Source organism: Nocardia mikamii NBRC 108933, from assembly GCF_001613505.1.
Lineage (GTDB): Bacteria > Actinomycetota > Actinomycetes > Mycobacteriales > Mycobacteriaceae > Nocardia > Nocardia mikamii.
In genome coordinates this window covers 1-229,447 of sequence record NZ_BDCM01000013.1, presented here as the reverse complement: position 1 = coordinate 229,447, position 229,447 = coordinate 1, and the positions used below count along the sequence as shown (strand labels likewise).

The window sequence follows — 229,447 nt, the reverse complement described above, 5'->3', positions numbered from 1 at the left end:
CGCCGCGCCGCCGGCGCTTCGCGCCCAGGTGGGAGAGGTTGTGGCGCGGACGGTTTCGGATATCGAACTGAAGCTGCGCGACGACCGTACGGTGGTCTGGGGCGGTCCGGACGACTCGGAACGCAAAGCCGCGGTGGTCCTTCCGGTGCTGACGCGCCCGGGAACGGTATTCGACGTTTCGAGTCCCGATCTGGTAACGGTAAGATAGTGACACTCGTTGTGCCGTTGCGGTTTTCGACCGGCGGCCGGGAGTCGATGGCCGTGCGTGATGGCCGTGGCGCCTGGGCCCGTCCGGGTGCCGCGGTCGCGTGCGGGGCCGGAGAATCCGCGGTCGTGCGGATATCGAGACCCGATCTCGATGTCTGTGGCGGCCGTTCGCGATACCATGCCCGACGGGCTCGGACGAGACGGATCACACAAGATTCTGCCCCTCGTGTCGGCGCGCCTGCGCACGGATCGCGGCGGGTGCGAATAGCGTTCCGCACCAGTCGGATACTTGACATAACGCCAACCCTATGGTTCAGGTTTAGGGTTCGTCCGAGTGAAAACCCGGGTGGACCGGGGACCTCGAATCGGCGCTCTGCCGAGAATCCGAAAACGACAGGCTTTGGATCGAAGGAAGGCGAGAGCCCATGACGCCCCCGCACAACTACCTTGCAGTGATCAAGGTCGTCGGTATCGGCGGCGGCGGCGTGAACGCCGTCAACCGAATGATCGAACAGGGACTCAAGGGAGTCGAGTTCATCGCCGTCAACACCGACGCCCAGGCACTGCTGATGAGTGATGCGGACGTCAAGCTCGACGTCGGCCGCGAACTCACCCGCGGTCTCGGCGCCGGCGCGGATCCCGAGGTGGGCCGCAAGGCCGCCGAGGACCACAAGGACGAGATCGAAGAGGTGCTCAAGGGCGCCGACATGGTCTTCGTGACGGCCGGCGAGGGCGGCGGCACCGGTACCGGTGGCGCGCCCGTGGTGGCCTCGATCGCCCGCAAGCTGGGCGCCCTGACCATAGGTGTGGTGACGCGGCCGTTCTCCTTCGAGGGCAAGCGCCGCAGCAACCAGGCCGAAGCCGGTATCCAGGCGCTGCGCGAATCCTGCGACACCCTCATCGTCATCCCGAACGACCGGCTGCTGCAGCTCGGCGACGCGGCGGTGAGCCTGATGGACGCCTTCCGCTCCGCCGACGAGGTGCTGCTCAACGGTGTCCAGGGCATCACCGACCTGATCACCACCCCGGGTCTGATCAACGTCGACTTCGCCGACGTCAAGAGCGTCATGTCCGGCGCGGGTTCGGCGTTGATGGGCATCGGCTCCTCGCGCGGTGAGGGACGATCCGTGAAAGCCGCGGAGGCGGCGATCAATTCGCCGCTGCTGGAGGCGTCGATGGACGGTGCGCACGGCGTGCTGTTGTCGATCGCCGGTGGATCGGATCTCGGTCTGTTCGAGATCAACGAGGCCGCCTCACTGGTGCAGGAGGCCGCGCACATCGAGGCCAACATCATCTTCGGTACGGTGATCGACGATTCGCTCGGCGACGAGGTCCGGGTCACGGTGATCGCCGCCGGCTTCGACGGTGGCACCCCGGCCCGGCGCATCGAACCGGCGGGCAGGACGAATATCGGCGCGGGCCGAGCCGGTGACATCGGCCAGTCCACGACCCGCCGCGATTTCGGCAGCACCCGTCAGTCCGAGCCCGAGCGTCCGGCCGATCCGACGCCGGCCCGCGGCCCGGCCCCGTCCTACGAACCGCGCCCGGCCACCGAGCCGACCATCGCGCACAACAGCCGTTCGCACATCCAGATGCCGGACGAGGACACCGACGACGTCGACGTCCCCGATTTCATGCGCCGGTAGCAGACGCCGATCTCGCTGCCCCCTCCGACGTTTTCGGAGGGGGCAGCGGCGTTCGCGGCCCGGGGAGGCCGACCGAAACCCCGTGTGCCACCCCCATTCCGGCGGTCCGGCACCGCGCGGGCGGTCTGGTGTAGGTCCGGATGCCGCCGGCGATGTCCATGGCGACGATGTGTGATACCGGACACCGCGAGGGAAGGCATCGCACCCGGCGGTGGTGAACGCGGCGATCTCGGGTGGCGGCATTGTCGTGTGCATGAACTCGCACGCCGTGGGTACTTCGGCGGTCATGCTCGCGTTGTGCCCCGTTCCGCCGCCTCGCCACATCCGTTCCGGATCACTCGGCGGCGGGCTCGACTCCGAACCGGCGCGGCCTATTAATCTCGGAGATATGACACAGGCTTCGGTTCGGACGCGACGGGTGACGACCACGCGGGCCGGTGGGTTCTCGGCGGCGCCCTTCGACTCGTTCAACCTGGGCGACCATGTCGGCGACGATCCGGAAGCGGTGCGGCGCAACAGGATACGTCTCGCCGAGGGCATCGGCCTGCCGCCCGGCCGCCTGGTGTGGATGGAACAGGTGCACAGCCGCAACGTCGAGATCGTCGACGGCCCGCGTGCCGAACCGGTACCGGTGACCGACGCGCTCGTCACCACCGTGCCGAATCTCGCGCTGGTGGTGCTGACCGCCGATTGCGTCCCCCTGCTGATGTCCGACGACGAGGCCGGGGTGATCGCGGCGGTGCACGCCGGACGCGTCGGCGCCCGCATCGGAATCGTCCCGAAGGTCCTCGAGGCGATGATCTCGGTCGGCGCCCAGCCGCACCGCATCGGCGCCTTCCTCGGCCCGGCCGCCGCTGGCGAGGACTACGAGGTGCCCGCCGCCATGCGCGACGACGTCGAGGCCCATCTGCCCGGCAGCGCCACCACGACCCGGCGCGGTACGCCTGGGCTGGATCTGCGAGCCGGAATCCGTCGTCAGCTGGAAGCGGCCGGGGTCGGCGCGGTCGCGGTCGATCCACGCTCCACCATCTCCGACGCCACTCTGTTCAGCCACCGCCGCGGCGCGCCCACCGGCCGCATCGCCGGGGTGATCTGGATGGAGGAGAACCGGTGAACCACGCCGAATCCGGGCTCGGCACAACCGAATCCGGGCCGGGCGCGCCGCAGTCCCGTGAGGCCGGACTCGCCGCCGCGCTCACCCGCCTGGAACACCGCATCGACGCCGCGTGCCGCGCTGCCGGGCGCGATCGTGACACCGTCCGGTTGCTGCCGGTGACCAAATACTTCCCGGCCTCCGACGTGGAGATCCTGTATCGGCTCGGGCGCCGGGAATTCGGTGAATCGCGGGAACAGGAGGCCTCCGCGAAGGTGGCCTCATTAGGACATCTGGCGCAGATGCGCTGGCACATGATCGGCCGACTGCAGCGCAACAAGGCGAAATCGGTTGTGCGCTGGGCCGATACGGTGCACTCGGTGGATTCGGAGCGTCTGGTGAGGGCCCTTGACACCGCCACGGCGGCCGCACGTGCGGAGGGAGCGCGCTCGGATCCGCTGCGTGTGCTACTGCAAGTGAGCCTGGATCGCGATCCGGCGCGCGGCGGCGTCGTCCCGGATGATCTCCCGATGCTGGCCGATCAGGTCGCGAAATCCGAGAATCTGCAGCTCGCGGGCCTGATGGCGATTCCGCCGCTGGGCGCGGAGCCGGACGCGGCGTTCGCCGAACTGGCCGGTCTGCACCGCACGCTGCTGGCCGCGCATCCGGGCGCGACCGAATTGTCGGCGGGCATGTCGGGCGACCTGGAGGTCGCCATTCGACACGGGTCTACCTGCGTGCGTGTCGGTACTGCTCTCATGGGCGAACGACCGATAACCTCGCAGTAGCAAAGAAACCTCATCAGTCACATTCGAAACATATGCTTGGGGCTGACGAGGACTGAGCAGGACTTCAACACCCCAGGTCAGTCGGGGCCGTAGGAAGGTCGACCAGGATGAGCGAGCGTAGCGAGCGAGACATCAGCGCAGCCACGAGCATGCTCGTGCTGGAGCCCAGCGTTAGTGAGGTGGGAGCATGAGTACGCTGCACAGGTTCAAGGCCTACTTCGGCATGGTCCCGCTCGAGGAATACGAGGACGACTACGTCGACGACCGTGGCCCTCGGGGTATCGACGACCGTGGCCCGCTGGGGGCGGACGACCGCGGCGCGCGCCGCTCGCGTTTCGGCGACGATCCGTACGACGCCGGGCGCTCGCGTTTCGGTGACGACCGCTTCGCCGATGATCCGGGCTACCCGGAGCCGGCGTACAAGGCGCCCTATCAGCCCGGCTACACGGTGCCGCGCCGCTCGGAGTTCGCCGACGAGTCCTACTCCGACGACCGCTACGAGCCCCTGCGCCGCCCGACCCGGATCGAATCCGCACCCTCGGGCCGCTCGCGCGGACTCGGCGGTGGCACTCCGATGGTGCGTGGCACCACGCACGGTGCGCTGGCGGTCGATCCCGAGGCCGAACGCCGGATGGAAGAGCGGCGGATGGAGGAGCGCGCCCGGTTCGAGCCGGCTCCGCGCCGCGCCCCCGTCTTCGAGGACGGAGGACCGTTGTCCAAGATCACGACACTGCGTCCGCGCACCTATGCCGAGGCCGCGATCATCGGTGAGCGTTTCCGTGACGGTACGCCCGTCATCATGGACCTGGTCGAGATGAGCAACGCCGACGCGCGCCGCCTGGTGGATTTCGCCGCCGGACTGGCCTTCGCGCTGCGTGGTTCGTTCGACAAGGTGGCCACCAAGGTGTTCCTGCTCTCACCGTCGGATGTCGATGTATCGGCCGAGGAGCGGCGGCGCATCGCCGAAAACGGCTTCTACAACCAGAAATAACCCCGAACCGGGTGCCGCGCGCGGCGGCGGCCCCGGTCGGGTGAGCCGCTACGGGGGGAAATGACGCCGAATGCACGGCGCGGGGAGTTTGCAGGACACCGAATCTGAGGCAAAGTGGACAGGTGGCCTTGTTTCAGGTGCTGTATGTACTCCTGTTCCTCTTCTGGCTGTTGCTGATCAGCCGAGTGATCGTGGAGTTCATCCGCAGCTTTGCGCGCGACTGGCATCCGCGGGGGTTCGTCGCCGTCGTTCTGGAGGCGATCTTCACGATCACCGATCCGCCGGTGAAACTGCTGAGGCGCCTGATACCTCCCGTGAACTTGGGAGGAATTCGCCTGGATCTGTCGATTATGGTCCTGCTTTTCATCGTGTTCATTCTCATGTCCATCGTCAGCAGGCTCGGGCAGCCGATAGCTCCGGTGTGACAGAATGGGCCGAGAAGAAGAGCTTGCTAGAAGATCTACGTTAGATCTCCGTACGAAGCGCGAAGGGATCCTTCCATGCCGCTGACTCCAGCCGATGTGCACAACGTCGCGTTCAGCAAACCGCCGATCGGGAAGCGCGGCTACAACGAGGATGAAGTCGACGCCTTCCTCGACTTGGTCGAACAGGAGCTCTCGCGCCTCATCGAGGAGAATGCGGACCTGCGCCAGCGGGTTGCTGAGCTGGATGCCGAATTGGCGGATGCCAAGAAGTCGCGTCCCGCGCCGCAGGCGGTGAAACCCGCTCCGCCGCAACCGGAACCGCCGAAGCCCGCGCCCGTGGCGCCGCCGGTGCCGGTGCCGGCCCCCGCGCCGGTGGCCCCCAAGGACAATTCCGCCGCGGATGCGAATCTGCAGGCCGCGAAGGTGCTGAGCCTGGCGCAGGAGATGGCCGACCGGCTCACCACCGACGCCAAGGCCGAGGCCGAACAGCTGCTCTCCAACGCCCGGGCGAATTCCGAGCGAATGGTCAGTGAAGCGCAGACCCGCTCGGACGCGATGGTCGGCGAGGCGCGGCAGAAGGCCGACTCGCTGCTTTCGGACGCGCAGACCCGTTCCGACAGCCAGCTTCGCCAGGCCAAGGAGAAGGCCGACGCCCTGCAGGCCGACGCCGAGCGCAAGCACACCGAGATCATGGCCACCATCACCCAGCAGCGCAGCGTGCTGGAGAGCCGCATCGAGCAGCTGAAGACCTTCGAGCGCGAGTACCGGGTGCGGCTGAAGTCCTACCTGGAATCGCAGCTCGAGGAGCTGGAGAACCGCGGTTCGGCCGTGCCGGTCGACGGTGGCGAGGCCTTCGAGGCGGTATCGAACAGCCATGGTCCGGCGTCGTTCGCCAAGGGTGGCAAGTAGCTCGTCCCGGGTGCCCGCCACCCCGCCGATACGACGGGGTCCGGCGTCGCATGCCGCTGTGTGGTCGTAGTTCTGCCGAGCCGCCAGGCCCCTCCGGGGCGACGCGGCCCGCCCTGCCCGCCTAGGGGGTGACCATGCTCGTTCTGACGCTCGTCCTGGCCGCGATCGGCTTCGCCCTGCTGGTGACGGCGTTGACCACCGGATCGGTGATCTGGGCGTGGGGTTGCATCGTCGTCTGCGTGATCGGTGCGGTCCTGCTGCTGGTCAGCGCGCTGGCCATGCGGGAACCCGAGGAAGGCCCGCAATCACGTCCCGGCCGTCACGCCAAACGCTGAGCGGGCACGGTGAACAGGGCGGCAACAGGGCACGGAAATAACGTTGCCCGCACTGGCTACAATCAAACCTGTAGATCGGCAGTGATCCGGCCATCACCGGGGAGCCTTCGGAAGAACGGCGCCACAGGCGCCCAGTAGAACCGAACGGGTGAGCCCGTCACAGCTCGCAACGAGAGGTCCGCCCGCCGGAACATCCGGCCCGGACAAGCGGGGTGGTACCGCGGCAGCGGCGCACAGGCGCCGAGGTCGTCCCCGTGCCCACCGACTGCGCCGAACGCGCGCACTGGCACGAGGGAGACCACAGCCGCCATGGCGGACGAGACATCCACCCGCAACGCCTATCCCCGCGTCGACTTCAGCGATGCGGACGCCGGCTCGCGGCAGGGCGCGAGCGTGTCGTTCCCGGAGCTCGAGCGCCGGGTGCTGGACTACTGGGCCGCCGACGACACCTTCCGTGCCAGCATCGACAACCGTGCTGTGTCTTCTTCGGCGTCCGCGGGCCCCTCCGGGGTTACGCAGGCCGCCGCCTCCGGGCCCGTCGCTACCGCCCGGGAGAACTGCGACGAGTTCGTCTTCTACGACGGCCCGCCGTTCGCCAACGGTTTGCCGCATTACGGACATCTGCTCACCGGATATGTGAAGGATTTGGTTCCACGGTTCCAGACGATGCGCGGTAAGCGTGTCGAACGGCGCTTCGGTTGGGACACACACGGATTGCCCGCGGAAATCGAAGCGGAGAAGCAACTCGGTATCACGGACAAATCACAGATCGACGCGATGGGCCTCGCGGAATTCAATGCCGCGTGTAAATCCTCTGTGCTTCGTTACACCAATCAGTGGCGTGACTATGTGACACGCCAAGCACGGTGGGTCGACTTCGACAACGACTACAAGACCCTCGATCTCGACTTCATGGAGTCGGTGATGTGGGCGTTCAAGTCGCTGTACGACAAAGGGCTTGTCTACCAAGGCTTCCGGGTGCTGCCCTACAGCTGGTACGAGCAGACGCCGCTGTCGAATCAGGAGGCGCGCCTCGACGACGCCTACCGGATGCGCCAGGATCCGGCGGTCACCGTCGACATGCTGCTCGAGGTCGCGCCCGATCATCCGCTGGGCGAACTCGACGGCGCCAACGCGTTGATCTGGACCACCACGCCGTGGACCCTGCCGTCGAACCTGGCGATCGCGGTCCACCCGGACATCACCTACGCCCACGTGCGCGGCAAGGACGGCAAGCGGTACGTGCTGGCCGCCGAGCGAGTCTCGCACTACGCCCGCGAACTCGGCACCGCCGACGACGGACTCGAGGTGCTCTCGGAGCATGCGGGCGCGGCGCTCGCGGGCCTGCGCTATCGGCCCCCGTTCGACTTCTTCCTCGGCCACCCCAACGCGCATCGCGTGCTGAACGCCGACTACGTGACCACCGACTCCGGAACCGGCGTGGTGCATCTGGCGCCCGCGTTCGGTGAGGAGGACATGGATGTCGCCTCCGCCAACGGTATCGAGGTGGTGCAGCCGCTCGACGCCGGCGGCAAGTTCACCTCGATGGTGCCGCCGTACGAGGGCCTGATGGTCTTCGACGCCAATCCGGTCATCATCAAGGACCTCAAGGCCGCCGGAAAGCTGTTGCGGCACGAGACGATCGAGCACTCCTACCCGCACAGCTGGCGTTCCGGCCAGCCGCTGATCTACATGGCGGTGCCCTCGTGGTTCGTGGCGGTGACGAAGTTCCGCGACCGCATGGTGGAGCTGAACCAGCAGATCACCTGGGTGCCCGAGCACATCCGCGACGGCCAGTTCGGTAAGTGGCTCGAGAACGCACGCGACTGGAACATCAGCCGCAACCGGTACTGGGGTGCGCCGATCCCGGTGTGGATCTCCGACGATCCGGCCTATCCGCGCGTCGACGTGTACGGCTCGCTGGACGAGCTGGAACGCGACTTCGGCGTACGCCCGGCGGATCTGCACCGGCCGGGCATCGACGAGCTGGTGCGCCCGAACCCCGACGACCCCACCGGGAAGTCGATGATGCGGCGTACCCCCGAGGTGCTCGACTGCTGGTTCGAGTCGGGGTCGATGCCGTACGCGCAGGTGCACTACCCGTTCGAGAACAAGGAATGGTTCGACGGCGGAGCCGTCACATCGAACACTGCGGGCACGTCCGTTGCTCGAGCGCACAGTCCCGGTGACTTCATCGTCGAGTACAACGGGCAGACGCGGGGATGGTTCTACAACCTGCATGTCCTCTCGACCGCGCTGTTCGACCGGTCGGCGTTCAAATCCGTTGTGGCGCACGGCATCGTGCTCGGCGACGACGGGTTGAAGATGTCCAAGTCCAAGGGCAACTACCCCGACGTCAACGAGGTGTTCGACCGCGACGGCTCCGATGCCATGCGCTGGTTCCTCATGGCGTCGCCGGTGCTGCGCGGCGGCAACCTGATCGTCACCGAACGCGGGATCCGCGAAGGGGTGAGCCACGCGCTGCGGCCGCTGTGGAACGCGTGGACGTTCCTGCAGCTCTACGCCTCGAAGCCTGGTGTGTGGCGGACGGATTCGGCGCATGTGCTCGATCGCTACATCCTCGCCAAACTGGCCGCGGCCCGCGATGTGATGACCGAGGCGCTCGAGGTCTACGACATCGCCACCGCCTGCGACGAACTGCGTTCGTTCGCCGACGCGCTCACCAATTGGTATGTGCGCCGGTCGCGTTCGCGGTTCTGGGAGGAGGACCGCGACGCGATCGACACCCTGCACACCGTGCTGGAGGTCACCTGCCGGCTGGCCGCGCCGCTGCTGCCACTGATCACCGAGGTGATCTGGCGCGGGCTGACGGGGGAGCGGTCGGTACATCTGACCGACTGGCCGGGCGATACCGAACTGCCGCGCGATCCGGAGTTGGTGTCGGCGATGGACGAGGTGCGTTCGGTGTGCTCGACGGTGTTGAGCCTGCGCAAGGCGCAGAACCTGCGGGTGCGGCTGCCGCTGTCCGAGGTCACCATCGCCGCGCCCGATGCGGAGCGGCTGCGTCCGTTCACCGATCTCGTCGCCGACGAGGTGAACGTCAAGAAGGTGGACCTGACCACCGATGTGGCCGCGCACGGCCGGTTCGAACTGGTCGTCAACGCCCGCGCCGCCGGTCCGCGGCTGGGCAAGGACGTCCAGGGCGTGATCAAGGCGGTGAAGGCCGGCCAGTGGCGCGAGGACGACGGGGTGGTCACCGCGCTGGTGGCCGGCCACGACGACGGCATCGCGCTGCTGCCCGAGGAGTACACCCAGCGTCTGGTGGCGGCCGAACCCGAGTCCACCGCCGCCCTGCCCGGCAATGCCGGCCTGGTGGTGCTGAATTCGGAGGTCACCGAGGAACTCGAGGCCGAGGGCTGGGCCCGCGACCTGATCCGCGATCTGCAGGAGACCCGCAAGTCGCTGGGTCTCGACGTCTCCGATCGCATCACGGTGGTGCTCGAGGTGCCGCAGGAGCGCGCCGAGTGGGCGCGCACCCACCGCGACCTCATCGCGGGGGAAATCCTCGCCACCGAGTTGAGCTTCGCGCCCGCGGGCGCCGAGGCGGCCGATGTGGTCGGCGGTGTGCGCGCCGCGATCACCAAGGCCTGAAGCACGCGAATCCCGAAACGAGCCCGGTCCGCTGTGTCGGACCGGGCTCGTTCGGCACTGTCCGATCCTTCGCCCGCCTCGGCAGCTGCGCGGGCACCACGCGGGCGGCGCCGACGGAGCCGTATGAGCTTCGATCGGGTCACCGCATCGGCTCGGCTCGGGACCTTCCGCGTCCGCTTCCGAGTCCGCAGCGGAATGCGAGTGCGAGATCGGTGGCCCCGCGAGCCTGGGCGTCTCTACGTCGGAACCGGCCAAGTCCGGTTGGCACTCGCCAAGCCCGGTCGGAACCGACCAGGTCTGGTCGGAACCGGTCGGGTCCGGTCGGGTCCGGTCGGGTCCGGTCGGGTCCGGTCGGGTCCGGTCACGTATACCCAGGTAGACGGCGCTCACACACCGCCTTCGAGCGTGGCGACAGGGGCGAGCGCGGCGGGTGGCGCGCCGATTCCCGGTATGACCTGGGGTGTGTCCCGTGTGGCCGGAACGGATCACGGTTGCGGATTGGTACTTGTGGTGTGCATGTGACTTGCGCTAAAACAGCTATGTCACAGCAACCGTCACTCTTTAGTTGAGCTTAGGTGTTTTTCCCGGATCGACCCCCCGTTGAAGCTGCACTACCAGGTAGTTGACCGGCTGAGATGCCCGTGGGGAAGCGGCCATCCCAAGTCCATGCAGTGTGCTGTGTAATCGCCGGTCGGTGTGCCGTGGTGGATGCATGTCATACCGAAGGGCGAGTACATGGCACCGCTATCCGTGCGCGGATCCTCGCGCCGCAGATACACCCGCTATCTCTTGGCCGCGATCGCGGCGGCCGTCTCCGTGTCGATGTGGGCGGGTCCGGCCACCGCGGCACCCGCCGACACCGGCAGTTCCTCCGGATCCCTCGACGCCGGCAGCAGCTCCGGATCGGGTAGCGGATCGGCCTCCGGCAGCGCCAGCGGTTCGGCGGCGCTGCCGCTGCCCAGCCCGCGGGCGTCGATCGCGCTGAGCATCGCCGGCTCACAGGCGGGCAAGCCCTACGAGTGGGGCGGGACCGGGCCCAACGCCTACGACTGCTCCGGACTCGTGCAGTGGGCGTTCCGGCAGGTCGGCATCATGCTGCCGCGCACCACCTGGGAGCAGGCCACCGCGGGCAGTGCCGTGCCGTTCGGCGCGATGATGCCCGGCGACGTGGTCGTCGTGAATACCGACGGCTCCCACGAGGGCATCTACGCCGGCGGCGGCATGCTGCTCAACGCCTACGGGCCCGGCGTGCCGATCGGACTGACACCGCTGAGCGAATTCGACATCTACGCGATCCGCCGCTTCTTCTGAGCCGAGTGCCCGGGCTGCGAATTCTCGTATCGCAACCCGGGCCCGCGCCGACTACTCCGCGATGTGGGCGCGTCCCGCATGGCGATCTGCCGCGGACCTGTTCGCGCGGCGACGCGAGTTCAGACGCCCACCGCCTGTTCGATCTCCTCCTCGGCGTCGGAGTCCTCGTCGACAACTCCGCCGACTGCGGCGCTCTCGGTCGGGCGGTGTGCCTCGACCGGTACTCCGCCGGTGGTCGGGAGAGCCGCGTGTGCGGCACCGGGCGTGGCCGCGTGCGCCGGAACGTGTGCCGCGGACTGCGCGGCGGCGCGGCGGCGTTCGTGGGCGCCGCCCACGAGCACCAGCACCACACCGGCCGCGAACCACAGCGCCAGGCTCGCGATCCGGCCGCCGAGGCCGCCGTTGCCGTCGAAGTAGAGCAGGCTGCGGGCGCCCTCGACGAAGCCCGCGCCGTTCCAGAACGAATGCAGGGCGCCGAAGAAGCCGTTCTGCAGTTCGGGGCGGTAGATGCCGCCGGAGGTGGTGAAGTTCAGCATGACGAACAGCACCATCACCGCGAGCGTGGTCCAGCGCTTCAGGAACGGGTGCAGGCCGATGCCGATGAAGAGGATGCCCGCGGCGTACAACCAGCCCATCGCCCAGATCGAGGCGTCATTGTGGTCGACGACGTGGAAGATCGGTCCGGCCAGCACGATGCCGATCACACTCACGACGAACGAGGTGGCCACCGCGGTCAGCGCCCGCACGGCCATGCGGGTGCCCGCGCCGGCGACGCTGATCGCGGCGACGCTGCCGTAGGCGCCGATGCTGAGCGCGACGAGGACGAAGAACAGGCCCTGCCCGGTCGGGTCGCCCGCGGCGGTGGGCGCGATATCCGTCGTGCGCAGCGGCAGATTCTGCTGGGCGGTCACGGCGCCGAACACCGTTTCGACGGCCATCGCGGTGGTATCCGAATTCGCCTTGGCGACAAGCAGTTCGGGGGATTGCGCATCGGGAACGAAGGCGCCGGCCAGATCGCGATGCTGCAACCGGTTCACGGCGTCGGCGCGGTCGGCGATCGTGACGACGTCGAGCGCGTCACCGGCGCGGTCCTTCAGCGTCTGTGCCATCACCTTGACCTGGGGGCTGTCGCCGACGATCGCGACCTGCACATGGTGCGGTTCGGGCTGGTGGAAGGCACCCAGGTAGGCCAGGCCCATGCCCAGGCACATCAGTAACGGGGTCAGCAGATGTCCGGCCATGTGCCGAAGCTGGTGCAGGGACATGATCGCCACTCCAAAGGTTGGTAAATACAACTATCGTTTGTTGTACTATACAACCATGAAGGGGTCGCAGCCATACCCGTCCCGCACTGTGGCGATTCAGACAATCCAGCGCGAGCTCACCGCGTTCGCCCGTCGCGCCCGCGGGCGCGCCGCCGAACTCCATCCGGAACTACCGCTGGTGGCCTACAGCATTCTCGATCTGGTGATCGCGCGCGACGGCTGCCTAGCCGCCGAACTGGCCGAGTATTTCGTGCTCGACAAGTCCACGATGAGCAGGCAGGTAGCGGCGCTGGAGAAGCAGGGCTACCTCGTCAAGGAGGTCGACCCGGCCAACCGCCGCAACCACGTCCTGCACGCCACGCCGGAGGGCCGGCGCGTCGCGGCCGACTCCGAGCGGGCGCGCAGTGCCGCGGTGAACGAACGCTTCCGCGACTGGGACGACCATGACGTCGCCCGGCTCGCCGCCTATCTGGAGCGCTACAACGCCGCCGACGGCGGCTGAACGCCGCACTTCACCGACGCCCGTCCTTCGGAGGCGGCGGGTGCGGTTCCACGCCGCGAGAATCGTTGCGGCGCTCGGAATCTCACTCGTTGCACAGATCGCGCAGCAGCGGCCCGTACTGAGGGTGGCTGAGCGCGGAGGCGAACTGGGCGACCAGATAATCCGCCGGATTGCCGGTGTCGTACCAGCGGCCGCGGATCACCTGTCCGTAGACCGGGTTCGAGGCGGCGAAGACGTTGATGGCGTCGGTCAGATACACCTCGCCGGTGTGGTGGGTGTACCACTGGTCGACCTGCTTGCGCAGCTCGTCGACGATGCCGGGAGTGACGACGTATCCGCCGATCGCGGCGTATGCGGAGGGTGCGTCCTCCGGCTTCGGCTTCTCCCGCAACCCGCTGATGCGCATGAGGCCGGGCTCGTAGGAATCCTCGACCACCGGCACGCCGTAGCGCTGGGAGTCGGAGGGATCCATCGGCATCAACGCCAGCACCGGCGAGCCGGTCTTGTTGTAGGCGTCGATGAGCTGCTGCGCCCGCGGCACCTCGGCGACGAAGACGTCGTCGGGCCACAGCACCAGCATCGGCTCGTCGCCCAGCGCGCGGGCGGCGTTGAGCACCGGCGTGCCGTTGCCGTAGGGGCCGTGCTGGTCCAGATAGGTGATGTGGCCGAGCCGGCCGAGTTCGCCGACCTCTTCCACGGCGTCGGCATAGGCGGATTTACCGTCGGCGCGCAGCTGCGCCACCAATGCCGGATTGGGACGGAAATGGTCCTGGATCAGGGACTTCCCGCCGCTCACCACGATCGTGATATCGGTGATGCCGGAGGCTACCAGCTCCCGCACGGTGTGCTCGATCACCGGTTTGTCGCCGACCGGCAGCATCTCCTTGGGGATGGCCTTGGTCAGCGGCAGCAGGCGGGAGCCGATGCCGGCGGCTGGGATCACTGCCTTGCGGATGGTCATGAACCGATCATCACACACTTCCGCTGCCGGATATGTCGGTCCCCACGCGTAGATTTCCGGGTATGCACTCTGCCCCCGACGCGGCTACCAGCGGTCTCGTGCCTGGTCAGCGGGTATCCGCCGGGGTCGACGCGGGTGCCGGGGCCGGGCCGGCAGTGCATCTGCACGCACAGGAACCCGACAGCAATTTCGGAGCCGGCACGGTCGCGGCGCGGCGCTGGGTGCTGCACATCGATATGGACGCCTTCTTCGCCTCGGTCGAACAGCTGACCCGCCCGACATTGCGCGGGCGGCCCGTCCTCGTCGGCGGGATGGGCGGCCGGGGCGTGGTCGCGGGGGCCAGCTACGAGGCGCGGGTCTTCGGGGCCCGTTCGGCGATGCCCATGCATCAGGCGCGCCGGCTGGTCGGCGTCACCGCGGTGGTGATCCCGCCGCGCGGGGTGGTCTACGGCGAAGTCAGCGGACAGGTCTTCGAGACCCTGCGGTCGTGGATTCCGGTGCTCGAGACGCTGTCGTTCGACGAGGCGTTCGGTGAGCCCGCCGAACTCGCCGGTGCGAACGCGGCGCAGGTGCGTGAATTCTGCGAGCAGTTGCGGCGATCGGTGCGGGAGCGAACCGGGCTGGTGGCCTCCGTCGGCGCCGGTACCGGCAAACAATTGGCCAAGATCGCGTCGGGACTCGCGAAACCCGATGGGGTGCGGGTGATTTCACCGGCCGAACAGCAGGCGCTGCTGGCCGGGCTGCCGGTGCGCAAACTGTGGGGGATCGGGCCGGTGGCCGAACACCGGCTGCGTTCGGTGGGCATCGAAACCGTCGGTGCGTTCGCGGCCCTGCCCGAACCGGAGGCGGCGTCGCTGCTGGGTGGCAGTGTCGGCGCGGCGCTGCACCGGCTCGCCCGCGGTATCGACGAACGACCGGTCGCCGAACGGGCCGAGGCCAAACAGATCAGCGCCGAAACCACCTACGAGACCGACATCGTCACGCTGGCGCAGCTGCGCCCGGCGATCGAGGCGATGGCTCAGGCCGCGCACCGGCGGCTGCTGCGCGACGGCCGCGCGGCCCGCACGGTGGTCCTGAAATTGAAGAAGAGCGATATGAGCATCGTGACGCGCTCGCTCACCCTGCCCTACGCCACCACCGATCCGGCCACGCTCACCGCGGCGGCCCAGCGCTCGGCCATTGATCCCGTCGAATTGGGCTCGATTCGGTTGGTGGGTGTGGGATTCGGCGGTTTGTCGGCGGTGCGGCAGGAATCGCTGTTCCCCGAGCTGGATCGCGACACCGGTGCGGTGGGCGACGCGATCTTCGAGGAACCGATCGCCGCGCCGGCGCTGGCGGAGGAGCCGGTCGTGCCGCCGCCGACCCGCTCCTACACCACCGAGTTCTGGTATCCCGGACGCGATGTCGGCCACCCCCGGTATGGCCACGGCTGGGTACAGGGCAGCGGACACGGCCGGGTCACCGTTCGATTCGAGACCCGCTCGACAGGGCCGGGCCCGGCGTATACGTTCGCTGCCGACGATGACGATCTCACCCCGGCCGATCCACTCCTTAGTCTTCGTTGAAATTTGGCGGGTAGCGTGAGGCCACTCGTGCACTGCCGCCGGTCGGGTGGGAGCTGTCACGTGAACGGAACCAGACCAACTCGAACGCAAAGGACGAGCATTGAAGCTTCAGATGACTGGACGCATCGCGGTCGCCACCCTGGCTGTCGTGGCTGCGCTCGGCATGTCTGCCTGCGGCAGCGGTGACAAGCACTCGAGCCACAAGTCCACCACGACCAAGGCCGCCGCCACCTCGGCCGCCAACGTGCCGCCGGTGCCCACGGTCGCCGATCTGAACTCGGAGTTGGCGCAGGCGCTGGACCCGGGCGTGCCGGCCGCGCAGAAGGCCCAGTGGCTCGAGGACGGTCAGGACGCCCTGGCCAAGGATCCCGAGATGATGCAGAAGCTGACCGACGCGTACCAGCAGAACAACGCCAAGATCAACGTCACCGATGTGGCGTATCTCGGCGGCGACACGCTGACCGCGAAGGTGGACTTCTCCGTCAACGGCGGTGCGCCGACCAAGGCCGACGTGCCGTTCGTCGCCCAGGACAACAGCTGGAAGCTGCAGAAGAGCTGGGCCTGCGCCGGCCTGAAGAATCTGGGCCAGCAGTCGCCCGCGTGCGAGTAGTTCTCGTCGTACCGGTCCGGGCCGGCGTTCCGCGCGGAACGCCGGCCCGAGTCGTTCCCAGCGCGATGACGAGGTGCGACGACGAGGCGCTATGCCGTGACGGACGCACAATGAAACTAAACAAAGACTGAGAAAGGTCGGACGACTTCGTTCGTTCCGGAGGCCCCGCGCTAGCATCTGCCTCCGTGACCGACACGATGGTGAGGGCGGACGACACGCCCGCGGCAGGACAGGGACACCGGGTCGACCGGTCACGACTCGCTCGCTGGGCCCAGCCGATCGCGCTGATCGCCGGACTCCTGGGCGCCCTGTGCGCCATCGCGGTACCGCTGTTGCCGGTGCAGGTCGACCACACCACGCTGTCGTGGCCGCAGCAGGGCTCGACCCGCGGCATCGACGCGCCGCTGGTTTCCTACGCCCCGCTGACCTTCGACGCCACCGTCACGTGCGCGGCGCTCGCGCAGTTGCCCGCAGAGGGTTCCACACTGACCGCCACCATGCCGTCCAGTGCCCCGGACCTGGAGCGATACGGTTTCGTCGCGCGGGTCCGGCCCGGAACCGACGGTAAGCCCGGCCAGTTCGAAGCGGTGTTGCGCAACCAGTCCCTGGCCAGTGTCCCGGTGGACCGGCTCGGCGGCGACTGCGCCTTCACCGTGCATTCCGAAATCTCGCACACCACAGCCGCTTTCACCGGTGCCGACGTGAAACCGGTGACGCTGCAGGGTGATTGGCGCCCGCAGCTGGTGGGTGTGTACAGCGACCTGACCCGGGCCGCCGGAACCAGCGTCACCGCCCAGGTCGACAGCCGATTCTCCGTGGTGCCCACCGTGCTCAAGCGGATCGCGACCGTGCTGGCGGTGGCGTTCACCCTCATCGCGCTGGCCGCGCTGTTCCGCCTGGACCGGCTCGACGGCCGGCGCGTCCGGCGGTGGCTGCCCCAGCGGTGGTGGAGCTTCGGACCGGTCGACGCCGTGGTCCTGGGCGGACTGGTGATCTGGCATTTCATCGGCTCGACCACCTCCGACGACGGCTATCAGTTCGGCATGGCGCGCGCGTCGCTGGTGTCGGGATATATGGCGAACTACTTCCGGTTCTTCGGTGTGCCCGAAAATCCGGTCGGCACACCGCCGTACGACATCATCGCGCATATGACCGAGATCAGCACCGCGAGTCCGTGGATGCGGATTCCGACACTGCTGGCCGGTGTGGTGACCTGGCTGGCGCTGAGCCGGGAGGTGATTCCGCGCCTCGGTGTGGCGGTGCGTCACGACCGGGTGGCGGTGTGGACCGGCGCGCTGATCTTCCTGGCGGTCTGGCTGCCCTACAACAACGGTCTGCGACCGGAACCCGTGATCGCGGTCTGTGTACTGCTCACCTGGTGTTTCGTCGAACGCGCCATCGCGACCCGGCGCCTGCTGCCCTATGCGATCGCGATCCTGGTGGCGGCGTTCAGTTTCACCGCGGCGCCCTCGGGCGTGATCTGCGTGGCGCCGCTGCTGGCCGGTATGCGATCGGTGTTCCGCTTCGGCAGTGTCCGGGCGCGCGAGCTCGCCGCCGATCCGCAGACGGGTGAGCATCGCTCCCGCTGGGCCGTGCTGTACGGCTACGGTTCCCTGCTCGCGCCGCTGGCGGCGGCCGGGGCCCTGGTGCTGGCCTTCGCCTTCGCGGTGCAGCCGCTCTCGGCGATGTTCGAGATGCGCCGCGTGCACACCGCGGTCGGCCCCTCAGACCCCTGGTACAACGACTACCTGAACTATCAGTGGTTGTTCATGCCGACCGCCGATGGTTCGATCGGGCGCCGCTTCGGCATGGTGGCGATGTGGCTGGGCCTGCTGGTCTGCGTCTTCGTCCTGCTGCGCAAGGGCGGGCGCATCCCGTTCACCGCGGGCGGGCCGGCGCGGCGGCTGCTCGGCATCACCTTCGCGTCGATGCTGCTGATGGCCACCACTCCCACCAAATTCACCCACCACAACGGCGTGTACGCCGGACTGGCGGGTGGGGTGGCGGTGCTGACCGCGGTCGCGGTCGGCCCGCGGGTGATGCGCTCGCCGCGCAACCGGGCGTTGTTCGGCGCGGTGGTCGCCTTGGTGATGGCGCAGATCTTCACCAGCGTCAACGAATGGTGGTACGTCTCGAGCTACGGCATTCCGTGGTGGGACAAGCCGCCCTCGATCCACGGCTTCGGGCTGAGCAAGCTCTTCCTCGCCGTGGCCGTGGTGCTGCTGGCACTGGCCGGATGGTGGCATGTGCGCGCACCGGAACCCGGTACGCCGCACCGGATTTCGCGCCCGGCGTGGCGATGGGCGAAGATTCCGCCGCTGACTGTCGCCGCGGCGCTGCTGGTGGTGTTCGAGATGGCCTCGTTCGCCAAGGGCGCGGTCGCCCAGTATCCGGCGTTCTCGCTGGCGCGCTCGAATGTGGATGCGGTACTGGGTAAACCGTGCGGACTGGCCGACGACGTACTCGTCGAAACCGATCCCAACGCCTCGATGCTGGCGCCGCTGACCGGTGACCCGCAGACGACGTTCACCGCCGGCGCGACCGGATTCGTGCCCAACGGTGTCGGCGATCTGACCCCGGAGGGGGAGCCGACCAACAGCAGCAGTATCTCCAGCGCCTTCGACAGCGGGAAGAACCAGGGCGAGGCCGGCACCCAAACCGCCGGTGCGCCACTGCCGTACGGCCTGGACTCGGCCACCACCCCGGAACTGGGCACCGCCGGCCAGCAGGATCCGGCCGAACTCACCACCGGCTGGTACCGGCTGCCTCCGGCCGCCGAGCGCACCGGGATCGTGGCGATCACCGCGGCCGGGCGCATCCGCTCGATCGACAAGGACGGCGTGGTCACCCCCGGCCAGCGGGTCGAGATCGAATACGGCACCAGCGATTCACCGACCGACGCGCATGCGCTGGGCTCGGTGATCCCCGTCGATATCGGGCCGACACCGTCGTGGCGCAACCTTCGGGTGCCGTTCGGCCAGATCCCGCCGCAGGCCGATGTGATCCGCATCGTCGCCCAGGACAGCAGCCGCGACCCCAACCAGTGGCTGGCGCTGACACCGCCGCGCGTCCCGCGCACCACGACCTTGCAGGACATGGTGGGCTCGCACAGTCCGGTACTGCTGGACTGGGCGGTGGGACTGCAGTTCCCGTGCCAGCGGCCCTACGACCACCGCGACGGGATCGCGCAGGTTCCGAACTGGCGCATCCTGCCCGATCGCACCGCCGCACACGACACCACACTGTGGGAGAGCCACGAGGGCGGCGGCCCGCTGGGCTGGAGCCAGCAGTTGCTGAGCTCGCAGACCCTGGCCACCTATCTGAAGGACGACTGGCGCCGGGACTGGGGTGAACTGCAGCGGCTGACCCCGCGCGACACCTCCGCGACCGCCGCGGTGCCCACGGTGACCCGGGAGAGCCACGGCGGCATGTGGAATCCGGGCCACATCAACACCGCTTGGGGTTGAGGCCGCTAGGGTCCGGCGGCACCTTCCAGTCGCCGGACCTGTTTGGCCGTGAGGTCCTGCAGCGCGGCCGGATCCACTTGCGCCGGTGAGGTTTCCGCGATCTGCACCACACTGCTGCCGACCACGGCGATCGTGGCCGCGGAATACAGCGACATACCACCGCTGGTGGTGCGGATCTGGAACGAGGTCGACACCGAACCGGCCTTGGGCTGATCGAGCCCGCCCAGCCGGTAGTCGACCGAGGTGCCGTCGGCATCGGTGCCGGAATAGCCGCGGCAGTCGTGCAGCAGCTTCTGCGCCGCCGCGAACGCCTGGGCCGCATTCCCGTCGGCATAGCTGGCGATATCGATATCGATACTGGCGAAATTCGGCGACGAGTAGTGCACCGCGCCGCGGGCGGACGGCCCGCTGTACAGATCACCCACGGGCGCCAGCACTTTCGCGCATTCGGCCGGATCGGTGCGGGAGCGGTCCGGGGGTGTCTGCCCGTTACCCGGTGCGGCGTCCTCGAGTTGGGTGAAACCCGGGGGAAGGTCGGCCGGGGTGAGCAACCGCGCCCGCAGCGCATCGGAATCGGTGACGGCCGGGGCGGTGATCGGGGGCACGGGCGCCGTCGCGGACAGCGCCGGCAGCGAATCGTCGTGGTGTCCGCACGCGCTCACCCCGACGACGACGCCCGCGAGGACGACCGCGGCGCGATTCACTCGCCCCATCGCACCTGCGTCCGGACGTCCTGGCGCAGCAGCACCTCGGTGTGCGGATCCCGGTAGCACTGATTGCCGCCGATGGTGATCGCGCCCGAAACCGGAAGTGGCAGGCCGAGATCCACGGTGATGGTGCCCGCACCGTGCATGAGGTAGTCGATGATGTCGAGGTCACCGGAGTTGTTGGGCAACTGCCAGGTGGCCGATGTGGGCGTCTGCGTGATGTCGAGGGCGATGGTCAGTAGATTGCCGTCGCGCTTGGTGAGCGTCGCGGTCGTCATCTGGTCCAGCGGAACCACACCCGAGACGCGTTGATGGACCGTCCACACCGCTCCCTCGCCGACCGCGTCGGCGGGGAAGGCGATCGCCTCGTACACCGCCTGGTAGAAGGCTTGTTCGATGGCGGCGCGGGCGGGGTCGGGCGTCGACGGGGCGGGCGCCATGCGTAGTGCGGTGACGGCGCCGAGATCGGTGAACTCGATGCCGGCGTGGGATCCGTCGGCCGCCAGCAGTTGCTGATCCAGGGCCGGGTCCGGTGACGTGGCCGTGCCGAGGACGAGGTCCACGCCGTCGGCCTTCGCGTCCGCGGTCAGCGGAATCGTCACCGCCGGCGGCGAGAAGTCCCGCACCGCCTGATCGTTGATCTGTTGTTCGACGTGGTGGTCGGTGCGCAGGGTCACCTGCTGGGACGTGCCGGGCCGGACGGCCGGGCGCAGCGGAGCGTGCGGTTCCTCACCCGGAGTGACCAGGGTGGCGACCGCGGCGGAGATCGGCAGGGTGACCTCCTTGCCGAAACCCGACGGCTCCACCTCGGCGTCGCTGGTGGTCTCGGTCCCGTCGCTGCAACCGACGCCGAGCGCGGAGAGGGTCACCGCCAGTACCATCAACAGCACTCCCGAGCGCGCCGCGCGCGGATTCGGGCCCCGGCCGGAGGCACCCGAGGGGCGCGGACCGGTTACCGAGGCGCAGGAGTGGGAAGACAACACCGTCACGCCGAACAGGGTACGACCGGTTCCTGAAAAACAGCTTTGACTCCCGCTCGGCCCGGTGCCGGGTGACGGCACCGCGAACCGGCGGTGACGTGATAAGGAATGATGGCTAGCTGTGAATACGGACCGGCCGCGTGAGCAGCACCTCGACGATCCCGACGAACCCCCGCGTGAGTCCGCGGCGGATCGGGGCGCCGACCGCGACGAAGAATCCGGCGCGCGCGACACCGGCTCGGGTTCCGCTCCGGCAGCGAGCGGCTCGGATGCGGCCGCTCAGAACGGGACCGCGTCGGACCGCGGCGACAGGGACGAGGCCGCGAGCACCGCTGGAGCCGGTGCGGATTCTGCGGCCGGATCGCCCGCGCGGATGTCCGGCGCCCCGGCGGCCGTCCCGCGCCGCCTGCCGTGGCTGCTGCTGATCGCGGCCGTCGTGCTGGCCGTGGATCTGGGCACCAAGGCCCTGGTGGTGGCGAAGATGACGCCCGGCGAACCGATTTCGATCATCGGTGACGTGGTGCGGCTGACCCTGATCCGCAATTCCGGCGCGGCGTTCTCGATGGCCACGGGCATGACCTGGCTGCTGACCCTGATCGCGGTCGCCGTGGTGATCGGCGTGATTCGCATCGGCCGTACTCTGCGCTCGCTGAGCTGGGCGATCGGCCTCGGCCTGGTTCTCGGTGGTGCGCTGGGCAATCTGGTGGACCGGCTGTTCCGTTCGCCCGGCCCGCTGCAGGGGCATGTGATCGACTTCATCGCCGTCACCAAATGGTGGCCGGTGTTCAACGTCGCCGATTCCTCGATCGTGTGCGGCGCGATTCTGCTGGTGGTGCTCACGGTGTTCGGATTCGAGCCCGACGGCACCCGCGCCGGCCACGACGATGACCAGGGCGCCCGCGCCGGTGACGATCAGAACGGGAAGGCGGGCGAATGAGAGAGACACGAGCCATGCCGATCCCCGACGGTCTGGACGGCATGCGGGTCGACGCCGGACTCTCGCGGCTGCTGGGCCTGTCGCGGACCGCGGTCGCCGCGTTGGCCGAGGACGGTTCGGTGCAGATCGACGGCACCGCGGCCGGGAAGTCCGATCGGCTCGTGGCCGGGGCCTGGCTGGAAGTGGAGTTCCCCGAACCGAAACGAGAACTCACCGTCGAGGCCACCCCGGTCGAGGGCATGAAGATCCTCTACGCCGACGACGACATCGTCGCGGTCGACAAACCGGTCGGCGTCGCCGCGCACACCGGAGTCGGCTGGTCGGGACCCACCGTGGTGAGCGGGCTGGCCGCGATGGGCTACCGCATCTCGACCTCCGGCGCGCACGAACGCCAGGGCATCGTGCACCGGCTCGACGTCGGCACCTCCGGGGTCATGGTGGTGGCGCAGTCCGAGCACGCCTACACGGTGCTGAAGCGGGCGTTCAAACAGCGCACGGTCGACAAGCGGTATCACGCGCTGGTGCAGGGGCATCCGGATCCGTCCAGTGGCACCATCGACGCCCCGATCGGGCGGGCCCGCGGCAACGACTGGAAATTCGCGGTCACCGCCGACGGCCGGCCCAGCGTCACCCATTACGACACCGTCGAGGCATTCCAGGCCGCGAGCCTGCTCGACATCCACCTGGAAACCGGGCGCACCCATCAGATCCGCGTGCATTTCTCCGCGATCCGCCACCCCTGCTGCGGTGATCTCACCTACGGCGCCGATCCGCGGCTGGCCGAGCGGCTGGGCCTGCAGCGGCAGTGGTTGCATGCGCGCAGTCTCGGCTTCGCCCATCCCGCCGACGGTCGCTGGATCGAGATCACCAGCGACTATCCCGGCGATCTGGAGCATGCGCTGGCTGTGCTGCGCGCGGTGTGACGGATGCGGCCGGTGAGTGAGAAGTGGCGCGCCGCAGCCGGTTTCGTGGTCGTGGTGGTGCTGGTGATCGCCGTGGTCGCGTTGGGCTGGGCGCGGCCGCCGCGGGCGTCGATCCTCGGCACCGACCGGCTCGGGCCGGACCCCGGCGAACACGTCGCCGACTATCTCGAGCGCGCGCACGAGTCGCTGTCCGGCGCCGATACCGCGCCCCGCTGGGCCCTGGCGACCGCGAGCACCGGGCTGACTACCGACGCCGTCGTCGAAATCGGTGCGGGACTGCGTATTTCGCAGGTGCTCTATCACGTTGCGATCGACCGCGTGTACACCCCGGTGATCACGGTGCCGGTTCCGGCCGGGACCCCCGCGCTGCGGGCCGCGCAGGCGGCGGCCGCGGGCGCGATGGATCACGTGCAGGCCGACGACGACCGCACCCGGCGCCTCGCGGCGGTGCTGGCCACGCGCCTGCACTCCGGCTGCGCCTGCGCGGTGAACCTGGTGGTCCGCGGCACCCTCGCCCAGCTGCGAGGTCTGGCCTCCCGCAGCGAGATTCGCAGTGTGCAGGCGCTGCCGCCGGATGCCGCCGCGGGGGCGTTCGCCGTGGTGCCGTTCCTGCCCGAACACGTCGACGTGGTCGCGCCGGGCCCCGACGACGGCCCGATCCCCGACCACTGAACCGGGACCGGCGCTGTCGGTGCCACCCGGCATAATCGAGGCAGGCGAGGGGAGAGGATGTGCCGGTGCATCGAGACGCAGGGCTGCGGGACAGGGCACAGGGGGTGCTGCTGGGGACCGCCGCCGGTGACGCCCTGGGCGCCGGCTACGAATTCACCCATCCGGCAGCGGATTCGGTGATCGAGATGCGCGGTGGCGGCTCACTGCGGTGGGAGCCGGGGGAGTGGACCGACGACACCGCGATGGCGGTGGGGGTCGCGCTCGCGGCCGCCGAACACGGTGCGCTGCACCACCCGGCGGGCTTGGACGCCGTCGCCCGGCAGTTCGTGCGCTGGTGGGACAGCCGGCCCAAGGACGTCGGATATCAGACCAGTCAGGTGCTGCAGTGGCGCAGCGCGGACGCGGCCGATATGCGCCGCCGCTCGTTCGAACTCGATGGGCTCACCGGCGGCAACGGATCGCTGATGCGCACCGCGCCGGTGGCCCTGTGCTATCTCGACGATCCGGACAACTGCGCCCGCGCCGCCCGGGCGGTGAGCGAACTCACCCACAGCGATGTGCGGGCCGGCGAGGCGTGCGTGCTGTGGACGTGGGCGATCCGGCATGCCGTGCTCTACGGCGACTACGACGGCGTGCGCGGCGGCCTGGCCTTCGTGGACGCCGATTTCTGGGCCGCTCTGCTGGACGAGGCCGAATCCGGCGATCCCGCGGACTTCCCGAAGAACGGCTGGGTGGTGCACGCGCTGCAGACGGCCTGGTGGGCGATCACCCATACCGAATCCCTGCCGGCCGCGCTGGAAGCAGCCGTGCGCGCGGGCGGCGATACCGATACCACCGCCGCCATCGCGGGCGGATTACTGGGCGCCCGCTGGGGTGCCTCGGCGATCCCGCCGCAGTGGGTCGCGCTGCTGCACGGATATCCGCGGCTGCGCGGTGACGATCTGGTCGCGCTCACCCGCCGCATCGTCGATCGCTGAACCGCGCACCACGCACGACCGGATGCCCGATGGTTGCCCACTTCGGGGCCCGGTACCGGATGCCGTCCGATTCGCCGGAAACGCTCTAGGCTGTCGGACATGTCGATCACCGAGCAGCAAGCGCGCGCACCGGGTCTGACCGCGTCCGAGGTCGCACAGCGCGTTCGTGACGGGCAGACCAACGATGTGCCGGATCGCGCGAGCCGATCGGTTGCCGACATCGTCCGGGCCAATGTGTTCACCCGGATCAACGCCATCCTCGGCGTCCTGTTCGTGCTGGTCCTGGCCACCGGATCGATCATCGACGGCATGTTCGGCCTGCTGATCGTGGCCAACAGCGTGGTCGGCATCGTGCAGGAGCTGCGCGCCAAGCAGACCCTGGACAAACTCGCCATCGTCGGCCAGGCCAAGCCGGTGGTGCGCCGCGACGGCGCCGCCACCGAGGTCGGCCCCAAGGAAGTGGTGCTCGACGATCTGATCGAACTGGGTCCCGGTGATCAGATCGTGGTCGACGGCGAGGTCGTCGAATGCGAACTGCTCGAGGTCGACGAATCCCTGCTCACCGGTGAGGCCGATCCGATCGACAAAACGGTCGGCGCGAAGGTGATGTCCGGCAGTTACGTGGTCGCCGGATCGGGCGCCTACCGGGCCACCAAGGTCGGCAAGGACGCCTACGCGGCGCAACTGGCCGACGAGGCCTCGAAATTCACCCTGGTCGACTCGGAGCTGCGCAGCGGTATCGACACCATCCTCAAAGTGATCACCTACCTGCTGATTCCGGCGGGGTTGGTCACCATCTACAACCAGCTGTTCTCCAGCCACCAGAGCTGGCGGCACGCGCTGAACGGTATGGTCGCCGCGCTCGTCCCGATGGTGCCGGAGGGCCTGGTGCTGATGACCTCGATCGCGTTCGCGGTCGGCGTCGTGCGGCTGGGCCAGCGCAAATGCCTCGTTCAGGAGCTGCCGGCGATCGAGGGCCTGGCCCGGGTCGACGTGGTGTGCGCGGACAAGACCGGCACCCTCACCGAAAACGGGATGCGGCTGTCGCAGCTGCGGGTGGTCGGCGATGTGCCCGAACAGCGGTTGCGCTCGGTCCTGGCCGCGCTCGCCCACGACGATCCGCGTCCCAACGCCAGCGTGCTGGCCATCGCCGAGGCCATGACGGAGGATCCGGACTGGTCGTCCACCGCGGTCGCGCCGTTCAGCTCGGCCAAGAAGTGGAGCGGCCTCTCCTACGGCGAGCACGGGAACTGGCTGCTCGGCGCACCGGACGTGCTGCTCGATCCCGATTCCGGCATCGCCGCCACCGCGCAGGACATCGGCGCGCAGGGCCTGCGGGTGCTGCTGCTGGCCTCCTCGGATCGCCCCGTCGACGACCCGGACGCGCCGGGCACGGTGACGCCGCAGGCGCTGGTGGTGCTGGAACAGAAGGTGCGCCCGGATGCCCGCGAAACACTGGATTACTTTGCCGGCCAGGATGTCTCGATCAAGGTGATCTCCGGCGACAACGCGGTGTCGGTGGGCGCGGTGGCGTCCTCGCTCGGCCTGCCCGGCGGGGACCATGCCGTCGACGCGCGCCGATTGCCCACCGCCCAGGGGGAATTGGCCGATGTGCTGGACCGTGAAACCACCTTCGGCCGCGTCCGCCCGGATCAGAAGCGTGCGATGGTGGGTGCGTTGCAGTCGCGTGGGCACACCGTCGCGATGACCGGCGACGGCGTCAACGACGTGCTGGCGCTCAAGGACGCCGATATCGGTGTCGCGATGGGTTCGGGCAGTCCGGCCACCCGCGCGGTCGCGCAGATCGTGTTGCTGGACAACCGTTTCGCCACCCTGCCGTACGTGGTGGGGGAGGGCCGGCGGGTGATCGGCAATATCGAGCGCGTCTCGAACCTGTTCCTCACCAAGACCGTGTACTCGGTCCTGCTGGCCTTCCTGGTCGGCGTGGCCGGCATCGGATCGCAGATCTTCGATTACGCCCCGCTGTCGTATCCGTTCCTGCCGCGCCACGTCACCATCGCCGCCTGGTTCACCATCGGCATCCCGGCCTTCATCCTCTCGCTGGCTCCCAACAACGAAAGGGCGCGAACGGGTTTCGTGCCGCGGGTGCTGCGGCTGGCGATCCCCTCCGGCACGGTGATCGGGGTGATGACCTTCATCGCCTATCTGATCGCCTATTGGAGTGCGGACCAGAGTCTGCCGGCCGAGGCGCGCGAGGTGCAGATCGGCACGACGGCGCTGATCACGCTGCTGGTGATCGCGGTGTGGGTGCTGGCGATCGTGGCGCGGCCGTGGAACTGGTGGAAGATCGCGCTCATCGCCGGGTCGGTCGCGGGCTATCTGATCCTGTTCACGGTGCCGTTCACCCGGCACTTCTTCAAACTCGACCCGTCGAACGCGGAGCTGACCGGGGTGGCATTCGCCTGCGGTGCCGTCGGCATCGTGCTGGTGGAGGTGGCGTGGTGGATCACCGCGATGGTGACCGGCGAACAGCGGCACCTGTTCCCGGATTCGCCGGGCCGGAAGCCCGTGGGGCACAAGGACTGAGCCGCGACGGCACGTCAACTGGTCGCATGGTATGGCGCGCCGTGAACGTCCTTGTGCCCCGCATCGATTCGCAACGCGGGTACCTTCGGCAGTATGGAGGTCCTGCTGCATCAGATCGATGCGTTCGCGGATGCGCCCTTCACGGGTAATCCAGCGGCGGTGATGCCGCTGCTGGGCTGGTTGCCCGACGAGCTGCTGCAGCGGCTGGCCGAGGAGAACCGGCTGTCCGAGACGGCCTTCTACACCTCGGCGCTGCCGGTGGAGGCCGGCTTGCCGCCCGGTGACGGCCCGGCGTTCTGGCTGCGCTGGTTCACCCCGGCCACCGAGGTCGACCTGTGCGGGCACGCCACCCTCGCCACCGCGGCGCAGATCTTCGACGATATGCATCCCACCGCCGAAAGGCTGCACTTCTTCACCCGCAGCGGCTGGCTCGGCGTCGAACGCACCGGCCCGGAGCTCGAGCTCGACCTGCCGCTGGTGGAATCGGTGGACACCGTCCCGGACCCGGATCTGATCGCGGCGCTCGGGGTGCGCCCGGTGCGCGTGCTGACCGGCCAGGACGAGGTGGTCGTGGTCGACACCGAAGCCGAAGTGCGCCGGGCTCGCCCTCGTTTCGGCGCCTTTCCGGCGCTGCGGCGCGGTGTGATCCTCACCGCGCGCGGTGACCGCTGCGATTTCGTCTCCCGCTTCTTCGCCCCCGGGGTCGGCGTCGACGAGGATCCGGTCACCGGCTCGGCGCATGCCCAGCTGGCACCGCTGTGGGCCCGCGATCTCGGCCGCAGCGAATTATCGGCCCGCCAGTTGTCCGCCCGGACGGGCCGGCTGCGGTGCACGGTGAGCGGCTCCCGGGTGTTGCTGACCGGCCGCTGCCACCGCTACCTCGACGGTGTGGTGCGTCTGCCGCACGAGGAGACCCTGTCCCTTCCGCAGTGAGGAGACGGGGAAGGGGCGCACTGCTTCGGTCGGCGCTCCAGGGTGGGTTCGGCACCGCGACCGCGCCGGCGATCCGCGCGGTGCCGACGAGAGCGCCGTCCGAAACCTGCTCGACAGATGTTGCCGGACGGAAGTAGCGTGCCGCTCGTGCGGGTGCGTGGAGCGGTGAGTGGTACGGAGGAGATGTCCGGCGCGGGTGGCTCGGTGCGGCGGCGGCTCGGGCGGTCGCTCACCGGTGGCGGGGTGGCGGTCGGCGCGGGGGCGTATCTGATCTGGGGAATGTTTCCCGCGTTCTTCGGATTGCTCGACTTCGCGGGACCGGTGGAGATCCTGGCGCAGCGGATTCTGTGGACCCTGGTCGTGGTGCTGGTGTTGCTGCTGGCGGCCGGGCGGTTGCGTGAACTGGGGGCGATCGACGGCCGCACCTGGCGGCTGGCGGCGGTGGCCGCGGCGGCGATCTCGATCAACTGGGGGACCTACGTCTACGGCGTGACATCGGGGCACGTGGTGGAGTGCGCGCTCGGCTATTTCATCAATCCGCTCGTCACGGTCCTGTTCGCGGTCGTGCTGTTCCGGGAGCGGCTGGTGTGGCCGCAGTGGGTCGCGCTCGGGCTCGGCGGCGCCGCGGTGGTGGTGCTGACCGTCGACTACGGCAAGCCGCCGGTGATCGCGCTCGTCCTGGCCTGTTCGTTCGCCACCTACGGTCTGGTGAAGAAGGTCATCCGGCTCGACCCGATGCGCAGCGTCGCCGCCGAGGGCGTGGTGTCCGCGCCGTTCGCGCTGGCCGTCGTCATCGCGCTGGGCGTGCGCGGGGACGCCGAGTTCGGGCACGGAGCCGGCCACACCGCCCTGATGGTCGCCACCGGCCCGGTGACGCTGATCCCGCTGTTGCTGTTCGCCTTCGCCGCCTCGCGGGTGCCGCTGTCGACCATGGGGATTCTGCAATACCTCACTCCCGCACTGCAATTGGCCTGGGGTGTGCTGGTGGGGCACGAGCCGATGCCGGCCTCGCGCTGGATCGGATTCGGGCTGATCTGGACGGCTCTGGCGGTCTTCACCGGGGACGCGCTGCGGCGGTCCCGGCGCTTGGCACGGCGGGACGCGCTGGGTTAATGTCGGATTCGTGGCGATGCTCCCGTAGGCCGACGAGTACCGGTCCGGGGTCGGGATCGTCACTATCAGAGGAGAAATCCTGTCCATCCAGTTCAACCACACCATTGTCGGCTGTCGTGACAATCGGGAATCGGCGCAATTCTGGGCCGATATTCTGGGGTTGAGTGTGGGAACGCCGTGGGGTCCGTTCATTCCGGTCACCGTGCACAACGGCGTCACCTTCGACTTCGCCCGGGTCCCGCCGCATATCACCGAGATTCAGCCGCAGCATTACGCCCTGCTGGTCTCCGAACCCGAATTCGACGCGGCCTACGCGAAGATCCGGGATCGCGGGCTGCCGTTCTGGGCCGACCCGCAGCAGAGCCGGGAAGGCGAGATCAACCACAACGACGGCGGTCGCGGAATCTATTTCCTCGACCCCAGCGGTCACTACATGGAATTGCTGACCGTACCGTACGGCGGTTGGCCAGCGGCGACCGGCGAACAGCGGTAGTGCGCGACCGGCGGCCGAATTCGCTTCGGCCGCCGGTTTTTCCGATATCGACTTCGTCGCCGTCAAGGCGAGACGGCGATACCGAGCGACAGTGCGGCGAACGTCTTCGGCGCCGGAGAATCGTAGAACCGATCCAGCTCGGTGATCTCGAATCCGGCCTCGTCCAGCAATCCTCGGATATCGCGGTTCAGGTGGCAGCCACCCGCGATCACCTGCTGGATCGGATCGAGCCGATGCTGCCAGTTGCGCACGTTCGCGTCCGGCGCCAGACCGTGTTCGACGAAGTGGAAAGTGGCGCCGGGCATCAGAACTCGCCGCACCTCCCGCAGCGCGACGGCGATATCCGGAATCGTGCACAGCGTCCAGGTCGACAACGCGCTGTCGAAACTGTTGTCCGCGAAGGGCAATGCCTGTCCGTCCAGCCCCGCCCGTTCCACCGGCACCGGCGAATCCGCGACCCGTTTCGCCGCCAGCCGCCACCCCAGATCCGCCGGTTCCACGGCACTGACGCGACTCACCCCGGCGGGATAGAACGGCACGTTGCGGCCCGAGCCGAAACCGATCTCCACGACCCGGCCGCGCAACCCGGCACACACCCGGCGGCGCAACCGGTCGTTGGCCGCCACTCCGCACACCCGATCCGTCAACCGCGGCAGCAACCGCTCGCTGTAGATTCCCACCCCCTCACTGTGTCAAGTCGCCCTGCGCGCCGCTACCCGCCAGGGCACACCGGGGTGACGTATGCCGGCGGCCGCGATCGTCTGTGTCCCGGAAACCAACTACGTCCGAGCGTTCACGCCGCCCGGATCGCTACGGCACCGGGGTGACGTATGTGCCCAGCCACGTCGTGATGTAGTTCAGCACCTCGGGTGCGATCGTCGTTTCGATCGTCGGATATTCCTTCGGGCTACCGGTATCGGCGGGCTGCATCAGATGGTTGAGTCCGTCGAAGACGCGGACGTCGGCATTCGGGTCGCCCGCCAGATCCGCCCGGGCGGCCGGGGCGCTCTGGGCGGCGGGAACCTGCACGTCCTTGGTCCCGTAGAAGGCCAGCACCGGAATGCGCAGCGCCCGCAGGGCCGGTGCCGGGTCGTAGTCGACCAGGGCCTGGAAATACGGCGTGGTCAGCTGATCGATCGCCGACTGCGGCTGGCGCTGCTCCGGCGGTAGCGAGTCGTTGTGTTCGGTGGCGAAGCGGCGGACCTGCTCGTCGTCACCGGTACGGATCAACGTGGTCAGCGTGGTGATGTAGCCGACCTGTGCGCGGATGGCGTCGGCGTCGGCGTGCTCGCTGCGCAGCATCAGCTCGTTCTGTGCGAGCAGCACCTCCGAGCCCGGCACCGCCGGCCCGGCCATCATGATCACGAAGGCGAGCCGGCTGTCGGGGCGGGTGGCGGCCAGCGGTGCGAGATAGCCGCCCTCGCTGTGGCCGAGCAGGCCGATGTGGTTGCCGTCGATGTCGGGGCGGCTGCGCAGATAGCCCAGCCCGGCCATGATGTCGTCGGTGAGGTCGGTGTAGCTGCAGGTGTCGAGCTGTCCGCCGGTGCCGCCCACGCCTCGGTCGTCGGTGCGCAGAACGGCGTATCCGGCGCGGGTGAGCGTATCGGCGAGAAGCAGGAACGGTTTGTGCCCGGCGATCTCCTCGTTGCGATCCTGTGGTCCGCTGCCGGATACCAGGACGACGGCCGGATACGGTCCCGGCCCTCGCGGCCGGGTGAGCGTCCCGGCGATGGCGGTGCCGTCGCTGCTGCGGTAGCCGACGTCCTCGGAGAGATACGGCCACGGCGGAGGCGGCTCCTGCGGGCGCAGCGGGGCCGGCACTTTCCCGCGGTGCAGGGTCAGCGCCAGATCGTGACCGGACTGGGTGAAGGTGCCGGTGACGACATCGGCGCGACGGTCGTAGCGGCCGTTGAAGTGCGGATCGCCCGGCAGTCCGGGGATCGTGAAGGCGATCGCATCGGGCGCGATATCGACCTGTTCGAGGGGCAGATCGAAGATGCCCTGCGCCGGAACCGTCACGCTCCCACCGCCTTCGGTGAAGGTCACCCCGATCGGCAGCTGCTGATTCGGCAGCGGCACCACCCCGTTCCAGTCGCCGGTGACCGGTGCGGGGCGCGGCGTCGCGGTCACCTTGTCGGAAGTCGAGCAGGCCGCCAGGGCCACGGCGAGCAGCGTGGCGACCGCCGCGATCAGGGCCCGATGCCGCCGCGATGTCGGCGGTGTCCCCGCCCGGCCGCGGGATCCCGGCAAATCGGAGCTCTCAGACCGCGGCGATCGCATGTCTCAACCATGGCACACCGTCGCGGGCGCAGGGCTGTTTCGGCAGGTCACGGCAGGGGATGTCGGAGCGGCCGGGGAGGTCACAAGCCGGATCCGCGCCGCGTGCGGTCCGCGTCGAACCGGTCTCGGGGGTGTCACCGTGCGGACAACGTCGTTGCCCGCGCAACGGTACGCCCGTACCGTAGGCTTTGTGAGCAACGACGCTTTACCCGCAGGTTCTGCGGCTCTGCCCGCAGGTGTGCGTGGCTCGGCCGCGGTCGAGTTCGAACCCTTGGTGCGTAATTTCGCACGGATCGTCGGGGGCCGTGCCGGAGCCGGAGGCGGTCTGACCGTGCTTCGGCACGGTGAGCCGGTGGTCGATGTCTGGACCGGCTACTCCGATCTCACCACGCCCTGGACCCGCGAGACGGGCAGCGTCGCGTTCTCCGCGACCAAGGGCATCGCCTCCACCGTCATTCATCGCCTGGCCGACCGCGGCCTGATCGACTACTCCGCTCCGGTGGCCGAATACTGGCCGGAATTCGGTGCGGCGGGCAAATCGCGAATCACGGTGGCGCAGTTGCTCACTCACCGCGCCGGACTGTCCTCGCTTCCGCCCGTCGCCGGCGGACTCGACGAGGTGCTCGACCACGAACTCATGGAACACCGCCTGGCGGCCGCCGCGCCGGACCGGTTGCTGGGGGTGCCCGCCTACCACGCCCTGACCTACGGCTGGCTGCTGGCGGGCCTGGCCCGGGCGGTCACCGGCATGAATATGCGCGAGCTGTTCCGCACCGAGGTCTCCGAGCCGCTGGGCATCGACGGCCTGCATCTCGGGCGTCCGGCGCCGGACTCGGGCACCACCGTCGCCGCGCTCGCCGGTTCCCGGCTGGCCGTGGCCGGAACCGCGCTGGGTGCCCTGGTTCTCGGGCAGGCCGGACGTTTCCCGGGGCCGGCCGGCGCCGCGACTCGCGCGCTGTTCCTGCCGGGACTGCACGCGCTGTTCGATGGTGACGAACCGTCCATTCTCGCGACCGAAATGCCCGCCGGTAACGGCGTGTTCACCGCGAACGCGCTGGCGTCGGTCTACGGTGTGCTCGCCGACGGCGGCATGATCGCCGGTCGCCGGTATCTGTCGGCGCAGACCATGCGCCAGATCCGGCGCGTGCAGACCCACCGGCTCGATCACGCCCTGTTCTACTTCCCGATGATGTGGCATCTGGGCTATCACACGTTCCCGATTCCGGGGGCTTCCTCCGGGTTCGGCCATATCGGGCTGGCCGGGTCGTTCGGCTGGGCGGAACCGCGCCTGGGTCTGTCGGTCGGCTTCGTGCACAACCGATTCACGCCCCAGTCGTTCGTCTGGGATCAGCTGGCCGCGGCCTGGGTGCTGCCGCTGGTGATGCGCGGCGCCAAGGCCATGCGCGACGGCCGCCGCACGTCGCAGCGACGCGCCGCGTGAACATCGAACTGCCCTGTGCCGCAGGAGATTCCACGGCACAGGGCAGTTCGGCGGGGATCAGGTGAGGTACCGGTAGGTGGGGGAGTTGGGATCGAGCTGCTGGCATTGGATCGGCGAGTCGTCCATGCGTGCCAGCAGTGCCGTCAGCCCGGAGGGCGCGCCCAGTTCGATGCCGACCAGCGCGGCCCCGGTCTCCCGGTTGTTGCGCTTGACGTATTCGAACAGGGTGATGTCGTCGTCGGGGCCGAGTACCTCGTCGAGGAAGCGGCGCAGCGCACCGGGTTCCTGCGGGAAGTTCACCAGGAAATAGTGTTTGAGGCCCCGGTGCACCAGCGAGCGCTCGATGATCTCGCCGTAGCGCGAGATGTCGTTGTTGCCGCCCGACAGCAGGCACACCACTGTCGACCCCGGCTCGATATCGATCTCGGCCAGCGCGGCCACCGCCAGCGCACCCGCCGGTTCGGCGATCACACCCTCGTTCTGATACAGCTCGAGCATGGCGGTGCAGATGGCGCCCTCGTCGACCTGCATCATCCGGAAAGATCCTGCGCCCCTGGGGGATTCGGTGCCGATGAGCAACGGTAGCGACGCATGCGACACCACGCGCCCACCGAACTTCGACACCGTGGCGTAGGGTAGGTCGCCCACCCGCCGCACGGCGGCGCCGTCGACGAACGGATCGATCTGCGGCAGCGTGACCGGGCCCCCGGCGATGAGCGCGGCCGTCATCGAGGCCGCGCCCGCCGGTTCGACGCCGAGGATGGCGGTGGTAGGCGAGCGGTCGCGCAGATAGGTGCCGATGCCGGCCAGGCAACCGCCCCCGCCGACGGGGATGATCACCAGATCGGGGGCGGTCGGCAGCTGTTCGAGGATCTCCACCGCCACGGTGCCCTGCCCGGCCGCGGTGCGGGCGTCGTCGAACGGCGGGACCATGGTGGCGCCGGTGCGGGCGACGTCGGCGGCGGCCGCCGCGGCCGCCGCGTCGAAGGTGTCGCCGACGGCGATCAGTTCCACGAATTCGCCGCCGTGGGCGCGGATGCGGTCGCGTTTCTGCTTGGGTGTGGTGGTCGGCACGTAGATGCGGCCCTGGATCCCCATCGCGCGGCAGGCGAAGGCCACCCCCTGGGCGTGATTGCCGGCGCTGGCGGTGACGACACCGGCCGCGCGTTCGGTGGCATCGAGTTGCACGATCAGGTTGTAGGCGCCGCGCAGCTTGTAGGAGCGGACCGCGGTGAGATCCTCGCGCTTGACGTAGACGTTCGCGCCGGTGGCCGCCGACAACCGCTCGATTCGCTGCAGCGGCGTCGGCTCGACGATGTCGGAAATTCGCTTGGCGGCCGCGTCGATCTCGTCCGCGCTCAGTTCGGGCAGCGGAGCGGATACTTTCTCTACGACATCCAGCGGTTCAGACACCCGAACATGCTATCGGTCGCGGTAGGTGCGGCGCGCGGCAGTTTCCCCAGCGGTCCGGTACGCCCGGAAACCGGCGACGCCCGGACCGAGGGCCGGGCGTCGCGGCGGTGATCGCGGACCGGTGAATCAGGACGTCGGGGTCAGGACGAAGACCGGGATCTCGCGGGTGGTCTTCTTCTGATAGTCGGCGTAGTCCGGATAGGCCTCGACCGCGCGCTCCCACCACACGGCCTTCTCCTCGCCGGTCACCTCGCGCGCGGTGTAGTCCTTGACCACGTCGCCGTCGCGCAGTTCGACGATCGGATTGGCCTTGAGGTTGTAGTACCAGACCGGATGCTTCGGGGCGCCGCCGAGGGAGGCCACCGCCGCGTACTCGCCATTGTGCTCGACGCGCATCAGCGGAGTCTTGCGCAGTTTGCCGGTCTTGGCGCCGACACTGGTGACCAGGATGATCGGAATTCCGCGGTCGAGCAGGGTGTTGGCTTGGGTCCCGTTGGAGGCTTCGTACTTCTCGGCCTGCTCGCGGGACCAGTCGGACGGGCTGGGTGCGTATTCTCCGGTGAGTGGCATGCCCGGCATAACAATCGATGGCCGCGGATGTGTTCCCGGCGTCGTTGGTGACCGGATCGCCGCGAATGTTCGGTGGACCGAACTTCGGGATACGTGTAGCCTGACCACATGACAGCGGTCAGCCCCATCGTTCGCCCGGTCCGCCGTGCCACGCATACGGTGCGGCTCGCGGATGTGCCGTGGCCGGTGTACAAACTCGAGGCCGTCGCGCTGGGTCTGCTGCTCGCGCTGATGCTGGGCCTGATCACCGGGTCGGCGCAGCTCGCCGTACTGGTCGGCGCCGGGGTCGCGGCACTGCGCTGGATCGTGGGAGTCGCGGCGGATCGCCGGTAGCGGACTACGGCACCACGCCCCGGTCGGTGCGCGACGCCGCGCACGTCCTCAGCTCGCGAGGCAGCCCGGGCCGAGCAGCGCCTTCAGATCTCCCATCAGCGCCGAGGACGGCGACACCCGCAGGTTGTCGGCGACCTTGAGCAGGGTGGTCTTCTCACGCGATCCGACGTGGCGGATGTGCACATCGGCGGTGCCGGGATGGCTGGACAGGACCCGCTTGAGCGCGCTCACCTTGTCGGGCGTGCACAGCCGGGTCGGGATCGTCACCGCCAGCGGCTTCTCCATGCCGATCGACGACAGATCCGGCACCACCAGATCGTTGGCGATCAGCGAGATCCGGTCGTCACGCACCGAGACGCGCGCCTTCACCAGCACGACGGCGTCTTCGGCGATGTCCATCCCGTACACCGAATAGGCCTGCGGGAAGAACAGCACCTCGATACCACCGGTGAGGTCCTCCAGTTGCGCTGAGGCCCAGGGCATTCCGTTCTTGTTGACGCGCCTGGTCACCGAGGCGAGGATGCCGCCGATGGTCACCTGCGCGCCGTCCTTGACGTCGCCCTGCAGAATCGCCGGGATCGGCGTATCCGCCTGTGCGGCGAGCACATGCTCCACCCCGTTCAGCGGATGGCCGGACACGTAGAGGCCCAGCATCTCGCGTTCCAGGGCCAGCTTGTGCTTGGCCTCCCACTCCTCGTCGGGCACCTTGACATCGAAGACCGACGAGATCGAATCGTCCCCGTCGTCGAGCCCGCCGAACAGGTCGAACTGCCCGATCGCCTCGGCCTTCTTGGTGGCCATCACCGCGTCGATGGCGTCGGAATGCACCAGCAGCAGTCCCTTGCGCGGATGGCCGAGCGAGTCGAAAGCGCCTGCCTTGATGAGGGATTCGGTGACCTTCTTGGTGCAGGCGATGGTGTCGATCTTGTTCAGGTAGTCGGAGAAATCGGTGAACTTCGACTTCTCGGTGCGGGCGGCGATGATCGAGGACACCACGTTGGTGCCGACGTTGCGCACCGCGCCCAGGCCGAAACGGATGTCGGTGCCGACCGGTGCGAAGTTCTGTTCGGACTCGTTGACGTCGGGCGGGAGCACCGTGATGCCGAGGCGGCGGCAGTCCGACAGGTAGACCGCGGCCTTGTCCTTGTCGTCGCCGACGCTGGTGAGCAGGGCGGCCATGTACTCGGCCGGATAGTTGGCCTTGAAGTAGGCGGTCCAATAGGAGACCAGGCCGTACGCGGCGGCATGCGATTTGTTGAACGCGTAGCCGGCGAACGGGAGGATGGTGTCCCACAGCGCCTTGATCGCGGCCTTGGAGAAACCGTTCTCCAACATGCCCTTCTCGAAGCCCTCGAACTCCGCGGCCAGCACCTCGGCCTTCTTCTTACCCATCGCGCGGCGCAGGATGTCGGCTCGTCCGAGCGAGTAGCCGGCCACCTTCTGCGCGACGTGCATGATCTGCTCTTGGTAGACGATCAGACCGTAGGTCTCGCCGAGGATGTCCTTGAGCGGCTCCTCCAGCTCCGGATGGATCGGCTTGACCTCTTGGCGCCCGTTCTTGCGGTCGGCGTAGTCGTTGTGCGCGTTCATGCCCATCGGGCCGGGGCGATACAGCGCGCCGACGGCCACGATGTCCTCGAAGGCGGTGGGCTGCATGCGTCGCAGCAGATCGCGCATGGGGCCACCGTCGAGCTGGAACACACCGAGGGTGTCACCGCGGGCGAGCAGTTCGAACGTTTTCGGATCGTCGAGTGGCAGCGCGTCCAGGTCGACGTCGACACCGCGGTTGGCCTTGGCGTTGTCGATCGCGTCGCCGAGCACGGTGAGGTTGCGCAGGCCGAGGAAGTCCATCTTCAGCAGGCCGATGGCCTCGCACGACGGGTAGTCCCAGCCGGTGATGATGGCGCCGTCCTGGGCCCGCTTCCAGACCGGGATCGCGTCGGTCAGCGGCTCCGAGGACATGATCACCGCGCAGGCGTGCACGCCGGCGTTGCGGATCAGGCCTTCCAGCCCCTTCGCCGTGTCGTAGATCTTGGCGATATCGGGATTGGATTCGATGAGGGTGCGGACCTCGGCGGCCTCCTTGTACCGCTCGTGCTCGGGGTCGGTGATACCCGACACCGAGATGTCCTTGGCCATGATCGGCGGCGGCAGCGCCTTGGTGATCTGGTCGGCGATCGCGAAGCCGGGCTGGCCGAACAGCACGCGGGCCGAATCCTTCAGCGCTGCCTTCGTTTTGATGGTGCCGAAGGTGATGACCTGGGCGACCCGGTCGGTGCCCCACTTCTCGGTGGCGTAGCGGACCATCTCACCGCGGCGGCGATCGTCGAAGTCGATATCGATATCGGGCATCGACACGCGCTCGGGGTTGAGAAATCGCTCGAACAGCAGACCGTGCGGCAGCGGGTCGATGTTGGTGATCTTCAGCGCGTAGGCGACCAGCGAACCGGCGGCCGAACCACGACCGGGCCCGACCCGGATCCCGACCTCGCGGGCGTGGTTGATGAGGTCGCCGACGACCAGGAAGTAGGCCGGGAAGCCCATCTCGAGGATGACGTTGATCTCGTATTCGGCCTGGTCGAGGTACTTCTGCGGGACACCGTCGGGGAAGCGGTACTCGAGGCCGCGCGCGACCTCCTTGCGCAGCCACGACGCCTCGGTCTCACCTTCGGGAACCGGGAATTTCGGCATCCGGTCGCGGTGGGTCCACACATCCTCGTAGGACTGCACCCGCTCGCCGATCAGCACGGTGTTGTCGCAGGCGCCGGGGACCTCGCCGTCCCAGATCTCGCGCATCTCCGCGGCCGACTTCAGGTAGTAGCCGCTGCCGTCGAATTTGAAGCGGGTCGGGTCCGAGAGCGTCTTACCGGTCTGAATGCACAGCAGCGCTTCGTGATTCGTGGAGTCTGTTTCGTGCACGTAGTGGCAGTCGTTGGTGGCCAGCGGCGGGATGCCCAGCTTCTTGCCGACCTCGATCAGGCCCTCGCGCACCCGGCGCTCGATGGACAGCCCGTGGTCCATGAGCTCGAGGAAGAAGTTGTCCTTGCCGAAGATCTCCTGCCACTTGGCCGCGGCCTCGAGGGCCTCGCGGTCGTGGCCCAGTCGCAGCCGGGTCTGCACCTCGCCGGACGGGCAGCCGGTGGTCGCGATGATCCCTTCGGCGTGCTGGGCGATGATCTCGGCGTCCATGCGCGCCCACTTGCCGAGCTGTCCCTCGATGGAGGCCAGGCTCGACAGTTTGAACAGATTCCGCAGACCGGTCGCGTTCTCGGCGACCATCGTCATATGCGTGTAGGCGCCGGAACCGGAGACGTCGTCGCTCTTCTGGCTCGGGTCACCCCACTGCACGCGCTTGGTGTTGAACCGCGACTCGGGCGCGATGTACGCCTCGATGCCGATGATCGGCTTGATGCCCTGCTTCTTGGCCGAGTTGTAGAACTCCGAGGCGCCGTACATGTTGCCGTGGTCGGTCATGCCGACCGCGGTCATACCGAGCCGCTCCGCCTCCTTGAACAGGGGCGTGATCTTGGCGGCGCCATCGAGCATCGAGTACTCGGTGTGATTGTGCAGATGTACGAATCCCGAGTCGGCCACGCGAGGAATCCTAGTCGACCGGACCGACACCCGGCGCCAGGGAACTACATGCCTGCAATTCACGGGTGCACGTGGCGGGCGAGTCCGCCGGAATCGCCGCGAACCTCCCGCATCACCGTGGCGAATCTCACCGCCGCGCGCGATAGCCGGAAGGGATTCGAGTGGTCCCGGTAACGCCGCGCGGCCCGGGCAGCGATAACCCGGCTGCGAGAGACGAACGGTCCACAAGGGCAGATCGGTGCGTCACGGCGGTCGGCGGTCAACGTGCCGCTCCCCGTCTCGCCGATGACGGTCGACCGAGACGAGGGCGGTCGGCCGTCATCATTCTCTCCGTCGCCGTCGTTGGTCTTCGGCGTCGAACGCCGTCCCGGGTAGTTGCCGGCGGATCGCGGACAGCCACGCTTCCACTACTCGCATCCCTGCCCTCCGATGCGGGCGAGCATTAACGTAAACACACGCCCGGCGCGATAATTCGAGTAGTTCGCTACTCGCGAGCGACACGGTACGGGGCGGGAGGATTACCGGTATGAAGCGTTTGGTTGTGTGCTGTGACGGCACGTGGGGATCGGAGAGCAATCCGACGGTCTCCAATGTTGTGAAGATCGCCGAGTCGGTGCGGTCGAGTGCCGTCACCGACACGGGCGACCATGTGGGGCAACGGGTTTTCTATGTCGACGGCCCCGGCTCCCGCGGCTATCTGGCCGATAAACTGCTCGGCGGCGCGTTCGGGCTCGGACTCGACGCCAATCTGTCCACGATGTACTGGCAGCTCGCCCTGAATTGGGAGCCCGGGGACGAGATCTACGTCTTCGGCTTCAGTCGCGGGGCCTATACCGCCCGCAGTCTGGTCGGAATGGTCAACCGGCTCGGGCTGCTCACCGCCGACGCGATGATCGAGCGGACGTATCCGGAGGCGCTGGCGATCTACCGCCAGCGCAAAGTGGATCCCGACGGCCCGGATCGGCCGGAGTGGATCGAATTCCGCCGGCGGCACTGCATCTACCCGGTGCCGATCACCTTCGTCGGCGTCTTCGACACCGTCGGCGCGCTCGGGGTGCCGCTGCTGACCTCGTGGCGCTACCGCTTCCACGATGTGCGGCTGTCGCGCAATGTGCGGTACGCGCGGCAAGCGCTGGCGATCGACGAACGCCGCCGGATGTACGCACCGTGCCTGTGGGAGGTCACCGACGACCCCGAGGGCGGCCCGTCCGGCGCCGACCGGGTGCAGCAGGTGTGGTTCGAGGGAGTGCACACCGATATCGGCGGCGGCTACGCCGACAGCCGGCTCTCCGACATCACGCTGCGCTGGATGGTCGACCAGGCTCGCGGGGCGGGACTGAGTTTCGACGACGAGCGCGTCGAACAACTGCTGAGCCGCCACACCCCGGCGCAGCCGGCCGCCGCGCCGGATTCGACTGTCGCGGCGGCGGATTCGCCTCCGAGGGCGCATGATTCGCTGACCCTTTTCTACCGCGTCCTCAATCGCGTCGGCTGGGCGTTGCATCCGCGCAACCCCCGCTTCTACGCCGATTCCTGGCGCCGTCTGTCCGCACCCGGTGATCGGCGCGTGTACCTCGCCGACTGCGCCGCGCCGTGCGCCACCTACCGCCCGCCGAATGTCGTCCGCTGGGCCGAGGAGCTCGCCGGACCGCTGCCCACCCTGCCGGTGGGCGAGCACGACGAGGGCGCCGACCGTGCCCACCCGGCAGCCGAACAGCAGGCGCCGGGCGGAGAGCATCCGGCGGGCAGCGGCTCGGTAGCCGGCACCGCCGCCTGAGCGTCACCGCGTGCTCCCGGCGTTCGCCGGCGGCGCGGTGCCGCGGCTCCGGCGCGGTGCCGCCTGCTGCTGCCGGAAATGACCGGTTCCCGGCGCTCGTCAGGGGTGTCGTCTCCGAACCAGTGGCCTCGCGGCGGTGATTTTCCGTCGTGTGCAGCGGTCCGCCGCCGGGCGATCCCGGCCGCTGAAACTTGTCCCCGGGCGCTTCCGGTACGCGCCCGGGTTCGCTTGTGTCTCAGTGGCTTAAGGGTGCGCAGCGATCTCGGCTCGGCCTGTGACGGTGGTGCGTGATCTGATCGAGATAAAACCGGCGTGTGATCCGGTGCACACATCACTGCAGGTCCAGCGGATTTTTCTCAGCGTAATAACACCTGTTGTTCACTTGACGTTATGTTTACGTTAACTTGCCGCAATCATTCTGTGACTCGCCAGGAAGCAGACCAACGGTCTGTTTTCAACGCGGCGAGCGGGCTTTTGTTCTGTAGATCGTCGCGCTGGTCCCACCACCGTTCGACGTATCCGGAGTTCGTATCACCATGCAGATCAGAAGACTGTTACCCCTCGCCGTCCTCGCCGCCGTCGTCACCGTGCCCGTCGCGGCCCACGCCGATGCCCCCGCTGCGCCGCCACAACTGCAGCAGCTGGTACAGGGATTGCCGCAGCCGCAGCAGGATCAGGCTCAGCAATTCCTGCAGAACCTGCCGCAGCCGCTGCAGCAGGTGGTCCCGCAGACCTATTCCGACAACCTCGACGGCTGGATCAAGCACGCGCTCTTCGTGATGGGGCAGCACGGCATTCCGGGCAGCTACGACGGCATCTACCGCAATGTCATGCGCGAGTCGGGCGGCAACCCGCGTGCCATCAACCTCTACGACTCCAACGCCGCGGCCGGTATCCCGTCCAAGGGCCTGATGCAGGTCATCGATCCGACCTTCGCCGCCTATCACGTCGACGGTACCTCGGGGGACATCTACGACCCGGTCGCCAACATCGCCGCCGCCTGCAACTACGCCGCGCACCGCTACGGCTCGATCGACAGCGTGTTCTCGGCGTACTGATCCGGGGCTCGCTCCGGACTCAGCGCACCAGCAGCGCCACCGGCAGGCGGGCGAACAGCTTCTCCAGCCGGGTGCGGCCGGTGAACGTATGGCCGGTGAGGCGGTCGGTCCAGGTGCCCGAGGGCAGGTCGAGGACGGTATCGGCCCACCCGCCCTCGGTCAGGGCCACGCTGTAGCGGGTCGCGGCCACGATCACCTGCGGCGCCTCGCCGCTGCGGCCGCGCGCGTACCCCACCAGGTGTTCGCTGCGGTCGCCGCTGCCGAACAGCGGGGTGTAGGAGCCGCCGACGAAGCAGTCCGGCCGCTCCCGCCGCAACCACAGGGCGTAGGCGACGATCCACATCTTCGCAGCGCCGGAGATGTCCAATTCCGGTGTGCCCGTGAGTGATTGCAGCATCGCCAGGCGATGGCCGAAGTCCACCGGCCGCCGGTTGTCCGGATCGACCAGCGAGTCCTCCCACAACTCGCACCCCTGATACACGTCGGGGATGCCGGGGCCGCACAGCTGAAGCAGCTTCTGTCCCAGCGAATCCGACCATGCGTGCGGTGCGAGCCGGGTCGCCAGTTCACCCAGTTCGGCGCCGACCGGCCCGTCGATCACGGTGTCCAGCCAGCGATGCACCTCCGCCTCGAAGTCGACGTCGGGCTCCTCCCACGAGGAACTCAATCCGGCCTCGCGCACCGTCTTCTCGGCGAACAGGTGCAGGCGTTCGCGAAACCGCGGCACCGTCGCGGGGCGGCGTCCGTCGACCGGCCACACGCCGAACATGTTCTGCAGCAGGAAGATCGCGGTCTGCCCGTCCGGTGCGGGCGCCAGTTCCAGCCACGCGCCCACCGCCTTCGCCCAGCTGTCGGCCACCTGTGAGAGCACCGTGATGCGGGCCCGCACATCCTCGCCGCGCTTGGTGTCGTGCGTCGACAGCGTCGTCATCGTGGTCGGGCGGCGCGCCGCGCGTTCGGCATTGGCCAGATGGAATTCCAGCACCGAACGTCCGAACCGGCTCGGGTCACCGCCCATCTCCTGCAGCGACACCAGACGCGCCGCCTGATAGAACATGGTGTCGTCGACCGCCTTGGCCGCGACCGCGCCGCCGACCTGATGCATCCGCCGCGCCGCTTCTCCGCCGGCGGCCAGCGCCCGCACCAGGACCGACAGCGGGGCGGTCAGCTCCCGGTTGCGCTGCTGCACCTCGGCCACCACGGTGCTGAGCACACCGGACAGAGGTGCGTAGTCGGTGCGATACACCGGCATATAGGACAGCACCTCGATGGTGGCATTGGTCAGCGCCATATCGCTGATCGCCGCCGAATCGAAACCGTTCACCGCGGCGTCGCGCTTCACCGCGCCGACCAATCGGCGGACCTCGGGTACGAGCAGCCGTTCGGCCACCGCCCGTTTGATGCGATGTTCGGTGTCTGCCATCCAGGCGGCATCGCTGCCGTGCCCCGATATCCGCCGCGACAGCTCGGTGAGCGCGTGCTCCCCGGCCGGATCGACGAAGACGCCGCCGACCTCCGCGAGCGCTTCGTATCCGGTGGTGCCGTCCACGGGCAGGGTGGCGTCGAGCGGTTCGTTCCGGCCGAGCACCTTCTCCACGATCAGCAGCCGCTGCGGACCGATCAGCCGGCGCAGTTTCGCCAGATAGGCCGCCGGATACGACAATCCGTCGGGATGATCGACTCGCACCCCGTCGATGAGATCGTGTTCGCACCAGGCGGCCAGTTCGCGATGGGTCAGATCGAACACCGCCGGCTCCTCCTGCCGGATCGCCGCCAGTTCGGAGACCGCCAGGAATCGCCGATAGCTGCAGATCCCCGCCTTCCAGCTGACGAGGCGATAGTGCTGGCGGTCGTGGATGCGCAGCGCGTTCTCCCCGTCGGTGCCGGGGGCGATCGGGAAGCGCAGATCGCGCAGGGCGAGGACGGGTTCGGGGCCCGAGCGGTCGACGGTCAGCGCCGCCGGATCGTTCTCACTGTGCAGGACCGGCAGCGCCAGCCGCCCGCCCGCGCCGTTGCCCGGGCTCCAGTCGATGTCGAAGAAGTGCGCGAACTTCGAATTCTTGCCGTTGCGCAGCACATCCCACCACCACGGATTGCGCCGCGGATCACCGACGCCGACGTGGTTGGGCACCAGATCGACGATCAGTCCCATGCCGCGGGCGCGGACCTCGTCGGCGAGAGCTTTCAGCCCGCCCGGCCCGCCCAGTGCCGCCGACACGGTGGTCGGATCGGTGACGTCGTAGCCGTGCGCGGAGCCCGGCATCGCGGTCATCACCGGGGACAGGTATAGATGCGAAATACCCAGCTGCTGTAGATATTCGGCGATCGCCCGGGCATCGGCGAAGGTCAGGGCGTCCGGGCGCAGTTGCAGTCGGTACGTGCTGCGCACGGGGGTCCGGCGGGCGATCGGGCCGGTGCGGTGTTCAGGGGAAGGGGTGTCTGTCATCTCGATATCGGTGTGGATTCGGAACGGCGGAGAACGAGCAGGCAGCGAGCGGGTACGGCGACCGTGGTCGCTGCGGAATAGGTGGCATCTGCGCGCCCGGTGGGTGTCGAGCAATCCAGCGCCACCGTCCAGTGCGCGCCGAATTCCGGTCCGGGTACGGCGAATTCGAGGGGTGCGTCGTGGGCATTGAAACACAGCAGGAACGAATCATCGCGCACTCGTTCCCCGCGCGGGCCCGGTTCGGCGATCGCCTCGCCGTTGAGGAACACCGCCAGCGAGCGGGCGAAGCCGGTATTCCAGTCGGCCGTGGTCATCTCCGTGCCGCCGGGGGTGAACCACGCGATATCGCCCGGGAGTTCGTCGGGGGTGCCGGGACGTCCGTCGAAGAAGCGCCGGCGCCGGAACACCGGATGGGCGCGGCGCAGCGCGAACGCGGCGCGCGTGAACGTCAGCAGGTCGGCGTATTTCTGCGCGGCGGCCCAATCCATCCAGGACACCGGCGAATCCTGGCAGTAGGCATTGTTGTTGCCGTGCTGGGTGCGCCCGATCTCGTCGCCGTGCAGCAGCATGGGCGTGCCCTGCGACAGCGCCAGGGTGGCGATCATGTTGCGGCTCTGGCGATCTCGCAGCGCACACACCTCCGGATCGTCGGCGGGGCCTTCGATCCCGCAGTTCCAGGATCGGTTGTAGTCCTCGCCGTCGCGATTGTCCTCGCCGTTGGCGTGATTGTGTTTGTCGTTGTAGGACACCAGGTCTCGCAGCGTGAAGCCGTCGTGGGCGGTGACGAAGTTGATGCTCGCGCCCGGGCGGCGGCCGGTGGCTTCATACAGGTCGGAACTGCCGGTGAACCTCGAGGCGAATTCGCCCAGGGTCGCCGGTCGGCCGCGCCAGTAGTCGCGGACGGTGTCGCGGTACTTGCCGTTCCACTCGGTCCACAGCCCGGGGAAGTTCCCGACCTGGTAGCCGCCCTCGCCGACATCCCACGGCTCGGCGATCAGTTTGACCTGACTGACCACCGGATCCTGCTGCACAAGGTCGAAGAAGGTGGAAAGCCGGTCCACATCGTGCAGTTCGCGCGCCAGCGCGGCCGCCAGATCGAAGCGGAAGCCGTCGACGTGCATATCGAGAATCCAGTACCGCAGCGAATCCATGATCAGCTGCAACGTGTGCGGGTGGCGCACGTTGAGGCTGTTACCGGTGCCGGTGTAGTCCATGTAGTGCGCGGGATCGTCTTCGGCCAGACGGTAGTACGCCGCGTTGTCGATGCCGCGCAGGCCGATCGTGGGCCCGAGGTGATTACCCTCGCCGGTGTGGTTGTAGACCACGTCGAGGATCACCTCGATACCGGCGCTGTGCAGCGCCCGGACCATCGCCTTGAATTCGGTGACCGCGGCCCCGGCTCGCGGGTCGGCGGAGTACTCGTGGTGCGGCGCCAGATAACCGAAACTGTTGTAGCCCCAGTAGTTTCGCAGGCCGCGGTCGAGCAGGATCCGGTCGTGCAGGAACTGGTGGACCGGCATGAGTTCGATCGCGGTGACCCCCAGCGACAGCAGATGGTCGATGATCGCCGGATGCGCGATACCCGCGTAGGTGCCGCGCAGTCGCTGCGGAATCGCCGGATGCGTCATCGTCAGCCCCTTGACGTGGGCTTCGTAGATGACGGTTTCGTGATAGGGCCGCCGCGGCGGGCGGTCGCCGGCCCAGTCGAAGTACGGGTTGACCACCACGCCGGTCATGGTGTGCCCCAGCGTATCCGCGCCGTAGGTGTGCAGGGTGGCGTCGGCGGCGAACCGTCCCGCGAAGGCCTTGCCGTAGGGGTCGAGGAGTAGTTTGCTGCTGTCGCAGCGCAATCCGCGGGCGGGATCGTAGGGACCGTGCACGCGGAACCCGTAGCGCTGGCCGGGGGCGACGGTGGGCAGATAGGCGTGCCAGACGTACCCGTCGACCTCGTCGAGCGCGATGCGGTGCTCACCGCCCGCGCGATCGATCAGGCACAGCTCGACCTGTTCGGCAACCTCGGAGAACACCGAGAAGTTGGTGCCGGCCCCGTCGTAGGTCGCGCCCAGCGGATAGGCGGCACCCGGCCAGACGCCGAGAGGCGTCATCTCACCGGATGTATCGGGCCGAACCATACATCGACAGTAACCGTCGTGCCGGAGCCGCCGGTGCGGGTGGGCCGGGTCGTGCCGGGCCGGTAATCCGGTGGCTATCGATGACCCGGCCTCGGCCGACCGGCCGCGCGGGTTCCGGGGCGCCGCCGTTACCGCAGGCCGCGCCGCCAGGTCTGGCCGACGAGGTCGGCACCGAAACTGCGGTGCGGTCGGGAATCGACGAGTTCGAATCCGGCGCGCTGGTAGATCCGCCGCGCCGCGGTGAGCACATCGTTGGTCCACAACACCATGTCCTGATATCCGGCCTCGGCCGCGAACCGCAGGCACTGCTCGACCAGTGCGGTGCCCACGCCGAGCCCGCGCGCCGACGGTTCCACGAGCAGTAGCCGCAGCCTGGCGGTGGTGTCGTCCTCGCGCACACAGAACACCGCCCCGGCCGCGACGCCGCCGGCCTCGGCGATCCATGCCCGTTCGGTGTCGGGATCGTGCCCGGCCAGGAAGTCGGCGACGATCTTCGCGACCAGCGCCTCGTACTCGGTGTCCCAGCCGTATTCGGCGGCATAGAGCACCGCGTTGCGCTGGATGATCCAGCCGTAGTCGCCCGGGCGCGGAGATCGGAGGCGGACCTCGCGCCCGGGGCCGGCAGCTGATGTGTTCGCGTCGCGTGCTGCCGACGTGCTTGCGCGGCCCGCTGCGAACGTGCTCGCGTCGCCTGCCGCGGATGTGTTTGCGTCGCCTGCCGCAGACGTGCTTGCGCGGCCCGTCGTAGTGGCCGGGGCGAGCAGCTCTTCGATCGTGCGCATCGCGGTGCGCAGGCGCCGCCGGTCCGCGGCGCTGTGCCCGGCCAGCAGCTCGGCGATGTCGCGCGCGGACCGGTGGTCGAGATCGTCGGCCGCGGCCCGCCCGGCGTCGGTGAGGTGTACGAGCTGCAGGCGTGCATCGGACTCGGAGCGGTGCCGCCGCACCAGCCCGGCGCTCTCGAAGCGGGCGAGGATCCGGCTCAGATAACCCGGGTCCAAGCCCAGTTCGGTGCGCAGCGCGCGGACGCCGAGCGGTCCGGAACGGGCGAGTTCGAACAGGATTCGCGCCTCGGTGAGCGAGAAGTCGCTGTCGAGCAGATGTTCCTCGAGGACGCCGATCAACCGGGTATAGCGGCGGTTGAACGCGCGCACCGCGCCGACGTCGTCGTGGTCGAGTGCCGCAGTCGTCATGGCCCTCCTCCAGTTCTTTGACTGAGTCAAAGATATCGCGCGAATGCCTCGCGGTGCGGGGGAACGAATATTCCGGGCCCGCGGTCCCGGTGCCGAGGTGTTTCGTCGCGGTGATAACTTGAACAGCGTTCAAGACCGTCTCGTGAAGGGATCCGCGTGGCCCTGACAGCCGACCAGATCACCGCCCTCGACGCCGCCCATGTGTGGCATCCCTACGGCGGCTTCCCCGCGAGCACCGAACCGCTGGTGGTCGCCTCGGCCGCGGGCACCCGCCTGACCCTCACCGACGGCCGGGAGCTTGTCGACGGGATGAGTTCGTGGTGGGCGGCCGTCCACGGGTACCGGCATCCGGTGCTGGACGCCGCGCTGGTCGAGCAGTCGCGGCGGATGAGTCATGTCATGTTCGGCGGGCTCACCCACGAGCCGGCGGTGCGGCTGTCGCAACTGCTGGTGGAACTGACCCCCGACGGTCTGGACAAGGTGTTCCTCTGCGATTCGGGTTCGGTGTCGGTCGAGGTCGCGGCCAAGATGTGCCTGCAGTACTGGCGGGCGCTCGGACAGCCCGGCAAGCGGCGGTTGTTCACCTGGCGCGGCGGATATCACGGCGACACCTTCACCCCGATGAGCGTGTGCGATCCCGAGGGTGGCATGCATTCGCTGTGGACCGACGTGCTGGCCGAGCAGATCTTCGCGCCCGCACCGCCGGCCGACTTCGATCCCGCCTACGTCGCGGAGCTGGATCGGCTGCTGGCCGCGCATGCGCACGAGACCGCGGCGGTGATCGTCGAGCCCGTCGTGCAGGGTGCGGGCGGGATGCGTTTTCATCATCCGCGCTACCTGAACGAACTGCGCCGGTTGTGCGATCAGCACGGCGTACTGCTGGTCTTCGACGAGATCGCGACCGGATTCGGCCGCACCGGAACGCTTTTCGCCGCCGAGGCCGCCGGGGTGGCGCCGGACGTCATGTGTGTGGGCAAGGCCATCACCGGCGGATATATGACCCTGGCCGCCGCACTGTGCACCACCCGCATCGCCGAGACCGTCAGCGCGGCGCACGGCGGGCTCATGCACGGGCCCACATTCATGGGCAATCCGCTGGCCTGTGCGGTCGCGGTGGCCTCCGTCGAACTGCTGCTCTCGCGGGACTGGGCGGGCGAGGTCGCCGCGATCGAGGCCGGCCTGAAATCGGGACTCGCCGCCGCGCAGGACAATCCGCGCGTGGTGGACGTGCGTGTGCTCGGCGCGATCGGGGTGGTCGAGCTCGACCATTCGATCGATATGGTCGCCGCGACCCGCGCCGCCGTCGAGGCCGGCGTGTGGCTGCGGCCGTTCCGCAATCTGGTCTACACCATGCCGCCGTTCATCAGCAGTGCCGACGATATCGCGCGCATCGCCGCCGGCGTCGTCGCCACCGCCGCGGCGGGTTGAGCCGAATTCCCTTCCGGCCCGCCGTTCGTCGTATATCGGATATTTATTTTCGTGTGATATGGTGACGGCGAGCGCGAAAATTCCTGTCTATCATCGGCATTCGCCCGGTGATATCCACCGGGTCCCAGCACGGTGAAAGGGAATTCGATGATCGGCACCGAACCCAGCCGCACGGCGATGATGGCGGCCGCGGCTCGCGCGGCCCACCTGCTGATCGACAGCGAGCCCTGTCTGTTCCGCGATACCATGGCCTCCGCCCTGCTCGGCCCGCATGCGGAGGAGCTCATCGGCTACCACCTGCACCACGGCGACCATCCGCTGCTCGCCGCGGTCCGGGCGCAGGCGACGGTGCGCAGCCACTGGGTCGAACAGCGCCTCGCCGAGTCGGCCGCAGCGCAATATGTCGTTCTCGGTGCGGGCCTCGACAGTTTCGGATATCGCGGTCCGGCCGAAGGAGTCCGGGTATTCGAGGTCGACCATCCCGGCACCCAGCGGTGGAAAAGGGAAATCCTCGACATCGGCGATATCCAGCCGGTCGGCGAGGTGATTTTCGTACCCGTAGATTTCGAATGCGACGAATTGCCACGGCAATTGGCCGATGCCGGATTCGACCGTGAACGTCCGGCCGTGGTCAGCTGGCTCGGGGTCAGCATGTATCTCACCGCCGAGGCGATCGGTGACACGCTGGCCGCCCTGTCCGGTCTGGCCCCGGGTTCGGAACTGGTGATGGAGTACATGCTCGATCCGGCACTGCGCGACGGCAACGGGCACGCCTACGCCGCATCCGTCCAGCCCGTCACCAGCGCGCAGGGCGAACCGTGGCTGAGCACCTTCACCCCGGAAACCCTCGACGACCTCCTGCACCGGTACGAATTCGCCGAGGTCGAGCACATCAGCCACCGGGCGGCCGTACCGGCGGGCTGGTGGGAGCGGGCCGATGCGCTGCAACCGGTGGATCTGTGCCGACTGGCACATGCGCGCATCGGCGGCTGACCTGCGGCGGTGGGCGCGGTGTGTTTGGCTGGACGCCGACGCCTAGAGCCGAGGAGTGGGGATGCGGGCACTGCGAGTGATCGTCGTCGGCGGGGGAATCGGCGGTATGGCCGCCGCGATCGCGTTGCATCGGCGCGGACACGACGTCCAGGTCTGGGAGCGAGCCGCCGCCGTCGGCGAGGTCGGATCGGGACTGACCCTGTGGCCCAACGGGTTACGCGCGCTCGATGCGATCGGCATGGGCCCGGAGGTGCGCTCGCGCGCGATGGCCGAGACCGAGGGCGGAATCCGTGACCGCTCCGGCCGCTGGCTGACCCGCACCGACACCGAGAAATTGGCCGACCGGTACGGCCCGGTGGTAGCGGTCCATCGCGCGGATCTGTTCGACATCCTGCGCACGGCCCTCGGCGCGGACCGTCTGCGCCTGGGAGTCACCGTGACCGGGGTCGACATCGAAGACCATTGGGGGACAGCCGACGCCGGGCCCGGATCCGTGCGGGACGGCGGTATAGCCGGGCACGAGCGTCCAGCGGGTGGACATGCCTCGCCGGCGGTGCCCGTTCTGCACAGCGGGGGAGCGGAGACCGCGGATCTCGTGATCGGTGCCGACGGCCTGCGCAGTGTCGTGCGGACCGCGGTCTGTCCGCGCGCCCGCCCACCCCGCTATGCCGGATACACCGCCTGGCGGATGATCACCGAACCGTTGCCCGACCTTCGCCAGGGCGGCCAGATCTGGGGCAGCGGTGAGATTTTCGGCATCGTCCCGCTCGCCGACCACCGGGTGTACATGTTCGGTGCGGTGAACGCGGACGAAGGCGAGCGCGCGTCCGGCGGCGAATTCGCCGAAGTGCGGCGACGTTTCGGCGAGTGGCCCGATCCGGTTCCACGGCTACTGGGTGCGGTGTCGCCGGATTCGGTGATGCGCCACGACATCTACCAACTGCCCGATCTGCCGACGTTCGTCCGCGGGCGCGTCGCGCTGCTCGGCGACGCCGCGCACGCCATGACGCCGAACATGGGCCAGGGCGCGAACCTCGCCCTCGAGGATGCGGTCACCCTGGCCGCGCTGCTCGGCGACGGCGAGATCGACGACGCGCTGCGCCACTACGACGCGCTGCGGCGCCCGCGCACCCGGGCCCTCGCCCATCGTTCCCGGCGGATCGGAACGGTCGCGCAATGGTCGTGGACGCCCGCGGTGCGTGCCCGCGACACCGCGCTGCGGCTGATGCCCGGCTGGGCGATGCCGCGCGCCTTCGCGCGCGCCCTCGACTGGACGCCGCCGGCCTGACCGGTCCGCCACCTGCGGCGAGAACCGCGACCGCCCCCGCCGCCACCGTCCTGAACGGCGTTCAAGTATGCTTCCGAGCTGTGAACGAGGATCCGTTGAGCTGGTTGGACGAGCGTGCGGGTGACCGGGTGCGCGCCGGGTTGCGGCGGCAGTTGCGGGCGCGACCGGCGCACAGCGATCTCATCGACCTCGCCTCCAACGACTACCTGGGCCTGTCGCGCCACCCCGAGGTGATCGCGGGCGCGGTCGAGGCGGTCCGGACCTGGGGCGCCGGCGCGACCGGATCGCGGCTGGTCACCGGCACCACCGTCGCCCACGAGGACTTCGAGTCCGACCTGGCCGACTTCGTGGGGGCGCAGTCGGGCCTGGTCTTCGCCTCCGGCTATGCCGCCAACCTCGGTGTCGTCACCGCACTGGCCGGCCGCGGCGCGCTGGTGGTCTCCGACGCCGGCAGCCACGCCTCGCTGGTCGACGCCTGCCGGCTCTCGCGGGCACGGGTGGAGATCGCGCCGCATCGCGATGTCGAGGCCGTCGACCGGCTGCTGTCACAGCGGACGGAGGACCGTGCGCTGGTGCTCACCGATTCGGTGTTCAGCGCCGACGGCGACCTCGCGCCGCTGACCGACCTGCATCGGGTGGTGCGCGCGAACGGTGCCGTGCTGATCGTCGACGAGGCGCACGGCATCGGCGTGCGGGGCGACGGCGGCCGCGGTCTGGTGCACGAACTCGGCCTGGCCGGGCAACCGGATCTGATCGTCACCGCCACTCTGTCGAAAGCGCTTGCGGCGCAAGGCGGAATCGTGCTCTGCGACGAGCGGGTACGCGCCCACCTCATCGATACCGCGCGCACCTTCATCTTCGACACCGGATTGGCGCCCGCCGCGGTGGGCGCCGCTCATGCGGCGTTGCGGTTGCTGCGCAAGGAACCGGAGCTGGGCGGGCGAGTCCTCGCCCGGGCCGCCGATATCGCCCGCATCGCCGGTGTGCCGCAACCGGATTCGGCGGTCGTCTCGGTGGTGCTCGGGCAGGCGCAGGTGGCCTTCGACGCCGCGCAACAGTGCCGGGCGCGCGGTCTGAGCGTGGGATGTTTCCGGCCGCCGTCGGTGCCGGAGGGCACCTCGCGGCTGCGGTTGACCGCGCGTGCCGACCTCACCGACGCGGAGATGCGGACCATCGCCACGGTGCTGGACGAGGTGCTGACCGCGGCGCGGGATCCGCGGGCCGCCTGAGTGATGCGAGCAAACGACAGGAGCGAGGCGATATGAGCAGGTTGATCGTGACGGGCACCTCGACCGACGTCGGGAAGACCGTCGTCACGGCCGCGCTGGCCGCGGCGGCGCGCTCGGCCGGGCGCACGGTCGCGGTGTGCAAACCCGCACAGACCGGCGTGGCTCCGGGCGAAGCCGGCGACCTCGCGGTGATCGAGCGGCTGGCGGGTGTGACCCGCACGCTCGAACTGGCCCGCTATCCCGAACCGCTGGCCCCCGACACCGCCGCTCGCCGCTGCGGGCAACCGCTGCTCACCCTCGGTGAGACGGTGGCCGGAATCGACTCGCTGGCCGATGCCGACCTCACCCTGATCGAGGGAGCGGGCGGCCTGCTCGTTCGAGTCGGGGAGTTCACGCTGCTCGACCTGGCACAGAAATTGGACGCGCCGGTGCTGGTGGTCGCTGCCGCGGGACTGGGCACCCTCAACCACAGCGAACTCACCACCCGGGCCCTCGCCGCCGCGGGGGTGCGGTGCGCGGGCCTGGTCATCGGATCCTGGCCGAGCGCACCGGATCTCGCGTCCGAATGCAACCGCACCGATCTGCCGGAGGTCACCGGTACCGAGGTGGTCGGGGTGATTCCCGAGGGTGCCGGACAGTGGCTGCCCGAGCGATTCGCCGACACCGCCTCCGGGTGGTTCCACGCCGACTGGGTTCGCCGCTACCTCGGCTGAGCCGCCCGCCGCGGCGAGGCCCCGTTCGTGTCGGTGGGGCCTGGCAGGATGCGGGACATGAGCGCAACCGGGGAGGATGCCCGCGACTATGCCCTGTCGCTGCCCGAGACATCGGAGCAATTCGCCTGGGGGATGCCCACTTTCCGGGTCGCGGGCAAGCTGTTTCTGACACTGCCCGAGGCCGAGACCTCGATCGCGGTGCGCTGCCCGATCGTCGACCGCGACGAACTGGTCGTGGCCGAGCCCGGGAAATTCTGGATCGCCACGCACGAGGCCGGTAACGCGTGGGTGCGCGCCCGGCTGGCCGCCCTGGACGACCGGGCCGAATTGGAGGCGATCATCCTCGATTCCTGGCGCCAGGCCGCACCCCGCCACCTCCTCGACGACCAGCGGTAATCGACGGCGGATATCACCGTGGCGCGCCGCGGAACGGATGCGCCGCTCGCGAACGCCCTTACAGTGGGTAGGGATGTCCATGCGAGATCGGCACCCTTCCACGGTCGCGGATTACGACGATGCGCGACGGCGGGCCCGGCTGACCGAAACCCGTGTGGGGCACCGCCCGCGGACGCTGGGGCGGACGCGGCGCGTGCTGCTGCGGGCGGCGCTGGTCCCGATCGTCGTACTCGTCGTGTTCGCGCAGTATTGGCACTACGACGTTTCCCCCGAGCAGGCACGGCTGGCGCGCACCGATCCTGCGGTGCTGCCCATCTCGGGCCCGGCCGCGGCGAGCGATCGCGATCGCGATACCGCGGTCTTCGACCTCGTCGGCCTGGGTTCGCTCGACGCCTCCGATACCGCACGGGCCCTGCCCTCGCTGCGGCAACTGGGCTCGGTGTGGGCGGTGCGCTACGACAACACCGGTATCGACACGAAGGTCATCAGCGATCTGATCATCCGCGTCACCGAGGCCGCCCGTATCCACAAGGTGGTGCTGGTCGGCCACAGCATGGGCGGGGTGATCGCACTCGAGATCGCCAAGCACATCCACACCCACAGCACGCGCACCCTGTCCGGGGTGATCCTGGATTGCACGCCGGTCGACCTGGCCGCGGTACGGCCGGAAAGCCGGGACCAGGGTGAGGATCTGCTGCGCTGGTTCGGCTGGTTCCCCGGCACACGGGAGAGCCGGGGGCTGCGACTGCTGGCGGAAACCTATTCCCGCCGTGACCAATTCATCGACTACGGCTCCGACCCGCCGGGAATCCGGATGGCGTCGCTGGGCCGCACGGTCACCGATGTGCTGCGGCAGAAGATCTTCAACACCGACGCCGCCAGCAACGGCCTCATCGAGGATCAATTCAAGGCCATCGTCGCCAGCGGCGCGATCGACGACCTGCGCGCGCTGGCGAAACCGGCGTCCGGCAAAGCCCGCCCGGCCGTCGTCTTCATCCGCCCGCACAATCCGTACCGGGATACCGTCGTGGACGACGAGTACACCCATCGTGCGCTGATCGACACCGTCGGAGGTGTCGACGGCACCCTCCTGGTGGTGCTGACCCGCAGCACCGGACATGCCGATCCACGGCAGCATCCGCGCGAATACAACACCGTGATCGCCCAGCAGATCGTGCCGTTCATCGGGCTGGTGCATTCCGAGCAGACCATGGGTATGCCGTGATCCGGCGGTTCAGCGCACGGCGTCGTCGAATGCCGGCCGAATATCCGAAGGCGGCAGCATGTTCCACCGCTCGAGTTGTGCCCGCACCTGCTCGGCGGCATCGATATTGAGCGGGCTCGACGTCCAGAGCACATAGGGCAGATCGAGGAACCGTTGCTCGGTCACCGCGCGCAGCCGGTTGATGCCGGGTTTGGCGCGCAGGGCGTCCACCTTCTGGGCGAAGGTCTGCCCCGGATAGTCGACGAAGACGAGGGCGTCCGGGTCGGCGGCGGCCAGGCGTTCCCACGACACCGCCGTCCACGTGTCGGCCACGTCGTCGAGTGCGTTGCGTGCGCCGGCGGCCTCGAGGACGGCCTGGGGGCCGCCGAATCTGCCACTGGAGAAGATGGTTTCGCTCGCGGTGTCGAAGACGAACAGGGTCGGCGGTGTCGCGGCCCGTGGTGCGGCGCGCAAGCGCTGGAGGCGGGTATCGATGTCGGCGACGAGTGCGGTGGCCCGGTCGGGGTGTCCGGTGATCGCGCCCAGATTCGACAGATCCGCGCGCAGCGCCGCCCACGGCTCGACGGTGCCGCGTTGCCGCCGACCGGCGTGCGGGCGGCAGCTCTCGGTGAGGATGTAGGGCGTGATACCGTTGGCGCGCAGCGTATCCGGCGTGAGATCGGTGGCCTCGCTGTAGCCGTAGTTCCAGCCGGCCACCATCACATCGGGGCGCCGGGCCAGCACCGTCTCCCGGGACGGCGAGCTCGGCGCGACATTGTCCAACCGGTCGACGACGTCACCGTAGTGCCGCCGCAAGGTCGCGACGTCCTGTTGCAGACCGGCCACCGCGGCCACCGAATCCTGTGCGCCCAAGGCCAGCGTCATCGCGACCATATTGGTGTCGTTGACGAACATGCGCTGTGCCGGAGCCGGAAAGCGCACCTGCTCACCGCAATTGGTGAGGGTCAGAGTGCCGTCGGAGGACTGCGCGGGGCCACACGCCACCAAGGACGCGACGGTCGATCCGATGGCGAGCCATCGCAGAAGTTGCATATCGTCTACCTCCGACGGTGTCCGGGACTACGGCTGCCGGGTTCGCGGCGGTGCCGGCGCCTCATCGCGCAGCCTCCGAATGCGGTTCCAGCAGTAGATGTGTGGCGCCGGTCTCCGGATGCCGCACGCGGGCCGCCCGGACACCGAAGACCGTGGCGAGAACCTCGGAACTCAACGCCTCCCGTGGCGGGCGCAGGTCCGAAGCGGAGCCGTCGTGCACGACCAGCACCCGATCGCAGTAACGGTCGGCCAGGGTCAGATCGTGCAGTGCGACCACGACGGTGCGGCCCAGTCCCCGCACCAGATCCAGGAGCGCGAGCCGGTGGGTGATGTCCAGGTGATTGGTCGGCTCGTCGAGCAACAGCAGCGGGCTCGCCTGCGCCAGGGCCCGGGCCAGCAGCACCCGCTGCCGCTCACCGCCGGACATCCGCCGCACCGGGCGATCGGCGAATCCGGCGAGATCGACAACCGCCAAGGCGTCGCCGACCGCGCGGCGTTCGGCCGGGCTGCCCGCGCCCCACGGCGGCAGATACGGCGTGCGCCCCAGGGCGACCACTTCGCCGGCGCACAGATCCGCCGGCGGCTGGTCGTCCTGCCCGACCATGGCGACCAGCCGAGCCCGGCGTCGCGCCGAGAGGGCATGCAGCGCACTGCCGTTCACCAGGACGCGGCCTCGGCGCGGGCGCAGCAGTCCGCCCAGGGTGCGTAGCAGCGTGGACTTTCCGGCGCCGTTGGGTCCGACGACGCCGACCACTTCACCGGGACGGACGTCGAAGTCGGCATCTGCCAGTACCACTCTGCCGCGCGGCCCGCACGTCAGGTGCTCTACCCGCAGTGTGGCGGCGACCGTTTCCGACGAGCGCTCAGCGGCGAGCGGGGGCGAGGGGACAGGTGCCGACGGGGCGGCCGGGACGCCTCCGTCCGCCGAAAACTGCGGCGCGGGCCCGTTCATGCCGCACCGAACCGGTAACGCCGCCGCCCCATCAGCAGCAGGAATACCGGCGCGCCGATCAGTCCGGTCAGCACGCCCACCGGAATTTCAATGGGCCGCACGAGGACTCGTGCCGCCGCGTCGGCCACGACCAGGAACAGCGCACCGCACAGCGCCGCGACCGGCAGTAATCGCCGATGGGTGGAGCCCACCAGCATCCGCGCCGCATGCGGTACCACCAGGCCCACGAAGCCGATCCCGCCGGATACCGCCACCAGAACGCCGACCAGAATCGCCAGTCCCACGAACAACCCGTAACGCACGGCCCGCACCGGCACTCCCACCGATGCGGCGGTCTCGGCGCCCACGCTCAACGCGTCCAGCCACCCGTGCACGGCCAGCAGAGTCGCCGCCGCGAGCGCAACGACGAGGGCGGGCACCGCGATTCGCGTCCAGTCGGCCCCGGCCAGGCTGCCGAGCAGCCAGAACAGCACCGACTGCGCGGCTTTCGGATCGGCGCTGCGGAAGATGAGGTAGCTGCTCAGCGCCGAAAACGCCGATCCCAGCACGGTTCCGGTCAGGACGAGACGCAGCGGCGTCAACCCGCCCTGTGCCATCGCGATGGCGAACACCGTGGCCGCTGCCGTCAACGCGCCGGCGAGCGCGCCACCCGACAGCGCCCAGATTCCGGCCCCGGCGAACAACCCCGACGTGATCACAGCCGCGGCGCCCACACCCGCGCCCGAGGACACGCCCAGCAGATAGGGATCTGCCAGGGGATTGCGCACCAATGTCTGCATGGCGGCACCGGCGAGTGCCAGGCCCGCGCCGACCACCGCGGCCAGGATGGTGCGCGGCACCCGCAACTGCCACACGATGGTGTCGAAGGCGGAATCGACCGCACCGGAGCCGCCCAGATGTCCGCCCAGGACCTCGAGCACCGCCGGGATCGGAAGCGGTTCGGCGCCACACGCGGTCGCCACCACCATCGCGACGAGCAGCGACGCCAGCGTCACGGGGACGACGATCGTTGTCCGGACGCGATTCATCGCCGGAACTCCACAGGCATCACGCGACCTCTTCAGAGCAGTGCCCGGCGACCGAGGTCTGACTCCCGCAGCGGTCCGCACGTCGGCGCCCGCCCGCGATCACAGTGGCGCGACCGTTCCGGATTTCCACCGGATTCCCGCGCCGCCGGGGATGACGGTTCCGAATACTACCGTCCGAAATGTCCGGCTAGCGCACCCGGCTCCCGAGCAGATGCAGCACCCCGCCCACGAACAGCTGCAATCCGAAGTCGAATCGCTCGGTGGCCGAGGTGTTCTCGTAGAGCGGGGAATCCTCCTCCGCCAGCGCGCCCGCGGAATCCATCTGCATCCGCGACTGCTCGTCCACCGTCTCGCCGAGGACGTAGTACAGCAGCGTGTAGGCCGCCAGATCGGCCTCCTCACGGGTCATGCCGCCGCGAATCATCGCACTGGCCAAGCGTTCCCGGCCCTTGCTGGTGGTCAGGCGGGAGGCGTAGGTGGCCGAGACGACCTCCGCGCCGTCGCGATACGCCAGCAGACACGACCGCAGCCGATGCGCGAGTTCGCTGATCTGGCCCGGCCAGTCCTCGGCGGCGACCGGTTCCTCCATCGGGGTGAGGATGCGGTCGGCGACCGCGCCGAGCAGCGCCTGCTTGTTCGGGAAATGCCAGTACAGCGCCCCCGGCTGCACGTGCAGAGCGGTGGCGAGGCGGCGCATGGTCAGATCGGCGAGCCCGTACTGATCGAGGATGGCGATGGCGCCGTCGATCACATCCGCCCGATGTAGCTGCACTTCTACCCCTCGCATGTTTTGACTCACTGACCCCGCTACCCTAGCCTGAACACCGTTCAAGTTGCACGGCATGGACGCGCAGGCCCGGAGGCGGCAGCCTGCGTAACCACGGAGGGCCCAGTCCATGCCGCAATAGGCACGGCCGCACCGGCCGGACGGAAGGGATTCGTGCTGTGACGCAGGCACCCGTGAAGACCGACATTCTGGCCACCGCGCGCGAGCAGGTTCTCGAACGTGGCGTCGGACTGACTCAGGAGCAGACCCTCGAGGTGCTGCGCCTGGGCGACGACCAGCTCGAGGCACTGCTGGAGCTCGCACACGAGGTGCGGATGAAGTGGTGTGGCCCGGAGGTCGAGGTCGAGGGCATCATCTCGCTCAAGACCGGCGGCTGCCCCGAGGACTGCCACTTCTGCTCACAGTCGGGCCTGTTCCAGTCGCCGGTGCGCGCCGCCTGGCTCGACATCCCGAGCCTGGTCGAGGCCGCGAAGCAGACCGCCAAGACCGGCGCCACCGAATTCTGCATCGTCGCCGCCGTGCGCGGTCCGGACGAGCGGCTGATGGCGCAGGTCGCCGCCGGCGTCGAGGCCATTCGCAACGAGGTCGACATCCAGGTCGCCTGCTCGCTGGGCATGCTGAACCAGGAACAGGTCGATCAGCTCGCCGCGATGGGCGTGCACCGCTACAACCACAACCTCGAGACCTCGCGCTCGCACTTCCCGAACGTGGTCACCACCCACACCTGGGAGGAGCGGTGGGACACCCTGCGCATGGTGCGCGAGGCCGGTATGGAGGTGTGCTGTGGCGGCATCCTCGGCATGGGCGAAACCCTGGAGCAGCGGGCCGAATTCGCTGCCAACCTGGCCGAATTGGAGCCCGACGAGGTCCCGCTGAACTTCCTCAACCCGCGTCCGGGCACCCCGTTCGGTGACCTCGAGGTGCTGCCCGCGGCCGATGCGCTGCGCGCCGTCGCCGCGTTCCGGCTCGCGCTGCCGCGCACCATTCTGCGTTTCGCGGGCGGCCGGGAGATCACGCTCGGCGACCTGGGCGCCAAGCAGGGCATCCTCGGCGGTATCAACGCCGTGATCGTGGGCAACTACCTGACCACGCTCGGCCGTCCCGCCGAAGCGGACCTGGACCTGCTCACCGATCTGAAGATGCCGATCAAGGCGCTCAACGAGACCCTCTGAGCGCCTGCGGCCGCGGCGGTTCGGGTATTGTCGAGCAGCTGGAGAGCTGCACTTCATGAGGGGTTTCGCGAATGGTGGTCCAGATGCCACAGCCTGATATGCAAGAGCGCTACAACCCGTACACCGGGAAGCGGATCGTCGTGGGCCTCGACGATCCGGTGCCGGCGGCCGCGGCCTTGGGCCTGGAACCGCCGCGCTTCTGTGAGCAGTGCGGCCGCCGGATGATCGTCCAGGTGAGTCCGGACGGCTGGTGGGCGAAATGTTCGCGGCACGGGGTGATCGATTCCCACAGCCTGGACCATCGCTGATGACCTCCCGCGGCGCCGCCGCAGCCTCTCCCGCACCGCGCGAGCTGCGCGCGGCGCTGTGGATCGTCGCGGCGGTGCTGGTGGTCAGCATCATCGGCGGCGGAGTGTGGGCCATGCTCGCACCGACCGAGAAGGTCTTCGTCGTCGAACCCGGCAGCGGTATGGCGCTCACGGGGGAAAGCGCGCACCGCTTCGACGCGGTGGCGATCTTCGCCTGCGTCGGTCTGGTGACCGGACTGCTCAGCGCCGCCGCGGTGTGGCGCCGGCGCGCGATGCGCGGGCCGATCATGCTGGTGAGTCTGCTGATCGGTTCGCTGGCCGGAGCCTGGGTGATGTCGTGGTTCGGCGAACAGGTCGCGCGCTGGATCCACCCCCGCTCCCACAACCCTCCCGTGCACACCGTCGTGGAGCTCGCGCCCACCGTCGAAGGCTGGACCGCGCTGCTGCTGCAACCGCTGGTCGCCGGACTGGTCGTACTCCTGCTGTCGGCGCTGAGCACCTCCGAGGACCTCGGGAGCGGCCGCGGTGAAACGGCGGAACCCGCACCCCGCGCGCCACTGTCCGAGGTGACCTACGGGCCCTACCATCGGCCCGGGTCGTATCAGAACGCCGATTCGCAGCGCTGAACCGCGCCGACGCCGTTGCGCCCGGACATCGAGGTCGCCGACTCTGAACAAACTCGGCGGCCGAAGCGCTGAACTTGGGCAACAGGACGTGGGCTCTCTGATCTCCCTGCGGGTGAGGTATCGGTCTCCGTGCGAGTGATCGCTATCGAGCCCCGGATCGCCATTTATTCGATGGTAATCCGGGCTCGCGGTCGTTTACTGTTGCGCCGGATCAGCCAGGAGGGGAGGTGAGTAGGAATGGCAGAAGTGCAAGCGCGATCGGAAAGTGATTGTGCGGCAATCGAACCGAGCGAACGACCCGATCTCATCGCATGGCGGCGCCGGCACGAACTTCGCCGGTCCGCTGCGGCGCAGCCGGTGGCGAGCAAGCGCACCTATCGGCGCACGGTCAAGCATCGGGATCGGCAGTGGTGAGCCGGGGGTAGAGATTCAGCGCCCGTCGTGGGTGGCGTGGTACTCGGATTCGATCTTCTTCTCCTCGCGGCGTTCGCGCAGCTTCCACACGATCAGTGCCAGGACGACGATCACCACGACCGCGATCGCCATATCGCGGCCGACGGTTTTCGCGACCTTCTCGTAGGAATTGCCGGCGACGTAGCCGAGGACCACGAAGGTCGTTCCCCAGACGATGCCGCCGATGGCGTTGAAGGAAAGGAACTTCGGGTAGGGCATGCGGGAGGCGCCGACCAAAGCCGGCATCACCGCGCGGAAGAAGGCGGTGAAGCGACCGAGGAAAACGGCCCAGCCGCCGCGGCGGGCGAGGAAGTCCTGAGCTCTGTCCAGGCGGCCGCGATGTTTGTCGAGGTAGGAGGCGGCGAGCAGGCGGCTGCCGAAATGTTTGCCCACCTCGTAGCCCACCGAGTCGCCGATGATCGCGGCGGCCACCACCAGCAGGATCATCGCCCACAGCAGCACATGTCCCTGGCTGGCCGCGACACCGCCGAGAACGGCCGCCGTCTCACCCGGAATCACGAAGCCGACGAAAATCGCGTCCTCGGCGAAAACGAGCAGACCGACCGTCAGGTAGACCCACACCGGCGCGATATCGAGAATCCGGTGCATCAGCGATTCCATTCCGCCGACGCTACCGTGCGCGGACCATGGGCGTCCGCCGTCCCCGGCGCCGGTCATGCGCGGACCGCTCACACAGCGGTGGAGGCCGTCGTGCGCACACCGCGCATAGCCCGAGCGCCGTGCACGCCGCTCACCCCGGGGGTCGCAGCGCCGCGAATTCGTCGGTCACCCGGATTTCGTCGTCGGTGAACCGATAGACCGCCGCGGGCCGCCCACCCGTTTTGCCCGGCGCGGCGGTCTCCCCGGTCGGCGTGATCACCTTGCGGCGGCTCAACACTCGTTGCAGGTTGGTGGTGTCGACCTCGTAACCCAGTGCGGTGCAATAGATTTCGCGCAATGTCGACATGGTGAACGACGAGGGAGCCAGGGCGAAGGCGATATTGGTGTAGGACAGCTTCGCCGCCAGCCTGGTCCGGGCGTGGTGGACGACGGTGCCGTGGTCGAACGACATGTTCGGCAGGGCCGACACCGGATGCCAGCGGGTGTCGGCGGGCAGTTGCGGGTCCGCGGTGAGCGGCACCAGTCCCAGATACGCCGAGGCGATGCGGCGTACCCCCGGCACTCGATGCGGATCGCTGAAGACCGACAACTGCTCGATGTGCCACAGCTCACGCACGTCGACCTTCTCGGCCAGCTGACGGCGGGCGGAGGTGTCGAGATCCTCGTCGTCGCGCAGCCGGCCGCCGGGCAGCGACCAGGTGCCGGTCTGTGGTTCCATCGCTCGCTGCCACAGCAACACCCCGAGTTCGGTGCGGAGGCCGTGATTGCCGCGCGGACTCTGCGGATCCACCGGTTCGCTCGCGATCACCGAGTGATCACCCCCTGGACCTGCGGTGACGGTGTCCATGAAGCGACGAACCTGGAACACCGCGGTGAGCGATTCGTGAATGGTGCTACTATGGGCCACGTTTTCGATTGTAAGTCGAAAACCGGGTTGAAGCGAATCGGCCCGGGGTGATGCGCGTGGCGCGAGTGCCGCGCGCATGAGGAAGGAGCCATGCCATGGCGTCAACGAGTCTGACGACAGCGACCACTGGTCCGACGACGCAGGCATTCGCAGCGCAGGTCATCGACGGTCCGGACGGGTTCGGCGGAGTCGAGGCCACACCGGAGTGGGCGCAGGAGATCAAGCGGCTGGCGCGCGAGCGCAACGCCACGATCCTGGCGCACAACTACCAGCTACCCGAGATCCAGGATGTGGCCGATCACGTCGGCGATTCCCTGGCCTTGTCGCGGATCGCCGCCGAGGCGCCCGAGGACACCATCGTGTTCTGCGGCGTGCACTTCATGGCCGAAACCGCGAAGATCCTCAGTCCGGACAAGACCGTGCTGATTCCGGACCAGCGCGCGGGCTGCTCGCTGGCCGACTCCATCACCGCCGACGACCTGCGCGCGTGGAAGGCCGAACATCCCGGCGCTCTCGTGGTGTCGTACGTGAACACCACCGCCGCGGTGAAGGCGCTGACCGACATCTGCTGCACCTCGTCCAATGCCGTCGACGTGGTCGCCTCCATCGATCCCGACCGCGAGGTGCTGTTCCTGCCCGACCAGTTCCTCGGCGCCCACGTGAAGCGGGTGACCGGACGGGAGAACATGCACATCTGGGCCGGTGAATGCCACGTGCACGCCGGCATCAACGGCGACGAACTGACCGAACAGGCCCGCACCCATCCCGATGCCGAGCTGTTCGTGCATCCCGAATGCGGTTGCGCCACCTCGGCTCTGTATCTCGCGGGGGAGGGGGCGTTCCCGGCCGACCGGGTCCACATCCTGTCCACCGGCGGCATGATCGACGCCGCGAAGGCCGCGCAGTCCCACCAGGTCCTGGTCGCCACCGAGGTCGGCATGCTGCATCAGCTGCGCAAGGCCGCCCCCGGCATCGATTTCCAGGCCGTCAACGATCGCGCGTCCTGCAAGTACATGAAGATGATCACGCCGGCCGCGCTGCTGCGCTGCCTGACCGACGAACTCGACGAGGTGCACGTCGATCCGGAAACCGCGGCACTGGCACGCAATTCGGTGCAGCGCATGATCGCCATCGGCAATCCCGGCGGCGGCGAATAGCACCGGCACCCGCCTCCGGGCGGGCCGGAAAGGTTCGATCGATGATGATGACGCCTTCGATCGGCTGGGAAGCCGAAGCTGATCTGGTGGTGATCGGTGGCGGTGTCGCGGGTTTGACCGCGGCCCGCACCGCCTCGCTGCGGGGGTTGCGGGTCCTGACCCTGAGCAAGGGTGGCCCGACGGATACGTCCACGCAATACGCACAGGGTGGGATCGCGGTGGTCGCGCCGGACGGCGACACCGTCGACTCGCACGTCGCCGATACCGTCGACGCCGGAGCGGGACTGTGCGACGCGCAGGCGGTGCGCTCCATCGTGGCGGGCGGCAGGGATGCCGTCGCGGCCCTGACCGATCTGGGCGCGGTCTTCGATCTCGGGCGCGACGGCCAGGTGTCGCGCACCCGCGAGGGTGGGCACAGCACGCGCCGCATCATTCACGCCGGTGGCGACGCCACCGGCGCCGAGGTGCAGCGCGCGCTGAACGCCGCCGGACTGCCGGTGGTGTTCGGCACCGCCGCCCTCGACATCGTCACCGGGCCCGACGGGGTGAGCGGTGTGATCGTGGTGTCGGATCAGGGTTTCGGCGTCGTGCACACCCCCGCCGTCCTGCTGGCCACCGGTGGCCTCGGACAGCTCTACGCCTGCAGCACCAACCCGCCCGGGGCCACGGCCGACGGGATCGCGCTGGCGCTGCGGGCCGGTGCGCTGGTCGCCGATCTGGAATTCGTGCAGTTCCACCCCACCGTGCTGTTCAGCCCCGGCGGGCTGGGGCGGCGGCCGCTGATCAGTGAGGCGGTGCGCGGCGAGGGCGCGGTGCTGGTCGACTCGAACGGTGATTCGGTGACCGCCGGTGTCGATCCGCGGGGCGATCTGGCGCCGCGCGATATCGTCTCCAAGGCCATCGCCGCCCGGATGCGACAGCTCGGCACCGATCACGTGTATCTCGACGCCCGCGCGATCGACGGGTTCGGACAACGGTTTCCGACGATCACGACCTCGTGCCACGCCGCGGGCCTGGATCCGCGCACCGATCTGATCCCGGTCGCGCCGGCCGCCCACTTCCAGTGCGGCGGCGTCGTCACCGATACGTACGGGCGCACCGCCGTCCCCGGCCTGTACGCGGCCGGTGAGGTGGCGCGCACCGGTCTGCACGGCGCGAACCGGCTGGCGTCGAACAGCCTGCTCGAGGGCTTGGTCGTCGGCGAGCGGGCGGGGGCCGCCGCGGCCGAGCGGGTCGCTTCCGCCCCGGAGGTGACGTCCGTGCCGGAGATGTCGCTGCCGCGCATCGATCGCAGTGCGCTGCAGCAGCTGATGTCGGCACATGCCGCCGTGGTGCGCGACGGCGACGGGCTGCGCGGGGCGATGCTGCGGGTGCTGCATCTGCGGGGCAGCGGCACGGCGAAGTCCGGAACCGCGGATGCGTCGGAAGACGCTGCGGCACAATCGGATACCGGCACGACATCCGCGCCCGGTCAGCTGGATTCCGGTGCCGCGGCGCCGGAGCCGCCGTCGCCGCAGGCGGTGTCGCGACTGCACGGGGAACAGGCCGGAGTACTGGCCGCGGTGGAGGACGCCGCTCTGACCCTGGCCGCGCGGACCCTGCTCCTCGCGGCCACCGCCCGCGCCGAAAGCCGCGGCTGCCACACCCGATCCGATTACCCCGATCCGCGCGAGGAGTTGCGGCGCAGCGTCGCGATCCGGCTCGGCGACGACGGCCGCCCGCAGGTCGTCGCCGAGCCACTCACCACCGCCGACCCCCTACCGGCGGTGAGCGCCCGATGACCGCCGCCACGCACCACATGCCGAGGAGTAGATGATGGCACTGGACCCGCAACTCGACCCCGGGGAACTGCACACACTGATCCGCACCGCCCTCGACGAGGATCTGCGCTACGGGCCCGACATCACCTCGGCCGCAACCGTTCCCGCCGAGGCGACCGTCAAGGCCGCGATGGTCTCGCGGCAGCCGGGCACGGTCGCGGGCATCGATGTCGGGCTGCTGGTGCTCGACGAGGTGATCGGCGCCGGAAACTACGAGGTGACCGATCGCGTCGCCGACGGCACCCGGGTCGGCCCCGGCGACGCGGTGCTGACCGTCGTCGCGCCGACCCGGCAGCTGCTCACCGCCGAACGCACCATGCTCAACCTGGTCACCCATATGTCCGGGATCGCCACCGCCACCGCCGCCTGGGTGGACGCGGTCGAGGGCACGAACTGCCGGATCCGCGACAGCCGCAAAACCCTGCCGGGACTGCGTGCGCTGCAGAAGTATTCGGTACGCGTCGGCGGTGGTGTCAACCACCGCATGGGCCTCGGCGACGCCGCCCTGATCAAGGACAACCACGTCGTGGCCGCCGGATCGGTGGTCGCCGCGTTGCGCGCGGTGCGCGAACTGGATCCCGACATCGAATGTGAGGTCGAGGTGGACAGCCTCGATCAGCTCGACGCCGTCCTCGCCGAGGACGTGGAACTGGTGCTGCTGGACAACTTCCCGCTGTGGGCCACCCAGGCCGCCGTCCAGCGCCGCAACAGCCGCTCGCCGCGCACGAAACTCGAATCCTCCGGCGGTCTTTCGCTCGAGGCGGCCGCCGACTACGCCCGCACCGGGGTCGACTACCTGGCCGTCGGCGCCCTCACCCATTCGGTGCGGGTGCTGGACCTGGGCCTCGATATGTGAGCCGGATCAGCGGGTGAGTTCGCGTTCCAGCGGAGTCCGGAAGCGGGGGACGGCGCGCACGTCGCCGTACCAGGCGGCGGTGCGTTCCACCTCGGCATCGATCAGCGCCTTCGCGTCGGCGCCGACGTCTTCGAGTAGCCGCCAGGCGATCTCACCGTCCGCGCGCTGAGCCCAGCCGCCGACGATGCGGCCGTCGACCCAGATGCTCGGGCCGATATTGCCGTTGGTGTCGAACAGGGCCGGGGCATGCGGGCCGAGGAACCAGTCGCGCGACTGCCAGCCCATCGGAGTCGGGTCCAGGGCCGGCAGCAGCGCCGCCCACGGTCCGCACTCGGGTTCGGGGTCCGTATCGTCGGCCAGGACCACTCCGGTCCTGCCGTCGAGGTCGACTTCCGTGAGGTCCAGACTCGACAGTGTCTTGCGCACGTCCGTTTTCGTCCATCCGGTCCACCAGATGAGGTCGTCCACGGGCGCCGGTCCGAAGGTGCGCAGCCAGCGGCGGGCCAGTTCGGCGCGCGCCGCGTCGAGTGCGATCGGCGCGGCATCCGGAAGCCACGCCTCCCGGGGCGCCCAGGTGTACTGGCTGCTGGTCCAGCTGCCGTTGGGGCGGCCCCGCACGATGAGCCCGTCGCATCCGAGGATGAGCAGCACCCAGGTGGTGATGTTGGTCGGTTTCGAATACGGCTTGCCGGGCGCGGTGTCGACCTGGGTGCGCAGCCGGGGCACGGCGGCCGACAGTTGCGCGCCGGTCGCACTGCCCCGGGCCAGCAGTTCGCGATGGGTCTCGTCGGCCACTTCGGCCAGCCAGGCGTCGATATCGCCCTCGAGGGCCTGGGCCAGATATTTCCCGTAGGCGCGGCGCTGCTTGACCGCGAGCGCGTCGGCCACCGCGGCCTGCAGGACGGGAACCAGGCCGACCGGCGCGACGAACATGGTCCGGCGCATCGCCAGCAGCCGCAGCAGCGAGCGATCCTCGTAGAGGGCACGTTCCACGTCCGCGGGCGTCAGGCCGCGAGTGCGGGCACAGACCGCCAGATACACCGTCGCCGGATCTGTGGCGTGCAGGGCGACCATCGAATCGGCGATATCGGCGGGCTCGGTGCCTCGGGATTCGGCACCGAGCCGATGCCGTCGTGCCAGCCGCGCGCGTCGCTGAGCGACCGTGATCGAACGCATGGTCGAATCCTAGCCTGCGTGATGCCCGTTTCGGATGCGCTGGCCGAGAAAATGCGCCGCCCGGTCCAGGGCTTCGTCCGCCTCCTCGAGGAGGCCGGTGAAGGACTGAAACACATGGGGCACACGGGCGGTCACGTCGAGGATGACGTCCACGCCGGCTTCCCGCGCGCGTGCGGCCAGGCGAGTGGAATCGTCCAGCAGCATTTCGTTGGTCCCCACCTGGAGCAGGATCGGCGGAAAGCCGGTGAGATCGGCCGAGACCGCCGGACTGAGCAGTGGCTGACCGGCGTCCTGCCCGGCGAGATACATGGCGCCGGTGTGATCCAGGCTCGCGCGGGTGAACACCGGGTCGATGCCGGCCTTGGCTTCCATGCTCGCACCCGTGCGGGTCATATCGAGTCCTGGCGAGAAGGCGACGATCGCGGCGGGCAGCGGCAGGCCCGCGTCGCGGGCGGCCAGGCTCGTCGTGATGGTCAGGCCGCCGCCCGCGGAGTCGCCGGCGAAGGCGATGGCCGAGGGTTCGGCGCCATTGTCGAGCAGGGCCCGATAAGCGCTGAGCGTGTCCTCTATCGCGGCCGGGAACGGATGTTCCGGCGCCAGCCGGTAATCGACCGACAGCGCCCGGAAACCGGTCTTGCACACCAGATTCCCGGTCAAGGTCATTGCCGTCTCGGGCGAACCGAAGACGAAACCACCGCCGTGGAAGTACAGAATCGTTCCGGCTTCGGCCGGCTCCGGTGGTTCGACGAGCACCGCGGGCCGAGCACCCAGGGTGATCGTCCGCGTGCGTATTCCGGACGGGACGGCCATCCGCGCCATCAGTGTCCGGAATTCCGCCCGTATCTCGGCCACGGACCGCGGCTGCGCGGGGTGGGGCCGCCGCAGCATCGCGTCGACCTGTGCGCGTTGTTCCTCGCTCATATGTGCCTTCCTGAGAACTATCTTCCTGTACAGTATATGCCATGGAATGTAGTTTGGAACCGGATGCCGTGGATCTACAGAATCTGTTCGCCGATCTCGTGCGGTGCGAGACGCGGCTGTACAACGCGGTCAACGACCGGCTCCGGGAACGGCACGGCATCGTCGCCTCCCAGTTCGAATCGCTGCGGTTTCTCCGTGATCATCCGGGAGTGCGGGTAGCCGATCTCGCTGCCGAGTTCGCGGCCGGCATCGGAGCGATCAGCAAGGGCGTCGACCGGCTGGTGGCCCGGGGATGGGTTGTGCGCGAGCCGCATCCGTCGGACCGCCGCTCGTCGGTGCTGGCTCTGACCGAGGACGGTGCCGATCTCCTCGCCGCGGCCGAAGAGAGCTTCGCGCAGCGGCTCGCCGAGCTGTTCGGCGCCGTCACGTCGGAGGCGTCCCTGCCCGCTGTGGCGCGCACCCTCGCGCGGCTGCGTGGCGAACTCGAACGGGAGCGGATCGGCATGCCCGCGGGGTGATCGCCGCGTGGCGAACGGCGGCCGGTCGCAGTGGTGGGAAGGATGCGGGACACGCGGTCGTTGATCATGGGGGCGAACGACAGTGAAAAGACAGGAGAAGTCATGACGGAAAGTCCGGCCCCGGTCACGAACTGGGACGGTGCGGCACTGGATCTGCCGGCGTATCTCGCCCGCATCGGTTTCACCGGCGAGCCGGCGCCGACCCTCGACACCCTGCGCGCGCTGCAGTACGCGCACACCACCACCATCCCGTTCGAGAACATCGAGCCGGTGCTGAAACGCCCGGTGCCGCTGGATCTTCCGTCGTTGCAGGACAAGCTCGTCCGGTCCCGGCGCGGCGGCTACTGCTACGAGAACGTGGGCCTGTTCGCCGCCGCGCTGGAACGGATCGGCTTCGGCGTCACCGGATTGCACGGGCGGGTGAGTATGGGCGCGCGCGGCGAGATCCGCCCGGCGACGCACGCGTTGCTGCGTGTGACCACCGCCGACGACGAACGGGTGTGGCTGTGCGATGTCGGTTTCGGTTCCGGCCCGCTCGCCCCGCTCGAACTGAATCCCGATGCGGGGGAGGTGCGCGCCGGTGACTGGCGATTCCGGCTGGAACGCACACGCGGCGAACTCGATTCGGAACTGTGGGTGCTGCACCACTTCGCTCGCGACGGCTGGATCGATCGCTACAGCTTCACCATGAATCCGCAGTACCGCATCGACTACGCGGTCGGCAATCACTTCGTCTCCACATCCGCGCGTTCACCGTTCGTGACCCGGCCGTATGTGCAGCGGTTCCGGCCGGACCGGCACGACATCGTCGACAACACCACCTGGATCACCGAATATCCGGACGGCACCTCACACAGCCGCGACCTGCCGCCGGCCGATCTGCCGAAGATCCTGGCGGCCGAATTCGATATCGAACTCGACGATGCGGACGCGGCGAAACTGGCGGCAGGGGTCTGGCTGCCACACTGACGACCGGCTGTGCGGCTGACCGCGCGCGGCGGCCGATTACCCCGCCGCGCCGGCTCGCGGCGGTAGTGTCGGCCGCGTGCGCACCGGATCGAAGTTGTTCGCCCTGCTCGCCGCCCCGATTCTCGCTGCCGCCGCGTGTTCCGGCGACAGTTCCGCCGATCGGCTCGACCACAGTGTGCACACCTTCGCCGATGCGTTGAGTCACGGCGATCCCGCCGCCGCGGCCGCCGTCACCAGCGATCCGGCGCGGGCCACGACCACCCTCGGCGCCCTCTTCGACAGCCTCGGCAAGAAGGTCCGCGTCGACGTGCGTTCGGTGGATCGGTCCGACCACCACGCGACATTCGCCCTGGCCGCCACGTGGACCTTCGGCGCGGCCGGAAATCAGTGGACCTACACCACCACCGGGACGGCCGACGAATCCGGTGACGACTGGAAGGTCCGGTGGAATCCGGCCACCGTGGCGCCCGGCCTCGAGACCGGGCCGCTGTCCTACGACACCGTCACCGCGCAGCCGGCCGCGCGCGTGCTCGACCGCGACGGCGCGGAATTGATGACCCAGCAGGTCGTCACCCTCGTCCAGCTGGCGCCCGGCGCCGACCCGAATGCCGTTGCGGCCGTACTCGGTCCGATCGATCCGAGCATCTCCGCGGCGAGCCTGCGCCAGGACATGGACAAGGCCCAGGGCAAACCCGTCACCGCGATCGCGCTGCGGGCCGGCGATCTCGCCCCCGTGCAGGATCGGCTCGCCGCGCTGCCGAATGTGACGCTGGCGCCGCAGACCCGGCTGCTCACCGTCGACAAGGCATTGACCTCACCGGCCCTGTCCGGGGTGAGCGACCTGTGGCAGCACAGCACCGATGCCGCGGCGGGCTGGGCGGTGCGCGCGCGGGGCGCCGACGGCGTCCATGCGGTGGGCGGACAGGATCCGAAACCCGTCGCCGACATCAGAACCACGCTCGACACCGGGATGCTGCGGCGTGCCGAGGCCGCGCTCGCGCCGATCCCGACTCCGGCCGCGATGGTGGTGCTGCGACCGTCCACCGGTGACGTACTCGCCGTGGGGCAGAACGCGCCCGCCGACGCGCAGGGCCCGATCGCGCTCACCGGGCTGTACCCACCGGGTTCGACCTTCAAGACCGTCACCGTGTCGGCCGCGCTGCAGGCCGGGCAGGTCACCGCCGACACGATGGTCGCCTGCCCCGGAACCGAGAACATCGAGGGCCGGCAGATCCCCAACGACAACAACTTCGATCTCGGCACCGTCCCCCTGCACACCGCGTTCGCACGGTCCTGTAACACCACGATGGGACGGCTCGCGGTGAATCTGCCGCCCGATGGGCTGACCCGCGCGGCCGCACAGCTCGGCCTCGGTGTGGATTTCACCGCCCCCGGCATGACCACGGTGACCGGAAAGGTGCCCACCGCAGACACTTCCGCGCTGCGGGTCGAGGAGGGGATCGGCCAGGGCCGCGTGACCGCGTCGCCGTTCGGCATGGCGTTGGTCGCCGCGACCGTCGCCCACGGCTCGGTGCCGGCGCCCACCATCGTTGCGGGATCGCCCGGGAAGGCGGACCGCACCCCGGATCCCGTGCCCGCGCCGGTGCTGGATCAGGTGAAATCCATGATGCGCGAGACGATTACGAACGGCACGGCCACCAGCCTCGCCGACATACCGGGCATGCTCGGCAAGACCGGCACGGCCGAATACATCGACGACACCCACGCGCACGGCTGGTTCGTCGGCATCGACGGTGACCTGGCCCTGGCGGTGTTCGTCGGCGATGCCGGGAGCTCGACGCCGGCGGTCGAGGCGGCCGGACGTTTCCTGCGGAATCAGTAGTAGCGCGCCACGCAACCGAGTGAACTTCGTCACACATACTCTCGGTGTATAGCGAAGTGATCTCGACCGCATCGCATGGTGGTCACGCATATTCCGCGCAGATCTCGCTCCGGCGTCAAAGCGGCGCGTCACGCCCGCTACACTCGTCCGGGAAACACGCGCGGGACATGACCCCGCGCGCGGTAAGTCACGGATCGCGGAGAAACTCGGAGTAGTGCCATCGAAACCGGCCAAGTGATCGCAGGGCATTACCGCCTGGTCGAGCGGATTGGTAGCGGCGGCACAGGCGTCGTCTGGCGTGCCGTCGACGAACGACTCGAACGGTCGGTCGCGATCAAGCAGATCCTCACCCAGCCCAGTCTGCCGCCGGGTGAGAAAGAGATCGTGCGTCAGCGCGCGTCTCGGGAGGCCCGCAACGCGGCACGCTTCCAGCACCCCAATGCGATCGTGGTCTTCGACATCACCGACCACGAGGGCGATCCCTGCCTGATCATGGAGTATCTGCCGTCGCAGAGCCTGGCCGTGGTGCTGTCCTCGCAGGGGACGTTGCCGCTGCCGCAGGTGGCGCGCATCGGTGAACAGATCGCCTCGGCGCTGGTGGCCGCCCATCGCGCGGGCATCGTGCACCGAGATATCAAGCCCGGCAACGTATTGCTCGGCGACAACGGCACCGTGAAGATCACCGACTTCGGTATCTCCAAGGCCAAGGGCGATGTCACCCTCACCGCCACCGGCCTGATCTCCGGCACCGCCGCCTATCTGGCTCCCGAGGTCGCCCGCGGCGCGGAACCCAGCCCGGCCGCCGACGTATTCGCCCTGGGCGCAACGCTTTTCCATGCCCTCGAGGGTGAGCCGCCCTACGGCACCAATCCGAATCCGCTGGCGCTGCTGTACGCCGCGGCCAACGGTCAGCTGAGTCAGCCGCGCAACGCCGGCCCGCTCACCGACCTGCTGCTGGATCTGCTCAGCTTCGAGCCGGAGGACCGGCCGGGCATGACCGACGTGCGCGATCAGCTGGCCGATTTCGCGGATCAGGCCGCCGACGCCGAATCGACCCGGATGCTGGCGACTCACCGCGGGGGCGCTCGCCGCCAGGCCACGCGCACCCTGGATCGCCGTGCGGCACAGGCGGATATCTCCACCGCGGAGATGATGGCCACCGCGGCGGTACTGTCCGAACCGGAGATGCAGCCGGTGCGGGCCGCCGCGGCCGGCGCGCATCCCACCCGCTCCAATCCGGTGCCCGCCGCCGAGCCGGCACCCACCCGCAACGCGAAACCGTGGGTGTTCGCCGGTGGTTTCGCCGCCGGTCTGGTGATCGTCGCCGCGGCGCTGTATCTGATGTTCGGCGGCGCCAAAACCGAATCGCCCGGTTCGCAGGCGAATTCGCCGTCGGCGACCGCCACCGCGCAGTCGGGTACCTCGTCGCAGAGCGTCGCGGCCGTGGGACAGACCAAGAGCGCCGGTAAGACGGATGTCGGTTCGGCGGCCGGTGTCATCCAGAACTTCTACGACGCACTCGTCGACCAGAACACCGGCACCGCATGGAATCTGCTCACTCCCGCGGCGCAGCAGGTGTACGGCAGCCAGCAGGCGTTCGCGACCTACTGGAAGCAGAACCAGATCACCGCGTACAACACCATCGAGGGCGCGCGGGGTGGCGGCAGCAGCGCCAATTCCGATGGCTCGGTGGATATGTCGGTCGCCAGCATCACCTACGGCGGTCAGTCCAAGTCGATCGAACTGCGCGTCGTGGTGGGCAGCAGCGGGCGTCTGCTCATCGACAGCGATACGCACTGAGCCGCGCGGTAGCGGCACGTACGGTCTCCGCCCGGGGGTGGATGTGACAATCCGTCCCGGGTATGTGTCGTGGCCCGGTGCCGCGCCGGTACTCTCGCGCTGTGCACACCGCGGAGCTGCTGGCCGACGAACGGGCGGAACTGATTTCGCTGCTGCGTGATCTGAGTGACGACGAGTGGGAGGCGCCGTCGTTGTGCGCCGGATGGCGGGTGCGCGATGTGGTGAGCCACCTGCTCTACGACGAGATCACCCCGCTGGGATATGCCCGGTTCGCGCTGCGCCGGCGGATGAATACCGATCGCATCAACGGCGACCTCGTCGACCGCACGCGGGAGCTGACGACCGCCCACCTGCTGGACCGCTTCGAGCACTGTGGCCGGCGCATCACCCGCCTGCTGCCGAGAATCGGGCTGGCCGACATCCTGGTCCATCAGCAGGACATCCGCCGGCCTCTCGGCCGGCCCCGCACCATTCCCGCGGCTCGCGTGATCGCGGTCCTCGAGCATCCCGACCCCTTCGCGACACCCGGAAAATACACCCGCGGACTGCGGTTCGTCGCCACCGATATGGAGTGGTCGTCGGGGACCGGACCGGAGGTGCGCGGCCCGGGTGAGGCGCTCGCGCTGGCCGTGGTGGGCCGCCCGGTCGTGCTGGACGAGCTCACCGGTGCCGGGGTGGCGACTCTGCGGCAGCGCCACCGGGTCTGAAACGCCCTCAGCGCGGGGCGGATTCAGCGTCGGCGGCCCAGTCGGTGAGCAGTCGCAGGGCGGTCGCACTCGGCGAATTCGCTTCCACCGTATGGGCGATCAACGCCTGGTCCGGGTCGTCGGGCAGGCGCAGCGTCTCGAAGCCGAGGTCGAGTCGCCCCACCACCGGATGCCGGTAGACGTAGCGGCCGTGGGTCTTGTCCTTCAGCGCGTGGCGCGACCACAGCCGCTCGAAATCCGAATCACGCCGCCGCAGTTCGTCGATCAGCGCCGCGATGCGGTCGTCGCCGGGATTGCGGGCCGCGTCCAGCCGTAGATAGGCGACGACGTCGGCGGCCTTGCCGGGCCAGTCCTCGTACAGGTCGCGCATACCTTCGTCGAAGAACACCAGCCGCGCCAGATTGCGCTCCCCGGGCGGCAACGCGCCGAAGTCGGTGATCAGCGCGGCGGCCGTGCGGTTCCACGCCAGCACGTCGGTCCCGCGGCCGACGATGTAGGCGGGCACGTCGGCGGTGTCGAGCAGTCGGCGCAGACCGGGCCGTACCTGCTGCGCGGCAACGGGTTCGGTACCGGACCAGGGTCGTGCCAGCCGGTACAGGTGGTCGCGTTCGAGCGGGTCGAGCCGCAACGCCCGCGCCACCGCGTCCAGCACAGATTCCGAAAAGTGCAGGGTGCGGCCCTGTTCCAGGCGCACATAGTGATCCACGCTCACTCCGGCCAGCAGCGCCAGTTCTTCGCGGCGCAGTCCCGGCACCCGGCGGCGGGTGCCGTGCTCGGCCAGGCCCACCTCCTGCGGACGCAGACGGGCGCGGCGCGATCGCAGGAATTCCCCGAGTTCGGCGCGTCGATCCAGGCTCATGCGGTCAGTATCGCGCGTCCGGCGCCACCGAACCTGGTCACGGGATGCCCAGGCTCGGCACGCACTGGTAGCCGTCGTCGCCGACGACGACTCTCGACAGCGGCGCCGCCACCGGGGCGGCGCGAGCGAAGGAGACGCATCGATGAGTACCACCGGCCGCTTCGGCAGCACCGGAATGGACATCACCCCCTTGGGTTTGGGCACCTGGGTGATCTCCGGCCCCGGCTGGCAGTATTCGTGGGGCAGCACCGACGACACCGATTCGGTAGCCGCGATCCGGCACGCCGTCGGAGCCGGACTCAACTGGATCGACACCGCGGCCGCCTACGGGCTCGGTCATGCCGAGGAACTCGTCGGCCGCGCCCTGGCCGGCATCCCGGAGCGGGATCGCCCGTACATCTTCACGAAGGCCGGTCTGATCTGGGAAGACGGCGACGATCCGAACGGCCCGCCGCTGCGGGTGATGCGACCGGAGTCGGTCCGCCGCGAACTGGAGAATTCGCTGCGCCGCCTCGGCACCGACCACATCGATCTGTACCAGGTGCACTGGCCCGATACCGGCGCCCGTTTCGTCTACGGGGCCGCGGGCGAGCCGACCGGCGACGCCACACCGCTCGAGGAGTACTGGCAGGTGATGGCGGACCTGCGCAAGGAGGGCAAGGTGCGTGCCATCGGCCTGTCCAATCACGATGTGCGGCACTTGGATATCGCCGAGTCCATCGCACACGTCGACGCGATCCAGCCACCGTTCTCGGCGCTCAACCGCGCCGCGGCGCCGGAGATCGCGTGGGCGGCCGCGCACGACACCGGTGTGATCGCCTATTCGCCGCTGCAGTCCGGACTGCTCACCGGTGCGTTCACCGCCGGCCGGGTCCTCGCCGCCGACGACTGGCGCCGCGGCTACGCCGAGTTCACCACCGACCTGCCGGTCAATCTCGCCTTCGTCGATGCCCTGCGCCCGATCGCCGCCCGGCACGGCGCCGGGGTGGCGGAGGTGGCGCTGGCCTGGGTGACGGGCTGGCCCGGCATCACCGGGGCGATCGTCGGCGCCCGCACCCCGGCGCAGATCGACGGCTGGGCGGGTGCTCGCGAACTGGTGCTCACCGCCGCCGACCGGGCCGAGATCACCGCCGCACTCATCGCCACCGGGGCCGGTACCGGTCCGGTCCGCCCGTGAATCCGTCCGAACGATCGAAGGAGAACACCGTGGTCCTGCACGTCGTCGCCGAACTGCACGCCCGCGCCGGCCAGGAGGATCGGCTGCGCACCGCCCTGGAGGCGATGATCGAACCGTCGCTCGCCGAACCCGGATGCCTCGACTACCGCCCCTACGCCGACCCCAACGATGCGGCCCGCATGGCGGTGGTGGAGCGCTGGCTCGGTCCGGACGCTCTCGAGACCCATTTCGCGACCCCGCACTTCCGCCATATCGCCGAGGTCCTGGATCGGATCCTGGCCGAGCCGATGACGCTGTATCGCCTGGTGCCGGAATGAGCCGTCGCGGCCCGAGGCGGAGGCGGGAGCGTGGCGCCGCGTCCGGCTCGGGCGGCGGATATCGACTGGCGCCGACCCGATAGGCTGGTAGGCGGTCCGGAGCATTCGCTTCGATGTGATGACCAGCACAGACCGGCCGGACAGACAAGGATTTCACACCGCTATGACTAGCCGCATCGAGCTCGCCCGCGTGGATCTGCGCGGACGTACGCCCTCCGCTGCCGAACTGCGCGCGGCGCTGCCGCGCGGGGGAGTGGATGTGGACTCGGTGCTGCATCATGTGCGGCCGGTGGTGGAGGCGATCCGTGATCGCGGTGTCGAGGCCGCGCAGGAGTTCAGCGCGAAGTTCGACGGCGTCACCCCGGCGAGCGTGCGCGTTCCGGCCGCCGAACTCGACAAGGCCCTCGCCGAGCTGGCGCCCGCCGTGCGCGCGGCGCTCGAGGTGGCCATCGAACGCACCCGCAAGGTGCACGCCGATCAGCGCCGTACCGACACCACCACCGAGGTCGTGCCCGGCGGCACCGTCACCGAACGCTGGGTGCCGGTCGAGCGGGTCGGACTCTACGTACCCGGCGGCAATGCCGTCTACCCGTCCAGTGTCGTCATGAACGTCGTCCCCGCGCAGGCCGCGGGCGTGGACTCGCTGGTGGTGGCCTCGCCGCCGCAGGCCCAGTTCGGCGGGCTGCCGCATCCGACGATTCTCGCCGCGGCGACACTGCTCGGCGTCGAGGAGGTGTGGGCGGTCGGCGGCGCTCAGGCGGTCGCATTGCTGTCCTACGGCGGCACCGACACCGACGGCGCACAGCTCGCCCCCGTCGACATGATCACCGGTCCGGGCAACATCTACGTCACCGCCGCCAAGCGGCTGTGCCGCGGCCTGGTCGGCATCGACGCCGAGGCCGGTCCCACCGAGATCGCGATCCTCGCCGACGCCACCGCCGATCCGGCGCACGTGGCCGCCGACCTGATCTCACAGGCCGAACACGATGTGCTCGCCGCGAGTGTGCTGGTCACCGACAGTGTGGCGCTGGCCGATGCGGTCGACGCCGCGGTCACGACCCAGCTCGAGGTGGTCAAGCACCGGCAGCGGGTGTCGGAGGCGTTGTCCGGCAAGCAGTCCGGTGTCGTGCTCGTCGACGATATCGAGCAGGGCCTGCGAGTGGTCAACGCCTACGCCGCCGAACACCTCGAGATCCAGACCGCCGACGCGGCCGCGGTCGCCGGGCGGGTCCGCAGCGCGGGTGCGGTGTTCGTCGGCGCGTGGTCGCCGGTGAGCCTCGGCGACTACTGCGCCGGATCGAATCACGTCCTGCCCACCGCCGGATGCGCCCGCCACTCCTCGGGGCTGAGCGTGCAGACGTTCCTGCGCGGCATCCACGTCGTCGAATACAGCGAAGCCGCGCTGAAAGACGTTGCCGGCCATGTCGTTTCCCTGGCCAATGCCGAGGATCTGCCGGCGCACGGCCAGGCCGTGCAGGTGCGTTTCGAGGCCCTGTCATGACCGCGACCGCCGATATCCCGGGCGCCGCGGCGACCCTCGACGATCTGCCGCTGCGCGAGAACCTGCGTGGTAAGAGCCCGTACGGCGCACCGCAATTGGCGGTGCCGGTGCAATTGAACACCAACGAGAATCCGCATCCGCCGAGCCGGGCGCTGATCGACGACGTGGCCGAATCCATTCGCGCCGCCGCCGCCGACCTGCACCGTTATCCCGACCGGGACGCGGTGGCGCTGCGCACCGACCTGGCCGCGTACCTGAGCCGCCAGACCGGCGTCACCGTGCAGACCGCGAACGTGTGGGCGGCCAACGGATCCAACGAGATTCTGCAGCAACTGCTGCAGGCCTTCGGCGGGCCCGGCCGCAGCGCCCTCGGCTTCGTGCCCTCGTATTCGATGCACCCGATCATCTCCGAGGGCATCGACACCGAATGGATCGAGGCCAAGCGCAACAGCGATTTCTCCCTCGACATCGACTACGCGGCCGCGGTGATCGCCGACCGCCGCCCCGATGTGGTGTTCGTGACCAGCCCGAACAATCCGACCGGGCATTCGATCGCCCTCGCCGATCTGGAGCGGCTGCTCGCGGCGGCGCCGGGCATCGTGGTGGTCGACGAGGCGTACGGTGAGTTCTCCGCCGCGCCCAGCGCACTCGGGCTCATCGACCGATATCCGGCGAAGCTGGTGGTCAGCCGCACCATGAGCAAGGCCTTCGCCTTCGCCGGCGGGCGGCTCGGCTATCTGGTCGCCGCGCCCGCGGTGATCGAGGCGATGCTGCTGGTACGGCTGCCATACCACCTGTCGGTGGTCACTCAGGCCGCCGCCCGCGCCGCGCTGCGCCACGCCGACGAAACTCTCGCCAGTGTCGCCGAACTCGCCGCGCAGCGGGAACGAGTAGCCACGGCATTGCGGGGGATGGGTTTCGAGGTGGTCACCTCGGACGCGAACTTCCTGTTGTTCGGCTACTTCGCCGACGCTCCGCGCACCTGGCAGCGTTATCTGGACGAGGGTGTGCTGATCCGCGACGTCGGCATTGCCGGCTATCTGCGCACCACCGTCGGACTGGCCGCCGAGAACGACGAGTTCCTGCGTGTGAGCGAGAAGCTGGTGGCCACCGAGGTGATCGCCCGATGAGTACGGAAGCGAGTATGAATCGAACCGCCCGGGTGGAACGCACCACCCGCGAATCCAGCATCGTGGTCGAGTTGAATCTCGACGGCACCGGCCGGACCGACATCTCCACCGGGGTCCCGTTCTACGACCACATGCTCACCGCCTTCGGCCAGCACGGCAGCTTCGATCTGACCGTGCAGGCCAAGGGCGATATCGAGATCGAGGCGCACCACACCGTGGAGGACACCGCCATCGTGATCGGGCAGGCGCTCGGCGAGGCACTGGGTGACAAGAAGGGCATCCGCCGCTTCGGCGACTGCTACATCCCGATGGACGAAACCCTCGCCCACGCGGTCGTCGACGTGTCGGGGCGGCCGTACTGCGTTCACGACGGCGAGCCGGAGCGGCTGCTGCACACCGTGATTCCCAGCGCCGGTCCCGGTGCGTCCTATTCCACGGTGCTGAACCGGCACGTCTTCGAGTCGATCGCTCTCAACGCCCGCATCGCACTGCACGTGCGGGTGCTGTACGGCCGCGACCAGCACCACATCACCGAGGCCGAATTCAAGGCCGTCGCACGGGCTCTGCGCGCCGCCGTCGAACCGGACCCCCGGGTCACCGGTGTGCCGTCCACGAAGGGAACGCTGTGAAATCGGTTGTGCTGCTGGACTACGGCTCCGGCAATCTGCATTCCGCGGCGCGCGCGCTGGCCCGCACCGGCGCGGAGGTGACCGTCACCGCCGATCCGCAGGCCGCGCTCGACGCCGACGGTCTGGTCGTGCCCGGTGTCGGCGCCTTCGCGGCGTGTATGGCCGGTCTGACGCAGGTGCGCGGGGAGCGGATCATCGGCACCCGTCTCGCCGGGGGCCGGCCGGTGCTCGGCATCTGCGTGGGCATGCAGATCATGTTCGAACGCGGCGTCGAGTTCGGGGTCGAATCCGAGGGCTGCGGGCAGTGGCCGGGCACGGTGGAACGGCTTCCGGCGCAGGTACTTCCGCACATGGGCTGGAATACCGTGCAGGCTCCCGCCGACAGCGTGCTGTTCGCCGGGATGGATCCCGAGACGCGCTTCTACTTCGTGCACTCCTATGCGGCGCAGAAGTGGGAATGGGACGACAACGGCACCATCGCCCCGGCGAAGCTGATCTGGGCCGAACACGGCGGGCCGTTCCTCGCCGCCGTCGAGAACGGACCGCTGTGCGCCACCCAGTTCCACCCGGAGAAGTCCGGTGACGCCGGTGCGCAGTTGCTGCGCAACTGGGTCGGTTCGCTGTAGGACTACGCCTGCGGCGGCAGCGTGTCGACCCGGCCCGCGAGCCAGCGGCCGTCGATGTTGTCGAGGAACACCCGCAGCTGGGACCGTTCGGGCCGGGGCAGGCCGAGTGTGGCGTCGCTGCGTTCGGACCGGTCCACGGTCACCACGACCTCCGAATGTTCGGGATCGGCCACGTCGGTGCGGCATTCCACCGAGTTGGCCTCGGAGCGGACGTGCACCGAGGTCACGTGGGCGCGGCGATCGGGCGCCGACGCGGCGAACTGGTCGTGGAACGCGCCGGTGGACAGCTCCAGGACCCGCCGGTCGTAGTCGTCGTAACCGGCCCAGTCGTAGGTGGTGAACTGCCGCCCGAAATCGCAGGCGGCCAATTGAATCGGGTCGGTGGGGGTGGCCGTCGCCGCGGGCGGCACGAGCATCGCGGCACCGGCCGCCCCGCACGACAACGCGAACATGATGGGCCGCAACGTGATCCGCGACATGGGTGAAGATCCTCTTCGTCGACAACGATGGCAGTACGTGCCCCCGACCCAGGGTACGTACGCGGAAGCCGCCGGTCTGGACCTCCTGCGCACAGTGACACACGCAGACTTCGGATTGCCCGTCGTTGTCCAGCTCAAACGTGTGATGCTCGTCCCCGCAGGCAGTGACCGGCGTCCCATATGCGCCATCCCGGCACCGCCACGCCAACCGGTAGCCAGTAGGCTTCACACGTGAGTCTTGTGCTGCTACCCGCCGTCGATGTCGCCAATGGTGAGGCCGTGCGCCTGGTTCAGGGGGAGGCCGGCAGCGAAACCAGCTACGGCGCCCCCCGCGATGCCGCGCTGGCCTGGCAGGAGGCGGGTGCCGAATGGGTGCATCTGGTCGACCTGGACGCGGCTTTCGGGCGCGGCTCCAACCGTGAACTGCTCGCCGAGGTCGTCGGTGAGCTGGATGTGAAGGTCGAGCTGTCCGGTGGCATCCGCGACGACGACTCGCTGAAGGCCGCGATGGCCACCGGTTGTGCCCGGGTCAACCTGGGTACCGCGGCACTCGAGGATCCGCAGTGGTGCGCCCGCGCCATCGCCGAATACGGCGATCGGGTCGCGGTCGGGCTGGACGTGCGGATCATCGACGGCGACTACCGGTTGCGGGGCCGTGGCTGGGTGAGCGACGGCGGCGACCTGTGGGAGGTGCTCGAGCGCCTGGAACGCGACGGCTGCGCCCGCTACGTGGTCACCGACGTGAGCAAGGACGGCACCCTGCAGGGCCCCAACCTCGACATTCTGCGGCAGGTGTGCGCGGCCACCGAGGCGCCGGTGATCGCCTCCGGCGGCGTCTCCACCCTCGACGATCTGCGGGCCATCTCCGGGCTGGTGTCCGACGGGGTGGAAGGCGCGATCGTCGGAAAAGCCTTGTACGCCGGGCGTTTCACCCTGCCCGAGGCGCTGGACGCGGTTCGCTGACGTGACCACCGCCGTCTCCGACCCGGCCGCGCTGCTCGCGACGGCGAGCGAGATATTGGACGGTGCGGCACCGCGTTTCGTCGAAGGGCTGGGGGCGCCGAGCGCGGTCCAGAAAGGGCGCGGCGACTTCGCCACCGCCCTGGATCTGGAACTCGAGCGCACGCTGTCGCAGCAGCTGGCCGAGCGCACCGGAATTCCGGTGCACGGCGAGGAATTCGGCGGGCCGGAACTGAGCTCGGGCACCGCCTGGGTGCTCGACCCCATCGACGGCACTTTCAACTACTCCGCGGGCCATCCGCTCTCGGCGATGCTCCTGGCGCTGGTGGCCGACGGACAGCCCGTCCTCGGTCTGACCTGGCTGCCGCTGCTGGACCGCCGCTACGCCGCGGCGGCCGGTGGCCCGCTGCTGCTCAACGGAAAACCGTTGCCGCCCTTGGAACGCGGCCGCCTCGCCGAGTCGATGATCGGCTTCGGCGCGTTCAACATCGACGCCCACGGCCGGATCCCGGGCCGGTTCCGCTTCGACCTGCTGGGTGCGCTGAGCCGGTTGTCGAGCCGGGTGCGCATGCACGGCTCAACCGGCATCGACCTGGCCTACACCGCCTCCGGGGTGCTGGGTGGTGCGGTCGTCTTCGGCCACCATCCGTGGGACAACGCCGCCGGAGTGGCGCTGGTACGCGCCGCGGGCGGTGTGGTGACCGATCTGCGCGGCGAAGAATGGTCGATCACCTCGCGGTCGGTGCTGGCCGCCGCGCCCGGGGTGCACGAAGAACTCCTCGACATGATCGACAGCGCCGTCGACCGCGCCTCCGAGCGCAACGAGAATTCGGAAGGGACGCAATGAGTCTGGCGGTACGCGTGATTCCGTGCCTGGACGTCGACGCCGGCCGGGTGGTCAAGGGCGTGAACTTCGAGAATTTGCGCGATGCGGGCGACCCGGTGGAACTGGCCGCCGCCTACGACGCCCAGGGCGCCGACGAGCTCACCTTCCTCGACGTCACGGCCTCGAGCGGCGATCGGGGCACCATGATCGACGTGGTGACCCGCACCGCCGAGCAGATCTTCATCCCGCTCACCGTGGGCGGCGGCGTGCGCACCGTCGAGGATGTGGACCGGCTGCTGCGCGCGGGCGCGGACAAGGTGTCGGTGAACACCGCGGCGATCGCGAACCCGGAGATCCTGCGCGAGATGTCGCAGCGCTTCGGCTCGCAGTGCATCGTGTTGTCGGTGGATGCGCGCCGCGTGCCCGACACCGGCTCGCCGACCCCGTCCGGGTGGGAGGTCACCACCCACGGCGGCAAACGCGGTACCGGCATCGACGCGGTGGAGTGGGCGGTGCGCGGCGCCGAGCTGGGGGTCGGCGAGATCCTGCTCAACTCGATGGACGCCGACGGCACCAAGGGCGGTTTCGACCTGCCGATGATCAGCGCGGTGCGCGCCGCCGTCTCGGTGCCGATCATCGCCAGCGGCGGCGCCGGCGAGGTCGACCACTTCGCGCCCGCGGTGCGGACCGGCGCCGACGCGGTATTGGCCGCGAGCGTCTTCCACTTCGGCGACCTGACGATTCCGCAGGTCAAAGACGCGATGCGCACCGAGGGCATCACCGTCCGCTGAGGACGGGCAGCACCCTCGGCAGAGGGCGAACGGCACCGACAGGACAGGTATAACGATGGGTATGAGTTTGGATCCCGCCGTCGCCGCCCGGCTCAAGCGCAACGAGGCGGGCCTGGTCGCGGCGATCGCGCAGGAACGCGGCACCGGCGATGTGCTGATGATGGCGTGGATGGACGACGAGGCCCTGGCCCGCACTCTCGCCACCCGCAAGGCCACCTACTATTCGCGCTCGCGGCAGCAGTACTGGGTCAAGGGCGAGACGTCGGGACATACGCAATACGTGCACGAGGTGCGGCTGGACTGTGACGGCGACGCCGTGCTGCTGATCGTCGACCAGCAGGGCGCGGCCTGCCACACCGGCACCCACACCTGCTGGGACGGGGATCTGCTGCTCGCCGACGGGAGCTGAACCGGTCAGTTGGCGGCGCCGGCCGTGGCTTCGGCGGCCGGCGGGTCGGGCAGTCCGTCGGCGCGGCCGATACCCCGGGACAGGCCCGCGTCGAGCTGTGCCACGAGTGCCTCTCCGAGGGTGAGCAGCTGGTCGACCTGCTCATCGTCGATGCCGTCGAAGACCAGCCCCCGCACCCCTTCCAGATAGGCGGGAGTGGCCTTCTGTACCTGTTCGAAACCTTCGTCGGTGAGCACCGCGTAGGCGCCGCGGCGGCCGCGCACCGCGTCGCGTCTGGCCCAGCCCAGCCGTTCCAGCTTCGTCACCACATGGGACAACCGTGATAGCGACGCATTTGCCCTGCTCGCCAATTCGCTGAGTTGCAGGCGATGTCCGGGCTCCTCGGACAGCAGTGCCATCAGGAGATACTCGAAATGCGTCATACCGGCTTCGCGTTGCAGCTGGGTGTCCATTGCCGCCGGTAATCGCGTCGTCAGCGCGACCAGAGTCCGCCACGCTCGCCGTTCGGTGGGATTGAGCCATTCCGTCACTTCGCGCCCTCTCTTGCAGCCCAGTGACGTAAATCGCAGTTCACCGTCACTCGCGACCAACAAGTTTGCCACGACTTCGCTCGCTGGTCAGCCCGGTTGCTGATGACGTGACAGCTATCACGCCGGGGCGCGATCGCGACGCTGTCGGGTTCACTCCTTGATATCGCCTGGTGGACGCGTGGCGTTAGCGGTGTCGGGTGCGGTGACCACGCCGGCTTCGGCGCGGCGGGCCGAACGCGCCCGCCACTGTTTGCGTAGCAGTAGCACGAGCAGGATCACGAAGATCGCCGCCGCCACGATGGCGCCGACCAGCGAGGCGCCGCGGAAGCCGGGCGCATCCACGTCGAGGACGCGTTCCCCGGCGTGTGCGGCGCTGTTGCCGCCCAGCACGATGGTCAGCGTCATCAGATTGGGCAGCGCCACGATCAACGCCAGCACCGCCGCGGCGCCGGCGGCGAATTTGCCGGCCCGGGTGCGCCACACCCGCACCGCGCCCAGCAGAAGCAGCAGGGGGATCAGCGTGCACAGGAAGCCGACCCCCAAGCCCGACCAGATGCCCTGGGCGAAGCTGCCGTGCCCGGACATGCCGGCGATCCGCTGCGCCCACCAGCGCGGAATGAAGGCCGACAGCACGAAATAGGCGACGACCAGCACGATGATGACCGCGAGCAGGCCGAGGGCTCGATTCCGCCACACGGTGGCTCGGGGTTTGGTCCCGGAGTTCGTGAGGGAGCTCGTCGATGTCATGAATCCAGCGTATGCGCGAGGGGCGCGCCTACGCCGGGAGAATCGTGCCGTGTCAGGTCGTCAATGCGCTCTCACCAGCGGACGAGTGGTGGGCACGCGCGGATGACCCGGGATGCGTCCGGGCGATTCAGGACCGGTGCTCGCGCAGGGCGGCCAGCGCGGCGTCGGCGTGGACGTTGGCGCGCAGCTCACCGGAGATCACCGCGAGGACCGTACGGTCGGTGTCGATCACGAAGGTCTGCCGCTTCACCGGCAGGAAGTTGCCGAGCAGACCGCCGATCGCTCCGGAACGTTTGACGCCGAACCGTTCCGCCACCGCACCGTCGCGATCGGACAGCAGCGGATAGCCGAGGGTCTGCGACTGTGCGAAACCGGCCTGGGTGTCGACCGAATCGGTACTGATTCCCGCGCAACTGGCGCCCAGGGCCGCGAATTCGCTTGTCAGATCACGGAAGTGGCAGGCCTCCGCGGTGCACACGGGAGTGTTGGCGGCGGGGAAGAAGAACAGCGTCAGCGGTCCGTCGGCCAGCAACGAATCGAGCGACCGGACGGTGCCGGTCTGGTCGGGAAGTTCGAACCCGGGTGCGCGCTGGCCTTTTTTCACAATCGCGAGGGTACCGGTCGGCACCGTTGCCCGGTACCCGTCGCGGACCGCGTGGGGGCCGCGGCGGGGCCCGGGAATCTCGGTTGCGGCCGACTGGAATGATGAGCGATATGCACGGCGCCGCATTCGACCGTCCGGAAACCGCAACCACCACCACCCGGGACCAGTTCCGCGTGCTGGCGGCCGCGCACCGCGTGGTGCCGGTGACGCGCAAGGTGCTGGCGGATTCGGAGACCCCGTTGTCCGCCTACCGGAAGCTGGCCGCGGACCGGCCGGGCACCTTCCTGCTGGAGTCGGCCGAGAACGGTCGTTCCTGGTCGCGGTGGTCGTTCATCGGCGCCGGTAGCCCCACCGCGCTGACGGTCGTCGACGGTCAGGCGGCGTGGCTGGGCGCCACACCCGCCGACGCGCCGGCCGGTGGTGATCCGCTGGAGGCGCTGCACGACACCCTGGAACTGCTGCGCACCGAGCGCCTGCCCGGCCTGCCGCCGCTGACCGGCGGCCTGGTCGGCTATCTGGGCTACGACATCGTGCGCCGCATCGAGCGGCTGCCGGAGCTGACCACCGACGATCTGCGGGTTCCGGAGATGGTGCTGCTGCTCGCGGCGGATCTGGCCGCCTTCGACCATCACGAGGGCGCGATCACCCTGATCGCCAACGCGGTGAACTGGAACGGCACCGACGAACGCGTCGACGAGGCCTACGACGACGCCGTCGCCCGGCTCGACCGGATGACCGCGGCGCTGGCCGCGCCCGCCGAATCGACCGTCTCCGTCTTCGACCGTCCCGAGCCGGACTACATCCGCCGCCGTACCAGCGAGGACTTCGGCGCGGGCGTGCGGCGGCTGGTCGGCGAGATCGAGGCCGGCGAGGCGTTCCAGGTGGTGTTGTCGCAGCGGTTCGAAATGGACTTCGACGGCGAACCGCGCGATGTGTACCGGATGCTGCGCGCCTCGAATCCGAGCCCGTACATGTATCTGATGCACATTCCCGACGGCGCGGGCGGCACCGCGTTCTCCATCGTCGGCTCGAGTCCGGAATCGCTGGTGACGGTGAAAGACGGTGTGGCGACGACGCATCCGATCGCCGGCACCCGGTGGCGCGGCGCCACCGAGGAGGACGACGTGCTGCTCGAGAAGGATCTGCTCTCCGACGAGAAGGAGAACGCCGAACACCTCATGCTCGTCGACCTGGGGCGCAACGACCTGGGCCGGGTGTGTGAACCGGGCACCGTGCGCGTCACCGAATACCGCCACATCGAGCGCTACAGCCACGTGATGCATCTGGTGTCCACGGTCACCGGCCGGCTGGCGGCCGGGCGCATCGCCCTCGACGCCGTGCGCGCCTGCTTCCCGGCCGGCACCCTCTCCGGTGCGCCGAAGGTGCGGGCCATGGAGTTGATCGAGGAGAACGAGCCCACCCGCCGCGGCGTGTACGCAGGGGTCGTCGGCTACCTCGACTTCGCAGGCGACGCCGATACCGCGATCGCGATCCGCACCGCGCTGCTCAAGGACGGCGTCGCCTATGTGCAGGCCGGTGCCGGCATCGTCGCCGACTCCCAGCCCGAATACGAGGACGAGGAGTCGCGCAACAAGGCGATGGCGGTCCTGAAGGCCGTCGCCGCCGCGCGCACCGTGCGTACCTTCACCCCCGAACCCGACGGCACCCTGCTATGAGCAACCCGGAATCCGAACCAGCCCGACGACATTCACCGGGCCAGCCGGAAGACACGTCCGCGCCGGGCGCGAACGGCACGTCGTCCACCGCGGCGCGCCCGCGGTCCGATGCCGACAGCTCCGCCGCCGATCGCGCGCCGGTTCCACCGGGCGTCGGCAGTGATCCGATCCGTTCCCGAACGGGGAGCGAAGCCATGGACGAAGACGCGATCGCGTCCGACGCTCCCGCGCCGGCGGTGCTGCGCGACACCCAGGCCGCCCCGCGGTCCGGCGACGGTGACCCCGACCGCTACGTTCCTGAGCCGGATAACAGCGAGGACACGACACCGAAACGCGCCCGCCCCGTGCTGCCGGTCCTGCTGCTCGCGGTCGGCGCGGCCGCGCTGTGGGGTTCCTCGCGCATGACCTGGGTGACGCTGCGGTCCTCCGACGGCCTGACCGAACCGCGCACCCGGCATCTCGACGGCGGTCTCTGGTTCGGGGCGCTGACGCCGCTGGCGCTGGTGCTGCTGGCCTCGATCGCGGCCGTGTTCGCCACCAAGGGCTGGCTGCGCCGGCTGATCGGCGTCGTGGTGGCGCTGGTCGCCGCGGTCGCCGCGGTGCCCGGCCTGGCCCTGCTTACCCAGCACGGCAAGCTCGCCGAACGAGCCGCCCGGCTCGCCGAACTGCCCGCCCGCGCGCATGTCGACGCGGCCACGGCGGCCACCTTCCCGGCCGCCCTCAGCGTCGTCGGTGCGGTCGCGGCCTTCGCCGCCGGAGTGCTGCTGGCCCGCATGCCCGAAACGACGGCCCGCATGTCGGGTAAGTACGACAACCCGGTCTTCCGCCGGGCCGCCGCCGCCGAACAGGTCGCCGAACTGCGCCGCGCGGGTGAGACGGAGTCGGCCGCGCGGGCCGCCGGCGCGGCGCGGCCGGCGACGCCGACGTCACCTCCGCACACCCCGGAGCCGGAGTCGGGCGAACTCTCGCAGCGCGTGCTGTGGGACGCGCTCGACGCCGGCGCCGACCCGACCGACGACGAGGCGGGCCGATGAGCGCTTTATCACGGCGCGCCGGGCGGCAGGCGTCACACCCCGCCGTCGGCTCGGTGAACACCTCCATTTACTCTTTATCAGCATCGGTGAGACAGCACCTGGGGGGATTCTCAGGTAGCAAGTCCGTCTCCCCAGAAAGGATTCGAGCCAGATGACGGTACTCGACTCGATTCTCGACGGGGTCCGCGCGGATGTGGCCGCTCGGGAAGCCCTCCTGGATTTCCAGGCCGTCAAGAAGGCCGCCGCGGCGGCCCCCTCGCCGCGCGATGCGCTCGCCGCACTGCACGCGGACGGGATCGGAGTCATCGCCGAGGTCAAGCGCGCCAGCCCCTCGAAGGGTGAGCTCGCCGACATCCCGGATCCGGCCAGCCTGGCGAAGTCCTACGAGGACGGTGGCGCGCGCATCATCAGCGTGCTCACCGAGGGCCGCCGCTTCCACGGCTCGCTCGACGATCTGGACGCCGTCCGCGCGGTCGTCGACGTGCCGATCCTGCGCAAGGATTTCGTCGTCGGCCCGTACCAGATCCACGAGGCCCGGGCGCACGGCGCCGATGTGATCCTGCTGATCGTGGCCGCCCTGGAACAGGACGTGCTGGCCTCGCTCATCGATCGCACCGAATCGCTGGGTATGACCGCGCTGGTCGAGGTGCACACCGAGGAGGAGGCCGACCGCGCACTGACCGCCGGCGCCTCGGTCATCGGCGTGAACGCCCGCAACCTGAAGACCCTCGAGGTCGATCGTGACGTCTTCGCCCGCATCGCGCCCGGACTACCCACCGAGGTCATCCGGGTCGCCGAGTCCGGTGTCAGCGGCACCGCCGATCTGCTCGCCTACGCCGGGGCCGGCGCCGATGCGGTGCTGGTCGGCGAGAGCCTCGTGACCAGCGGTGATCCGCGTGCGGCCGTCTCCGAGCTGGTGACCGCCGGCACCCATCCGTCGTGCCCGCGTCCGTTGCGGCGGGGTGTCACCCGATGACCGGCGTGCACGAGCAGCTGCCCCAGGCCAGCGAGGGTGTCACCCATCGCAGCCACGAACCGGATACCGGTGGCCACTTCGGCGTCTACGGCGGCCGGCACGTGCCCGAGGCGCTGATGGCGGTGATCGAGGAGGTCTCCGCCGAATACGACAAGTCACGCCTGGATCCCGATTTCCTGGCCGAACTCGACCGGCTGCAACGCGATTACGCGGGCCGGCCCTCGCCGGTCTTCGAATGCAGGCGGCTCTCCGAGCACGCCGGCGGCGCCCGCATCCTGCTCAAGCGCGAGGATCTGAACCACACCGGTTCGCACAAGATCAACAATGTGCTGGGCCAGGCGCTGCTCGCCCAGCGGATGGGCAAGACGCGCGTCATCGCCGAGACCGGCGCCGGTCAGCACGGCGTCGCGACCGCCACCGCGTGTGCGCTGCTCGGCCTCGAATGCGTGATCTACATGGGCGCGGTCGACACCGCGCGTCAGGCGCTCAACGTCGCGCGGATGCGGCTGCTGGGGGCCGAGGTGGTGTCGGTGACCACCGGCTCGCAGACGTTGAAGGACGCGATCAACGAGGCGCTGCGCGATTGGGTCACCAATGCCTCGGAAACCTACTACTGCTTCGGCACCGCGGCCGGCCCGCATCCGTTCCCGCTGATGGTGCGTGATTTCCAGCGCATCGTCGGCCTGGAGGCGCGGGTGCAGGTGCAGACGCAGACCGGGCGTCTTCCCGACGCGGTGGTGGCGTGCGTGGGCGGTGGATCGAATGCGATCGGCATCTTCCACCCGTTCCTCGACGACGAGGGCGTGCGGCTGATCGGCTACGAGGCGGCCGGTGACGGTGTCGATACCGGCAGGCACGCAGCCACTTTCGCCGGCGGGCGGCCGGGCGCTTTCCAGGGCGCCTACTCGTACCTGCTGCAGGACGAGGACGGCCAGACCATCGAATCGCATTCCATCTCGGCCGGTCTGGACTATCCCGGCGTCGGACCCGAACACGCCTACCTGAAGGACATCGGCCGCGCCGAGTACCGGCCGATCACCGATGTCGAGGCGATGGACGCGCTGCTGCTGCTCTCGCGCACCGAGGGCATCATCCCGGCCATCGAATCGGCGCACGCGGTGGCGGGCGCGTTGCAGCTGGGCCGGGAATTGGGTTCGGGCGCAATCATTCTGGTGAATCTGTCCGGACGTGGCGACAAGGACATGGATACCGCGGCGCGCTGGTTCGGCCTGTTCGACGACGCCGCCGCCCCGGAGGAGAATCGCTCGTGAGCCGTCTGGAATCGACCTTCGCGGCCAGCCGCGGCGAGGGCCGCGCCGCGCTGATCGGATATCTGCCCGCGGGCTACCCGGACCTGGCCGGATCCATCGACGTGTGCACCGCGATGGTCGAATCCGGTTGCGACATCATCGAAGTCGGTATCGCCTATTCCGATCCGGTGATGGACGGCCCCACCATCCAGGCCGCCACCGAGCAGGCCCTGCGCGGCGGGGTGCGTGTGCGCGACGTCTTCAGTGTCGTCGAGGCGATCACCGCCGCCGGGGGCAACGCCGTGGTGATGACCTACTGGAACCCGGTGCTGCAGTACGGCGTCGACCGTTTCGCCCGCGATCTGGCCGCGGCCGGCGGGCTCGGGCTGATCACCCCCAATCTCATTCCCGAGGAGGCGGGCGAGTGGTTCGATGCCTCCCGCGCCCACGATCTGGACCGCATCTTCCTCGTCGCCCCGTCCTCCACCGAGGAGCGTCTGGTCAAGACCATCGAGGCCAGTAGCGGATTCCTCTACGCCGCGTCCACCATGGGCGTCACCGGCGCCCGCGACGCGGTGTCCTCGGCGGCCCCGGAACTGTGCGCGCGGGTGCGTGCTCACTCCGATATCCCGGTCGGTGTCGGCCTGGGCGTGCGCAGCGGTGCGCAGGCGGCCGAAATCGCTTCCTATGCCGACGGAGTCATCGTCGGCTCGGCGCTGGTGACGGCTGCGGGCCAGGGTCTGGACCAGGTCCGGACACTCACCGCGGAGCTGGCCGAGGGCGTGCGTTCGGCGACCGTCACCAGCTGATCGCCGACGCGAACTGGGCGGCGGGCGCACCCTCCGTTACGGTGGGGCCCGTGACTTTTCCAGTCCTGGCAGACGGCGTCGATGTGCACGGTGGGGCGGTACTGGCCTATATTCCCAGTCCGCCGCGAGGCGTATGGGATGTGGGGCCGTTCCCGCTGCGTGCCTATGCGATCTGCATCATCATCGGCATCATCGTCGCGATCTGGTGGGGTGAGCGGCGCTGGCGCGAGCGCGGCGGCGAGCAGGGCAAGGTGCTCGACGTGGCGATGTTCGCGGTGCCGTTCGGACTCGTCGGCGGCCGGCTCTATCACGTGGCCACCGACTGGGAGAAGTATTTCGGTGCCGGCGGGCACCCGATCAACGCGCTGAAGATCTGGGAGGGCGGTCTCGGTATCTGGGGTGCGGTGCTGCTCGGCGGCGTCGGCGCCTGGATCGGCTGCCGGGTGTATCGAATTCCGTTGCCCGCCTTCGGTGATGCCATCGCCCCGGCGATTCTGCTCGCCCAGGCCGTCGGCCGCCTCGGCAACTACTTCAATCAGGAACTCTACGGCCGCAAGACCGATCTGCCCTGGGGCCTCGAGATCTATCTGCGGTTCGACTCCGACGGACAGCTGGACATGATGAACGGCGTCTCCACCGGCGTGGTGGAGAAGGTCGTGCAGCCGACCTTCCTCTACGAGCTGATCTGGAATCTGCTCGGCGTCCTGGTGCTGGTGATGGTCGACAAACGCTGGCGGATCGGCCACGGCCGCCTGTTCGCGCTGTACGTGGCGATCTACACCTTCGGCCGCTTCTGGGTCGAACTGCTGCGCGACGACGAGGCCACCCACATCTTCGGCATCCGGGTGAACTCCTACACCTCGGCGATCGTATTCCTGTGTGCCCTGGCGTATTTCGCCCTCGCCACCAAGGGCCGCGAAACCGCCGCCCAGCTCGCCGCCGGCGGCGAGCGTCCCTGGCCCTGGCAGATCGGCGCCCTGCGCCGGCACGGCGCCGCCGGACAGCAGGCCGCCGCGGCCGAGAGCGGCGCGGCGGTCACGGCCGACGAATCGGCCGACGGCGCCGAGTCCGGCGAAGCCGCGAAACCCGCGGACGAAGTGAGCCCGGCCGGCAAGGCGGACGACGTGTCCGAGGCCGGGAAGACCGACGAGGGTGCCGCGGGGTCCGAAAAGGAGTCCTCGTCGGCGAAGCCGGAGGAAGCGTCGGCGAAGCCGGGAGAATCCACCGAGTCCGAACCCGCCGCGGGCCCTGGATCCGGCGAATCGGACGAGTCCACCGCCGGCCTCTCCGATTCGGCGGCGAGCGGCAACGAACTGGATCCGCTCACCGATGACAAGGATGCGGCCGGTGCCACCAGCGCCGGGAACAGCGAGCGGCGGGCCGAAGGTAAGTCGGGTAAGCCGGGCCGGAAGAAAGCGGACAAGAGCTGAGCGGGCGGACCGCTCGAACCAGGAGGACTTCGTGACCGACCCCTATCAGCCGCAGCCCGGCTACGGCCCGCAATACGGTGCCCCGGGTACCGGACCGGGGAATCCGGGCGGCTACGGCCCATCTGGGCCCTACGGCTACAGCCAGCCCTACGGCCAGCCCGCCGACCCCTACGCCCAGCCCTACGCTCCCGCCCCCGGCTACCCACCCGCGCCCTACGGCATGGATCCGGAGGCGCCCTACGGGCGCAACATGTACGGCGAACCGTTCTCGGACAAATCGAAGCTCACCGCCGGGCTGCTGCAACTGTTCGTCGGCGGCCTCGGGATCGGCCGGTTCTACCTCGGCTACACCGGCATCGGCGTCGCCCAGCTGCTGGTCACGCTGTTCACCTGCGGTCTGGGCGGCATCTGGCCGTTCATCGACGCGATTCTGATCCTCACCGGCAAAGTCCGCGATCCGTACAACCGTCCCCTGCAGGAGTGACGACCATGCCGGGTGAATATGTGATGTGCGTCATATTTTCGTCGATTGACAGTGGCGGGTGTGCCGATCAGCGCCACTGCGGCGGCAGGACTAGGCTCGGTTCGTGATGCGACGGACAAAGATTGTGTGCACCCTCGGACCGGCCACCGCCACCGAGGACCGGATCCGTGAACTTGTCGACAGCGGCATGGACGTGGCCCGGTTGAATTTCAGTCACGGAGAACACGCCGATCACGCCGAGAACTATCACAAGGTGCGGCACGCCGCCGAGCAGATGGGCCGTGCGGTCGGCATTCTCGCCGACCTGCAGGGACCGAAGATCCGCTTGGGCCGATTCATCGACGGCCGCACCGTGTGGGCGACGGGCGAGGAGGTGCGGATCACGGTAGACGACGTGGAAGGCACCCACGATCGCGTCTCCACCACCTACAAACAACTATCCGAGGACGCCAAGGCCGGTGACCGGCTGCTCGTCGACGACGGCAAGGTCGGGCTGACCGTGGTCCGCGTCGAGGGCAACGACGTGGTGTGCCGCGTGACCGAGGGCGGTCCGGTCTCCAACAACAAGGGCGTCTCGCTGCCGGGTATGGACGTTTCCGTTCCGGCGTTGTCCGACAAGGACATCGAGGATCTGGAATTCGCCCTGCGGCTCGGCGTGGACTTCATCGCCCTGTCGTTCGTGCGGTCGCCGTCGGACGTCGAGCTGGTCCACGACATCATGGATCGCGTCGGCCGCCGGGTTCCGGTGATCGGCAAACTCGAAAAGCCCGAAGCCATCGACAATCTCGAGGCGATCGTGCTCGCGTTCGACGCGATCATGGTGGCCCGTGGCGACCTCGGCGTCGAACTGCCGCTCGAGCAGGTGCCGCTGGTGCAGAAGCGGTCGATCCAGATGGCAAGGGAGAACGCGAAACCCGTCATCGTGGCCACCCAGATGCTGGAGTCGATGATCGGCAACTCCCGACCGACCCGCGCCGAGGCCTCCGATGTCGCCAACGCCGTGCTCGACGGCGCCGACGCGGTCATGCTCTCCGGTGAGACCTCGGTCGGCCAGTATCCGATCGAAACGGTGCGGACGATGGCGCGCATCGTGCACGCCGTGGAATCCGAATCCTCGACCCGGGTGCCGCCGCTGACCCACGTCCCGCGCACCAAGCGCGGTGTGATCTCCTATGCGGCCCGCGATATCGGCGAGCGGCTCAACGCCAAGGCGCTGGTGGCGTTCACCCAGTCCGGCGACACCGTGCGCCGGCTGGCTCGCCTGCACACCACGCTGCCGCTGCTGGCGTTCACCCCGCTGCCGGAGGTGCGCAGTCAGCTGGCGCTGACCTGGGGTGTGGAAACCTTCATCGTCCCGCCGGTCGGTACCACCGACGAGATGATCGGCCAGGTCGACAAGGAACTGCTGTCGCTGAATCGCTACGCCAAGGGCGATCTCGTGGTGATCGTGGCCGGTTCCCCGCCGGGAACCGTCGGGTCCACGAACCTGATCCACGTGCATCGCATCGGCGAGGAGGACCACTGAGGTGAGTGCATCACTGGGCGAATCGGTCGGTACCGGCCGCGAGAGCGGGGGCGATCTCGCCGTCCTGCTCGGCCTGCTCGAACTCGAGGAGATCGGCGAGGACGTCTTTCTCGGTCACCATCCGGAGAAGGTGTGGAGTCGCACCTTCGGCGGCCAGCTGGTGGCGCAGGCGATCATCGCGGCCGGTCGCACGGTCGGGCCGGGACGCCCGGTGCACGCGGTCAACGCGCATTTCGTGCGCGGTGGGGATGTACGCAAACCGATCGAATACCGGGTCGAACGCCATCGTGACGGGCGTGCCTTCGCCAACCGCACGGTGACGGCGTATCAGGGCGATCAGGAACTGTTCGTGATGCTGGCGGCGTTCCAGGACTGGGCCAAGGGCCTGGAACACGCCAGCCCGCAGCCGCAGGTGCCCGATCCGGACGGGCTGCCCCGGGTGGAGGAGTCCTTCTCCGGGTTCGAGGACAAACTGCAGATGTTCGTGCAGGCGCCGCATCCGATCGATATGCGCTACACCAACGATCCGGCGTGGATCCTCAAGGGCACCGGCGGCACCCTCAACCACAACCGCGTGTGGATGAAGGCCGACGGCGAACTGCCCGACGATCCGCTGATCCACGTTGCGACGCTGGGGTATTCGTCCGACACCACGGTGCTGGATTCGATCATCACCACGCACGGGTTGTCGTGGGGGCACGACCGGATCGTGGCCGCGACGGTGAACCACTCGATCTGGTTCCACCGTCCGTTCCGCTTCGACGACTGGGCCCTGTACGCGACGCAGTCACCGGTGGCCGCCGGTTCGCGCGGTCTGGCCACCGGTCACTTCTACTCACGGGCCGGTGAGCTGCTGGCCACCGTCGTCCAGGAAGGCGTGATCCGGCACTTCCCGTCACGCAAGTAGCGCTGTTGTCCGGCGGCGCCGGTCGGGGGCTGTTGTCCGGCGGCGCCGGTCAGAGGCGCTCGCGGTTCTCGTCGAAGTCGTAGCTGTCGCGATGGAGAGCGGAAATCGTGTACGGGACGGCGTCGGCGGTGGTGGCGATCCCGAGGACCAGTCGGTGCTCGAGTGCGGCCAGGCCGGATTCGGTCAGCTGATCGGGATCGCCCACCAGGCTGAGCGCTATCTCGTAGGTGCGCCGCGAGCCGGGGTCGCGGTGGGGGTGTTCCAGGCGCCACTGCGTCTCCAGCACCGTGTGATCGGGCTGATCGGCGTCGACGGGCAGGGTGAAGCGCCAGGCGAAAACATCGTGCTCGGCGAGGTGGTCGTCGACCACGCAGCGCACGGTGTGCACGACGCGGTCGAGCGTTTCCGGTGTGACGTAAACATGGAGTGAAACATCCGAAATTCGTTTCGGCATGTCTGTGTCCTGTTCCGGTGTCGAACCATCGGCGTCGGCAGTTTCCGCGGGGAGTCTAACCCCGGATCCCGATCCGCGGGAGAGCGGCATGCCCGGCGCCGGATTGTTCAGGCGTGACGGCCGATTCGCACGGGCTCGATACCCCACGGCGGGGTCTCGATGCGCCCGCCGGGCAGCAGGACCAACCGGGGCCGGCCGGACGTCGTGCGCCCCGCGTCGCGATGGGCGTGCAGCGCGAGCAGCAGTGGGACCAGCGTCTCGGCGATCCGATCGCCGACGGCACAGTACTTTTCGCTAGACAGCCCGACCGGGTCGGGGATGTTCTCCCGGCCCACCAGTGCGAGATCGTTTCGGGCACTGTCGATGTGGGCGATCGTGCGAGCACCGGAGACCTTCGCCACCCGATAGGCCTCGAGCAGCGTGAAGGTCCGGGGCCGGGCATTCGGAACCAGGTCGATGATGTGGTCGCGGATCTGCTCGGTCATCGCGAGCACGAGATCCGCGCGCGTGACCATCTCCGGCCTCACCTTGCGTGCTGAAAAGTTGCCAGGATCGCCGCCGAGGCCCGTGATGATCTGTGCCGCAAGGGGATCGACGCCGAAGCCGACGAGTGCGCGGGTGCCGGCGCTCTCGGCGGTCAGGTCGTCGAGACCGTGTTCGGCGGCGACGGCGCGGGTCAGACGTTCGGCGATCACCGAGCGGCAGACGTTGCCGGAGCAGACGAACAGGACGTGCATAACTGCTACGGTAGGTGGCCGCGGCCACCGGCAGAAGCCGGAGACGGCCGAAAACCGCTGATTTCACGCGATGTTCAGCTGCCGGTAGCGCGTCGCGTTCGACCGTTTGCCGAATTTTCGCTGACCGACTGGGTGAAGGGTGTGGCGCTACGGCTGCCGGTCCGTGTCGGAACCGTCGGCGCCGGAAGCGTTTCGATAGTAGGAGGCTTCCTCGACCACGGGCGCGACCGTCGGCTCCGCACCGAGATGAGCGCTGTCCGCGCCGGCGCGGGCGGCGTTGTCCTGGGCCCGGCCGCGCGCGCTGAACAGCCGTCCGCGCATGGACCGGGTCGGAGCGAACGCGCCCAGGCCGGTGGGCGTGGTCATATCGTCGTACATGGTGTCGATGCCCCCGCGCAGGAAGTAGGCCTCGTGCCAGAACCCGGTGCCGCCGGAGTCACGCAGAAACCGCTGCCACCAGTCGCGGTGCGGCTGGGAACGGGTCCAGCGTTCCAGGCTGTCCAGGTCACGCCAGTATTGGCGGGCGCCCCAGTGCGGCGGGAACAGCGACCAGATGATGTCCTCGTGCCGCAGCAGCCCGTCGGGCCGATCATGATGGGAGCGATACAGTTTCGGCCCGAGGCCGAGCAGACGCAGCACCCCCCGCGGGGTCCGCACCCGCATCCCCAGATAGATCACCACCAGATCGGGATATCCCGAAAGATCCGCGGTGAGCCGATTCACCCGCATACGCGCGACCTCTTCCTGCCAGGGGTCGTGTGCCCCCACCCTACGCGTATTCACGCGCTGTACCGGCGTTCGGTTCGATCGGCTAGCCGGTCACCTGTGAAGGCAGTTCCCGGTCCGGGACGACGGCCGATCCGTTCCAGGTGTAGGTGACGGTGACGGGCCCACCGGCGGCGCAGCAGTTGGGTTCGTCGCCTGCTATCCACCGGTACTCCACCGAGACCGAGGTGTCGGTCGACCCGGTGACGGCGGTGAAGGCGGTGGGGCGGGCGGTCGCGGTGCCGAGGTAGGTGCCGTCGTGGAAGAACAACACGTGTTCCGGTGAGGAGACGGTTCCCCGCGGGGTCTGCGCGGTCATCCACATCAGTGCCGGGCAGTGGCCGGTGGTGGCGTCGGTGCCCGCCTGCGGCTGCCACGGCTCTCCACCGGGCGCGGTGCCGAGGGTGGCGAATGCGTCGGCGACGACAGCGGAGTTGATGTCGAGGCAGTAGCCGTGGCCGGCCGGGCTGTCGGAGGGCGCCGGTGCGGCGGTCGGGGCCGGCGCGGCGGTGGGCCCGGCCTCTGCACCGGGCTGCGAATCGGGGTGCGGGTCGGTGCCGGGTTGTGGCGCGGACGGCTGCGGGTGCTGTGTCGCGGCGGCATCGCCGGGCGCGGGCGTGGGGGCAGATGCTTGCGTGTCCGGCCGTGGCGCTGATCGGGTCGTGCCGGAGCTGACGGGCGCGGATGTGGCGGCGGCGCGGTCGCCGGACTGTGCGGCGGAACAGGCGGTGGCCGACAGCGCCACAGCGCAGGCGAACAGGGCAAAGATCGTGCGAGACGCCACGGTGGATCTCCTTTCGCCGCGGTCGCGGTTCGACCCGGCTACTACAACTCGGTGATCGCCGCCTCGGCCGTTAACGCGGTTATGATCTTGTTACCGGCGTGACGGCAGGAGCGAACGTGGTGGCGGGCAAGGCTTCCGGCGGCCGACCCGGCCGGGACGGTTCGCGCCGCGCGCCGGATCAGGGGGCTTGAACGCGGGCCGGATTCGCATCCACCTCGCGCCGGCGGTCGCGTTCGGGGATTTCAGGCCCCGACGAGGGGGTTTCCCATCACCATGAACCGGTCACGATGCGTTCCGCAGCATCGTGGATTGCCTGAGCTGCCGCAGACAGCGGCGTTGCATCGCAGTACCCGATATATGGGGTTCGACCTCGAAGGCGGTGTGCCGCATGGTCTTCGAACGTAGCCGCCTCGCCGACTGCCCGTCGTGAGCACTGCTCGTCATGGTGCCGAGTGTGGGACTCGAACCCACACGTCCGTGAGGACAACGGTTTTTGAGACCGTCGCGTCTGCCAGTTCCGCCAACTCGGCGCACCGGGAGGAAATGATAGCCGGTGGGTGCCCAGGTTACCGAATCGGTCCCACGCGGGCGGGTTCCCGCTGGGTAGATGGGTTGTGAGCGACGTTGAACGGTACGCTTTAGGACACTCGGCGTGCGTGGCCGGTGACAGGGTGGGACCGGAGGCGCACATCGGGTGTCGGCATCGGAATATCGAGGGGTCTGTCTATGGGAACGAATGCAGGGGGCGCGGGCGCGAAGCAGGACGCGCCGGCTGCCGCGAAGCGTGTCGTGGTGGCCGAGGACGAGGCGCTCATCCGGATGGACCTTGTGGAGATGCTCTCCGAGGAGGGCTACCAGGTGGTGGGTGAGGCCGGCGACGGCCAGCAGGCGGTCGACCTGGCCGTGGAACTGCGCCCCGATCTGGTCATCATGGACGTGAAGATGCCGCGGCGTGACGGTATCGATGCCGCCGGTGAAATCGCCTCCAAACGCGTTGCGCCCGTGGTGATTCTGACCGCGTTCAGCCAGCGCGACCTGGTGGAGCGGGCGCGCGACGCGGGCGCGATGGCCTATCTGGTGAAGCCGTTCACGAAATCGGATCTGGTGCCCGCGATCGAGTTGGCGGCCAGCCGTTTTCACGAGATCTCGGCGCTGGAACAGGAGGTCGCGAACCTCTCCGACCGCCTGGAGACCCGCAAACTGGTCGAGCGCGCGAAGGGCGTGCTGATGCAGACGCAGGGGCTGTCGGAACCGCAGGCGTTCAAGTGGATCCAGCGCACCGCGATGGATCGCCGCACCACCATGAAGGCGGTCGCGGAGGTCGTCCTGGACAATCTCGCGCCGAAGTCCTGATCGCCGCTCGTGGCCGGCCGCGCATCGTCTGCCGGCCGCGACGGTCGAGCGTCGCGGGCGTGGCAGCTGCCGGTCCGGTGGGGCGGGTGTGGCCTGTGTGACAGCGGGCAGCTGGATCCGCGTGCGCGAATTCGAACGCGACACATGCCGGTCCGTGCCCGGTGGCCGGGGATGTCGGTGCCTGTCCCTAGACTCTGTGCCGTGACTCCAGCCTCCACCGATCAGCGTCAGGGCAGTGTGTCGTCCACCACCGCCGCAGCGGCAGCGCCGAAAGCCGGCAGTACGGCGGCGGGTGCTCCCGGCGAGCGTCCCACGCTGTTGTTGCTGGACGGCCATTCCCTGGCCTACCGCGCCTTCTACGCGCTACCGGCGGAGAACTTCAAGACCGTCACCGGGCAGACCACCAACGCCGTCTACGGCTTCACGGCCATGCTGATCAACCTGTTGCGCGACGAGCGGCCGACCCATGTGGCGGCCGCGTTCGACGTCAGCCGGAAGACCTTCCGGGTCGAGGCCTATCCGGAGTACAAGGCCAACCGCATCTCCACGCCCGACGAATTCCGCGGACAGGTGGAGATCACGCAGGAGGTGCTCGGCGCGCTCGGCATCCCGGTGATGGCCATCGAGGGCTACGAGGCCGACGACATCATCGCCACCCTCGCGACTCAGGCTGTGCCGCAAGGTTTCCGGGTGCTCATCGTCACCGGCGACCGGGATTCGCTGCAACTGGTCAATCCCGATGTCACCGTGCTGTACCCGAAGAAGGGTGTCTCCGAGCTCACCCGGTTCACGCCGGAGGCGGTCGAGGAGAAGTACGGCCTGACCCCGGCCCAGTACCCGGATTTCGCGGCCCTGCGTGGCGACCCGAGTGACAATCTGCCGGGCATTCCGGGCGTGGGGGAGAAGACGGCGACCAAGTGGGTTCGCGAATTCGGCGATCTGCCCACCCTGGTCGAACGGGTCGACGAGGTGCGCGGCAAGGTCGGCGACGCACTGCGCGCGAACCTGTCCAGTGTGGTGCTCAATCGGCAGCTCACCGAGATGGTCAAGGATGTTCCGCTGCCGTACACCCCGGAGCAGCTGGCCCAGCAGCCGTGGGATCGCGACAAGATCCACCGCCTGTTCGACGATCTCGAGTTCCGGGTGCTGCGGGACCGGCTGTTCGAGACGCTGGCGCCGCCCGAGCCGGAGGCCGAGAGCGGTTTCGAGATCAGCGGCGGCCCGGTCGCGCCCGGCGCCGCCGCGGACTGGCTGGCCGAGCATGCGAAAACCGATGCACGCCACGGCGTTTCGATCGTGGGGACGACCACTCCGGTGCAGGGTGATGTGAAGGCGATCGCGATCGCCGCCGCCGACGGTGAGGGCGGCTACTTCGACGTGGTCGCGCTGACCCCCGAGGACGAACTCGCCATCGGTCGCTGGCTCGCCGACGCCGAGACCCCGAAGGCCGTGCACGAGGCCAAGGCGGCCATCCATGCCCTGCGCGGGCGCGGCTGGCGGTTGGCCGGGCTCACCAGCGACACCGCGCTCGCGGCCTATCTGGTGCGGCCCGGGCAGCGCACCTTCAACCTCGACGATCTGTCGTTGCGGTATTTGTCGCGGGAGTTGCGGGTCGAAGCCGCCGAGGACGCCCAGTTGTCGCTGCTCGACGACGAAGATCAGGTCGACACCGAACTGGCGCAGGCCGAGATCCTGCGCGCCCGCGCGGTGGCCGATCTGGCCGAGGCGTTCGACACCGAACTCGACCGCATCGAATCCGTCCCGTTGCTCACCGAGATGGAACTGCCGCTGCTGGGCGTGCTGGCCGAACTCGAGCACGCCGGCATCGCCGTGGACTGCGACAAACTGGACGAGTTGCAGCGCGAATTCGCCGACCGGGTGGCCTCGGCCGCGGACGCCGCCTACGAGGTGATCGGTGAGCAGATCAACCTCGGCTCGCCGAAGCAGCTGCAGGTGGTGCTGTTCGACAAACTGGACATGCCCAAGACGAAGCGGACCAAGACCGGTTACACCACCGACGCCGACGCGCTCGAGTCCCTGTTCGAGAAGACCCAGCATCCCTTCCTCGAACATCTGCTGGCGCACCGCGACGCCACCCGCCTCAAGGTCACCGTGGACGGCCTGCTGAAGTCGGTCGCCGACGACGGCCGCATCCACACCACGTTCAACCAGACCATCGCCGCCACCGGCCGGTTGTCCTCGACCGAGCCGAATCTGCAGAACATCCCGATCCGCACCGACACGGGCCGGCGCATTCGCGACACCTTCGTCGTCGGCCCCGGCTACGAGTCGCTGATGACGGCGGACTACAGCCAGATCGAGATGCGGATCATGGCGCACCTGTCCAAGGACGCCGGGCTGATCGAGGCGTTCAACTCGGGCGAGGACCTGCACAGCTTCGTCGCGTCCAAGGCGTTCGACATCCCGATCGCCGACGTGCACCCGGAGATGCGCCGCCGGATCAAGGCGATGTCCTACGGCCTGGCCTACGGCTTGTCCGCGTACGGGCTCTCGCAGCAGCTGCGGATCAGCGCCGAGGAGGCGAAGGCGCAGATGGAGGTCTATTTCTCCCGTTTCGGCGCGATTCGTGACTATCTGCGCGACGCGGTGGACCAGGCGCGCAAGGTCGGCTACACCGAGACGCTGTTCGGCCGTCGCCGCTATCTGCCCGACTTGGATTCCAGCAACCGCCAGCGCCGCGAGGCCGCCGAGCGGATGGCGCTCAACGCGCCCATCCAGGGCACCGCCGCCGACATCATCAAGGTGGCGATGATCAACACCCAGGCCGCCATCGCCGAGGCGGGCTTGCGGTCGCGCATGCTGCTGCAGATCCACGACGAACTCGTCTTCGAGGTCGCCGCGGGTGAGCGGGAGGCGCTGGAATCGCTTGCCCGCGAACAGATGTCAAGCGCCATCGATCTGTCGGTGCCGCTCGAGGTCTCCGTCGGCGTGGGCCGCAGCTGGGACTCGGCCGCGCACTGACCGGGGCGCGGCGCCGACCTCGGAGTGCCCGGCCCAGTGGTGTGCCGGCGGCACGCCGATCGGTGCGCGGCCGACCGGCCGCATCGTAGGGTGGCGCGATGGGTGTATGGGAGTGGGATCACAACGCCTTCTATCATCGGACGCTGCTGCGACAGCTGCCGCAGCACTGTGAGCGAATCCTCGAAGTCGGTTGCGGGGCAGGCGCTTTGGCGGCCGAGCTGGCGCGGCGTGCCGACCGTGTCGACGCGGTGGACCGGTCGCCGGAGATGATCGAGGCGGCCCGCCGCGTCGTCCCGGACAACGTCGCCTGCGCGCGGGCCGACATACTCGATCACCCGCTGCCGGAGGCCGCCTACGACGCCGTCGTATCGCTCACCACCCTCCACCACCTGCCTCTCGACCAGGTGCTGCCGCGGCTCGCGCACACGCTACGGCCGGGCGGGGTACTCGCGGTGATCGCGCTGCCGCGGGCCGATCCACTGCGTGAACTGCCCGCCGAAGTCACGGCGGTACTCGCGCAACGCCTCTTCGGCCTGGCTTTCGCGACGCTGCGTGCGACGGGCCGCGGCGCCTGGTACGCCCACGAGCCCACGCATGCGGCGATGCCGGTCGTGCTCGATCCGCCACTCACCACCCGCGAGGTCGCCCGCCGGTCGCACGACCTCCTGCCGGGCGCGCGGGTGCGCCGACTGGTGTTCTGGCGCTATCTGTTGCGGTGGGACAAACCCGCGCAACCCCGGTGACGACACGCCGAACCTGTCCGCCGCACATCCTGTGGACCCGCTGTGGCCTGGGCGAATGCGGCGCTCACCACGGCACTGTCCGTTGGCATACCGTTCACTCGAAAATGTGACGAAGTTACTCGTTGGTTCCGCCGCAATATTGTTGCCATCGTCGCGACGAGTCCATATTCTCGAAGCCGTGCCGAATCCCGCCGCAAGCCACAGCGCCGCGCGCAACGTCGCCGACCGCGACCGCGTGGTGCTCCTTCCGCTTACCGCGATGGTGGCTGCGGCGCGACTTCTCGTAGTACCTCGCCGTAGCGGGAGCTGATTCGGACCGGCCCCCTCGCTGCGGCCGTTGACAAGTGTTTGCGCTGGTCCCCTCTGTCATCCGACCAACGACAAAGCTTCGGGAAGACCTAGTCCAATGACGATCACTATCGATACACATGCCTTCATCGCGGCCGCGCCCAAGGGGCTGCGCGCCGAATCCGCCGACCTGTCGCCCGCGGAGTTCTACGACCGCTACTGCGCGCACACCGGCCCGGTCAAGCTCAGCGACTGGGCGCGGGCCGAACAGCGGGCGACCTATACCGCCACCCTCGAACTGGCCGGACATGCGCGGACCGTGGTGTCCGCCGGTAGCCCGGTCGCCGCGTTGACCTCGGCGCTCTACGACGAGGGCTATCCGGTGGAGATTCTGCAGTTCCACCAGCGGCGCACCGGCAGCGGCACCGCCACCTTCGTGCAGTGCGAATGCAACGGCCGCCGAGGCTGGGGCGCCGCGCTCGCCGGGGACGGGCCGGAGTCGACCGTCCGGGCTATGATCGCGGGCATCAACAAACTCGGGAACTGAGCCGAGCTCGGCAACCGGGCCGACAGGCGAAAAGGCCGGTGCCGCATTCCGTTTCGTGAGAAATCGGGATGCGGCACCGGTTCCGGCGAGTCAGCTCTGCTGCTGTTCGGCGAGCTGCTTGCGCACCTCTTCCATATCGAGCGCCTTCACCTGGGAGACCAGATCCTCCAGCGCGGCCGGCGGCAGTGCGCCCGGCTGCGCGAAGACCAGGACACCCTCGCGGAAGGCCATGATCGTGGGGATGGAGCGGATGTTGGCGGCGGCGGCGAGGCTCTGCTCGGCCTCGGTGTCGACCTTGCCGTGGACGACATCGGGATGCTGTTCCGAGGACGCCTCGAAAGTGGGCGCGAACGCCTTGCAGGGCCCGCACCAATCGGCCCAGAAATCGACGAGTACGACGTCGTTTCCGGTCACAATCTCGTCGAAGTTCTGCGCGGTCAGGGTCTGGGTGGCCATGGGTTCCTCTCGTGTCGTTGTATGCGGTGCAACGCGGGACGCTGCGCGTATCTTCCGTGCGGCCGGCGTCCGCTGGCTCAACCGTGGTCCCCACCCCCTGGGGCGATCGGCCACTCGATCCGCCGATCACCGTCCCACCGCCGAATACCCACCACGGTAGCCGCCAAATCCCGCTCGGCGGCCACCGCGTCGATCGCCGCGGGCCAGTGCTCCGGTCTCAGCCGCCGTGCCAGCGTCACGTGCGGCGTCCACGCGTCCGGGCACATGGTCGCCGGAACGCCGGGGCACGCGTCGACGACCGCCGCGATGCACCGTTGCATCGTCAGCAGGTCCTCGGTGGGCACCACCAGCCGTACCAGAATGGGATGCCGGGCGCCGAATATCAGCAGGCCGCCCAGCCTGATCGGGAGCGGGCGGAACGGAAGGGCGGCCAGTGTCCGGTCCAGCCGGGGCCAGATCTCGCGGGCGACCGCCACGGTGATGTGCGGCCGGTGTTCCGGTGTGGGACTGTGCATTCCGGCCTCGGCCAGCATGCGCCACTGCCGGCGAATCTCGGCCTCCGCCGCCTCGTCGAGCACCAGCTCCACCGACTGCACCATGATTCAGGCCAATTTACGCGCGGGGATCGCGTGCGGTGCGTCGAATACCCGGCTTCGCCGGCGCCCGGGCCCGCGGTGAGCCGGATGACGCGCCACCCAATAGGGTGACCCGGTGTGCCGGGCCGCGGACCGGCCGGGACGGGGTGCGAGCAGAGGAGTGAGCGCGGTGGATGCGCGGCGGGTGGTGCGGCTCGGGCTGATCGAGGGCGACGGCATCGGGCCGGAGGTGGTCCAGGCGACCCGGGCGGTGGTGGACGAGGCTCTCGCCGCGGCCGGCGCGCCCACGCCGGAATGGGTCGAACTGCCGATCGGGCATGCGGCCATCGCCGAATGCGGGGAACCCCTGCCGGAGAGCACGCTGTCGGCTCTCGCCGACCTCGACGCCTGGATTCTCGGTCCGCACGACAACGTCTCCTACGCGCCGCAGCACCGCATCGGGGCCCCGCCGGGCGGGGCGATCCGCAAACGCTTCGGCCTGTACGCGAATATCCGCCCGGCTCGGACCTTTCCGGGCGTGCGGGCGGCGGCGAAGGACATCGACCTCGTGATCGTGCGCGAGAACAGCGAGGGCTTCTACGCCGACCGCAACATGTTCGCCGGTTCGGGCGAATTCCGGCCCACCGCCGATGTGGCGATGGCCGTGGCCGTGATCACCCGGGTCGCCTGCGAACGCATCGCGCATCAGGCCTGCGCGCTGGCGGCGGCCCGGCGTGGCCGGTTGACGATCGTGCACAAGGCGAATGTGCTGCCGATGACGATGGGTCTGTTCCGCGACGTCTGCTCGGAGGTGGCCGCCGGCTACTCGGGCGTCGAGGTCGACGACGAACATGTCGACGCCGCGGCGGCCCATCTGGTCCGGGCGCCCGGTGACTATGACGTCCTGGTGACCGAGAACCTGTTCGGCGACATACTTTCCGACCTCGCGGGGGAACTCGCCGGTTCGCTGGGCCTGGCGGCCTCGCTGAACTGCTCGGCCGACAAGGCGATGGCGCAGGCGGTGCACGGCGCGGCGCCCGCGCTGGCGGGGCGTAACCGGGCGAATCCGGGCGCCCTGCACCTGTCGGCCGCGATGCTGCTGCGCTGGCTGGGCACCCGTGACGGCGATCCGGCGCTGCTCGGCGCGGGCGACCGGATCGAGCGTGCGGTGGCGGCGACCCTGGCGGCCGGTATCGCCACCGCCGACCTCGGCGGACTGGCCTCGACCAGTGAATTCACCGAGCAGGTCCGGGCACGCGTGCATCGCCGGTGAATCGGCGTGTACCCCTGCCGCCGGTCGCGGCGCGCATTAACCTTCGGTAACCGACCGGCGCATCCCGTGCCGATCGCCTAGATTTTCGATGGCTGCATTGCTACACGGCGATCCGCCCATGGTGGCGGGTCGCGCGAATACGGAGGGCCGCGTGTCAGTTCGACTCGGCGCCCGCGGGTACATCCTGCGAGCCGCGTGCGTGATCGTCGGTGCGGCGGTGCTGGCAGCGGGATGCGCGGACAACACCGAGGACGAATCGCCGAAGGTGCCCAAGGTGCCGGTGACGAAGGTCGAGTCGATCGCCGCGCAGCTGCCGCCGAAGATCGCGCAGGCGGGACGGCTCGTGGTCGGTGTGAACGTTCCGTATCAGCCCAACGAGTACCGGGATCCGCACACCGGGCAGATCATCGGATTCGACGTCGATCTGATGGATGCGGTCGCGGGCGTGCTCGGTGTGCGCGCCGACTATCAGGAAGCCGACTTCGAGAAGATCATTCCCGCGATCGAGGCCGGCACCGTCGATGTGGGCATGTCGTCGTTCACCGACAATCTGACACGGGAGAAGACCGTCGACTTCGTCGACTATTTCTCCGCCGGCATCCAGTGGGCACAACGCAAGGGCCGTCCCATCGATCCGAACAACGCCTGCGGCAAGAAGGTCGCCGTGCAGCGCACCACCACCGAGGACATCGACGAGATCCCGGCGAAATCGAAGGCCTGCACCGATGCCGGCAAGCCCGAGATCCACAAGATGTCCTACGACGAACAGAGTGCGGCGGCCACCGCACTGGTCCTCGGCCAAGTGGACGCCATGTCCGCCGACTCGCCGGTCACCGCGTACGCGATCAAGCGCAATCCCGACACCATCGAGGCCGCGGGTCCGGTCTTCGAGGCCGAACCCTACGGCTGGCCGGTGCCGAAGGGTTCGCCGCTGGCCCCGGTGCTGCAAGCGGCGCTGCAGCATCTGATCGATTCCGGCGTCTATCGCACCATCGCGCAGAACTGGGGCGTGGAGGCCGGAGCGATCACCACGTCGGTCATCAACGGCGCGAAAGGCTGAGTGCACATGTCCGCGCAACCCCCCGCCGGCTCGCAGACCGGGCCCGAGGCCTCGATGCCGGAGCCGATCGAGGCCGTACCGCTGCGGCGGCCGGGACGCTGGATCGCCGCGGCGGTGCTGCTGATCCTGCTCGGGCTGTTCGTCTACGGCGCCGCCACCAATCCGGCCTATCGCTGGGACACCTACTGGAAGTATCTGTTCGATCGGCGGATATCCGAGGGGGCGGTGGTCACCCTCGAACTGACCGTGCTGGCGATGGCGATCGGCGTCGTGCTCGGTGTGATCCTCGCGGTGATGCGGCTGTCGCCCAATCCGGTGCTGCGGTCGGTGTCGTGGGTGTATCTGTGGATCTTCCGCGGCACCCCGGTGTACATCCAGCTCGTCTTCTGGGGTCTGTTCCCGGCGCTGTACAAATCGGTTCAACTCGGCATCCCGTTCGGCGGGCCCAGTTTCGTGCAGTGGGATGTTCAGGACTGGTCGCAGCCGTTCATCTTCGCCATGATCGGCCTGGGACTGAACGAGGCCGCCTACATGGCCGAGATCGTGCGTGCCGGAGTCAATTCGGTGGGTGAGGGGCAGCGTGAGGCGTCGGTGGCGCTGGGTATGTCGTGGGGGCAGACCATGCGGCGCACGGTGTTGCCGCAGGCGATGCGGGTGATCATCCCGCCCACCGGCAACGAGCTGATCTCCATGTTGAAGACCACCTCACTGGTCACCGCGATCCCGCTGACCACCGATCTGTACGGCCGCGCCCGCGATATCTACGGCATCAACTTCCAGCCGATCCCGCTGCTGCTGGTCAGCGCGACCTGGTATCTGGCGATCACCAGTGTGCTGATGGTCGGCCAGTTCTATCTCGAGCGGTACTACTCGCGCGGGGTGACACGGCAGTTGACCGGCCGGCAGCTGCGCGCGCTGGCCACCGCTCAGCAGATCACGGAGGCCGGTAAATGAGCAGCGCCACGGCGGCTTCGGCCGATGTCCCGATGATCCGCGCCGAGCGGGTGTGCAAGAACTTCGGTGCGCTGCAGGTGTTGCAGGGGGTGTCGCTCGAGGTCGCGCGCGGGCAGGTGATGTGCCTGATCGGCCCGTCCGGCTCCGGCAAGTCGACCTTTCTGCGCTGTATCAACCATCTGGAACGGGTGAATGCCGGGCGGCTCTACGTCGACGGCGATCTGGTGGGCTATCGCGAGCGCGGCGGCAAACTCTACGAGTTGCGGCCGCGCGAGTCGGCGCGCCAGCGTCGTGACGTCGGCATGGTCTTCCAGCACTTCAACCTGTTCCCGCATCGCACGGCGCTGGCGAATGTGGTCGAGGCGCCGATTCATGTGAAGAAGATCTCCCGCGCCAAGGCGGTCGCTCGCGCTCGGGAACTGCTCGATCGAGTCGGCTTGGCGGACAAGGCCGATGCCTATCCCGCGCAGCTGTCGGGCGGCCAGCAGCAGCGCGTCGCCATCGCCCGCGCCTTGGCGATGGATCCGAAGCTGATGCTGTTCGACGAGCCCACCTCGGCTCTGGATCCCGAACTGGTCGGCGAAGTCCTCACGGTCATGCGCGAATTGGCGCAATCGGGCATGACGATGGTGGTCGTCACGCACGAAATGGGTTTCGCCCGCGAGGTCGCCGACCAGCTGGTGTTCATGGACGGGGGAGTGGTGGTGGAGGCCGGGGATCCGCGCGAGGTGCTGGCGAATCCGCAGCACGAGCGAACCCAGGCCTTCCTGTCCCGCATCCTGTAGGAAACGAGGGTCAGTCCTCGTCGAACGCCGTTGCGCGCGAGACCTTCTCCCATTCGCCGATGTCGGCGCGCACGGAGTCGAGGTGGCCGAGCAGGGTGTCGACCGAATCGCTGCCCAGCGGCAGCCGCAGCGGGGTGCGCTCGGCTTCGAGTGCGGCGCGGATAGCGGCCGCGGCCTTGGCCGGGTCGCCGGGCTGGGTGCCGTCGCCGCCCTCGATCATGCGGCGGGTCTTGCCGGCGGTGTCGGCGTAGACGTCGGATTCGGCGCTGAAATAGGCTGCGCCGGAACCGAACAGGCCGGTGCGGAAGGCGCCCGGCTCCACGACGAGCACTCGGATGCCGAACGGCGCCACCTCGTCGGCCAGCGCCTCCGACAACCCCTCCAGCGCGAATTTGGTGGCGCTGTAGGCGGAGAAGCCGGCGAACGACATCTGGCCGCCGACACTGCTCATCATGACGATCGCCCCGCTGCCCTGGGCGCGCATCTGCGGCAGGACGGCGCGGGTGAGCGCGGCGGGACCGAAGACGTGCAGATCGAACAGGTCACGCAACTCCCGGTCGGTGGTTTCCTCGACCGCGCCGACCTGGGTGCGGCCGGCATTGTTGACCAGCACGTCGATGCGGCCGTATCGGGCGATCACATCGGTGACGACCGCGTCGATGCGGGCAGTGTCGGTGACGTCGAGGGCGACGGCCTCGATGCGATCGGGGTGGGCGGCGACCAGATCGTCCAGCGCCGCGGTGCGGCGGGCGACCGCGACGACGATATCGCCGGCGTCGATCGCGTCCTGAGCGATCGCGCGGCCGAAACCGCTACTGGCGCCGGTGATCAGCCAGACCTTACCTGTGCTCACGGAAACTCTCCTCGATAGTTCTGGGTACGAGAGAAATCTTTGCCTGTCCCCAGTGGTGGAGTCCAAGACCTTTCGCTATAACCATGGGTTATGGATGTGCACGGGCGTGATCTGCGGTACTTCGTCGCCGTCGCCGACGAACTGAACTTCACCCGTGCGGCCGAGGCTCTGTTCATCTCCCAGCCCGCGCTGTCGAAGCAGATCCGCGCCCTGGAACGCCAGATCGGGGCGCCGCTGTTCGATCGCGACGGCCGGGCGGTCCGCCTCACTCCGGTGGGCCGGACGCTGCTGCCGCATGCGCGAAAGCTGCTGGCGGACTGGGACAGCGCGCGTGCCGAGGTGGAGGCCGCGAAGGCCGGCCAGCATGCCACCCTGACCATCGGGATCAGTACCAGCCCGGGGCGCGGTTTGCTGCCGGCCGTGAGGTCCCGGTTCGCCACCGCGTTCCCGCATGCGAAACCCGCGCTGCGTCAACTGGGCTGGTCCGATCCGACCGCCGGACTGGCCGATGCCGGCGCCGATGTCGCCTTCGTCTGGCTGCCACTGGCCCAGCCGGACCGCTACGACTGGATCGTGGTGGCACGCGAACCGCGCATGGTGGCGCTGCCCGAAAATCACCCTCTCGCAGCGCATTCGGTGGTGGATTTCGCAGACCTGCTCGAGGAACCGTTCCTCGCGCTGCCGGAGTCGGCGGCCGAGTTGCGTGACTACTGGCTGGCCGTCGACGCACGTGGCGGCCGTGCCCCGGTCATCGGGGCGGTGATCTCCAGCACCGAGGAAACCTACGAGGCACTGCTGAACGGTGACGGTGTGGTGCTTCTCGCGGCAGGCAATGTTCCGCTCATCGCGCACGAGGGCGTGGTGGCCCGCGAAGTACGCGGCATCGGCCCGAGCGAACTGGCGCTGGCGTGGCGGCGCGGCGACTCCCGCCCGCTCGTCCGCGGATATATCGATGCGTGCCGCTCGGCGGTCGGTGCCGGATGAGCCGTCGGCGGACGCGAGCGGCTCGCCTCGCGGCCGCGCCCGCCGAGTCGGGACGTCGGCGCGCGGGCCGGTAGACGCCTCGAGTTCCGCGCACCGGGGGCCGCCATCGCATGCCCCGTCTCAGCGGTGCCCCGCCCTGCGGTGGCCCAGGGCGATCCGCAACTGCCCGAGCAGTACCTTCGCGGCCGGCGCCGCCGGTCGATCCGAACGCCACACCAGGCCGAGTTGTCCGTGCAACTCCGGGTCGGTGATCTCGATCATCCGGACTCCCGCGGCCTCGGCGTGGGTGGCGTCGAGGGCCGGAACCACGGCGATTCCCAGCCCACCGGCCGCCAGCTGAACGAGCAGCGGCGGCGCGGCGGCCTCGAACTCGATCTTCGGAGTGAATCCCGCAGCGGCACAGCAATGTTCGAGCACGCCACGAATTCCGGTGCCTCGCGGCAGGCAGATCAGGGAGCGCTCACGCAACTCGGTCAGCGCGATCCGCGAGCCGAATTCGTGGTCGTCGCGCGCTACGGCCGCGGCCAGGCGCGTCTCGAAGACGATGTCGACGGCCAGGCGCTCGTCGAGTTCCGCGCCGGTCAGCCCGACCAGGGCGATATCGAGTTCGCCGTGGGCCAGCGCGGCGAGCATCCGCTCCGTGGTGTCCTCGGTGAGGGTGATACCGACCTGCGGATGATCCCGGTGGAAGGCCGACAGGACCGTCGCGACGTCGAACTCCTCGGTCGCCGCCCCGGAGATCAGGCCGATACGCACCTGCCCCCGCAACAGTCCGGTGAACTCGTCGACGGTGAACGAGATCTGTTGTGCCGCAGTCAATGCCGATTGTGCGTACGGCAGCACGGCGGCGCCGGCGGGGGTCAGTGTCACGGTGCGTCCCGACCGGTCCAGCAAGGGCTGACCCAATTCCCGTTCCAGCTGCCGGATCTGCGCCGAGAGACCGGGTTGCGCCAGATGCAGGCGCTGGGCCGCCCGGGTGAAATTCGCCTCCTCGGCGACGGTGACGAAGTAGCGTAACTGCCGCAGTTCCATAACTGTTCATTCTAGTATCGAGAAGAACTATCTGTTTTACTTCTCATTCGCGCGGCGGCAGAGTTCAGGACATGACGAACTCGACCTTCCCCGCCGAACTGCCCACCGTCACCGGCCCGGTCTTCCGACCGGGTGCGGACGGCTACGACGCCGAGGTCTCCGGCTTCCAGACCGCCTACACGCACCGGCCGGACCTGGTCGTCGGCGCGGTCCACGCCGAGGATGTGCGCGCGGCCGTGGAATTCGCCGCCCGGCACGGGCTGCCCGTCGCGGTCCAGGCGACCGGGCATGGGCTCTCCGTGCCGGCCGCGGGCGGTGTGCTGATCAGCACGCGCCGGATGACCGACGTGCGCGTCGATCCGGAAGCCCGCACCGCCTGGGTGGCCGCCGGTGTGCAGGCCGAGGCACTGATCGCGGCGGCGGTCGCGCACAATCTGGCGCCGCTGAACGGCTCCTCGCCCTCGGTCGGTGTGGTCGGTTATCACCTGGGTGGCGGACTCGGCATTCTGGCGCGCACCTTCGGCTACGCCGCCGACCACGTCCGCGTCCTGGAACTGGTGACGGCCGACGGACGGCTGCGCCGCCTCACCCCCGGTGACGAATTGTTCGGTGCCGCACTGGGGTCCGGCGGCAACTTCGGTGTGGTCACCGGCATGGAGCTCGAACTGTTCCCGATCACCGAGGTCTACGGCGGACAGCTCACCTTCGACACCCCGCTGGTCGAACCCGCGCTCGAGGCCTGGCGGCAGTGGACCGCCGAGGTTCCCGAGGAGATGACCTCGGCGATCACCATGATGACGATGCCCGACGTCCCGGCGATTCCGGAACCGCTGCGCGGGCGCTACCTGGCCACCGTCAACATCGCCTTCACCGGGTCGGCGGCCGACGGTGAGCGGCTGGTCCGGCCGCTGCGCGAGGTGGGTGCCCGGATCGCCGACGACCTGCGGACTATGCCCTATCGCGACACGCACGGCATCTACCGCGACCCGAGCTTCCCGCACGCCTATACCGCGACCAATGCCCTGCTGTCGGATCTGACCGCGGACGCGGCGGCGGCCTTCCTCGATGTCACCGGCCCCGAGGCGCCGGTCGCGGCGGTGGCGGGCTTCCGGCATCTCGGCGGTGCGCTGCGCCGTCCCGGTCCGGCGGGTATCGCGATGGATCACCGGGAGGCCGAATACAACGCGCGCGTCATCACGATGCCGAACTCGGACGGCCCGGATCTGCGCGGCTACCACGACCTGGTCGCGAAGACGTTGGCGCCGTGGACGATCGGCCACAATCTGAACTTCCTGTACGGCGCCGGGGAGTGGGCCGACGAGAACCAGACCCGCGCCGGATACGCCGCGCCGACGTACGACCGGCTGCAAGCGCTGAAGTCCGAATACGACCCGGCCAACCTGTTCCGTTTCAACCGCAACATCCGGCCCGCCTGAGCTGCTCCGGCGACCCGGCCCCTTGTCGCCGGGAGTATCGCTGCGCTATCGTCGTGATATCACTTCAATATTGGGAGGATGTCATGTCGCTGCGTCCGGCCTTCCGGCTGAACGGGTTCTTGATGCTGTTGGTGCTGCTGGTGGTCGGCACCGCCGGACTGATCGGCGGGGTCGCCGCCTCCAGTGCCGCCGGTTCGGGCGGGGGTGCCGGTGCGGCGATCGGAGCGGTCGCGGGCTATGTGATCCTCGCGGTCGCGGTGATCCTGCTGACCGGGCTCACCACGGTCGGCCCGAACGAGGCCAAGGTGCTGCAGTTCTTCGGCCGCTACGTCGGCTCGGTCGCCGACGCGGGCTTCTTCTGGACCCTGCCGCTGACCACCAGGCGGCGAATCTCGTTGCGGGTCCGCAACTTCGAGACGCAGAAGTTGAAGGTCAACGATTTCGACGGTAATCCGGTGGAGATCGCCGCCGTGGTGGTCTACCGGGTCGTGGACAGCTTCAAATCCGCCTTCGCCGTCGACGACTACGAGGAGTACGTGCAGACCCAGTCCGAGGCCGCGGTCCGGCACCTGGCCACCGTGCACCCCTACGACGCCGCCCCCGATGTGCTGCCCGCGGCCGTGGCGGTGACGCCCGCTCTCGCGGGGGCCGGCGACCCGGCTCCGACCAGCCTGCGCAACGGCGCCGAGGTCGCGGAGGAACTGACCACGGAACTGCGCGAGCGCACCGCGCTCGCGGGTATCGAGATTCTCGAGGCGCGCATCACGCACCTGGCGTACGCGCCGGAGATCGCCCAGTCGATGCTGGTCCGCCAGCAGGCCGCGCAGGTGGTGGCCGCGCGCAGCCGCATCGTGGAAGGTGCGGTCGGCATGGTGGGCATGGCGCTGCAGCGGCTCACCGAGGAGGGCATGGTCGACCTGGACGAGGAGCGGCGGGCGTCGATGGTGTCGAATCTGCTGGTGGTGCTGTGTGGCGATCGGTCCGCCCAGCCGGTCGTCAACACCGGAACGCTCTACTCCTGATGGCCAAGCGCGAGCCCAAGAAGGTGCTCGTCCGGCTCGATCCGGCCGTCCACGAGGCGATAGCCAAGTGGGCGGCCGACGACCTGCGCAGCATCAACGCTCAGATCGAGTACGCCCTGCGGATGGCGCTCGATCAGGTGGGGCGCTCCCCGCGGCGGGCCGGGGAGACCCCCGAATAAAAACAAACCTGACACCCGTTTCGTCCGGTATTTATTACCAGGTGGTCACGCCTTGAACACAAAACGCCCCAGGAAGTGCGAAAAGGTCACGAATGGGTAGCTTGGTGGCGTGCCAATCGTGTTCGAAACCGGGGGACTGCAGCAGCTTGACCAGACCACGTGGGGGAATCCGGCCACCCGTGACATCATCACGCTGAGCTATATCGATCTGGTACCGGACTTACCCGCCCCGCTGTCCGACATCGACACGTTGCGCCGCCGCCTCACCGAACTGCAGGCCGAGTTCGGCTGCCTGATCGAGGCACATGCCATCAGCGTGGACTCCCAGCCGGCCCTGCTGCGGCTGGAGAAGTTCCCGCTGGCCGATCAGGCGACGGGACTGGGCTTCACCGCCGGAATCGTCGTGCCCAAGGCCGGGTGCAGCGCGATCGTGAAGATCATGTGCCCCGAAACCGGCCGGTCCGGCGTCCGCGAGGCCGCGGTCGTGCCGAAGGTCGGCTTCGCGAACATGTTCCCGCCGCATCCGTACGCGCCCGAGGTCAAGGGCAAGCTGCCCTACAACATCGCCGACGACGCGCGCTGGGATCCGCAGTTCCCGGACCATCCGCTGACCCGCGCGCGGCGCTGGATCACCCACGTCAGCCGGACCGCGCGCATCGATCCGCGGTTCGCGGCGCTGCCGCCGTTCCCGGGCCCGAGCGGCGCGGAGGCGTCGACCGGTAAGGCGGCGCCCACGGGTAAGACGGAACCCGCCGCGGCATCCGCCACGCCGGTGGCCAAGCCGGATCCCGGCAAGACCACGCCCATTCCCGCGCAGACCTCGGTATCCGACGGCAAGGCGGCGGTGGCGCCGCCGCCGCTGCCGCGAGCCGCGCGGGCTAATGCCGCGACGGCTTCTCGGTAACGAAAATGGCTGTGCCGGGGAAGATCTCACCGCGCAACGGGCTCCACTGACCCCATTCGCGCTCGAGCCACTCCGGCCATTCGGGTTCGACGATGTCGAGCAGGATCAGGCCCGCGCCGACGATGTCGCGGACCCGATCGCCGATCGTGCGGTGATGTTCGACGTAGATCGGTTCGTCGTCGGCGTCGACCTCGACGTAGGGCGTCCGGTCGAAATAGGGGATCGTGGCGCGCAGTCCGTCCGGGCCCGGATCGTCGGGGAAGATCCACCGCATCGGGTGATTCACGGAGAACACCCAGCGCCCGCCCGGCCGCAGCACCCGGGCCACCTCCCGCATCACCTGGGCGGCATCGGCGACGAACGGGATCGCGCCGAACGCCGAACAGGCCAGATCGAACGATTCGTCCGCGAACGGCAGCGACTCGGCGCCGGCCTGCACCAGTGGCACCCGCGGTCCGCCGCGCGCCATGGCGGCGAGTCCGCGGTCGAGCATCGCCCGCGACAGATCCAGTCCGACCGGATGCGCACCCTGGCCGGCGAGCCAGCGCGAACACGGCGCCGATCCGCAGCCGATCTCGAGCACCCGCCGCCCGGCGACCTCGCCCAGCAGATGCCAGTCGCCTTCGTGCAAGCCCTCCGGGCACCAGACGAATTCTCCGGCCTCGGAGTCGACGCCCAGGAAATCGGCGTGGGTCTCGTGGTACTGCGCGGCGTCGGCATCCCACCAGCGCCGGTTGGCGCGCTCGCTGGCGGCCGAGCCGACGCTCGCGCGGGTCACCCGCGCGGTGCCGAGCAGGGCGTTGGCCTGGGCGTGGCGAGCGTCGTCGAGGAGGGCCGGATGCGGGTCGTCGGACATGGTTCGCAGCGTATGGCACCGCTGACCGCGGGCCCTCGCGGACGCCGTCGGGAGGTGCCCGCCGGGGTGCTCGCGAGCGGGGTGATCACGTCCCGGCCGTGACGGGTACCACACTGTGCGGGAAGGGTGTTCGGTGCGGACGTATGATCATGATGCGGGCGGGGACCCGTGTTTGCTTGGCGTAACTCACGTCGCGTACGCTGTTTCCCGCGAGTGTCTTCGGCATTTGCGTAGCCGCTGTCGGTACTGTAGCGCTCGGTACCGGGCGCAGGGGTTACGGATTTCGGAAGTCGCCCGCGGGCTGTGATTTCGCAGCCGGTGCTGTGAGTTTCTGCAGTGAGTACAGCGTTGTGCTGTGTCGCAGCGATGTGCTGTGCATGGCCGTCAACGTAGTTCCACCGCTGTGACTTCACAGCAAAACCGAGAGTTCCAATGTCCACTACCGACCACAATCCGTCCGGAGCAACCCAACATATGCCCACCACCGTCACCTCGCCGCAGGTAGCCGTCAACGACATCGGCTCCGCCGAGGACTTCCTCGCCGCCATCGACAAGACGATCAAGTACTTCAACGACGGAGATATCGTCGAAGGCACGATCGTCAAGGTCGACCGCGACGAGGTTCTGCTCGACATCGGTTACAAGACCGAAGGCGTCATCCCTTCCCGCGAACTGTCCATCAAACACGATGTCGACCCGGCCGAGGTCGTTTCCGTGGGCGATGAGGTCGAGGCCCTCGTTCTCACCAAGGAGGACAAGGAAGGCCGCCTGATCCTGTCGAAGAAGCGGGCTCAGTACGAGCGTGCGTGGGGCACCATCGAGGAGCTCAAGGAGAAGGACGAGGCCGTCAAGGGCACCGTCATCGAGGTCGTCAAGGGTGGTCTGATCCTGGACATCGGCCTGCGCGGCTTCCTCCCGGCGTCCCTGGTCGAGATGCGCCGCGTCCGCGATCTGCAGCCGTACGTCGGCAAGGAGATCGAGGCCAAGATCATCGAGCTGGACAAGAACCGCAACAACGTGGTTCTGTCCCGCCGCGCCTGGCTGGAGCAGACCCAGTCCGAGGTCCGCAGCGAATTCCTGCACCAGCTGCAGAAGGGCCAGGTCCGCAAGGGCGTCGTGTCCTCGATCGTCAACTTCGGCGCGTTCGTCGATCTCGGCGGCGTCGACGGTCTGGTGCACGTCTCCGAGCTGTCCTGGAAGCACATCGACCACCCGTCCGAGGTCGTCGAGGTCGGCATGGAGGTCACCGTCGAGGTTCTCGACGTCGACCTGGACCGCGAGCGGGTTTCGCTGTCGCTCAAGGCCACCCAGGAAGACCCGTGGCGTCAGTTCGCCCGTACCCACGCCATCGGCCAGATCGTGCCCGGCAAGGTCACCAAGCTGGTTCCGTTCGGTGCGTTCGTGCGCGTCGAAGAGGGCATCGAGGGCCTGGTGCACATCTCCGAGCTGGCCGAGCGCCACGTCGAGGTGCCGGACCAGGTTGTCGCCGTGGGCGACGACGCGATGGTCAAGGTCATCGACATCGACCTGGAGCGTCGCCGGATCTCGCTGTCGCTGAAGCAGGCGAACGAGGACTACCACGCCGAGTTCGACCCGTCGAAGTACGGCATGGCCGACAGCTACGACGAGCAGGGCAACTACATCTTCCCCGAGGGCTTCGACCCCGAGACCAACGAATGGCTCGAGGGCTTCGACAAGCAGCGGGAAGAGTGGGAAGGCCGCTACGCCGAGGCCGAGCGTCGCCACAAGATGCACACCGCTCAGATGGAGAAGATGGCGGCCGACGCCGCCGCCGAGGCCGCCAACGGCGGTGCCTCCGGTAACTACTCCTCCGAGAGCGGCGCGCAGAGCTCGTCCTCCAGCTCCTCGGAGTCGGCCGGTGGTTCGCTGGCCAGCGACGCGCAGCTCGCCGCGCTGCGTGAGAAGCTGTCCGGCAACGCGTAATTCGCTGAGCTGAAACGAAGGCCCCGGTCCGATGGACCGGGGCCTTCGCCCATCTCCGGGCCGTCCATTCAGCCCGTCGCCACCGCCTCGCCATCGCGTCGCTACCGCCGGTCCATTATTCTCGGCGAGGATCTGCCACTGTCCTCTGTCAGTCGGCACGGTCTTGCCGGTTGACGCGGTCTTGTCATCCGGCACTGTTGTTTTCACCGACGCGGAAGGTCTCGGCACCGGCATGGGTCTGTTCGACGGCATCAAGAGGCGCGATTTTCTGGCGAAGGCCATGGCGGCCGGTGGGGTCGGAGCGCTGGCCGCGTGGGCGAACCCGATCATCGAGCGTGCGCACGCGGCCGACCCGGCGGGCATGGGCGGGCTCGGCGACATCGAACATTTCGTCCTGCTCATGCAGGAGAACCGCTCGTTCGACCACTACTTCGGAACCCTGTCCGGCGTAAGGGGTTTCGACGATGCCTCGCCGGCGTGGAAGCAGTACGGCTACGCACCCGGCGTCGGGCCCACCGCCGACGGGTTCATCGTCCCGTTCCGGCTCGACACCACGCGCGGCGCGACACTCGACGGCGAATGCATCAACGATCCCGATCATTCCTGGGGCGGTATGCACGAGGCGTGGAACGGCGGCCGCAACGACCGCTGGATGCCGATGTCGGTGGCCAGCGTCGGCGCTGCCAACGGTCCGGCGGCCATGGGGTATTACACCCGCGCCGATATCCCCATTCACCACGAGCTGGCCGATGCGTTCACCCTCTGCGACCACTACCACTGCTCGGTCCTCGGCCCGACCGACCCGAACCGGCTGTACTGGGTCTCCGCCACCATCGACCCGGACGGTCTGGCCGGCGGTCCGCTCGTGGAGACGCCGACGCTGATCCCGCAGAACGCCTTCAGCTGGCGCACCTACCCGGAGAACCTGTCCGAGGCCGGCGTCGACTGGAAGATCTACAACAACCGCGACGTCGGCCCGATCTCGTCGGTGATCCTCGACGGCATGATGGGCTGCTTCACACAGGCCGCGGACCCGAATTCCGAGCTGGCCAAGCGCGGCAAGGCTCCGGTCTATCCGCAGGACTTCGCCGCGGACGTGGCCGCCGACCGGCTGCCCTCGGTGTCGTGGGTGATCCCGACGCTGCTCAACTGCGAACATCCCGCGCTGCCACCGGCTTTGGGCGCGGTGGGCATCATGCAGGTGCTCGACATCCTCACCTCCAATCCCAAGGTCTGGGAGAAGACCGCGCTCATCGTGAGTTACGACGAGAACGGCGGATTCTTCGACCACGTGACTCCGCCGACCCCGCCGCCCGGCACGCCCGGGGAGTACCTCACCGTGGACCTCGGCCGGGTACCCGCCGCCAAGGGTGTCGCGGGCCCGATCGGATTGGGTTACCGCGTCCCGTGTTTCGTCATCTCGCCGTATTCACGTGGCGGCCTGGTTGCCTCGCAGACGTTCGACCACACCTCGCAATTGCGTTTGCTGGAACGTCGTTTCGGTGCGGACGTGCCGAATTTGACCGCCTGGCGCCGCAGCGTCACCGGCGATATGACCTCGGCCTTCGATTTCGGTTCGGCACCCGATTCCGTGCCGCCGCGAATTACCGATCCGACACCGAAATCGGATGCCGCTCTGGCGCAATGTGGGCCGAATATCGCGCTCGGCACCGCCGGGAAGGGAATTCCCTATCCGGTGCCGCCGAATGCGATGCCGAGTCAGGAACCGGGCTCGCGCCGAAACCCCAGCGGTCTGGTGTGAAAGACCGGCGGCCCACCGGAGACTCGGTGGGCCGCCGAACGTTCGACGTACTGGTCAGCTCGCCGTGGCGGGAATCCAGCGGGTGGCGCCGCCCCGGCTGCGCATGGCCGCGAAGCTGTGCCGAGCCGGGCTGAGCAGGGCGGTCAACCACGAACGGCGATGTTCGGCCAGTGCTGCCGCTACGGCGGGTATCCGAATGCAGTGCACGGTGCCTGCCAAACCCAGCCGGTGGCGACCCGACTGGATGTGTGTGGTGCCCAATGATCGTCCTTCGCTAGCTCGGATGGCCTGGATCGCCCGCGGCGAAACAGTAGCGGAACAAAAGTGTGAGGTTGCGGATTTTGCGTGACTTCGGACCCGGCGTGTCGGAAAGTTGCCAACTCCAGGTCGGTATCTGGCGGAGAAAGTTGCGAATTGATATCACCGGCGTCACGGAATGGGTAATACCGCGTGGACGAGGTGAAAAAGAAACACGCGATGGGTAATCGGCCCGCTCGGCCTGAGCCGGGGTGCGGGCGCGGACGCGGGCAGTGGATGCGAGACTGGGGAAATGTTGCGTATCGGTCTCACCGGAGGCATGGGAGCGGGTAAGTCGACGGTGGCGCGGCTGCTGGTGGAACACGGGGCGGTGCTGGTCGACAGTGACGCCATCGCCCGCGAGGTCGTCGAACCCGGCACCGAGGGCCTGGCCGCGCTGGTCGCGGCGTTCGGCCCGGAAATTCTGGCCGAGGACGGCAGTTTGAACCGCCCGGCGCTCGCGGCGGTCGCCTTCGCGGACGAGCAGTCGCGCACGACGCTCAACTCGATCACCCATCCGCTGGTCGGCCGGCGCACCACCGAGCTGATCGCCGCCGCGCCCGCGGACGCCGTTGTGGTGCAGGATGTTCCGCTTCTGGTCGAGAACAATCTCGGCGCGATGATGAATCTCGTCGTGGTGGTGATGGCCGACGAGCAGACTCGCGTGCACCGGCTCGAGCAGTTCCGTGGCGTGAGCCGGGCGGACGCGCTGGCACGGATCAAGGCGCAGGCGAGTGACGATCAACGGCGTGCGGCCGCGGATGTCCTGTTGGACAACAACTCCGATGCCGAGGCGCTGGCGCCGCAGGTGCGGGCGCTGTGGGAGCAGCGCCTGCTGCCCTTCGAACACAATGTGCGCACCCGGACTCCGGCGCGCTCGACCGGGCCGGTGCGGTTGGTCGAGCCGGATCCGCAGTGGCCGGCGCAGGCGCAGCGGTTGATCGGCCGGCTGTGGCTGGCCTGCGGTGGCGACGCGCGCCGGATCGATCACATCGGTTCCACCGCGGTACCGGGGCTGGCCGCCAAGGATGTCGTCGACATCCAGATCACGGTCGCCGACCTCGCGACGGCCGACGCGCTGCGAGATCGACTGGCCGCCGCCGGTTTTCCCCTCATCGACTCGCTCACCGGCGACAACCCGAAGCCGACGCCTCAGGACCCTGCGGGCACCGATGCCGAACTGTGGGCGAAACGTCTGCACGGCAACGCCGATCCCGGACGGCTCGCGAATGTCCATGTGCGCGTGGACGGTTCGCCGGGACAGCGGTTCGCCCTGGACTTCCGCGACTGGTTGCGTGCCGACGCCGACGCCCGCGCCGAGTACCTGGAGATCAAGCGCCGCGGAGAGGCGGAGGCGACGGGCACGGTGGGAGCCGAGGCCGTCGAGGCGTACCTGTCGGTGAAGGAACCCTGGTTCGACAAGGTCTACGAGCGGGTTCCGCGCGGCTGACACAGGCTCCCACCGCGATCGGGCGCACCGGCCGAGGGCTTCCGCCGGGCGCCCGCTCCGCTGTCAGCGCGATACGGAGGTGATCCGGTCGATCTCCACGAGGTCCTCGGCGGTGGGCTGCCACTGCCCGGCCCTCACATTGGCCTCGACCTGCTCGGGTGAGGTGGCCCCGGCGATCACCGAACTCACCGCGGGCTGCGCGGCGAGACCGCCGATGGCGACGTCGAGCAGGGCGATCGACCGCTGCGCGGCGAAATCCTCCAGCTGTTCCACGATGTCGAAAGCCGCGTCCGTGAGTGCGGATTCCCGGCCCCACGCCTGGATTCTGCTGCCTTCGGGCGCCGGCACGCCGCGTTTGTACTTACCGGTGAGCAGGCCGCTCGCCAAAGGGAAGTAGGGGAGCAACCCGATGCCGTAGTGCTCGAGGGCCGGCACCAGGTCGGCCTCGATCCCACGCTGCAGCAGGCTGTATTCGTTCTGCGCGCTGATGAACCGCTCGAGATTGCGGGTCCGCGCGGTCCATTCGGCGTCCGCGGTCTGCCAGCCGGTGAAGTTGGAATGGCCCAGGTATCGGATCTTGCCCTCGTGGACGAGATCGTCCAGCGCGGACAGCGTCTCCTCGATCGGTGTCGCCGGATCCGGGCGATGGAGCTGGTAAAGATCGATCCAGTCCGTGCGCAGCCGGCGCAGCGACTGCTCGACCGCGCGGCGGATGTAGCGGCGTGAGCCACGCGCGCCCCAGTCCTCGCCGTTGTCCCCGCCGAGGCGGCGCACGTCGTTGCCGAACTTGGTCGCGATGACGACGTCATCACGTCTGCCCTGCAGGATCTCGCCGATTCGCCGCTCCGATTCCCCGTAGGAGTCGGCGGTGTCGATCAGATTGATGCCGTGGTCGAGCGCGGCGTGCAGCACCGCTCTGCTCTGCTCGAGATCGAGCTTCATCCCGAAATTGTTGGTGCCCAGCCCGACGACCGATACCGCGAGCCCCGAACTCCCGACACGACGCAACGACGACGACTCACCCATGGCTCTCCCGGTTCTCGAGGGGACGTGAACGACCTGGCTGGACCCTAGTGGCGTGGGCCTACCGTGGAGAAGAGTTCGGCTCAGCCCGACTCGTTCCCGCACCCGTCGCACAGGGCTCGGCACCGGGTCTCACCGCCAGCCGAGGGTGATACCTCGGGAGCGCAGCCAGGCTTCGAAATCGTGTCCGTGCGCGGCGATTCCGTCGATGGCGGCGGTGGCGGCCTCGATCGCCTGCTGAGCCTCGGAGGCGCTCAGATATCCGGCGGCGTGGGCGGCCAGGAGTTCGTCGACGTCGAGCAGAATCGCCTCCCGGCCGGTGCGGACGACGATGTCGAGGTAGTGGTCGACCGACTTCCACATCTGCGGTCCCGCCGCGGAGAAATCACCGATATCGAGGTAGAAGTCCTGATCGCGCGGGTGGGTGGGGCGGAAGTGGAAGATCGTGGCGCGTAGCGACAGCTCCGGTAGCAGCCAGGACTCGAGGTAGTGGAATTCCGGGTGATCCGCGGTGCGGGCCATGTAGAGCCCCCAGGGTTCGGTCCGGAACGTCTCGACCGGCCGCACGAAACCCTTGGGATCGGTATTGGTGGACCCGGCGAGGTCGAAGTACTCGATCTTCGGCCGATGCAGATCGACCACGTGCCCCTGCGTCATGCCCCGAATCTACCGTCGCCGGCCCGCGAAACGCCCGCTCGCGCCGTGATTCGATGATCATCGGCGCGAGCGGGTGGTGCCGGGGTCACAGCCAGTGCAGCGTGACGCCCTGGGTCGTGAGCCAGCGTTCGAAGTTGTGATCGTGCGAGGCGATACCGTCGACGACGGCGGTGGCCCGCTCGAACGCCCGCTGGGCCGTCTCGGCCGACACATGGCCGGCCGCGTGCGCGGCGAACAGTTCATCGACTCCGTGCAGCTCGCAGACGTGGCCGTTGCGGGCGGCGATGTCGATGTAGTGGTACTCGGCCCGCCAGCGCTTCGGCGCGATCTTGGCGAAGTCGCCGATATAGATGTGATAGATCGGATCGCGATCGTGCGCCGCGTTGACGTGATGCATGGTGACGCGGACCGACTGCTGGGGCAGGAGCCAGGTCTCGGTGTAGCGGTAGGGCGGGGTGTCGGCCGCCCGGACCAGATACAGACCCCACGGCTCGGCGTGATAACTGTCGACCGAATGGACGAAACCGCGGGAATCGGTTCTGGTGAGATCGGCGATGTCGAAATATTCGACGTGCGGTCTGTGCGCCGTCCCCGAGGGTGGCACCGGAATCGGTGTTTTTCGGCCCGGAATGTTGCGATTCGACGGCATTGGGCTGACTCCATTGGGCGCGGCAGTGCGCAGAGTCCGGGTGACACGTTCAGCGAGGAAACCGGCCATAACACTTGCCCTTCTCGACTTCCGACCGGATCAGCGTACACCCGGGCAACCCCCTCCGGCGGGGTGAAAACGACACGGAATCCGGCTGATTCGGCCGCGTCGTTATCATCGAGCCGCCCTGCTCTACCAGACATTTCGGGCATCTGGTCGCTTGATTCAATGCTGCGCGCGCGGTTGCCGGGGCAATGCTCCCGCGAGCCTGGCAAACCTCGGGCCGGACCTTGTCGCAAAGGTCGGCGGCGGCGTTTCGGAGGCGCCGCCGTGCGGAACTGTGCCGTCACTGGGGGTGAATTATCGAATTATTCTGCGGAGCAGGGCGTTCGGCCTGTTGTGGCCGAAAAGCCGTGGGATGAATCGAATTGTTCGAAATGTCCGAACGAGTCGGCCGGGAATTGTGGTGCCGGTGACGCGGGTCCGGTCGAAATGGTTGGGATAGGGCGTGTTCCGGAGGGATGAACCCGTTCCGCCGCCGGCCGGTGGCGCCGATGCCCGATGGGGCGGCGCCGGTTCGCCGTGGACGATGCGGGCCGGTGTGGATGCGGGCACGCCGGCCGAGCCCGCGGTGTGGTCCTCGCCCCGGGCGGCCGGCGGGCCGCTGGTTTTGCCGTGTGGTTGCCCTGAGCGGTCGGTGCGTCCAGCGCCGCGGTCGCCACGGCCGGCGGCGCCTGGCCACGCGGCGGCGGCGCCTGTGCCCGCCGATACGCACTCGTGGCCGAAAAATGATCGCCGGGCGTGTCGCTGTGCCCGCGGTCACGGCGCCGGAACTTGTCGGTGCCGCGGCTTACCCTGGTGACCATGGCTTTCGCAACGGAGATCCCCGCGGATTCGGACGCACCCGGCGAGCAGCCGCTGGCGCATTCGGAATTCCGGCCGATCGGGGCGATCGAACGCTCCGACGGGCGGTTCGAGGTCGTCAGCGAGCATCGGCCCGCCGGCGACCAGCCTGCCGCGATCACGGAGCTGGAGCGGCGGTTGCGTGGCGGCGAGAAGGACGTGGTGCTGCTCGGCGCCACCGGTACCGGCAAATCGGCCACCGCGGCCTGGCTGATCGAGCGGGTCCAGCGCCCGACCCTGGTCATGGCGCCGAACAAGACCCTGGCCGCCCAGCTGGCCAACGAACTGCGCGAGATGCTGCCGCACAACGCGGTGGAGTACTTCGTCTCCTACTACGACTACTACCAGCCCGAGGCGTACATCGCGCAGACCGACACCTACATCGAGAAGGACTCCTCGATCAACGACGATGTGGAGCGGCTGCGCCATTCGGCGACGTCGAGCCTGCTCTCCCGCCGCGATGTCGTGGTGGTCGCCTCGGTGTCGTGTATCTACGGCCTGGGTACCCCGCAGTCCTATCTGGACCGTTCGGTGCAGCTCGAGGTCGGCACCGAGGTCGAGCGCGACCGGCTGCTGCGCCTGCTGGTCGATGTCCAGTACACGCGCAACGACATGGCCTTCACCCGCGGTTCGTTCCGGGTGCGCGGCGACACCGTCGAGATCATCCCGTCCTACGAGGAACTCGCGGTCCGCATCGAGTTCTTCGGCGACGAGATCGAGGCGCTGTACTACCTGCATCCACTCACCGGCGATGTGGTGCGCCAGGTCGAGACCCTGCGCATCTTCCCGGCGACCCACTACGTGGCCGGGCCGGATCGGATGGAGCGCGCGGTCGCCGATATCGAGACCGAACTCGAACAGCGGCTCGCGGATCTGGAGCGGCAGGGCAAACTGCTCGAGGCGCAGCGGCTGCGCATGCGCACCCAATACGACCTGGAGATGATCCGGCAGGTCGGGTTCTGCTCCGGTATCGAGAACTATTCGCGGCATATCGACGGCCGTCCGGCCGGTTCGGCGCCGGCCACGCTGCTCGACTACTTCCCGGAGGATTTCCTCCTGATCATCGACGAGTCGCACGTGACCGTGCCGCAGATCGGTGGCATGTACGAAGGCGACATGTCGCGCAAGCGCAATCTCGTCGAATACGGTTTCCGGCTGCCCTCGGCGGTGGACAACCGCCCGCTCACCTGGGAGGAGTTCGCCGACCGGATCGGGCAGACCGTGTACATGTCGGCGACGCCCGGCCCGTACGAACTGGGCAGTACCGGCGGTGAGTTCGTCGAACAGGTGATCCGCCCGACCGGACTGGTCGATCCGCAGGTGGTGGTCAAACCGACCAAGGGCCAGATCGACGATCTGGTGCACGAGATCCGCACCCGCACCGAACGCGACGAACGGGTACTGGTCACCACCCTCACCAAGAAGATGGCCGAGGATCTGACCGACTATCTCCTGGGCATGGGTGTGCGGGTCCGCTACCTGCATTCGGAGATCGATACGCTGCGCCGCGTCGAATTGTTGCGGCAGCTGCGGCTGGGCGAATACGACGTGCTGGTCGGCATCAACCTGCTGCGTGAGGGCCTCGACCTGCCGGAGGTGTCGCTGGTCGCGATCCTGGACGCCGACAAGGAGGGCTTCCTGCGCAGCGCCACCAGCCTCATCCAGACGATCGGGCGTGCCGCGCGCAACGTCTCCGGCGAAGTGCACATGTACGCCGACAAGGTGACCGATTCGATGCGCCAGGCCATCGACGAGACCGAACGGCGGCGGGCCAAGCAGGTCGCCTACAACGAAGCAAACGGCATCGATCCGAAACCGCTGCGCAAGAAGATCGCCGACATCCTCGATCAGGTCTACCGCGAGGCCGACGAGACGGAGGTGGAGGTCGGCGGATCCGGGCGCAATGCCAGCCGCGGTCGCCGAGCCCAGGGTGAACCCGGCCGCGCGGTGAGCGCCGGGGTGTACGAGGGCCGCGATATCGCGAATATGCCGCGCGCGGAACTGGCGGATCTGGTGGCCCAGCTGACCGATCAGATGATGAACGCCGCCCGCGAATTGCAGTTCGAGCTGGCCGGGCGATTGCGCGACGAGATCGCCGACCTGAAGAAGGAGTTGCGTGGTATGGATGCCGCCGGGCTGAAATGAGTTCCCGCGCAGCGTCTTTCCCGCGCACGCGGCGGTGCCCCGGCCGGGCCGGGGCACCCGCGCGACCCGCGTCAGCTCTGCGTGGCCATCCACTCGTTGACCCGGCGCTCGGCCTCCTCGCGCGAGACGTCCTCGACCCGGGTCATGACCACCCAGCGATGTCCGAACGGATCCATCACCAGCCCGTAGCGGTCGCCGGTGACGAACGTCTGCGGCTCCTCGACCCGGGCGGCGCCGTGTTCGGCGGCGCGGGCGACGACCGCGTCGGCATCGGGGCAGTAATGGACGATGCTGGTGTGCACCCAGCCCGATTCGGGTGCGCGCACCCCGTGGTCGGGGATGGGCATACCCATCTGGATGGTGGAATCGCCGATCGCCAGTTCGGCGTGCGCCGGTTGCCCGTCGGGAAGGTCGTTGCGGCTGAGCACCTTCGCGCCGAAGACCGCGGAGTAGAACTCGATGGCCTTGTTGCCGTCGGGTACGGCCAGGAAACAGTTGATGGAGTGATAACCCTCGGGAATGGGATTGACGTCGTTGCTCATGGGAACAACTCTCGGCCATCGCGGGGAATAGATCTTGTAAGAAAGCGACAGCCTCGTCCGCGGTGGGAGACGGGCCGTGCCGACCGGTGACGAGCGCGCGAAAGGCGCTGCGCTGCATCCGGTTCCGGTGCCTCCGCCGGAGGTGACCAAGGGCATCCTGCATCCCCGCGAGCAGGAGCGTCACCGCAGGCTGATCCGGTTGCCGGCCGGCTCGCACACGGCCGAATTCGTCGAATGGTATTGGTCGGTCTCCTGGGATCTGCGCGGCCGGCCGCCCTATCACGCGCAGGTGTTGCCGTTCCCCTCGGTCAACGTCAGTTTCGAGCGGTCCGCCACCCGCACCGGCGGATTCGTCAACGGCGTGACCACCGGCAAATTCGTGCGCGAACTGACGGGGGAGGGGGAGACCTTCGCCGCCAAATTCCGTCCCGGCGGCTTCGGCGCCTTCACCGGCATCGACGTCGCCGCCCTGCGCGATACCGCCATCGAACTGACCGAGGTGCTGCCGGAGGCCGAGGGGCTGACCGAACGCGTGCTGGCGACCGACAGTGCCGAGGAGCGCCGCGACATCGTGGACGCCTACTTCGCCCGCGCCGCGGGCCGTCGCACCCCCGACCGCAACTACCTGCTGGTCTTGCGGGTCATCGCCGCGATGGAGGCCGATCCCGATCTGACCCGGGTCGATCAGGTCACCGCTCGTTTCGACATCCCGATCCGCACCCTGCAACGCCTGTTCCGCCGCTACGTCGGCGCCGGGCCGAAATGGGTGCTGCGCCGCTATCGTCTGCAGGACGGCGCGCAGCTGCTGGCGCAGGGCCGCACCGACGATCTGGCGACGCTGGCGCTGGAGCTCGGCTATTTCGATCAGGCCCATTTCAGCCGCGAATTCGCGAACGAGATCGGAATGGCACCGCTGGAATACGCACGCGCATCGCTACTGTCACACCACGCCTCACCGGGCGATCCGGCGCCGGATCGCTGATTCGTTTCAGCCGCTCCGGTTCCGGGAATATCCGAACTCATAAGTAGTTGAATGCTGTACTACCAGCCCGGCGGCGGTGCTGCCGGCCGACAGAGGAGTTGGCGATGAGTGTTCTGGTGCTGATCGGGCGCATTCTGTTCGTCATATTGTTCGCGAGTTCGGCGATCGGGCATCTGACCCAGGCCGACGCGATGACCGGCTACGCCCGCAGCAAGGGTGTTCCGATGGCGAAGGAGGCGGTGCTGGGTTCGGGGGTGGTCCTGCTGCTCGGCGCCTTGAGCGTGCTGCTCGGGGTGTGGGCCGATCTGGGTGCGCTGCTGCTGTTCGTCTTCCTGCTGCCGACCGCATTCCTGATGCACCCGTTCTGGAAGGAATCCGATGCTCAGGCCAAACAAGGGGAGATGATTCATTTCAACAAGGATCTCGCATTGGCCGGTGCGGCCCTGATGCTGTTCGCCTTCTTCGCCCATGTCGACGATCTCGGCGCCACAATCACCGGACCGTTATTCCACCTCGGATGAACGCGGAACGACCGGCATTCCACATTCCCGGTTATTGCCTCGCGTATCCGGAAACCGCCGGAATCGGTTCTCGCCGCCGTGAATTGTGAGTTCTCACCATCACGCCCGGGTGTGCTCTGTGCATCCGGGCAATCGCGGTCCGTGCAATTGAGGAAAGCCCTTCTGTGACGAAAATCCCAGGGCCACAACCGGGTTCGCCAGTGCGACGACGATCGCAGCGCGATGCGGCCGATCTCGGTATCTGTGCTGGTGAGACGGGTCGCGCGGCCACCCGGCCGGCTAATGTGTCCCGCGGATCGCGGGGCGCACCGATGTGATGTATTGCGATTGTCGATGATTCCGCCGCGATAACGGTTATGGTCTAGCGCAGTTGCCCGCGCGGGTTTCTGCTCCGGAATTGCGCGCAGGCATCCGCCCACTTGTACGTTTGGAGGAAAGATGACCGCCTACCGGTCCATTGTCGTCGGTACCGATGGCTCGGATTCGTCGTATGTCGCTGTCGAGAAGGCTGCCGCGCTGGCCGGCGACGCGGGCGCCACCCTGTACGTCGCGTGCGCGTACTACCCGACCGACGACCGCGATGTGGCCGCCGCGGCCGACGTCCTCAAGGACGAGGCCTACCAGGTACGCGGCTCGGCGCCCACCAACGAGATCCTGCGGGTCGCGCGGGACAAGGCGGCCGCCGCCGGGGCGACCAACATCGTGGAGCGGGCCGTCGTCGGCGAACCCGTCGAATCGCTGCTGAACCTGGTCAAGGAGGTGGAGGCCGATCTGCTGGTCGTCGGTAACCGCGGCCTCAACACCCTGGCCGGGCGCCTGCTCGGTTCGGTGCCCTCCGACGTCGCCCGCAAGTCGCGCAGCGACGTCCTGATCGTGCACACCGTCCGCTGACGTTCGCATGACCGGCCGCCCGGGGCCTCAGCGCAAGGCGCCGAGGACCTCGGGCAGCGTGCCGGTGTGAACCACCGATAATCGCTGCGTGGCACGGGTGAGCGCCACGTACAGATCGTTGAGCCCGCGCGGCGATTCGTCCAGGATGGCCTGCGGTTCCACCAGCACGACCGCGTCGAACTCCAGGCCCTTCACCTCGGCCACCGTCAGCACCTGCACGGAATCGCCCGCCAGCGAGGCGAATTCGCTCACCGTCGCATGCGGCGCCAGGACCGCCGTGATACCGGGCTTGCCGGCCTCGGCGGCGACGAGTTCGGTCACCGCGGCCAGCGAACCGCCGGCCGCGACCTGCACGGCCTGTGGCGCACAGCCGGATTCCCGCACCGATCGCGGGATCGTCGCCTCCGGATCGATCGCTGCCAGCACATCGGCGGCCACCGCCATGATCTCGGCGGGCGTGCGGTAGTTGACCGTCAGTTCCGTGAGTTTCCAGCGCTGTGCGACATACGGTTCCAGCATCCGCTGCCACGACGAGGCGCCCGCGGGATCGCCCGTCTGCGCCACATCGCCGACCACCGTCACCCAGCGATTCGGAATGCGCCGCATCACCATCCGCCACGCCATCTCCGACAGCTCCTGCGCCTCGTCGATGATCACGTGCCCGTAGGTCCAGCTGCGATCGCCGGCGGCCCGCTCGGCGGTCGTCTGGCGATTGCGCACATGCTGGCGCTCGGCGAGCTGGCCGGCGTCTATCAGGTCGTAGGCCATCAGGATTTCCGGATCCAGATCGTCCTCGAGATCCTGCGGCGCCGAACCGGTCAGGATGTCGAGCGCCTCCTGTGCCTCGGCCAGCTGGGCGCGCCACCGCCGCCGCGAGCGCTCCCGTTCCTCGGCGTCGTCGATGCCCAGCAATTCGGCCAGCTCGTCGAGCAACGGCGCGTCCGCGGCCGCGAACGCGGGCCCGCTCGCCGGGTCGAGGGCGCGGAACAGCTCCTTGCGGTCCTCGGCGCTGAGCCGGTCCGCGGCATGCGCCAGCCGTTCCGGGTCGGCCCACAGGTCGGCGAGCACCTGCTGCGGGGTCAGGATCGGCCACAACTGCGCGATCGCGCGCTGAATGCCGGCGTCGGCGCGCATCTCGTCGCGGATCTCGGTGAGGTCGGCCTGGCTCAGCAGATTGCGGCCGGTGTTCGACGGCCGGCGGCCGGCGGCGGCATCGGCCTCGTCGACGGTGTCGGCGAACTGGTCCTTGCCGATGATCTGCGCCAGCTGGTCGGTCAGCGCGTCCACCACCGCGGCGGCGAAGATCGGGCGGGCGAGGTTGTGCGGGCGGCGCGAGGAGCGGGCCCGGCCGCGAGCGCGGGTCGCGATCTTACGATCCAGCGTCAGCTCGTACCCGTCGAAGTCGAGGCGGACCGGGTCGCGCGGCACCTCCTGCCGGTCGCGCACCGCCTTCTTCAGCACATCGAGCATGTCGAGCGAACCCTTGAGCTCGCCCGCGCGCAGCGAATCCTCCAGTGTCGCTTCGACTCCCGGATACAGATTGCCGATCGTGGACAGCAGCACACCGGTCTCGCCCAGCGACGGCAGCACCTGGCCGATGTAGTCGAGGAAGGTGGAATTGGGGCCGATGATCAGCACACCGGCCTTGTCGAGCTGCTGACGGTAGGTGTAGAGCAGATACGCCGCGCGATGCAACGCGACCGCGGTCTTCCCGGTACCCGGACCGCCCTGGACCACCAGGACGCTGCGGTGTTCGGAGCGGATGATGGCATCCTGCTCGCTCTGGATCGTCTCGACGATATCGGTCATATGGCCGGTGCGCGCCGCGTTCAGGGCCGTGAGCAGAGCACTCTCGCTGCCGACGCCACCGTCGTCGGACTCGATCGCGCCGGCGCGCCGCGCCATCTCCAGATCGAGGTACTCGTCGCTGATTCCGGTCACGGTGCGATTGCGCGAACGGATGTGCCGGCGACGAGTCACGCCGTCGGGGGCGGCGGTGGTGGCGAGGTAGAACGGCCGGGCCAGCGGGGCCCGCCAGTCCAGCAGCAAGGTGTTGTAGTCGTCGTCCTCGTCGAGGATGCCGAGGCGGCCGATGTAGCGGTACTCGCCCTCGGTGCCCGCGTCGCCGGTGCCCTCGGTGTTCTCTACGGCCGTGTTCTCCACGGCCAGATCGATCCGGCCGAAGCACAGTCCGTTCTCGGCGGCGTCGTATTTCGCCAGATCCTCGGAGTAGAGCTGGGTGAACGATTCGCGTTCGCTGCGGGCCTGCGGGGTGCCGCCGGTTTCCAGCAGCACCGTCCGCAGGCGGCGCTGTGCGTATTCGCGCATACCGTCCAGCCGCTGATACAGCAGGGTGAGATAGCTCTGCTCCCGCTCCAGTTCGGCGGCGCGATCGGTGGCGGGGCGATCCTCGGTGAGGCGGTCGGGCAAAACGGAACTCCTTGTCACCACAGGGGCCGAGCGGGCCGCGCGCGAAGAGAACGGAATCGTCGAGTCTAGTTGGGGTTCGCCGGACTCGCCGTAGCCGCAGGTGAACGCGCCGCGAACACGGTAGTGAAATGTTGCACCACCGGGAACGGATCGTAGAAATGATGCAGGAGTCGCTTCCAGTCCTGATAGTCCGCGGAGCCGCGAAACCCCTCGGTGTGATCGCGCAGCTGCTCCCACTCCACCAGCAGCAGATACGTGCTCGGCGACTCGGCGCATGTCGACAGCGTCAGCGACCGGAATCCCGGGGCCCGGGCGATCAGCGCGCGCGCTCGGTCGAACGCCGCTTCGAATTCGGCGGTCCGATCGGGTGCGACGGACAGCAGCGCGTGTTCGAGGATCATCCGCGGGTCTTTCAGGAGGCGTGGGTGTTGTTCGGCCGCCGTCCCAGCGCGTTGCTCTCGGAGGTCGCCGGCTTGGCACGGTACATCGCCAGATCCGCGTCGTGCAGCACCGCTTCCGGAGTGCGCGGATCACCCGGGCGCAGCGCGGTGACGCCGATCGAGGCCTCGATGTGGATGCGGTGGCCGCGCGCGATGATCGGCTCGGCCATCGTCCGGCGCAGCCGGGTGATCAGTCCGTCCAGATCGTCCGGCTGGGTGCGGCCGGACAGCAGCACCAGGAATTCGTCGCCGCCGATGCGGCCCACCACGTCGTCGGTGCGCAGGCCGCGCTGCAGCCGCTGCGCCACGATCTGCAGCACGGTATCGCCGATCGCGTGGCCCAGGGTGTCGTTGATGGCCTTGAATCCGTCGAGGTCGATGAACAGCACGTTCGACACCGGCGACCGTTCGTCGACGCCCAGCGCGGTCGCCAGCCGCGAGAGCACCAGCGACCGATTGGCCAGCCCGGTGAGCGGATCGTGGGTCGCCTGATACTCCAATTGCCTTCGGCTGGCACGGAATTCGGTGACGTCGTTGAAGGAGGAGACGGCCGGCGAATCGGGTGCGCCCGGGTTGAGCAACCGGCTCGAACCCGACAGCCAGCGCCGCTGCCCGTCCGGGCGGTCCACGCCGAACACGTAGCGGGAGATGGTTTCCCCGGTGGCCAGCGTCCGCGCCACCGGGTGATGGCTCGGAGCCAGCGGCTGGGCGTTCGCGTCCAGCAGCGCCAGCGGCAGCGAATCGATGCGGCGGCCGATCAGATCGTCGCCGTCCTGACCGAAGATGCGCAGCGCCGCCGGGTTGATCGATTCGATCCGGCCCTCGCGGTCGATGACGACCACACCCTCCTCGAGTTGCGACACCACGGCCGTGAAATGGTGTTCGGCCCGTCGCTGCGCGGCCTCGGCCCGGCGTTGCGCGGTGAGGTCGTGGATCACCACCTGATAGGCGAGCCGGTTCTGCCAGACGGTGAGCACCGAGACCGTCTCGACGTCGACCGCCTGGCCGTCGCACCGAATCAGGGTCATTTCCGCTGTTTCGGACGCGTCGCCGGTCTGATGCAGCCGGTCGATGCGCTCGAGCATCGCCGGCACGTCGCTGTGCGCCACGAACTGGGCGACCGGATGCCCCACCACCTCGTCCACTCCCGAGGCGGCCAGCAGCCGGACGATGGCCGGATTGGCGAAGACGACGACGCCGTCCTCGTGCACGACGACACCGTCGGGACTGTGCTCGACCAGCGTGCGGTACCGCTGGGCGAGTTGTTCGGCGTCCATCACGCCGTCGGACCGGTTCTCACCTGCCTCAACCACATGTACCCCCTGATCATGGTCTGTTCAGGTCAATTGGCGCACGGGATCATTCTGATGGTGACGTACCGCGGATCACAGTGTGGACGGTATTGGTTCGGTCACAGTTCAGGTTCTAATCGGGCCTGTGAGTGATCATGACAGGTGCCGTTCCCGCGGTATCGGCGGAGGGTACGCTGTCGGGTTCGGGTGCGGTCCGGTCGGGGGACCGGACCGGGTGTGACGCCGGAGGCAGTAGCCCAGGCCGGGTGTAGGAGCGCGAATGCCGAACACGACCCCGATATCAACTCGAGAATATCAAGATCGTATGCCGATCGCAGGCATCGGCGTGGTCAGCGGTTACGGCTGGGGCCGGGAGACGCTGTGGCGCGGTCTGCACACCGGCAAGGCGGCCGCCGGGCTCTACCCCGGCTACGGTCCCGATCGCGACGAATACGCGTGGGTTGCGCTGGTACCCGACGGCGGCGACGAGTCGCTGAGCCCGAGCCGCTACGCCCGCGCGGTGCACGAGGCCGCGCGCGAGGCGATCGCCGATGCGGCCGAACGAGGCTGGCGGCCGGGCGGCACGGTCGGGGTGATCCACGCGATCGTGCTCGGCGATGTCCGGGACTGGGAGGATTTCTACCTCACCGACGACAGCCGCCGTCGTTCCCGCGACTATCTGCGGCTGCTGCCGTCGACCCCGATCTCGCTGCTGATGCAGGAGTTCGGCTTCCACGGACCGTCGATGAACGTCTCGGCGGCCTGCAGTTCGGCCAACGTCGCGCTGATCACGGCCCAGATGTGGCTGGATCAGGGTTTCGCCGACGACGTCGTGTGCGTGACCACCGACCTGTCGTCGAGCCCCGATATGGTCCACCACTTCGTGCAGATGGGTGCGGCGGTGATCGACGCCGACCCGCTGGAGGCGTGCCGGCCGTTCCAGGAGGGCAGCCGGGGATTCAGCTTCGGCGAGGCGTCGGTGGCGTTCGTGGTCTCCCGGCAGGTGGAGCGACCGTACTGCGCGATGCTCGGCGGGGCGATGACCAATGACGCTTATCACGTCGTGTCCGTGGACCCCGGTCTGGAGCGGATACTGGACTGTACGCGCCAGGCCCTGGACCGGGCCGGGGTGCGCCCCGGGGATGTGCGCTACTACAACGCCCACGGTCCGGGAACCCGGCAGTGCGATGTGGCCGAACGGGCCGTGCTGGCGCGGATCTTCGACGACCGCCCGCAGGTCTATTCGATCAAGCCGCTGACCGGACATTGCATGGGTGCGGCGGCCGGCGTCGAGATCGCGGCGACGGCCCTGGGTTACGAGCGCGGCGTCGTGGTGGCGCCGCCGATCGTGGCCGAGGCGCATCCTCGCCTGCTGGACGGACCCACCCCGTTCGACGGCGGATTCACGGTGAAGACCTCGCTCGGCATGGGCGGGCACAACTCCGTGGTGGTGCTCGGTCCGGCGTGACTCGCGGTGGCCGACGGGTCCGCTCGCGGTCGGTGTCGGCGGGTCCGCTCGCGGTCGTGTCGCCGAACTTGTCGGTGGGTGTGCCTAGCATGGCGTCCGGGGAGATTCTGGACGCCGAATTTCGATCGAGAAGGGACAGCCGGTGGCGGATCTGTTGACCGTGCGCGGAGCTCGGGAGCACAACCTGAAGGGAGTGGACCTCGACCTGCCACGCGACAGCCTCATCGTGTTCACCGGACTCTCCGGGTCCGGTAAATCGAGCCTCGCCTTCGACACCATCTTCGCCGAGGGCCAGCGCCGCTACGTCGAATCGCTGTCGGCGTACGCGCGCCAGTTCCTGGGGCAGATGGACAAGCCCGATGTGGATTTCATCGAGGGACTCTCCCCGGCGGTGTCGATCGACCAGAAGTCGACCAACCGCAATCCGCGCTCGACCGTCGGCACCATCACCGAGGTCTACGACTATCTGCGCCTGCTGTATGCCCGCGCCGGAACGCCGCACTGCCCGGTGTGCGGTGAGCTGATCGCCAAGCAGACCCCGCAGCAGATCGTGGATCAGGTGCTGGAGATGGAGCCCGGCACCCGCTTCCAGGTGCTGGCTCCGGTGGTGCGGACCCGCAAGGGCGAATTCGTGGACCTGTTCGACCAGCTCAACACCCAGGGCTACTCCCGGGTGCGCGTCGACGGCGTGGTGTATCCGCTCACCGAGCCGCCGAAGCTGAAGAAGCAGGAGAAGCACGACATCGAGGTCGTGATCGACCGGCTGGCGGTCAAGCCGACCTCCAAACAGCGACTGACGGATTCGATCGAGACGGCGTTGCGGCTGGCCGACGGCATCGTGGTCCTGGACTTCGTCGACCGCGACGAGCACGCACACGACCGCGAGCGGCGGTTCTCCGAGAAACTGGCCTGCCCGAACGGTCACCCGCTCGATATCGAGGATCTGGAACCGCGGTCGTTCTCCTTCAACTCGCCCTACGGTGCCTGCCCGGACTGCACCGGTCTCGGCATTCGCAAGGAGGTCGATCCGGATCTGGTGGTACCCGATCCGGAACTGAGCCTCAACGACGGCGCGATCGCCCCATGGTCGCGCGGGCAGACCGCCGAATACTTCAACCGGTTGCTGTCCGGGCTGTCCGAGGCGATCGGCTTCTCGATGGACGCGCCGTGGAACACGTTGCCGCTCAAGGCCCGTAAGGCGGTGCTCGAGGGCAGCTCCGACCAGGTGCACGTGTCCTACACCAACCGCTACGGTCGCAAGCGGTCCTATTACGCCGATTTCGAGGGCGTGATGCCGTTCCTGCAGCGGCGGCTGGAGAGCACCGAATCCGAGCAGATGAAGGAGCACTACGACGGGTACATGCGCGATGTGCCGTGCCCGGTCTGTAGCGGTGCGCGGCTGCGCCCGGAGATTCTGGCCGTCACCCTCAACGCCGAGGGCGGGCGCCGTTCCATCGCCGAGGTGTGTGATCTCTCGATCCGCGACTGCTCACGCTTCCTGAACTCGCTCGCGCTCGGGGAGCGGGAGGCCGCGATCGCCGGCCAGGTACTCAAGGAGATCCAGGCCCGGCTGGGCTTCCTGCTCGACGTCGGCCTGGAATATCTGACGCTGTCGCGGGCGGCGGCGACGCTGTCCGGCGGTGAAGCGCAGCGGATCCGGCTGGCCACCCAGATCGGCTCGGGGCTGGTCGGCGTGCTGTACGTGCTGGACGAGCCGTCCATCGGGCTGCACCAGCGCGACAACCGGCGTCTGATCGAAACCCTCACGCGGCTGCGCAATCTCGGCAATACGCTCATCGTGGTCGAACACGACGAGGACACCATCCACTCCTCGGATTGGGTCGTCGACATCGGCCCGATGGCCGGCGAGCACGGCGGCCAGGTCGTCTACAGCGGCCCGTACCCGGGTCTGCTCGAGGATCCGAATTCGCTGACCGGCGCCTACCTGTCGGGCCGCGAGGTGATCGAGGTGCCGTTGGTCCGCCGGCCGGTGTCGAAGAAGAAGCAGCTCACCGTGGTCGGCGCGAATGAACACAATCTGCGCGGCATCGACGTGGCCTTCCCGCTCGGCGTGCTGACGTCGGTGACGGGCGTCTCCGGCTCCGGGAAGTCGACACTGGTGAACGACATTCTGGCGACCGTCCTGGCGAACAAGCTCAACGGTGCGCGGCAGGTGCCCGGCCGGCACACCCGGATCAACGGCCTCGACCACCTCGACAAGCTGGTGCAGGTCGACCAGTCGCCGATCGGACGCACCCCGCGCTCGAACCCGGCGACCTACACCGGCGTCTTCGACAAGATCCGAACCCTGTTCGCGGCCACCACCGAGGCCAAGGTGCGCGGCTATCAGCCGGGCCGATTCTCCTTCAACGTCAAGGGCGGCCGGTGCGAGGCGTGTTCCGGCGACGGCACGTTGAAGATCGAGATGAACTTCCTGCCGGATGTGTACGTGCCCTGCGAGGTGTGCCACGGCGCCCGCTACAACCGGGAAACCCTCGAGGTGCACTACAAGGGCAAGACCATCGCCGAGGTACTCGACATGTCGATCGAGGAGGCGGCCGAATTCTTCGAGCCGGTCACCTCGATCCACCGCTACCTCAAGACGCTGGTCGATGTCGGCCTGGGATATGTGCGGCTGGGCCAGAGCGCCCCGACCTTGTCCGGTGGTGAGGCGCAGCGCGTGAAACTGGCCGCCGAACTGCAGAAGCGGTCGACCGGGCGCACGGTCTACATCCTCGACGAGCCGACCACCGGTTTGCACTTCGAGGACATCCGCAAACTGCTCGCGGTGATCAACGGACTGGTCGACAAGGGCAATACGGTGATCGTCATCGAACACAACCTGGACGTCATCAAGACCTCCGACTGGGTGATCGATATGGGTCCCGAGGGCGGTTCGGGCGGCGGCACCGTGATCGCACAGGGCACCCCGGAAGACGTTGCGGCCGTTGCCGACAGCTACACCGGCCAGTTCCTGCGCGAGGTTCTCGACAAGCCGGCCGCACCGAAGAAGACGACCAGGGCCAAGAAGGCGACGCCTGCCAAGTCGGCGGCTGCGAAGCCGGCCGGGCGCCGGAAGGCCGCTGCCGTCGGCTGAGCCCCGAGCATCGCGCGGCGGACCTGCCAGGTTTCCTGCGGGTCCGTCGCGTCTGGCCGTGGCATGGGTGATGTCTGCGCCGCCGCGTGGTGTTCCGGCTCGGTCAGACGGCGTCCCAGCTGTCGGCGCCACGGCGCCGGCCGAGCTGCCGGCGCCGGAAGAAGACCTCTTCCACCGAGACCGAACTGGCGGCCACCGCGCCGGCCACCGTGGTCAGCCGCGGGTCGTCGCTGCGTTCGTCCAGATGCCATTGCACCCCCGCGCGGCGCTCCGGCGGCAGCATCGCCCAGCGGCTGCCGATCCGCGTCTGGACCGAATGATCGCCGGTGGCAACGATATCCAGCAGGACGGGCCACAGATCGGCCTCGGTGGCGTGCGAGGGCAGCGCCGCGATGGTGGCGTCGGACTGCTGCGCGAGCATATCGGCCAGCGCCGGCCGCATCGTGGGATCGAGCCGTGCCAGCAGGGCGAACAATCCGTGCCAGGGCGCCGGATCGGAGCAGCCCTCCAAGCCCTGCAGCAGGGCGGCGGGCACCGCGGTATCGGTGAAGATCGGCAGTGCCGCCATCGAAGCCAGAGCCGGCGGACGCAAGGTGTCGAAGAAGACGGCCATATCGCGCACTGCTCGACCGTGAATCGCGGTCGTCACCAGATTGCACAGCGCTGCGGGCGTTCCGACGCCCAGCACGATATCTCCGACGTCGGCGACGACGTCGGTGTCGCAGCGCGCGAAGATCGACAACGCCGCCAGCCGCAATTCCGCGGACCCGTGCAGGACGGTCTGAATCATGCGCGGCATCCGGCGCGCCGGACCGTTCAGCAACTGGCGCAGCACGGAAGTCAGGGCGCTGGTCGAGAACGCGAACGACGCCGAGAAGATCAGGCCTTCGTCGTCGGGGACGCCGCGCTCCACGGCCTCGATCAGCCGTGGTGAGGCATAGCCGAGAAACGGCCCCGCGGTGATGTAGTCGCGCCGGCGCAACACTTCGTTGACGATCTGCACGATCGGTTCCGGCGGCGCGATGTCGGCCAGTTCGCCGACCGTGCGCGGATCCAGATACGGCGCGCAGTCGGCCGCGTAGCCGATGCCGAGCAGCGCGACGGTTTCGGCGGCCTTCTTCGGATGGTCTACGCCCACCGCGCCGGCCGCGCGACCGGTCAGCGCCGGCGGCACCAGCTTCTGCACCAGCGGCATCGAGATGCCGAGCGGAATGATCGGCACCAATCTGCTTATCCGCTTGAAGGTTTCGGCATGCTGATCGAAGATGATCGCGGCCGTTCGCTGCTGTAGCTCGTGCAGATTCTGGGCGCCGAGCCGTTCCAGATGAGCGAGTCGTTCCGGTGGTACGTGCAGGGTGCGGGCGAGCAGGATGAGCTGGGCGCGGGTTACCGGATCCGTCATCAGTCCAGCAGGTTCCCGAACATGATCTTCTTCGCCGGCGTACGCAGTGGCCGCGGCAGGGCGCTGATCATCGCGTCCACCGACTGCGACAGCGCCTTCGCCTCCTCCTGACGTGCCTGCGTGAACAGCAGCAACAGGTCGGCGCACTCGTGATCGGTCAGTAGATCCGTGGCGGCGGTCGGGCCGCCGAGTTCGTGGTCCAGATCTCTTCTGGCGGTCATGCTGCACCCCGGTATCGTCACGTCTTCCGCTGGAACGTACCCATGAAGACATTCGGCGAATCATAGAAGGCGGCTACCGTGCGGCGAAGGCGAAAACGCCCGCATTGGGGCAAATCACCGCGAGCAGTGGGTGGTGCTCGAGCGCGATAACGACCAACCGGTCCGCACGCCGCCGCCTGTCCGCCGCGCACACCTGCGACGATCGGGGTATGGCGATCCCGACTGCATTCACCGAAATCCTCTCCGTCCGCCACCCGATCGTGTCCGCGCCGATGGGTGGTGAAGCGGGCGGTGCGCTGGCCGCCGCGGTGTCCGAGGGTGGCGGTGTGGGGCTCGTCGGTGGCGGTCGCGGCGATCGGGAATGGGTCGAGCGCGAACTGCGGCTGGTGCGCGAGAACACCACCGCGCCATGGGGAGTCGGCTTCCTGAGCTGGGCGATCGACCGGACCGTACTGGACCATGCGCTGTCGTTCGACCCCGCGGCGGTCCTCTTGTCCTTCGGCGATCCTCTGCCCTTGGCCGCGACCGTCCGGGACGCCGGTGCGGTGTTGATCGTCCAGGTCACCGATGCCGACGAAGCGCGCCGGGCGCTGGACGCGGGCGCGGACGTGCTGGTGGCGCAAGGGAGCGACGCCGGCGGGCACTGCGCCGCCCAGGGCATCGGGACCCTCTCGTTCGTGCCGACGGTCGTCGATCTGGCAGGCGCGGTGCCGGTGCTCGCCGCCGGTGGAATCGCCGACGGTCGCGCGATCGCGGCCGCCTTGGCGCTCGGCGCGGCCGGGGCGATGGTGGGCACCCGCTTCCAGGCGACCCACGAGGCCCTGGTTCCCGTCGAACTGGGCAAGGCCCTGGTGGATGCCACCGGCGGCGATACCGAGGTGAACCGGACCCTCGACATCGCCCGCGGCGCACCGTGGCCGGCGAAGTATCCCGCCCGTACGCTGCGCAACACCTTCATCGACCGGTGGCGCGGGCGCGACGACGAACTGCGCACCGATGAGGCCGCCCTGCGCGAGTACCGGGAAGCCGTCGCCCGCAACGACCTCACCGCGGTTCCGGTGTGGGCGGGCCAAGCCGTCGACCGGATCACCTCGATCGCGTCGGCCACGGAACTGGTGGGTGTGCTCGCCGAGGAGACGGATACGGCGCTTCGGCGAATCACGCCGCGCGGCAACTGATCCAATTCGCGGTGCCGCGTTCCGCGGCGGCCCGCTTCGTCCGAGACGCCTGATTCGCTGAGAAGTTCCCGGGCGTCCGATCCGCCGAGACGGCTGAGAGATGCGGCTTGATCCGCACCGGATCAGTCCCCGGCGGTACCCAGAACCGGTCGATCACCTCGAGCGATGTGCCGCCGACGCAGATCGTGAGGTGCCGGCATCTTGACGGCCGGGCATGCCCTCGGCCATTATGAACACACGTTCATGAACGCTTGTTCATAACAATCGCGAGGAGACCGTGATGACCCATATCGTCAACACCGCGCAGTCCGAGGCATGGAACGGATACGAGGGCGAACACTGGGCCGGCCACGCCGATCGCTACGACGCCGTGAACTCCGGGATCAACGAGCCGCTGCTGGCCGCGGCGCAGGTCGGTCCGGGAGACCGCGTCCTCGACATCGGTTGCGGCAACGGCCAATTGACGCGGGCGGCGGCGCGGAGGGCCGCCTCGGCGACCGGGGTCGACCTCTCCGCGCCGATGCTCGCGCGGGCGCGCCTGCTCGCCGAAGCCGAAGGCGTGCACAATGTTTCGTTCGAGCAGGGCGATGCGCAGGTGTTCGGCTTCGTGCCCGGCTCCTACGATGTGGCGACGAGCCGGTTCGGCATCATGTTCTTCGCCGATCCGGTGGCGGCGTTCACCAACATCGCCCGCGCGCTGGGCCCCGGCGGGCGGCTGGCGGTGGCGGTCCCGGCCATGGCGGACTCCGAGATCGCCGGTGTCTTCGCCGCCGCCGCAGCGCATCTGCCCGGTTTCGAGGTGGGACACGGCTTCAGTGCCTTCGCCGATCCGGCGGCCACCGCCGACCTGCTCGGCGCGGCCGGATTCGCCGGTATCGGAAACGAAGCGGCCGGATTCGCCGGTATCGGAAACGAACTCGTCGTCACCGACAGCATCTGGGGCACGGATGTCGACGATGCCACCGAATTCGTCGTGGGCTGGGGGCCGGTGCGATATCACCGGCTGCGCAACGATTTCGGCACCGATACCGAGGTCCGGGCTGCCGTCGCCGCCGCGCTCGCGCCGTTCGCCGGTGACGGCCCGGTTCGGTTGCGGGCGGCCTCTCGCCTCGTCACCGCCACCGTCGCACTACCGTAGGTCGCATGTCACCCCGACGGGCGGCGGCACTGCACAACCGCGACGACCGCGATCTGCGTGCCCATCTGATCGCCACGGCCGAGAAGTTGTTCGCCGAACAGGGCGCCGCCGGGCTCACCGTGCGCGCCATCGCCCGGGCCGCCGGGGTGTCCGACGGGGTGCTCTACAACCATTTCGCCGACAAGGAGGAACTGCTCGCCGCGGCGCTGCGGTCCCATGTCGAATCGGTGGATCGACGTTTCCCGCCGCTACCCGCCGCGGGCACCGGCGAGCTCGCGCAGAATCTGGCGGTGTGCCTGCGCCAGGGGCTGGCGCTGCATCAGGCGGTACTGCCCGTGTTCGCGGGCCTGATCACCCAGCCCGCGGTCCTGGCCAGATTCGCCGAAATGGAAGGCCGGCAACGGATGTGGCGCGAACAGCTGGTCGACTATCTGCGCGCCGAACGCGATCTGGGCCGAGTGGCGGCGGATGCGGACGTCGATGCGGCCGCCGCGGTCCTGATCGGTATCTGTCACGACGCGGTGCTGTCGTCGTTGCTGTCCGGAACGCCGCGCCCGTTCGTGCCGCCCCCGGTCGAGGCCGTCGTCGCCACCCTGCTCTCGGGGATCGCCGTGCGGTGAATCCCGCCGTTGCCCCGCGCCCGGGACGCCGCGGGACGACTTCGCCGAACAGGAGCTCGGCTCAGTAGACCGGACCGGTGTACTTCTCGCCCGGTCCCGCACCCGGCGCATCCGGATGCGCCGACGACTCCCGGAACGCGCGCTGCAGCGACTGCAGACCCTCGCGGATGGGTCCGGCGTGCGGGCCCAGATATTCGACCGACGCCGTCACCAGGCCGGCGAGGGCGGTGATCACACGGCGGGCCTCGTCCAGATCGCGGCGAGGGCTGGAGTCGGGATCCTCGTCGGCGAGGCCGAGCTTCTCGGCGGCCGAGCTCATCAGCATCACCGCGGCCCGGCTGATCACCTCGACGGCGGGGATGTCGGCCAGCTCCCGCACCGTTTCCTGATCCGCGGACTCACTCAGGGCCGACGGGTCGCCGGCATGCTCGCTCATATCCGTAGCATGTCATCGAGTTCGCGTCGACGGGTTGCGGGGGCGGCCGATTGGGAGTAGGGGCGCCTGCGGTGTTAAAGTGGTCGGCGACGACCGCCCCGGTCCTGTGCTGGAACCGATCCAGTGCACCGGTTCGGGGCTGTAAGTGGAGCCCGACTCCCACCATCGGCCGGCCTGCGTGCCAGGTTCGATGGTCCGGTCACCCGCCGTATGCGGCGGGTTCTCGTTCGGATCCGTCCGTGGCGAGGTCGAGGTGGCAGTCCTGTTGGTGGACGCCCGCGGCGACCGGTCGACATTCGGGCCCCGTGGCGGTGAAATACCGCAACGGGGCTTTCGTGTTGGGTATGGGGTTGCAGTTGTTGCTCGCGGTCGTTGGATGACACCGCTTGACCTAGGAGGCCCCATCAGCACTGAGACCCGCATCAACGATCGCATCCGCGTGCCCGAGGTCCGACTCATCGGACCGGGGGGTGAGCAGGTGGGGATCGTGCGTGTTGAAGATGCACTACGCGTCGCCCAAGAGGCTGACCTCGACCTCGTCGAGGTCGCACCGGACGCGCGTCCACCGGTCTGCAAGATCATGGACTACGGCAAGTTCAAGTACGAGACCGCGCAGAAGGCGCGCGAGTCCCGCAAGAACCAGCAGCAGACCGTGATCAAGGAGCAGAAGCTCCGTCCGAAGATCGATGACCACGACTACGCGACCAAGCGGGGACACGTGATGCGGTTCCTCGAGGCCGGGTCCAAGGTCAAGGTCACCATCATGTTCCGTGGCCGCGAGCAGTCGCGTCCCGAACTCGGTTTCCGGCTGCTGCAGCGGCTGGCCTCCGATGTCGCCGACCTCGGCTTCGTGGAGACCTCCGCCAAGCAGGACGGCCGGAACATGACGATGGTCCTCGCACCTCACAAGGGCGCGAAGACCCGGGTGAAGGCGCAGACCGCCGCGCAGCAGACCGCGCAGCGTGGTTCGGCGCCGGGCAGTTCCGCGCCCGCTGGGGGCGACGCTGCGGCCGGTTCGGCGCCCGCGCCGGAAGCCGAAGCGGCCAGCCCGCAGTAAACCGATACAGCACCGGCGGTATCGCACGACGCGATACCGCCGGAACGAGACAAGATTGAGGAATCCATGCCGAAGATGAAGAGCCACAGCGGCACCTCGAAGCGATTCAAGGTGTCCGGTCGCGGCAAGCTGCTGCGCCAGCAGGCGAACCGTCGCCACCTGCTCGAGCACAAGTCCAGCCGCCGGACTCGTCGTCTGGACGGCACGGAGGTCGTCGCGCCCGCTGACGTCCGTCGCGTGAAGAAGCTGCTCGGTATCTGAGCGCGCTCGCGCACCGTTCCCTCTCCCAACCTGTGGGCGCCGCCGCGCCCCTCGATCGAACAAGGACTGACCAGTGGCACGCGTCAAAAGGGCCGTCAACGCTCAGAAGAAGCGCCGTTCCGTGCTCGAGGCCTCCAAGGGCTACCGCGGGCAGCGCTCGCGGCTGTACCGCAAGGCCAAGGAACAGCAGCTGCACTCGCTCACCTACGCCTACCGGGACCGCCGGGCGCGCAAGGGTGACTTCCGCAAGCTGTGGATCGCGCGCATCAACGCCGCGGCTCGGCTCAACGACATCACCTACAACCGCTTCATCCAGGGCCTGAAGGCCGCGGGCGTCGAGGTCGACCGCAAGATCCTCGCCGAGCTCGCCGTCTCCGACGCCGAGGCGTTCGCCGGCCTGGTGGCGGTGGCCAAGGCCGCCCTGCCGGAGGATGTCAACGCCCCGGCCGCCTGAGTCGCGACCAGTTGACCAACACGTCGAAACGACCCGCGGAGCGCGGATCCGGCGACCGGACGAATCCGGAACTGTCGGAACGCAATCCGCGGGTCGTTTCCGCTGTCAAACTGCACCGCTCCGCATCGCGCCGCAAAACCGGCCTGTTCCTGGCCGAAGGCGCCAATTCCGTGGCCGCGGCCCTGGATACCGAGCGGGTCGAGGAGCTGTTCTACTCGAATCGCGCCGCCGAACGCGAACACGAACTGGTGGCCACGGCCGCCGCGCTCGGGGTCCGCACCACGCTGGTGAGCGAGCGCGCCGCCGAACACTTGGGTGAGACGGTCACCCCGCCCGGATTGGTCGCGGTCTGCCGCCTCGTCGATCGGCCACTGGCACAGGTTGTTTCGCCGCGCGGAGAGGTGCCGGGTGCGGCGGCGGCCGCGGAGTCCGGGCCTGTTTCCGGAAAGGTTGCCTCGGCTTCCCGCTTGCTCGCCGTTCCGGTCGAGATCGCCGACCCCGGAAATGCCGGAACCCTGATTCGCGTGGCAGACGCGGTCGGTGCCGATGGTGTGGTGCTGGCGGGTGATTCGGTGGATCCGCACAACGGCAAATGTGTGCGTGCCTGCGCCGGCAGCCTGTTCCACGTGCCGATCGCGCGCGACCGCGATATCGATGCCGTACTGAACGCGCTGCGCGACAACGACATCACCGTACTCGCGACGACCGCGCGGGGTGAGGTCGATCTCGACGACGCCGACGACCTGCTGCGTACCGCAGGCGAATCCGGCGGCACCGCATGGCTTTTCGGCAACGAGGCGCACGGTTTGGATCCCGCCGTCGCCGCTCGTGCCGACCATCGCATCCGCATCCCCATCCACGGCCGAGCGGAAAGCCTGAACCTGGCCGCCGCCGCCGCGATCTGCCTCTACGCCGACGCCCGGGTCCGCCACCGCTGACGGGTTCGGCGGTCACCGAGTCGCCGATCACCCGCACCGGCGCGGAACCGTTCCACCGGCTCCGCACGTCGTGCCTCGAATATGGCTGTGGGCGCCGGATTGTCGAATCCGGCGCCCACAGCGGGGGCGATCAGTCGCGCGGGTGCGCCAACTCGATCACGTGGTCGTCACCGGTGCCCGCGGCCAGGGTCAGCGTGGAGGTGGTCGCCGGATAACCGGCCGCCACGACCGTGTAGTCGCCGACCGCCAGGTTGGCGAACAGGTAGCTGCCGTCCGCGTCGGTGGTGGTGCTGTCGATCACCGCACCCCCCGCATCGACGAGGGTCACCCGGGCATCGCGCAGCGGACCGTGGGCGCCGTGCACGACACCTCGTAGCTGGGCGCCCCGCGAGAGCACCACGTCGAGCTGGGTGATGCCCTGGCCCGCGACTTCCGCCGGCAACGCGACCGGCTGGAACGTGGCGGCGTTGACCGCGACGGTCACCGGTCCGGGAACCAGTTCGGTCAGCGCGTAGTCGCCCTCGGGGCCGGACGCGCCCGCGGCCAGGACGTCGCCGCGGCTGTCGGTGACGATCACCAGCGCATCGGGCACCGGTGTGCCGTCGTCGGCCGCTCGCACGGTGCCGGCCAATCCGCTCATACCGCTCAGGCGCACATCGTGTTCGAGCGGTCGCGCACCCACGGTGATCGGCGTGGCCTGTGGCTGGAATCCGTCGGCCGAGGCGATCAGCACATAGGAACCGGGCTCCGGTGCGTCGAGCGTGTAGTGCCCGTCGCCGCGGGCGATGGCACGGCCGATCTGACGGCCGGTGGGGGAGATCAGGGTGAGCGCGGTGCGCGTCACCGGTGAGCCGTCCCCGGCCTGGACGCGGCCGTGGATCGTGATTCCGGTGCTCACGAACTCCTCCGGCACCAGGCCCGAGGCATCCTCGGCCATGATCTGGGCCGAGAGCACCGGTTCCGGTCCGGATTCGGCGGCCTGAGCCAGCGCGCCGGTGGTCCGCAGCGCGACCTCCTTGATGAACAGGGTCAGCAGGAAGGCGACCAGCGCGATGGGCGCCGCGATGAGGAACACATCGGCGATGCCGTGACCGTAGCCGTCCTCGACGACCGTGCGAACCGGGCCGGGCAGTGCGGAGATGTCCGGGATCTGGCTGCCGCCGCCCATGGCCTGCGCCGCGGCCGGATTCAGGTGGCTCAGCCCGTCGCTGATGTAGTCCTTCACCCGTTCGGCCATCACCGCGCCGAGCGCCGAGACGCCGATCGCGCCGCCGAGGCTGCGGAAGAACGTGACCAGCGAGCTGGCCGCGCCCAGTTCGTGCGGCGCCACCTGATTCTGGGTGCACAGCACCAGGTTCTGCATCGTCATACCGATGCCCAGGCCCATCATCGCCATGTAGATCGCCACCAGCCAGTAGTTGGTGTCGTAACGGATGGTGCCGAGCAGGCCCAGGCCGGCGGTCACCAGGAAGCCGCCGGTGACCAGCCACGCCTTCCACCGGCCGGTGCGGGTGATGATCTGACCCGACACCGTGGACGAGATGAACAGGCCGCCGATCATCGGGATGGTCATGATGCCCGACATCGTGGGCGATTCGCCGCGCGCCAGCTGGAAGTACTGGCTGAAGAACACGGTGCCGGCGAACATCGCGACGCCGATGAACAGCGAGGCGGCCGAGGCGAGGCTGATGGTGCGGTTGGCGAACAGGTGCATCGGAACGATCGGCTCGGCGGCCCGCAGTTCGGCGAAGACGAACAGCACGGCCAGTGCGACGGCGCCGAGCACCATGACCAGGGTCTGCCACGAGGCCCACGCGTACTTGTCGCCGGCGAAGGTGACCCACACCAGCAGCAGGCACACCGCCGCGGTGACCAGGAAGGCGCCCAGCCAGTCGACCTTCACCTCGCGCCTGGTGACGGGCAGACGCAGCGTGCGCTGCAGCACGATCAGCGCGACCACCGCGAAGGGCACACCGACGTAGAAACACCAGCGCCAGCCCAGCCAGCTGGTGTCGGTGATGACACCGCCGAGCAGCGGGCCGCCGACGGTCGCCACCGCGAACACCGCGCCCAGGTAGCCGCTGTAGCGGCCGCGTTCGCGCGGCGAGATCATCGCGGCCATCACGATCTGGGCCAGAGCGGACAGACCGCCCGCGCCGATGCCCTGCACCGCGCGGCAGGCGATCAGCATGCCCGGATTCTGTGACAGGCCCGCGACCACCGAACCGGCCACGTAGATCAGCAGGGCGATCTGGACGAGTGCCTTCTTGCTGAACAGGTCGGCGAGTTTGCCCCACAGCGGGGTGGTGGCCGTCATCGCGAGCAGGGAGGCGGTGACGACCCAGGTGTAGGCGGACTGCCCGCCGCCCAGCGTGCCGATGATCTTCGGCAGCGCATTGGTCACGATCGTGGAGGAGATGATCGCGACGAACATGCCCAGCAGCAGGCCGGAGAGGGCCTCCATGATCTGCCGGTGCGTCATCGCCGCCGTTTCACCCGTTTCTGGGGATCTGCGCGCGGCGTCGTTCGCAGAGGTGATTGCCATCGTTCTCTTTCCGGAAGCGGTCGATGCGGCGGTCGGCCGGTGGTGCCGATGTCGCCGCAGCAAGAGGTGTTCGGGGGATATCAAACAAGTTGATTAACGAAAGTAACTATAATCCTGTGAGAACGCTGCGCAAAGGCCGACAGGGCGGTGTGCTCGATCACATCGCGGAGAAGAGGACGAAACGCCTGGTCAGTCGTCCTGAAGGCAGGCGTTGATTTCCTCGGCCCAGCGGGTCGGCACCGCATCGGGTCCGATCACCTGCATCGCCGTCATCACCGTGATGAGCATGCCGGTGGCCATGAACTGCCGGGCATCGTCGGCGTCGGCGCCGGTGAGTTCGCGGACCAGGTCGTAGATGCGGCCGAAACGCTCGCGGACGTGGTCGCCGATTGCCGGATCGGCGCTGGCGGAGAAGCCGTGCAACATGATCAGCGGCAATTCGCGTTCGGCGAGAAAGACCTCGTAGCCTTTGCCGAGCGCCTTCAGCGCTTGCTGCGGGGTGGCGTGTGCGGTGGCATCGCCGCGCGCGGTGCGAAACACCTCTTCGATCCGCCCGCAGGCCTGGTTGACCGCCGCCACGAACAATCGTTCCTTGGTGCCGAACAACCGGATCACATACGGCTGCGACACTCCGGCGAGTCGCGCTATCTCATCGGTTTTCGTTGCGGCGTAACCGCTTTCGGCGAAGGCGGTGACCGCGGCGGCCAGTACCTGCTCGCTGCGCTCGGCCGCGGTCAGGCGGGTGCGGGTCGAGTCCGCCATGGTCCTCCTCGCGATTGTCCGTCGGTCACGGTAGCGCGGGGCATTCGGAAGTCGGGATCCGGCACCGTCGCCTGTTGACATGTTATCAGTGGATGCATACTCTTTTCGCATCAAGTTATCAGTCGATAACAACAAAGGATCTGCGATGACCACCACCCTCGAAACCACACCCCGCGCCGGTACGTCCGGCCCCGTCGCCCGGCCGCTCGGCGCCGTCCTGGCCGCCGTCGGCATCCCGATGTTCATGGTCACCCTGGACAACCTGGTCGTGACGAACGCGCTCCCGGTGATCCGCACGGAACTGGGCGCGTCCCTGGCCGACCTGCAATGGTTCGTCAACGCCTACACACTGTCGTTCGCGTCGCTGCTGCTCACCGCGTCGGCGCTGGGTGACCGGTTCGGCCGCCGCCGGATGTACCTGGCGGGAATCGCGCTGTTCACCGCGGCCTCGGCGGCGTGCGCGCTGGCGACCGAGCCGTGGATGCTCATCCTCGCCCGGGCGGTTCAGGGCTTCGGTGGCGCCGCGGTGATGCCGCTGTCGCTGACGCTGCTGGCGAATGCGGTGCCGGTCGCCAAGCGCAGCGCCGCGATCGGGATCTGGGGTGGAATCTCCGGGCTCGGCATCGCGGTCGGCCCGGTGGTCGGCGGCTTGGTGGTCGACGGACTGAGCTGGCAGTGGATCTTCTGGCTCAACGTGCCGATCGGCGTGCTGGCACTGCCGTTCGTGGCGCGGGTGCTGGGCGAATCATTCGGCGGCGGAAAGCGATTGGATCCGCTGGGGCTGGTGCTCTCGGCCGGTGGCGTGCTCTCGATCGTCTGGGGCGTGGTGCACGGCGCCGACGACGGCTGGACCTCGGCACCCGTTCTCGCCACGCTGGTCGCAGGTGGGTTGTCCCTGATCGCGTTCGTCGGATGGGAACTGCGCTCACCGGCGCCGATGCTGCCGATGCGGCTGTTCCGCTCCCGGGCGTTCGCGGTGATGAACGTGTCGGCGTTCGCGTTCGCGGTCGGTGTCTTCGGATCGATCTTCCTGCTCGCGCAGTTCTTCCAGGTCGTCCAGGGGTACTCACCGCTGGCGGCGGGGGTGCGGACGTTGCCGTGGACCATGGCGCCGATGGTGGTCGCGCCGCTGGCCGGTCTGGTGGTCGACCGGATCGGTGCGCGCACCCTCATCGTGGCCGGGCAGGTGTTCCAGGCGGCCGCGCTGGCCTGGATCGGAGCGCTCGTCACCGCCGACATGTCCCGTGCGGCGTTCATCGGGCCGTTCCTGCTCGCGGGTATCGGCATGGGCCTGACCTTCGCTCCCGGTTCGACCGTGGTGATGGCGAGTGCCCCGCCGGCCGATCAGGGCGTCGCGTCGGGGACCAACAACACCATCCGCGAGGTCGGTGTGGCGATGGGTGTCGCGATACTGGCGTCGATCTTCGCCTCCTACGGTTCGTACCTCAGCCCGGCCGATTTCGTCGCCGGCATGGCGCCGGCGGTGCGGGTGGGCGCGGTGATCGTGGCACTCGGTGCGGGTGCGACCGCGTTGCTACCGCGGCGGATCACCCCGGTCGGGTAAGGCAGGCCCGGGAGAGACAGGCGTACCGCTCGGATGTCCGGGCGGTGCGCCTGTCGTATCGGTCCGGTATTGCCGGAAATATCCGTGTGAGGCGGCCTGCCGACATCGCCTACGATTCGACCAGCGACAATAGTTGGCATCGCGGAGTCGTGTATCGCATGTGCCGATGCCGATGCGCGTGAGCAGGTAACCGCACGGACCCGACCAGCCCAGGGGAGAGACGAACCATCGTGGCCGACGAGAAGGATGCAGCCGAGCAGTCAGCGACGCCGGCGGAGGCGCTCAGCGAAGAGGCTCTCTCCGCTGCGGCCGCCGCCGCGGAGAAGGCGTTCGCGGCCGCGGCCGACCTGGATGCGCTCGCCACCGCCAAGACCGAGCATATGGGCGGCAAATCGCCGATCGCGCTGGCTCAGCGGGCGCTGGGCGGGCTGCCCAAACAGGACAAGGCCGATGCCGGTAAGCGCGTGAACGTGGCCCGTGGCCGCGTGACGGACGCCTTCGAGGCTCGCCGCGCCCAGCTGCTCGCCGAACGTGACGCCGCCGTCCTGGTCGCCGAGTCGATCGACGTCACGCTGCCGGCCCGGCGCGGTCCGATCGGCGCGCGTCATCCCATCACGGTGATCTCCGAGCAGATCGAGGACGTCTTCGTCGCCATGGGCTGGGAGGTCGCCGAGGGTCCCGAGGTGGAGACCGAGCACTTCAACTTCGACGCGCTGAACTTCCTGCCCGACCACCCGGCCCGCACCATGCAGGACACCTTCCATGTGGCGCGGTATACATCGGCGTCCGAGGCTGGGCCTGCGGGGGCACGCTCGGCTACCGCCTCCGGCCCTGACGCCTCGGACGTGGAAGGCTCGAGGCAGGTCCTGCGCACCCACACCTCACCGGTCCAGGTGCGTTCCATGCTGTCGCGCGAGCTGCCGATCTACGTCGTGTGCCCGGGCCGGACCTTCCGCACCGACGAACTCGACGCCACCCACACCCCGGTCTTCTCCCAGGTCGAGGGTCTGGCCGTGGACAAGGGCCTGACCATGGCGCATCTGCGCGGCACGCTGGACGCGTTCGCGCGAGCGCTGTTCGGACCCGATACGCGAACCCGCATGCGCCCCAACTACTTCCCGTTCACCGAGCCCTCCGCCGAGGTCGACGTGTGGTTCCCGGACAAGAAGGGCGGCGCCGGCTGGGTCGAATGGGGCGGCTGCGGCATGGTCAACCCGAAGGTGCTGATCGCCAGCGGGATCGATCCCGAGGTCTACAGCGGATTCGCCTTCGGCATGGGACTCGAGCGCACCCTGCAGTTCCGCAACGGCATTCCGGATATGCGCGACATCGTCGAGGGCGATGTGCGCTTCACGCTGCCGTTCGGCATCCGCGCCTGATCCGGGCCTCCCACACCCACCACCCGAGAACCTTCATACGAGGAAGCGAAACGTCACGTGCGAGTAGCGCAGTCCTGGCTGACGGAAACCCTGCAGCGGACCACCCCCGGCTGGTCGCTGACCCCCGAGGAGCTCGACGCCGGTTTCGTCCGCGTGGGCCTCGAGGTCGAGGAACTCGACACCCTGCGGCCGGTCACCGGCGATATCGAACACCCGCTGGTGGTCGGCCGGGTCGCCGAGATTACCGAGCTGACCGAGTTCAAGAAGCCGATCCGGTTCTGCAAGGTCGATATCGGTAAGCCGGAGCTGCAGGAGATCGTCTGCGGTGCACGCAATTTCGCGGTCGGCGACCTCGTGGTGGTGGTGCTGCCGGGTGGTGTGCTGCCGGGCGGATTCGCCATCAGCTCGCGCAAGACCTACGGCCACGTCTCCAACGGCATGATCTGCTCGGTCGCCGAACTCGGCATCGGCAAGGATCATTCCGGCATTCTCGTGCTGGAGCCGGGCACCGCCGAACCGGGCGCCGACGCCAACGAACTGCTGGGCCTCGACGACACGGTGATCGAGCTCAACATCACCCCGGACCGCGGCTACTGCCTCTCGGTCCGCGGCCTGGCCCGCGAACTCGCCTGCGGTTTCGACCTCGACTACGCCGATCCCGCGGTGCGCACGCTGCCCGACGACGAGGCCGACGCGTATGCGGTGACGGTCGAACCGGAATCCGGCTGCACCCGGTTCGCGGTGCGCAGGGTCACCGGCGTCGACCCGAACGCGGTGAGCCCGTGGTGGTTGCAGCGCCGGCTGCTGCTGGCCGGGGTTCGCCCGATCTCGCCCGCGGTCGATGTCACCAACTACGTGATGCTCGAACTGGGCCAGCCGCTGCACGCCTTCGACGCCGCGAAAGTGACCGGGCCGCTGGTGATCCGGCGCGCGCACACCGGCGAGACGCTGCGCACCCTCGACGAGGTCGAGCGCACGCTCCACGCCGAAGACGTTGTGATCACCGATGATTCGGGTGTGATCTCGCTGGCCGGCATCATGGGCGGCGCGAGCACCGAGGTCGGCGACCACACCACCGATATCCTGCTGGAGGCCGCGACCTGGAATCCGCTGGCGGTCTACCGCACCGCGCGCCGGCACAAGCTGGTCTCGGAGGCGGGTAAACGCTACGAGCGCGTCGTCGATCCGGAGATCAACGTCGCCGCGTTGGATCGGGCCGCCTCTCTGCTGGCCGAAATCGCCGGTGGCACAGTCGAATCCGCTCTGACCGACGTGCGGCTCCCGGTGCCCGCCACCGAGCCGATCCGGATGGATATCGATCTGGCCGACCGCACCGCGGGCGTCGTCTATCCCACCGGCACCTCGGCGCGCCGGCTCGCGCAGATCGGCTGCTCCGTCGAGGTGAGCGTCAGCGAGACCGGCCACGGTCAGCTGGTCGTGACGCCGCCGAGCTGGCGGCCCGATCTCGTCCAGCCCGCCGATCTGGTGGAGGAGGTGCTGCGACTCGAGGGGCTCGAGAAGATTCCGTCGGTGCTGCCGACCGCTCCGGCCGGGCGCGGTCTCACCGCCGTGCAGCGCCGCCGCCGCGCCGTCAGCCGTGCGCTCGCCTTCTCCGGCTGTGTGGAGGTCCCGGCACCGATCTTCATGACCGCCGGGGTGTTCGACACCTGGGGGCTGGACGCCGACGATCCGCGCCGCGACACCATGCGCGTGCTGAACCCGCTCGATGTGGAGAAGGCGGAACTGGCGACCACGCTGTTGCCCGCCCTGCTCGAGGTGGCCGCGCGCAACATCTCCCGTGGCGAGCGCGATCTGTCGATCTACGGCATCGCGCAGGTCGTCCTGCCCGGACCGGACACCCACGGGGTGGCCGAACTGCCGGTCGACCGCCGCCCCACCGACGAGCAGGTTCGTGAGCTGATCGAATCGCTGCCCGCCCAGCCGGTCCACATCGCCGCCGTCCTGACCGGCCGGCGCGAACCGCGTGGCCCGTGGGGCCCCGGCCGGGTCGCCGAGGCGGCCGACGCGTTCGCCCTCGCCGATGCCGTCGCCGATGCCGCCGGCGTCACCATCGAGCGCCGAGCCGCCGCCTATCTGCCGTTCCATCCGGGCCGCTGTGCGGAACTGCTGGTCGACGGCACGGTGGTGGGCCATGCCGGCGAACTGCATCCCGCCGTCCTCGAGCGCAGCGGGCTGCCGCCGCGCACCTGCGCGCTGGAACTGGATCTGGACGCGCTGCCGCTGCGCGAATCCCGGCCCGCACCGGTCGTTTCCGCCTTCCCCGCGGTCCTGCAGGACGTGTCGGTGAGTGTGGAGAAGACCGTGGGCGCGGCTCAGGTCGAATCGGCGCTGCGCACCGGTGCGGGCGACCTGCTCGAGGACATCACCCTGTTCGACGTCTACGAGGGCGCCCAGGCCGGTGAGGGCCGCAAATCCCTGACCTACGCCCTGCGCTTCCGTGCCGGCGACCGCACCCTCACCGAGGACGAGGCCAGCGCCGCCCGCGATTCCGCGGTCGCGGCGGCGGCCGACGCGGTCGGGGCCGTGCTGCGCGGGTAGTACCGGCAGCCGGCTCGCGCACCGGCCCTCGCGCAGGTAGGAAGGGACTATGCGACATCCGGCCGAGGGCGTGCTCAACGCGCTGACGTTCCATCCCGAACGTCGGATCACCATGACGCCCGAACAGTTCGGATTCGAGCACGACGATCTGTGGCTCACCGCGGACGACGGGGCCCGGATCAACGCGTGGTTCGTGCGCGCCGAGAAGCCGATCGCGCATGTGCTCTACGCCCACGGCAACGGCGGCAATATCGGCGACCGCTCGCCGATCCTGGCATTGCTGGCCGCCGCGGGCCTGAACGTGCTGACCTTCGACTATCGCGGTTACGGTCGCAGTCCGGGCCGGCCGAGCGAACGCGGGCTGTATCTGGATGCCCGGGCCGCCCGCCGGGCGCTGCTGGAGCAGTCCGGGGTGGATCCGAAAAGGGTTGTCTACCTCGGCAAGTCGCTCGGCGGCGCGGTCGTCACGGAGTTGGCGACCGAGTATCCGCCCGCGGCGATGGTTCTGATGTCCACCTTCACCGGTCTGCGCGAGGCGGCCCGCGCGGTCTACCCGTTCATTCCGAAACCTCTGGTGCCGAACGCCTTTCCGACGTTGCAGCGGCTCCGCGAGCTGCGGGTGCCCACGTTCGTCATGCACGGTGAGGCCGACGAACTGCTTCCGGTCGAGATGGGCCGCACCTTGTACGCGGCGCTGGCCGAGCCGAAGCGGCTGCTCATCTACCCGAACGCCGGGCACAACACCCTGGTCTCGATTCCCGGGTGGTCGGGAACCGTCTCGGCGTGGGTTCGCGACGTGCTCGCGGGCGTGGAATCGGTGACCGGCGAGTGAAATCGGCCGGACCGCGGTCGCGATGCGTAGCCTGGGTGCATGTCCGACACCGGTGATATGGCGGCCCTGCTCGCCGCGCTGCAGGATGAGGATCTGCTCGGGGTCGTGGTCACCGCGACCACGGGCCGGCCGGGTCTGGAGAAGTTGCATCTGGCCGCGGTCGAACTGGCGGCCCGTCCCGCTCGTGCCGAGCCCGAGGCTGATGTGACTTCGGACACTCCCGGTGCCGCCGCCGCCGTGCCGCCGCCGATCTCGGGCGGGTTCGGGCAGGTCGCGGTGGGCTCTGGCGTGCCGCTGCCGCCGGAAGGCTTCGGTGTACCCGGCGGATACTCCGAATCCGGAGTCCCTACTTTCGAGTCAGTTCGCGATAAGGTCGAGCAGCGCTACGGCACCGCCCAGGGGTTGGGCGAACTCGACCGGCAGACACCGGCGGGCCGCAGCGCCGACGAACAATGGCAGGCGCGGGAGAAAGCCGCGCGGGAACGCCTGGACGAGATCCGGAAGTCGATGCGCGACGACGTGTGATTCCGGCTGGTCCGGCGGTCCGGACAGCTGAAGGGGAACCGATGACCGCAGCACAGGACGTCGCCGCGAAACTGCTCGACGCGCAGGTGGACTATCTGCTGGCGGAGGTGACAGGAGATCGGTTCGCCGAGGTCGTCGCCCGTGATGTCGACGATGTGCTGGCGGTCGCCGACACGATCGTCTTCCGCGATGTGGTTTCCGTCGAAGACGCTCGGCAGACCGTGCGCACCGTCGTGAACCGCATCGGCGGCAGCCCGGTGCTACAGGATTCGGTGGCGGTGTTCGCCGACGCGATCTACGACAATATCGCCGAGAACAACGACTACGCTCTCGGCGACGTCGTGGACCGCGAACCCGTGGAAGCGTTGCTGGAGAAGATCTTCGGCATGCACCAGGCCCAGGAGCGCCTGCTGGAGCGGCTGACCGAAAGCCCCTTGGTGGCGACGGCGGCGTCCAAATTCGTCGACAAGCTGATCGATGATTTCATGGAGTCGAACCGGCAGATGGCCAGCAAGGTTCCGGGCGTCGGATCGCTGGTGTCGTTCGGTACCAACGCGGCCAAGTCCGCGCGCAAGGCCGCCGAGAAGGCCAGCAGCGGCACCTTCATCGGGGATATGGCCGGTAAGGGTGCGATGTTCGCACTCAAGCGCACCAACAACGCGATCCGGGAAATGCTGCGCGACGCACCGGTGCACGGTGCGGCGATGGAGTTCTGGGATCTGCACGCCGGTGAGCCGGTCAGCGGCCTGCGCGACTACCTGACCCAGGCCGACCTGCGCGAACTCGCCCTGCTGGTGCACCGCATCGTCGTCACCACCCGCGACAAGGAGTACGTGGGTGTGCTTCTCGATGAATGCGTCGACGTGTTCTTCACCAAGTACGGCGACCACACCCTCGGCGCGCTGCTGCCCGAACTCGGCCTGTCCGCCGACGACATCCGCACCGAGATTCTGCGTTACGGCCCCGCGGTGCTCGAGGCGGCGAAGCGAAACGGCGTGCTGGCCAAGCTGATTCGCGAGCGCCTCGAGCCGTTCTACACCTCCGAGCCGGTGCTGGCGATCCTGGCCGAGGCCACGAAGTAACGCACGGCGTGCGCCCACTGCGGCAGCGGTCCGGCCCAGGTCGACCACCACCCGGGCCGGATCGTGTTTCGCTCGCTGATCAGCCGTTGACCTCGGCGTACATGCCGGGCTCGTACGAGCCGCCCTGCTGGCGCACGATCACGCCCAGCCGGTTGGCCGCGTTGATCTGCGCGACCAGGCCGACCAGTGCGGCGATCTGGTCGTCGTCGTAATGCTTGCGCACCTGCGCCCAGGTCTCGTCCGAGACTCCCTGGTGGGCGTCGGCCAGACGGGTGCCCTCCTCGGCCAGCGCCAGCGCGGCCCGCTCGGCCTCGCTGAACACCGACGCCTCGCGCCACGCGGCGACCAGGTTGATGCGCACCGCGGGCTCGCCGGCGGCCGCGAGGTCCTTGCTGTGCACATCGGTGCACCACCCGCAGCCGTTGATCTGGCTGACGCGCAGCATCATCAGGTCCTGGGTCGCCTTGGGCAGCGTCGACTGGAGGATGACCATGCTGGTGTTGCCGAATCGCTTGGCGAACTTGGCGCCGAGTGCACTGCCGGTGAGGGTGAAACGGGGTTCCATGACGTCGTCCTTGCTGTCGTGATCGGTGAACGAACACAAGATGCCGCTCGCGCGATCGGCGTGACAGTGCGGAGAAGTGATGTGCGGCACAAGTATTCGGTGTCACAAACAGCGGCTGCCCGGCGTCGGGCTCGCCGCGATCCCGATGGACCGCGGCGAGCGTCGACCCGGCTCACCCGAAGGCGGTGCTGGATCAGGTGTCAGCGCGACATCGTCATGGGCTGTAGCAGGGGCTCGATCAGGGCCAATTGCCCCGTGAACTCAGCCGGGTCGAGGGCGGCGATGCGCAGCAGGATGTGTTCGGCGCCCGCGTCGATGTACCGATGCAGGTGCGCCGCAACGTGTTCGGCGGTGCCGGTCAGCAGGACCTGGATCGTTTCGACCGTCTCCACCGGCATCCGGTAGGTCGCCTGCGCGTAGCGGTCCAGCGCCGCCCGGCCCTCCTGTCCGTCGTCGCTGAGGTAGACGGTCGCGAAAAGTGCCGGGGTGATGGATGTTTCGGCGCGGCCGGCGGCGATCGCAGCAGACCGGACGGTGGCCAGGCCGTCGGCATAGGTGGTCACATCCGGCGGGTAGGGGAGCCAGCCGTCGTACCGCCGTCCGGTCCGGGCGAGCGCGGCGGGGGTGATACCGGTGGCCCAGATGGGCGGCCCGCCCGGCCGATGCGGCTGCGGGACGTCCGGCAACCAGTCGTAGTGGAGAACCTTGCCGTGGAACGGGTCGGTGTTCCCGGACCACAGCCGTCGCCACAGGTCTACGGTGTCGTCGAGCTGGGAGAAGCGGGTCCGGTAGTCCACGCCGACGAGGTCGAATTCGGCGCGGCTGAGGTCCGGGAAGCCCGCGCCCACGCCGAGGATCAGCCGGCCCGAGGCGAGCTGGTCCAGCGATGCGAGGGTGGCGGCGGCCTGTACCGGGTGCCGGTAGGCCGGCATCAGCGCAGCCGTCCCGAGGGTGATCCGTTCGGTTACCGCCGCCGCGGCCGCGAGGACCGTCAGGGGTTCGATCCGAGCGCGGCTCAGCGAATCGCCCAGCCACACCGAATCGAATCCCATCCCTTCGGCTGTCACCGCCAACTCGGCCAGGCTGCGGGCCGCGCCGCCGCGTTCCAACTGCGCGACGCCGCCGGGGAGGAGCAGGCCGTATCGAATGTCGTTCACGAGACCAGCGTGGGCCGAGGTGTGAGGGCCGGCAATTCCCCGCGGGGTATGGCGGGGTGCCGGTATCGCGGTCGCCGGACCCGACCGGCAACGATTCGGCGACATCGAATTGCCCCTCGTCGAATTCGATTATGCACGTTTGAATTTTCGACACAGAGGGTACGGCTGTCCATTTTCTGAGAACCGACCGCGCGGTATATGGATATTCCCACCGGTGAACGTACCGGTGTCCGGCGCTACGTTGTTTGAAGATTCAATGTTGTCCACCGGAAGGTCCGGTCATGAGCACAGACCACCGACCCGTCGAATTGTCGGCTCTGGCCGCGGCGTTGCATACCGAGCAGGACGGCTACCGAAAGTCGTTGCGCAACCGTCAATTGCAGATGATCGCGATCGGCGGAGTGATCGGCACCGGACTGTTCCTCGGTGCGGGTGGACGTCTCGCCGACGCAGGTCCAGGGCTTTTTCTGGTCTACGCGGTCTGCGGTGTCTTCGTCTTCTTCGTGCTGCGGGCGCTGGGGGAGCTGGTGCTGTACCGGCCGTCGTCCGGATCGTTCGTATCCTACGCACGCGAATTTTATGGCGAGAAACTCGCATTCGCCGTCGGCTGGATGTATTTCTTTCACTGGTGCATGACCGGCATCGTCGACATCACCGCGATCGCGACATATGTCCGATATTGGGGTGCGTTCGCGGTGGTGCCGCAGTGGGTGATCGCACTGGTGGCGCTGATCGCGGTGGTCGGCACGAATTTGATCTCGGTGCGGTGGTTCGGGGAACTCGAATTCTGGGTGGCGCTGGTGAAAGTCGTCGCCCTCATCGGATTTCTGATCGTGGGCACGGTCTTCCTCGCCGGCCGATTCGCCCTGCGGGGCGAGTCCACGGGGGTGAGCGTGATCGCGCATCACGGTGGCCTGTTCCCGACCGGCGTGCTGCCGCTCGTCACGGTCACCACGGGCGTCGTCTTCGCTTATGCGGCAGTGGAATTGGTCGGCATCGCCGCGGGGGAGACCGAGAATCCGCACGAGGTGATGCCGCGCGCCATCAACTCGGTCATCGCCCGCATCGGGGTGTTCTACGTCGGCTCACTCGTCCTGCTGGGACTGTTGCTGCCCTACACCGCCTTTCGTGACGGCGAGAGCCCGTTCGTGACGTTCTTCGCCCGCATCGGCGTCCCCGCCGCCGGGTCGATGATGAATCTGATCGTGCTCACCGCCGCGTTTTCCAGCCTCAACGCGGGCCTCTATTCCACCGGCCGCATCCTGCGGTCGATGTCGGCGAACGGCAGCGCCCCCGCCGTCGCCACCCGGATGTCGCGCACCGGCGTGCCCTATGTCGGCATCCTGGCCACCGGCGCGATCGCGCTGATCGGCGTCGGCCTCGACGCGGTGGTGCCGGACAAGGCATTCGAGATCGTCCTGAACGTCTCCGCTCTCGGCACGATCGTCTCGTGGATGGTGGTTCTGCTCTGCCAGCTGCGCCTGTGGCGCCGCTGGTGGGACGGCATCTCCCACCGCCCCGCCTACCGCATGATCGGCGCCCCCTACACCGGTTACGCGACCCTCGCCTTCCTGGCGGGCGTGATCGCCCTGATGGCGTGCAGCAGCGACCCGATCCAACGCTGGGCGGTCGTGGCGACGGTCTGCGCGATGGGCCCGGTGCTCGTCGGAGGATGGTTCCTGACGCGCCGAAAAGTGTTGCGCATAGCCGCCATTCGCCACGACCACACCGGACAGTTCCCGGTGGTCGCCGAACGCCCGTGGCCGGGGCGGCCGGCGGAGCCGGAAGTGATCGTGGAGGATCCGGGAGCGCGCGGGGGATGAGCGGCCGCAGGGCGGGCGGTTCCTCGACGGCATGGTCAGCGGGCGATGCCGTTCAGCGCGGCGACGTCCTCATCCGACAGTGAGAGCCCGGCCCCGGCGATGTTCTCGCGCAGATGAGCCGCGGACGACGTACCAGGGATGAGCAGAATGTTCGGTGCGCGCCGCAACAGCCAGGCCAGCGCCACCGGCAGCGGCGCGGCACCCACCCGGGTCGCGACCCGGGCGAGTGTCTCCGACTGCAGCGGTGTGAAGCCACCGAGCGGGAAGTACGGTACGTAGGCGATGTCGTCGGCGGCGAGCCGGTCGATGAGGTCGTCGTCGTGGCGATGGGCGAGGTTGTACATGTTCTGCACGCACACGATCGCCACGATGCTCCGCGCCTCGGCAACTTGATCCGCGGTGACGTTGCTGACTCCGAGATGGCGTATCAGACCGTCCTGCTGAAGGTCGGCGAGCGTCTCCAACGCCGCTGCGAGCGAGCCGGGCTGGGGGCCTGCGGCATCGCCCATGCGCAGGTTGACCAGGTCGAGCGTATCGACCCCGAGCGACCGCAGGTTCTGGTGCACCTGTTCGCGTAACTCTTCGGGACGCCGCGCCGTAGGCCAGCCGCCCTGCGCGTCGCGGCGCGCCCCGACCTTCGTGGCGATGTACACCGTGTCCGGGTAGGGGTGCAGCGCCTCGTGGATCAACTCGTTCGTCACATCAGGCCCGTATGCGGCACTGGTGTCGATGTGGGTGATACCGGCATCGACTGCCTCGCGCAGCACGGCCAGCGCGCCGTCGCGGTCGGTGGGCGGCCCCATGACCCCGGGGCCGGCGAGCTGCATGGCGCCGTAGCCGAATCGGGTGACAGTCGCGTCGCCGAGCATTCGGGTACCGCCGGGAAGGAGGGGTGCGTTCACGTGGTGCCTTTCGTCTCTTATCGGGAGGAGATGTCTCCGACCTCCTGGCACCATTGTTGGAGAGCTACTTCCTTTCGGGAAGTAGGCACTCGAAAGTGCGTAACTCTCCGATGAAAGGCGAGACCGGTGACAGCGAAGGTATTCGAGGGGGCTCGAAGCAGCGCGGAGTACAACGCATTCCTGGCGGCATGCCCCAGTCGTCAACTCCTCGATCGAATCTCCGACAAATGGGTTGTGCTGATTCTGTGCGCGTTGAGCGGGGATGCGGGCGCCGCGTCCGATCGGCCCGGTGTCTCGCGTGCCCCGGGAGCGATGCGTTACTCCGAACTGTCTCGCCTGCTGGTCGGAGTCAGCCAGAAGATGCTGACTCAAACCCTGCGGGCTCTCGAGCGTGATGGTCTGCTCACCCGCACGGTGACGCCGACCGTCCCGGTCACGGTCACCTACGAGCTCACCGAACTCGGCCTCTCACTCCATCACTTGACGCGCGGCCTCAGAGCCTGGGCACAGGACCACATGGGCGAGGTGTTGGCCCACCGCGAGAGCCACGACGCTCGCATCTCATGAGCGGACCGGACGATGGTGGTGCGTGAGCGGTGAACCGCCGTGCAGCGCAGGTCGATTCAGGACAGCAAAGTACAGTAAGCGCATCGACGGCGCCCGCGCATTGTCGGTCGTACTCGCAGTACGGCGCTTCCGTCGGTCGGTATCTCGAGATCTGTTGTTCACCAGCGACTTTGCGTCGGTGAGATTCGGGCGGAAGACTGCTCTACCCGTCGGCAGGTTTGCGCTGTGAATATTCAAAAGGCAATTTCTCTGACGGTTGCCGGGCCTGTCCGTAGATCGCCTCCGGCACCGAATGTGGGGCAGAGTCCCGGCGCTCTTCCCGAAAATCGTCTCTGCTGCGGCAAACGTCCGGGCGTGATGTCCGACGCCATTTCCATGTAGCCCTGCCCGGTAGTATTCGTGGCAATCGCGAATCTGTTCATCCGGGAAGGGAGCTTCGGCTCCGGGCGAAGGCGAAGACGCCGGCGCCGATCACAGCGGTGGAGGAGAGCGTATGGCGAAAACGAATGTGGCCGACCAATTCGTGCACGTTCTCGTGCAGGCCGGAGTGCGGCGGATCTACGGCGTGGTGGGGGACAGCCTCAATCCGATCGTCGACGCGGTACGCCGCACCCCGGACATCGAATGGGTGCACGTGCGCAACGAGGAGGCCGCCGCCTTCGCCGCGGCGGCGGAGGCGCAATTGACCGGCCGCCTGGCCGTCTGCGCGGGTAGCTGCGGCCCGGGCAACACGCATCTCATCCAGGGCCTCTACGACGCGCACCGCACCGGAGCGCCGGTGCTGGCGCTGGCCTCCCACATCCCCTCCGATCAGATCGGCACCCAGTTCTTCCAGGAAACCCATCCGGAACGGCTCTTCGTCGAATGCAGCGGGTACTGCGAAATGATCAGCCGTCCCGCGCAGATGCCGCGCATGCTGCGGATCGCGATCCAGCATGCGCTGGCTCGCCACGAGGTGTCGGTGGTGGTGCTGCCGGGCGACGTCGCGCAGCTCGACGCCGCGCATCCGACCGGCGAGACGAGCCTCGTCTCCGAACTGGGCCACGTCATGCCTGCCGCCGAAGCGGTGCGGGCGCTCGCCGACACCCTGAACGCGGCGCGCACCGTCACCCTGTTCTGCGGTGCGGGCGTGCGCGAGGCGCACGAGGAGGTGATGCGGCTCGCGGAACTGCTGCACGCACCCATCGGGCACAGCCTGCGCGGTAAGGAATGGATCCAGTTCGACAATCCCCACGACGTGGGAATGAGCGGTCTACTCGGCTACGGCGCCTGCTACAAGGCCATGCACGAGGCCGACCTGGTCGTGCTGGTCGGCACCGATTTTCCCTACGACGAATTCCTGCCGGGATCCAATACGGTGCAGATCGACCACGACGCCGCCCGCCTCGGCCGGCGCACGCCGCTGCAGCTGGCCGTGCACGGCGACGTCCGGGAAACGCTGCGGGCGGTCCTACCACTGCTGAGGCAGAAATCCGACCGCGAATTCCTGGACCGCATGCTCGGCGAGCACTACCGCCTGCTCGAGCAGGTCGTCGATGCCTACACCCGAAATGTGGCCGACCACACGCCGATTCACCCGGAATACGCCGCCGATATCCTCGACGAAGTCGCCTCCGACGACGCGATCTTCACCGTCGACACCGGCATGTGCAATGTGTGGGCGGCCCGCTATCTGACGCCGAACGGCCGCCGCCGGGTGATCGGGTCGTTCCTGCACGGCACGATGGCCAACGCCCTGCCGCATGCCATCGGCGCGCAATTCGCCTATCCGGACCGGCAGGTGATCTCGATGTCCGGCGACGGCGGGTTGGGCATGCTGATGGGTGAACTGCTCACCGTGGCGCTGCATCGGCTGCCGGTGAAGATCATCGTCTTCAACAATTCGTCGCTGGGTATGGTGCGGCTGGAGATGCTGGTGGACGGCCTGCCGAATTTCGAAACCGACCATGCCCCGGTCGATTTCGCCGCCGTGGCCCGCGCCGCGGGCATCCATGCCGTGCGAGTCACCGAACCGTCCGACATCCACGCCGCCCTCGCCGAGGCGCTGGCACATCCGGGCCCCGCGCTGGTCGACCTGGTCACCGATCCGAACGCCCTGTCCCTGCCGCCGCACATCACCGCGGCCCAGGTACGCGGCTTCGCGCTCGCAGCCAGCAAGATCGTGCTCACCGGCGGAGTGGGCCGCATGATCGACATGGCTCGATCGAATCTGCGCAACGTCCCACGATGAAAAGCATTGATTCCCGGTGAGTTTCGTGGTCGCCGGGCGAGCCCGACCCGACCGACCCTCACACGTACTGCGCGCGCAGCTTGCCCTTGACCAGCTTTCCCGTCGGTGTACGAGGCAATTCGTCCGCGAAGTCGAAGCTGCGCGGCACCTTGTAGTGGGCGATGCGCTCGCGCAGGAAATCGCGGAGTCGTTGCGCCAGTTCGGATCCCGGCTCCGCGCCGGGGGCGGGCTGGACGACCGCCTTCACCGATTCGCCCATCTCCTCGTCGGGCACACCGATCACCGCCACATCGAGGACGTCGGGGTGCAGGGCCAGGGCGTCCTCGATCTCCTGCGGGTAGATGTTCACCCCGCCGGAGATGATCATGAACGCCTTGCGGTCGGTCAGGAACAGGAACCCGTCGGCGTCGATGTAGCCGATATCGCCGGTGGTGGTCCAGGTCGGGTGATCCGGGTGAATCGCCTTCGCGGTCTTCTCCGGATCGTTGTGGTAGTCGAACGGGACTTCCTCGCGTTCGAAATAGATGGTGCCGATCTCACCGGCGGGCAACTCGCGCCCGTCGTCGTCGCAGATGCGAACCGCGCCCAAGCCCGCCGGCCCGACCGAACCGGGCTTGCGCAACCACTGCTCGCTGTCGATGAAGGTGGCGCCGTTTCCTTCGGTGGAGGCGTAGTACTCGTGCAGCACCGGCCCCCACCAGTCGATCATCGCCTGCTTCACCTGCACCGGACACGGTGCGGCGGCGTGGACGGCGACTCGCATACTCGAGACGTCGTAGCGGGCACGCACGCTCTCGTCGAGTTTCAGCATGCGCACGAACATCGTCGGCACCCACTGGCTGTGGGTGACGCGATAGCGTTCGATCGCGGCGAGCGCCTGTTCGGCGTCGAAGCGCTCCAGCACCACCACGGTTCCGCCGAGAGCGTGCACGACGCCGCCGAACCGCAACGGCGCGGCGTGATACAGCGGAGCCGGCGACAGGTACACCGTGTCGGTGTCGAATCCGTAGAGCGGGCCGAATACAGCGGTGTAGGTGTCACCCGGCGCATCGCCGACCTGACGGTCGGGCAACGGGTGTTTGATGCCCTTCGGGCGGCCGGTGGTGCCCGACGAATACAGCATGTCGGCGCCGCGCGGCTGATCCGGCAGCGGCTCCGAAGAGGACGCGGCCAGCGCCTTGTCGTACGAGTCGTATCCGGGAACAGTGCCGCCGAAGGCGAGCCGGATCCCGACCCCGGGCGTCTGCTCGACCACCCGCTCGGCCACATCCGCCAGCTCCGCCGACACGATGAGCGCCCGCGCGCCGCAATCGTCGACGATATAGCTGATCTCATCCGCCGACAGATGCCGGTTGACGGCCGTGATGTAAAGGCCGGATCGCAACGCCGCCCAGTAGACCTCGTACACCTCGAGCGTATTGCCCGACAGCAGCGCGACGTGATCGCCCCTCCGCAGGCCCGCGTCGTAGAGGTGACGCGCGAGGCGAACCGAGTTGTCCTCGAGCTCGCGGTAGGTCAGCGCCGCACCGCTCTCGGCCAGCACGACCGCCGGTTTATCAGGGAAACGATCCACATGCGCACCGGGGTACATCCTGCTCCTCCACAACACCGCCGACGGTCCGGACGCGACCGAAGGTCGAGAGGGACCTGCCTCGCCGCCGCGACACCGGCCCCGCCGAGACACCGTCCCGACGAGCGCGACGATAGCGGAAAGTGAACGAGGATTCGTGAGTTATCGCCAAACTTGTGAACCGCTCGAGAGCGCACGAACGCTCGTGTGCACGGCGCCGCCCGTGATCGTTCGCGCCGCCGGGACGGATGGGCCTTCCCCGCCGTGCGCGACGCCACTCGGTACCTGGTGCCCGCGGATCGGGCAGCATGCCGGGCGTGCCCATCCTTTTCGGGGCATAACAGGCCCGCCGAGATCTCGATATTCCGTACGTGAGTTCGGCGAGCGGGAGGTTCCTATGAAGATCGGGCGTATCGGCGTGCTGGCCGCCGGGGTGGCGATGGCGGCCACGACCGCGGTGGGTTTCGGTGTTGCGGCGCAGGCCGAACCGACCGGTGCCGATGTGGAGGTCTACACCTACTGTGGCGGGGCGCTGCCGGGCTTCCCGCCGCCGTTGCAGGTGATCGTCCGCAATATCGGCACCGCGACCGCGGAGAATGTGGCGGTCGACTACTGGACGCCGTTCGGTCCGTCCGGGTCCATCGTCAAACCCGCTCTGGCGCCGGGAGAAATCGCCAACTACACGGTCGGCACCGCGCGCACGCTGGAACTGATCACCGCCACGGTGACGAGTACGACGCCGGATACGAACCCCGGCAACAATTTCGTGGTCCAGCCGATGTTCTGCACGGGGTCGATGTAGCCGTGCCCTGCCGCGTCGCCGGCGGTGTCGACCGTACGGCGACACGGCGCAGGTTCGCGACCTGGTGGGCCGGCGGAGCCGCGGTAGCCGGTCCAGTTGGTGTGCGCCGTTCGGCAGCCGGTCGCGGTTCCGCGGCTGACCGGCTGGTCGGCCCCTCGGCTGTCGCCCTGTCTGTTGTCGCCGCGTCGCTTCGACGGTATGCCGGCGAACCCGCGCGTACCTCGGTAGTCGCTTAGGCTGAGCCGCAAGCGATGTCGACAAGGAGCTGCGACCGATGGCGAACCCGTACCAGCCCGGATATCCCGCACCGCAACCACCGGGCTGGGGTGTGCCGCCGAATTACCCTGGTGCTCAGCCATTCTCGCGGCCCACGGCTGCCGGTAAGCGCGCTGCCGTCGACGTCGTGGCGGGTATTGCCTTGGCGGCGGCGGCGATTCTCGCAGCCGCGCAGTCCATCTGGGGACTCGTCGTCTCGGGCGGAGGTTATTCCGTCTTCGAGTACGGCTCGAGTGCCGCGCTGATCCCGTTCTGGGTGTGCGCGCTCGCCGCGCTGGTCGGCGGCACTCTGCTGGCGATTTCCGGTTCGGGATCCGTTCGGGTTCGCACCATCGCCGCGTTGGGCGGCGGCGCCTTGTTCGTCACGGTCACCCAGAACGTCGTGGTGGTCTGCATCGAGTCCTACGTTCGGTTGGCAGACAGAGGCAACTGGCTCGCGATACCCGCCGCCATCGCGATTCTCGCGGCAGTGGGAACCCTGATCGCGAGCAAACCGGGCGCCCCGGCGACCTCCGCGTCTCCGTCGGCGGTCCCCGGTTACCCCGGCGCCGCGTTTTACCCGGGGCCGGCGGTCTACCCCGCCGCCCAGCCCGGCTATCCGGCTCCCGTAGTACCTGCGGTCCCCGGGTCTGCGTCACCCATTCCCGCGCCTCACGGCTGGCCCTCGCATCCGGGCGCCGCTGTTCCCGGCTATCCGGGCGTCCCCGCACCGGCTTACCCTGGGGCGCCGGGCTACCAGCCTCTTCCGTCGGGTGCCCAGGAAGATTCGAACGCCGCCCACCCGCACCCGGTCGCCGGCGCGCCGTCGGGCCACGTCCATCAGCCCGCCGCGCCGGCCCACGGTGCGGCCGATCCGCAACCGGGTTACCCCTCCTCACCGGAGCAGCGCGGTGGCCCGGAATCGACCTCGGCTCCCACCCCCCATGCGGGCCCCAGTGGCGCGCCGCCGTCGGAACCGCATCTGCCTCCACAGTGAAGCGGAACTGGGTTCCGGGGGAGATGTGGCCATCCGATGTGGGGGCACCGATCGGCTGGACCCGGTAGTAGACACGGGCAGACCGAATACCGCCGCAGCGATGCTGAACCAGTCGTGCAAACCTCTGCGAAACACGCCGTTTTCGCGCATCACCGCGGAGGTTGCACGAAAGGTTCGGCCGAGTAGGTGGCGAACCTGCGCACACGGAAACGGGTGCGCAGATCGTCGACTTACCTTGCCCTGCCAGGGCGCTAACTCCGATAGCGGAACAGGATTCGGCCCCTGGTCAAGTCGTAGGGACTGAGCTCGACCAGGACTCGGTCGTCCGGGAGGATCTTGATGTAGTTCATCCGGACCTTGCCGGACAGGTGGGCGAGGACTTTGTGCCCGTTGGGCAGCTCCACCGTGAATGTCGCATTGCGCAGGCATTCCACGACGTGCCCCTGAACTTCGATCGCTCCCTTCTTCATCGCCACACCAACTCCAGGGCGCTGTTCGACCGCTCGGCGCCGATGCCTTCGAACAGGGCGGTCGCCGCCGCGTTGGATTCGTCGATTTCGGCCGACGCCCAAGCCTTTCCGGCGCGGTGCAGTGAGCCCAGCGCCCGCCCCAGCAGGGCGCGAGCGATGCCGCGCCGGTGCGACTCGGCGCGAACCGCGATCAGGCCGATGCGCGGTAGCCGCGTCGGTTGCGTCACCCGGCACAGCCCCGCGTAGCGGCCGGCCTGGGCCGCCACCACGTAGTTCGCGGGGTCGATCGGTGGGGAGATCACCTCGGCCGGCATGGTCTGCCAACCGGCGGCGGCCTCGACTTCGGCGCGTATGGTGCGGTCCAGTTCGCGCAGTGAATGCGCCTCGGCCGCACCGAAATTCAGGATATCGATACCCGGCGGCGGTGCCGAATCGAGTCCCGTGATCGCCGGATCGGTGGGAACCCGGTATTCCCATTCGCGCCGCCGGGTCACGAGACCCGCCCGGCGCCATTGCGCGCTCAGCTCCAGGTCGGTCTCGTCGACCACCGTGTAGAGCGGTGTGGGCAGGTCGGCCAGCATGGCGGTGGCGAGCCGATCGAAGGCGTCGGCCTGCCAGGAGTCGATGCTGAGAAACAGTCGCCCATCGGGCCGCGGCGATGCTTCGCCACGACCGACCACGCGGTCGCCGGTCAGCGCATGCCACTGCCGGTCCGCGATGCGCGTCACCATGAGTTCGGAAGAATGCATTGTCGTCCCCTCTCGGGATCGCTCGGACGAGCACTCCCGATGACGACGTGCGTCAAACGTCCGATCGTGAGAACGGGGAGCGCCCAAGGAATGCCGTGAAAATGGGACTCACCCCCTCGCGTGATCAGGTCGGACCGCGGAAGATTAACAACTCGAACAGCGCGGGGCCACTCTATTTTTCGGGCGCGCCCGCCGGTGACCGCGCCTGGTCACGTGTCGCGCGGCGTGACGAGCGCCTGTTCCAGACCGCCGAGAAGGCCGGTCAGGGTCGCTCGCTCGGCGGGGGAGAGCGCGCTGACGAGGTCGGCCTCGTGCTCGAGGAGCTGACGCACGGTGGCTTCGATCATCCTGTGACCGGCTTCGGTGAGCCGGACCGCGACCGCCCGGTGCGACACCGACGATGGTGATCGTTCCACCAGCCCGGCCTGCTCCGCGCGGGCGGTGGCGGGAATGGCGCAGGAATTGGGGCCGGACCTCGACCTGGTGGTCAACATGGCGGGTGGCAACACCGATTCGGGACGGCCCGGCGGCTCGATCGTCACTATCGGGTCCACCGGCGCCGAGTACGCCGCGACCTCCTACGGTGCGGCGAAAGCGGCACTGGCGGCGTGGACGCCCCCCGCCCGTGAATGAGCTTGCATGATCGTGCATAATCATCACATGGCGGATACCTCGAGTGGGCCCGTGGTGCGGGTCGCGGTAGCTGGTGCGAGCGGATACGCGGGCGGTGAGGTCCTGCGTGTGCTGCTGGGGCATCCGGAGTACCGAGCCGGGCGCCTCGAGATCGGGGCGCTGACCGCGGGATCCAATGCCGGCACCAAGCTGGCGCAGTCGCAGCCGCATCTGCTGCCGCTGGCCGATCGGGTGCTCGAGGCGACCACCGCGGAGGTGCTGGCCGGGCACGACGTGGTGTTCCTCGGGCTGCCGCACGGACAGTCCGCGGCCATCGCGCAGCAGTTGCCGGAGTCCACGGTGATCATCGACTGCGGCGCCGACTTCCGGCTCACCGATCCGGAGGACTGGGAGACCTACTACGGGTCCCCGCATGCCGGCAGCTGGCCCTACGGTCTGCCGGAACTGCCCGGCGCGCGGGAACAGCTGCGCGGGGCCACCCGCATCGCGGTCCCGGGCTGCTATCCGACGGTGTCGAGTCTGGCCCTGGCCCCGGCGGTCGGCGCGAGCATCGTCGAACCGGATGTGACCGTGGTCGCGGTGAGCGGCACCTCGGGCGCGGGCCGCAAACTCGATGTGGGTTTGCTGGGTTCGGAGGTGATGGGCTCGGTCCGCGCGTACAACATCGCCGGGGCGCACCGGCACACCCCCGAGATCGCGCAGAACCTGAAGGCCGCGGCCGCGGCCACCGGCGCCGAGATCGGCGCCGTCACAGTCTCTTTCACGCCGGTGCTGGCCCCGATGCCGCGTGGCATCCTGGCCACCTGCACCGCGCGCCTGCGCCCCGACGCCGCGGGTGCGGTGGCCGATCCGGCCGCCGTCCGCGCGGTCTACGACAAGGCCTACGGCGACGAACCGTTCATTCACCTGCTGCCCGAAGGCGTACTGCCGCAGACGGGTTCGGTGGTCGGCTCCAACGCCATCACCCTGCAGGTCGCCGTCGACACCGCCGCTCGCACGCTGGTGGTGATCGGCGCGATCGACAATCTCACCAAGGGCACCGCGGGCGCCGCGGTGCAATCGATGAATCTCGCTCTCGGTCTCGACGAGACCGCCGGACTTTCCACCGTAGGAGTGGCACCGTGACCGACACCGATATCGCCGGCGGCAAACTGGTCCGCACCCAGGGTGTGACCGCACCGCTCGGATACCGGGCCGCCGGCATCGCAGCCGGCATCAAGGCCAGCGGAAAGCTCGATCTGGCACTGGTTTTCAACGAGGGGCCCGACTATGCCGCGGCGGGTGTGTTCACCCGCAACAAGGTGAAGGCCGCACCGGTGCTGTGGTCGCAGCAGGTGCTCACCAGCGGCCGTCTGCGCGCGGTGATCCTCAATTCCGGCGGCGCCAACGCCTGCACCGGGCCGGGCGGATTCCAGGACACTCATGCGACGGCCGAGGAATTGGCGAAAGCGTTGAGCAACTGGGGAACCGAGACCGGTGCGGGCGAAATCGCGGTCTGCTCGACCGGTTTGATCGGCGACCGGCTGCCGATGGACAAGCTGCTGCCCGGTGTGACCGAGATCGTGCACGAGATGGCGGGCGGCCTGTCCGGCGGCACCGATGCCGCGCATGCCATCATGACCACCGACACCGTGCCCAAACAGGCCGCGTTCCACCACGCCGACAAATGGAACGTCGGCGCGATGGCCAAGGGAGCGGGCATGCTCGCCCCGTCGCTGGCCACCATGCTCGTGGTGGTCACCACCGACGCCGCCGCCACCCCGCAACAGCTGGACACGGCGCTGCGCAACGCGACCCGGCTGACCTTCGACCGGCTCGACGTCGACGGTTCCTGCTCGACAAACGACACCGTGTTGCTGCTGGCCAACGGCGCCAGCGGCGTCGCCCCGAGCCAGGAGGAACTCGACGCCGCGGTGCTGGCGGTCTGCGACGACCTCGCCGCGCAGCTGATGGCCGACGCCGAAGGCGTCACCAAGCGCGTCGAGATCACCGTCACCGGGGCGGTGAGCGAGGACGAGGCGCTGATCGCCGCCCGCGCGGTCGCCCGTGATTCGCTGGTCAAGACCGCATTCTTCGGTTCCGACCCGAACTGGGGCCGGGTGCTGGCCGCGGTGGGCATCGCCCCCATCGAATTGGATCCCGATCGGGTCACCGTGTCGTTCAACGGAAATCCGGTGTGCGTCAACGGAACCGGCGCTCCCGGCGCGCGTGGGGTGGATCTGTCCGGGCCCGATATCGCGGTGCTGGTGGAACTGGGGCTCGGCGAGGGCACCGCCACCGTGCGCACCACCGACCTCTCGCACGGCTACGTCGAAGAGAATTCGGCCTACAGCTCATGACCACCGAAGCGACACCGGAGGTGCCGGTGACCACTCAGGATCTGTCGGCACTGGACAAGGCGCACGTCCTGGCGGGTGCGTTGCCGTGGCTGCAGAAGTTCCGCGACAAGATCGTGGTCGTCAAATACGGCGGCAACGCCATGATCGACGACACCCTCAAACACGCTTTCGCCGCCGATATGGCGTTCCTGCGCACCGTCGGTGTGCATCCGGTGGTGGTGCACGGGGGCGGCCCGCAGATCAGCGCCATGCTGAAGAAGCTGGGGTTGCAGGGCGAATTCCGCGGCGGTTTCCGCGTCACCACTCCCGAGGTGATGGATGTGGTGCGGATGGTGCTGTTCGGTCAGGTCGGCCGCGAACTGGTCGGGCTGATCAACGCGCACGGCCCGTACGCCGTCGGTATCTCCGGTGAGGACGCGCGGCTGTTCACCGCCACTCGCCGCACCGTCACCGTCGACGGCGAGCAGACCGATATCGGCCTGGTCGGCGACGTCACCGCGGTCAATCCGGACGCGGTGCTGGATCTTGTTCGCGCCGGGCGCATTCCGGTGGTGTCGACCATCGCGCCCGACGCCGACGGCGTGGTGCACAACATCAACGCCGATACCGCCGCGGCGGCGCTGGCCCAGGGCATCGGCGCGGAGAAACTCGTGGTGCTCACCGATGTCGAAGGCCTGTACACGAATTGGCCCGACCGCTCGTCGCTGACCACCCATATCGACACCGGCGCCCTGGCCGCCCTGCTGCCGAGCCTGGACGCGGGCATGGTGCCGAAGATGGAGGCCTGCCTGCGCGCCGTCCAGGCCGGTGTCCCGACCGCGCACGTGATCGACGGCCGGGTGCCGCATGCGGTACTGCTGGAACTGTTCACCGGGGAAGGTATCGGAACGATGGTGACCCCACCCGAGACGGCAGGAACGACACACTCATGAGCGACAACGTCACGAGCACGGAGCAATTGCAGCAGCGGTGGTCGTCCGCGCTGATGAACAACTACGGCACCCCGAAGGTGGCGCTGGTGCGCGGCTCGGGCGCGGTCGTGTACGACGCCGAGGGCAACCGCTACGTCGACTTCCTCGGTGGTATCGCGGTCAACAGCCTGGGGCACGCCCATCCGGCGATTCTGGAGGCCGTCACCCAGCAACTCGGCACCCTCGGCCACGTCTCGAATCTGTATGTCAGCGAACCGGTTCTGGAACTGGCCGAGAAGTTGCTCGCGCATTTCGGCGACGGCAACGGCCCGTTCGGTCAGGGCCCGGAGGAGGCAGCCGGCGTAACCACGGAGGGCCCCCGATCGGGCCGCATCGGACACGGCCGGGCGTTCTTCTGCAATTCGGGCACCGAGGCCAACGAGGCGGCGTTCAAGATCGCGCGGCTCACCGGACGGCCCAAGATCGTCGCGTGCGACGAGGCCTTCCACGGCCGCACCATGGGCGCGCTCGCGCTGACCGGGCAGCCGTCGAAGCGGGCGCCGTTCGAACCGATGCCGCCCGGTGTCGTGCACGTGCCCTACGGCGACGCCGCGGCGCTGGCCGCCGCGGTGGATTCCGACACCGCCGCGGTCTTCCTCGAGCCGATCATGGGGGAGAGCGGCGTGGTCGTCCCGCCGCTGGACTATCTCGCCGAAGCCCGGCGGATCACCTCCGAGCACGGCGCGCTGCTGATCCTCGACGAGGTGCAGACCGGAATCTGTCGCACCGGACCGTTTTTCGCGCATCACGCCGCGGGCATCGTGCCCGATGTGATGACGCTGGCCAAGGGGCTCGGTGGCGGCCTGCCCATCGGCGCGGTGCTGGCGCAGGGCCCGGTGGCGGAGCTGCTCACTCCCGGACTGCATGGCACCACCTTCGGTGGCAATCCGGTCAGCGCCGCCGCGGCGCTGGCGGTGCTGCGGACCATCGACGAGCAGGGGCTGGCCGCGCATGTCGAATCGGTCGGCAAGACGCTGATCGACGGCATCGAAGAACTCGGCCACCCGCTGATCGACCACGTGCGCGGCGCGGGGTTGCTCATCGGAATTCAACTGACCCAGGATGTTTCGGCGAAAGTCGAGGCGGCCGCGCGCGCGGCCGGCTATCTGATCAATCCGCCGAAGCCGAATGTGATCCGGTTGGCCCCGCCGCTGATCCTGACCGAGGCACAAGCGGAGGGCTTCCTCGCCGACCTGCCCGGCATCCTCGACGCGGCTTCCCAGGAGAGTGAGTGACCATGGTGCGGCATTTCCTGCGCGACGACGACGTCACGCCCGCTGAACAGGCCGAAATCCTCGCGCTGGCAGCGGAATTGAAGGCGGCGCCGATTTCCCGGCGGCCGCTGGAGGGGCCGCGCGGCGTGGGCGTGATCTTCGAGAAGAACTCCACGCGCACCCGATTCTCCTTCGAGATGGGCATCGCGCAACTCGGCGGGCACGCCGTGGTCGTCGACGGCCGCGACACCCAGCTGGGCCGTGAGGAAACCCTCGCCGATACGGGCCGGGTGCTCTCGCGCTATGTCGACGCCGTCGTCTGGCGGACCTTCGAGCAGCATCGGCTCGACGAGATGGCCTCGGCGGCAACGGTTCCGGTGGTGAACGCGCTGTCCAACGAATTCCATCCGTGCCAGGTGCTGGCCGATCTGCTGACCTTGCGGGAGCACAAGGGCGAGCTGGCCGGTCGCAAACTCACCTACTTCGGCGACGGGGCGAACAATATGGCGCATTCGTTGCTGCTGGGCGGCGTCACCGCCGGGCTGGACGTCACCATCGCCGCGCCGGAGGGTTTCCAGCCCTACGACTGGGTGCTCGAGGCCGCACGCAAGCGGGCCGCCGAAACCGGCGCCACGATCACCCTGACCGACGATCCCGTCGCGGCGGCCACCGGCGCCGATGCCCTGGTCACCGATACCTGGACCTCGATGGGGCAGGAGAACGACGGCCTCGACCGGGTCGGCCCGTTCCGCCCGTTCCAGCTGAACACCGAGCTGCTCGCCCACGCCGCCTCGGATGTTGTTGTGCTGCATTGTCTTCCGGCGCATCGCGGCGAGGAGATCACCGACGAGGTGCTCGACGGTCCGCACAGTGTGGTGTGGGACGAGGCCGAGAATCGGCTGCACGCGCAGAAGGCGCTGCTGGTGTGGTTGCTGGAGCGACGATCGGGCGGTGCGGCGTGAGCACGGCGAGAGCGAACGGGTCGGGCGCCGGATCGGAGGGTCCGCGCACCGGCCCGGCCATCGCGCGCACCCGCGCCGGGCGCCAGCAGCGCATCGTGGAACTGTTGTCCGCCAACGCGGTTCGCAGCCAGACCGAGTTGGCGGCCCTGCTCGCCGACGAGGGCATCGAAACCACCCAGGCCACGCTGTCGCGCGATCTGGACGAGCTCGGCGCGGTGAAGCTGCGCGCGGCCGACGGTGGCGCCGGAATCTACGTCGTCCCCGAGGACGGCAGTCCCGTGCGTGGTGTCACCGGTGGTACGACCCGGCTCTCGAAACTGCTCGGCGACCTGCTGGTCTCCACCGATCACAGCGGTAACCTCGCGGTCCTGCGCACGCCGCCGGGCGCCGCGCATTTCCTGGCCAGCGCGCTCGACCGCGCGGCCCTGCCCGAAGTGGTCGGCACCATCGCGGGCGACGACACCATCGCGGTGATCGCCCGCGAACCCATGACGGGTGCGGAACTGGCCGCGAAGATCGAACGCCTGGCGTAGAGGCCCGATTCCGCGCCGGATCGTTTCCGACGCGAAGGGGTTGGGCCTGCAGCGGACTCGCCGGCCGGTCGTTTACCCGCGCGTGGCGAAGGACGCCGACGGGCCGGCAGTCCGGCCGCGACCGGCGCCGGGGCTCGACAGCCGTGATCGCGGGTCATGGGGTTCGCGTCCCGCAGACCGCTCGAGGTCGACCCCGAGCGTGTGATCGTCGTATTCGACGGCGCCGTCGGTCATTCGGGCGGGGCCGCTCCCGGTCGGGTACGTCCCAGCTTCCCGGTCGGATATGTCCAGCTGAGGGGTGCGGATTACGTTCCGGGCCGACGTTGCGTCCGGCCGGCAGATCGGCCCGGCGAGGACGCCTCCGTCGGCTCGGTCAGTCCGAGGGCCGCTCGAAGTGCCGCCCTCCCGCGTTCGGCGGCGCGGGGATCCTCCAGCAGTTGTATTTCCTGGTTGACCGCCATCGTGATTCCGATGACGGTGGTGACCAGCTCGTCGGCCGGACGATGAGGCCCATCCGATTCCGCCTGGTACGCAAGGATTTCGGATTCCAGCGCTGCGCGGGCGCTTGTCACGTACGCGCGCAGACGCTCGCGCAGCACTCCGGGCCGGCCGTCGAGTTCGGTGGATGCCGCGGTGACGAAACAGCCTCCCGGAAACGGGCATTCGGCCAGATAGCCGATCCAGTTGTCGATCAGGCGGGTCAGCCGTTCGGTGCCCGGCGGTAACCCGTCCAGCGGGGTGATCACCGCCGCTCGAAAGATCTTCCCGGCCTGCTCCACCGCGCTCAGTTGCAACTGTTCCCGCGATCCGAAGGGCCCCACGACCCCGGCCTTGCTCATATCCAGACTCTCGGCGAGCGATCCGATGGTCACCCCCTCCACGCCGATCAGCGAGGCCTGTTCGACCGCGACCGAGATGATGCGCTCCCGGGTGTGCGCGGCGTCCGCGGCGGAACGGCGAGGTGACATGAGCCCAGCATAGCGTCCGATCGTTCGCTATAGTCATTTAGCGAACGCTCGTACGCTAAAAGATGAAAGGTGTTGTCATGAGCGAACTTCTGCGACTGGACGCGATGGCTCTGGCCCTGATCGGCCACGACGTGGTCACACTCGACGACGCGGACCTCACCGCCCCGACGCCGTGCGCGGGATGGAATGTCGCCGATCTGATCACCCATATGAACGAGCGGCACGAGGCGGTCAACGCCACCGTGCTCGAGACCTCGGTCGGCGGCGTGGACGATCCGCGCGCAGAGTTCGCGCAGATCACGGCGCGCTGGATCGCCGCGATGGAACGCTCCGGCGAGGTGGTCGTGTTGCCGCGGTCCGGTCCGCTGCCCACCGAACACGTGCTCGGTGTCCATCTGGTGGACATGCTCACCCACCGCTGGGACCTCGCCCGGGCCCTGCGCCGTCCCTGCCCGGTGCCGGCGCGATTGCTGACCGCGGCCCTGCCCATCGCGCGCTCGATCACCGCGCCCGGCAGTCCGCTCAACGGCCCGGGCGGCGCCTATCGCCCTCGGCTGGCCGAGGACGAATCCCGCCCGCCGCTGGACGCTCTCGTCGCCCTCCTCGGCCGCGATCCGGACTGGTGCGGGTGAGCGTGCGGCGCTACGGCTTTCGGGCGACCGCGCCCCAGCAGTTGACCTGCTTGTCGAGCCAGGACGGGGGTTCGATGCCGGGGCGCCAGCGGTTGACCGCGACTACGCCGGGATCCAGCAGTTCGAGGCCGTCGAAGAAGGCGGCGAATTCGTCGCGGGTGCGAGCCTGCGCGTAGACGGCGCTGCGGCGGTACATCTCGAGCGCCCGGTCCATCCCTTCCGGGTCCAGATCGGCGGTGATGTGGGATGCGATCACGAACGAGCCGGGCGCGAGGTTGTCGAGCAGGGTCTTCAGCACGCCGGCCGGATTCTGGTCGGCGGACAGGAAATGCAGCACCGCGACCAGGCTCAGCGCCACCGGACTGGCCAGATCGAGGGTGTCGCGCAATTCCGGTGCGGACAGGATCGCCTCGGGATCGGTGAGGTCGGCCTGGATGTAGGCGGTGCGGCCCTCGGGCGATCCCGCGAGCAGGGCGCGCGCGTGAGCCAGCACCACCGGGTCGTTGTCGGCGTACACCACGCGGGCCTCCGGCGCCCGTTCCTGCGCCACCTGGTGCAGATTGGGTTCGGTCGGGATGCCGGTGCCGATGTCGAGGAACTGTTTCACCCCCGCGTCGGCGAGGACGTCGACGGCGCGATGCATGAACTGCCGGTTGTGCCGGGCCGCGATCCGCACCGTCGGAAAGCCCTCCATGACCTGCTCGAGGGCGCGGCGGTCGACTTCGTAGTTGTCCTTGCCGCCCAATGCGTAGTCGTAGATGCGGGCACTGCTGGGCGCCTCGGCATCGGAGGTCGCACTGGTGTCGGATGCGGTCATCACAGTCCTGTCGGCACGGGATCGTCTCGCTCGGATGATATGCGAAACCAAGCACTCGTGCACGGATTCCCGGGCCGACCGGAACATGTTGGCGATCAATGGGATTGGCGGATCCGGACGCGCCGGTTCGCCGATTTCGCGCGACATTACGGACCTGCGGCCCGAATCGGACGGATCAGCCGGCGACCACGGGGGCGAGCACCTCCTCGCACCACTGCCGGAAACCGGTGGGGGAGTAGGACTCCGGTGTGCGCGGCGTGTCGTAGAGGCCGTCCTCGACCGCGGCCGACATATCCACCAGGCCCTGTGCCCAGGCCGCGCTCATCCCGTGCGCCGTCAGCGACGCCGCGTAGTCGGGCGCCGGCACCTGCTGGTAGCCGATCGAGCGGCCGAGCACCTCGGACATGATGCGTGCCATCTCGTTGTGCGACAGATCTTCCGGACCGCGGATCTCCACGCTGTCCTGTCCGGTCCAGGAGTCGTCGAGCAGCAGCCGTGCCGCGACGGCCGCGATATCCCGGGTGGCGCAGGTGGGTGCGCGGAGATCGCCGGAGACGGTGCCGAAGAAGGTGCCCATGTTCCGGATCGGATCGACCTGCCGGAGCATATTTTCCATGAATCCGGGCGGGCACAACGACCGATAATGCACCCCGCTGCTCTCGATCAGCGCGTCCATGGCGAAGATTGCCGAAATCTGGCCCGCCTTACGGCCGTTGGTGCGGCCGAGGCTCGAGACGGCGACGACGCGGCCGATGCTGTCGAGCGACTCGCACAGCGGCGTCACGAATTCCAGGACGTGCCCGGGGACGCTGGGCGCCGACGGATTCGGCGGCACCAGCCAGAACACGGTGTCGGCGCCCTTCACCGCGGCGGCGACGACCTCGCGGTCGGCGGTCGAACCCTGCACCACTTCGACCCGCTCGCGGATGTGCGGGGCCAGGCGCGCCGGGTCTCGGGCGATCACCCGGATCGGCTGATCGCTGTCGGCGACGAGGTCGAGGACCTGGTGGCCGATACTGCCTGTAGGTGTGGTGACGACGATCATGAGCTACTCCTGAACGAGTGCGACGTAAGTAAACTACACCGTACCGTTTACTTTGACGGAAGGGAAGACCGTATGGCGAGGCGTGGCGATCGACTGCGCGAACACATCCTGTGGACAGCCAAGGACGTCTTCCTCGAGGTCGGGTTCGAGCGGACGTCGATGGATGTGCTGGCCGCGCGCGCCGAAACCTCGAAGCGCACCCTGTACGCGCATTTCGAGAACAAGGACGCGCTGTTCCTCGCCGTCGTCGACTTCGTGCGGGGTCTGCATCTGACCCGCCTGGGGACTCCCGAGGACTACGGTGACGACCGCCTGGACGCGGTGACCGGATATTGCGTGGGATTCCTGTGGTCGGTGGTGTGGGTCCAGTCGGTGCGGACCTGCCGGCTGGTGATCGCCGAGGCGGAGCGGGTGCCGGCGGCCGCCGCCGACTTCTACGACGCCATCTTCGCGACCACGCGGCGCAACCTCACGGCCTTCGTCGCGGCGCAGTGGCGGTTGCCCGAATCCGAGGCGCAAGCCGCGGTGGACGAGATCTTCTCTCTCGCAATCCATCCCCGCTTCACCGCGGTCCTGTTCGGCGTCGAGGACGCGCCGGACGAGTGGCCCGAACGGCGACCGGGTCCCGCCGATCCCGACTACGAGCGGATTCGCCGGATCGTCACCGGTGTTCTCGGCGAGGTCTGACGCGCCGGCTCCGCGAACCTGTCGGTGCCCGTTCCTAGGGTGTGCGCATGGCACTGACCTTCGAGCGGTATTGCGATGAGATCGTGGCCCAGACCGAGATGCTGCGTGCCGCGCTCGCGCACGCCGACACCGCGGTTCCCGTGCCGAGCTGCCCGGGCTGGACCGTGGGGCAGCTGGGACGTCACCTCGGTGGCGCGCAGCGGTGGGCGCGGGCGGCGGTCGCCGGGCGGGTGCGAGAACCGTTGCCGGAGGACGACTTCGCGTTCCGGGATCTGTCCGGGTATCTGGACGAGGACCCCGAAGAACTGCGCGGCTGGCTCGTCGAGGGTGCCGCGGATCTGTCCGCCGAACTCCGCCGGGCCGGGCCCGGCCTCGAACTCTGGACCCCGGTGCCGGTCGTGCCGACGACGGACTTCTACGCCCGCCGCTTCACCCATGAAACGCTGATCCATCGGGCGGACGCCACGCTCGCTCTGGGTGCCGACTATCGCGCCGCGCCGGACGTGGCCGCGGACGCCATCGACGAATGGCTGGAACTGGCCTCGCTGCCGGTCATGTTCGACTACAAACCCGAATCCCGGGAACTGCTCGGCCCCGGCCGCACCCTGCACTTCCATGCCACCGACACGCCCGAGGACCTCCACGCCGAATGGATCGTCGATCTCACCGGCGACACCATCGGCTGGCGGCGAGCCCACGAGCGGGCCGCGGTCGCGGTTCGCGGACCTCTCACCGAACTCCTGCTGGTGATCTACCGTCGTCGGGTGGTCGAGGACGCCGAGATCGAGATTCTGGGCGATCGGGGACTGCTCGACTTCTGGCTCGACCGGGTCAGCTTCGGATGAGAGCCGGGCTCGCGCCACTCGAAACGCGAGCCCGGCAGCGCTTCCTCCGGCTCAGGCCAGCGGGTACTGTCCGGGCGGGTAGCTCCCGCCGAGGCCGCCACCCGGCGTGCCCGCGCCGCCCGCGCCGATCAGGTCGGAGATGAGGGTGATCACCGACTGGCCGACCGACAGCACATCGGATCCGATCGTGCCGAAATAACCCGCAAACGTGGAGAGCATGGGTCCGCCTTTCCAGGGGCATCCGAGGCCGTTCGCTATCAGGGTGACATATCGGTGATACCCGGTGGCGGCAATCTCATTGACGCACAGAGGTTTCGGGGTGAATGTCCGTAGTTGTCCGATCCGTCGGGCGGGCCGGCGGGGGCGCCGGGGTGCTCGGGCGGTGGTATGCCCACCCCCGGTTATGAATGGGATTGCATCATCATGCATAATCATTTGCAGTTGATGTGAGCCGTCCGAGGGCGGGTAGCGGCGGCACATCGCACCGGTGACATCGCGCACCCCCTACGCAAACGCACGAACCTGAGGAGCATCAGATATGGCCGATCGCGTCGTACTCGCCTATTCCGGCGGGTTGGACACCTCCGTTGCCATCAGCTGGATCGGCAAGGAGACCGGGGCCGAGGTGGTCGCCGTCGCGATCGATCTGGGCCAGGGCGGCGAGGATATGAACGTGGTGCGCCAGCGCGCACTGGACTGCGGCGCGGTCGAGGCCATCGTGGTCGACGCCCGCGACGAATTCGCCGACGAGTACTGCCTGCCGACCGTGCAGGCCAACGCCCTCTACATGGGCCGCTACCCGCTGGTCTCCGCGATCAGCCGCCCGCTGATCGTCAAGCATCTGGTCGAGGCCGCCGAATATCACGGCGCCACCACCGTCGCCCACGGCTGCACCGGTAAGGGCAACGACCAGGTCCGCTTCGAGGTCGGCATCGGCGCGCTCGCGCCCGATCTGAACGTCATCGCCCCCGTGCGCGACTACGCCTGGACCCGCGAGAAGGCCATCGCGTTCGCCGAGGAGAACGCGCTGCCGATCACGGTGAGCAAGAAGTCGCCGTTCTCGATCGACCAGAACCTGTGGGGCCGCGCGGTCGAGACCGGTTTCCTCGAGGATCTGTGGAATGCGCCGACCAAGGACGTCTACGACTACACCGTCGACCCGACCGTCAACTTCGAGGCGCCCGACGAACTGATCGTCACCTTCGACAAGGGTGTGCCGATCGCGATCGACGGCCGGCCGGTCAGCGTGCTCGAGGCCATCACCGAACTCAACAAGCGTGCCGGTCGCCAGGGCGTGGGCCGGCTGGATATGGTCGAGGACCGCCTCGTCGGCATCAAGAGCCGCGAGATCTACGAGGCGCCGGGCGCGATCGCGCTGATCACCGCGCACCAGGAACTCGAGGCCGTCACCGTCGAGCGCGAACTCGGCCGCTACAAGCGGCAGGTCGAGCAGCGCTGGGGCGAGCTGGTCTACGACGGCCTGTGGTTCTCCCCGCTCAAGCGGGCCCTGGACGCCTTCGTGCGCGATACCCAGCAGCACGTCTCCGGTGAGGTGCGGATGGTGCTGCACGGCGGCAACGTCGTCGTCAACGGCCGCCGCAGCGAGGAGTCGCTCTACGACTTCAATCTGGCCACCTACGACGAGGGCGACAGCTTCGACCAGTCGCTGGCCAAGGGCTTCGTCCAGATCCACGGCCTGTCCTCCAAGGTCGCCGCGCGCCGGGACCTGTCCAAGAAGTAGGAAACCGGCAGTTTCGGCTGGGCCGCGCGCCCGGCCGGCAGCCTGCGTGCCGGTCGTTGCCGGTCGGCCGCGCGGAGGCCCGTGCGCTCGGTCCTCGATCGCTCGATGGCCGCGCCGCAGAGGCCGCAGGTGTGCCACGATCAGGCCCCCTGACGCGGCAAGGTCTCCGAGCGCAACGCGAGTGGTGGACGCAGAAGGTTCGTGAGCGGGCGCCGGCCGTGCAGCACAGGCCGACGGATCCGATGGACGTGCGGCGCGCGGGAATGCGTCGCGGTAGGCGATCGTCTCCGCCATTCGGGTTCACCTCCGGCGGGCAGCCGGCACGGTTCGGCTGTGCGCACTCCTCGCGCCGAGTGCGTGCACGCCTGGTGCGGAGTCCGGAGCCGCACCTGGTGCGGAGTAGCCTGCCACCGGGTGACACCGCACGACCGCAGGGTGCGCATCGTGTAGGAGGCGACGCAGCCCCAACGGGAGGAGATGTCCGTGCGCAGTGACGACGACAGCTGGGATATCACCGAAAGTGTCGGCGCGACCGCCCTCGGTGTGGCCGCGATGCGGGCCGCCGAGACCCGGCGCCCCGATGCGCTGTTCCGTGATCCCTACGCCGCGCGTCTGGTCGAGGCCGCCGGTTCGGGCTGGAGCCACATCATGCGCGCTCAGATCGGGGCGGCATCGGGCGATGCCGATCCCGCGGGGAGCGAAGGCACGGCAGACGCCAGCGACGACGGTTCCGGTGCGGACGGCCCGTGCGGAACCGAGGGCAGACCCGTCTACAGCTCGCTGGCGGCGATGCTCATCGCTCGCACGGTCTACTTCGATGAATACTTCGCTGCCGCCTCCGCCGCCGGCATCCGGCAGGTCGTGATTCTCGCCAGCGGACTCGATGCCCGCGCTTACCGGCTCGAATGGCCTTCCGGCACTGTGGTTTTCGAGATCGACCAGCCGAAGGTGCTGGAGTTCAAGAACTCCGTGCTCGCCGATGAGCAACCCGCCGTCGACCGGCGCGCGATCGGTGTGGATCTGCGCCAGGACTGGCCGAAGGAGCTGTGGGACAACGGTTTCGATCCCACCGCACCGACCGCCTGGCTGGCGGAGGGACTGCTGCGCTACCTGCCCGGCGAGGCACAGGACCGGCTGTTCGGTGATATCGCGGCGCTCAGCGCGCCCGGCAGCCGGATCGCCCTGAACATCGGGCGCGGGCGAAGCGAGGATTCGCCCGCCCTGCAAGCGATGCGGGAGCGCCGCAAGCGACTGCTCGCCGAGGCCGGGATCACGTTGAACCTCGAAGAACTCTGGTACCCGTGGGAGGGCCGTACCGACCCGCGCGACTGGTTCACCGCGCACGGCTGGGCCGTGACGACCGGCGATCCGGTCGCCGTCCTGTCCGACCACGGCCGTGAGCAGCCCGAGGCCGCTCGCGCCGAACTGGATCGCCACATTCTGATGACCGCCACACGAGGAGACGAGAACCGATGAGCCAAGCCACCAACGAGGGCGCGTTGTGGGGTGGGCGTTTCGCCTCCGGCCCCGCCGCCGCCATGGCGGCGCTGAGCAAATCGACCCATTTCGACTGGGCGCTGGCGCCCTACGATATTCGCGCGTCCAAGGCGCACGCTCGGGTGCTGCACAAGGCCGGACTGCTGTCGGAGGCCGATCTGGCGGGCATGCTGGACGGGCTCGACCGGCTCGCGGCCGATGTCGCCTCCGGCGCGTTCACCCCGGCCGAATCCGACGAGGACGTGCACGGCGCGCTCGAACGCGGTCTGATCGATCGGGTCGGCGCCGAACTCGGCGGCCGGTTGCGTGCGGGACGTTCGCGCAACGATCAGGTGGCCACCCTGTTCCGCATGTGGTTGCGTGATGCGGTGCGCCGCATCGCCTTCGGCGTGCTCGAGGTCGTCGACGCCCTGGTCGAGCAGGCCGCGGCGCATCCGGACGCGGTGATGCCCGGCAAGACCCACCTGCAGGCGGCCCAGCCGGTGCTGCTGGCCCATCAGTTGCTCGCCCACGCGCACCCGCTCCTGCGCGATGTGGACCGGCTGCGCGACTTCGACAAGCGCGCGGCGATCTCCCCGTACGGTTCGGGCGCACTCGCCGGTTCGTCGCTGGGCCTCGATCCCGAAGCGATCGCCGCCGATCTGGATTTCGATGCCGCCGCGGCCAATTCGATCGATGCGACCTCCGCGCGCGACTTCGCCGCCGAGGCCGCCTTCGTCCTCGCGATGATCGCTGTCGATCTGTCGCGCATGGCGGAGGAGATCATCATCTGGAGCACACCGGAATTCGGCTACATCACCCTCGCCGATGCCTGGTCGACCGGATCGTCGATCATGCCGCAGAAGAAGAACCCCGACGTGTCGGAGCTGACCCGCGGTAAGGCCGGGCGCCTGATCGGCAACCTCACCGGTCTGCTGGCCACGCTCAAGGCGCAACCGCTGGCCTACAACCGGGATCTGCAGGAGGACAAGGAGCCGCTGTTCGATTCGGTGGCACAGCTGGAACTTCTGCTGCCCGCCATCGCCGGTCTGGTCTCCACCCTGACCTTCTACACCGAGCGGATGGCCGAATTGGCGCCCGCCGGATACACCCTGGCCACCGATATCGCGGAATGGCTGGTGCGCCAAGGCGTTCCGTTCCGCGTGGCGCACGAGGCGGCGGGTGCGTGCGTGCGCGCCGCCGAGACACGTGGCGTCGGCCTGGACGAGTTGACCGATGCCGAGTTCGCCGCCGTGGACCCGGCCCTGACGCCGCAGGTGCGCGAGGTGCTCACGGTGCAGGGCTCGATCGCCTCACGCAACTCCCGCGGTGGTACCGCCGGCGTGCGGGTCGCCGAACAGCTGGGCGAGGTCCGCACCACAGCCGCCGAAGCCCGCACCTGGCTGAGCTGAACCGGCGGACGGGGCCTGCCCTGTCGACACGGGCGGGTAATTCGGGCGTCGCGCCCGATATCGTGCGCGCATGATGTTCCTCTTTCTCGGATTGGCCATCGTGACCGAGGTGTCGGCGACGGTGTCGCTGAAGCTGTCCGAGGGATTCACCAAGCTGGTGCCCTCGATCGTCGTGGTGGTCGGCTATGTGGCGGCGTTCGTCTTCCTGTCGCAGGCTCTGAAGCGGGGGATGTCGGTCGGCGTCGCCTACGGGGTGTGGTCGGCGATCGGGGTGGCGCTGGTCGCCACGATCGGCGTGCTGTTTCTCGACGAGCCGCTCTCGGCGGTGCAGATCGGCGGCATCGCGCTCCTGATCGCCGGGGTGCTGGCGCTGGAACTGGGAGGCGCGCACTGACGCGTTCGGCTGCGCGGTACCCAGGCCGATCCGGTCGCCGGACTGCCCGAGGCCGAGTTGCATGTCTGGTACGAGCAGCCCAGCGCAGGCGGGCCTGCTGTTCCGACCGGCATCGAGCTGCCCGCGGACGCCGAGATCTACCTATGCGGCGGCACCGGCTTCCCGCGGGCGGCACGGGCGCAGCTGACGGCCGCCGGTGTCGCCGACGAGCAGGTCCACTTCGTACTGTTCGCCCCCCGACGACTGGTTGCTGGATCTGTGAGCCGGCTCAGCGGCCGGTGCGCGCCGTAGCCAGGACCCCGTGCAGCCACGGCGTGAAATCCGCTGGGGCGGAAGCGATATCGGCGTCGAGCCGATTCGGATCAGCCCAGCGCAGCGCGGCTACTTCGGCCGGGTCGGGATGTTCGGGCACGCCGGTGAACTCACCGATCAGTACGTGATCCCATTCGTCCTCGACCCGCCCGGTCGCGGGGTCGTCGGCCCGGTAGCGATAGACCCCGACCTCACGCAGTTCCGCGCCGATCCGCAGTTCCTCGCCCAGCCGGACGGTGGCGGCCTCGACGAGGGACTGGCCCGGCCCCGGGTGTCCGCAACAGGTGTTGGACCAGCGCAGCGGGAACCGGGTCTTGACCGCGGCCCGCTGCTGCAGCAGCACCCGCCCGTCCGGTCCGAACAGCAGCACCGAGAACGCGCGGTGCAGCCGTCCGGGCGCGGTGTGCGCGTCGGACACCGGGCAGATTCCGGTCGCGCGGCCCTGCTCGTCGACCAGTTCGACGGGCAGGGACTCGCGGTCGACCCTGCTGTCGGTGGAGGTGGTGTGGGTGCCGGTCACCGCCCTACCTTATCGGCGGCGAAAACGCGGCGCCGCCTGCCGCACCCGCACCCCGTCCATGCGCAACCTGTGATCGCGGATGGGGCCGATCACAACGGGGCCGCAGTAGGCTGTCGATGTGGCAGGCTCGACCCGCACGCAGGGGGCGTGAAGGTGTGAGCGCAGGGCACAAGGGCTGGGAGTGGTTGTGAAATTCGATACGAGAATCCTGACGGGACCGGCGCGGCGGTTGATGGCGACCGCGCAGAACGGTCTCGAGGTCATCCGTTTCGGCGGCCTCGCCCACGATGTGGAGTCTTCGCCCTTCGAGGTCACCGAGCGCAAGCGGATGTACCGGCTGCGCCACTACTTTCCCGACGATCCGGCCCCGGACCGGCCCGTCGCGCTGCTGGTGCCACCGCTGATGGTCAATGCCGACATCTACGACGTCAACGCCGAGGGCGGCGCCGTCGGCATCCTGCATCGCGCCGGAATCGATTGCTGGGTACTGGATTTCGGCTCACCGGCCACCGAGGAAGGTGGCTGGCAGCGCGATCTGGCCGACCATGTCCTCGCCCTGTCGAGCGCGATCGACACGGTCAACGAACTGACCGGCCGCGGCGTGCACCTGATGGGGTACTCGCAGGGCGGCATGTTCGCCTACCAGGCCACCGCGTTCCGCTACGGCAAGGGCGTGCAGAGCATCGTCACCTTCGGCAGCCCGGTCGACATCGTGGCGGGCCTGCCGTTCGGGCTGCCCTACGGGCTGGTGTCGGAGGTGGCCGATTTCGTCGCCGACCACGTCCTGACCCGCCTGCCCATCACCGATGCCATGGTGCGCGTCGGCTTCCAGTTGCTCGACCCGGTGAAGACCGCGAAGGCCCGCATCGACTTCCTGCGCCAGCTGCACGACCGAGAGGCGTTGCTGCCCAAGGAACGTCAGCGCCGCTTCCTCGAACACGACGGCTGGGTGGGCTACTCCGGACCGGCGGCCGCCGATCTGCTCAAGCAGTTCGTCGCGCACAACCGGATGATGTCCGGCGGCTTCGTCATTCGTGATCAGCCGATCTCGCTGGCCGAACTCAAATGCCCCATCCTCGCCTTCGTGGGTGAGGTCGACGATATCGGCCAACCGGCCGCGGTGCGCGGCATCGTGCGTGCGGCGCCGAACGCCGAGGTCTACGAGGCCACGCTGGTGGCAGGGCATTTCGGCCTGGTGGCGGGCAGTACCGCCACCAACCAGACCTGGCCGCTGGTGCGCGACTGGGTGAACTGGCTGGGCGGGCACGCCGACCTGCCCGAACAGATCGCGCCCATGCACGAGCACGTCGCCGCCGACCGCCAGTCCACCGCCGCCACTCGGGTCGTGCACACCGCGGCCACCCTGGCCGAAGCCGGCGCCGGAATCGGCGCGGCATTCGGCAGCCTGGCCGGAAACGCGCTGCGCGGATCGAAGGAGCTGACGGGGGAGGCCGCCCGGGCGCTGCCCCGGCTGACCCGGCTCGGCATGATCCAGCCGCACACCCGGATCTCGCTGGGCCGTCTGCTGGCCGAACAACAGCGCAGCGCGCCGATGCAGGACCTGTTCCTCTTCGACGACCGAGTGCACACCCACGCCGCGGTCGGCGCCCGCATCGACAATGTGGTGCGCGGGCTGATCTCGGCCGGCGTACGCCCCGGCACCCGTGTCGGGGTGCTGATGGAAACCCGGCCGAGTGCGCTGGCCTCGGTCGCGGCGCTCTCGCGCATCGGGGCGGTGGCGGTGCTGCTGGCCCCGGGCAGCGAGACGACGCGGGCGGTCGAATCGACGGGGACCACCGTGATCGTGGCCGATCCGGAGAATTTCCGGGCCGCGGCCGCCGCGGGGATCCGGGTTCTGGTGCTCGGTGGCGGCAATGCCCGCACGCTCGACATTCCGGACGGCGCCGACGTGGTCGACCTGGAGCAGGTCGACCCCGCGGCGGTGGCGCTGCCGGGCTGGTTCCGCCCCGATCCCGGGCTGGCGCGCGAACTGGCATTCATCCTGGTCACCGGTACCGGCGACAAACTCGATCTGAAGTACATCACCAACCACCGGTGGGCGCTGTCCGCCTTCGGCACCGCGACGGCGGCCGACCTGGACCGGCGCGATACGGTGTATTGCCTTGCGCCGCTGCATCATTCGTCGGGGCTGCTGGTGAGCCTGGGTGGCGCGGTCGCCGGTGGCAGCCGGATCGCGCTGGCCCGGTCGCTGGATCCGCCCAGCTTCGCCGCGGAGGTCCATCGCTACGGGGTCACGGTGGTCACCTACACCTGGACCATGCTGCGCGACATTCTCGATGCCGAAACCTTCCCCGCCGGCCACTCGCATCCGATCCGGCTGTTCATCGGTTCCGGTATGCCCGCCGGTCTGTGGCGGCGCACCACGGAACGGTTCGCCCCCGCGCGGGTGCTGGAGTTCTATGCCTCCATCGAGGGGGATGTGGTGCTCGCGAACGTGGCGGGCGTGAAGATCGGCTGCAAGGGCCGCCCGGTGCCGGGCACGGCGAAGGTGGAACTGATCTCCTACGATCCGATCGCCGAGCAGATCGTCACCGACACAAGAGGTTTCGCGCGTCGCGCCGCCGACAACGAGGTGGGCCTGCTGATCGGGCGGGCGGCCGACACCGTCGACATCTCCCGCGGCGGACTGCGCGGGGTCTTCAGCGCCGGTGACGCCTGGATGCCGACGGAGAATCTGTTCCGCCGTGACAGCGACGGCGACTACTGGCTGATGGACCGTCGCGACACCGTCATCGCCACCGCGCGGGGACCGGTCTACACCCAGCCGATCGTGGACGCGCTCAACGACATCGCCGCCGTCGACATGGAGGTCGCGTTCGGCCACCGCACCCCGAGCACCACGCTCGCGGTCGCCGTGGTGAGCGTGCGCGCGGGCCACCGCCTGGAACCCGCCGACGTCACCGAGGGCCTGCGCGCCCTCGACCCCGCCCAGCGACCCGATGTCGTTCAGGTGGTGGAAGAGATTGCCCGCAGCTCCAGCTTCCGTCCCGCCACCCACGCGGTGCGGTCGGCCCTTCGCCTCGAACCGAACGAGAACACCTGGTACTACAACCGGGAAGCGGAAGGCTACGAGGTGCTCACCCCGGAGGTCGCGGCGGCGCTGCTGAAATAGACGTCACGGGGCGGCAGCGGGCGCGTGCAGCGCCCGCTTCGGTCCGGCAGACGGCCGGCTCCCCTCGTTTTTCGAGGCGCTGCGCTCACACCGCGAAAGCCGTGACCGTCTCGATCACCCGCGCGACCTGCCGATCGTTCAGATCCGGCCACAGCGGCAGGCGCAGCAGGGTCGCCGAGAAGTCGTCGGTGCGCGGGCAGGGGACCGTGGTGCGGCCCAGTTTCTGCCCGGCCGGGCTGGAGTGCAGCGGCACGTAGTGGAACGGGGCCGAAATGCCTTGTTCGCGAAGGTATCCGATCAACGCGTCGCGGGCGTCCTCGGTCGGAGTGCGCAGGTAGTACAGATGCGCGGTGTGCTCGCGATCCTGCGGGACCTGCATCAGCCGCACGTCGTTGCGCGCGGCCCACTCCGGCAGTGCGGCGGCGTAGGCGTTCCACACCCGCAGGCGGCCGGCCTGGATCCGGTCGAATTCGGCCAGTTGCGCATCGAGCACCGCGGCATTCAACTCACTGGGAAGATAACTCGATCCGATGTCCTGCCAGGAGTACTTGTCGACCGCCCCGCGCAGGAACCGGGCGCGGTCGGTGCCCTTCTCGCGGATGATCTCGGCGCGCCCCATGAGGATCTCGTCGGTGAGCAGGATGGCCCCGCCCTCACCGCAGTGCACGTTCTTGGTGTCGTGGAAGCTGAGTGCGCCGACGGTGCCGATCGTGCCCAGCGGCCGCCCGCGCCACCGGCCGCCGAGGCCGTGCGCGGTGTCCTCGACGATGGCCAGGCCGTGCGTCTCGGAAATCTCGAGCAGCCGGTCCATATCGGCGCCGACGCCGCCGTAGTGGATGACCACGATCGCCTTGGTCCGCTCGGTGACCGCCGCGGCCACCGACTCCGGGTCGAGGTTGCCGCGCTCGTCGATATCGGCGAAGACGCAGGTGGCCCCACGCATCGCGACCGCGGTGGCGGTGGAGGTGAAGGCGAAACTGGGGACGATCACCTCGTCGTCGGGACCCAGTTCGAGCAGCAGCCCGGCCATCTCCAGAGCGTGGGTGCACGAGGTGGTCAGCAGGGCGTGCGGGGCGCCGGTGATGGCGCGCAATTTCGCCGTCGCCGCCGCGGTGAACGGCCCGTCACCGTGACTGTGGTCGGAGGCCAGGACGGCGGCCAGATTGGTCAGCTCGGCCTGGGCGCGGTAGGGACGGCTGAAGAGGATGCGGTCAGTGCTCACCCGGATCGTGTCCCCCGATTGCTGCGGCCGTGGTCGGAACCCGCGCCTCGGCGTGCGGACGCGGTGTCGGGGAATCTACCGTCAGATACAGCGGTTTGCCCACCAGCACGTGCAACGCCACACCCAGATACTCCGCGATCAGGCCGAGCGAGAACAGGATCGCGCCCGAGACCAGCAGCAGCACCACGATGATCGAGGCCCAGCCCTCGGGGTCGTGACCGTTGCCGAACAGGGCGTTCCAGATCACCACCGCGGCCATCACGGCACCACCGGCGGCCAGGGTGACGCCCAGCATGCTCACCAGGCGCAGGCCGCGAGTTCCGCTGCACAGCACCATCTTCCAGAACAGCGAGAACAACCGGCGGTAGTTGTAACCGGACTCTTCGCGGCCCTCCGCGCGCAGCACCACCGGCGCCTGCGCGGTGTTGTCCACCACCCAGGTCAGCGCCACATCCAGATAGACCCCGTTGGAGGCGACCTCGGCCAGCTGACGGCCGATGTCGCCGCGGATCAGCCGGTAGCTTTCGAAGCGGGTGGAATCGGGGAAGGCGAAGACCGTCGCCAGTACCACCTTGGCCCCGCGCGAGGTGAGGTTGCGCAGGAGGCCGTGCGGGCGGGTGTTGGTCGGCTTCGAATAGACCAGATCAGCGCGCTGGGCGAGCGCGGTGTCGAGGAAGGTGCCGATGAATCCCGGATCGTGTTGTCCGTCTTCGTCCATCGTGACGATCCACTCGCCGCGGGCGGCGGCCATCCCGGCGATGGTGGCCGCGTCCTGTCCGAAGTTGCGACTCAGCCAGATGACCCGCACCTGCGGATATTCGGCGGCCAGCCGCTGCAGCACGACGTCGGAACGGTCGGGGCCGTGGTCGTGGACCAGCACGATCTCCTCGACCGCGAAATGGTTGCCCTCCGGCGTCGCCGAGGACTGCGACACGGCGTGTAGTTCGGCGACCAGGCCGGCGATGGTCTGCTCCCCGCGATACACCGGGATCACCACCGAGACCGCATGCACCCGCTCGCCGCCGCCGGTGACCGGGAGGTGAACATCCGGTGTCGGAGCCTGCCCGGCGGCAGGGGGATGTGCGGTTGCGGACGGAATCGGCATCAGCTGGTTCGACTTTCGATGACGGTGCGCACCGGAACTCCTCGCCTGTATCCAGAGCCCGAATCGGGGTGAACTCTAACACGCTGCTGGTCACCGGCTTCGGCTCCGCGAGTGGGCGGTGGTTTCCGGGTGCGGTGACCGTGAGCGCGCGGGCGGGTAGGGTCTGTCAATCGTGGTGGAAAGTGCAGTGTCGACGACGGCGCTCGCGGAGCCCGGGGAGGATCGGCGCGATGTCGCCGTCGATGATGGGCGGCCTGCCGCTCCCCGGCCCGAGCAGAGTGCCGCGGGGCATCCGCGGCGGATCGTGTTCCGATGGGGAGCGATCACCGCACTCGGAGTAATTGCGGGATATATCGCGGTGCTGCTCGCCAACGCGCGGCACTTCTACACCGACGACACCGAGTCCCAGTACACACCGCTGTGGGTGATGCTCGGCCGGCATCTGCGCGAGGGCCATCTGCCGCTGATGGTGCCCGAACAATGGATGACCGGGAACTACACCATGGAAGAGGCGGGCCTGTTCAATCCGCCGCAACTGCTGATCGATCTGATCGCGCCCTCGGTGGACAATCTCGCGCTGCTGGCGACGGTCGTCAAACTGGTCTTCTCGATCGTCGCCGCACTCGGCGTGTACCGGGTCTGCCTGGTTTACGGCAGTCGCGCGTCCTGGGCTGCCGTGGCGGGCATCGCCTTTCCGCTCTCGGGCTGGTTCCTGTTCTTCGACGAGGCAAGCTGGGTCACCGCGCTGACCGGCACCGCCTGGATGCTGCACGCCTGGGCCAGTGCCGTGCGCTATGCCCGCGGCCCGGCCGGTGATCGGTCGCGCTACGGCGGCACCCGCGGCTACGGGCCGATACCGTTGTTCGTCTTCCTGTACCTGGCGATTTCGGTCGAATACGTCTTTCCGGCCGTCGAGGCGGCGCTGATGCTGGTGGCCGTCGCGGTAGGGGAGATCGTCGTCCAACGCGCCTGGCGGCCGGTGCTGCGGGTGGCGGTGGTCGCCGCCGCGGCCGGTATGGCCGGTTTGATGACGTATCTGCCGAGCATGCTGTCCGCGACGGTGAGCTGGCGGGGCAATTCCCAGATCAACAACGACCGGTTCCTGACGGTGCCGTGGTCGGAATCGCTGAACGCCAGCCTGCCGTCGGCGATGCCGGCGTTCACCTCGTGGTGGGGATATGTGCAGCCGCTGCCGGTCACCTATATCGCGTGGTTCCTGATCCCGGCGCTGGCATTCGTCGACTGGAACGGCGCGCGCCGGGTCTGGCGGGAACTGATCTCGGTGGCGCTGTTCGCCATCATGTTCCTGATGTGGACGGCGGGACCGGGGACGGTCGGCCCGCTGCGCTGGCCGGCGCGGGTGCTGCCGATGGTGGCGGTCGGCCTGCTGATCCTGGTCTGCGTACTGCTGGGCCGGTTCGGCACCGTGCGCGACCGGCGCCCGCGCGCGGTGGCGGCGGCGGTGCTGATCGGATTGCTCTGGGTGCGAACGTTTTCCGCCGACCCGCACGACATCTGGTGGCATGTGCTCTCCGCGCTCGCGGTCGCGGCGCTGGGCGCCGGCGTGGTGTGGCTGTGGGCGCGGCGCGGAAGCGGGGCGGCCGCACTGGCAACCGCCGTCGCCATGCTCCCGATCGCCTACCTGCAGGTGTATCTGGTGCAGCCGACGCCGATGGGCTGGAATCTGCCCGTGCACCGCTCCGAGGCGGAAGCGGCGTTCCCGGCCTTCGACGGCGTCACCATCCAGCTCGGCGACCGCGGGCTGCTGCAGCCGGAGGACAAGAGCCTGCGGGGCGCCTACGGATCGCTGGTGTTCGGCAACTTCGCCAAGGACGTGCATCGCAACTACGTCAACGGCTACACACCCAACGGGCACTACTGGTTCGGCGAGATGCTGTGCATGCGCTGGGATTCCAGCGTCTGTCCGGACTCGTTCCGGCGGCTGTTCACCCCCGAGCCGTCCACCGGGGTCGCCCCGGTGGACCTGATGAAACTCGACCGGGTGGTCCTGCAGCGTGCCATGTACCCGGAGCTGGGCAACCAGCCCGCGCCGCCGGGCTGGAAGTGGGTCGACTATCCGGGCCACGAACGCTACATCTGGGTACTCGAGCGTGAGCAGGGCCTGGTTTCCACGCTCGACGGCCGCATCGCCGACGCGCACGACGTGCAGGCGAGCTCGCTGTCGGAATCGGACCGCACCAGCCGGGTACGCGTGAGCTCACCCGACGGCGGGCGTGTGGTCCTCGCGCGGCTGAACTGGCCCGGCTATCGCGCCACGCTGGACGGGCACGATCTGCCGATTCGCGAGGTGGCGAAATCGATTGTCGCCGTGGATATTCCGGCTGGAACCCGCGATGCCACGCTGGAGGTCTCCTGGGAGCCGCCGGGGTGGCGCATCGGTGTCGCCGCCGCGGCCGGCGGCCTGGTGCTGCTGGCGGTGATGCAGTGGCTGTACCTGCGTTCCCGGCGGCGTCCCGGCGAATCCGGCGAACCGGTAGAGCAGGAAGCCGCGGGCGCGATCTCGTGAGCGTCGGTGCGGACGGAGCGGCCGCGGCGCGGGTGGCGGGGGAGCCGGACACCCCGCCGCCGGGCCTGCTGCTGCGACTGATCCGCCGCCAGGAGATCGCCTTCGCCGCGGTCGGCGCGGCCAACACGCTGCTGGGCATGGGGCTGACGGTGATGTGGCTGAAACTGCTGCCCGGCGGCTGGCCGCCCGCGGTGGCGGTGGCGCTGGCCTACTCGATCAGCATCGTGTTCGCCTTCTTCGCCCATCGCACCCTGGTCTTCCGGGTGCGCGGTCACCTGCTCGCCGATTTCGCGCGATTCGTCGCGGTCAACTCGGGCGGGCTGATACTGAACATGGCGGGAGTGCAACTGGCGGTCGGGGTGTTCGACCTGCCGGAGACTCCCGCGACGGTCGTGGTGATGGGGCTGGTGGCGGTGCTCAGCTTCTTCGGGCATCGGCACATCTCGTTCCGGCGGGCGGCCCGGCCCGCGGATCATGTCGACGGGTAGGTTGTCGGATATGGCGGAGCAAACCCTGGACCCGACGTTGTTGAGCCTGCTGGCCTGTCCGGAGGACAAGGGGCCGTTGTCGCTGGTCCGCGACGCGGACGGCAACAGCGTGCTCTACAACCCGCGCCTGCGCCGCGCCTACCCGGTCGACAACGGGATCCCGGTGCTGCTGGTGGACGAGGCCCGTGCGGTCGGCGACGCCGAGCACGAGGCCTTCACCGCCCAGGGCTGAGCGCGTCCGGCCGGCGGTGTATCAGCCGCCGGCGATCGGCAGCTCGCCCGTCAGATAGCGCTGCATCGTCGGCCCGACCGCCGCGGCCAGCTCGTCCAGCGGCATGGACGCCACGGGTTCGACCTGCAGAATTTTGCGCGCCACCAGCAGTCCGATCATCTGCGACGCGGCGAGTACCACTCGCGTCGTGCCGGTGCCCGGTGGCGAATCCACCTTCTCCCGAACGTCTTTCAGGGCGACCTCCAGCAGGAAGCTGCGCGCCAGCGCGGCATCCCCGCCCGCGAGGATGCCCCGGAAGGCCGCGACCGCGTGCTCTCCCACCGAGGAATCCCACGCGCCGACCACGGTCCGGACCACGGTCTCGCCCAGCCGGTCGAGTTCGGCGGCCCGGATCGGCCCGCGGATCACCTCCGGATCGATCGGCAGATTCAATGCGGCGGAGAACAATTGCTGTTTGGTGCCGAAGTAGTGATGTACCAGCGCGGGATCGACTCCCGCCGCGCCCGCGATCGAGCGGATCGACGCCTTGTCGAATCCGACCTCGGCGAAGCGGGTGCGCGCCGCGCCCAGAATCGCTTCCCGCGTACCGGATTCGCCGGCCCGCCGCCCGCTACGCCCGCTCACCCGATCGGTCACGTCGCTCATGCTGCTCCTTCCGCGGCAGCAGCGCGGCGCCGCCTGGTGACGCCGCGCTGCCGCCTCGGCGCCCGACCGCTCACGGCGTGCGCCGGCGAAGGGTGGCGGCGCCCAAAGCCAGTGCGACAGCGGCGAATGCGGCGACGATGCCCAGATCTCGCCACATCGCGGCGGTCGCACCCGGATGCCGGGAGACCTCCTGCAGCGCGTCGACCGCATAGCTGAGCGGCAGCACGTCGCTGATGATCTCCAGCCAGCGCGGCAGTTGATCGCGCGGGACCAGCAGGCCGCAGAGGAAGAACTGCGGGCCCACCACCAGCGGCATGAACTGCACGGCCTGGAATTCGGTGCGCGCGAAGGCACTGGCCAACAGGCCCAGCGCCACACCCAGCACCGCGTCGACCACGGCGATCAGCAGTACCAGCCAGGCGCTGCCCGCGGCCTGTAATCCCAGCAACCAGAAGGAGACCAGGCACGCCAGGCCCGCCTGCGCCGCCGCGGCGACGGAGAACGCGGTGCCGTATCCGCCCAGCAGATCCAGCTTCGACAGCGGTGTCGTCATCAGCCGCTCCAGCGTGCCCGAGGTCCGCTCGCGCTGCATGGCGATCGCGGTGATCAGGAACATCACGATGAAGGGCAGGATGCCCAGCATGCTGATCCCGACGCGGTCGAACAGCGACGGCACGCCGGGCATCGTCGGCGTCTCGTGATAGACGAAATACAACAGTGCCATGAGCAGCGTCGGCACCAGCAGCAGCATGGCGACGGTGCGCCGGTCCGCGCGCAACTGACGCAGGATGCGCGCCGAGGTCGCGGTGTAGCAGCGCAGCGGCCGGCGCGACGGCGGGGCGAATGTCGTTGTCATCGCGGCTGTCCCATCGTGATGAGGGCGAGAAATGCGTTCTCCAAACTGGTTTCGCCGGTGTCGGCGCGCAGTTTGTCGGGGGTGAGCTGGGCCAGGAGGTGGCCGTCGCGCATGAGCAGGAGCTGGTCGCAGTGCTCGGCCTCGTCCATGACGTGACTCGACACCACGAGTGTGCGGCCCTGACCGGCGAGTTCGTGGAACTGCTTCCACAGCTCGGCCCGCAGCACAGGATCCAGTCCCACGGTCGGTTCGTCGAGGACCAGCAGTTCCGGATCGGCGACCAGCGCACACGCCAGCGACACCCGCGTCCGCTGTCCGCCGGAGAGTTGATTGCCCCGGTGGCGGCTGTGCGGGGTCATGCCGACCTGGTCGATCGCCGCGTGCACCGCTTTCGCGTCGCGGCCGTAGAGCGCCGCGAAATAGGAGACGTTCTCCAGCACGCTGAGGTCGTCGTAGATGCTCGGCGCCTGCGTGACGTACCCGATACGGGACCGCAGACCACGGCTGCCGGCTTCCTCGCCGAGTACCCGCACGCTGCCGGCCTGGATCAGCTGGGTGCCGACGATGCCGCGCATCAGGGTGGTCTTGCCGCAGCCGGAGGGGCCGAGCAGGCCGGTGATGCTGCCCATCGGGACGGTCAGCGAAATATCGTGCAGCACTTCATGTCCCCCGCGCCGCACCCGCAGGTGCTCGACGGTGATCGCCGGGGACGAATCGGAGTTCGCCACGGTCCACCTCTCAGCTCGCACGACCGGCGAGATTATTCACCGAGCGTTGAATTCATTGTGTGTTGAATTCTGCCCCGGGTGCGGTTGCGGCGCAAGCCTCGCGGCGGAACCGGATATGTCGATCACGGTCCGGGAAGATGATCGTGACCGGTTCGATACCGCTCGTGAGCGGGCGCGGGTTGGTATCGTTATGCGGGATCACGGCGTATTCGTCGACATTCGGGGAGTTGGATTCGCGCGACGAATGGTGCAGCGCGGCACGGCCTGATCGGTTCTCTCGGTCGCCATCGGGGCGCAGTGTGAAAGTGATTGGCGCATGACGCACGAACACCCGCTTTCTCCACCCGGCTCCGCCGCACCGTCCGGTCCCGCCTTCGTCGGGCGCGGCGACGACGTCGACACCCTCCGCCGGCTCCTCGGTGAGCAGTCGATCCGATTGCTGACCCTGATCGGCCGCGCCGGCGTCGGGAAGTCCCGCTTGGCGCGAGAAGTGCTGTGGCACAGCGAGTTTCGCGACCAGCTGATCGGCTTCCTGGATGCCGCGCCCGGTGCCGTGACGGTCGAGCCGCGGCAGGTGGCGTCCGCGTTCTCCGAGCTCGCGGCGGTGATCGGCGACGAGGCGCGAATCGTCCTGCTGGACAATTGCGATCCCGTCGCCCGGGAACTGGCGCCCCACGTAGGACAGTTGCTCGAGCGATGTCCGCAGGTGCGGATCGTGGTGACCAGCCGCGAGGCGCTGCGCCTGCCGCAGGAGTACGTGGTCCTGGTGCGGCCGTTGGCGGTCGATACCGGTCTGCTGAACTACGATCCGGGATCCTCGCCGGCCTCGCGATTGCTGCTGGCCAGTATCGACAGCCACTACCGGCGGATGCACTCCCTGGCCGATCGCCTGGTGCTCGACGAGATCGTCCGGGAACTCGACGGTGTCCCGTTGGCGCTGGAGTTGGCCGCCGCCGAGATCGCGCGGTTCGGCCCGGCGCGTGCGTTGCGGCGGATCAAGGCCGGCGTGGATCTGCAGTCCCCGGCGCTGGGCTCGGCTCCGACCCGTCACCGCACCATGCACGATGCGGTCGAGTGGACGATCGGGGATCTCGACGGGCATGTGGTCGACCTGCTGCTGCGGCTGTCACTGTTCGAGACGCCGTTCGACATCGAGCTCGCCTATCGGGTGAGTGTGCTGGATCGCGGCCGCACCACGGCGGCACTCGATGTGCTGTTCGAGCGCGGACTGATCCACCGGGTCGAATCCGGAACCGATGTCGGCAGTTGCCGGGTGGGCGCCACGGTGCGCAGCTACTGCCGCCGGGTCGATGCGGCCGATCCGGCGCGCGCGGCCCGGCTGCGCGCGGAGTTCGCCGAGCGCGTGCTCGACGCCGGGGCGCGCACGAACCGGCGGGCGGCTCCGGACAGTCTGCTCACGACGATCAACCAGTTGATCGCGGTGGGGCAGGCCGAACGCGCGATCGAAACGATCGCGCTCCTGGATCCGGTGTGGTCGCAGCACGGGCGGGTGCGTGAGCTGGAGACGGTGCTGTCCGGACTTCTGGCGCCGGGCGCCGAGCCGCTCGCCGGAGTGTCGGCCGCGCTGTGCCGGGAATTGCTGGGGCTGTGGGCATTACGCACCGACCGGTTGCATCGCGCGATGCGAATGCTGACCGCGGCGGGGCACGGCTACCGCGAGGCCGGCGACGAATTCCGGGCCGCCCGGACGGGAGTGCCGCTCGCCGCCGCGCTGTGCGCACTGGGTGACGCGGAATCGGCACGGCACTGCCTGCGGCTGTCGTCGCGATTCGCGGGCAGACTGAGCGAACGGTTCGCCGACTGGATGTGGATCACCGAAGCCCTGGCCGGCCTTCCGGCCGGCGCCGAGGGCTGGGACGAGGTGGCAGCCCGGATCCGGCGCTGCGCCGGATCGATTCGCCTGCCGGCGCTGAATTCGCTGGCGCGCAGTCAGATCGCGGGGCCGGCACCGGACCGATCGCTGGCGGTCTACCGGGAGGTGCTCGCGGACGAGGGGATCGCCGCCGAAGTGGTGACGGCCGTGATCGCGATCGAAGGCTGTGCCCGGGTCTACGACCGGGCCGGGGCCGCCCCCCACGAGTATTCGGCACGACTGTGGCTGGCGGCGCGGCGATTGCGCGCCCGGCACAGCATTCCCCAGCTCGATCCGGAGGACGTACCCGGGTCGGTCCATCGCCTGCGAACGATGGTGGGGCCGGACCGGATTCGGGAGTACGTGGCGCAGGTGAACCACTGGACGGTGGCCGATGCCGCCGCCTTTTCGTTGTCGGCACCGGCCACCCTCGCACCGGCGGACTCCCGGCTGGATGTGCTGACCGCCCGCCAGCGCGAAATCGCCGAGCTGGTGGCGACCGGAATGACCAACCGCATGATCGCCAAGCGGCTGAACCTCTCGGAATGGACCGTGGTCAACCACATTCGCCAGATCATGCAGAAGCTCGATTGCCGCTCCCGCCTGCACGTCGCGCTGGTCGTGCAGGGCGACGATCACGCGGTGGCCGCCGACTCGCCGCAGTAGCCGGCACGGCTACCGGCACTCGGCCACCAAGCGCAGATCACGATGGAGCAGATGCCACACCGTGTGGTAGCTGTCCCGCAGCGGCGAGGCGACACTGTCGAGATCGCCGGACTCGATGCGGGCCACCACGGTCGCGAACCGTGCCGGGTAGTCGTCCCACAGCGGGAGGGCGCCGCCGATCGCGGTGAGAAGATCGGCGACCTCGCCGTGCAGGTCGAGCACGCCGCGCGCGGTCACCGGACCGCGATCGCGCTGGAATGCGGTCACCGCGTTCTTGATTCGCGGATCGGCCTGTTCGAACCGATCGAGCAGGGCGGCGATGCGGTCCCGCCCGGCCGCGGACAGGTGACGGCAGACGGCGTCGAGTTCCACCTCGGCCGCGTGTTCTCCCGCGGGGGTGAGCGTGATCATGTCGCCGCGTGGGGTCGGGACCTGTTTGAACAGTGACGCGTCGCTCAGCGGTGCGTCCGCGCCGAAGTGGTCGGCGGCCAGCCACCCGGCGACCCGCAGGGTGTGCAGGACTCGGGTGCGCCGGGGTATCACCACGAGCGCATCGTCGGTGGTGGTCATCGTTGCGTCTCCGATCCGGGGGACAGGGTTTCTCGGATCGCCAGCAGGGTGCTGACGAAGCGCCGCTGCGCGGGCGAATTCACCACCACGTAGCGCAGCGGGATATCGGGCAGCTCGGCCAGCCACGGCCGATCGGCCGGACCGGCGCCGCAGACGAAGGCGATCGGCGAGCCGGCCGCCGCGCGGCAGGCGAGGTCGGGGTCGGCGGTGACGACGAGACCGCGGCCCGCGCCGTCCACGTCCGCGGACGGCAGGTCGTCCAGTGCGTCGACCACGGTCGTGCGCAGCGGTTCCCCGATCAGATCCGAGGGCCACGGCGGCGCGTGCCCGTCGACCGCCGGAACCAGCCCGCGCCAGATCCGGCCCGTGGTCCCGCAGACCGTCACCAGTTCGCCGCCGGCCCGCGCCGGCCACTCCGGATCGACGAACCGGGCACCGACCACCGCCGGCTTTCCGAGTTCACGCGCCACCACCGCCGCGTGGGAACCGGACCCGCCTTCCTGGGTCACCACGGCGGTCGCATGCAGCATGCCCGCGAAGTCCTCGGGCTCGGTGGACGGCCGCAGCAGCACCGTCGGCTCACCGGCCGCGGCGAGCACGGACGCGGTGTCGCGGGCCAGCCGGCCCGACGCCACACCGGTCGACGCGGCGATTCCGCTGGCGAGCAACGGTGCGTGACCGGCGGCGGCATGCGGGGACGCACGGTCGAACAGCGCCGCCGGCCGCAACCGTCGCAGGGCGGCCGGGCGATCCAGCAGCCCGGCACGCCAGGCGTCGACGGTGACCGTGTTGTGGACCCGCTCGGCGGCCACCGCCGGGCGCACCTGCACGAGCCACAGTTTCCCGGATTCGACGACGAATTCGACCTCGACGATCAGCGTCAGCCAGCAGAACAGTTCGTCCACCGTGGCGGCGAGCTCGCCGTAGGCGCCCGGCGCGGTATCGGCGAGCACCTCGATGTGCGCCGGTGTCGCGGTGCCGCCGACCAGGGATTCCCCGGTCGCGGCGGGCAGATATTCGCCGTGCAGTCCGCGCATCCCCGTGAGGGGATCGTGGCTGAAGACGACACCGCTGCCGCTGGCGGTGGCCGCGGTTCCGTACGCCATCGCCTGCACGACCACGGACGGCCGGTCTGATTCCGAAATGCCATGTGCGGCACGGTATTCCCGCGCCCGCCGGTTGTTCCACGAGGCGGCCACCGCATCCACGGCCGCCTTCACCTGCGCCGCGGGCTCGACCGGGAATCGCGCCCCGGTCTGCTGTTCGTAGATGTCGATCAGCTCGGAACGAATCCGCTCGGGCGGTCCGGTGGGCAGTTCCGCCTCCGGCACACCCGCGACGTGCACGCACAGCGCGCGGACACCGGAAACCACTGCGCCCCAGGCGGATTCCTGCCCGCCGAGCCGCTCGCTCAGCGCGGGCACGTGCTCCGGTGTCAGACCGATACACAGCAGGGTGTCCATCATGCCGGGCATACTCACCGGCGCGCTCGATCGCACGGCGAAGGCCACGGTGGCGCGGTCGGCCGCCATGGTCGCGGCCGCTTCCTTCCGCAATTCCCGGACCAGTTGCGTGATCTCGTCGAGCCGGCCGCCCGTGCGCCGCAGGCGTTCACCGGGCAGGATCCGGAAGGGTGGTACCGGATAATTCATCTCGGCCAGCTTGGTGAGGAAGAATCCTTTGCCGCCGAACAGTGCCCGCGAGATCTGCGGGGTCTCGAAACGCTCAATGCCCGGGTGACTCATCACCGGCTCCCAGGGTGAGGCGCAGCAGGGGTGAGGCGGCGCCGATGAACAGGTGGCGGGCGGCGCTGATTCCGGTCGCCAGATCGTTCCACAGCTCGACGCGCCGCGGTTTTCCGCTCGTGGTCCTCGGAATCGCCAAGGGCGCCATGGTGACCAGGGCCGCGGTGGCCGCGTCGAGCCCCGACCGCCGCAGTACCGACAGCGTCGTCTCGACGGCCTCGGCGGGCACCCGCTGCTGGAAGACCACCAGGCTCGAGGGTTTACCCGCCATCTCGAGATCACGCAGCACCACGGTGATCTTGTCGTGATGGACCCGAAGTCGTTCGGCGAGAGCGAGTTCGACGTCCTCGGCGGTGATGAACGTGCCGTTCACCTTGATCGCGTTGCCCATCCGGCCCAGCACGTAGACCTCGTCCTGGTACCGGAAGCCCAGATCACCGGTGTAATGCACCACGGGGACGGTGTCGTCCTCGTCGAGATAGCCGCTGAACAATGCCGGTGAGGCCACGGTGATCTCGCCGACCTGGCCGTCGGGCAGCACGACGCGATCGGAGTCGACGACCTCGATGTGCGCACCCGGCAGGGCCCGCCCGCACGACACGATGCAGGTCGCGCCGTCGGGCACCGGCTCGGCATCGAGCAGGTCCCGCTGCCCGAGCACCTCGACCTGAGCCCGATCCGACAGGGTCCGGTGATCGATATCCAGCGCGGTCGGCACGTCCGGCAGCGGGCAGACCGACACCGCGAGCGTGGTCTCCGCCATCCCGTAGCCCGGTTTGACGGTCCGGGCGGGCAGCCCGAACGGCGCCAGCAACTCGTAGAAGCTGCGCAGCGCGGCGAAATTGATGCGATCCGATCCCACGATCAGCGACCGCCACTCGGAGAAGTCCATGCCGTCCAGGGCCGTGGCCCCCACCAGCCGCACGATGCGTTCGATCGCGAAATTCGGTATGGCCGAATGGTTCGCTCCGTGGCGCCCGAACAGTTCCAGCCAGGTCAGCGGGCGCCGGACGAAATGCTCCGGGCGCATCAGCCACGCGTCCTGGGAGTAGAGGATCGGTGACAGGAAGGTGCCGATCAGCCCCATGTCGTGGTGCAACGGCAGCCAGGATCCGAAGGTCTGGGTGGAATGCCCTGTGCTGTCGTGGAATACCGATTTCAGCATTTCCACGTGGGCGATGGCGGCGCGTGCGCTGATCCGGACGGCTCGCGGCAAACTGCTCGAACCCGAGGTGAATTGGATGATCGCGGTCTCGTCATCGGTCGCGGGGCACAGCGCGACCCGGTCGGCCGCCGGCACCGGCTCCTCGGCGTCGATGAGATGGCGGGGCCGGTCCGGGCCGGGCTCGGCAAGCCCCGCGAGTGTCTCCGGCCCGGCGACCACGGCCGCCGGGGCCAGCGCGCGCAACCGCGACAGGTGCCCGGCCCGGCCGCCCTCGGGCAGCCCGATCGGGGCGACGACGGTGGGTATCGCTCCGATCGCCATGACGCCGAAGAAGTATCGGGGAAATTCGGGGCAGGTCGGCAGGACCAGCGCCACCCGGTCGCCGCGCCCGATACCGCGTTCGCGCAGCGCGCCGGCCACGTTCAGGGCCTCGGTGGCCATCGAGTCGTAGCCCAGGCTCTCCCACTCGTGCCCGGTGTAGAAGCGGACCGTGCCGTCGTTGTCGCGGTCGGTGATCCAGTCGACGAGTGATCTCACCGCGCCTCCCGGGACGCGGGGTCGTTCGGGTACCGGTCGTGATAGGTGCGCTGAATCAGCGCGACCAGGTCGCCGACGGTCTCGACGCCGTAGATGTCCTCGTGGTCGATGAGTTCGATGCCGTACTCCTCCTCGACCCGGGTCAGCGCCTCCATCAGCGACAGCGAGTCGAGGTCGATGTCGTCGCGGACCGAATCGGTCAGCCGCAGGTCCAGCCGTGGCCGGCCGACCGCGATCTTGTCCTCGAGGACCGTCAGCACCGCCTCCGGATCGGCTACCGGATCGAAAGTCTGGTTATCAGTGGACAATTCGCACCTCTCCCGTATCTCCGTTCACGTACACCCGCTGTCCCGGTTTGATTTCGGTGGCCAGCGGATGCGACACCACGGCCGGGATCCCGAGTTCCCGGCAGATGATCGCGATGTGTGAGTACTGACTGCCGCGGGCGGTCACCACCGCGCCGACGAACGGCAGGATCGGAATGACGTTGGCGTCGGCGCTCTCGCAGGCCAGCACCGCCCCCCGTTCGGTGGGCATGTCCCCGAGCCCGATGGCGATCCCGTCGCAGACGCCCGCCGCGGCCCCGTGCGGGGTACGGTGCGGCTGATGGTGTGCGGGCGCGCCCGGCGACAGATCCAGATAATCCGGCATCGCCACCGCGAGGGCGTCCTCACAGGCGGTGCGGCGCCGCTCTATTTCCGCGCGGTCCGGGAGGGCGTCACGCAGTTCGCGCATCGCGAGGTACGGCCAGTCCGCGGCGGCCACGCCCCGATGGGCGGCGATCACGGGCACGAACCGCCGGTGGGCATGCAGCAACCGCATCGCCAGCGATTTACTGTGCTCCCGCAAGGCCATCACGTCGCCCAGGAACAGCACCGAGGCGTCGATGGCCCGGCCGCGCGCCGCTCCGGACATGCCGAGCAGCGCCTCCCGCGGCGACAGATCGGACTCCTCCCGGGTGGCGGCCGGGGTGTGGTTCATGGGCGCGATCACATAGTCCGACCAGGGCAGGTCGGTATCGGCGATCTCGTAGAACGGGTGCTGGACGAAGCGTGCGGGCCCGTCGGCGAGGGGCGCGAGCTGACCGATGCGGCCCCACGGCAATTCGGCGGGTTCCTTGAGCCAGTTGGTGATCAGGTTGCCGCCGCGTGCGAGCCGGCCGACCACGGTGCGCTGCAACACCTCCGCCGCGACCGACCCCGACGTGCTGATGATGTGCAGATGCCAGGCTCGCTCCAGCAGTGCGTCGCCGCGGGTGGCCAGTTCGCCCAGGCGCCAGACGGCCTCGTCGCCGAGGACGGCGTCGACGTCCTGTTCGAATTCGAACACCGCCTGTTCCAGCTCGATCACGCGCGGCCGCAGTTCGACCAGCTCGCGCAGCATCCGCGCGGTGGCGCCGTTGCGGCGCAGGCGGCCCGGCCGGCGGCCGGAGCTGGGCCGGGGCGGATCGATGCCCTCGAAGTACGCGGCGGTGACGTCCTCGGGGGTCAGCAGATTCACCTGGTCGGCGATGCGGCAGTAGGCCGTAAGGTTGTGGTACGGACGGCAATTGAAGTAGCCGGTGAACACGTAGTCCGAGCCGGTCGCCCAGCGCTGCGGGCCGAGGATGTCGCGTATGAACTGCCGGGTGCCCCACTCCATCGGCCTGCCGACCAGCGACCAGGACATCGGTGACAGCCGTTGCGGTGCGATCTCCCCGAAATTTCCGGCCGAGTACACCCGCAGCTCCGGATGGGGATAGGTGTCGACACGACAGTGTGAAATGCTCATTGTGCTGCTCCCAGGACATCGAGGCTGCGGCTCGTCAGACCCGAATCGCGCAGTGCCACACCGGTTTCGGCGATGTAGTCGGTCGCCGACCGGATGTCCGGGCTCGGGAGGGTGTCGAAGATGCCCGGATCGAAATCGAACAGCGGCCGGGCGTAGTCGACGACGTCCTCCTCGAGCCCGAAGCGACGAGTCAGCAGGCGGCGCGTCCATGCGGGGCCGGTGGCGTCGACGATCTTCGGCACCACCTGCCACGGGCGGCACAGGCGCTCGAGTACGTCGGCCAGCGTCGGCCGCTCCGGATCGAAATAGGTACAGCCACCGCGGTGTTCGTCGCTGACGGTGATGTCTCGCACCACTCGCGCGGCCACCTCGACGTCGGCCGCGTAGACCGGATACCGGCCGCAGTCGTGCAGTGTCACCGGTAACCCGCTGAGCAGGTGCGGAAGGACCGACACCGGCCCACCGCGGCGGGGGATCAGTTCGGCGGGGGCGGGCCCGAGCAAGGTGCCCAGCCGGAGCACTGTCACCGGAACCCGGCGTTCGCGGCGCGCGATCAACTCGCCACGGTATTTGGCGTATTCGTACCAGTTGCGGAAGGTCTGACCACGGCTGAGATCGCGATTGGTGATCGGACCGGTGGCGCGGCCCAGCGCGAGGATCGACGAGACGTACACGACGCGGCGTACCGACCCGATCGACGCGGCCAGATCGAGGACGTTTCGCGTGCCGTTGACGTGGAGGTTCACCACGCCCGTCGGATCCGAACCCATATCCACCGAACCGAATCCGCAGACCACCGCGTCGATGTCGGTCAAGGCGTCGAGGGCCTCGTCGGTCGAGCCGAATCCGGGCGAGTTCACATCGCCCGCGACGCCGGTTCCGTAGCGGGTCCGGCCGCTGCGGCTCAGTGCGACGACCTCGTGGCCCTCGGCGTCGAGCAGTCTCGAGACGGTACTTCCCAGATAGCCGGAGGCGCCGGCGACGAGTATTTTCATGCGAATCGTCCCAGCGGGAGTTCGGGCAGCGGCTCGGGAGCCACCGGCGGGGTGAGATCGAAGGCCACGTCGATGAGGTCCTCCACCGAGTAGCTGGGCGCCCAGCCGTCGGTCAGTGCCCGCAACCGGGTTCGTTCGAAGATCCGATCGATGGAGACGTATCGGAGCCCGAACAGGCGATTGCCCATCTCCCGATTCCAGCGCGCGTACTTCAACGCCAGGTTCTCCGCGAGCCGCAGCGCGCGGTCGGGAGCGACCAGCAGTCGCGGCGGGTCGTAGCGGCCGGTGATGTCCTTGGACTGCAACACCGTCAGCAGTGCCGCCAGTGTGGGGGCGGTTTCACCGGCGACCAGGTGGACGATCGCCCCGCCGCGCCACGACGCGTATTCCGTGGCGGCGCCGTGGTCGAGCAACCGCACCAGGCCCTCACCGATCACGTCGCGCGGCAGGATGTCCACGCGGGCTTCCGGCCGCACCGGCAGGACCGGCAACTGCCCCGACGACATCGGCGTGACGAGTTGATACAGCGAACTCCACCGCGTGGTCGATCGGGTGCGGGAACTGCCGATCACGCCGCCGATCCGGGCGATCAGCACCGGGTGACCGTCGGCGGCGGCCCGGCGGATCAGATGCTGCTCGGCGAACCATTTGCTCAGTTCGTAGGGCGTGCGGTCCGGATGCGCGGGGTGCAGATCCTCGGCGATATTGCCGGAGGCGGTGCCTGCCACGTAGGCGGTGCTCACGTACAGGTACGGAACGACACGGCCGAGTCGATCGCTCAGCTCGCGCGCCAGCGCGAGACCGTTGAGCGCACCGAGGTAGTTGATCCGGTCCAGCGCCGCCTGCCCGGCCGTCCAGTCGACGATGCCGGCGAGGTCGACCACGACGTCGACCGCGGGCAACGTCGAACAGTCCAGGCCCCACAGGTTTTCGGCCACGTCGCCGATCACCTGGTGCTGCGGGATGGCGGCGCGGTCGAGATCGGCCCGCGGGCGGCGGCGCACGACGGCCGTCGTGCCGGCCGGGTCGGGGCTGTCGGTCAGTGCCTCGGCCAGGCCGCGCCCGACCTGTCCGGTCAGCCCGGCGATCAGCAGGCGCGGCGCGGTGCGGCGGTGAGCGGGTGTGGTGGCGGTTGTCGCGAGGGTCATGAGGAGATGCTCACCAGCCGGTCGTAGAGGTCGGGGTTGCCGCGTAGGGAGTCGGTGATGATCGCCAGCATCATTTCGTCGGTTCCCGCGCCGATGCGTGCCACACGGATGTCGTTCCAGAACTGGCCGAACGGCGTCTCCCGGGGGAGATAGCCCGGGCCGCCGAACACCTGCATCGCTTCGCTGATCAAGCGTTCACCGGCCCGTGCCGCGCACAGTTTGACCGCGGCGATCCTGCTGATCAGCGCGCGGTCGAGCGGTCCGGCCATGAGGTCGCGGGCGATCGTGTCGACCGCACCGGAGAGCACCTCGACCTCGGCCGACAACTCGGCCAGCCGGAAGGCGATGTACTGGTGCTCGAGCAACCGCTTACCGAATTGTGTACGGCGCCCGGCGTGTTCGACCGCCAGGCTGATCGCGGTCGCGCATCCGCCGGCGACCTGGGCCGCGATCGCCAGCCGCTCGAAGGACAATCCGTAGTTCAGATTGAGCACGCCCAGCCCGGCCCGGCCCAGCGTCGCCTGCCGATCCACCTCGACGCCGTCGAACTCGACGGCCACGGTATCGAGCGCGTGTGTGCCCAGTTTGTCGTGCTCGCGGAGGATCCGGGCCGCGGTCATCGGCACCACGATCGTCGCGTGGCGATCGGTGGGCCGGCCGTCGGCCGCCGCGATCCGGCACAGCACGACGGCGAAATCCGCGACCGCGCCCAGGGATACGAATTTCTTGCGACCGGTGACCGACCAGCCGTGCTCGGTCGGGGTCGCCAGGCACGTGACGGCCGAGAGGTCGCTGCCGCCCGTGGGTTCGCTGGCGGCGATGCAGCCGACCGCGGTGCCGTCCAACGCCTGTTCACGCAGTGCCACAAGGTAATCCGAGTGACCGAAGCGGTGGAGCAGCGAGAGCACGGTTTCGGTGTGCAGGGACACGCCGATGGCGACTCCCGCCGGCGCCCGGCTCGACAGCTCCGCGCCCAGGCGCACGCCGAAGACCACGTCGCCGGCGTCGGTGCCGGGTGCCGCGGCCGCCGACCAGCGGCCGCGTAGTACCCCGGCCTTGCCGAGGGATTCCAGCAGCTGTCGCGGAAACCGGACGAGGGTGGGGTCGGCCTGCACCGAGTCCAGGGCGTCCTGCACGATCCGGCCCAGATCGCCGGCCGTGGGTAGTGCTGTTTCGAGGGTCATTGATATCCGTTCCCTCCGGATCGAATGCCGAATTTTTCCCACACCTCGAGGCTGCGGCTGCGCAGCCTTTCCGGTCTCGGCAGATGGGGAGTCGAATTCACACATGAACAGTGCGAAGTCAGCGTGACACATTTCCGTCGAAGCCGTCAACAATTAGATCCGTTGACTTTTACGAGAGCGCTGTGTCAATCTTGTCCGAGCGCCACCGTCGTGCGCAACGAGTCGGCCTCGTCGCCGCCGCCCCTCCCGTAGATCGTCTCGAAACTGCCTGTCCAACAGCAGTTTTGGATGAAATATCCGAGGCTCGCGACCGCCTGACAATATCTTGCTATAGGGGAGAAATGCACAATGACGGATAATCGAGTCAGCCTCGCCGCGCAATGGACGGAGATATTCACCGCCGACGGCTCGGCACCGACCGAGAAACTCTCGGTGCAGTCCTGGCTGCGTTACAGCCTCATTATTCGACGCGTTGAATTTCTACCGTTGACGGTGACGGTTCCTTTGGTGCCGGCCCTTCTCATGGCTCGGACGATGCGCGAATTGCTGTCCCTCGACATGCTGCTCGCGACCATCGTCGTGGTGGTCTCCATTCAGATCGGCAATATGGCCAACTGCCTCGCCGACCGCCGGATGGACGCGATCTACAAGACCAGGCTGTCGAGTGCGGTCTACGGCCTGGGCGTCGGCCGGGTGATCCGCCAGATCGTGGTCGCCATGCTGATCGTGGGAGTCGCGGAGGGCTGGCTGACCTACCGCACCGGGCATCTGGATCTGCTGCTCATCGGCGGTCTGTGGGCGGTGCTGGGCATGGGCTACTCGCTGCCGCCGCTGCACCTCAACGGCCGCGGCATCTGGCAGCTGCCGGTGCTGCACGCCGTGTACTTCGTCCTGCCGGGATTGTTCGTACTGCGCGCGTTCGAAGGGCCGCTGTCGTGGGCGGCGATCGCCGCGATCTGCGGCTTCAGCCTCACCAACATCGGCATCATCGTCATCAGTCACGCCGAGGACTTCCCCGAGGACGAACTGTATTCGGTGATGACCTACGTCCGGACCCTCGGACTGACCCGCGCGCTCGGGCTCGGGGTGGCGATGCTGTCGCTCGGAGCGATCGTCGTCACCGCGTCGATCGTGGTGCTGGCCGGCCCGGTCTGGGGACTGGTGCCGTATCTGGCGGCCTGCCTGTTCGCGGTGCGGTTCATGGCCCGCACCGCCCGGGCGGTGCGCGGGAAGCCGGTCGACGAGGGAGTGGCCGTGCTGCGCGCTTCGTCGAAACTCGCTCCGCTGCACACCCTTCTAGTCGGGTGGACGACAGTCGTCGCCGCCGTCTTCGCCTTCGCGGCCCGCTAGGCGCCGCCCTCATCGAATTACGAGTTAGGAGATCGGCGAATGGCGATCCTGTACAAACCCGCGGTGGCCTTCCCGGACGAGGTGGTCACCCTCGAACAGACCTTGGACGTCGCGCGCCGGCTGCACGCGGACCACGCGGACCTGGAGCTGGCGTTGCGGTTGATCCGCAACACCGGCGTCGAGACCCGCAACATCGTGCAGCCCTTGGATCGCGCGTTGCGGCACCCCGGTTTCGAGGAACGCAATCGACTGCACGAGGTGGAGGCGAAACGCTACGTGCCGGTGGTCGTCGGCGAGGCGCTGGCCAACGCGGGTAAGGCCGCGGCGGATATCGACGCCATCATCTACGTCTCGTGCACCGGCTTCATGATGCCGTCGCTGACCGCGTGGATGATCAACGAACTCGGCTTCCGGTACTCCACGGCACAGCTTCCGATCGCTCAACTCGGTTGTGCCGCAGGCGGTGCCGCCATCGCCCGCGCCCTGGACTACTGCCGGGCCCACCCCGGCGCGAACGTCCTCGTGGTGTCGTGCGAGTTCTGCTCGCTGTGCTACCAGCCCAGTGACGTCTCCGTCGGCACCCTGCTGTCCAACGGCCTGTTCGGCGATGCCGTCGCGGCCGTGGTGGTCTCCGATGCCGCCGTCGCGGGCAGAGCCGGAATCGAGTTGCGGCGCAACGCGTCCTACCTGATTCCCGGCACCATCGACTGGATCTCCTACGCGGTGCGGGCGACCGGCTTCCACTTCCAGCTCGACAAGCGGGTCCCGGGAACGATGGAACCGCTGGCGCCGGTGCTCCGGGCGGTCTCCGAACAGGAGGGCTGGGATGCGGGGGTCCTCGACTTCTACATCATCCATGCCGGCGGACCGCGCATCCTCGACGACCTGTCGAAATTCCTCGACGTGGCGCCGAACCAGTTCCGCTACAGCCGCGAGACGCTGACCCGGCACGGCAATATCGCCAGCGCCGTGGTGCTCGACGCGACCCGGCGACTCTTCGAAGACACCGACAACCCGAAGATCGGACGCGGCATCATCGCCGGGTTCGGTCCCGGAATCACCGCCGAGATCTCACTGGGAGAGTGGTACAGCTGATGTCGATTCACGGACTCTACGTAGCGCCGGGCGAGGGCAAACGACTCGTCAGCGCCGCACACGAAGTGGTTTTCAAGGTCACCGGCGAGCACTCCACCGCCGCGTCCAGTTTCGAGGTGCTGGTCCCACCGGGCTTCGACGTCGGGGCGCATCTGCATCACCATTCCGAGGAGCTGTTCTACCTCGTCGAGGGCGAGCTGGAATTCCTTGCCTTCGAACCGGTTTCGTGGGAAGGGCATTGGTCGCAGTGGCGCTCCGAGGAGGGCCGCACCGTCATCACGGCCGGCCCCGGCAGCGTGGTGTTCGTGCCGCCCGGATGCCCGCACGCGTTCCGCAACGCCTCCGACGCGCCGGCGAAGATGTTCTTCCAGGCCTCACCGCCGCCGGACCACGAACACTATTTCGAAGGACTCATCGAGATCTTCCGCACCGGCGCCGCGGTGGACCCGGCCGCCGTGGCGGCACTGCGCCAGAAATACGACATCGAGCAGATCAGCGAGTTGCGCTACCAGCCGCCGGGTGAGTGAGCCGCAGCGATGACGACCGTGCTCGGACTCGCTGGCTCGTTGCGGCGGCAGTCCTACAACCGGATGTTCCTGGAGGCGGTCGCGCACCTGCTGCCGTTCGAATGCGGCTACCAGGTGTTCGACGGACTCGGCGAGGTGCCGCTGTACAACGAGGACATCGATACCGCGGCGCCGCCGCCGGGCGTGCGGGCGTTGCGCGCCGCGGTGGCTGCGTCCGACGGGGTGATCGTCGCCTCCCCGGAATACAACCAGTCCGTTCCGGGGGTACTGAAGAACGCCCTCGACTGGCTGTCCCGCCCGCACGGCGGCGGCGCCCTGCGCGGGAAGGTGATCGTGCCCGTGGTGGTGACGCTGTCGCGCAGCAACGGCGCGCGCGGACTGGCCGACCTGAACCGGGTGCTGTCGTATCTGGGCAACACCGTGCTGTACCAACCGGAAATCGTGCTGGCCTCGGCGCCGAGCCTGTTGCGTCCCGATGCCGACGGGTCGGTGGTCGTCACGGATCCCGCCGTGCGAGCGCTGGTCGCCCTGGCGCTCGAACAGCTCGGCAACGCCCTCCGCGCGGGGACCGCGCGCGCCGGCGCCGATTTCGTCGCCGCCCACCGGGCCGTCGTCGAACGGGCGCGCTTCGCCCCGATGGTGCGTGAGGCGCTGAGCCGGGGCGCGCCGCCCGGCGTGGTCGCGGAGCGGCTGCACAACGCCGGCATCTCCGCACGAGAGGCGCAGGAATGGATCAGCGCCGAAATGGCAAGCGGCCCGGTTCTTTCGAGCAACGGACATCGAAGGGGAGAATCATGATCGACATCGGAACCGACAGTGGTCTCGACTTTCTCGACGACCGGGTGCGCGGTGTCGTCGAGCGACTGGAAGTGGCGGCCCGCGCCGACGGGGAGGTGATCGGCGCGGTATCGGTGCGATTGCGCGAACTCGGCGCCACACCGGATGCCGAGACCCTGCGGGCGATGACCGCCACGGGTGAGGCGGCGATGCTACCGGTCGCCCGTTCCGTGGGCCGTCTGCTGTTTCAGCTGGCGGTGAGCTCCGGCGCCGCCACGATCGTGGAATACGGCACCTCACACGGCATGTCGACGCTGTATCTGGCCGCCGCCGCGCAACGTACGGGCGCGCGGGTGATCGGCACCGAACTGAGCGCGCACAAGGCGGCGGTCGCCACCGCCAATCTCGCCGAGGCGGGTGTGGATGATCGGGTGCGCGTCCTGGTCGGCAATGCGCTCGAGACGTTGCCGACCGTGTCCGGCCCCGTCGGACTGCTGCTGCTCGACGGGTGGCTGCCCCTGCATCTGCCCGTATTTCGAGCGATGGAGCCGAAATTGACGCTGGGTTCGATCATCGTCTCGGACAATGTCTCCAGACATGCCGACCTGCTCGACGAGTTCCACCGATACGTAGCGGAACGCTCGCAGACCTATCTACGGACAACCCTGCCCCTCGACGACGGAATCGATGTGATCGTCCGGGTGCGGTAGCGTCCGGCCACCGGAGAGGAACGATGAAGAAGACCTCCGTACTCGAGCGCGTCGCGCGGGTCGCCGCGTTCCGCCCGAAGGTGATCCTCGGCGTCGCGCTGCTGGTGGTGCTGATCGCCGCCGCGGCCGGCAGTTCGGTCTTCGACCGGCTCGAGGCCGGTGGCTTCGCACCGCCGGACGCGGAGTCGACGCGGGTGAGCGAACTGGTGGACGCCGAATTCGGCGGCGTGGCACCGAATCTCGTCCTGACCGTCGGCGCCGACGGCGGCGTCGAGAGCCCCTCGGCCCGGCAGGCGGGCGTGGACGTGACCGCGTGGTTGCAGCGACGGTCCGACATCACGGCGGTGCAGTCGTATTGGACGTCACCGCCGGATCTGCGTGCGGCACTGCGCAGTTCGGACGGCCGGACCGCCTTGGTCGTGGCCCGCATCGCCGGTGACGACACGGCCCAGCAGAAGGCCGCCGACGAGATCGCCCGCGCGCTGCCGGCACCGGCGGGGGTGACGATTCACGCCGGCGGCTACGCGGCGACCCTGCGCGACCTGAGCGCGGTCAGCGTGCGAGACCTGGCCTCGGCCGAGGCCGTCGCCATCCCGATATCGGCGATCGTGTTGATCCTGGTCTTCGGGAGTGTGATCGCGGCGTTGCTGCCGGTGTTCATCGGGCTGGTGTCGATCGTCACCACCTTGGCCGTTCTCCGGCTGCTGACCGAGTTCACCGATGTGTCGGTGTTCGCGCTGAATACGACCACGGCGTTGAGTCTGGCACTCGCCATCGACTACAGCCTGTTCGTCGTGTCGCGCTACCGGGAGGAACTCGACCGGGGGGCGGACCGGGAGGAGGCGGTGATCCGCGCGGTCTGCATCGCAGGCCGCGCGGTGCTGTATTCCGCTCTGGTGGTGATCCTTTCGCTGTCGGCGCTGCTGGTTTTCCCGATGTTCTTCCTGCGCTCGTTCGCCTACAGCGGACTGGTCGTGGTGGCCGTGGCCGCGCTCGCGTCGGTGCTCGTCCTGCCGGCGTGCCTGGTGCTGCTCGGCGACCGGGTGAACGCCCTCGACCTCCGGGCGCCGCTGCGGCGTCTGCTCCGGCTGTCGCCGCGGCGGACGGTGCCGCTGGAGGACGGTGTCTGGTATCGCATGGTCACCGGCGTGATGCGCCGCGCACTGCCCGTCGCGGTGGTGGTCACCGCGTTACTGCTGCTGCTGGGTGCGCCGTTTCTCGCGATCAAGTTCGGCACTCCCGATGATCGGGCGATTCGCGCCGGGGTGGCCGACAGCAGGACGGTCGGCGACATCCTGCGTTCGGAGTTCGCACGCAATCCCACCGATTCGGTCACCGTCGTCCTGCCCGGCTATCACGGCGACCCCGGCGCCTATGCCGCTGAACTGTCGCGAGTGCCCGACGTCTCGGCGGTTCTCTCCGGCTCCGGTACCTACGTCGGCGGAGCCAGGATGGCGTCGGCACCGCCGGGGATGAGCGGCACCGCCGGAGAAGTACTCCTCGTCGGCACGGACCTGGACCCGTATTCGGTGGCCGGCGCCCGGCAGCTCGATCGGCTGCGCGCGATCGCGGCGCCGGCGCCACCGCTGTTCGGGGGCGCCGCGGCCGAGAACCGGGACGCGCTCGATTCGATCGGCGCACGCCTGCCCGTCGCCGCGGTGTGGATCGTGGTCGCGATGTTCTCGGTGCTGTTCCTGTTCACCGGGAGCGTGGTCCTCCCGGTGAAGGCGCTGCTGATGAACGTGCTGTCGCTCACCGCCGCGTTCGGGGCGATGGTGTGGATATTCCAGGACGGGCATCTGGCCGGCGTGCTCGGCTTCACGCCGACCGGCTATCTGGTTGCCAACGTCCCGATCATGATGTTCTGTCTGGCTTTCGGGATGTCGATGGATTACGAGATCTTCCTGCTCTCACGGATCCGTGAGGAGTGGCTGCGATGCGGCGACAACACCCGGTCGGTGGCGCTCGGTGTGGCCCGCACCGGTCGTATCGTCACCGCCGCGGCCGCGCTGATGGCGATAGTCCTGGGCGCCCTGGTCTTTTCCCGCCTGGCGTTCATCCAGTTGCTGGGTCTGGGTCTGGCGCTCACCGTCCTCGTCGACGCCACCGTGGTTCGCTGCCTGCTCGTTCCGTCGCTGATGCACCTGACGGGCCGCTGGAACTGGTGGGCGCCGCGGCCGCTGCGGTGGGTGCACGCCAGGGTCGGGCTGCGCGACGCGGAACCCGTCTCGGGATAGGTGGCGTCCTGCGGCGCGGGACTGCGATCAGCCTCGGTCGTCCGCGGCGGGGACGGCGCAACCGTCCGGACCGCAGGCGTCGCCGTCGCCGAGGACCTGCAGCGCGGGAGCGTGATCGGCCCACGCGCGCTCCAAGGCCTGGCTGAACACCTCGGGCGGCTGGGCGCCGGAGATGCCGTAGGTGCGGTCGAAGACGAAGAAGGGCACGCCCCGCGCGCCGAGTTGCGCGGCGGTGTTCTCGTCGGCGCGCACCGCGTCGGCGTAGGCCTGCGGATCGTCGAGGGTCGCGCGCACCTCGACCGGGTCCAGTCCCGCTCGCGCCGCCAGTTCGATCAACCGTTCCCGATCCCCGAACACCGGCCGCTCGTCGGCGAAATTGCCCTCGTACAGCGCGTCGAGTACTTCGTCCTGCCGTCCCCGATCCAGTGCGAAGTGCAGCAGCCGGTGCATATCGAAGCTGTTGCCGAAGTCGCGTCCCTCGGTGCGATACGGCAGGCCGACGGCCTGCGCCTGGGCGGCGATGCCGCGCTCGTCGGCGGCGGCCTGGGCCTCGCTGATTCCGTACTTCTCGGCGATATGGGCGACCACCGGACCGCTGTGCCCGGCCGGCAGCGTCGGGTCCAGTTCGAAGGACCGGTGGACGACCCGCACCTGCTCGCGGTGCTCGAAGCCGGCCAGCGCCTGCTCGAAGCGTCGCTTGCCCAGATAGCAGAACGGGCAGTTGATATCGGTCCAGATCTCGACCTGTACGGCCATGGTCACCTCATTCACCTCTTCGGAAAGTCCTGACATGTCAACCGGACGCCTGCCCCGCCTGTTCCCTGATATGTGACCGGCATCACATCACCTGGTGTCACGAATGCGGCGGCCGACTTGTCCCATCACCGAATCGCACAGTCGACCCGCCGCGAAAGGACAGGACCATGAGCGACATCGAGCGCAGCAACCAGGAGACCCAGCGCAGCAGCCGAGAGATCCAGCGCAGCAACCAGGAGACGCAGCGCGGCGACCAGGGGAGCCGGCGCGAGCCGGGCGCCGGACGTCCGCACGACATCGTCGTCCTCGGCGCCGGTTACACCGGAATGCTGGCGGCCATCCGGCTCGCGCGCCGCACCCGCAAGCAGCCGGTGCGCATCACACTGGTCAATCCGTCGGAGCGGTTCACCGAGCGGCTGCGCATGCATCAGGTCGCGGCCGGCGCCGAGCTCGCCGACCACCGCATCCCGGAGTTGCTGGCCGGCACCGGCGTGACCTTCCGGCGCGCCGCCGCCACGGCGATCGACCCGGTCGCGCACCGCGTGAACTGCGACGACGGTTCCGAACTCGGCTACGACACCCTGGTCTACGCCCTCGGCAGCCGCGCCGACACCACCACGGTGCCGGGTGTGGCCGAGCATGCCCGGACCCTCGACGATCCGCGCGCGGCGCATCGGATGTCGCGGCGCCTCGCCGAACTCGAGGCGAGCGGGGGAGCGGTCGCGGTCTGCGGTGGCGGTCTCACCGGCGTCGAAGCCGCTACCGAAATCGCCGAATCCCATCCCGGCCTGACCGTCACCCTGATCAGCACCGGGGAACCCGCCGCCATGCTGGGGGAGCGTCCGCGCGCCTACGTCGAACGTGCCATGGATCGCCTGAACATCGTGCGCCGCAGCGGAACTCGCGTGACCAAGGTGCTGCCGGACGCGGTGCGCCTCGACAGCGGCGTGATGGTGCCCGCCGGACTCACACTGTGGACCGCCGGAGTGCGCGTGCCCGCCCTGGCCGCCGAGGCCGGCATCACCACGGACGCGGCGGGGGCCATCGTCACCGACGCGACGTTGCGGTCGGTGTCGCATCCGGACATCTACGCGATCGGCGACGCTGCCGCGATCACCCAGCCGTGGGGCCGCATGCACGGCACCTGCCAGAGCGGGATGCCGACCGCGGCCTACGCCGCCGACACCATCGCGCGGCGACTGCGCGGAAAGCCGGTGCGGCCGTTCCGATTCGGCTACTTCCATCAGCCGGTCAGCCTCGGCCGCCGCGATGCCGTCATCGGATTCACCCACGCCGACGACAGCCCTCGGCGCGGATATCTGACGGGCCGCGCCGCGGTGCGGTACAAGGAGCTCGTCAGCGGCAGCCCGGTCCCGACGTTCCGGCTGAGCCGGCGCGCGAATGTCTCGGTCACCCTGTCGCGCGGCGGACGCGCGACCCGCACGGCCGGCCGCGTCGCGGCCTGAGGCGTGATATTGCGGGTGCTCGATCGAGCGGGAGAGGATGAGCGCATGGACGGTGATGCCGAGGACGCCGGTGCGGTGACCGCGCGGCCCGCGGACCCGCCGGCGGACCCCGGCGATGCGTTCGACACGCATCGCCGGCTGCTGTTCGCCACCGCGTATCAACTGCTCGGCAGTGTGGCCGACGCCGAGGACGTGCTGCAGGACGCCTGGTTGAAATGGCATGAGGCCGACCGGGACCGGGTCCGCCACCCCAAGGCGTATCTGGTGCGGACGGTGACGAACCTGTCGCTGAACCGGCTGACCAGCGCCCGCGCGGTACGCGAAACCTATGTCGGCCCGTGGCTGCCCGAACCGCTGCTCAGTGAACCCGATGCCACCGAGCGTGTCGAGATCGTCGACACGGTGTCCACGGCGATGCTGGTCGTGCTGGAGACGCTGGGCCCGGTCGAACGCGCGGTGTTCGTGCTGCGCGACGTCTTCGGCTTCTCGGCTGCCGAGATCGCCGGCTTCCTCGATCGGCCCGAGCCGACCGTCCGGCAGATCTCGCATCGGGCCCGCGATCACGTGCAGGCGCGCCGCCCGCGTTACGACACCGATCCCGTTGCGCGGCAGGAGATCACCGAGCGGTTCCTGGCGGCCGCCAACGGGGGCGACGTCAATGCGCTGATGCGACTGCTCGCTCCCGATGTCACCCTGTGGAACGACGGCGGCGGCAAGGTCACCGCGGCGCGGCGCCCGCTGCACGGCCCCGACCATGTCGCCCGGTGGCTGCTCGGCGTCCTGGCCAAACCCGTCCTGACCGGCATCCGGATGCGAGCCGCGGTGCTGAACGGCGAGCTGAGCGTGGTCGGCGAGATCGGCGGATTCCCGGTCGGCGCGCTCACCTTCGACATCCTCGACGGCCGCGTGCGGAATCTGCGCTTCCAGGTGAATCCCGACAAGCTCGCCGGCCTGCGCCCGTCGCGGTAGATCCGCAACCCTGATTCGACCGAAATGTCCTGTGCGGCTGCGGGATGCGCTATTTTTGTCATCCGCCGGGACAGTTCCGGCCGAGATCAGAATGGTAGGAGTTTCACAAGTGCACAGCGTAGCGAGCCGCACCCGTCGATCCGGCGCCAGGATTCCGGCCCGTCGAACCACCTTGACCGGCTGGCTGCTCGCCGCCGGTGTCGGCTTCGCCGCCGTCTTCGCCCCCGCCACCACCGCCACCGCCGCCCCGGCCTTCGTCTCCTGCCCCGCGGGCGATTACGAGAACGTCGACCACGCCTGCGTCCCACGTCCCGGCTCGGATCCCGACGGCGCGACCGCACAGTGCGGCGACGGCACCTACAGCTACAGCCGCCACCGCAGCGGCACCTGCTCGCATCACGGCGGTGTCGAGCGCTGGCTCTGACCGAGCCGGGCGGTCCACGGTGGGCGTGGCGCCGGTCACCACGGGTGCTCGAGTAAGAATGAGAACCCGTGTCTGCCGAGGAACTCGCCGTGGAACCGCTGGCCGCCGCCCGCCGCGTGCTGGGCGCGACGATGCGGTCCGGCCCGGTCGCCGTACGCATCGTGGAGGTCGAGGCGTACGGCGGTGACCCGGCCGGACCCTGGCACGACCCGGCTGCCCACTCCGGACGCGGCCGCACCCCTCGTAATGCCGTCATGTTCGGGCCGCCCGGCATGCTCTACGTCTATTTCAGTTACGGCATGCACACCTGCGTGAACGTCACCAGCGGCCCCGACGGCGTCGCCAGTGCGGTGCTGCTGCGGGCCGGTGAGGTGATCGAGGGGCACGAGGTCGCGCGCTCCCGGCGTCCCGCGGCCCGCACCGAAGCCGATCTGGCGCGCGGGCCCGGGAACTTCGGTAGTGCACTCGGAATCACCCTCTCCGACTACGGCACCGCGCTGTTCGATCCGGCGGCGCCGATCCGATTGGAGTTGGAGCCCGAGATCACCGACTCCGCCGCGATCGGGGTGGGCCCCCGGGTCGGCGTGAGCCTGGCCGCCGACCGCCCGTGGCGACTGTGGTTGCGCGACTCCCCGGCGGTCTCGGCCTACCGCCGCAGTCCACGCGCTCCCGAGGTCGGGCGGTCGGCCTGAGCGCTCAGCTCGTCACATCGGCCGGGACCCGTGCGCGCTGCGCCGCCGCGACCGTCGCCGCCAGTTCGGCCGTCGCGACAGTATCGGCGACGCCGAGCGCCCAGCGAGTGTCGCCGCCGATCCGGAACTCCCCGTAGACGACGAATTCCGCATCCGCGCGGGGCAGCCGGTGGCCGGTCGAGTGCAGCGATTCGATCGAGATGTCGTGCGCGGCGAGTAATTCGATGAATGTGCTCGCGGCATCGGCGGGCGCCGAGGTGGTCTCGACGTCCCCGTCGGTACCCGGCGCGGTGAACACGATGTCGCCGGATTCGTTGTGCCGCAACCGAATCCGGCCCGCGGCACAGTCGATACCGTCGCCGGCCGGGCCGTAGACCTGCCGCAGCAGATCCCACAACCACCGCGCGGTCACCTCGGCGCCGCTGTCGTCGGTATGGCGCTGCACGTGCCGGGCGAAGTCGATCTGCCACCGTCGCGGCAGGTCCAGCCCGTAGCCGGTCTGCAGCAGATAGGCGATACCGCCCTTGCCGGACTGTGAATTCACCCGGATCACCGCCTCGTAGCTGCGTCCGACATCCGCCGGATCGATGGGCAGATACGGCACCTGCCATTCGATCTCGGACTCCGGCACCCCGGCGGTCTCGGCCCGCCGGCGATGGTCGGCGAATCCCTTCTTGATCGCGTCCTGGTGGGTTCCGGAGAACGCGGTGTAGACCAGATCGCCGACGTAGGGGTGCCGTTCGGGCACCGGCATCCGGGTGCAGTACTCGACGGTGCGGCGGATCCCGTCGATATCGGAGAAGTCGATCATCGGATCCACGCCCTGGGCATGCAGATTCAAGGCGAGCGTCGCGATGTCGACGTTGCCGGTGCGCTCACCGTTGCCGAAGACACAGCCTTCCACGCGCTGGGCTCCGGCCAGCATCGCCAGTTCCGCGCAGGCGATGCCGGTGCCGCGGTCGTTGTGCGGATGGACCGACAGGATCACCCCGTCGCGGCGGCTCAGATTGCGGTCCATGTATTCGATCTGGTCGGCGTAGACATTGGGCGTGGCGACCTCCACCGTCGCCGGCAGATTCAGCACGACCGGGCGCTGGGGGCAGGCGCCCCACAGGTCCGTCATCGCATCGCACACCTCCAGCACGAAATCCGGTTCGGTGAGCATGAACACCTCGGGGGAGAACTGGAATCGCAGATTCGGCCGGTCACCGGCCAATCGCGCGATCTCGCGTCCACCCGCGACGATCATCTCCGCCACGTCGGCCCGGGAGCGGCCCAGCACCACCTCGCGCCACAGCGGCGCGGTCGCGGTGTACATGTGGATCACCACGTCGTTGGTGATCCCCTCCACCGATTCCAGGGTCCGGGCGATGAGATCGGCACGCGCCGGGGTGAACACGACCAGGGTCACGTCGGCCGGCGCCAGCTCGGCGTCGCGGATGAGGCGGACGAAGTCGAAATCGGTCTGCGAGGCGCTCGGATAGCCCACCTCGATCTCCTTGTAGCCGATCGCGACCAGCATCTCGAAGAATCGGCGCTTGCGCTCCGGATCCATCGGTTCGGCCAGGGCCTGATTGCCGTCGCGCAGGTCGACCGGCACCCACAGCGGGGCGGATTCGAGGCGTTTCGAGGGCCAGCCGCGCTCGGTCAGCGGCACCGAAACCCGGTGATACACATCGTGATAGCGATGCGAGGGCATGACGGAGGGACGCTGGCGATTCCAGTGGGAAGTGCGTTCGGGCACGGTATCGGCTTTCTGCGTCGGAGATGTCGACCGGCGCAGCCCAGCAACCCGCGGGCAGGGTGCCGGTCGTTCAGACCCCGCCGCGGCGGCCGAGGAGAAGCAGTCCCTGTCCCATGGGGGCTACCATAGCGAGTGATAACTCCTCAGACAAGTAGAGAGGTGCGGGCCGATGGCGACTGTGCAGAGGCAACCGCTCGCGGCCCAGGCCGCCCGGCTGCTGCTCGACCGGATCCGCGCGGGTGAATGGCAACTCGGACACAAACTGCCGGGCGAGACGACCCTGGCCGCCCAGCTGGGCGTCGGACGCTCCACGCTGCGCGAGGCGATCCGGGAACTGTCCGGTCAGGGCGTGCTCGAAAGCCGCCAGGGGGCAGGCGTTTTCGTGACCGCGCTGGAGGTGGCCGAGGACTGGGACGAGGTGTTGCGCCGGGCCGATATCGCCGCCGTCATCGAGGCCCGCATCGCCATCGAGGCCGAGGCCGCGGCTCTGGCGGCGCGGCGGCGCACCCCTGCCGACCTGCGGATCATGCGTAAGGCGCTGTCGGTGCGGGCCGGCTCCGACGATTCGGTCGAACGTCTCGTCGACGCCGACACCGCCTTTCACCGCACCGTGATCGCGGCCGCGCACAACGAGGTGCTGTTGCAGTTGTTCGACGCCTTCGTCCCGCGCGTGCACCGCGCGATGACGCAGATGTTGCGTATGCGGCCGATGGCCGATCCCGCCGCGGACCATCACGCCCACGAGGTGTTGTTCGAGGCGATCCGGGATCGGTCGGCCGACGCGGCGGCCACGGCCAGCCGGGTGCATCTGAGCGCCTTGAAATCCGCGTTCTCCTGACCGATGAATTCCTCCGGGGCGGCCCGTCTTCTGTGGTGAGCGCGCTCGAACAGACACCGAGCATCCGTAAGGACACCGAATCATGACCGCTATCACCGCCTCCGCCTCGTCCGTCACCTCCACCCGTCCCGGCACGATCCGCAACCGCGTGCTGTGGACCCTGCAGATCGTGCTGGGCCTGTTCTTCGTCATCGCCTCGGGGCTGCCGAAGGTGGTCGGCCAATCCGATGCCGTCCGCATCTTCCACGACATCGGCTGGGGCGACTGGTTCCGCTATTTCACCGGGCTGGTGGAGATTTCGGGCGGAATCGGGCTGCTCGTGCCGCGCCTGTCCTGGCTCGCCGCCGCCGGACTGTCGATCACCATGGTCTGCGCCGCCGCCACCCAGGCCTTCGTCATGGACGCCCCGGCGGGCTCGATCTTCCCGCTGGTCCTGGCGGCCGTCTTCGCCTGGATCGCCTACGAACGCCGCCCCGCACACTGAGGTCGAAACCGCCCGATGGGCCCGCTCCGGGAAAACGCCCGGCCCGGGCCCATCGGCATGTCGGCAGCGTCGCATGGGTCAGCCGCCGGCACCGGCGTCACGTTCCGGTTCCGCCGCAACCGGTTCGGTGCGCCGATGCATACCCGGGCTGACCCCGTAACGCCGTTTGAACGCGGCACTCAGACTGAACGCCGTCCCGTAACCGACCTGCCGCGCGATCGATTCGATCGTCGCGTCGGTGCCGCGCAGCAGGTCCGCCGCGCGGGCCAGCCGCCATTCGGTGAGGTAGGCGATCGGCGGATCCCCCACGAGTTCGGTGAACCGCCGGGCCAGCGCCGCCCGGGACGCACCGACGGTCGCCGCCAGTTCGGCGACCGTCCAATCGTGGGCCGGGTTGTGCTCGAGCAGCCGCAACGCCTGTCCCACCACGGGATCGGCGTAGGCGCTGTACCACTGCGGCGCCTCGGCCCGCGCGAACCAGGTGCGCAGTGCGGCGATGGTCAGCAGATCCAGCAGCCGGTCGAGAACGGATGCCTGTCCGGGAATATCGCGGCCGGCCTCGTCGACCAACAGTCCGAGCAGGCGTTCGTCCACCTCGTGACCGTCGAGTACGGCCCGCGGCGGCAGGGCGCGCAACAGGCGGTCGCTCACCGTGCTGGCCACCTCGTAGGTCCCGGTCAGCAGCGCCGTCGTTCCGGCCGCATTCGTCCCCCAGCTGCGCACCCCGAGATCCCATGTCTCACAGAGCAATTCACCGTCCGGAGTGGTCGTGGTCTGCCCGGGGTGAACGATCGCCTGCGGCGGGGTCGAGGGCTCGTCGGCCACCGTGTACGGGTCGGGACCGCGCAGAATCGCGACCGCGCCCTCGTCGAGCCGGATCGGATCGTCGCCGTCGGGCACGAGATAGGCGTATCCGCGGGTCACCACCACGACCGTGAGCGGCGCCCGGTCCTGGATCCGCAGCGACCACGGCGGGTCCAGCAGCGAGCGCATCACGAACGCACCGCGAGCGCGCGGGCCGTCGAGCAGGTCGGCGAGGGCATCCATCCCACGACGATCGCGCATGGCGGCGAGCGCGGCAACCGGGTTCCCAGCGGCGGTGGGGCGGCGGTGCCCCGGGAAATCGCGAACGATCACCGGCACGGCCGATCACCCGCGCAACGCGTCGGACGGTTCGCCGCCCGCCACCGTCGCTCCGCCCTCGGCCGCGGTCCGCCGGGCATAGTCGGCGAACGACCGTGGTGCCCGACCCAGCGCGCGCTCGACCCCGTCGGCGACGGCCGTGTTGCGACCGTCGAGAACGGTGCCGAACAGATAGGTCAGCGAGTCGACGACCTCGCGAGGCAGTCCCATCTCCGACATCATGGCGGCGTACTCGTCCAGGCTTACCGGCTGATACCTGATCTCGCGACCGGTGGCGGCGGCGATCGTGGCCACGGCCTCGGCGAAGGTCAGCGCCTGCGGCCCGGTCAGCTCGTAGATCTCACCGGCATGCCCGTTCTCGGTGAGCGCGGCGACGGCGACATCGGCGATGTCCTCGGCGTCGACGAACGGCTCGGCGACCGCGTCGGCCGGCAGTGTCACCTGTCCCGCCGCGATCTCCGCGGCCAGAAAGTCCTCGCTGAAATTCTGGGCGAACCAGCTGCACCGCACGACGGTGGTGGCCAGGCCGCTGCGCAGGGCGATCTGCTCACACCGCTGCGCTTCGGGCTCGCCCCGGCCGGAGAGCAGAACCAGTCGCCGCACCCCGGCCCGCCGCGCCGCCTCGGTCAGTGCGCTGATCGCCCCGTCGGCGCCCGGGGCGGCGAGATCCGGCTGGTACGCGAGGTAGACGGATCGGGCGCCGTGCAGGGCGGCGTCCCAGGTCGTCGGGTCGGCCCAGTCGAAGGGGAGTGCCGTCGAGCGGGAGGCCGGTCGTACCTCGATCCCACGCTCGGCAAGTCGCGCCACGACCCGGCGGCCGGTCTTCCCCGTGCCGCCCAAGACGACGACGGGACTGGCGTCGGTGCGGTCGAGGCCGCGGGAGGCGGTGGACGCGACAGCGGGATGATCGGATTCGGCGGTATCGAAAATCGTTGCAGTGCCGATGATTTCGTTCTGGCTGATGATGTTTTCGGTCATGTGTCGAGTACATCCGGAGCGGAGCCCCCCGGCCATGGTCCGGACGCTCGCACACATACGCGCGCGTCCACGCCGGGCTCGCGAACTGTTTCCGCCGATGATCGTCGTGATCGGCGCGCCGGCGTCGCTCGCCCGCCACCCGACGGCATGTCCATCCGGACAATGCCGACCCAGCGCAGCCGATCGCGCCCGGTGCGGAAAGATGGGAGGGCGTGAGCGCCGACATCATCGACGAACTGACCTGGCGTGGGCTGATCGCACAGTCCACGGATCTGGACGCCCTGCGGGCCGATACGGCGAAGGGCCCGATCACGCTGTATGCGGGTTTCGACCCCACGGCGGCGAGTCTGCATGCGGGTCACCTCGTCCCTCTGCTCACGCTCAAGCGGTTCCAGCAGGCCGGACATCGCCCGATCGTCCTGGCCGGCGGCGCCACCGGCCTGATCGGTGACCCCCGCGACGTGGGGGAGCGGGTAATGAACTCGACCGACACCGTCGCCGAGTGGGCCGACCGGATCCGCGGCCAGCTGCAACGCTTCGTCGACTTCGACGAATCACCGACCGGCGCGATCATCGCCAACAATATGGACTGGACGGGCAACCTCAGCGCCGTCGACTTCCTCCGCGATATCGGCAAACACTTCTCGGTGAACGTGATGCTCGCGCGCGAGACGGTCAAGCGCCGCCTCGACAGCGACGGCATCTCTTACACCGAATTCAGCTACATGCTGTTGCAGGCCAACGACTTCGTGCAGTTGCGCCGCGCCCACGGCTGCAGGCTGCAGGTCGGCGGCTCCGATCAGTGGGGCAACATCATCGCCGGCGTCGAACTCAACCGCCGCCTCGACGGCGAACAGGTCCACGCCCTCACCACCCCGCTGGTCACCTCCGCCGACGGGAAGAAATTCGGCAAGTCGACCGGCGGCGGCAGCCTCTGGCTCGATCCCGAGATGACCAGCCCGTACGCCTGGTACCAGTACTTCGTGAACACCGGCGACGCCGACGTGATCCGCTACCTGCGCTGGTTCACCTTCCTCGACCGCGAGGAGCTGGCCGAACTCGAGACCGCGACCGCCGAGCGTCCGCATGCCCGCGAGGCGCAGCGCCGCCTCGCCGCCGAGATGACCACCCTCGTGCACGGAGAGGCGCACACCCGCGCGGTGCAGCTGGCCAGCCAAGCGCTGTTCGGCCGCGGCGATCTGCACGACCTGGACGAAGCGACACTCGGTTCCGCACTGGCCGAGGCCGCCGGTGACGGCACCGTCGCGGAGGCCGGTCCCGAATCGACGATCGTGGATCTGCTGGTCGCCTCCGGACTGTCCGACAGTCGCGGTGCGGCTCGCCGTGCGGTGGCCGACGGTGGCGCCTCGGTGAACAACGCCCGCATCTCCGATCCGGACTGGGTGCCCGCTGATACCGACTACCTGCACGGACGCTGGTTGGTGCTGCGGCGCGGCAAGAAGAACTTCGCCGGCGCGCGCCGAGCCGGGAGCTGATCTGGCCATGACCTGAGTCACATCCGTGTGATTCAGGTCGGCCGCCCGCCCCTTCGAGGCTCGGTGACCTGCGCAAATGCGAGCCGACGTGGCGATTTGACGTTCCGTTCTCCGCCACGTAACTTATTCCAGGTCAGAGCGACACGGACACCGACCCGGAGCCGAGAGGCCCGGGACAACGAGGTAGGACGAGGAGCGCCTGACGGCCAGTGGGACCCAGAGATCGCGAGTTGACTTCGCGAGCTTCAGTGGTTAGGCTGGAAAAGTTGCCTCTCAAGAAGGTCGGTTAGCCGGCCGGACTGTTTGTGCGCC

The 229,447-nt window shown here is 68.8% G+C and carries 212 protein-coding genes and 1 tRNA gene (1 of these 213 cut by a window edge); 135 read left to right on the top strand and 78 right to left on the bottom strand.

Going from position 1 to position 229,447, the window contains the following annotated elements; genetic code table 11:
* The 10 genes from NMI01S_RS19130 to NMI01S_RS19085 all read left to right on the top strand — a co-directional run.
* Positions 1–208, top strand: partial view of a cell division protein FtsQ/DivIB gene (locus tag NMI01S_RS19130; RefSeq protein WP_157126256.1) — the 3' end only. Its footprint begins 578 nt before the window's first position; 208 of the gene's 786 nt are visible here — the last part of the coding sequence; its start codon lies off the left edge, out of view; its stop codon occupies positions 206–208.
* A 424-nt stretch (positions 209–632) separates the two neighbouring features.
* On the top strand, positions 633–1,853 hold the full coding sequence (ftsZ, locus tag NMI01S_RS19125; protein ID WP_062999062.1) for a cell division protein FtsZ: 1,221 nt from the start codon (positions 633–635) through the stop codon (positions 1,851–1,853).
* Between the two features lie 388 nt (positions 1,854–2,241).
* The gene (pgeF, locus tag NMI01S_RS19120; RefSeq protein WP_062999060.1) at positions 2,242–2,967 is read left to right on the top strand and encodes a peptidoglycan editing factor PgeF; all 726 of its coding nucleotides are present in this window, start codon (positions 2,242–2,244) and stop codon (positions 2,965–2,967) included.
* Complete coding sequence (locus NMI01S_RS19115; RefSeq protein WP_062999058.1) at positions 2,964–3,734, top strand: YggS family pyridoxal phosphate-dependent enzyme; 771 nt, start codon at positions 2,964–2,966, stop codon at positions 3,732–3,734. Before pgeF ends, NMI01S_RS19115 begins: the two co-directional genes overlap by 4 nt.
* Positions 3,735–3,921: 187 nt before the next feature.
* Positions 3,922–4,725, top strand: coding sequence for a cell division protein SepF (locus NMI01S_RS19110; RefSeq protein WP_062999057.1), 804 nt, complete (start codon positions 3,922–3,924; stop codon positions 4,723–4,725).
* A gap of 122 nt (positions 4,726–4,847) precedes the next feature.
* Positions 4,848–5,150, top strand: coding sequence for a YggT family protein (locus NMI01S_RS19105; protein WP_025348651.1), 303 nt, complete (start codon positions 4,848–4,850; stop codon positions 5,148–5,150).
* 75 nt (positions 5,151–5,225) lie between these two features.
* Entirely contained in the window at positions 5,226–6,059 is an 834-nt protein-coding gene (wag31, locus tag NMI01S_RS19100) for a DivIVA-like cell division protein Wag31 (protein ID WP_039777427.1), read from the top strand.
* A 134-nt stretch (positions 6,060–6,193) separates the two neighbouring features.
* Positions 6,194–6,394: a hypothetical protein gene (locus NMI01S_RS19095; protein ID WP_036500385.1), complete on the top strand. Its 201-nt coding sequence runs from the start codon at positions 6,194–6,196 to the stop codon at positions 6,392–6,394.
* Between the two features lie 309 nt (positions 6,395–6,703).
* A complete protein-coding gene (gene ileS, locus NMI01S_RS19090) occupies positions 6,704–10,006 on the top strand; it encodes an isoleucine--tRNA ligase (RefSeq protein WP_062999055.1) in 3,303 nt (1,100 codons plus the stop codon).
* Between the two features lie 735 nt (positions 10,007–10,741).
* Positions 10,742–11,317 carry a C40 family peptidase gene (locus NMI01S_RS19085; protein WP_062999834.1) on the top strand — a complete coding sequence of 192 codons (576 nt, stop codon included), beginning with the start codon at positions 10,742–10,744 and terminating at the stop codon, positions 11,315–11,317.
* A 119-nt stretch (positions 11,318–11,436) separates the two neighbouring features.
* Here the strand turns inward: NMI01S_RS19085 and NMI01S_RS19080 are convergent, their stop codons facing one another.
* On the bottom strand, positions 11,437–12,582 hold the full coding sequence (locus NMI01S_RS19080; protein WP_062999832.1) for an ABC transporter permease: 1,146 nt from the start codon (positions 12,580–12,582) through the stop codon (positions 11,437–11,439).
* Positions 12,583–12,670: 88 nt separating this feature from the next.
* Between NMI01S_RS19080 and NMI01S_RS19075 the strand changes: the two genes are divergently transcribed.
* Positions 12,671–13,084 carry a MarR family winged helix-turn-helix transcriptional regulator gene (locus tag NMI01S_RS19075; protein WP_036500411.1) on the top strand — a complete coding sequence of 138 codons (414 nt, stop codon included), beginning with the start codon at positions 12,671–12,673 and terminating at the stop codon, positions 13,082–13,084.
* A gap of 82 nt (positions 13,085–13,166) precedes the next feature.
* Here NMI01S_RS19075 and NMI01S_RS19070 read toward each other — a convergent pair whose 3' ends face one another.
* The gene (locus NMI01S_RS19070) at positions 13,167–14,045 is read right to left on the bottom strand and encodes a UTP--glucose-1-phosphate uridylyltransferase (protein WP_062999051.1); all 879 of its coding nucleotides are present in this window, start codon (positions 14,043–14,045) and stop codon (positions 13,167–13,169) included.
* Between the two features lie 236 nt (positions 14,046–14,281).
* Between NMI01S_RS19070 and NMI01S_RS19065 the strand changes: the two genes are divergently transcribed.
* The 3 genes from NMI01S_RS19065 (at position 14,282) to NMI01S_RS19055 (ending at position 19,687) form a co-directional block, all read left to right on the top strand.
* Entirely contained in the window at positions 14,282–15,610 is a 1,329-nt protein-coding gene (locus tag NMI01S_RS19065) for a DNA polymerase IV (RefSeq protein ID WP_245716957.1), read from the top strand.
* 112 nt (positions 15,611–15,722) lie between these two features.
* Entirely contained in the window at positions 15,723–16,220 is a 498-nt protein-coding gene (locus NMI01S_RS19060) for a WKL family lipoprotein (protein ID WP_104363133.1), read from the top strand.
* A 197-nt stretch (positions 16,221–16,417) separates the two neighbouring features.
* The gene (locus tag NMI01S_RS19055) at positions 16,418–19,687 is read left to right on the top strand and encodes an arabinosyltransferase domain-containing protein (RefSeq protein WP_157126291.1); all 3,270 of its coding nucleotides are present in this window, start codon (positions 16,418–16,420) and stop codon (positions 19,685–19,687) included.
* Positions 19,688–19,692: 5 nt separating this feature from the next.
* On the opposite strand, the gene NMI01S_RS19050 is transcribed toward NMI01S_RS19055, so the two are convergent.
* Together NMI01S_RS19050 and NMI01S_RS19045 are read right to left on the bottom strand one after the other, a co-directional pair.
* Positions 19,693–20,400, bottom strand: coding sequence for a sensor domain-containing protein (locus NMI01S_RS19050; RefSeq protein ID WP_063920788.1), 708 nt, complete (start codon positions 20,398–20,400; stop codon positions 19,693–19,695).
* A complete protein-coding gene (locus tag NMI01S_RS19045) occupies positions 20,388–21,383 on the bottom strand; it encodes a hypothetical protein (protein ID WP_245716931.1) in 996 nt (331 codons plus the stop codon). The genes NMI01S_RS19050 and NMI01S_RS19045 overlap by 13 nt, the downstream gene beginning before the upstream one ends.
* 364 nt (positions 21,384–21,747) lie before the next feature.
* Between NMI01S_RS19045 and lspA the strand changes: the two genes are divergently transcribed.
* From lspA to NMI01S_RS19005, 8 genes are all read left to right on the top strand, one after another.
* Entirely contained in the window at positions 21,748–22,311 is a 564-nt protein-coding gene (gene lspA, locus NMI01S_RS19040) for a signal peptidase II (protein ID WP_063920801.1), read from the top strand.
* Positions 22,308–23,234: an RluA family pseudouridine synthase gene (locus tag NMI01S_RS19035; RefSeq protein ID WP_062999041.1), complete on the top strand. Its 927-nt coding sequence runs from the start codon at positions 22,308–22,310 to the stop codon at positions 23,232–23,234. Before lspA ends, NMI01S_RS19035 begins: the two co-directional genes overlap by 4 nt.
* A gap of 12 nt (positions 23,235–23,246) precedes the next feature.
* The gene (locus NMI01S_RS19030) at positions 23,247–23,906 is read left to right on the top strand and encodes a hypothetical protein (protein ID WP_245716930.1); all 660 of its coding nucleotides are present in this window, start codon (positions 23,247–23,249) and stop codon (positions 23,904–23,906) included.
* Positions 23,907–23,971: 65 nt separating this feature from the next.
* Positions 23,972–24,883, top strand: coding sequence for an ADP-ribosylglycohydrolase family protein (locus NMI01S_RS19025; RefSeq protein ID WP_062999828.1), 912 nt, complete (start codon positions 23,972–23,974; stop codon positions 24,881–24,883).
* Between the two features lie 99 nt (positions 24,884–24,982).
* On the top strand, positions 24,983–27,430 hold the full coding sequence (locus NMI01S_RS19020) for a cation-translocating P-type ATPase (protein WP_062999036.1): 2,448 nt from the start codon (positions 24,983–24,985) through the stop codon (positions 27,428–27,430).
* A 93-nt stretch (positions 27,431–27,523) separates the two neighbouring features.
* Positions 27,524–28,363, top strand: coding sequence for a PhzF family phenazine biosynthesis protein (locus NMI01S_RS19015; protein ID WP_062999035.1), 840 nt, complete (start codon positions 27,524–27,526; stop codon positions 28,361–28,363).
* Positions 28,364–28,546: 183 nt separating this feature from the next.
* Complete coding sequence (rarD, locus tag NMI01S_RS19010) at positions 28,547–29,476, top strand: EamA family transporter RarD (protein WP_062999826.1); 930 nt, start codon at positions 28,547–28,549, stop codon at positions 29,474–29,476.
* Between the two features lie 79 nt (positions 29,477–29,555).
* Positions 29,556–29,969 (top strand): VOC family protein, encoded by a 414-nt coding sequence (locus NMI01S_RS19005; RefSeq protein WP_062999033.1) that lies wholly within the window; start codon positions 29,556–29,558, stop codon positions 29,967–29,969.
* Between the two features lie 62 nt (positions 29,970–30,031).
* On the opposite strand, the gene NMI01S_RS19000 is transcribed toward NMI01S_RS19005, so the two are convergent.
* Together NMI01S_RS19000 and NMI01S_RS18995 are read right to left on the bottom strand one after the other, a co-directional pair.
* Positions 30,032–30,649, bottom strand: coding sequence for a class I SAM-dependent methyltransferase (locus tag NMI01S_RS19000; protein WP_062999031.1), 618 nt, complete (start codon positions 30,647–30,649; stop codon positions 30,032–30,034).
* A 130-nt stretch (positions 30,650–30,779) separates the two neighbouring features.
* Positions 30,780–32,219 carry an alpha/beta hydrolase family protein gene (locus tag NMI01S_RS18995; protein ID WP_245716929.1) on the bottom strand — a complete coding sequence of 480 codons (1,440 nt, stop codon included), beginning with the start codon at positions 32,217–32,219 and terminating at the stop codon, positions 30,780–30,782.
* Between the two features lie 220 nt (positions 32,220–32,439).
* Here NMI01S_RS18995 and NMI01S_RS18990 point away from each other — a divergent pair, with 220 nt between their 5' ends.
* A complete protein-coding gene (locus NMI01S_RS18990) occupies positions 32,440–33,690 on the top strand; it encodes a serine hydrolase domain-containing protein (RefSeq protein WP_062999029.1) in 1,251 nt (416 codons plus the stop codon).
* A 57-nt stretch (positions 33,691–33,747) separates the two neighbouring features.
* On the opposite strand, the gene ilvA is transcribed toward NMI01S_RS18990, so the two are convergent.
* Entirely contained in the window at positions 33,748–35,103 is a 1,356-nt protein-coding gene (gene ilvA, locus NMI01S_RS18985) for a threonine ammonia-lyase IlvA (RefSeq protein ID WP_062999027.1), read from the bottom strand.
* Positions 35,104–35,229: 126 nt separating this feature from the next.
* Entirely contained in the window at positions 35,230–35,673 is a 444-nt protein-coding gene (locus NMI01S_RS18980) for a nitroreductase family deazaflavin-dependent oxidoreductase (RefSeq protein WP_062999822.1), read from the bottom strand.
* Positions 35,674–35,781: 108 nt separating this feature from the next.
* Between NMI01S_RS18980 and NMI01S_RS18975 the strand changes: the two genes are divergently transcribed.
* Positions 35,782–36,006 (top strand): hypothetical protein, encoded by a 225-nt coding sequence (locus tag NMI01S_RS18975; protein WP_062999025.1) that lies wholly within the window; start codon positions 35,782–35,784, stop codon positions 36,004–36,006.
* 48 nt (positions 36,007–36,054) lie between these two features.
* On the opposite strand, the gene dnaE is transcribed toward NMI01S_RS18975, so the two are convergent.
* The gene (gene dnaE, locus NMI01S_RS18970; protein WP_062999023.1) at positions 36,055–39,600 is read right to left on the bottom strand and encodes a DNA polymerase III subunit alpha; all 3,546 of its coding nucleotides are present in this window, start codon (positions 39,598–39,600) and stop codon (positions 36,055–36,057) included.
* Positions 39,601–40,126: 526 nt separating this feature from the next.
* Here dnaE and NMI01S_RS18965 point away from each other — a divergent pair.
* Together NMI01S_RS18965 and NMI01S_RS34230 are read left to right on the top strand one after the other, a co-directional pair.
* Complete coding sequence (locus tag NMI01S_RS18965; protein ID WP_084513073.1) at positions 40,127–41,377, top strand: T6SS phospholipase effector Tle1-like catalytic domain-containing protein; 1,251 nt, start codon at positions 40,127–40,129, stop codon at positions 41,375–41,377.
* A gap of 536 nt (positions 41,378–41,913) precedes the next feature.
* On the top strand, positions 41,914–42,435 hold the full coding sequence (locus NMI01S_RS34230) for a transglycosylase SLT domain-containing protein (RefSeq protein ID WP_084513072.1): 522 nt from the start codon (positions 41,914–41,916) through the stop codon (positions 42,433–42,435).
* A gap of 19 nt (positions 42,436–42,454) precedes the next feature.
* Here the strand turns inward: NMI01S_RS34230 and treY are convergent, their stop codons facing one another.
* The 3 genes from treY to NMI01S_RS18945 all read right to left on the bottom strand — a co-directional run bounded on the left by treY (position 42,455) and on the right by NMI01S_RS18945 (position 48,203).
* Positions 42,455–44,881 (bottom strand): malto-oligosyltrehalose synthase, encoded by a 2,427-nt coding sequence (treY, locus tag NMI01S_RS18955; RefSeq protein ID WP_062999021.1) that lies wholly within the window; start codon positions 44,879–44,881, stop codon positions 42,455–42,457.
* Positions 44,878–47,013: a glycogen debranching protein GlgX gene (gene glgX, locus NMI01S_RS18950; protein ID WP_062999019.1), complete on the bottom strand. Its 2,136-nt coding sequence runs from the start codon at positions 47,011–47,013 to the stop codon at positions 44,878–44,880. The genes treY and glgX overlap by 4 nt, the downstream gene beginning before the upstream one ends.
* Positions 47,014–47,141: 128 nt before the next feature.
* Positions 47,142–48,203 carry a bifunctional helix-turn-helix transcriptional regulator/GNAT family N-acetyltransferase gene (locus tag NMI01S_RS18945; RefSeq protein WP_062999017.1) on the bottom strand — a complete coding sequence of 354 codons (1,062 nt, stop codon included), beginning with the start codon at positions 48,201–48,203 and terminating at the stop codon, positions 47,142–47,144.
* A 156-nt stretch (positions 48,204–48,359) separates the two neighbouring features.
* Here NMI01S_RS18945 and NMI01S_RS18940 point away from each other — a divergent pair, with 156 nt between their 5' ends.
* The 7 genes from NMI01S_RS18940 to NMI01S_RS18910 all read left to right on the top strand — a co-directional run bounded on the left by NMI01S_RS18940 (position 48,360) and on the right by NMI01S_RS18910 (position 55,475).
* Positions 48,360–49,631, top strand: coding sequence for an adenosylmethionine--8-amino-7-oxononanoate transaminase (locus NMI01S_RS18940; RefSeq protein ID WP_062999015.1), 1,272 nt, complete (start codon positions 48,360–48,362; stop codon positions 49,629–49,631).
* Between the two features lie 147 nt (positions 49,632–49,778).
* Positions 49,779–50,624, top strand: a complete 846-nt coding sequence (locus tag NMI01S_RS18935) for a class I SAM-dependent methyltransferase (RefSeq protein ID WP_218021063.1) — start codon at positions 49,779–49,781, stop codon at positions 50,622–50,624.
* Between the two features lie 61 nt (positions 50,625–50,685).
* The gene (locus tag NMI01S_RS18930; RefSeq protein WP_062999013.1) at positions 50,686–51,912 is read left to right on the top strand and encodes an FAD-dependent monooxygenase; all 1,227 of its coding nucleotides are present in this window, start codon (positions 50,686–50,688) and stop codon (positions 51,910–51,912) included.
* An 80-nt stretch (positions 51,913–51,992) separates the two neighbouring features.
* Positions 51,993–53,141, top strand: a complete 1,149-nt coding sequence (locus NMI01S_RS18925) for an 8-amino-7-oxononanoate synthase (RefSeq protein WP_062999818.1) — start codon at positions 51,993–51,995, stop codon at positions 53,139–53,141.
* Between the two features lie 32 nt (positions 53,142–53,173).
* Positions 53,174–53,854 carry a dethiobiotin synthase gene (gene bioD / locus NMI01S_RS18920; RefSeq protein ID WP_062999011.1) on the top strand — a complete coding sequence of 227 codons (681 nt, stop codon included), beginning with the start codon at positions 53,174–53,176 and terminating at the stop codon, positions 53,852–53,854.
* A 57-nt stretch (positions 53,855–53,911) separates the two neighbouring features.
* The gene (locus NMI01S_RS18915) at positions 53,912–54,250 is read left to right on the top strand and encodes an MmcQ/YjbR family DNA-binding protein (protein ID WP_062999816.1); all 339 of its coding nucleotides are present in this window, start codon (positions 53,912–53,914) and stop codon (positions 54,248–54,250) included.
* Positions 54,251–54,323: 73 nt separating this feature from the next.
* The gene (locus NMI01S_RS18910) at positions 54,324–55,475 is read left to right on the top strand and encodes an alpha/beta fold hydrolase (RefSeq protein WP_062999009.1); all 1,152 of its coding nucleotides are present in this window, start codon (positions 54,324–54,326) and stop codon (positions 55,473–55,475) included.
* A 9-nt stretch (positions 55,476–55,484) separates the two neighbouring features.
* Here NMI01S_RS18910 and NMI01S_RS18905 read toward each other — a convergent pair whose 3' ends face one another.
* The 4 genes from NMI01S_RS18905 to NMI01S_RS18890 form a co-directional block, all read right to left on the bottom strand.
* Complete coding sequence (locus NMI01S_RS18905; RefSeq protein WP_062999006.1) at positions 55,485–56,507, bottom strand: ABC transporter substrate-binding protein; 1,023 nt, start codon at positions 56,505–56,507, stop codon at positions 55,485–55,487.
* Between the two features lie 61 nt (positions 56,508–56,568).
* Positions 56,569–57,303, bottom strand: a complete 735-nt coding sequence (locus NMI01S_RS18900) for an ABC transporter ATP-binding protein (protein WP_245716928.1) — start codon at positions 57,301–57,303, stop codon at positions 56,569–56,571.
* A gap of 152 nt (positions 57,304–57,455) precedes the next feature.
* The gene (locus NMI01S_RS18895; RefSeq protein ID WP_062999004.1) at positions 57,456–58,487 is read right to left on the bottom strand and encodes a FecCD family ABC transporter permease; all 1,032 of its coding nucleotides are present in this window, start codon (positions 58,485–58,487) and stop codon (positions 57,456–57,458) included.
* A 187-nt stretch (positions 58,488–58,674) separates the two neighbouring features.
* Positions 58,675–59,259: a TetR family transcriptional regulator gene (locus NMI01S_RS18890; RefSeq protein ID WP_039777484.1), complete on the bottom strand. Its 585-nt coding sequence runs from the start codon at positions 59,257–59,259 to the stop codon at positions 58,675–58,677.
* A gap of 173 nt (positions 59,260–59,432) precedes the next feature.
* Between NMI01S_RS18890 and bioB the strand changes: the two genes are divergently transcribed.
* From bioB to NMI01S_RS18875, 3 genes are all read left to right on the top strand, one after another.
* Positions 59,433–60,446, top strand: coding sequence for a biotin synthase BioB (gene bioB / locus NMI01S_RS18885; RefSeq protein WP_030514661.1), 1,014 nt, complete (start codon positions 59,433–59,435; stop codon positions 60,444–60,446).
* Between the two features lie 83 nt (positions 60,447–60,529).
* Positions 60,530–60,754 carry a biotin synthase auxiliary protein BsaP gene (bsaP, locus tag NMI01S_RS18880; RefSeq protein ID WP_036500577.1) on the top strand — a complete coding sequence of 75 codons (225 nt, stop codon included), beginning with the start codon at positions 60,530–60,532 and terminating at the stop codon, positions 60,752–60,754.
* Complete coding sequence (locus NMI01S_RS18875; RefSeq protein ID WP_062999002.1) at positions 60,754–61,380, top strand: DUF2567 domain-containing protein; 627 nt, start codon at positions 60,754–60,756, stop codon at positions 61,378–61,380. The genes bsaP and NMI01S_RS18875 overlap by 1 nt, the downstream gene beginning before the upstream one ends.
* 429 nt (positions 61,381–61,809) lie before the next feature.
* On the opposite strand, the gene NMI01S_RS18870 is transcribed toward NMI01S_RS18875, so the two are convergent.
* Together NMI01S_RS18870 and NMI01S_RS18865 are read right to left on the bottom strand one after the other, a co-directional pair.
* Positions 61,810–62,454: a DedA family protein gene (locus NMI01S_RS18870; protein WP_062999000.1), complete on the bottom strand. Its 645-nt coding sequence runs from the start codon at positions 62,452–62,454 to the stop codon at positions 61,810–61,812.
* A gap of 130 nt (positions 62,455–62,584) precedes the next feature.
* The gene (locus tag NMI01S_RS18865; RefSeq protein ID WP_062998999.1) at positions 62,585–63,361 is read right to left on the bottom strand and encodes an NUDIX hydrolase; all 777 of its coding nucleotides are present in this window, start codon (positions 63,359–63,361) and stop codon (positions 62,585–62,587) included.
* Positions 63,362–63,456: 95 nt separating this feature from the next.
* Between NMI01S_RS18865 and nadA the strand changes: the two genes are divergently transcribed.
* Genes nadA through nadC form a run of 3 tightly spaced genes read left to right on the top strand, consistent with a single transcriptional unit; the run spans position 63,457 to position 67,194 of the window.
* Positions 63,457–64,518: a quinolinate synthase NadA gene (gene nadA / locus NMI01S_RS18860; protein WP_062998998.1), complete on the top strand. Its 1,062-nt coding sequence runs from the start codon at positions 63,457–63,459 to the stop codon at positions 64,516–64,518.
* A 44-nt stretch (positions 64,519–64,562) separates the two neighbouring features.
* Positions 64,563–66,299 (top strand): L-aspartate oxidase, encoded by a 1,737-nt coding sequence (locus tag NMI01S_RS18855; RefSeq protein WP_062999811.1) that lies wholly within the window; start codon positions 64,563–64,565, stop codon positions 66,297–66,299.
* 34 nt (positions 66,300–66,333) lie between these two features.
* Complete coding sequence (nadC, locus tag NMI01S_RS18850; RefSeq protein WP_062999809.1) at positions 66,334–67,194, top strand: carboxylating nicotinate-nucleotide diphosphorylase; 861 nt, start codon at positions 66,334–66,336, stop codon at positions 67,192–67,194.
* Between the two features lie 6 nt (positions 67,195–67,200).
* Here the strand turns inward: nadC and NMI01S_RS18845 are convergent, their stop codons facing one another.
* Together NMI01S_RS18845 and NMI01S_RS18840 are read right to left on the bottom strand one after the other, a co-directional pair.
* Positions 67,201–68,370 carry a winged helix DNA-binding domain-containing protein gene (locus NMI01S_RS18845; RefSeq protein WP_062998997.1) on the bottom strand — a complete coding sequence of 390 codons (1,170 nt, stop codon included), beginning with the start codon at positions 68,368–68,370 and terminating at the stop codon, positions 67,201–67,203.
* A gap of 9 nt (positions 68,371–68,379) precedes the next feature.
* Positions 68,380–69,291 carry an alpha/beta hydrolase gene (locus NMI01S_RS18840; protein WP_062998996.1) on the bottom strand — a complete coding sequence of 304 codons (912 nt, stop codon included), beginning with the start codon at positions 69,289–69,291 and terminating at the stop codon, positions 68,380–68,382.
* Between the two features lie 41 nt (positions 69,292–69,332).
* Here NMI01S_RS18840 and NMI01S_RS18835 point away from each other — a divergent pair, with 41 nt between their 5' ends.
* From NMI01S_RS18835 to NMI01S_RS18815, 5 genes are all read left to right on the top strand, one after another.
* A complete protein-coding gene (locus NMI01S_RS18835) occupies positions 69,333–69,809 on the top strand; it encodes a MarR family winged helix-turn-helix transcriptional regulator (RefSeq protein WP_062998995.1) in 477 nt (158 codons plus the stop codon).
* A gap of 102 nt (positions 69,810–69,911) precedes the next feature.
* The gene (locus tag NMI01S_RS18830; RefSeq protein WP_062998993.1) at positions 69,912–70,778 is read left to right on the top strand and encodes an arylamine N-acetyltransferase family protein; all 867 of its coding nucleotides are present in this window, start codon (positions 69,912–69,914) and stop codon (positions 70,776–70,778) included.
* Between the two features lie 76 nt (positions 70,779–70,854).
* Positions 70,855–72,621 carry a penicillin-binding transpeptidase domain-containing protein gene (locus NMI01S_RS18825; protein ID WP_062998991.1) on the top strand — a complete coding sequence of 589 codons (1,767 nt, stop codon included), beginning with the start codon at positions 70,855–70,857 and terminating at the stop codon, positions 72,619–72,621.
* A gap of 234 nt (positions 72,622–72,855) precedes the next feature.
* Positions 72,856–74,421 carry a serine/threonine-protein kinase gene (locus tag NMI01S_RS18820; RefSeq protein ID WP_062998989.1) on the top strand — a complete coding sequence of 522 codons (1,566 nt, stop codon included), beginning with the start codon at positions 72,856–72,858 and terminating at the stop codon, positions 74,419–74,421.
* A gap of 101 nt (positions 74,422–74,522) precedes the next feature.
* A complete protein-coding gene (locus NMI01S_RS18815) occupies positions 74,523–75,128 on the top strand; it encodes a maleylpyruvate isomerase family mycothiol-dependent enzyme (RefSeq protein WP_439956280.1) in 606 nt (201 codons plus the stop codon).
* A gap of 7 nt (positions 75,129–75,135) precedes the next feature.
* Here NMI01S_RS18815 and NMI01S_RS18810 read toward each other — a convergent pair whose 3' ends face one another.
* On the bottom strand, positions 75,136–75,987 hold the full coding sequence (locus tag NMI01S_RS18810; RefSeq protein ID WP_062998986.1) for a helix-turn-helix transcriptional regulator: 852 nt from the start codon (positions 75,985–75,987) through the stop codon (positions 75,136–75,138).
* Positions 75,988–76,129: 142 nt separating this feature from the next.
* On the opposite strand from NMI01S_RS18810, the gene NMI01S_RS18805 reads away from it, so the two are divergent.
* From NMI01S_RS18805 to hisH, 6 genes are all read left to right on the top strand, one after another.
* Positions 76,130–77,164 carry an aldo/keto reductase gene (locus NMI01S_RS18805; protein WP_062998984.1) on the top strand — a complete coding sequence of 345 codons (1,035 nt, stop codon included), beginning with the start codon at positions 76,130–76,132 and terminating at the stop codon, positions 77,162–77,164.
* 29 nt (positions 77,165–77,193) lie between these two features.
* Complete coding sequence (locus NMI01S_RS18800; protein ID WP_062999807.1) at positions 77,194–77,481, top strand: putative quinol monooxygenase; 288 nt, start codon at positions 77,194–77,196, stop codon at positions 77,479–77,481.
* A gap of 163 nt (positions 77,482–77,644) precedes the next feature.
* Positions 77,645–78,982, top strand: a complete 1,338-nt coding sequence (gene hisD / locus NMI01S_RS18795; protein WP_062998982.1) for a histidinol dehydrogenase — start codon at positions 77,645–77,647, stop codon at positions 78,980–78,982.
* Positions 78,979–80,112 (top strand): histidinol-phosphate transaminase, encoded by a 1,134-nt coding sequence (locus tag NMI01S_RS18790; RefSeq protein ID WP_062998980.1) that lies wholly within the window; start codon positions 78,979–78,981, stop codon positions 80,110–80,112. Before hisD ends, NMI01S_RS18790 begins: the two co-directional genes overlap by 4 nt.
* Positions 80,109–80,741 carry an imidazoleglycerol-phosphate dehydratase HisB gene (gene hisB, locus NMI01S_RS18785; RefSeq protein WP_030514645.1) on the top strand — a complete coding sequence of 211 codons (633 nt, stop codon included), beginning with the start codon at positions 80,109–80,111 and terminating at the stop codon, positions 80,739–80,741. The genes NMI01S_RS18790 and hisB overlap by 4 nt, the downstream gene beginning before the upstream one ends.
* Positions 80,738–81,367, top strand: coding sequence for an imidazole glycerol phosphate synthase subunit HisH (hisH, locus tag NMI01S_RS18780; RefSeq protein ID WP_030514644.1), 630 nt, complete (start codon positions 80,738–80,740; stop codon positions 81,365–81,367). The genes hisB and hisH overlap by 4 nt, the downstream gene beginning before the upstream one ends.
* Before the next feature lie 2 nt (positions 81,368–81,369).
* Here hisH and NMI01S_RS18775 read toward each other — a convergent pair whose 3' ends face one another.
* Complete coding sequence (locus NMI01S_RS18775; RefSeq protein WP_062998978.1) at positions 81,370–81,846, bottom strand: hypothetical protein; 477 nt, start codon at positions 81,844–81,846, stop codon at positions 81,370–81,372.
* Positions 81,847–82,077: 231 nt separating this feature from the next.
* Between NMI01S_RS18775 and priA the strand changes: the two genes are divergently transcribed.
* The 4 genes from priA (at position 82,078) to hisI (ending at position 84,832) form a co-directional block, all read left to right on the top strand.
* A complete protein-coding gene (gene priA, locus NMI01S_RS18770; protein WP_030514642.1) occupies positions 82,078–82,809 on the top strand; it encodes a bifunctional 1-(5-phosphoribosyl)-5-((5-phosphoribosylamino)methylideneamino)imidazole-4-carboxamide isomerase/phosphoribosylanthranilate isomerase PriA in 732 nt (243 codons plus the stop codon).
* 1 nt (position 82,810) lies between these two features.
* Positions 82,811–83,653 (top strand): inositol monophosphatase family protein, encoded by an 843-nt coding sequence (locus NMI01S_RS18765; protein ID WP_062998976.1) that lies wholly within the window; start codon positions 82,811–82,813, stop codon positions 83,651–83,653.
* Positions 83,650–84,423 (top strand): imidazole glycerol phosphate synthase subunit HisF, encoded by a 774-nt coding sequence (gene hisF / locus NMI01S_RS18760; protein ID WP_062998975.1) that lies wholly within the window; start codon positions 83,650–83,652, stop codon positions 84,421–84,423. Before NMI01S_RS18765 ends, hisF begins: the two co-directional genes overlap by 4 nt.
* A 61-nt stretch (positions 84,424–84,484) precedes the next feature.
* The gene (gene hisI, locus NMI01S_RS18755; protein ID WP_062999805.1) at positions 84,485–84,832 is read left to right on the top strand and encodes a phosphoribosyl-AMP cyclohydrolase; all 348 of its coding nucleotides are present in this window, start codon (positions 84,485–84,487) and stop codon (positions 84,830–84,832) included.
* Positions 84,833–84,837: 5 nt separating this feature from the next.
* Here the strand turns inward: hisI and NMI01S_RS18750 are convergent, their stop codons facing one another.
* The 3 genes from NMI01S_RS18750 to NMI01S_RS18740 all read right to left on the bottom strand — a co-directional run bounded on the left by NMI01S_RS18750 (position 84,838) and on the right by NMI01S_RS18740 (position 86,713).
* Entirely contained in the window at positions 84,838–85,362 is a 525-nt protein-coding gene (locus NMI01S_RS18750) for a MarR family winged helix-turn-helix transcriptional regulator (RefSeq protein WP_245716927.1), read from the bottom strand.
* A 150-nt stretch (positions 85,363–85,512) separates the two neighbouring features.
* Positions 85,513–86,109 (bottom strand): hypothetical protein, encoded by a 597-nt coding sequence (locus NMI01S_RS18745; protein WP_062998973.1) that lies wholly within the window; start codon positions 86,107–86,109, stop codon positions 85,513–85,515.
* A 127-nt stretch (positions 86,110–86,236) separates the two neighbouring features.
* Positions 86,237–86,713: a peroxiredoxin gene (locus tag NMI01S_RS18740; protein ID WP_039777555.1), complete on the bottom strand. Its 477-nt coding sequence runs from the start codon at positions 86,711–86,713 to the stop codon at positions 86,237–86,239.
* 98 nt (positions 86,714–86,811) lie between these two features.
* On the opposite strand from NMI01S_RS18740, the gene NMI01S_RS18735 reads away from it, so the two are divergent.
* The 9 genes from NMI01S_RS18735 (at position 86,812) to NMI01S_RS18695 (ending at position 96,804) form a co-directional block, all read left to right on the top strand.
* A complete protein-coding gene (locus tag NMI01S_RS18735; RefSeq protein ID WP_439956286.1) occupies positions 86,812–88,389 on the top strand; it encodes an anthranilate synthase component I in 1,578 nt (525 codons plus the stop codon).
* A gap of 194 nt (positions 88,390–88,583) precedes the next feature.
* Positions 88,584–89,423 (top strand): Trp biosynthesis-associated membrane protein, encoded by an 840-nt coding sequence (locus tag NMI01S_RS18730; protein ID WP_084513121.1) that lies wholly within the window; start codon positions 88,584–88,586, stop codon positions 89,421–89,423.
* A 151-nt stretch (positions 89,424–89,574) separates the two neighbouring features.
* Positions 89,575–90,399: an indole-3-glycerol phosphate synthase TrpC gene (trpC, locus tag NMI01S_RS18725; protein WP_030514633.1), complete on the top strand. Its 825-nt coding sequence runs from the start codon at positions 89,575–89,577 to the stop codon at positions 90,397–90,399.
* The gene (trpB, locus tag NMI01S_RS18720; protein WP_062998971.1) at positions 90,396–91,670 is read left to right on the top strand and encodes a tryptophan synthase subunit beta; all 1,275 of its coding nucleotides are present in this window, start codon (positions 90,396–90,398) and stop codon (positions 91,668–91,670) included. Before trpC ends, trpB begins: the two co-directional genes overlap by 4 nt.
* Entirely contained in the window at positions 91,667–92,458 is a 792-nt protein-coding gene (gene trpA / locus NMI01S_RS18715) for a tryptophan synthase subunit alpha (RefSeq protein WP_062998969.1), read from the top strand. Before trpB ends, trpA begins: the two co-directional genes overlap by 4 nt.
* A gap of 50 nt (positions 92,459–92,508) precedes the next feature.
* On the top strand, positions 92,509–93,888 hold the full coding sequence (gene lgt, locus NMI01S_RS35950) for a prolipoprotein diacylglyceryl transferase (protein WP_062998968.1): 1,380 nt from the start codon (positions 92,509–92,511) through the stop codon (positions 93,886–93,888).
* Positions 93,889–93,919: 31 nt separating this feature from the next.
* A complete protein-coding gene (locus NMI01S_RS36280; RefSeq protein ID WP_062998966.1) occupies positions 93,920–94,372 on the top strand; it encodes a TM2 domain-containing protein in 453 nt (150 codons plus the stop codon).
* A gap of 103 nt (positions 94,373–94,475) precedes the next feature.
* Entirely contained in the window at positions 94,476–95,897 is a 1,422-nt protein-coding gene (gene pyk, locus NMI01S_RS18700; protein WP_084513068.1) for a pyruvate kinase, read from the top strand.
* Position 95,898: 1 nt separating this feature from the next.
* Positions 95,899–96,804 (top strand): acyl-CoA thioesterase, encoded by a 906-nt coding sequence (locus NMI01S_RS18695; protein WP_062998965.1) that lies wholly within the window; start codon positions 95,899–95,901, stop codon positions 96,802–96,804.
* A gap of 49 nt (positions 96,805–96,853) precedes the next feature.
* On the opposite strand, the gene NMI01S_RS18690 is transcribed toward NMI01S_RS18695, so the two are convergent.
* The 5 genes from NMI01S_RS18690 to NMI01S_RS18670 form a co-directional block, all read right to left on the bottom strand.
* Positions 96,854–97,258, bottom strand: coding sequence for a hypothetical protein (locus NMI01S_RS18690; RefSeq protein ID WP_062998963.1), 405 nt, complete (start codon positions 97,256–97,258; stop codon positions 96,854–96,856).
* 107 nt (positions 97,259–97,365) lie between these two features.
* A complete protein-coding gene (locus tag NMI01S_RS18685) occupies positions 97,366–97,995 on the bottom strand; it encodes an arsenate reductase/protein-tyrosine-phosphatase family protein (protein ID WP_062998962.1) in 630 nt (209 codons plus the stop codon).
* A 147-nt stretch (positions 97,996–98,142) separates the two neighbouring features.
* Positions 98,143–98,724 carry a phenylacetaldoxime dehydratase family protein gene (locus NMI01S_RS18680; protein ID WP_062999795.1) on the bottom strand — a complete coding sequence of 194 codons (582 nt, stop codon included), beginning with the start codon at positions 98,722–98,724 and terminating at the stop codon, positions 98,143–98,145.
* A gap of 82 nt (positions 98,725–98,806) precedes the next feature.
* Entirely contained in the window at positions 98,807–99,544 is a 738-nt protein-coding gene (locus NMI01S_RS35940; protein WP_062998960.1) for an LppP/LprE family lipoprotein, read from the bottom strand.
* 443 nt (positions 99,545–99,987) lie between these two features.
* Positions 99,988–100,074, bottom strand: a tRNA-Leu gene (locus NMI01S_RS18670).
* Positions 100,075–100,270: 196 nt separating this feature from the next.
* On the opposite strand from NMI01S_RS18670, the gene NMI01S_RS18665 reads away from it, so the two are divergent.
* From NMI01S_RS18665 to NMI01S_RS18650, 4 genes are all read left to right on the top strand, one after another.
* Positions 100,271–100,897 (top strand): ANTAR domain-containing response regulator, encoded by a 627-nt coding sequence (locus NMI01S_RS18665; RefSeq protein WP_036500534.1) that lies wholly within the window; start codon positions 100,271–100,273, stop codon positions 100,895–100,897.
* Positions 100,898–101,068: 171 nt separating this feature from the next.
* The gene (gene polA, locus NMI01S_RS18660) at positions 101,069–103,879 is read left to right on the top strand and encodes a DNA polymerase I (RefSeq protein WP_084513119.1); all 2,811 of its coding nucleotides are present in this window, start codon (positions 101,069–101,071) and stop codon (positions 103,877–103,879) included.
* A 98-nt stretch (positions 103,880–103,977) separates the two neighbouring features.
* Complete coding sequence (locus tag NMI01S_RS18655; RefSeq protein ID WP_062998956.1) at positions 103,978–104,622, top strand: class I SAM-dependent methyltransferase; 645 nt, start codon at positions 103,978–103,980, stop codon at positions 104,620–104,622.
* Between the two features lie 406 nt (positions 104,623–105,028).
* Entirely contained in the window at positions 105,029–105,457 is a 429-nt protein-coding gene (locus NMI01S_RS18650; RefSeq protein WP_062998954.1) for a 2-isopropylmalate synthase, read from the top strand.
* A 90-nt stretch (positions 105,458–105,547) separates the two neighbouring features.
* Here NMI01S_RS18650 and trxA read toward each other — a convergent pair whose 3' ends face one another.
* Complete coding sequence (trxA, locus tag NMI01S_RS18645) at positions 105,548–105,913, bottom strand: thioredoxin (RefSeq protein WP_062998952.1); 366 nt, start codon at positions 105,911–105,913, stop codon at positions 105,548–105,550.
* A 77-nt stretch (positions 105,914–105,990) separates the two neighbouring features.
* The gene (locus tag NMI01S_RS18640; protein ID WP_062998950.1) at positions 105,991–106,512 is read right to left on the bottom strand and encodes a 2'-5' RNA ligase family protein; all 522 of its coding nucleotides are present in this window, start codon (positions 106,510–106,512) and stop codon (positions 105,991–105,993) included.
* Between the two features lie 157 nt (positions 106,513–106,669).
* On the opposite strand from NMI01S_RS18640, the gene NMI01S_RS18635 reads away from it, so the two are divergent.
* The 4 genes from NMI01S_RS18635 to NMI01S_RS18620 all read left to right on the top strand — a co-directional run bounded on the left by NMI01S_RS18635 (position 106,670) and on the right by NMI01S_RS18620 (position 110,560).
* Positions 106,670–107,761, top strand: a complete 1,092-nt coding sequence (locus NMI01S_RS18635; RefSeq protein WP_439956278.1) for an isocitrate/isopropylmalate dehydrogenase family protein — start codon at positions 106,670–106,672, stop codon at positions 107,759–107,761.
* A gap of 118 nt (positions 107,762–107,879) precedes the next feature.
* A complete protein-coding gene (locus tag NMI01S_RS18630) occupies positions 107,880–108,821 on the top strand; it encodes an ABC transporter substrate-binding protein (protein WP_084513067.1) in 942 nt (313 codons plus the stop codon).
* 6 nt (positions 108,822–108,827) lie between these two features.
* Positions 108,828–109,775, top strand: a complete 948-nt coding sequence (locus tag NMI01S_RS18625) for an amino acid ABC transporter permease (RefSeq protein WP_062999790.1) — start codon at positions 108,828–108,830, stop codon at positions 109,773–109,775.
* The gene (locus NMI01S_RS18620; protein WP_062998948.1) at positions 109,772–110,560 is read left to right on the top strand and encodes an amino acid ABC transporter ATP-binding protein; all 789 of its coding nucleotides are present in this window, start codon (positions 109,772–109,774) and stop codon (positions 110,558–110,560) included. Before NMI01S_RS18625 ends, NMI01S_RS18620 begins: the two co-directional genes overlap by 4 nt.
* A 10-nt stretch (positions 110,561–110,570) precedes the next feature.
* Here the strand turns inward: NMI01S_RS18620 and NMI01S_RS18615 are convergent, their stop codons facing one another.
* Positions 110,571–111,413 carry an oxidoreductase gene (locus NMI01S_RS18615; protein WP_062998946.1) on the bottom strand — a complete coding sequence of 281 codons (843 nt, stop codon included), beginning with the start codon at positions 111,411–111,413 and terminating at the stop codon, positions 110,571–110,573.
* 90 nt (positions 111,414–111,503) lie between these two features.
* Between NMI01S_RS18615 and NMI01S_RS18610 the strand changes: the two genes are divergently transcribed.
* On the top strand, positions 111,504–112,397 hold the full coding sequence (locus NMI01S_RS18610) for a LysR family transcriptional regulator (protein ID WP_062998944.1): 894 nt from the start codon (positions 111,504–111,506) through the stop codon (positions 112,395–112,397).
* Positions 112,398–112,517: 120 nt separating this feature from the next.
* Here NMI01S_RS18610 and NMI01S_RS18605 read toward each other — a convergent pair whose 3' ends face one another.
* Positions 112,518–113,429 carry a LysR family transcriptional regulator gene (locus NMI01S_RS18605; protein WP_062998942.1) on the bottom strand — a complete coding sequence of 304 codons (912 nt, stop codon included), beginning with the start codon at positions 113,427–113,429 and terminating at the stop codon, positions 112,518–112,520.
* Positions 113,430–113,500: 71 nt separating this feature from the next.
* Here NMI01S_RS18605 and NMI01S_RS18600 point away from each other — a divergent pair, with 71 nt between their 5' ends.
* The 4 genes from NMI01S_RS18600 to NMI01S_RS18585 all read left to right on the top strand — a co-directional run bounded on the left by NMI01S_RS18600 (position 113,501) and on the right by NMI01S_RS18585 (position 116,970).
* Positions 113,501–114,865 (top strand): FAD-binding oxidoreductase, encoded by a 1,365-nt coding sequence (locus tag NMI01S_RS18600; protein ID WP_062998940.1) that lies wholly within the window; start codon positions 113,501–113,503, stop codon positions 114,863–114,865.
* Positions 114,866–114,948: 83 nt separating this feature from the next.
* Positions 114,949–115,887: an SPFH domain-containing protein gene (locus tag NMI01S_RS18595; protein ID WP_062998938.1), complete on the top strand. Its 939-nt coding sequence runs from the start codon at positions 114,949–114,951 to the stop codon at positions 115,885–115,887.
* Positions 115,887–116,066, top strand: coding sequence for a type II toxin-antitoxin system antitoxin (locus tag NMI01S_RS18590; RefSeq protein WP_062998936.1), 180 nt, complete (start codon positions 115,887–115,889; stop codon positions 116,064–116,066). The genes NMI01S_RS18595 and NMI01S_RS18590 overlap by 1 nt, the downstream gene beginning before the upstream one ends.
* A 109-nt stretch (positions 116,067–116,175) precedes the next feature.
* Positions 116,176–116,970, top strand: a complete 795-nt coding sequence (locus NMI01S_RS18585) for a hypothetical protein (RefSeq protein ID WP_174554545.1) — start codon at positions 116,176–116,178, stop codon at positions 116,968–116,970.
* Here NMI01S_RS18585 and NMI01S_RS18580 read toward each other — a convergent pair.
* Positions 116,945–117,826 (bottom strand): class I SAM-dependent methyltransferase, encoded by an 882-nt coding sequence (locus NMI01S_RS18580; protein WP_062998935.1) that lies wholly within the window; start codon positions 117,824–117,826, stop codon positions 116,945–116,947. The two genes, NMI01S_RS18585 and NMI01S_RS18580, sit on opposite strands and share 26 nt — an antisense overlap.
* Before the next feature lie 474 nt (positions 117,827–118,300).
* Here NMI01S_RS18580 and rpsA point away from each other — a divergent pair, with 474 nt between their 5' ends.
* Both rpsA and NMI01S_RS18570 read left to right on the top strand, forming a co-directional pair.
* Positions 118,301–119,770, top strand: coding sequence for a 30S ribosomal protein S1 (gene rpsA, locus NMI01S_RS18575; RefSeq protein WP_036500565.1), 1,470 nt, complete (start codon positions 118,301–118,303; stop codon positions 119,768–119,770).
* Positions 119,771–120,002: 232 nt separating this feature from the next.
* Positions 120,003–121,532: a phospholipase C gene (locus NMI01S_RS18570; protein WP_062998933.1), complete on the top strand. Its 1,530-nt coding sequence runs from the start codon at positions 120,003–120,005 to the stop codon at positions 121,530–121,532.
* A 54-nt stretch (positions 121,533–121,586) separates the two neighbouring features.
* On the opposite strand, the gene NMI01S_RS34210 is transcribed toward NMI01S_RS18570, so the two are convergent.
* A complete protein-coding gene (locus tag NMI01S_RS34210) occupies positions 121,587–121,793 on the bottom strand; it encodes a hypothetical protein (RefSeq protein ID WP_084513066.1) in 207 nt (68 codons plus the stop codon).
* A gap of 289 nt (positions 121,794–122,082) precedes the next feature.
* On the opposite strand from NMI01S_RS34210, the gene coaE reads away from it, so the two are divergent.
* Positions 122,083–123,279 (top strand): dephospho-CoA kinase, encoded by a 1,197-nt coding sequence (gene coaE, locus NMI01S_RS18565; protein WP_062998931.1) that lies wholly within the window; start codon positions 122,083–122,085, stop codon positions 123,277–123,279.
* A 63-nt stretch (positions 123,280–123,342) separates the two neighbouring features.
* Here coaE and NMI01S_RS18560 read toward each other — a convergent pair whose 3' ends face one another.
* The 3 genes from NMI01S_RS18560 to NMI01S_RS18550 form a co-directional block, all read right to left on the bottom strand.
* Positions 123,343–124,305, bottom strand: coding sequence for an aldo/keto reductase (locus NMI01S_RS18560; protein ID WP_062998929.1), 963 nt, complete (start codon positions 124,303–124,305; stop codon positions 123,343–123,345).
* Positions 124,306–124,434: 129 nt separating this feature from the next.
* On the bottom strand, positions 124,435–124,959 hold the full coding sequence (locus tag NMI01S_RS18555; protein ID WP_062998927.1) for a ribonuclease FAU-1 family protein: 525 nt from the start codon (positions 124,957–124,959) through the stop codon (positions 124,435–124,437).
* An 85-nt stretch (positions 124,960–125,044) separates the two neighbouring features.
* The gene (locus NMI01S_RS18550; RefSeq protein ID WP_084513118.1) at positions 125,045–125,608 is read right to left on the bottom strand and encodes a DUF402 domain-containing protein; all 564 of its coding nucleotides are present in this window, start codon (positions 125,606–125,608) and stop codon (positions 125,045–125,047) included.
* A gap of 864 nt (positions 125,609–126,472) precedes the next feature.
* Between NMI01S_RS18550 and uvrB the strand changes: the two genes are divergently transcribed.
* On the top strand, positions 126,473–128,656 hold the full coding sequence (gene uvrB / locus NMI01S_RS18545) for an excinuclease ABC subunit UvrB (protein WP_062998925.1): 2,184 nt from the start codon (positions 126,473–126,475) through the stop codon (positions 128,654–128,656).
* 71 nt (positions 128,657–128,727) lie between these two features.
* Here the strand turns inward: uvrB and NMI01S_RS18540 are convergent, their stop codons facing one another.
* Positions 128,728–129,198 (bottom strand): VOC family protein, encoded by a 471-nt coding sequence (locus NMI01S_RS18540; protein WP_062998923.1) that lies wholly within the window; start codon positions 129,196–129,198, stop codon positions 128,728–128,730.
* Positions 129,199–129,274: 76 nt separating this feature from the next.
* Here NMI01S_RS18540 and NMI01S_RS18535 point away from each other — a divergent pair, with 76 nt between their 5' ends.
* The 3 genes from NMI01S_RS18535 to NMI01S_RS18525 all read left to right on the top strand — a co-directional run bounded on the left by NMI01S_RS18535 (position 129,275) and on the right by NMI01S_RS18525 (position 131,592).
* Positions 129,275–130,180 carry an AraC family transcriptional regulator gene (locus NMI01S_RS18535; RefSeq protein WP_245716926.1) on the top strand — a complete coding sequence of 302 codons (906 nt, stop codon included), beginning with the start codon at positions 129,275–129,277 and terminating at the stop codon, positions 130,178–130,180.
* A 104-nt stretch (positions 130,181–130,284) separates the two neighbouring features.
* Positions 130,285–130,701, top strand: coding sequence for a DoxX family membrane protein (locus NMI01S_RS18530; RefSeq protein WP_062998921.1), 417 nt, complete (start codon positions 130,285–130,287; stop codon positions 130,699–130,701).
* A 438-nt stretch (positions 130,702–131,139) separates the two neighbouring features.
* Positions 131,140–131,592 carry a universal stress protein gene (locus NMI01S_RS18525; RefSeq protein ID WP_036500624.1) on the top strand — a complete coding sequence of 151 codons (453 nt, stop codon included), beginning with the start codon at positions 131,140–131,142 and terminating at the stop codon, positions 131,590–131,592.
* Positions 131,593–131,619: 27 nt separating this feature from the next.
* On the opposite strand, the gene NMI01S_RS18520 is transcribed toward NMI01S_RS18525, so the two are convergent.
* The 3 genes from NMI01S_RS18520 to NMI01S_RS18510 all read right to left on the bottom strand — a co-directional run bounded on the left by NMI01S_RS18520 (position 131,620) and on the right by NMI01S_RS18510 (position 135,775).
* Positions 131,620–134,022: a HelD family protein gene (locus tag NMI01S_RS18520; RefSeq protein WP_062998919.1), complete on the bottom strand. Its 2,403-nt coding sequence runs from the start codon at positions 134,020–134,022 to the stop codon at positions 131,620–131,622.
* A gap of 65 nt (positions 134,023–134,087) precedes the next feature.
* A complete protein-coding gene (locus tag NMI01S_RS18515) occupies positions 134,088–134,423 on the bottom strand; it encodes an antibiotic biosynthesis monooxygenase family protein (RefSeq protein ID WP_062998917.1) in 336 nt (111 codons plus the stop codon).
* 11 nt (positions 134,424–134,434) lie between these two features.
* Positions 134,435–135,775, bottom strand: coding sequence for a diguanylate cyclase domain-containing protein (locus tag NMI01S_RS18510; protein ID WP_369689919.1), 1,341 nt, complete (start codon positions 135,773–135,775; stop codon positions 134,435–134,437).
* 304 nt (positions 135,776–136,079) lie between these two features.
* Here NMI01S_RS18510 and NMI01S_RS18505 point away from each other — a divergent pair, with 304 nt between their 5' ends.
* The gene (locus NMI01S_RS18505) at positions 136,080–137,222 is read left to right on the top strand and encodes a beta-ketoacyl synthase N-terminal-like domain-containing protein (RefSeq protein WP_062998914.1); all 1,143 of its coding nucleotides are present in this window, start codon (positions 136,080–136,082) and stop codon (positions 137,220–137,222) included.
* Between the two features lie 142 nt (positions 137,223–137,364).
* Positions 137,365–140,319 (top strand): excinuclease ABC subunit UvrA, encoded by a 2,955-nt coding sequence (gene uvrA / locus NMI01S_RS18500; protein ID WP_062998913.1) that lies wholly within the window; start codon positions 137,365–137,367, stop codon positions 140,317–140,319.
* 103 nt (positions 140,320–140,422) lie between these two features.
* Here uvrA and NMI01S_RS18495 read toward each other — a convergent pair whose 3' ends face one another.
* Both NMI01S_RS18495 and NMI01S_RS18490 read right to left on the bottom strand, forming a co-directional pair.
* The gene (locus tag NMI01S_RS18495; RefSeq protein WP_062998912.1) at positions 140,423–141,721 is read right to left on the bottom strand and encodes a hypothetical protein; all 1,299 of its coding nucleotides are present in this window, start codon (positions 141,719–141,721) and stop codon (positions 140,423–140,425) included.
* A complete protein-coding gene (locus NMI01S_RS18490; protein ID WP_036500635.1) occupies positions 141,721–141,942 on the bottom strand; it encodes a hypothetical protein in 222 nt (73 codons plus the stop codon). The genes NMI01S_RS18495 and NMI01S_RS18490 overlap by 1 nt, the downstream gene beginning before the upstream one ends.
* 209 nt (positions 141,943–142,151) lie before the next feature.
* Between NMI01S_RS18490 and NMI01S_RS18485 the strand changes: the two genes are divergently transcribed.
* The 3 genes from NMI01S_RS18485 (at position 142,152) to NMI01S_RS18475 (ending at position 144,878) form a co-directional block, all read left to right on the top strand.
* A complete protein-coding gene (locus NMI01S_RS18485) occupies positions 142,152–143,120 on the top strand; it encodes an NAD(P)H-dependent flavin oxidoreductase (protein WP_062998911.1) in 969 nt (322 codons plus the stop codon).
* A 280-nt stretch (positions 143,121–143,400) separates the two neighbouring features.
* Positions 143,401–144,258 (top strand): class I SAM-dependent methyltransferase, encoded by an 858-nt coding sequence (locus NMI01S_RS18480; RefSeq protein ID WP_062998910.1) that lies wholly within the window; start codon positions 143,401–143,403, stop codon positions 144,256–144,258.
* A 5-nt stretch (positions 144,259–144,263) separates the two neighbouring features.
* Positions 144,264–144,878, top strand: coding sequence for a TetR/AcrR family transcriptional regulator (locus NMI01S_RS18475; protein ID WP_062998909.1), 615 nt, complete (start codon positions 144,264–144,266; stop codon positions 144,876–144,878).
* Positions 144,879–144,939: 61 nt separating this feature from the next.
* Here NMI01S_RS18475 and NMI01S_RS18470 read toward each other — a convergent pair whose 3' ends face one another.
* On the bottom strand, positions 144,940–145,314 hold the full coding sequence (locus tag NMI01S_RS18470) for a DUF1844 domain-containing protein (protein WP_051042309.1): 375 nt from the start codon (positions 145,312–145,314) through the stop codon (positions 144,940–144,942).
* 376 nt (positions 145,315–145,690) lie between these two features.
* Here NMI01S_RS18470 and infC point away from each other — a divergent pair, with 376 nt between their 5' ends.
* From infC to NMI01S_RS18450, 4 genes are all read left to right on the top strand, one after another.
* Positions 145,691–146,371, top strand: a complete 681-nt coding sequence (gene infC, locus NMI01S_RS18465) for a translation initiation factor IF-3 (protein ID WP_036500642.1) — start codon at positions 145,691–145,693, stop codon at positions 146,369–146,371.
* 66 nt (positions 146,372–146,437) lie between these two features.
* Positions 146,438–146,632 (top strand): 50S ribosomal protein L35, encoded by a 195-nt coding sequence (gene rpmI / locus NMI01S_RS18460; RefSeq protein WP_030518931.1) that lies wholly within the window; start codon positions 146,438–146,440, stop codon positions 146,630–146,632.
* A gap of 73 nt (positions 146,633–146,705) precedes the next feature.
* Positions 146,706–147,086: a 50S ribosomal protein L20 gene (gene rplT / locus NMI01S_RS18455; protein WP_025348785.1), complete on the top strand. Its 381-nt coding sequence runs from the start codon at positions 146,706–146,708 to the stop codon at positions 147,084–147,086.
* A gap of 71 nt (positions 147,087–147,157) precedes the next feature.
* Positions 147,158–148,024: a TrmH family RNA methyltransferase gene (locus tag NMI01S_RS18450; protein WP_062999784.1), complete on the top strand. Its 867-nt coding sequence runs from the start codon at positions 147,158–147,160 to the stop codon at positions 148,022–148,024.
* A gap of 130 nt (positions 148,025–148,154) precedes the next feature.
* On the opposite strand, the gene NMI01S_RS18445 is transcribed toward NMI01S_RS18450, so the two are convergent.
* Together NMI01S_RS18445 and NMI01S_RS18440 are read right to left on the bottom strand one after the other, a co-directional pair.
* A complete protein-coding gene (locus NMI01S_RS18445; protein WP_245716925.1) occupies positions 148,155–150,569 on the bottom strand; it encodes an MFS transporter in 2,415 nt (804 codons plus the stop codon).
* A gap of 189 nt (positions 150,570–150,758) precedes the next feature.
* Positions 150,759–151,331: a TetR/AcrR family transcriptional regulator gene (locus NMI01S_RS18440; RefSeq protein WP_062998905.1), complete on the bottom strand. Its 573-nt coding sequence runs from the start codon at positions 151,329–151,331 to the stop codon at positions 150,759–150,761.
* Positions 151,332–151,476: 145 nt separating this feature from the next.
* Here NMI01S_RS18440 and NMI01S_RS18435 point away from each other — a divergent pair, with 145 nt between their 5' ends.
* From NMI01S_RS18435 to NMI01S_RS18410, 6 genes are all read left to right on the top strand, one after another.
* Positions 151,477–152,895, top strand: a complete 1,419-nt coding sequence (locus NMI01S_RS18435) for a DHA2 family efflux MFS transporter permease subunit (RefSeq protein ID WP_062998903.1) — start codon at positions 151,477–151,479, stop codon at positions 152,893–152,895.
* A gap of 230 nt (positions 152,896–153,125) precedes the next feature.
* Entirely contained in the window at positions 153,126–154,274 is a 1,149-nt protein-coding gene (gene pheS, locus NMI01S_RS18430; protein WP_062998901.1) for a phenylalanine--tRNA ligase subunit alpha, read from the top strand.
* Positions 154,275–154,331: 57 nt separating this feature from the next.
* Positions 154,332–156,833 (top strand): phenylalanine--tRNA ligase subunit beta, encoded by a 2,502-nt coding sequence (gene pheT, locus NMI01S_RS18425; RefSeq protein WP_062998899.1) that lies wholly within the window; start codon positions 154,332–154,334, stop codon positions 156,831–156,833.
* A 49-nt stretch (positions 156,834–156,882) separates the two neighbouring features.
* Positions 156,883–157,665 (top strand): alpha/beta hydrolase, encoded by a 783-nt coding sequence (locus NMI01S_RS18420; protein WP_062998897.1) that lies wholly within the window; start codon positions 156,883–156,885, stop codon positions 157,663–157,665.
* A 39-nt stretch (positions 157,666–157,704) separates the two neighbouring features.
* Positions 157,705–158,190 carry a hypothetical protein gene (locus NMI01S_RS18415; RefSeq protein WP_062998895.1) on the top strand — a complete coding sequence of 162 codons (486 nt, stop codon included), beginning with the start codon at positions 157,705–157,707 and terminating at the stop codon, positions 158,188–158,190.
* A 41-nt stretch (positions 158,191–158,231) separates the two neighbouring features.
* Positions 158,232–159,272 (top strand): hypothetical protein, encoded by a 1,041-nt coding sequence (locus NMI01S_RS18410; RefSeq protein WP_062998893.1) that lies wholly within the window; start codon positions 158,232–158,234, stop codon positions 159,270–159,272.
* A gap of 79 nt (positions 159,273–159,351) precedes the next feature.
* Here the strand turns inward: NMI01S_RS18410 and NMI01S_RS18405 are convergent, their stop codons facing one another.
* Together NMI01S_RS18405 and NMI01S_RS18400 are read right to left on the bottom strand one after the other, a co-directional pair.
* On the bottom strand, positions 159,352–159,837 hold the full coding sequence (locus NMI01S_RS18405) for a carboxymuconolactone decarboxylase family protein (RefSeq protein WP_062999782.1): 486 nt from the start codon (positions 159,835–159,837) through the stop codon (positions 159,352–159,354).
* 200 nt (positions 159,838–160,037) lie between these two features.
* The gene (locus NMI01S_RS18400) at positions 160,038–160,994 is read right to left on the bottom strand and encodes an LLM class flavin-dependent oxidoreductase (protein WP_218021060.1); all 957 of its coding nucleotides are present in this window, start codon (positions 160,992–160,994) and stop codon (positions 160,038–160,040) included.
* Positions 160,995–161,275: 281 nt separating this feature from the next.
* Here NMI01S_RS18400 and NMI01S_RS18395 point away from each other — a divergent pair, with 281 nt between their 5' ends.
* Positions 161,276–162,817, top strand: coding sequence for an amino acid permease (locus NMI01S_RS18395; RefSeq protein WP_062998892.1), 1,542 nt, complete (start codon positions 161,276–161,278; stop codon positions 162,815–162,817).
* A gap of 35 nt (positions 162,818–162,852) precedes the next feature.
* Here NMI01S_RS18395 and NMI01S_RS18390 read toward each other — a convergent pair whose 3' ends face one another.
* Positions 162,853–163,719: an oxidoreductase gene (locus NMI01S_RS18390; RefSeq protein WP_062998891.1), complete on the bottom strand. Its 867-nt coding sequence runs from the start codon at positions 163,717–163,719 to the stop codon at positions 162,853–162,855.
* Between the two features lie 126 nt (positions 163,720–163,845).
* On the opposite strand from NMI01S_RS18390, the gene NMI01S_RS18385 reads away from it, so the two are divergent.
* Entirely contained in the window at positions 163,846–164,286 is a 441-nt protein-coding gene (locus NMI01S_RS18385; protein WP_062998890.1) for a winged helix-turn-helix transcriptional regulator, read from the top strand.
* A gap of 493 nt (positions 164,287–164,779) precedes the next feature.
* The gene (locus tag NMI01S_RS18380; RefSeq protein ID WP_062998889.1) at positions 164,780–166,516 is read left to right on the top strand and encodes a pyruvate dehydrogenase; all 1,737 of its coding nucleotides are present in this window, start codon (positions 164,780–164,782) and stop codon (positions 166,514–166,516) included.
* Positions 166,517–166,574: 58 nt separating this feature from the next.
* Here NMI01S_RS18380 and NMI01S_RS18375 read toward each other — a convergent pair whose 3' ends face one another.
* A complete protein-coding gene (locus NMI01S_RS18375; RefSeq protein WP_062998887.1) occupies positions 166,575–168,107 on the bottom strand; it encodes an acyl-CoA synthetase in 1,533 nt (510 codons plus the stop codon).
* A gap of 376 nt (positions 168,108–168,483) precedes the next feature.
* On the opposite strand from NMI01S_RS18375, the gene NMI01S_RS18370 reads away from it, so the two are divergent.
* Positions 168,484–168,888, top strand: a complete 405-nt coding sequence (locus tag NMI01S_RS18370; protein WP_062998885.1) for a hypothetical protein — start codon at positions 168,484–168,486, stop codon at positions 168,886–168,888.
* Positions 168,889–169,162: 274 nt separating this feature from the next.
* Positions 169,163–170,140, top strand: coding sequence for a hypothetical protein (locus tag NMI01S_RS18365; RefSeq protein WP_157126254.1), 978 nt, complete (start codon positions 169,163–169,165; stop codon positions 170,138–170,140).
* Between the two features lie 251 nt (positions 170,141–170,391).
* Here the strand turns inward: NMI01S_RS18365 and infA are convergent, their stop codons facing one another.
* From infA to NMI01S_RS35640, 3 genes are all read right to left on the bottom strand, one after another.
* Positions 170,392–170,616 carry a translation initiation factor IF-1 gene (infA, locus tag NMI01S_RS18360; protein WP_227462776.1) on the bottom strand — a complete coding sequence of 75 codons (225 nt, stop codon included), beginning with the start codon at positions 170,614–170,616 and terminating at the stop codon, positions 170,392–170,394.
* On the bottom strand, positions 170,607–171,359 hold the full coding sequence (locus NMI01S_RS18355) for a GNAT family N-acetyltransferase (RefSeq protein WP_062998881.1): 753 nt from the start codon (positions 171,357–171,359) through the stop codon (positions 170,607–170,609). Before NMI01S_RS18355 ends, infA begins: the two co-directional genes overlap by 10 nt.
* A 209-nt stretch (positions 171,360–171,568) precedes the next feature.
* Positions 171,569–171,706, bottom strand: a complete 138-nt coding sequence (locus NMI01S_RS35640) for a hypothetical protein (protein ID WP_218021058.1) — start codon at positions 171,704–171,706, stop codon at positions 171,569–171,571.
* Between the two features lie 103 nt (positions 171,707–171,809).
* Here NMI01S_RS35640 and NMI01S_RS18345 point away from each other — a divergent pair, with 103 nt between their 5' ends.
* Genes NMI01S_RS18345 through NMI01S_RS18315 form a run of 7 tightly spaced genes read left to right on the top strand, consistent with a single transcriptional unit; the run spans position 171,810 to position 178,011 of the window.
* A complete protein-coding gene (locus NMI01S_RS18345; protein WP_218021056.1) occupies positions 171,810–171,992 on the top strand; it encodes a hypothetical protein in 183 nt (60 codons plus the stop codon).
* Between the two features lie 27 nt (positions 171,993–172,019).
* Complete coding sequence (gene argC, locus NMI01S_RS18340) at positions 172,020–173,117, top strand: N-acetyl-gamma-glutamyl-phosphate reductase (protein ID WP_062998875.1); 1,098 nt, start codon at positions 172,020–172,022, stop codon at positions 173,115–173,117.
* Positions 173,114–174,331, top strand: a complete 1,218-nt coding sequence (gene argJ, locus NMI01S_RS18335; RefSeq protein ID WP_062998873.1) for a bifunctional glutamate N-acetyltransferase/amino-acid acetyltransferase ArgJ — start codon at positions 173,114–173,116, stop codon at positions 174,329–174,331. Before argC ends, argJ begins: the two co-directional genes overlap by 4 nt.
* On the top strand, positions 174,328–175,263 hold the full coding sequence (gene argB / locus NMI01S_RS18330; protein ID WP_062998872.1) for an acetylglutamate kinase: 936 nt from the start codon (positions 174,328–174,330) through the stop codon (positions 175,261–175,263). Before argJ ends, argB begins: the two co-directional genes overlap by 4 nt.
* Complete coding sequence (locus NMI01S_RS18325) at positions 175,260–176,537, top strand: acetylornithine transaminase (protein ID WP_062998870.1); 1,278 nt, start codon at positions 175,260–175,262, stop codon at positions 176,535–176,537. Before argB ends, NMI01S_RS18325 begins: the two co-directional genes overlap by 4 nt.
* A gap of 2 nt (positions 176,538–176,539) precedes the next feature.
* On the top strand, positions 176,540–177,478 hold the full coding sequence (gene argF / locus NMI01S_RS18320) for an ornithine carbamoyltransferase (RefSeq protein ID WP_062998868.1): 939 nt from the start codon (positions 176,540–176,542) through the stop codon (positions 177,476–177,478).
* A gap of 59 nt (positions 177,479–177,537) precedes the next feature.
* Complete coding sequence (locus tag NMI01S_RS18315; RefSeq protein WP_062999778.1) at positions 177,538–178,011, top strand: arginine repressor; 474 nt, start codon at positions 177,538–177,540, stop codon at positions 178,009–178,011.
* A gap of 305 nt (positions 178,012–178,316) precedes the next feature.
* Here the strand turns inward: NMI01S_RS18315 and NMI01S_RS18310 are convergent, their stop codons facing one another.
* Positions 178,317–178,979 (bottom strand): TetR/AcrR family transcriptional regulator, encoded by a 663-nt coding sequence (locus tag NMI01S_RS18310; RefSeq protein WP_174554544.1) that lies wholly within the window; start codon positions 178,977–178,979, stop codon positions 178,317–178,319.
* Positions 178,980–179,056: 77 nt separating this feature from the next.
* On the opposite strand from NMI01S_RS18310, the gene NMI01S_RS18305 reads away from it, so the two are divergent.
* Positions 179,057–179,611 (top strand): TIGR03086 family metal-binding protein, encoded by a 555-nt coding sequence (locus tag NMI01S_RS18305; RefSeq protein WP_062998866.1) that lies wholly within the window; start codon positions 179,057–179,059, stop codon positions 179,609–179,611.
* A gap of 10 nt (positions 179,612–179,621) precedes the next feature.
* On the opposite strand, the gene NMI01S_RS18300 is transcribed toward NMI01S_RS18305, so the two are convergent.
* A complete protein-coding gene (locus tag NMI01S_RS18300) occupies positions 179,622–180,428 on the bottom strand; it encodes an SAM-dependent methyltransferase (protein WP_062999776.1) in 807 nt (268 codons plus the stop codon).
* A gap of 175 nt (positions 180,429–180,603) precedes the next feature.
* Positions 180,604–181,473: an NmrA family NAD(P)-binding protein gene (locus tag NMI01S_RS18295; RefSeq protein ID WP_062998864.1), complete on the bottom strand. Its 870-nt coding sequence runs from the start codon at positions 181,471–181,473 to the stop codon at positions 180,604–180,606.
* A gap of 72 nt (positions 181,474–181,545) precedes the next feature.
* Between NMI01S_RS18295 and NMI01S_RS18290 the strand changes: the two genes are divergently transcribed.
* Both NMI01S_RS18290 and NMI01S_RS18285 read left to right on the top strand, forming a co-directional pair.
* Positions 181,546–182,160: a TetR/AcrR family transcriptional regulator gene (locus NMI01S_RS18290; RefSeq protein WP_062998862.1), complete on the top strand. Its 615-nt coding sequence runs from the start codon at positions 181,546–181,548 to the stop codon at positions 182,158–182,160.
* 47 nt (positions 182,161–182,207) lie between these two features.
* Positions 182,208–183,005 carry a maleylpyruvate isomerase family mycothiol-dependent enzyme gene (locus NMI01S_RS18285; RefSeq protein ID WP_062998860.1) on the top strand — a complete coding sequence of 266 codons (798 nt, stop codon included), beginning with the start codon at positions 182,208–182,210 and terminating at the stop codon, positions 183,003–183,005.
* A gap of 51 nt (positions 183,006–183,056) precedes the next feature.
* On the opposite strand, the gene NMI01S_RS34945 is transcribed toward NMI01S_RS18285, so the two are convergent.
* A complete protein-coding gene (locus tag NMI01S_RS34945) occupies positions 183,057–183,224 on the bottom strand; it encodes a hypothetical protein (protein ID WP_157126253.1) in 168 nt (55 codons plus the stop codon).
* Positions 183,225–183,543: 319 nt separating this feature from the next.
* Between NMI01S_RS34945 and NMI01S_RS18280 the strand changes: the two genes are divergently transcribed.
* The 4 genes from NMI01S_RS18280 to NMI01S_RS18265 all read left to right on the top strand — a co-directional run bounded on the left by NMI01S_RS18280 (position 183,544) and on the right by NMI01S_RS18265 (position 188,028).
* A complete protein-coding gene (locus NMI01S_RS18280; RefSeq protein WP_030518242.1) occupies positions 183,544–184,746 on the top strand; it encodes an argininosuccinate synthase in 1,203 nt (400 codons plus the stop codon).
* Positions 184,747–185,229: 483 nt separating this feature from the next.
* Positions 185,230–186,222 (top strand): class I SAM-dependent methyltransferase, encoded by a 993-nt coding sequence (locus tag NMI01S_RS18275; RefSeq protein WP_439956277.1) that lies wholly within the window; start codon positions 185,230–185,232, stop codon positions 186,220–186,222.
* Positions 186,219–187,634: an argininosuccinate lyase gene (gene argH / locus NMI01S_RS18270; RefSeq protein ID WP_062998857.1), complete on the top strand. Its 1,416-nt coding sequence runs from the start codon at positions 186,219–186,221 to the stop codon at positions 187,632–187,634. The genes NMI01S_RS18275 and argH overlap by 4 nt, the downstream gene beginning before the upstream one ends.
* Positions 187,635–187,704: 70 nt before the next feature.
* Positions 187,705–188,028: a DMT family transporter gene (locus NMI01S_RS18265; protein WP_062998855.1), complete on the top strand. Its 324-nt coding sequence runs from the start codon at positions 187,705–187,707 to the stop codon at positions 188,026–188,028.
* Between the two features lie 268 nt (positions 188,029–188,296).
* On the opposite strand, the gene idi is transcribed toward NMI01S_RS18265, so the two are convergent.
* Positions 188,297–188,860 carry an isopentenyl-diphosphate Delta-isomerase gene (gene idi / locus NMI01S_RS18255; protein WP_245716924.1) on the bottom strand — a complete coding sequence of 188 codons (564 nt, stop codon included), beginning with the start codon at positions 188,858–188,860 and terminating at the stop codon, positions 188,297–188,299.
* Between the two features lie 181 nt (positions 188,861–189,041).
* Between idi and NMI01S_RS18250 the strand changes: the two genes are divergently transcribed.
* Complete coding sequence (locus NMI01S_RS18250) at positions 189,042–191,993, top strand: AMP-binding protein (RefSeq protein WP_084513063.1); 2,952 nt, start codon at positions 189,042–189,044, stop codon at positions 191,991–191,993.
* 85 nt (positions 191,994–192,078) lie between these two features.
* Here the strand turns inward: NMI01S_RS18250 and rffA are convergent, their stop codons facing one another.
* Together rffA and NMI01S_RS18240 are read right to left on the bottom strand one after the other, a co-directional pair.
* On the bottom strand, positions 192,079–193,215 hold the full coding sequence (gene rffA, locus NMI01S_RS18245; protein WP_062998849.1) for a dTDP-4-amino-4,6-dideoxygalactose transaminase: 1,137 nt from the start codon (positions 193,213–193,215) through the stop codon (positions 192,079–192,081).
* Positions 193,205–194,227 carry a glycosyltransferase gene (locus tag NMI01S_RS18240; protein WP_084513116.1) on the bottom strand — a complete coding sequence of 341 codons (1,023 nt, stop codon included), beginning with the start codon at positions 194,225–194,227 and terminating at the stop codon, positions 193,205–193,207. The genes rffA and NMI01S_RS18240 overlap by 11 nt, the downstream gene beginning before the upstream one ends.
* Positions 194,228–194,624: 397 nt before the next feature.
* Here NMI01S_RS18240 and NMI01S_RS18235 point away from each other — a divergent pair, with 397 nt between their 5' ends.
* The 3 genes from NMI01S_RS18235 to NMI01S_RS18225 are packed head-to-tail and all read left to right on the top strand — an operon-like array spanning position 194,625 to position 197,567.
* Entirely contained in the window at positions 194,625–196,847 is a 2,223-nt protein-coding gene (locus tag NMI01S_RS18235; RefSeq protein ID WP_062999772.1) for a tol-pal system YbgF family protein, read from the top strand.
* Entirely contained in the window at positions 196,844–197,335 is a 492-nt protein-coding gene (locus NMI01S_RS18230; RefSeq protein ID WP_369689918.1) for a GtrA family protein, read from the top strand. The genes NMI01S_RS18235 and NMI01S_RS18230 overlap by 4 nt, the downstream gene beginning before the upstream one ends.
* 10 nt (positions 197,336–197,345) lie before the next feature.
* Entirely contained in the window at positions 197,346–197,567 is a 222-nt protein-coding gene (locus NMI01S_RS18225) for a Trm112 family protein (protein ID WP_036500728.1), read from the top strand.
* Between the two features lie 21 nt (positions 197,568–197,588).
* Here NMI01S_RS18225 and NMI01S_RS18220 read toward each other — a convergent pair whose 3' ends face one another.
* From NMI01S_RS18220 to NMI01S_RS34940, 4 genes are all read right to left on the bottom strand, one after another.
* The gene (locus tag NMI01S_RS18220; protein WP_062998845.1) at positions 197,589–198,212 is read right to left on the bottom strand and encodes a TetR/AcrR family transcriptional regulator; all 624 of its coding nucleotides are present in this window, start codon (positions 198,210–198,212) and stop codon (positions 197,589–197,591) included.
* A 70-nt stretch (positions 198,213–198,282) separates the two neighbouring features.
* Positions 198,283–199,068 (bottom strand): ABC transporter permease, encoded by a 786-nt coding sequence (locus tag NMI01S_RS18215; protein WP_062998843.1) that lies wholly within the window; start codon positions 199,066–199,068, stop codon positions 198,283–198,285.
* On the bottom strand, positions 199,065–199,796 hold the full coding sequence (locus NMI01S_RS18210) for an ABC transporter ATP-binding protein (protein WP_062998841.1): 732 nt from the start codon (positions 199,794–199,796) through the stop codon (positions 199,065–199,067). The genes NMI01S_RS18215 and NMI01S_RS18210 overlap by 4 nt, the downstream gene beginning before the upstream one ends.
* Before the next feature lie 52 nt (positions 199,797–199,848).
* Entirely contained in the window at positions 199,849–200,127 is a 279-nt protein-coding gene (locus NMI01S_RS34940; RefSeq protein ID WP_157126252.1) for a hypothetical protein, read from the bottom strand.
* On the opposite strand from NMI01S_RS34940, the gene NMI01S_RS18205 reads away from it, so the two are divergent.
* Positions 200,113–202,335 carry a winged helix-turn-helix domain-containing protein gene (locus NMI01S_RS18205; protein WP_062998839.1) on the top strand — a complete coding sequence of 741 codons (2,223 nt, stop codon included), beginning with the start codon at positions 200,113–200,115 and terminating at the stop codon, positions 202,333–202,335. The two genes, NMI01S_RS34940 and NMI01S_RS18205, sit on opposite strands and share 15 nt — an antisense overlap.
* Positions 202,336–202,344: 9 nt before the next feature.
* Here the strand turns inward: NMI01S_RS18205 and NMI01S_RS18200 are convergent, their stop codons facing one another.
* The 8 genes from NMI01S_RS18200 to NMI01S_RS18165 are packed head-to-tail and all read right to left on the bottom strand — an operon-like array spanning position 202,345 to position 211,449.
* Complete coding sequence (locus tag NMI01S_RS18200) at positions 202,345–202,905, bottom strand: hypothetical protein (protein ID WP_062998837.1); 561 nt, start codon at positions 202,903–202,905, stop codon at positions 202,345–202,347.
* Positions 202,902–204,650 (bottom strand): PEP/pyruvate-binding domain-containing protein, encoded by a 1,749-nt coding sequence (locus NMI01S_RS18195; RefSeq protein ID WP_062998835.1) that lies wholly within the window; start codon positions 204,648–204,650, stop codon positions 202,902–202,904. The genes NMI01S_RS18200 and NMI01S_RS18195 overlap by 4 nt, the downstream gene beginning before the upstream one ends.
* Positions 204,631–206,352: an AMP-binding protein gene (locus NMI01S_RS18190; RefSeq protein WP_062998833.1), complete on the bottom strand. Its 1,722-nt coding sequence runs from the start codon at positions 206,350–206,352 to the stop codon at positions 204,631–204,633. The genes NMI01S_RS18195 and NMI01S_RS18190 overlap by 20 nt, the downstream gene beginning before the upstream one ends.
* Positions 206,349–206,660, bottom strand: a complete 312-nt coding sequence (locus NMI01S_RS18185; protein WP_157163521.1) for an acyl carrier protein — start codon at positions 206,658–206,660, stop codon at positions 206,349–206,351. The genes NMI01S_RS18190 and NMI01S_RS18185 overlap by 4 nt, the downstream gene beginning before the upstream one ends.
* Positions 206,650–208,122 carry a PEP-utilizing enzyme gene (locus NMI01S_RS18180; protein ID WP_062998829.1) on the bottom strand — a complete coding sequence of 491 codons (1,473 nt, stop codon included), beginning with the start codon at positions 208,120–208,122 and terminating at the stop codon, positions 206,650–206,652. Before NMI01S_RS18180 ends, NMI01S_RS18185 begins: the two co-directional genes overlap by 11 nt.
* Entirely contained in the window at positions 208,119–209,117 is a 999-nt protein-coding gene (locus tag NMI01S_RS18175; RefSeq protein ID WP_062998827.1) for an NAD-dependent epimerase/dehydratase family protein, read from the bottom strand. The genes NMI01S_RS18180 and NMI01S_RS18175 overlap by 4 nt, the downstream gene beginning before the upstream one ends.
* Positions 209,114–210,265, bottom strand: a complete 1,152-nt coding sequence (locus NMI01S_RS18170) for an SDR family oxidoreductase (RefSeq protein WP_062998825.1) — start codon at positions 210,263–210,265, stop codon at positions 209,114–209,116. Before NMI01S_RS18170 ends, NMI01S_RS18175 begins: the two co-directional genes overlap by 4 nt.
* Positions 210,262–211,449 carry an acyl-CoA dehydrogenase family protein gene (locus tag NMI01S_RS18165; protein ID WP_062998823.1) on the bottom strand — a complete coding sequence of 396 codons (1,188 nt, stop codon included), beginning with the start codon at positions 211,447–211,449 and terminating at the stop codon, positions 210,262–210,264. Before NMI01S_RS18165 ends, NMI01S_RS18170 begins: the two co-directional genes overlap by 4 nt.
* A gap of 507 nt (positions 211,450–211,956) precedes the next feature.
* Here NMI01S_RS18165 and NMI01S_RS18160 point away from each other — a divergent pair.
* From NMI01S_RS18160 to NMI01S_RS18135, 6 genes are read left to right on the top strand one after another with little or no spacing between them, the layout of a single operon-like run.
* Positions 211,957–212,799 carry a UbiA family prenyltransferase gene (locus NMI01S_RS18160; protein ID WP_167669917.1) on the top strand — a complete coding sequence of 281 codons (843 nt, stop codon included), beginning with the start codon at positions 211,957–211,959 and terminating at the stop codon, positions 212,797–212,799.
* A 39-nt stretch (positions 212,800–212,838) separates the two neighbouring features.
* Positions 212,839–213,894, top strand: coding sequence for a type III polyketide synthase (locus NMI01S_RS18155; protein ID WP_062998819.1), 1,056 nt, complete (start codon positions 212,839–212,841; stop codon positions 213,892–213,894).
* Positions 213,894–214,421 carry a cupin domain-containing protein gene (locus NMI01S_RS18150; RefSeq protein WP_062999768.1) on the top strand — a complete coding sequence of 176 codons (528 nt, stop codon included), beginning with the start codon at positions 213,894–213,896 and terminating at the stop codon, positions 214,419–214,421. Before NMI01S_RS18155 ends, NMI01S_RS18150 begins: the two co-directional genes overlap by 1 nt.
* Positions 214,422–214,430: 9 nt before the next feature.
* Complete coding sequence (locus tag NMI01S_RS18145) at positions 214,431–215,219, top strand: NADPH-dependent FMN reductase (RefSeq protein ID WP_062998817.1); 789 nt, start codon at positions 214,431–214,433, stop codon at positions 215,217–215,219.
* Positions 215,216–215,908 carry an O-methyltransferase gene (locus NMI01S_RS18140; protein WP_062998815.1) on the top strand — a complete coding sequence of 231 codons (693 nt, stop codon included), beginning with the start codon at positions 215,216–215,218 and terminating at the stop codon, positions 215,906–215,908. The genes NMI01S_RS18145 and NMI01S_RS18140 overlap by 4 nt, the downstream gene beginning before the upstream one ends.
* A gap of 23 nt (positions 215,909–215,931) precedes the next feature.
* Positions 215,932–218,145, top strand: a complete 2,214-nt coding sequence (locus NMI01S_RS18135; RefSeq protein ID WP_062998813.1) for an MMPL family transporter — start codon at positions 215,932–215,934, stop codon at positions 218,143–218,145.
* 27 nt (positions 218,146–218,172) lie between these two features.
* Here NMI01S_RS18135 and NMI01S_RS18130 read toward each other — a convergent pair whose 3' ends face one another.
* Complete coding sequence (locus tag NMI01S_RS18130) at positions 218,173–218,901, bottom strand: DsbA family oxidoreductase (protein ID WP_062999766.1); 729 nt, start codon at positions 218,899–218,901, stop codon at positions 218,173–218,175.
* Between the two features lie 167 nt (positions 218,902–219,068).
* Here NMI01S_RS18130 and NMI01S_RS18125 point away from each other — a divergent pair, with 167 nt between their 5' ends.
* The 4 genes from NMI01S_RS18125 to NMI01S_RS18110 all read left to right on the top strand — a co-directional run bounded on the left by NMI01S_RS18125 (position 219,069) and on the right by NMI01S_RS18110 (position 222,452).
* Positions 219,069–220,367, top strand: coding sequence for an NAD(P)/FAD-dependent oxidoreductase (locus tag NMI01S_RS18125; protein WP_084513059.1), 1,299 nt, complete (start codon positions 219,069–219,071; stop codon positions 220,365–220,367).
* Between the two features lie 45 nt (positions 220,368–220,412).
* Complete coding sequence (gene sigJ, locus NMI01S_RS18120; RefSeq protein ID WP_084513058.1) at positions 220,413–221,336, top strand: RNA polymerase sigma factor SigJ; 924 nt, start codon at positions 220,413–220,415, stop codon at positions 221,334–221,336.
* 109 nt (positions 221,337–221,445) lie between these two features.
* Complete coding sequence (locus tag NMI01S_RS18115) at positions 221,446–221,760, top strand: DUF3761 domain-containing protein (protein ID WP_245716923.1); 315 nt, start codon at positions 221,446–221,448, stop codon at positions 221,758–221,760.
* 68 nt (positions 221,761–221,828) lie between these two features.
* A complete protein-coding gene (locus NMI01S_RS18110; protein ID WP_062998811.1) occupies positions 221,829–222,452 on the top strand; it encodes a DNA-3-methyladenine glycosylase in 624 nt (207 codons plus the stop codon).
* A gap of 4 nt (positions 222,453–222,456) precedes the next feature.
* On the opposite strand, the gene NMI01S_RS18105 is transcribed toward NMI01S_RS18110, so the two are convergent.
* On the bottom strand, positions 222,457–224,151 hold the full coding sequence (locus tag NMI01S_RS18105; RefSeq protein WP_062998809.1) for a 2-isopropylmalate synthase: 1,695 nt from the start codon (positions 224,149–224,151) through the stop codon (positions 222,457–222,459).
* 214 nt (positions 224,152–224,365) lie between these two features.
* On the opposite strand from NMI01S_RS18105, the gene NMI01S_RS18100 reads away from it, so the two are divergent.
* Positions 224,366–225,034 carry a FadR/GntR family transcriptional regulator gene (locus NMI01S_RS18100; RefSeq protein ID WP_062998807.1) on the top strand — a complete coding sequence of 223 codons (669 nt, stop codon included), beginning with the start codon at positions 224,366–224,368 and terminating at the stop codon, positions 225,032–225,034.
* Between the two features lie 82 nt (positions 225,035–225,116).
* A complete protein-coding gene (locus NMI01S_RS18095; protein WP_062998805.1) occupies positions 225,117–225,518 on the top strand; it encodes a DoxX family protein in 402 nt (133 codons plus the stop codon).
* Between the two features lie 78 nt (positions 225,519–225,596).
* On the opposite strand, the gene NMI01S_RS18090 is transcribed toward NMI01S_RS18095, so the two are convergent.
* Entirely contained in the window at positions 225,597–226,565 is a 969-nt protein-coding gene (locus NMI01S_RS18090) for an AraC family transcriptional regulator (protein WP_062999758.1), read from the bottom strand.
* A 102-nt stretch (positions 226,566–226,667) separates the two neighbouring features.
* Positions 226,668–227,639 (bottom strand): NAD(P)H-binding protein, encoded by a 972-nt coding sequence (locus NMI01S_RS18085; protein ID WP_084513057.1) that lies wholly within the window; start codon positions 227,637–227,639, stop codon positions 226,668–226,670.
* A 212-nt stretch (positions 227,640–227,851) separates the two neighbouring features.
* Between NMI01S_RS18085 and tyrS the strand changes: the two genes are divergently transcribed.
* Positions 227,852–229,135, top strand: a complete 1,284-nt coding sequence (gene tyrS, locus NMI01S_RS18080; protein WP_062998803.1) for a tyrosine--tRNA ligase — start codon at positions 227,852–227,854, stop codon at positions 229,133–229,135.
* Positions 229,136–229,447: the final 312 nt, after the last annotated feature.

Excerpts from the sequence above, each read along its gene's own strand:
- NMI01S_RS18735 (WP_439956286.1), top strand. The coding sequence starts at position 86,812 with ATGATGAGCGATATGCACGGCGCCGCATTCGACCGTCCGGAAACCGCA.
- polA (WP_084513119.1), top strand. The coding sequence starts at position 101,069 with ATGTCGGTGCCTGTCCCTAGACTCTGTGCCGTGACTCCAGCCTCCACC.
- NMI01S_RS18415 (WP_062998895.1), top strand. The coding sequence starts at position 157,705 with ATGTCCGACACCGGTGATATGGCGGCCCTGCTCGCCGCGCTGCAGGAT.
- NMI01S_RS18625 (WP_062999790.1), top strand. The coding sequence starts at position 108,828 with ATGTCCGCGCAACCCCCCGCCGGCTCGCAGACCGGGCCCGAGGCCTCG.
- hisD (WP_062998982.1), top strand. The coding sequence starts at position 77,645 with ATGACTAGCCGCATCGAGCTCGCCCGCGTGGATCTGCGCGGACGTACG.
- NMI01S_RS18290 (WP_062998862.1), top strand. The coding sequence starts at position 181,546 with ATGGCGAGGCGTGGCGATCGACTGCGCGAACACATCCTGTGGACAGCC.
- NMI01S_RS18445 (WP_245716925.1), bottom strand. The coding sequence starts at position 150,569 with ATGGCAATCACCTCTGCGAACGACGCCGCGCGCAGATCCCCAGAAACG.
- NMI01S_RS18730 (WP_084513121.1), top strand. The coding sequence starts at position 88,584 with ATGGACGAAGACGCGATCGCGTCCGACGCTCCCGCGCCGGCGGTGCTG.
- NMI01S_RS18405 (WP_062999782.1), bottom strand. The coding sequence starts at position 159,837 with ATGGAACCCCGTTTCACCCTCACCGGCAGTGCACTCGGCGCCAAGTTC.
- hisB (WP_030514645.1), top strand. The coding sequence starts at position 80,109 with ATGAGTACGGAAGCGAGTATGAATCGAACCGCCCGGGTGGAACGCACC.
- infC (WP_036500642.1), top strand. The coding sequence starts at position 145,691 with ATGACACCGCTTGACCTAGGAGGCCCCATCAGCACTGAGACCCGCATC.
- NMI01S_RS19035 (WP_062999041.1), top strand. The coding sequence starts at position 22,308 with ATGAGAGAGACACGAGCCATGCCGATCCCCGACGGTCTGGACGGCATG.
- argH (WP_062998857.1), top strand. The coding sequence starts at position 186,219 with ATGAGCCAAGCCACCAACGAGGGCGCGTTGTGGGGTGGGCGTTTCGCC.
- NMI01S_RS18380 (WP_062998889.1), top strand. The coding sequence starts at position 164,780 with ATGGCGAAAACGAATGTGGCCGACCAATTCGTGCACGTTCTCGTGCAG.
- NMI01S_RS18175 (WP_062998827.1), bottom strand. The coding sequence starts at position 209,117 with ATGAAAATACTCGTCGCCGGCGCCTCCGGCTATCTGGGAAGTACCGTC.
- NMI01S_RS19020 (WP_062999036.1), top strand. The coding sequence starts at position 24,983 with ATGTCGATCACCGAGCAGCAAGCGCGCGCACCGGGTCTGACCGCGTCC.
- uvrB (WP_062998925.1), top strand. The coding sequence starts at position 126,473 with ATGGCTTTCGCAACGGAGATCCCCGCGGATTCGGACGCACCCGGCGAG.
- NMI01S_RS19070 (WP_062999051.1), bottom strand. The coding sequence starts at position 14,045 with ATGACCATCCGCAAGGCAGTGATCCCAGCCGCCGGCATCGGCTCCCGC.
- NMI01S_RS18195 (WP_062998835.1), bottom strand. The coding sequence starts at position 204,650 with ATGAGTCACCCGGGCATTGAGCGTTTCGAGACCCCGCAGATCTCGCGG.
- NMI01S_RS18945 (WP_062999017.1), bottom strand. The coding sequence starts at position 48,203 with ATGACGACTGCGGCACTCGACCACGACGACGTCGGCGCGGTGCGCGCG.
- NMI01S_RS18470 (WP_051042309.1), bottom strand. The coding sequence starts at position 145,314 with ATGAGCGAGCATGCCGGCGACCCGTCGGCCCTGAGTGAGTCCGCGGAT.
- NMI01S_RS18140 (WP_062998815.1), top strand. The coding sequence starts at position 215,216 with ATGATCGACATCGGAACCGACAGTGGTCTCGACTTTCTCGACGACCGG.
- NMI01S_RS18420 (WP_062998897.1), top strand. The coding sequence starts at position 156,883 with ATGCGACATCCGGCCGAGGGCGTGCTCAACGCGCTGACGTTCCATCCC.
- NMI01S_RS18580 (WP_062998935.1), bottom strand. The coding sequence starts at position 117,826 with ATGTCCGACGACCCGCATCCGGCCCTCCTCGACGACGCTCGCCACGCC.
- NMI01S_RS18265 (WP_062998855.1), top strand. The coding sequence starts at position 187,705 with ATGATGTTCCTCTTTCTCGGATTGGCCATCGTGACCGAGGTGTCGGCG.
- NMI01S_RS18485 (WP_062998911.1), top strand. The coding sequence starts at position 142,152 with ATGGCGATCCCGACTGCATTCACCGAAATCCTCTCCGTCCGCCACCCG.
- NMI01S_RS19060 (WP_104363133.1), top strand. The coding sequence starts at position 15,723 with ATGACTGGACGCATCGCGGTCGCCACCCTGGCTGTCGTGGCTGCGCTC.
- NMI01S_RS18840 (WP_062998996.1), bottom strand. The coding sequence starts at position 69,291 with ATGAGCGAGGAACAACGCGCACAGGTCGACGCGATGCTGCGGCGGCCC.
- NMI01S_RS18155 (WP_062998819.1), top strand. The coding sequence starts at position 212,839 with ATGGCGATCCTGTACAAACCCGCGGTGGCCTTCCCGGACGAGGTGGTC.
- NMI01S_RS18440 (WP_062998905.1), bottom strand. The coding sequence starts at position 151,331 with ATGGCGGACTCGACCCGCACCCGCCTGACCGCGGCCGAGCGCAGCGAG.
- NMI01S_RS18550 (WP_084513118.1), bottom strand. The coding sequence starts at position 125,608 with ATGCCGTCGAATCGCAACATTCCGGGCCGAAAAACACCGATTCCGGTG.
- ileS (WP_062999055.1), top strand. The coding sequence starts at position 6,704 with ATGGCGGACGAGACATCCACCCGCAACGCCTATCCCCGCGTCGACTTC.
- NMI01S_RS18560 (WP_062998929.1), bottom strand. The coding sequence starts at position 124,305 with ATGGGTGAGTCGTCGTCGTTGCGTCGTGTCGGGAGTTCGGGGCTCGCG.
- NMI01S_RS18150 (WP_062999768.1), top strand. The coding sequence starts at position 213,894 with ATGTCGATTCACGGACTCTACGTAGCGCCGGGCGAGGGCAAACGACTC.
- NMI01S_RS18165 (WP_062998823.1), bottom strand. The coding sequence starts at position 211,449 with ATGACCCTCGAAACAGCACTACCCACGGCCGGCGATCTGGGCCGGATC.
- NMI01S_RS18690 (WP_062998963.1), bottom strand. The coding sequence starts at position 97,258 with ATGCCGAAACGAATTTCGGATGTTTCACTCCATGTTTACGTCACACCG.
- NMI01S_RS18530 (WP_062998921.1), top strand. The coding sequence starts at position 130,285 with ATGAGTGTTCTGGTGCTGATCGGGCGCATTCTGTTCGTCATATTGTTC.
- NMI01S_RS18300 (WP_062999776.1), bottom strand. The coding sequence starts at position 180,428 with ATGACCGCATCCGACACCAGTGCGACCTCCGATGCCGAGGCGCCCAGC.
- NMI01S_RS18600 (WP_062998940.1), top strand. The coding sequence starts at position 113,501 with ATGACGAACTCGACCTTCCCCGCCGAACTGCCCACCGTCACCGGCCCG.
- NMI01S_RS18835 (WP_062998995.1), top strand. The coding sequence starts at position 69,333 with ATGGAATGTAGTTTGGAACCGGATGCCGTGGATCTACAGAATCTGTTC.
- NMI01S_RS18285 (WP_062998860.1), top strand. The coding sequence starts at position 182,208 with ATGGCACTGACCTTCGAGCGGTATTGCGATGAGATCGTGGCCCAGACC.
- NMI01S_RS18775 (WP_062998978.1), bottom strand. The coding sequence starts at position 81,846 with ATGTCGCGGATCACGTTGCGGCCCATCATGTTCGCGTTGTCGTGCGGG.
- NMI01S_RS18915 (WP_062999816.1), top strand. The coding sequence starts at position 53,912 with ATGAGCGCAACCGGGGAGGATGCCCGCGACTATGCCCTGTCGCTGCCC.
- NMI01S_RS18980 (WP_062999822.1), bottom strand. The coding sequence starts at position 35,673 with ATGCCACTCACCGGAGAATACGCACCCAGCCCGTCCGACTGGTCCCGC.
- NMI01S_RS18305 (WP_062998866.1), top strand. The coding sequence starts at position 179,057 with ATGAGCGAACTTCTGCGACTGGACGCGATGGCTCTGGCCCTGATCGGC.
- lspA (WP_063920801.1), top strand. The coding sequence starts at position 21,748 with ATGTCCGGCGCCCCGGCGGCCGTCCCGCGCCGCCTGCCGTGGCTGCTG.
- trpB (WP_062998971.1), top strand. The coding sequence starts at position 90,396 with ATGACCGGCGTGCACGAGCAGCTGCCCCAGGCCAGCGAGGGTGTCACC.
- NMI01S_RS18610 (WP_062998944.1), top strand. The coding sequence starts at position 111,504 with ATGGATGTGCACGGGCGTGATCTGCGGTACTTCGTCGCCGTCGCCGAC.
- coaE (WP_062998931.1), top strand. The coding sequence starts at position 122,083 with ATGTTGCGTATCGGTCTCACCGGAGGCATGGGAGCGGGTAAGTCGACG.
- hisF (WP_062998975.1), top strand. The coding sequence starts at position 83,650 with ATGAGTCTGGCGGTACGCGTGATTCCGTGCCTGGACGTCGACGCCGGC.
- NMI01S_RS18220 (WP_062998845.1), bottom strand. The coding sequence starts at position 198,212 with ATGAGCGACGTGACCGATCGGGTGAGCGGGCGTAGCGGGCGGCGGGCC.
- NMI01S_RS18475 (WP_062998909.1), top strand. The coding sequence starts at position 144,264 with ATGTCACCCCGACGGGCGGCGGCACTGCACAACCGCGACGACCGCGAT.
- NMI01S_RS18490 (WP_036500635.1), bottom strand. The coding sequence starts at position 141,942 with ATGACCGCCAGAAGAGATCTGGACCACGAACTCGGCGGCCCGACCGCC.
- nadA (WP_062998998.1), top strand. The coding sequence starts at position 63,457 with ATGGCGTCAACGAGTCTGACGACAGCGACCACTGGTCCGACGACGCAG.
- NMI01S_RS18975 (WP_062999025.1), top strand. The coding sequence starts at position 35,782 with ATGACAGCGGTCAGCCCCATCGTTCGCCCGGTCCGCCGTGCCACGCAT.
- NMI01S_RS18145 (WP_062998817.1), top strand. The coding sequence starts at position 214,431 with ATGACGACCGTGCTCGGACTCGCTGGCTCGTTGCGGCGGCAGTCCTAC.
- NMI01S_RS18935 (WP_218021063.1), top strand. The coding sequence starts at position 49,779 with ATGATCGGCACCGAACCCAGCCGCACGGCGATGATGGCGGCCGCGGCT.
- argF (WP_062998868.1), top strand. The coding sequence starts at position 176,540 with ATGGTGCGGCATTTCCTGCGCGACGACGACGTCACGCCCGCTGAACAG.
- argC (WP_062998875.1), top strand. The coding sequence starts at position 172,020 with ATGGCGGATACCTCGAGTGGGCCCGTGGTGCGGGTCGCGGTAGCTGGT.
- NMI01S_RS18605 (WP_062998942.1), bottom strand. The coding sequence starts at position 113,429 with ATGGAACTGCGGCAGTTACGCTACTTCGTCACCGTCGCCGAGGAGGCG.
- NMI01S_RS18085 (WP_084513057.1), bottom strand. The coding sequence starts at position 227,639 with ATGACCGAAAACATCATCAGCCAGAACGAAATCATCGGCACTGCAACG.
- bioD (WP_062999011.1), top strand. The coding sequence starts at position 53,174 with ATGAGCAGGTTGATCGTGACGGGCACCTCGACCGACGTCGGGAAGACC.
- NMI01S_RS18680 (WP_062999795.1), bottom strand. The coding sequence starts at position 98,724 with ATGCGGGTGAATCGGCTCACCGCGGATCTTTCGGGATATCCCGATCTG.
- argB (WP_062998872.1), top strand. The coding sequence starts at position 174,328 with ATGACCACCGAAGCGACACCGGAGGTGCCGGTGACCACTCAGGATCTG.
- NMI01S_RS18100 (WP_062998807.1), top strand. The coding sequence starts at position 224,366 with ATGGCGACTGTGCAGAGGCAACCGCTCGCGGCCCAGGCCGCCCGGCTG.
- glgX (WP_062999019.1), bottom strand. The coding sequence starts at position 47,013 with ATGGTTCGGCCCGATACATCCGGTGAGATGACGCCTCTCGGCGTCTGG.
- NMI01S_RS19110 (WP_062999057.1), top strand. The coding sequence starts at position 3,922 with ATGAGTACGCTGCACAGGTTCAAGGCCTACTTCGGCATGGTCCCGCTC.
- NMI01S_RS18280 (WP_030518242.1), top strand. The coding sequence starts at position 183,544 with ATGGCCGATCGCGTCGTACTCGCCTATTCCGGCGGGTTGGACACCTCC.
- NMI01S_RS19095 (WP_036500385.1), top strand. The coding sequence starts at position 6,194 with ATGCTCGTTCTGACGCTCGTCCTGGCCGCGATCGGCTTCGCCCTGCTG.
- NMI01S_RS18875 (WP_062999002.1), top strand. The coding sequence starts at position 60,754 with ATGACCTCCCGCGGCGCCGCCGCAGCCTCTCCCGCACCGCGCGAGCTG.
- NMI01S_RS18655 (WP_062998956.1), top strand. The coding sequence starts at position 103,978 with ATGGGTGTATGGGAGTGGGATCACAACGCCTTCTATCATCGGACGCTG.
- NMI01S_RS18355 (WP_062998881.1), bottom strand. The coding sequence starts at position 171,359 with ATGCATTCTTCCGAACTCATGGTGACGCGCATCGCGGACCGGCAGTGG.
- NMI01S_RS18395 (WP_062998892.1), top strand. The coding sequence starts at position 161,276 with ATGAGCACAGACCACCGACCCGTCGAATTGTCGGCTCTGGCCGCGGCG.
- NMI01S_RS18090 (WP_062999758.1), bottom strand. The coding sequence starts at position 226,565 with ATGGATGCCCTCGCCGACCTGCTCGACGGCCCGCGCGCTCGCGGTGCG.
- NMI01S_RS18130 (WP_062999766.1), bottom strand. The coding sequence starts at position 218,901 with ATGGCCGTACAGGTCGAGATCTGGACCGATATCAACTGCCCGTTCTGC.
- NMI01S_RS18630 (WP_084513067.1), top strand. The coding sequence starts at position 107,880 with ATGGTGGCGGGTCGCGCGAATACGGAGGGCCGCGTGTCAGTTCGACTC.
- NMI01S_RS19065 (WP_245716957.1), top strand. The coding sequence starts at position 14,282 with ATGGACGCCTTCTTCGCCTCGGTCGAACAGCTGACCCGCCCGACATTG.
- NMI01S_RS18790 (WP_062998980.1), top strand. The coding sequence starts at position 78,979 with ATGACCGCGACCGCCGATATCCCGGGCGCCGCGGCGACCCTCGACGAT.
- NMI01S_RS18745 (WP_062998973.1), bottom strand. The coding sequence starts at position 86,109 with ATGACATCGACGAGCTCCCTCACGAACTCCGGGACCAAACCCCGAGCC.
- NMI01S_RS18810 (WP_062998986.1), bottom strand. The coding sequence starts at position 75,987 with ATGAGCCTGGATCGACGCGCCGAACTCGGGGAATTCCTGCGATCGCGC.
- trpC (WP_030514633.1), top strand. The coding sequence starts at position 89,575 with ATGACGGTACTCGACTCGATTCTCGACGGGGTCCGCGCGGATGTGGCC.
- NMI01S_RS18095 (WP_062998805.1), top strand. The coding sequence starts at position 225,117 with ATGACCGCTATCACCGCCTCCGCCTCGTCCGTCACCTCCACCCGTCCC.
- sigJ (WP_084513058.1), top strand. The coding sequence starts at position 220,413 with ATGGACGGTGATGCCGAGGACGCCGGTGCGGTGACCGCGCGGCCCGCG.
- NMI01S_RS18505 (WP_062998914.1), top strand. The coding sequence starts at position 136,080 with ATGCCGATCGCAGGCATCGGCGTGGTCAGCGGTTACGGCTGGGGCCGG.
- NMI01S_RS18845 (WP_062998997.1), bottom strand. The coding sequence starts at position 68,370 with ATGCGTTCGATCACGGTCGCTCAGCGACGCGCGCGGCTGGCACGACGG.
- NMI01S_RS18135 (WP_062998813.1), top strand. The coding sequence starts at position 215,932 with ATGAAGAAGACCTCCGTACTCGAGCGCGTCGCGCGGGTCGCCGCGTTC.
- NMI01S_RS18855 (WP_062999811.1), top strand. The coding sequence starts at position 64,563 with ATGATGACGCCTTCGATCGGCTGGGAAGCCGAAGCTGATCTGGTGGTG.
- NMI01S_RS18805 (WP_062998984.1), top strand. The coding sequence starts at position 76,130 with ATGAGTACCACCGGCCGCTTCGGCAGCACCGGAATGGACATCACCCCC.
- NMI01S_RS18620 (WP_062998948.1), top strand. The coding sequence starts at position 109,772 with ATGAGCAGCGCCACGGCGGCTTCGGCCGATGTCCCGATGATCCGCGCC.
- NMI01S_RS18375 (WP_062998887.1), bottom strand. The coding sequence starts at position 168,107 with ATGTACCCCGGTGCGCATGTGGATCGTTTCCCTGATAAACCGGCGGTC.
- NMI01S_RS19015 (WP_062999035.1), top strand. The coding sequence starts at position 27,524 with ATGGAGGTCCTGCTGCATCAGATCGATGCGTTCGCGGATGCGCCCTTC.
- NMI01S_RS35640 (WP_218021058.1), bottom strand. The coding sequence starts at position 171,706 with ATGATCGAAGCCACCGTGCGTCAGCTCCTCGAGCACGAGGCCGACCTC.
- trxA (WP_062998952.1), bottom strand. The coding sequence starts at position 105,913 with ATGGCCACCCAGACCCTGACCGCGCAGAACTTCGACGAGATTGTGACC.
- ftsZ (WP_062999062.1), top strand. The coding sequence starts at position 633 with ATGACGCCCCCGCACAACTACCTTGCAGTGATCAAGGTCGTCGGTATC.
- NMI01S_RS18215 (WP_062998843.1), bottom strand. The coding sequence starts at position 199,068 with ATGACAACGACATTCGCCCCGCCGTCGCGCCGGCCGCTGCGCTGCTAC.
- NMI01S_RS18540 (WP_062998923.1), bottom strand. The coding sequence starts at position 129,198 with ATGAGCAACGACGTCAATCCCATTCCCGAGGGTTATCACTCCATCAAC.
- NMI01S_RS19080 (WP_062999832.1), bottom strand. The coding sequence starts at position 12,582 with ATGTCCCTGCACCAGCTTCGGCACATGGCCGGACATCTGCTGACCCCG.
- NMI01S_RS18910 (WP_062999009.1), top strand. The coding sequence starts at position 54,324 with ATGTCCATGCGAGATCGGCACCCTTCCACGGTCGCGGATTACGACGAT.
- NMI01S_RS18895 (WP_062999004.1), bottom strand. The coding sequence starts at position 58,487 with ATGAATCGCGTCCGGACAACGATCGTCGTCCCCGTGACGCTGGCGTCG.
- NMI01S_RS18295 (WP_062998864.1), bottom strand. The coding sequence starts at position 181,473 with ATGATCGTCGTCACCACACCTACAGGCAGTATCGGCCACCAGGTCCTC.
- NMI01S_RS18325 (WP_062998870.1), top strand. The coding sequence starts at position 175,260 with ATGAGCGACAACGTCACGAGCACGGAGCAATTGCAGCAGCGGTGGTCG.
- treY (WP_062999021.1), bottom strand. The coding sequence starts at position 44,881 with ATGACAGACACCCCTTCCCCTGAACACCGCACCGGCCCGATCGCCCGC.
- NMI01S_RS19085 (WP_062999834.1), top strand. The coding sequence starts at position 10,742 with ATGGCACCGCTATCCGTGCGCGGATCCTCGCGCCGCAGATACACCCGC.
- NMI01S_RS18515 (WP_062998917.1), bottom strand. The coding sequence starts at position 134,423 with ATGATCCTCGAACACGCGCTGCTGTCCGTCGCACCCGATCGGACCGCC.
- NMI01S_RS18665 (WP_036500534.1), top strand. The coding sequence starts at position 100,271 with ATGGGAACGAATGCAGGGGGCGCGGGCGCGAAGCAGGACGCGCCGGCT.
- bsaP (WP_036500577.1), top strand. The coding sequence starts at position 60,530 with ATGCCACAGCCTGATATGCAAGAGCGCTACAACCCGTACACCGGGAAG.
- NMI01S_RS18370 (WP_062998885.1), top strand. The coding sequence starts at position 168,484 with ATGAAGATCGGGCGTATCGGCGTGCTGGCCGCCGGGGTGGCGATGGCG.
- NMI01S_RS34230 (WP_084513072.1), top strand. The coding sequence starts at position 41,914 with ATGCAGATCAGAAGACTGTTACCCCTCGCCGTCCTCGCCGCCGTCGTC.
- rarD (WP_062999826.1), top strand. The coding sequence starts at position 28,547 with ATGTCCGGCGCGGGTGGCTCGGTGCGGCGGCGGCTCGGGCGGTCGCTC.
- NMI01S_RS18410 (WP_062998893.1), top strand. The coding sequence starts at position 158,232 with ATGACCGCAGCACAGGACGTCGCCGCGAAACTGCTCGACGCGCAGGTG.
- wag31 (WP_039777427.1), top strand. The coding sequence starts at position 5,226 with ATGCCGCTGACTCCAGCCGATGTGCACAACGTCGCGTTCAGCAAACCG.
- NMI01S_RS34945 (WP_157126253.1), bottom strand. The coding sequence starts at position 183,224 with ATGCTCTCCACGTTTGCGGGTTATTTCGGCACGATCGGATCCGATGTG.
- NMI01S_RS18205 (WP_062998839.1), top strand. The coding sequence starts at position 200,113 with ATGACGCACGAACACCCGCTTTCTCCACCCGGCTCCGCCGCACCGTCC.
- NMI01S_RS18870 (WP_062999000.1), bottom strand. The coding sequence starts at position 62,454 with ATGGAATCGCTGATGCACCGGATTCTCGATATCGCGCCGGTGTGGGTC.
- NMI01S_RS18105 (WP_062998809.1), bottom strand. The coding sequence starts at position 224,151 with ATGCCCTCGCATCGCTATCACGATGTGTATCACCGGGTTTCGGTGCCG.
- NMI01S_RS19055 (WP_157126291.1), top strand. The coding sequence starts at position 16,418 with ATGGTGAGGGCGGACGACACGCCCGCGGCAGGACAGGGACACCGGGTC.
- NMI01S_RS18125 (WP_084513059.1), top strand. The coding sequence starts at position 219,069 with ATGAGCGACATCGAGCGCAGCAACCAGGAGACCCAGCGCAGCAGCCGA.
- NMI01S_RS18570 (WP_062998933.1), top strand. The coding sequence starts at position 120,003 with ATGGGTCTGTTCGACGGCATCAAGAGGCGCGATTTTCTGGCGAAGGCC.
- NMI01S_RS18180 (WP_062998829.1), bottom strand. The coding sequence starts at position 208,122 with ATGAGCATTTCACACTGTCGTGTCGACACCTATCCCCATCCGGAGCTG.
- NMI01S_RS18310 (WP_174554544.1), bottom strand. The coding sequence starts at position 178,979 with ATGTCACCTCGCCGTTCCGCCGCGGACGCCGCGCACACCCGGGAGCGC.
- NMI01S_RS18495 (WP_062998912.1), bottom strand. The coding sequence starts at position 141,721 with ATGACGGATCCGGTAACCCGCGCCCAGCTCATCCTGCTCGCCCGCACC.
- NMI01S_RS18590 (WP_062998936.1), top strand. The coding sequence starts at position 115,887 with ATGGCCAAGCGCGAGCCCAAGAAGGTGCTCGTCCGGCTCGATCCGGCC.
- pgeF (WP_062999060.1), top strand. The coding sequence starts at position 2,242 with ATGACACAGGCTTCGGTTCGGACGCGACGGGTGACGACCACGCGGGCC.
- NMI01S_RS18650 (WP_062998954.1), top strand. The coding sequence starts at position 105,029 with ATGACGATCACTATCGATACACATGCCTTCATCGCGGCCGCGCCCAAG.
- NMI01S_RS18170 (WP_062998825.1), bottom strand. The coding sequence starts at position 210,265 with ATGACCCTCGCGACAACCGCCACCACACCCGCTCACCGCCGCACCGCG.
- NMI01S_RS18595 (WP_062998938.1), top strand. The coding sequence starts at position 114,949 with ATGTCGCTGCGTCCGGCCTTCCGGCTGAACGGGTTCTTGATGCTGTTG.
- NMI01S_RS18965 (WP_084513073.1), top strand. The coding sequence starts at position 40,127 with ATGAAGCGTTTGGTTGTGTGCTGTGACGGCACGTGGGGATCGGAGAGC.
- NMI01S_RS18555 (WP_062998927.1), bottom strand. The coding sequence starts at position 124,959 with ATGACGCAGGGGCACGTGGTCGATCTGCATCGGCCGAAGATCGAGTAC.
- NMI01S_RS18345 (WP_218021056.1), top strand. The coding sequence starts at position 171,810 with ATGGCGCAGGAATTGGGGCCGGACCTCGACCTGGTGGTCAACATGGCG.
- NMI01S_RS18525 (WP_036500624.1), top strand. The coding sequence starts at position 131,140 with ATGACCGCCTACCGGTCCATTGTCGTCGGTACCGATGGCTCGGATTCG.
- NMI01S_RS18830 (WP_062998993.1), top strand. The coding sequence starts at position 69,912 with ATGACGGAAAGTCCGGCCCCGGTCACGAACTGGGACGGTGCGGCACTG.
- NMI01S_RS18930 (WP_062999013.1), top strand. The coding sequence starts at position 50,686 with ATGCGGGCACTGCGAGTGATCGTCGTCGGCGGGGGAATCGGCGGTATG.
- hisI (WP_062999805.1), top strand. The coding sequence starts at position 84,485 with ATGAGTTTGGATCCCGCCGTCGCCGCCCGGCTCAAGCGCAACGAGGCG.
- rpsA (WP_036500565.1), top strand. The coding sequence starts at position 118,301 with ATGCCCACCACCGTCACCTCGCCGCAGGTAGCCGTCAACGACATCGGC.
- NMI01S_RS18640 (WP_062998950.1), bottom strand. The coding sequence starts at position 106,512 with ATGGTGCAGTCGGTGGAGCTGGTGCTCGACGAGGCGGCGGAGGCCGAG.
- NMI01S_RS18435 (WP_062998903.1), top strand. The coding sequence starts at position 151,477 with ATGACCACCACCCTCGAAACCACACCCCGCGCCGGTACGTCCGGCCCC.
- NMI01S_RS18480 (WP_062998910.1), top strand. The coding sequence starts at position 143,401 with ATGACCCATATCGTCAACACCGCGCAGTCCGAGGCATGGAACGGATAC.
- NMI01S_RS19050 (WP_063920788.1), bottom strand. The coding sequence starts at position 20,400 with ATGGGGCGAGTGAATCGCGCCGCGGTCGTCCTCGCGGGCGTCGTCGTC.
- NMI01S_RS18365 (WP_157126254.1), top strand. The coding sequence starts at position 169,163 with ATGGCGAACCCGTACCAGCCCGGATATCCCGCACCGCAACCACCGGGC.
- NMI01S_RS18685 (WP_062998962.1), bottom strand. The coding sequence starts at position 97,995 with ATGCACGTCCTGTTCGTCTGCTCCGGCAACGTCTGCCGCTCGGTGATC.
- NMI01S_RS18225 (WP_036500728.1), top strand. The coding sequence starts at position 197,346 with ATGGCGGAGCAAACCCTGGACCCGACGTTGTTGAGCCTGCTGGCCTGT.
- rpmI (WP_030518931.1), top strand. The coding sequence starts at position 146,438 with ATGCCGAAGATGAAGAGCCACAGCGGCACCTCGAAGCGATTCAAGGTG.
- NMI01S_RS18200 (WP_062998837.1), bottom strand. The coding sequence starts at position 202,905 with ATGACCACCACCGACGATGCGCTCGTGGTGATACCCCGGCGCACCCGA.
- NMI01S_RS18905 (WP_062999006.1), bottom strand. The coding sequence starts at position 56,507 with ATGCAACTTCTGCGATGGCTCGCCATCGGATCGACCGTCGCGTCCTTG.
- nadC (WP_062999809.1), top strand. The coding sequence starts at position 66,334 with ATGGCACTGGACCCGCAACTCGACCCCGGGGAACTGCACACACTGATC.